This is a genomic window from Sphingobacterium psychroaquaticum (assembly GCF_004421025.1).
Classification (GTDB): Bacteria; Bacteroidota; Bacteroidia; order Sphingobacteriales; family Sphingobacteriaceae; genus Sphingobacterium; species Sphingobacterium psychroaquaticum.
On the sequence record NZ_CP038029.1, the window covers coordinates 980,414 to 1,211,099 of the forward strand.

General features: G+C 42.1%; 175 protein-coding genes, 4 tRNA genes and 3 rRNA genes (2 of these 182 cut by a window edge). 108 read left to right on the plus strand and 74 right to left on the minus strand.

What is annotated here, in order from left to right; all coding sequences use genetic code 11:
* From E2P86_RS04160 to E2P86_RS04220, 13 genes are all read left to right on the plus strand, one after another.
* Positions 1 to 1,056: the 3' portion of a RagB/SusD family nutrient uptake outer membrane protein gene (locus tag E2P86_RS04160; RefSeq protein WP_159451887.1), read on the plus strand. 357 nt of this gene lie to the left of the window's left edge; 1,056 of the gene's 1,413 nt are visible here — the last part of the coding sequence; its start codon lies off the left edge, out of view; its stop codon occupies positions 1,054 to 1,056.
* 12 nt (positions 1,057 to 1,068) lie between these two features.
* Positions 1,069 to 1,839 carry a DUF4843 domain-containing protein gene (locus E2P86_RS04165; RefSeq protein ID WP_085474510.1) on the plus strand — a complete coding sequence of 257 codons (771 nt, stop codon included), beginning with the start codon at positions 1,069 to 1,071 and terminating at the stop codon, positions 1,837 to 1,839.
* A gap of 21 nt (positions 1,840 to 1,860) precedes the next feature.
* Entirely contained in the window at positions 1,861 to 3,528 is a 1,668-nt protein-coding gene (locus tag E2P86_RS04170; RefSeq protein ID WP_134430986.1) for a PKD-like family lipoprotein, read from the plus strand.
* 13 nt (positions 3,529 to 3,541) lie between these two features.
* On the plus strand, positions 3,542 to 5,332 hold the full coding sequence (locus E2P86_RS04175; RefSeq protein WP_134430989.1) for an alpha/beta hydrolase family esterase: 1,791 nt from the start codon (positions 3,542 to 3,544) through the stop codon (positions 5,330 to 5,332).
* 37 nt (positions 5,333 to 5,369) lie between these two features.
* The gene (locus E2P86_RS04180) at positions 5,370 to 6,572 is read left to right on the plus strand and encodes a thioredoxin family protein (protein WP_085474507.1); all 1,203 of its coding nucleotides are present in this window, start codon (positions 5,370 to 5,372) and stop codon (positions 6,570 to 6,572) included.
* Position 6,573: 1 nt separating this feature from the next.
* Positions 6,574 to 7,725: a TlpA disulfide reductase family protein gene (locus tag E2P86_RS04185; RefSeq protein ID WP_166785140.1), complete on the plus strand. Its 1,152-nt coding sequence runs from the start codon at positions 6,574 to 6,576 to the stop codon at positions 7,723 to 7,725.
* Between the two features lie 245 nt (positions 7,726 to 7,970).
* Positions 7,971 to 8,531 (plus strand): RNA polymerase sigma factor, encoded by a 561-nt coding sequence (locus E2P86_RS04190; RefSeq protein WP_166785141.1) that lies wholly within the window; start codon positions 7,971 to 7,973, stop codon positions 8,529 to 8,531.
* 51 nt (positions 8,532 to 8,582) lie between these two features.
* Positions 8,583 to 9,578 (plus strand): FecR family protein, encoded by a 996-nt coding sequence (locus E2P86_RS04195; protein ID WP_134430998.1) that lies wholly within the window; start codon positions 8,583 to 8,585, stop codon positions 9,576 to 9,578.
* A 24-nt stretch (positions 9,579 to 9,602) separates the two neighbouring features.
* A complete protein-coding gene (locus E2P86_RS04200) occupies positions 9,603 to 12,872 on the plus strand; it encodes a SusC/RagA family TonB-linked outer membrane protein (protein ID WP_134431001.1) in 3,270 nt (1,089 codons plus the stop codon).
* Between the two features lie 10 nt (positions 12,873 to 12,882).
* On the plus strand, positions 12,883 to 14,325 hold the full coding sequence (locus E2P86_RS04205) for a RagB/SusD family nutrient uptake outer membrane protein (RefSeq protein WP_085474502.1): 1,443 nt from the start codon (positions 12,883 to 12,885) through the stop codon (positions 14,323 to 14,325).
* Positions 14,326 to 14,338: 13 nt separating this feature from the next.
* Positions 14,339 to 14,797, plus strand: a complete 459-nt coding sequence (locus tag E2P86_RS04210) for a hypothetical protein (RefSeq protein WP_134431004.1) — start codon at positions 14,339 to 14,341, stop codon at positions 14,795 to 14,797.
* Between the two features lie 3 nt (positions 14,798 to 14,800).
* Positions 14,801 to 17,620 (plus strand): M16 family metallopeptidase, encoded by a 2,820-nt coding sequence (locus E2P86_RS04215; RefSeq protein ID WP_134431007.1) that lies wholly within the window; start codon positions 14,801 to 14,803, stop codon positions 17,618 to 17,620.
* Positions 17,621 to 17,623: 3 nt separating this feature from the next.
* Positions 17,624 to 19,387 (plus strand): hypothetical protein, encoded by a 1,764-nt coding sequence (locus E2P86_RS04220; RefSeq protein WP_134431010.1) that lies wholly within the window; start codon positions 17,624 to 17,626, stop codon positions 19,385 to 19,387.
* 81 nt (positions 19,388 to 19,468) lie between these two features.
* Here E2P86_RS04220 and E2P86_RS04225 read toward each other — a convergent pair whose 3' ends face one another.
* Positions 19,469 to 20,947 (minus strand): calcineurin-like phosphoesterase C-terminal domain-containing protein, encoded by a 1,479-nt coding sequence (locus E2P86_RS04225; protein ID WP_134431013.1) that lies wholly within the window; start codon positions 20,945 to 20,947, stop codon positions 19,469 to 19,471.
* Between the two features lie 280 nt (positions 20,948 to 21,227).
* On the opposite strand from E2P86_RS04225, the gene E2P86_RS04230 reads away from it, so the two are divergent.
* The 7 genes from E2P86_RS04230 to E2P86_RS04260 all read left to right on the plus strand — a co-directional run bounded on the left by E2P86_RS04230 (position 21,228) and on the right by E2P86_RS04260 (position 28,608).
* Positions 21,228 to 22,556 (plus strand): gluconate:H+ symporter, encoded by a 1,329-nt coding sequence (locus E2P86_RS04230; RefSeq protein ID WP_134431016.1) that lies wholly within the window; start codon positions 21,228 to 21,230, stop codon positions 22,554 to 22,556.
* Positions 22,557 to 22,583: 27 nt separating this feature from the next.
* Complete coding sequence (locus E2P86_RS04235; RefSeq protein ID WP_085474496.1) at positions 22,584 to 23,057, plus strand: RidA family protein; 474 nt, start codon at positions 22,584 to 22,586, stop codon at positions 23,055 to 23,057.
* A gap of 3 nt (positions 23,058 to 23,060) precedes the next feature.
* Complete coding sequence (locus E2P86_RS04240) at positions 23,061 to 24,167, plus strand: D-TA family PLP-dependent enzyme (protein ID WP_134431019.1); 1,107 nt, start codon at positions 23,061 to 23,063, stop codon at positions 24,165 to 24,167.
* Between the two features lie 4 nt (positions 24,168 to 24,171).
* Positions 24,172 to 25,251, plus strand: a complete 1,080-nt coding sequence (locus tag E2P86_RS04245) for a dipeptidase (RefSeq protein WP_134431022.1) — start codon at positions 24,172 to 24,174, stop codon at positions 25,249 to 25,251.
* A gap of 52 nt (positions 25,252 to 25,303) precedes the next feature.
* Positions 25,304 to 25,819, plus strand: coding sequence for a GtrA family protein (locus tag E2P86_RS18365; RefSeq protein ID WP_085474493.1), 516 nt, complete (start codon positions 25,304 to 25,306; stop codon positions 25,817 to 25,819).
* Positions 25,820 to 25,946: 127 nt separating this feature from the next.
* Positions 25,947 to 28,232 (plus strand): heavy metal translocating P-type ATPase, encoded by a 2,286-nt coding sequence (locus E2P86_RS04255; RefSeq protein WP_134431025.1) that lies wholly within the window; start codon positions 25,947 to 25,949, stop codon positions 28,230 to 28,232.
* 154 nt (positions 28,233 to 28,386) lie between these two features.
* On the plus strand, positions 28,387 to 28,608 hold the full coding sequence (locus E2P86_RS04260) for a heavy-metal-associated domain-containing protein (RefSeq protein WP_134431028.1): 222 nt from the start codon (positions 28,387 to 28,389) through the stop codon (positions 28,606 to 28,608).
* Positions 28,609 to 28,766: 158 nt separating this feature from the next.
* On the opposite strand, the gene E2P86_RS04265 is transcribed toward E2P86_RS04260, so the two are convergent.
* Both E2P86_RS04265 and E2P86_RS04270 read right to left on the minus strand, forming a co-directional pair.
* Positions 28,767 to 29,243 (minus strand): hypothetical protein, encoded by a 477-nt coding sequence (locus E2P86_RS04265; protein ID WP_134431031.1) that lies wholly within the window; start codon positions 29,241 to 29,243, stop codon positions 28,767 to 28,769.
* A gap of 1,032 nt (positions 29,244 to 30,275) precedes the next feature.
* Positions 30,276 to 31,694: an arylsulfatase gene (locus E2P86_RS04270; protein WP_134431034.1), complete on the minus strand. Its 1,419-nt coding sequence runs from the start codon at positions 31,692 to 31,694 to the stop codon at positions 30,276 to 30,278.
* A 266-nt stretch (positions 31,695 to 31,960) separates the two neighbouring features.
* Between E2P86_RS04270 and E2P86_RS04275 the strand changes: the two genes are divergently transcribed.
* Both E2P86_RS04275 and dctA read left to right on the plus strand, forming a co-directional pair.
* A complete protein-coding gene (locus tag E2P86_RS04275) occupies positions 31,961 to 33,802 on the plus strand; it encodes a carbon starvation CstA family protein (RefSeq protein WP_206367990.1) in 1,842 nt (613 codons plus the stop codon).
* A gap of 34 nt (positions 33,803 to 33,836) precedes the next feature.
* Positions 33,837 to 35,087: a C4-dicarboxylate transporter DctA gene (gene dctA / locus E2P86_RS04280; RefSeq protein ID WP_085474488.1), complete on the plus strand. Its 1,251-nt coding sequence runs from the start codon at positions 33,837 to 33,839 to the stop codon at positions 35,085 to 35,087.
* A 45-nt stretch (positions 35,088 to 35,132) separates the two neighbouring features.
* Here the strand turns inward: dctA and E2P86_RS04285 are convergent, their stop codons facing one another.
* Entirely contained in the window at positions 35,133 to 35,720 is a 588-nt protein-coding gene (locus E2P86_RS04285) for an NUDIX domain-containing protein (RefSeq protein ID WP_240775572.1), read from the minus strand.
* 22 nt (positions 35,721 to 35,742) lie between these two features.
* Between E2P86_RS04285 and pyrE the strand changes: the two genes are divergently transcribed.
* The 4 genes from pyrE to trxB all read left to right on the plus strand — a co-directional run bounded on the left by pyrE (position 35,743) and on the right by trxB (position 38,975).
* Positions 35,743 to 36,387, plus strand: a complete 645-nt coding sequence (pyrE, locus tag E2P86_RS04290; RefSeq protein WP_085474486.1) for an orotate phosphoribosyltransferase — start codon at positions 35,743 to 35,745, stop codon at positions 36,385 to 36,387.
* 19 nt (positions 36,388 to 36,406) lie between these two features.
* A complete protein-coding gene (locus E2P86_RS04295; RefSeq protein ID WP_085474485.1) occupies positions 36,407 to 36,805 on the plus strand; it encodes an SRPBCC family protein in 399 nt (132 codons plus the stop codon).
* Positions 36,806 to 37,060: 255 nt separating this feature from the next.
* Positions 37,061 to 37,996: a 3'-5' exonuclease gene (locus tag E2P86_RS04300; RefSeq protein WP_085474473.1), complete on the plus strand. Its 936-nt coding sequence runs from the start codon at positions 37,061 to 37,063 to the stop codon at positions 37,994 to 37,996.
* Positions 37,997 to 38,012: 16 nt separating this feature from the next.
* On the plus strand, positions 38,013 to 38,975 hold the full coding sequence (gene trxB, locus E2P86_RS04305; RefSeq protein WP_134431040.1) for a thioredoxin-disulfide reductase: 963 nt from the start codon (positions 38,013 to 38,015) through the stop codon (positions 38,973 to 38,975).
* Between the two features lie 87 nt (positions 38,976 to 39,062).
* Here trxB and bioB read toward each other — a convergent pair whose 3' ends face one another.
* The 4 genes from bioB to E2P86_RS04325 all read right to left on the minus strand — a co-directional run bounded on the left by bioB (position 39,063) and on the right by E2P86_RS04325 (position 46,348).
* The gene (gene bioB / locus E2P86_RS04310; protein WP_134431043.1) at positions 39,063 to 40,037 is read right to left on the minus strand and encodes a biotin synthase BioB; all 975 of its coding nucleotides are present in this window, start codon (positions 40,035 to 40,037) and stop codon (positions 39,063 to 39,065) included.
* A gap of 368 nt (positions 40,038 to 40,405) precedes the next feature.
* Positions 40,406 to 41,362: a BT_3987 domain-containing protein gene (locus E2P86_RS04315; protein WP_166785142.1), complete on the minus strand. Its 957-nt coding sequence runs from the start codon at positions 41,360 to 41,362 to the stop codon at positions 40,406 to 40,408.
* Positions 41,363 to 41,364: 2 nt separating this feature from the next.
* Positions 41,365 to 43,206 (minus strand): RagB/SusD family nutrient uptake outer membrane protein, encoded by a 1,842-nt coding sequence (locus E2P86_RS04320; RefSeq protein ID WP_134431049.1) that lies wholly within the window; start codon positions 43,204 to 43,206, stop codon positions 41,365 to 41,367.
* A gap of 1 nt (position 43,207) precedes the next feature.
* A complete protein-coding gene (locus E2P86_RS04325) occupies positions 43,208 to 46,348 on the minus strand; it encodes a SusC/RagA family TonB-linked outer membrane protein (protein WP_166785143.1) in 3,141 nt (1,046 codons plus the stop codon).
* A 646-nt stretch (positions 46,349 to 46,994) separates the two neighbouring features.
* Here E2P86_RS04325 and E2P86_RS04330 point away from each other — a divergent pair.
* Genes E2P86_RS04330 through E2P86_RS04385 form a run of 12 tightly spaced genes read left to right on the plus strand, consistent with a single transcriptional unit; the run spans position 46,995 to position 67,039 of the window.
* Entirely contained in the window at positions 46,995 to 49,961 is a 2,967-nt protein-coding gene (locus tag E2P86_RS04330; RefSeq protein ID WP_134431054.1) for a SusC/RagA family TonB-linked outer membrane protein, read from the plus strand.
* Positions 49,962 to 49,979: 18 nt separating this feature from the next.
* Positions 49,980 to 51,497, plus strand: a complete 1,518-nt coding sequence (locus E2P86_RS04335) for a RagB/SusD family nutrient uptake outer membrane protein (protein ID WP_134431057.1) — start codon at positions 49,980 to 49,982, stop codon at positions 51,495 to 51,497.
* 18 nt (positions 51,498 to 51,515) lie between these two features.
* Positions 51,516 to 52,202, plus strand: a complete 687-nt coding sequence (locus E2P86_RS04340) for a fasciclin domain-containing protein (protein ID WP_134431060.1) — start codon at positions 51,516 to 51,518, stop codon at positions 52,200 to 52,202.
* A complete protein-coding gene (locus E2P86_RS04345; RefSeq protein WP_134431063.1) occupies positions 52,189 to 53,229 on the plus strand; it encodes a DUF5007 domain-containing protein in 1,041 nt (346 codons plus the stop codon). The genes E2P86_RS04340 and E2P86_RS04345 overlap by 14 nt, the downstream gene beginning before the upstream one ends.
* 20 nt (positions 53,230 to 53,249) lie before the next feature.
* The gene (locus E2P86_RS04350; RefSeq protein ID WP_134431066.1) at positions 53,250 to 56,405 is read left to right on the plus strand and encodes a SusC/RagA family TonB-linked outer membrane protein; all 3,156 of its coding nucleotides are present in this window, start codon (positions 53,250 to 53,252) and stop codon (positions 56,403 to 56,405) included.
* 11 nt (positions 56,406 to 56,416) lie between these two features.
* Positions 56,417 to 57,925 carry a RagB/SusD family nutrient uptake outer membrane protein gene (locus tag E2P86_RS04355; RefSeq protein ID WP_134431069.1) on the plus strand — a complete coding sequence of 503 codons (1,509 nt, stop codon included), beginning with the start codon at positions 56,417 to 56,419 and terminating at the stop codon, positions 57,923 to 57,925.
* Positions 57,926 to 57,940: 15 nt separating this feature from the next.
* Positions 57,941 to 58,675 carry a fasciclin domain-containing protein gene (locus E2P86_RS04360; protein ID WP_134431072.1) on the plus strand — a complete coding sequence of 245 codons (735 nt, stop codon included), beginning with the start codon at positions 57,941 to 57,943 and terminating at the stop codon, positions 58,673 to 58,675.
* 21 nt (positions 58,676 to 58,696) lie between these two features.
* On the plus strand, positions 58,697 to 60,316 hold the full coding sequence (locus E2P86_RS04365; protein WP_134431075.1) for a DUF5008 domain-containing protein: 1,620 nt from the start codon (positions 58,697 to 58,699) through the stop codon (positions 60,314 to 60,316).
* A gap of 9 nt (positions 60,317 to 60,325) precedes the next feature.
* Entirely contained in the window at positions 60,326 to 62,074 is a 1,749-nt protein-coding gene (locus E2P86_RS04370) for a LamG-like jellyroll fold domain-containing protein (protein ID WP_134431077.1), read from the plus strand.
* Positions 62,075 to 62,091: 17 nt separating this feature from the next.
* A complete protein-coding gene (locus E2P86_RS04375) occupies positions 62,092 to 64,110 on the plus strand; it encodes a M60 family metallopeptidase (protein ID WP_134431080.1) in 2,019 nt (672 codons plus the stop codon).
* 19 nt (positions 64,111 to 64,129) lie between these two features.
* On the plus strand, positions 64,130 to 65,881 hold the full coding sequence (locus E2P86_RS04380) for a LamG-like jellyroll fold domain-containing protein (RefSeq protein ID WP_134431083.1): 1,752 nt from the start codon (positions 64,130 to 64,132) through the stop codon (positions 65,879 to 65,881).
* A 12-nt stretch (positions 65,882 to 65,893) separates the two neighbouring features.
* Positions 65,894 to 67,039, plus strand: coding sequence for a discoidin domain-containing protein (locus E2P86_RS04385; protein WP_134431086.1), 1,146 nt, complete (start codon positions 65,894 to 65,896; stop codon positions 67,037 to 67,039).
* Positions 67,040 to 67,110: 71 nt separating this feature from the next.
* On the opposite strand, the gene E2P86_RS04390 is transcribed toward E2P86_RS04385, so the two are convergent.
* Positions 67,111 to 68,919: a M60 family metallopeptidase gene (locus E2P86_RS04390; protein ID WP_134431088.1), complete on the minus strand. Its 1,809-nt coding sequence runs from the start codon at positions 68,917 to 68,919 to the stop codon at positions 67,111 to 67,113.
* A gap of 197 nt (positions 68,920 to 69,116) precedes the next feature.
* Between E2P86_RS04390 and E2P86_RS04395 the strand changes: the two genes are divergently transcribed.
* From E2P86_RS04395 to E2P86_RS04410, 4 genes are all read left to right on the plus strand, one after another.
* Positions 69,117 to 71,333: a TlpA family protein disulfide reductase gene (locus E2P86_RS04395; RefSeq protein WP_134431090.1), complete on the plus strand. Its 2,217-nt coding sequence runs from the start codon at positions 69,117 to 69,119 to the stop codon at positions 71,331 to 71,333.
* Positions 71,334 to 71,410: 77 nt separating this feature from the next.
* Positions 71,411 to 71,917, plus strand: a complete 507-nt coding sequence (locus E2P86_RS04400; protein WP_085474468.1) for a GNAT family N-acetyltransferase — start codon at positions 71,411 to 71,413, stop codon at positions 71,915 to 71,917.
* A gap of 160 nt (positions 71,918 to 72,077) precedes the next feature.
* Complete coding sequence (locus tag E2P86_RS04405) at positions 72,078 to 74,741, plus strand: DUF5916 domain-containing protein (protein ID WP_134431093.1); 2,664 nt, start codon at positions 72,078 to 72,080, stop codon at positions 74,739 to 74,741.
* A 188-nt stretch (positions 74,742 to 74,929) separates the two neighbouring features.
* Complete coding sequence (locus E2P86_RS04410; protein WP_085474538.1) at positions 74,930 to 75,859, plus strand: class I SAM-dependent methyltransferase; 930 nt, start codon at positions 74,930 to 74,932, stop codon at positions 75,857 to 75,859.
* Positions 75,860 to 75,879: 20 nt separating this feature from the next.
* Here the strand turns inward: E2P86_RS04410 and E2P86_RS04415 are convergent, their stop codons facing one another.
* Positions 75,880 to 77,586 carry a 3-ketosteroid-delta-1-dehydrogenase gene (locus E2P86_RS04415; protein ID WP_134431096.1) on the minus strand — a complete coding sequence of 569 codons (1,707 nt, stop codon included), beginning with the start codon at positions 77,584 to 77,586 and terminating at the stop codon, positions 75,880 to 75,882.
* A 238-nt stretch (positions 77,587 to 77,824) separates the two neighbouring features.
* Here E2P86_RS04415 and E2P86_RS04420 point away from each other — a divergent pair, with 238 nt between their 5' ends.
* The 4 genes from E2P86_RS04420 to E2P86_RS04435 all read left to right on the plus strand — a co-directional run bounded on the left by E2P86_RS04420 (position 77,825) and on the right by E2P86_RS04435 (position 84,100).
* Positions 77,825 to 78,214, plus strand: a complete 390-nt coding sequence (locus E2P86_RS04420) for a hypothetical protein (protein ID WP_134431099.1) — start codon at positions 77,825 to 77,827, stop codon at positions 78,212 to 78,214.
* 173 nt (positions 78,215 to 78,387) lie between these two features.
* Entirely contained in the window at positions 78,388 to 79,479 is a 1,092-nt protein-coding gene (locus E2P86_RS04425; RefSeq protein ID WP_085474464.1) for an efflux RND transporter periplasmic adaptor subunit, read from the plus strand.
* 21 nt (positions 79,480 to 79,500) lie between these two features.
* Complete coding sequence (locus tag E2P86_RS04430; protein ID WP_134431102.1) at positions 79,501 to 82,668, plus strand: efflux RND transporter permease subunit; 3,168 nt, start codon at positions 79,501 to 79,503, stop codon at positions 82,666 to 82,668.
* The gene (locus E2P86_RS04435) at positions 82,661 to 84,100 is read left to right on the plus strand and encodes a TolC family protein (RefSeq protein WP_134431105.1); all 1,440 of its coding nucleotides are present in this window, start codon (positions 82,661 to 82,663) and stop codon (positions 84,098 to 84,100) included. The genes E2P86_RS04430 and E2P86_RS04435 overlap by 8 nt, the downstream gene beginning before the upstream one ends.
* 43 nt (positions 84,101 to 84,143) lie before the next feature.
* Here the strand turns inward: E2P86_RS04435 and E2P86_RS04440 are convergent, their stop codons facing one another.
* Positions 84,144 to 84,923 (minus strand): hypothetical protein, encoded by a 780-nt coding sequence (locus tag E2P86_RS04440; protein ID WP_134431108.1) that lies wholly within the window; start codon positions 84,921 to 84,923, stop codon positions 84,144 to 84,146.
* A gap of 258 nt (positions 84,924 to 85,181) precedes the next feature.
* Between E2P86_RS04440 and glmS the strand changes: the two genes are divergently transcribed.
* Both glmS and E2P86_RS04450 read left to right on the plus strand, forming a co-directional pair.
* Entirely contained in the window at positions 85,182 to 87,023 is a 1,842-nt protein-coding gene (gene glmS, locus E2P86_RS04445; protein WP_134431110.1) for a glutamine--fructose-6-phosphate transaminase (isomerizing), read from the plus strand.
* A gap of 5 nt (positions 87,024 to 87,028) precedes the next feature.
* Complete coding sequence (locus E2P86_RS04450) at positions 87,029 to 89,203, plus strand: DUF4954 family protein (RefSeq protein WP_134431113.1); 2,175 nt, start codon at positions 87,029 to 87,031, stop codon at positions 89,201 to 89,203.
* 8 nt (positions 89,204 to 89,211) lie between these two features.
* Here the strand turns inward: E2P86_RS04450 and E2P86_RS04455 are convergent, their stop codons facing one another.
* Positions 89,212 to 90,075 carry a DUF4886 domain-containing protein gene (locus tag E2P86_RS04455; protein WP_134431116.1) on the minus strand — a complete coding sequence of 288 codons (864 nt, stop codon included), beginning with the start codon at positions 90,073 to 90,075 and terminating at the stop codon, positions 89,212 to 89,214.
* Positions 90,076 to 90,201: 126 nt separating this feature from the next.
* On the opposite strand from E2P86_RS04455, the gene E2P86_RS04460 reads away from it, so the two are divergent.
* From E2P86_RS04460 to E2P86_RS04470, 3 genes are read left to right on the plus strand one after another with little or no spacing between them, the layout of a single operon-like run.
* Positions 90,202 to 90,858 (plus strand): protein-L-isoaspartate(D-aspartate) O-methyltransferase, encoded by a 657-nt coding sequence (locus E2P86_RS04460; RefSeq protein ID WP_085474457.1) that lies wholly within the window; start codon positions 90,202 to 90,204, stop codon positions 90,856 to 90,858.
* A 48-nt stretch (positions 90,859 to 90,906) separates the two neighbouring features.
* The gene (locus E2P86_RS04465; protein WP_134431119.1) at positions 90,907 to 92,721 is read left to right on the plus strand and encodes a MutS-related protein; all 1,815 of its coding nucleotides are present in this window, start codon (positions 90,907 to 90,909) and stop codon (positions 92,719 to 92,721) included.
* Positions 92,722 to 92,742: 21 nt separating this feature from the next.
* Positions 92,743 to 93,144, plus strand: coding sequence for an acyl-CoA thioesterase (locus E2P86_RS04470; protein WP_085474455.1), 402 nt, complete (start codon positions 92,743 to 92,745; stop codon positions 93,142 to 93,144).
* A 23-nt stretch (positions 93,145 to 93,167) separates the two neighbouring features.
* On the opposite strand, the gene E2P86_RS04475 is transcribed toward E2P86_RS04470, so the two are convergent.
* The 3 genes from E2P86_RS04475 to E2P86_RS04485 form a co-directional block, all read right to left on the minus strand.
* Complete coding sequence (locus E2P86_RS04475; RefSeq protein ID WP_085474454.1) at positions 93,168 to 93,542, minus strand: DUF779 domain-containing protein; 375 nt, start codon at positions 93,540 to 93,542, stop codon at positions 93,168 to 93,170.
* Positions 93,543 to 93,660: 118 nt separating this feature from the next.
* A complete protein-coding gene (adhP, locus tag E2P86_RS04480; protein WP_085474453.1) occupies positions 93,661 to 94,689 on the minus strand; it encodes an alcohol dehydrogenase AdhP in 1,029 nt (342 codons plus the stop codon).
* Between the two features lie 93 nt (positions 94,690 to 94,782).
* A complete protein-coding gene (locus E2P86_RS04485) occupies positions 94,783 to 96,285 on the minus strand; it encodes an aldehyde dehydrogenase family protein (protein WP_085474452.1) in 1,503 nt (500 codons plus the stop codon).
* A 150-nt stretch (positions 96,286 to 96,435) separates the two neighbouring features.
* Here E2P86_RS04485 and E2P86_RS04490 point away from each other — a divergent pair, with 150 nt between their 5' ends.
* A complete protein-coding gene (locus E2P86_RS04490) occupies positions 96,436 to 97,344 on the plus strand; it encodes an AraC family transcriptional regulator (protein WP_134431121.1) in 909 nt (302 codons plus the stop codon).
* Positions 97,345 to 97,349: 5 nt separating this feature from the next.
* On the opposite strand, the gene smpB is transcribed toward E2P86_RS04490, so the two are convergent.
* Entirely contained in the window at positions 97,350 to 97,805 is a 456-nt protein-coding gene (gene smpB / locus E2P86_RS04495; protein ID WP_085474450.1) for an SsrA-binding protein SmpB, read from the minus strand.
* Positions 97,806 to 98,161: 356 nt separating this feature from the next.
* Between smpB and spt the strand changes: the two genes are divergently transcribed.
* From spt to E2P86_RS04550, 11 genes are all read left to right on the plus strand, one after another.
* Positions 98,162 to 99,370, plus strand: a complete 1,209-nt coding sequence (spt, locus tag E2P86_RS04500) for a serine palmitoyltransferase (protein WP_085474449.1) — start codon at positions 98,162 to 98,164, stop codon at positions 99,368 to 99,370.
* A 4-nt stretch (positions 99,371 to 99,374) separates the two neighbouring features.
* Entirely contained in the window at positions 99,375 to 100,496 is a 1,122-nt protein-coding gene (locus tag E2P86_RS04505; RefSeq protein WP_085474448.1) for a GNAT family N-acetyltransferase, read from the plus strand.
* A complete protein-coding gene (locus tag E2P86_RS04510; protein WP_134431124.1) occupies positions 100,493 to 101,491 on the plus strand; it encodes an NAD-dependent epimerase/dehydratase family protein in 999 nt (332 codons plus the stop codon). The genes E2P86_RS04505 and E2P86_RS04510 overlap by 4 nt, the downstream gene beginning before the upstream one ends.
* An 11-nt stretch (positions 101,492 to 101,502) precedes the next feature.
* A complete protein-coding gene (locus tag E2P86_RS04515) occupies positions 101,503 to 102,189 on the plus strand; it encodes a CDP-alcohol phosphatidyltransferase family protein (RefSeq protein WP_085474537.1) in 687 nt (228 codons plus the stop codon).
* A 3-nt stretch (positions 102,190 to 102,192) separates the two neighbouring features.
* Complete coding sequence (locus E2P86_RS04520; protein ID WP_085474446.1) at positions 102,193 to 102,576, plus strand: GtrA family protein; 384 nt, start codon at positions 102,193 to 102,195, stop codon at positions 102,574 to 102,576.
* 1,784 nt (positions 102,577 to 104,360) lie between these two features.
* A 16S ribosomal RNA gene (locus tag E2P86_RS04525) occupies positions 104,361 to 105,890 on the plus strand.
* Between the two features lie 123 nt (positions 105,891 to 106,013).
* Positions 106,014 to 106,090, plus strand: a tRNA-Ile gene (locus tag E2P86_RS04530).
* Between the two features lie 6 nt (positions 106,091 to 106,096).
* Positions 106,097 to 106,170 (plus strand) — tRNA-Ala (locus E2P86_RS04535).
* Positions 106,171 to 106,363: 193 nt separating this feature from the next.
* Positions 106,364 to 109,248: ribosomal RNA gene (locus E2P86_RS04540) — 23S ribosomal RNA — on the plus strand.
* 100 nt (positions 109,249 to 109,348) lie between these two features.
* Positions 109,349 to 109,460: ribosomal RNA gene (gene rrf / locus E2P86_RS04545) — 5S ribosomal RNA — on the plus strand.
* The 16S, 23S and 5S rRNA genes sit together here with 2 tRNA genes alongside, the layout of an rRNA operon.
* Before the next feature lie 317 nt (positions 109,461 to 109,777).
* Positions 109,778 to 111,256 (plus strand): S10 family peptidase, encoded by a 1,479-nt coding sequence (locus E2P86_RS04550; protein ID WP_085473718.1) that lies wholly within the window; start codon positions 109,778 to 109,780, stop codon positions 111,254 to 111,256.
* A 52-nt stretch (positions 111,257 to 111,308) separates the two neighbouring features.
* Here E2P86_RS04550 and E2P86_RS04555 read toward each other — a convergent pair whose 3' ends face one another.
* Positions 111,309 to 113,174 (minus strand): CocE/NonD family hydrolase, encoded by a 1,866-nt coding sequence (locus E2P86_RS04555; RefSeq protein WP_134431127.1) that lies wholly within the window; start codon positions 113,172 to 113,174, stop codon positions 111,309 to 111,311.
* A gap of 195 nt (positions 113,175 to 113,369) precedes the next feature.
* Between E2P86_RS04555 and E2P86_RS04560 the strand changes: the two genes are divergently transcribed.
* The gene (locus tag E2P86_RS04560) at positions 113,370 to 113,870 is read left to right on the plus strand and encodes a DinB family protein (RefSeq protein WP_085473720.1); all 501 of its coding nucleotides are present in this window, start codon (positions 113,370 to 113,372) and stop codon (positions 113,868 to 113,870) included.
* 69 nt (positions 113,871 to 113,939) lie between these two features.
* Here the strand turns inward: E2P86_RS04560 and sucD are convergent, their stop codons facing one another.
* Positions 113,940 to 114,812, minus strand: coding sequence for a succinate--CoA ligase subunit alpha (sucD, locus tag E2P86_RS04565; protein ID WP_085473721.1), 873 nt, complete (start codon positions 114,810 to 114,812; stop codon positions 113,940 to 113,942).
* A 118-nt stretch (positions 114,813 to 114,930) separates the two neighbouring features.
* Positions 114,931 to 115,464 (minus strand): RNA methyltransferase, encoded by a 534-nt coding sequence (locus tag E2P86_RS04570; protein ID WP_085473722.1) that lies wholly within the window; start codon positions 115,462 to 115,464, stop codon positions 114,931 to 114,933.
* A 214-nt stretch (positions 115,465 to 115,678) separates the two neighbouring features.
* Here E2P86_RS04570 and rpsT point away from each other — a divergent pair, with 214 nt between their 5' ends.
* On the plus strand, positions 115,679 to 115,933 hold the full coding sequence (rpsT, locus tag E2P86_RS04575; protein WP_085473723.1) for a 30S ribosomal protein S20: 255 nt from the start codon (positions 115,679 to 115,681) through the stop codon (positions 115,931 to 115,933).
* Between the two features lie 53 nt (positions 115,934 to 115,986).
* Here rpsT and E2P86_RS04580 read toward each other — a convergent pair whose 3' ends face one another.
* Together E2P86_RS04580 and E2P86_RS04585 are read right to left on the minus strand one after the other, a co-directional pair.
* Positions 115,987 to 116,835, minus strand: coding sequence for a 3-keto-disaccharide hydrolase (locus E2P86_RS04580; protein ID WP_085473724.1), 849 nt, complete (start codon positions 116,833 to 116,835; stop codon positions 115,987 to 115,989).
* A 21-nt stretch (positions 116,836 to 116,856) separates the two neighbouring features.
* Positions 116,857 to 117,672: a helix-turn-helix transcriptional regulator gene (locus E2P86_RS04585; RefSeq protein ID WP_085473725.1), complete on the minus strand. Its 816-nt coding sequence runs from the start codon at positions 117,670 to 117,672 to the stop codon at positions 116,857 to 116,859.
* A gap of 332 nt (positions 117,673 to 118,004) precedes the next feature.
* Between E2P86_RS04585 and E2P86_RS04590 the strand changes: the two genes are divergently transcribed.
* The gene (locus tag E2P86_RS04590) at positions 118,005 to 119,495 is read left to right on the plus strand and encodes an acetyl-CoA hydrolase/transferase family protein (RefSeq protein WP_085473726.1); all 1,491 of its coding nucleotides are present in this window, start codon (positions 118,005 to 118,007) and stop codon (positions 119,493 to 119,495) included.
* A gap of 32 nt (positions 119,496 to 119,527) precedes the next feature.
* On the opposite strand, the gene gldG is transcribed toward E2P86_RS04590, so the two are convergent.
* The 7 genes from gldG to E2P86_RS04625 form a co-directional block, all read right to left on the minus strand.
* On the minus strand, positions 119,528 to 121,945 hold the full coding sequence (gene gldG, locus E2P86_RS04595) for a gliding motility-associated ABC transporter substrate-binding protein GldG (protein WP_134431129.1): 2,418 nt from the start codon (positions 121,943 to 121,945) through the stop codon (positions 119,528 to 119,530).
* A gap of 113 nt (positions 121,946 to 122,058) precedes the next feature.
* Complete coding sequence (locus E2P86_RS04600) at positions 122,059 to 122,637, minus strand: hypothetical protein (protein ID WP_085473937.1); 579 nt, start codon at positions 122,635 to 122,637, stop codon at positions 122,059 to 122,061.
* A gap of 56 nt (positions 122,638 to 122,693) precedes the next feature.
* Positions 122,694 to 123,401: an ABC transporter ATP-binding protein gene (locus tag E2P86_RS04605; protein ID WP_134431132.1), complete on the minus strand. Its 708-nt coding sequence runs from the start codon at positions 123,399 to 123,401 to the stop codon at positions 122,694 to 122,696.
* Between the two features lies 1 nt (position 123,402).
* Positions 123,403 to 124,266 carry a glycerophosphodiester phosphodiesterase family protein gene (locus E2P86_RS04610; RefSeq protein WP_200811816.1) on the minus strand — a complete coding sequence of 288 codons (864 nt, stop codon included), beginning with the start codon at positions 124,264 to 124,266 and terminating at the stop codon, positions 123,403 to 123,405.
* Between the two features lie 85 nt (positions 124,267 to 124,351).
* Positions 124,352 to 124,867 carry a shikimate kinase gene (locus E2P86_RS04615; RefSeq protein WP_085473730.1) on the minus strand — a complete coding sequence of 172 codons (516 nt, stop codon included), beginning with the start codon at positions 124,865 to 124,867 and terminating at the stop codon, positions 124,352 to 124,354.
* A complete protein-coding gene (locus E2P86_RS04620; protein WP_134431135.1) occupies positions 124,867 to 126,066 on the minus strand; it encodes a BT_3928 family protein in 1,200 nt (399 codons plus the stop codon). The genes E2P86_RS04615 and E2P86_RS04620 overlap by 1 nt, the downstream gene beginning before the upstream one ends.
* 11 nt (positions 126,067 to 126,077) lie before the next feature.
* Positions 126,078 to 126,617, minus strand: a complete 540-nt coding sequence (locus E2P86_RS04625; RefSeq protein WP_085473732.1) for a DUF1599 domain-containing protein — start codon at positions 126,615 to 126,617, stop codon at positions 126,078 to 126,080.
* Positions 126,618 to 127,020: 403 nt separating this feature from the next.
* On the opposite strand from E2P86_RS04625, the gene E2P86_RS04630 reads away from it, so the two are divergent.
* From E2P86_RS04630 to E2P86_RS04650, 5 genes are read left to right on the plus strand one after another with little or no spacing between them, the layout of a single operon-like run.
* Positions 127,021 to 127,818: a HipA family kinase gene (locus tag E2P86_RS04630; RefSeq protein ID WP_134431138.1), complete on the plus strand. Its 798-nt coding sequence runs from the start codon at positions 127,021 to 127,023 to the stop codon at positions 127,816 to 127,818.
* Entirely contained in the window at positions 127,796 to 128,179 is a 384-nt protein-coding gene (locus E2P86_RS04635) for a DUF3037 domain-containing protein (RefSeq protein WP_085473734.1), read from the plus strand. The genes E2P86_RS04630 and E2P86_RS04635 overlap by 23 nt, the downstream gene beginning before the upstream one ends.
* Before the next feature lie 19 nt (positions 128,180 to 128,198).
* Positions 128,199 to 129,008, plus strand: a complete 810-nt coding sequence (locus tag E2P86_RS04640) for a serine O-acetyltransferase (RefSeq protein ID WP_134431140.1) — start codon at positions 128,199 to 128,201, stop codon at positions 129,006 to 129,008.
* Complete coding sequence (gene cysM, locus E2P86_RS04645) at positions 129,008 to 129,880, plus strand: cysteine synthase CysM (protein ID WP_085473736.1); 873 nt, start codon at positions 129,008 to 129,010, stop codon at positions 129,878 to 129,880. Before E2P86_RS04640 ends, cysM begins: the two co-directional genes overlap by 1 nt.
* 44 nt (positions 129,881 to 129,924) lie before the next feature.
* Positions 129,925 to 130,842, plus strand: a complete 918-nt coding sequence (locus E2P86_RS04650) for a helix-turn-helix transcriptional regulator (RefSeq protein WP_206367991.1) — start codon at positions 129,925 to 129,927, stop codon at positions 130,840 to 130,842.
* Between the two features lie 173 nt (positions 130,843 to 131,015).
* Here E2P86_RS04650 and E2P86_RS04655 read toward each other — a convergent pair whose 3' ends face one another.
* Together E2P86_RS04655 and E2P86_RS04660 are read right to left on the minus strand one after the other, a co-directional pair.
* Positions 131,016 to 131,492, minus strand: coding sequence for a DinB family protein (locus E2P86_RS04655; protein WP_085473738.1), 477 nt, complete (start codon positions 131,490 to 131,492; stop codon positions 131,016 to 131,018).
* Between the two features lie 78 nt (positions 131,493 to 131,570).
* Positions 131,571 to 132,263, minus strand: coding sequence for a hypothetical protein (locus E2P86_RS04660; RefSeq protein WP_085473739.1), 693 nt, complete (start codon positions 132,261 to 132,263; stop codon positions 131,571 to 131,573).
* A 159-nt stretch (positions 132,264 to 132,422) separates the two neighbouring features.
* Between E2P86_RS04660 and E2P86_RS04665 the strand changes: the two genes are divergently transcribed.
* The gene (locus E2P86_RS04665; protein WP_134431146.1) at positions 132,423 to 133,910 is read left to right on the plus strand and encodes a DUF3943 domain-containing protein; all 1,488 of its coding nucleotides are present in this window, start codon (positions 132,423 to 132,425) and stop codon (positions 133,908 to 133,910) included.
* A 25-nt stretch (positions 133,911 to 133,935) separates the two neighbouring features.
* Here the strand turns inward: E2P86_RS04665 and E2P86_RS04670 are convergent, their stop codons facing one another.
* The 3 genes from E2P86_RS04670 to E2P86_RS04680 all read right to left on the minus strand — a co-directional run bounded on the left by E2P86_RS04670 (position 133,936) and on the right by E2P86_RS04680 (position 136,095).
* The gene (locus tag E2P86_RS04670) at positions 133,936 to 134,496 is read right to left on the minus strand and encodes a GNAT family N-acetyltransferase (RefSeq protein ID WP_134431149.1); all 561 of its coding nucleotides are present in this window, start codon (positions 134,494 to 134,496) and stop codon (positions 133,936 to 133,938) included.
* Positions 134,497 to 134,608: 112 nt separating this feature from the next.
* Positions 134,609 to 135,943, minus strand: coding sequence for a trigger factor (locus tag E2P86_RS04675; protein WP_085473741.1), 1,335 nt, complete (start codon positions 135,941 to 135,943; stop codon positions 134,609 to 134,611).
* 70 nt (positions 135,944 to 136,013) lie between these two features.
* Positions 136,014 to 136,095 (minus strand) — tRNA-Leu (locus E2P86_RS04680).
* 184 nt (positions 136,096 to 136,279) lie between these two features.
* Here E2P86_RS04680 and E2P86_RS04685 point away from each other — a divergent pair.
* The 9 genes from E2P86_RS04685 to E2P86_RS04725 all read left to right on the plus strand — a co-directional run bounded on the left by E2P86_RS04685 (position 136,280) and on the right by E2P86_RS04725 (position 149,348).
* A complete protein-coding gene (locus tag E2P86_RS04685) occupies positions 136,280 to 136,897 on the plus strand; it encodes a hypothetical protein (RefSeq protein ID WP_085473742.1) in 618 nt (205 codons plus the stop codon).
* Positions 136,898 to 136,906: 9 nt separating this feature from the next.
* Complete coding sequence (locus E2P86_RS04690) at positions 136,907 to 137,203, plus strand: winged helix-turn-helix domain-containing protein (protein WP_394346506.1); 297 nt, start codon at positions 136,907 to 136,909, stop codon at positions 137,201 to 137,203.
* 62 nt (positions 137,204 to 137,265) lie between these two features.
* Entirely contained in the window at positions 137,266 to 138,747 is a 1,482-nt protein-coding gene (gene creD, locus E2P86_RS04695; protein WP_134431155.1) for a cell envelope integrity protein CreD, read from the plus strand.
* Between the two features lie 153 nt (positions 138,748 to 138,900).
* Positions 138,901 to 140,997: a S9 family peptidase gene (locus tag E2P86_RS04700; protein WP_134431158.1), complete on the plus strand. Its 2,097-nt coding sequence runs from the start codon at positions 138,901 to 138,903 to the stop codon at positions 140,995 to 140,997.
* Between the two features lie 179 nt (positions 140,998 to 141,176).
* Positions 141,177 to 141,788 carry an RNA polymerase sigma factor gene (locus E2P86_RS04705; protein ID WP_085473746.1) on the plus strand — a complete coding sequence of 204 codons (612 nt, stop codon included), beginning with the start codon at positions 141,177 to 141,179 and terminating at the stop codon, positions 141,786 to 141,788.
* A gap of 97 nt (positions 141,789 to 141,885) precedes the next feature.
* Positions 141,886 to 143,094 carry a FecR family protein gene (locus tag E2P86_RS04710; protein ID WP_134431162.1) on the plus strand — a complete coding sequence of 403 codons (1,209 nt, stop codon included), beginning with the start codon at positions 141,886 to 141,888 and terminating at the stop codon, positions 143,092 to 143,094.
* A 20-nt stretch (positions 143,095 to 143,114) separates the two neighbouring features.
* Positions 143,115 to 146,744 (plus strand): SusC/RagA family TonB-linked outer membrane protein, encoded by a 3,630-nt coding sequence (locus E2P86_RS04715; RefSeq protein WP_134431165.1) that lies wholly within the window; start codon positions 143,115 to 143,117, stop codon positions 146,742 to 146,744.
* 10 nt (positions 146,745 to 146,754) lie between these two features.
* On the plus strand, positions 146,755 to 148,194 hold the full coding sequence (locus tag E2P86_RS04720; RefSeq protein ID WP_134431168.1) for a RagB/SusD family nutrient uptake outer membrane protein: 1,440 nt from the start codon (positions 146,755 to 146,757) through the stop codon (positions 148,192 to 148,194).
* Between the two features lie 32 nt (positions 148,195 to 148,226).
* On the plus strand, positions 148,227 to 149,348 hold the full coding sequence (locus tag E2P86_RS04725; protein WP_134431170.1) for a TlpA family protein disulfide reductase: 1,122 nt from the start codon (positions 148,227 to 148,229) through the stop codon (positions 149,346 to 149,348).
* A gap of 33 nt (positions 149,349 to 149,381) precedes the next feature.
* Here the strand turns inward: E2P86_RS04725 and pth are convergent, their stop codons facing one another.
* From pth to E2P86_RS04740, 3 genes are all read right to left on the minus strand, one after another.
* A complete protein-coding gene (gene pth / locus E2P86_RS04730) occupies positions 149,382 to 149,945 on the minus strand; it encodes an aminoacyl-tRNA hydrolase (RefSeq protein WP_085473751.1) in 564 nt (187 codons plus the stop codon).
* Between the two features lie 90 nt (positions 149,946 to 150,035).
* Positions 150,036 to 150,632 (minus strand): 50S ribosomal protein L25/general stress protein Ctc, encoded by a 597-nt coding sequence (locus tag E2P86_RS04735; RefSeq protein WP_085473752.1) that lies wholly within the window; start codon positions 150,630 to 150,632, stop codon positions 150,036 to 150,038.
* Between the two features lie 122 nt (positions 150,633 to 150,754).
* Positions 150,755 to 151,711: a ribose-phosphate pyrophosphokinase gene (locus E2P86_RS04740; protein ID WP_085473753.1), complete on the minus strand. Its 957-nt coding sequence runs from the start codon at positions 151,709 to 151,711 to the stop codon at positions 150,755 to 150,757.
* A 632-nt stretch (positions 151,712 to 152,343) separates the two neighbouring features.
* On the opposite strand from E2P86_RS04740, the gene E2P86_RS04755 reads away from it, so the two are divergent.
* The 3 genes from E2P86_RS04755 (at position 152,344) to E2P86_RS04765 (ending at position 156,993) form a co-directional block, all read left to right on the plus strand.
* The gene (locus tag E2P86_RS04755; RefSeq protein WP_085473754.1) at positions 152,344 to 155,373 is read left to right on the plus strand and encodes a DUF2723 domain-containing protein; all 3,030 of its coding nucleotides are present in this window, start codon (positions 152,344 to 152,346) and stop codon (positions 155,371 to 155,373) included.
* A 111-nt stretch (positions 155,374 to 155,484) separates the two neighbouring features.
* Positions 155,485 to 156,030, plus strand: a complete 546-nt coding sequence (gene pyrR, locus E2P86_RS04760; RefSeq protein ID WP_085473755.1) for a bifunctional pyr operon transcriptional regulator/uracil phosphoribosyltransferase PyrR — start codon at positions 155,485 to 155,487, stop codon at positions 156,028 to 156,030.
* Positions 156,031 to 156,054: 24 nt separating this feature from the next.
* Entirely contained in the window at positions 156,055 to 156,993 is a 939-nt protein-coding gene (locus tag E2P86_RS04765) for an aspartate carbamoyltransferase catalytic subunit (RefSeq protein ID WP_085473756.1), read from the plus strand.
* Positions 156,994 to 157,060: 67 nt separating this feature from the next.
* On the opposite strand, the gene E2P86_RS04770 is transcribed toward E2P86_RS04765, so the two are convergent.
* From E2P86_RS04770 to E2P86_RS04800, 8 genes are read right to left on the minus strand one after another with little or no spacing between them, the layout of a single operon-like run.
* Entirely contained in the window at positions 157,061 to 158,104 is a 1,044-nt protein-coding gene (locus tag E2P86_RS04770; RefSeq protein WP_134431173.1) for a CaiB/BaiF CoA transferase family protein, read from the minus strand.
* An 18-nt stretch (positions 158,105 to 158,122) separates the two neighbouring features.
* Positions 158,123 to 159,775 (minus strand): fatty acid--CoA ligase, encoded by a 1,653-nt coding sequence (locus tag E2P86_RS04775; RefSeq protein ID WP_134431176.1) that lies wholly within the window; start codon positions 159,773 to 159,775, stop codon positions 158,123 to 158,125.
* 12 nt (positions 159,776 to 159,787) lie between these two features.
* Positions 159,788 to 160,942, minus strand: coding sequence for an acyl-CoA dehydrogenase family protein (locus E2P86_RS04780; RefSeq protein WP_085473758.1), 1,155 nt, complete (start codon positions 160,940 to 160,942; stop codon positions 159,788 to 159,790).
* Positions 160,943 to 160,969: 27 nt separating this feature from the next.
* A complete protein-coding gene (locus E2P86_RS04785; RefSeq protein ID WP_166785144.1) occupies positions 160,970 to 163,120 on the minus strand; it encodes a 3-hydroxyacyl-CoA dehydrogenase NAD-binding domain-containing protein in 2,151 nt (716 codons plus the stop codon).
* An 11-nt stretch (positions 163,121 to 163,131) separates the two neighbouring features.
* Complete coding sequence (locus E2P86_RS04790) at positions 163,132 to 164,184, minus strand: acetyl-CoA C-acetyltransferase (RefSeq protein WP_317128140.1); 1,053 nt, start codon at positions 164,182 to 164,184, stop codon at positions 163,132 to 163,134.
* Between the two features lie 12 nt (positions 164,185 to 164,196).
* Complete coding sequence (locus E2P86_RS18425; protein WP_206367993.1) at positions 164,197 to 164,340, minus strand: hypothetical protein; 144 nt, start codon at positions 164,338 to 164,340, stop codon at positions 164,197 to 164,199.
* A gap of 26 nt (positions 164,341 to 164,366) precedes the next feature.
* The gene (locus tag E2P86_RS04795; RefSeq protein WP_085473760.1) at positions 164,367 to 165,935 is read right to left on the minus strand and encodes a class I adenylate-forming enzyme family protein; all 1,569 of its coding nucleotides are present in this window, start codon (positions 165,933 to 165,935) and stop codon (positions 164,367 to 164,369) included.
* Positions 165,936 to 165,956: 21 nt separating this feature from the next.
* Complete coding sequence (locus E2P86_RS04800) at positions 165,957 to 167,651, minus strand: acyl-CoA dehydrogenase family protein (RefSeq protein ID WP_134431181.1); 1,695 nt, start codon at positions 167,649 to 167,651, stop codon at positions 165,957 to 165,959.
* 301 nt (positions 167,652 to 167,952) lie between these two features.
* Here E2P86_RS04800 and E2P86_RS04805 point away from each other — a divergent pair, with 301 nt between their 5' ends.
* From E2P86_RS04805 to E2P86_RS04855, 11 genes are all read left to right on the plus strand, one after another.
* Positions 167,953 to 168,789 carry a helix-turn-helix domain-containing protein gene (locus tag E2P86_RS04805; RefSeq protein ID WP_134431184.1) on the plus strand — a complete coding sequence of 279 codons (837 nt, stop codon included), beginning with the start codon at positions 167,953 to 167,955 and terminating at the stop codon, positions 168,787 to 168,789.
* Positions 168,790 to 169,105: 316 nt separating this feature from the next.
* Positions 169,106 to 172,135: a tetratricopeptide repeat protein gene (locus E2P86_RS04810; protein WP_085473763.1), complete on the plus strand. Its 3,030-nt coding sequence runs from the start codon at positions 169,106 to 169,108 to the stop codon at positions 172,133 to 172,135.
* A 17-nt stretch (positions 172,136 to 172,152) separates the two neighbouring features.
* Positions 172,153 to 173,871 carry a TonB-dependent receptor gene (locus E2P86_RS04815; RefSeq protein WP_134431187.1) on the plus strand — a complete coding sequence of 573 codons (1,719 nt, stop codon included), beginning with the start codon at positions 172,153 to 172,155 and terminating at the stop codon, positions 173,869 to 173,871.
* A 97-nt stretch (positions 173,872 to 173,968) separates the two neighbouring features.
* A complete protein-coding gene (locus tag E2P86_RS04820) occupies positions 173,969 to 175,117 on the plus strand; it encodes a hypothetical protein (RefSeq protein ID WP_134431190.1) in 1,149 nt (382 codons plus the stop codon).
* A gap of 24 nt (positions 175,118 to 175,141) precedes the next feature.
* On the plus strand, positions 175,142 to 175,843 hold the full coding sequence (locus tag E2P86_RS04825; RefSeq protein ID WP_085473766.1) for a MotA/TolQ/ExbB proton channel family protein: 702 nt from the start codon (positions 175,142 to 175,144) through the stop codon (positions 175,841 to 175,843).
* Positions 175,844 to 175,867: 24 nt separating this feature from the next.
* A complete protein-coding gene (locus E2P86_RS04830; RefSeq protein ID WP_134431193.1) occupies positions 175,868 to 176,278 on the plus strand; it encodes an ExbD/TolR family protein in 411 nt (136 codons plus the stop codon).
* 75 nt (positions 176,279 to 176,353) lie between these two features.
* The gene (locus E2P86_RS04835) at positions 176,354 to 177,178 is read left to right on the plus strand and encodes an energy transducer TonB (protein ID WP_085473768.1); all 825 of its coding nucleotides are present in this window, start codon (positions 176,354 to 176,356) and stop codon (positions 177,176 to 177,178) included.
* Between the two features lie 10 nt (positions 177,179 to 177,188).
* Positions 177,189 to 178,493, plus strand: coding sequence for a bifunctional folylpolyglutamate synthase/dihydrofolate synthase (locus E2P86_RS04840; protein WP_134431196.1), 1,305 nt, complete (start codon positions 177,189 to 177,191; stop codon positions 178,491 to 178,493).
* Between the two features lie 76 nt (positions 178,494 to 178,569).
* A complete protein-coding gene (locus E2P86_RS04845; protein ID WP_085473770.1) occupies positions 178,570 to 179,418 on the plus strand; it encodes a bifunctional transcriptional activator/DNA repair enzyme AdaA in 849 nt (282 codons plus the stop codon).
* Positions 179,418 to 180,029, plus strand: a complete 612-nt coding sequence (locus E2P86_RS04850) for an alpha-ketoglutarate-dependent dioxygenase AlkB family protein (RefSeq protein ID WP_134431199.1) — start codon at positions 179,418 to 179,420, stop codon at positions 180,027 to 180,029. The genes E2P86_RS04845 and E2P86_RS04850 overlap by 1 nt, the downstream gene beginning before the upstream one ends.
* A gap of 120 nt (positions 180,030 to 180,149) precedes the next feature.
* Positions 180,150 to 180,893: an SDR family NAD(P)-dependent oxidoreductase gene (locus E2P86_RS04855; protein ID WP_085473772.1), complete on the plus strand. Its 744-nt coding sequence runs from the start codon at positions 180,150 to 180,152 to the stop codon at positions 180,891 to 180,893.
* A 262-nt stretch (positions 180,894 to 181,155) separates the two neighbouring features.
* Here E2P86_RS04855 and E2P86_RS04860 read toward each other — a convergent pair whose 3' ends face one another.
* A complete protein-coding gene (locus E2P86_RS04860; protein ID WP_085473773.1) occupies positions 181,156 to 182,238 on the minus strand; it encodes an AI-2E family transporter in 1,083 nt (360 codons plus the stop codon).
* Positions 182,239 to 182,351: 113 nt separating this feature from the next.
* On the opposite strand from E2P86_RS04860, the gene E2P86_RS04865 reads away from it, so the two are divergent.
* A complete protein-coding gene (locus E2P86_RS04865) occupies positions 182,352 to 183,353 on the plus strand; it encodes a 3-keto-disaccharide hydrolase (protein ID WP_085473774.1) in 1,002 nt (333 codons plus the stop codon).
* A gap of 55 nt (positions 183,354 to 183,408) precedes the next feature.
* On the opposite strand, the gene hutG is transcribed toward E2P86_RS04865, so the two are convergent.
* Genes hutG through hutH form a run of 4 tightly spaced genes read right to left on the minus strand, consistent with a single transcriptional unit; the run spans position 183,409 to position 189,216 of the window.
* Positions 183,409 to 184,389 (minus strand): formimidoylglutamase, encoded by a 981-nt coding sequence (gene hutG, locus E2P86_RS04870; RefSeq protein WP_134431202.1) that lies wholly within the window; start codon positions 184,387 to 184,389, stop codon positions 183,409 to 183,411.
* The gene (locus E2P86_RS04875) at positions 184,386 to 186,395 is read right to left on the minus strand and encodes a urocanate hydratase (RefSeq protein WP_134431205.1); all 2,010 of its coding nucleotides are present in this window, start codon (positions 186,393 to 186,395) and stop codon (positions 184,386 to 184,388) included. Before E2P86_RS04875 ends, hutG begins: the two co-directional genes overlap by 4 nt.
* A complete protein-coding gene (hutI, locus tag E2P86_RS04880; RefSeq protein ID WP_134431208.1) occupies positions 186,392 to 187,645 on the minus strand; it encodes an imidazolonepropionase in 1,254 nt (417 codons plus the stop codon). Before hutI ends, E2P86_RS04875 begins: the two co-directional genes overlap by 4 nt.
* A gap of 2 nt (positions 187,646 to 187,647) precedes the next feature.
* Complete coding sequence (gene hutH, locus E2P86_RS04885) at positions 187,648 to 189,216, minus strand: histidine ammonia-lyase (protein ID WP_134431211.1); 1,569 nt, start codon at positions 189,214 to 189,216, stop codon at positions 187,648 to 187,650.
* An 81-nt stretch (positions 189,217 to 189,297) separates the two neighbouring features.
* On the opposite strand from hutH, the gene E2P86_RS04890 reads away from it, so the two are divergent.
* The gene (locus tag E2P86_RS04890; protein WP_134431214.1) at positions 189,298 to 190,194 is read left to right on the plus strand and encodes a LysR family transcriptional regulator; all 897 of its coding nucleotides are present in this window, start codon (positions 189,298 to 189,300) and stop codon (positions 190,192 to 190,194) included.
* 3 nt (positions 190,195 to 190,197) lie between these two features.
* On the opposite strand, the gene E2P86_RS04895 is transcribed toward E2P86_RS04890, so the two are convergent.
* Positions 190,198 to 190,503, minus strand: a complete 306-nt coding sequence (locus E2P86_RS04895) for a Smr/MutS family protein (RefSeq protein ID WP_134431217.1) — start codon at positions 190,501 to 190,503, stop codon at positions 190,198 to 190,200.
* A gap of 47 nt (positions 190,504 to 190,550) precedes the next feature.
* Here E2P86_RS04895 and E2P86_RS04900 point away from each other — a divergent pair, with 47 nt between their 5' ends.
* The gene (locus tag E2P86_RS04900; protein WP_134431219.1) at positions 190,551 to 191,933 is read left to right on the plus strand and encodes a M20/M25/M40 family metallo-hydrolase; all 1,383 of its coding nucleotides are present in this window, start codon (positions 190,551 to 190,553) and stop codon (positions 191,931 to 191,933) included.
* Here E2P86_RS04900 and E2P86_RS04905 read toward each other — a convergent pair.
* The 10 genes from E2P86_RS04905 to E2P86_RS04950 all read right to left on the minus strand — a co-directional run bounded on the left by E2P86_RS04905 (position 191,925) and on the right by E2P86_RS04950 (position 199,395).
* The gene (locus E2P86_RS04905; RefSeq protein ID WP_234991263.1) at positions 191,925 to 192,422 is read right to left on the minus strand and encodes a group III truncated hemoglobin; all 498 of its coding nucleotides are present in this window, start codon (positions 192,420 to 192,422) and stop codon (positions 191,925 to 191,927) included. The two genes, E2P86_RS04900 and E2P86_RS04905, sit on opposite strands and share 9 nt — an antisense overlap.
* A gap of 376 nt (positions 192,423 to 192,798) precedes the next feature.
* Positions 192,799 to 193,263, minus strand: coding sequence for an OsmC family protein (locus E2P86_RS04910; RefSeq protein ID WP_085473782.1), 465 nt, complete (start codon positions 193,261 to 193,263; stop codon positions 192,799 to 192,801).
* 23 nt (positions 193,264 to 193,286) lie between these two features.
* Positions 193,287 to 194,756: a TlpA family protein disulfide reductase gene (locus E2P86_RS04915; RefSeq protein WP_085473783.1), complete on the minus strand. Its 1,470-nt coding sequence runs from the start codon at positions 194,754 to 194,756 to the stop codon at positions 193,287 to 193,289.
* 234 nt (positions 194,757 to 194,990) lie between these two features.
* Positions 194,991 to 195,896 carry a metallophosphoesterase gene (locus E2P86_RS04920; RefSeq protein ID WP_085473784.1) on the minus strand — a complete coding sequence of 302 codons (906 nt, stop codon included), beginning with the start codon at positions 195,894 to 195,896 and terminating at the stop codon, positions 194,991 to 194,993.
* Between the two features lie 216 nt (positions 195,897 to 196,112).
* On the minus strand, positions 196,113 to 196,730 hold the full coding sequence (locus tag E2P86_RS04925) for a DUF417 family protein (RefSeq protein ID WP_085473785.1): 618 nt from the start codon (positions 196,728 to 196,730) through the stop codon (positions 196,113 to 196,115).
* A 70-nt stretch (positions 196,731 to 196,800) separates the two neighbouring features.
* Complete coding sequence (locus E2P86_RS04930) at positions 196,801 to 197,631, minus strand: helix-turn-helix domain-containing protein (RefSeq protein ID WP_085473786.1); 831 nt, start codon at positions 197,629 to 197,631, stop codon at positions 196,801 to 196,803.
* 32 nt (positions 197,632 to 197,663) lie between these two features.
* The gene (locus tag E2P86_RS04935; protein ID WP_085473787.1) at positions 197,664 to 198,266 is read right to left on the minus strand and encodes a hypothetical protein; all 603 of its coding nucleotides are present in this window, start codon (positions 198,264 to 198,266) and stop codon (positions 197,664 to 197,666) included.
* Between the two features lies 1 nt (position 198,267).
* The gene (locus E2P86_RS04940; RefSeq protein WP_085473788.1) at positions 198,268 to 198,744 is read right to left on the minus strand and encodes an RNA polymerase sigma factor; all 477 of its coding nucleotides are present in this window, start codon (positions 198,742 to 198,744) and stop codon (positions 198,268 to 198,270) included.
* Positions 198,744 to 198,956 carry a hypothetical protein gene (locus E2P86_RS04945; RefSeq protein ID WP_085473789.1) on the minus strand — a complete coding sequence of 71 codons (213 nt, stop codon included), beginning with the start codon at positions 198,954 to 198,956 and terminating at the stop codon, positions 198,744 to 198,746. Before E2P86_RS04945 ends, E2P86_RS04940 begins: the two co-directional genes overlap by 1 nt.
* 365 nt (positions 198,957 to 199,321) lie before the next feature.
* Positions 199,322 to 199,395: transfer RNA gene (locus E2P86_RS04950), tRNA-Pro, on the minus strand.
* Between the two features lie 382 nt (positions 199,396 to 199,777).
* Here E2P86_RS04950 and E2P86_RS04955 point away from each other — a divergent pair.
* Positions 199,778 to 200,167, plus strand: coding sequence for a hypothetical protein (locus tag E2P86_RS04955; protein ID WP_085473790.1), 390 nt, complete (start codon positions 199,778 to 199,780; stop codon positions 200,165 to 200,167).
* Between the two features lie 127 nt (positions 200,168 to 200,294).
* On the opposite strand, the gene E2P86_RS04960 is transcribed toward E2P86_RS04955, so the two are convergent.
* The 6 genes from E2P86_RS04960 to E2P86_RS04985 all read right to left on the minus strand — a co-directional run bounded on the left by E2P86_RS04960 (position 200,295) and on the right by E2P86_RS04985 (position 209,086).
* Positions 200,295 to 201,020: a DUF4998 domain-containing protein gene (locus E2P86_RS04960; RefSeq protein ID WP_085473791.1), complete on the minus strand. Its 726-nt coding sequence runs from the start codon at positions 201,018 to 201,020 to the stop codon at positions 200,295 to 200,297.
* A gap of 6 nt (positions 201,021 to 201,026) precedes the next feature.
* Positions 201,027 to 202,334: a DUF5000 domain-containing lipoprotein gene (locus tag E2P86_RS04965; RefSeq protein ID WP_085473792.1), complete on the minus strand. Its 1,308-nt coding sequence runs from the start codon at positions 202,332 to 202,334 to the stop codon at positions 201,027 to 201,029.
* 26 nt (positions 202,335 to 202,360) lie between these two features.
* Positions 202,361 to 204,283 carry a RagB/SusD family nutrient uptake outer membrane protein gene (locus E2P86_RS04970; protein WP_085473941.1) on the minus strand — a complete coding sequence of 641 codons (1,923 nt, stop codon included), beginning with the start codon at positions 204,281 to 204,283 and terminating at the stop codon, positions 202,361 to 202,363.
* Between the two features lie 4 nt (positions 204,284 to 204,287).
* A complete protein-coding gene (locus tag E2P86_RS04975; protein ID WP_134431222.1) occupies positions 204,288 to 207,482 on the minus strand; it encodes a SusC/RagA family TonB-linked outer membrane protein in 3,195 nt (1,064 codons plus the stop codon).
* Positions 207,483 to 208,094: 612 nt separating this feature from the next.
* Positions 208,095 to 208,616, minus strand: a complete 522-nt coding sequence (locus E2P86_RS04980) for a HEAT repeat domain-containing protein (RefSeq protein WP_085473794.1) — start codon at positions 208,614 to 208,616, stop codon at positions 208,095 to 208,097.
* Between the two features lie 17 nt (positions 208,617 to 208,633).
* Positions 208,634 to 209,086, minus strand: a complete 453-nt coding sequence (locus tag E2P86_RS04985) for a hypothetical protein (protein WP_085473795.1) — start codon at positions 209,084 to 209,086, stop codon at positions 208,634 to 208,636.
* Between the two features lie 263 nt (positions 209,087 to 209,349).
* Here E2P86_RS04985 and E2P86_RS04990 point away from each other — a divergent pair, with 263 nt between their 5' ends.
* The 4 genes from E2P86_RS04990 (at position 209,350) to E2P86_RS05005 (ending at position 214,271) form a co-directional block, all read left to right on the plus strand.
* The gene (locus E2P86_RS04990; RefSeq protein ID WP_085473796.1) at positions 209,350 to 209,820 is read left to right on the plus strand and encodes an LIC11966 family surface protein; all 471 of its coding nucleotides are present in this window, start codon (positions 209,350 to 209,352) and stop codon (positions 209,818 to 209,820) included.
* A gap of 300 nt (positions 209,821 to 210,120) precedes the next feature.
* Positions 210,121 to 213,198, plus strand: a complete 3,078-nt coding sequence (locus E2P86_RS04995) for a beta-L-arabinofuranosidase domain-containing protein (protein WP_240775573.1) — start codon at positions 210,121 to 210,123, stop codon at positions 213,196 to 213,198.
* Between the two features lie 63 nt (positions 213,199 to 213,261).
* Entirely contained in the window at positions 213,262 to 213,807 is a 546-nt protein-coding gene (locus E2P86_RS05000) for a dihydrofolate reductase family protein (protein ID WP_085473797.1), read from the plus strand.
* A 101-nt stretch (positions 213,808 to 213,908) separates the two neighbouring features.
* Positions 213,909 to 214,271 carry a VOC family protein gene (locus E2P86_RS05005; protein ID WP_085473798.1) on the plus strand — a complete coding sequence of 121 codons (363 nt, stop codon included), beginning with the start codon at positions 213,909 to 213,911 and terminating at the stop codon, positions 214,269 to 214,271.
* A 22-nt stretch (positions 214,272 to 214,293) separates the two neighbouring features.
* On the opposite strand, the gene E2P86_RS05010 is transcribed toward E2P86_RS05005, so the two are convergent.
* From E2P86_RS05010 to E2P86_RS05030, 5 genes are all read right to left on the minus strand, one after another.
* Positions 214,294 to 214,758: a thermonuclease family protein gene (locus E2P86_RS05010; protein WP_134431228.1), complete on the minus strand. Its 465-nt coding sequence runs from the start codon at positions 214,756 to 214,758 to the stop codon at positions 214,294 to 214,296.
* Positions 214,759 to 214,765: 7 nt separating this feature from the next.
* Positions 214,766 to 214,966: a helix-turn-helix transcriptional regulator gene (locus tag E2P86_RS05015; RefSeq protein ID WP_085473800.1), complete on the minus strand. Its 201-nt coding sequence runs from the start codon at positions 214,964 to 214,966 to the stop codon at positions 214,766 to 214,768.
* On the minus strand, positions 214,956 to 215,390 hold the full coding sequence (locus tag E2P86_RS05020; RefSeq protein WP_085473801.1) for a hypothetical protein: 435 nt from the start codon (positions 215,388 to 215,390) through the stop codon (positions 214,956 to 214,958). Before E2P86_RS05020 ends, E2P86_RS05015 begins: the two co-directional genes overlap by 11 nt.
* A gap of 459 nt (positions 215,391 to 215,849) precedes the next feature.
* A complete protein-coding gene (locus tag E2P86_RS05025; RefSeq protein ID WP_085473943.1) occupies positions 215,850 to 217,631 on the minus strand; it encodes a hypothetical protein in 1,782 nt (593 codons plus the stop codon).
* A 204-nt stretch (positions 217,632 to 217,835) separates the two neighbouring features.
* The gene (locus tag E2P86_RS05030; protein WP_085473802.1) at positions 217,836 to 219,122 is read right to left on the minus strand and encodes a citrate synthase; all 1,287 of its coding nucleotides are present in this window, start codon (positions 219,120 to 219,122) and stop codon (positions 217,836 to 217,838) included.
* Positions 219,123 to 219,462: 340 nt separating this feature from the next.
* Between E2P86_RS05030 and E2P86_RS05035 the strand changes: the two genes are divergently transcribed.
* Both E2P86_RS05035 and E2P86_RS05040 read left to right on the plus strand, forming a co-directional pair.
* Positions 219,463 to 219,825 carry a BlaI/MecI/CopY family transcriptional regulator gene (locus E2P86_RS05035; RefSeq protein WP_085473944.1) on the plus strand — a complete coding sequence of 121 codons (363 nt, stop codon included), beginning with the start codon at positions 219,463 to 219,465 and terminating at the stop codon, positions 219,823 to 219,825.
* 5 nt (positions 219,826 to 219,830) lie between these two features.
* Positions 219,831 to 221,507 carry a M56 family metallopeptidase gene (locus E2P86_RS05040; protein ID WP_134431231.1) on the plus strand — a complete coding sequence of 559 codons (1,677 nt, stop codon included), beginning with the start codon at positions 219,831 to 219,833 and terminating at the stop codon, positions 221,505 to 221,507.
* A gap of 42 nt (positions 221,508 to 221,549) precedes the next feature.
* Here the strand turns inward: E2P86_RS05040 and E2P86_RS05045 are convergent, their stop codons facing one another.
* Both E2P86_RS05045 and E2P86_RS05050 read right to left on the minus strand, forming a co-directional pair.
* Positions 221,550 to 222,497: an MlaD family protein gene (locus E2P86_RS05045; RefSeq protein ID WP_085473804.1), complete on the minus strand. Its 948-nt coding sequence runs from the start codon at positions 222,495 to 222,497 to the stop codon at positions 221,550 to 221,552.
* Positions 222,498 to 222,561: 64 nt separating this feature from the next.
* Complete coding sequence (locus E2P86_RS05050; RefSeq protein ID WP_085473805.1) at positions 222,562 to 223,428, minus strand: N-acetylmuramoyl-L-alanine amidase family protein; 867 nt, start codon at positions 223,426 to 223,428, stop codon at positions 222,562 to 222,564.
* A 195-nt stretch (positions 223,429 to 223,623) separates the two neighbouring features.
* On the opposite strand from E2P86_RS05050, the gene E2P86_RS05055 reads away from it, so the two are divergent.
* From E2P86_RS05055 to E2P86_RS05065, 3 genes are all read left to right on the plus strand, one after another.
* Positions 223,624 to 226,245 carry a putative LPS assembly protein LptD gene (locus tag E2P86_RS05055; protein WP_240775574.1) on the plus strand — a complete coding sequence of 874 codons (2,622 nt, stop codon included), beginning with the start codon at positions 223,624 to 223,626 and terminating at the stop codon, positions 226,243 to 226,245.
* 14 nt (positions 226,246 to 226,259) lie between these two features.
* Positions 226,260 to 227,516 (plus strand): competence/damage-inducible protein A, encoded by a 1,257-nt coding sequence (locus tag E2P86_RS05060; protein WP_085473806.1) that lies wholly within the window; start codon positions 226,260 to 226,262, stop codon positions 227,514 to 227,516.
* Between the two features lie 104 nt (positions 227,517 to 227,620).
* Entirely contained in the window at positions 227,621 to 229,009 is a 1,389-nt protein-coding gene (locus E2P86_RS05065; protein WP_085473807.1) for a dihydrolipoamide acetyltransferase family protein, read from the plus strand.
* A gap of 436 nt (positions 229,010 to 229,445) precedes the next feature.
* Here the strand turns inward: E2P86_RS05065 and E2P86_RS05070 are convergent, their stop codons facing one another.
* A protein-coding gene (locus E2P86_RS05070) for an MATE family efflux transporter (protein WP_085473808.1) crosses the window boundary here: on the minus strand, positions 229,446 to 230,686 show its 3' portion. The gene runs 115 nt beyond the window's last position; the window shows 1,241 of its 1,356 coding nt (coding positions 116-1,356); its start codon lies off the right edge, out of view — the gene reads right to left on this strand; the stop codon is at positions 229,446 to 229,448.

Consider the following 230,686-nt stretch of genomic DNA (forward strand, 5'->3'; position numbering starts at 1 on the left):
GCCTGGGCGACCAAAGACACAAAAGTGTTGTCTCCCGATCTCAAAGATCAGGTGTTGGGTGAAGCTTATGCCATGCGTGGTTATCTACATTTAGATCTGATTCGTCTGTTTTGTCCTGATGTAAAGCGATTACCAAAAGCTACTGGTATTCCATACAATTTACATTTTGGCGTAGCCCTACCACCGATGTATACCGTTGAAGAGGCGGTCCAGCTGGTGGTGAACGATCTCAGAGATGCGGAGAAATTTTTAGCTAAAGACCCCATTACAACCGTTAAACCTTATTTAATGGCGAATAAAAATGAAGCCGATAAGTACGTTGCACGGTTGAACTACTATGGCGTTAAAGCTTTGTTGGCTCGCGTCAGCTTGATGCGTGGGGATAAAGTGAGCGCGGTGAAATATGCTACGGAAGTGGTGGAATCCGGTGCTTTTAAGTTGTTGGATTTTGCGAGTATAGATAAATCAGATAAGGAGGTGGACATGCTATTTTCTGATGAGCATATCTTTTCCCTTCGGAAAAAGCCCCTCTCCGACTACAGCATCAGTTTGCACTATCAGTTGGTCGATGAACGGGGAGGAACTACGCCAGCGAAACTTCCCTTTGCCAATTTATCGCAGATCTATGAAAACAACAACGACGACATCCGTTACATCAAATGGTTTTCGACAACGAATCGTTCTTTCGTGAAGTTTAATATAGATAACAAAGATAAGTTCTTCCCGAAGATGCCTATGATAAAACTGTCCGAGATGTATCTTATCCTGGCGGAATGTCACTTGGGAAGTGATGACCAAAAGGCATACCACTATATCAATACATTACGTGACCACCGCATCCGCAATAATTCACATTGGTCTTACCTGACAATGGACTACATTATGCAGGAAATGAGACGTGAGTTTGTGGGCGAAGGGCAATTGTGGTATGCTTACAAAAGGTTGAATCTAGGGATTCCAACCAGCAACGGAATTATAGGGACTGTTCCACCGAGTGAGCAAGTTTTTGTGTTCCCAATTCCATTGAAAGAAATGGAAACAGGTAATCGTAACTAAAAAAGAACAGAAATGAAACGTAGATATATATTAATCGTGCTATCTTTTTTTGTTGCATTGGTGTACTTCTCCTCTTGCGACCAATCGATAGACAATCTGTATACAGAAAAAGCACGAATCCAATTTAAATACTTCAAGGAAGATACAGGGAGTAACCGGGTGATTACACGGACGTATTTTGACCGGACCACTTTCTCTTTTGGGATGGCCGCCGATGCGGTGGTAAAAGATACGGCTCGCGTGGTGGTCGAGTATTTAGGGTCCGCTTCGGATAAAGATCGTACCTATACGGTACGTATCGGTGCCGATTCGACGACTGCCGTGGAGGGTGTACATTTTGAACCATTTTCTGCCACACAGACTTTCCGGGCGGGTAGGCATAAGGATACGCTTAAGATTGTGGTTTTACGCTCGAATCTAAGCACCAGCTTTACCAACCCTGAAAACCGCAGGATAGCGCTCGATATGGAGACCAGCTCGGATTTTAATCTGGGAATGAAAAACGGAACGAGAACATACCTATACATTAACAATTACTTATCTGAACCGGTCTGGTGGAAAGATCCGTTGCGCAGTAACCTGCGGTTTTACCACCCCAAAAAATGGAAGATCTTAATTTCTTTCAACCCTAAGTTTGCAGACCCACTCCGTTGCATTTTCGATTTTAACAATGAAGGACGTGCGTATTTTGACGGACTATCCAGGTACCTAAATGGCGTGCCTACTTTTGATGAGGAGACGGGAGGACGGATTTATATGGACCGAATTGAGGTTCAAAACTAATTATTAAAGCGTATACGTATTATGAAATTTTATAATAAAATCGCGCTAATCTTAGCCAGTATCGGGACCTTAAGCGGATGCTATAAAGACCTCGGAACAGGGCCTGAGGATTATCGTGAAATCAATGAATTAACCATTGAAGGTATCGATAGACAATATGCTGTCGATATGGACGACAGTTTAAAGATAACGCCTAAGTTGGTCGGTACTATGTATAGTGACACCACGAAGTTCAGCTATGCGTGGGATATCGCGAGTACCATTGTATCGACAAGTTTGAACCTGAAAATCAAGGTAGGTTTATTACCGGGGAATAAGATATCGCGTTTTGTCGTGCAAGATAAGGAGACCGGCGTTAAAAAGTATTTCCGCTTTGACCTGAACGTGTCTTCCTCGACGGCCGGTAATTTAATTATGGTGTTGAGTAAATCCCGTGGAAAAGCAGAGCTTTCTTACCTGCGGTTGGATAAACCGGCTAACTGGGCTGTCAACTACTACGAATCTCGTTTTGGGGCGCCACTGGGCGTGAACCCGCAACAACTCGATTTCCTGTTGGTGGAACCTACTTCTGATGCAGCGCTTGCCAGCAACGCTCCTTTTGCCAACCGGTTTGGTAGAGTCCTTGTTTTGGTCGATAATCAGGTCGCTTTGCTTGATAAAGGAAGCTTGGAGCCCAACGCGGTACCTTATCTGGATGGAGAAGCCTTTACGCGTAACGCCTCGTACCCGGCAGCGGATATTACCGGTTATAAACCGGAGTTTATGGCGCAAGCGGTATCCATGTGGCGGAACAATCCTTACGGTAGTAACTTCCACCAAACAATACAGTTCAATCTTATTTCGGGTGGAGCATTGTATCATGCTTCGTTGGCACCAGCTATTTGGACACCTACGTTTGTATACAACCGCAAGAGCGTGTATGGTGAGAACAATTATTTCTCCCCTTTCGGCTATTACGATATGATGACGCCAACACCCGACGGAACGCTCTTTCAGCATGGTTATAATTTAGGGAATTTTATGGTGTTCGACCGCACAGTGGGACGCTTTGCTTATTCATCCTCCGGAACCAGTTACAATATTCCTGTCACAGATGTAAAGGTGTTTCCGGGACACGAGCTGTATTACGGTTCGCATACCAGCCAGTCGGGATCATCTTTCGCGGTGCTGAAAGCGTCAACAAATGCGTTGCGGTTTTTGCTATTGGGTAAAAATGTTAATAAATACAGTCTGGTGGGTGAGGTTAGTGGAGGTGTGACCAATGGTCAAAGTAAGTTCTACACCATGAAAACCTCACCTTATGTGTTTTTCACTGCGGGGAACAAACTGTACAAGTACAATATCCTGGACGTGACATCCAACGTGGTGCCAAGCGAGGCACATGCCAGCCTTTTGCTTACTTCCTTGGGATATTCGGAAGATGCGGTTATCACGAGCATGACGGTATCTCGCTCGGAGAAGACATTGATCCTGGGCGTATCCCGCTACGGCAGTGATAAAGAGGGAAGCGGCGAAGAGAATAAAGGCGATATCTTACTGTTTAACTTAGATAAAACCAGTCTGAACTTGGTGTTAAAGAAGAAGTATGAAGGGGTCTCGGGGATTCCTGTAGATGTGAAAATCAAGTACCAAACACACTGGCGCGATGGCAAGTCGAACGGTGGCGTAACAGAATTGGATAATATTTAAAAAGATGAAGACCATGAAAATATATATTTCACTCTTACTACTATCCCTGTTAACTTTTACCGCCTGTGTCAAAGATGCAAGTGTATACATGGCGCAGGACAAAAAGCAGGTCGATATAGATAATTATAATACAGACGGTACGGGGCCAGGTGGAACAGAAGGAACATTGCTGCCGGGGATAAACTTGGTCACCTTAGATGTAGAGCACGAGGGCAAAGTTTCTAAGCGTAGGTTTAAGTATTTTATGCCTGTTTCTATCGATAAGAGCAAGCCGATTTCGTTGATTTTCGACTTTCACGGAAGCTATGGTCCCGGGGTAGATCCTATTGCAGGGGTATCCATGTCGCAACCTTTGTTGCAGCTCGCTATTAAGCAGAATTGTATTATTGCTATTCCCGCGGGGGAAGATACAGGAGCGGCTGTAAACTGGCAGAATTCGGAATATCATTTTCCGTTTGTCGATGCGATGATTGATTTCTTCAAAAAGCAAACGCCACTAATTGATGTAAATCGTATTTATACTTCCGGCCACTCCAGCGGTGCCATTTTCTCTTACGTATTGGCATTCTACCGTTCGGATGTTTTTGCCGCCGCCGTGCCTGTCTCTGGGCAGATGAAGCTTTCAGATAATGCCGTAATGCCTAATCGAGTTGTGCCTATTCGTGCCTTTAATGGTAAGAAAGACGATATCGTTATTGCTTCGGCCGTGGTTAGTAATATCAATGCTTGGGCGAATAAAGTAGCGGGTTATTTCCCGGCGGATGCGGTGGATAGTGATACGTTACAGATTGATAATTATAAACCCTATATGACGAAGAGATGGAGTGGAGGGAAGGCTGATATCGAGTTGTTTATGGTGGAAGATGAAGGGCATGGCGTGAGTTGGTACTATATTATGCCACTGATGTGGGAGTTTATGAATAGTCATCCTAAAAATGTGGGCTCTTCGGGGATCTATATTTCCTCCGAGCTCAAGCGGTTCGACGCAGTGGAGGGACAATCCTTTACTTCAGAGATTCGGTATGCAGCGGGAGCTACAGTGAGTGTTGTATCAGCACCGTCGGATTGGACGGTAACGTATGCAAATAATACCTTGAAAGTTAAGGCGCCAACGGATTTCTTTGCCGCGACGACGCTAAATAGAAAAGGGGAGATTAAATTACGTGTTAGTGGCAATGGCTCTACAGCGGAAATTTCACTGCCGTATTCGTTGGCAGCACCGAAAAGTTTTTACGAAGTCGGAGATTTGGTATATGACGCGCAGTATCAACCGACGGGCGTCGTGTTCTGGGTAAACCCATCCAATATTAAGGAAGCAAAGATTATCGCGTTGACACATGTAACGCGACCATTTGGTTCGGTAGGTGCTGCTTTCCTTACGCCAAGTTACACGGATGGGTATAACAATACGCTTGCCTTAATCGAGCGTAACAATACGCAGTCGGTGAAGCTAACCTCGGCTAAGAGTGCTTTTGTTTATGCGTACGAATACCTGACAACACCGGGAAATACATTAGGTTGGTATTTACCAGCAGTGGACGAGCTTAAGGCTTTAGATGCGAATCTGGCCGTTGTAAATAACGCGTTAAAGATCAATGGTACAGCCTTAGAGGTTACCTCTTCAACAGGTTCGTATTACCTGTCGTCTACCACGGTGCAAGGCGCCAAGGCGAAACAGTTTTACACCTTTGATTTTAATACCAGCGCTAGTTTACATGGCTATTATGCGGTGAATGCGAATGCGACCGACAATACCGCAGCAGCTATTGCAACGCGGCCGGTGAAGAAGGTGAGCAAAAAGTAGTACAAAATATTTAACACGTTTTTTAACGTAAAACAACATGAAGAAAATTATAATAACAATGTTTATGCTTGCAGGGATTGTGTCCCTGCGAGCACAAGCTCCTGCTCATATCTCTTTTCAAAAAATCAGTTTTGAGGAAGCTAAAAAGCAGGCTAAGGAAACGGGGAAACTTATCTTTTTGGATGGATACACCTCTTGGTGCGCTCCCTGTAAATGGATGGAAGGAAACGTGTTTAATCAAAAGGAAGTAGCCGATTTTTACAACACTAATTTTATCAATACGAAGTATGATTGTGAGGTCGGAGAAGGTATTGATTTGGCCAAAAAATATGGTATTCGCAGCTTTCCCACGTATTTGTTTTTAGATGCAGAAGGAACCTTAGTTTATCGTACGCAATCTCGGATGGAGGTACAGGCTTTTTTGAAGGAAGGTCAGCAAGCGACAAATAAGGAATTTCATATTCCTGTGTTGCAAGCACGTTTTGCTGCAGGAGAGCATGACCCCGCTTTTTTACTGCGTTATATTGCGGTGATGAATAGTGTGGATCCAAAGCAAGAGCAGGCGGCGCGTCAGGCATTAGATAAGTTGGCTGACGATAATTTCCTGAAAACGCCAACTGGATGGCAGGCGATAAAGCAACTGGGACAGAATGGAAATGATAAGTACGGCAAGTTCTTTTTGGCGAATAAGGCTTATTTTAAATCCACGGTGCCGCAAGATGAGTTCTTAGCGAAAGAGCAACATTTGTTGCGTTATGCGATGTACGGCTATATCCGGAACAAAGATGTCGCTGAGTTTGAAAAAGGTTTGGCGTATTTTGAAGGAAGTGATGATATAGACAACAAGGTGGATGGTGCTATGTATCGCGTGGAATGGGTATCAGAACATGGTACGGATAAGGAATTTGTGCAGCTGACCAATAAGCTACGCAAAGGGATTCTGAAAGATCAGGCGGAAAAGTTAAGCTTTATTGCGCGCCGAAACTCGGGTAAGTATGGAAAAGATAAAGAACCTTCTAAGGAGCTCTTGAATCAATGTTATGAACTCGCCAAACAGGCGGTGCAACTGGATGAAAACTCGTATTCCAACCAAGGCACATTTGCCGATGTCTGTATCTTACTCAAGAAAAAGAAAGAGGCCGTAAAAGCGGCACAGGCAGCGCGTGCATTAGCAGAAAATGAGACGTCCAAAATTATTAAACTAGCCGATGCATTACTCGAAAGGGCAAAGAATATTTAGTATGACCATCAAGCAAACTATAGTGCTTGCTCTAGCAAGCTTAACCTTCGGTGCGCTGCAGGCACAAGAAGAGCAACCGTTTCAGATTCAGGTTGTATCGCAAAAAGCAATTAATAAAGACGCAAAAGTGTTTGTTCGCTATTTCAAGGATAACCAGTTGGTGTTAGATTCGATCCTTTTAAAGGATAAGAAAGGTCTGTATAAGGGGACGGTCTCGGTACCAACGATGGTGAATCTATACTATTCTCCTGATGGGTATTCTTTCTTTAATCGGAATCGTGTTCGCCAATGGGACAAGGTGGATTTATATGTCGATAAAGGGGAAACAACCGTTAAGTTTACAGATCGTATGGCAGAAGCTTCTATAAAAGGGAGTGCCATGCAGGCGGCTTTTGCGCATTATGCGACTTTTATGAAGGCCTATGACCAGCCGTTGGATGCCTTGAATAAGCAGCGTTCGGCGTTGTATCAACAGAAAGAAGCCGGACAAGAGGAGTTAAAAGGGGTGATGCAGCAAATTCGCGCGTTGGAGGAAAAAAAGGACAAAGCGAAAGCGGAATATCTACACGCAAATCCGAAGTCCTATTTTAGTTTATTGGCCTTGAAAGACTTGGCGGGTTATAGTATCGATGTTGCACGTGTGGAGCCTCTTTTTGATGGGCTGGATCCTAGTTTAAAGTCGTTGAAAGAAGGTAAGGAGTTGGCCAAGGCATTGGATATTGCCAAGCGTTTGGCGATTGGTCAGGAAGCACCGGATTTTACGCAGCCGGATATCGATGGTAAGCCCGTCAAACTATCGGATTTCAGAGGGCAGTATGTGTTGTTGGATTTTTGGGCCTCTTGGTGCGGCCCGTGTCGCGCTGATAATCCTAATTTGGTTAAAGCTTATGATGCTTTTAAGGATAAGAAGTTTACGATATTGGGTTTGTCGTTGGATCGTCCCGGAAAGAAAGAAGACTGGCTTAAAGCGATTGAAAAGGATGGTTTGCCTTGGCACCATGTCAGCGATTTGACGGGTTGGAAAAATGAAGTGGCAGGGATCTATGGTATTCAGGCTATTCCACAGAATATCCTAATCGATCCGCAAGGGAAGATTGTCGCTAAAAACCTCCATGGTGATGCGTTGAGCAATTTACTTAAAAAGATATTATAGTTTATTTTCATTTGATGCATATAAAACTCCCCAAGCGAAATTGTTTGGGGAGTTTTTTTTGTGGATTGTTCTTACTGAAAAACTAAGTTTCCATAAAAAATTGAGAATGCAATTTGATTAGATTTTCTTGTTTATAGATTTTTTATTAAATATATCCTAAATAAATAAGTTAAATATTAAGAAAATGATAATATAATACCGTTCATATAAAAAACCAATATATTTGTGTTCGAGTCAGTTTTAAGGTGAATGAAAGACAGTTATATAATGAAAGAGAACTTTTAACCCATCTAAAAGTCCAAGATTATGCGTTCCAAAAAATTTACGATCGCTATTGGGAAAAGTTATTGGGTATAGCGTTACGCAAGTGTAATGATTTATCGATGGCGGAAGACTGTGTTCAAGATGTTTTTATGAGCCTGCTTCACCATAAAGACCCGACTAAGATTGAAAACCTTGAAGCTTATCTTGCTAAAGCGGTAAAATTCGCGATTATCCGAGCGATTTACAAGCATCAGCGTATCCAATATTTGGAGGAATACCCCGAGGGCAATTACTTTGATAAGTTATCCGTGGAGGATGCGCTGGAAGAGAAAATGTTACAAGAATATATTTTCGATCAGGTGGAGCAACTTCCGGACCGCTGCCGTCTCATTTTTAAATCCTCTCGTCAGGAACACCTTTCTAACGAAGAGATTGCCGAGAAGATGAATATTTCTAAGCGCACCGTTGAAAATCAGCTTTCGCTAGCCATGAAAACGCTGCGCAAGTATCTTTTTAGAACTATTTTATTTTTTTTCTCCTAGTCCCGTGCGTTAACGACGACTTGTTGTACTATATCTATATACAACCAGTACATGAAGTTAACCGAAAGAGTAATCAGAGCGATTAAGCGCGTCTTTGAGGGACAAGCACTCCCCGAAGACAAAAACACGATCGATCAATGGTATACGAACCTTGATTCCGACACGACAACTGTTGATGAAGATCGACAAAAGGTCAAACAACGTATTTTTGAAAAAGTGTATCAACCACAGGCGCAGCCACGGATATCTTATTTTAAGTATAGTGTGGCCGCAGCGATCCTGATCGTCAGCTTTGTTACGGGATACCTTTATTTACAAGAGAAGCCTGCAACAGATATTGTAACTGTTGCTCCGGAATGGACGGCAATCGATAAGGATATGCCGTTACATCAAGCTGTCAACCCTGCCGACGTTCAGATTGTGAATGCACAGATTAAATCGGTCAAAACCCCAAAAGCCAAGTTGTATCAGCTCGTACTCGAGGACGGTACGCAGGTATGGCTTAATGCCGGGTCGGTTTTGGAAAAGATAACCTTCGATGGAAAGCAACGTCATGTGCACTTAAATGGTGAAGCTTATTTTGAAGTTAGTAAAGATCCAAATCGACCTTTTGTGATTCATACCGCACAGCAAACGGTGACCGTTTTGGGAACTAAATTTAATCTTAAGTCTTATGCAAATCAAAAAGAAGTGTTGTCACTGGTAGAAGGAAGTGTCCGTATTACCGATAAACAACACCAAAGCATTGTGCTGACTCCCGGAGAAGCGGCTGAAGTAGAAAAAGGAAAACTGATTAAAAGCAATCTTCACGAAAATAACCTCCTGTGGAGAGAACAGATCTTTGCTTTTGAAAACGAAAGTCTTCCAGAAATCTTAGATAAAGTATCACGTTGGTACAATGTATCGGTAGCTCCGCTTCCTGCATCAACCCATCGTTATAGTGGTAAGATACATCCGAAGGCTATGCTCGATGAGGTGTTAAACATGCTGAGCCTCGTCTCCCAACAGAAGGTGGTCCTCGAAAACAATCAAATCCTAGTAAAGTAAAATACCGTTTATTAAATAAATATAATGAAGTCTAGAATCAACCGAACCGTTAAATTCGCTTCGCTTTTTCTATCGCTTGGTTGTTGGCAGCCCCTTACGGCGCATGCCAGCTATCAGCAGAAAATCGATGTCAAGGTACAGAACAAATCATTAAAAACGATTCTGAATCTATTGGAGCAGCAATCCAATTATTATTTCCTTTACGATAATGCGTTATTGGAGAAGAATCAAAATTTAGATCTTAACATCCAGAACCTATCGTTCAAAGATGCGCTCGATTTGCTTTCGGCAAAGATCAATGTGGATTATAAGATTGTCGATAAGACCGTTACGCTTTACCCGAAGAAAGTTAAGGCACAACAAGAAAAAATAATAACCGGATTGGTTAAATTGAGGGAAGCTAATAATGAAATCCCGGTGTCTACAAATGGCGTTACCATTACCGTGAAAGGTTCAAATAAAGGGACCACAACAGACTTTAGAGGGGAATTTTCTCTTTCGGTTCCTGTGCCAAGCACGTTGATTATTTCCTATATGGGATATGATAAACAGGAAGTGGCTATAGATAGTAAATCGGCGTATGTACAAGTAGAACTTCAGCAATCTGAGGGAGCGCTGAAGGAGGTTATAGTCACAGCCTACGGTAGCAAGGAGTCCCGTGAAAACCAAATCGGATCGGCTTATACTATTACAGCGAAGGATTTAGAAAAACGACCTGCCTTGCGCTTGGACGCTTTGTTGCAGGGTATTGTTCCGGGCGTACAGTTTAGTTCGCAAGATGAAACAAACTCATCGGCACGTCCACGTTTTAGTACTCGTATTCGAGGAGATGCCTCCTCTCCAGGAGGGACAATGTCTAACGAACCGCTATGGATCGTCGATGGTGTGCCCCTAAATACAGGAGGGACAACCAATATGATTGCTGGAGTAGAAACAAGTATTAGTCCGCTGACCTATTTCAACCCAGAAGATATCGAATCGATCACCGTTCTGAAAGATGCGAGTGCGGCGGCAATCTATGGGGCTAATGCGTCGAATGGCGTCGTGATCATCAAGACAAAAAAAGGACAAGGTGTACCGCGTGTTCGGTATGGCTTTCGGGCAACTACTGACCGTATTGCCAAACACAATGTGTTTAATGTCCTGACGACAGAACAGTATCGTGCTATGGTCGATGAAATGGGATTGACCTCTAAGATCGATGTGTACGAGAATGGATCCACCAATTGGTTGGATGCCTATTATGAAACCGGAAATACCATGCAACACAATTTATCGGCTTCTGGATCGAATGAGAATACCAATTATTATATTTCCGCTGGTATCTATGATCAAAAAATGACGACGGTCGCTAATGATATCAAGCGTTACACGTTGCGTTCTCAGATTAACACCGATATTGGTAAACGACTATCGCTGAATTTTGTATTTGGGGGGTCTTATAGTAAGAACGATATGTATCGTGTCGGAAACTCTTATTTTACCAATCTCCCTGTTATATCGCTGTATGATCGCACAGGTAATTATGCAATACGTGATTACAATGGTGTCCGGATTTCGAATTCTTTGGCGGAAACTATCCAAAACGAAAATCGCCAAAATACTTTTCAGTCCTTTGGACAAATGCAAGCGACATTCCGAATTATGGATGGTCTTGAGTTTTCTTCGCGGAATGGTATTGACTTCTCTTCGGTGGAGGAACTGCGCTATAACTCAAAATATAACCTGACAGGAGCGGCTTCTAATGGATACCTCTATAAAAATCAGGTGCAGATGCACAATTGGATAACGACCAATATGTTGAGTTACTCGAAAAACATTTACGATGGCAATCTTACGGCGATGGTCGGTATGGAGGCCAATAAAACAAATTCATCCTACGTGGGGGCCTCAGCCTATGGTTTTCCAAATGACTATGTGCGAGAGATCAGTATGAGTCCAGCCGATAATCGTAGAAGCTCGGGATCCCGAGGAAGTAATGCCGTACTTTCTTATCTCGGACGTTTGGGTTATCTATGGAAAGAAAAGTATAATGCTAGCTTTAGTCTTCGTCGCGATGGAAACTCCAATTTTGGTAAAGATGTAAAATGGAGTGCTTTTTACTCTGCCGGGGCCGCATGGACGGTGTCCAAAGAGGAATTTTGGCAATCTGAAGCGATTGACTTTTTGAAAATCAAAATGTCTTATGGTTCCACGGGAAATGGTCGCTTCAACAGCAACTATGCTAAAGGTATCTATAGCTTTAGCGAAACGGACAGCTACGGTGGAGTGATTGGAGCGACAATGTCGAGAGGTCGGAACGAAAAGATCAAGTGGGAGACGACATATAAATTCAATACAGGTATAGATTTTAGACTTTTCAACCGTATTGATGTTGGGTTAGAATACTATAACGATATTACCAAAGATTTGGTGAATAACACGCCGGTATCTTTAACATCAGGACAGCGCAATATCTACCAGAATGTTGGAAAGCTGCGAAATCGGGGGGTAGAGGCTATCATCAAATCGACGAATATCAACACCCGAGATTTTCAGTGGTCGACAAACTTCAACATCGCGATGAACCGAAATAAAGTACTGGAACTAAGAGAGGGCTTTGAACGTTCGTCGGAAACAACCATTATGAAGGAGGGATACGATAGTCGAGCGTTGTATTTGGTGCGTTGGGCTGGGGTGGATCCAAGCACGGGCATGCCGATGTGGTACGATATCAATGGCGATATCACAAGAGTGTTTAGTGCAGATAACCGTGTGATTATCGGAAGCCCCAACGCTGATTTCTTTGGTGGCTTTACCAATACGTTCTCCTATAAAAACTTTAATCTCTCCTTTTTGATGATCTACAGCAAAGGAGGGCAAGCTTTAAACCGTGTGCGCCTACAAACAGAGCACGATGGTCGTAATATCCTAAGTGATAATCCGTCAACTAATCTTTTGGACCACTGGCGCTATCCGGGAGACCTTTCCGTAAACCCGAAACTAACGACCGAGGCGAACAATTCAAACCGTATCTCGACACGCTATCTGCAAGACCAAACGAATATTCAGTTTAAGAATATCAGTTTGGAGTACAGTATTCCACAAGAAAACCTTAAAAAGTTTTTCTTAAAGGGGGCTTCTATCTATGCGCAAGCCGATAATATTGCGGTTTGGACACCATATCGCAATAAAAAAGAGCTTAATACAGGTCAGGGCAACTACCAAACGATACGGCTAAACAATTATGCGACAACAAACGCGGGGGTACCGAATCAGATTTCCTTTGCGGTAGGCGTAAATCTCACTTTTTAATTTAAATATAATGAAACGAATACTCTATATAATACTTGCTTGCTCCTTGCTGGTGGTGGGCTGCGGTAAATCGTTCCTGGAAATCGACCCTGTTGGGAGTTTAACGGGGGATAAGCTATTCAGCGATGTAGAAGGTTACCAGTCCAGCTTGGCCGGTGCATACAGCCTTTTCGCAAAATACCATTTGGGACAGTATGGCCTCTATGGTGAGATCCGAAGTGATAATATCTTAATCCGTGAAAATCTTGCGGCCTCCGTCCTCGAAGAGTATAACTATGCGAGTGCCGCAGAAAATGCATTGGGCATGGGAGCGGGTATATGGCGGTCCATTTTTGAAACGCTAAACAATGTAAATAATATCATTGAAGCGAAGGATCAACTTCTAAAGGATTTTCCGAACCAAAAAGACCTGATTAATGCCACCTATGGGCAAGCATTGGTTCTTCGTGCCATGTGTCATTTTGATTTAAGCAATGTCTTTAGTCAACATTATACCTATACAGCTGATGGTAGTCATTTAGGAACACCCATTCTACTGACAACGCCATATCCTGGTACCGCTGTGAAACGTGCAACTATAAAAGAAACGTATCAGCAGATTGTCGCAGACTTGACGGAGGCTGATAAGCTATTGGCTGGTACAAGCACTCGGAGCAAAATTTACGCCTCTAGTGAAGCGGCTAAAGCGTTGCTATCGCGGGTGTACCTATATATGGAAGATTGGCAAGGTGTCATCGATCAGGCAACCCCTTTGGTTACGAGTAACAAATATCCGTTGACCGCCGCGAAAGATTACCTGAATATGTTTATCGAGCCAGGGCAGCGCCTTTCTTTTAATACCATTCATCCTGAAGTGATTTGGCAGCTTAATCTCAGTACTAATTCTTCGAGTTTCTTAACCTTATTGTTTTCTGATAGAGCCAATTTTATGGCTTACCCTAATAAAGATTTTATGGCGCTGTTTGAATCTTCCGATTGGCGAGGAATACAGTTTCAATCCACCGAACAAGCCGGGGTTTACTATAACCTGAAGTATGCTTTACCACCGGGGAGCTTAGAAAATGAATGGCCGGTTAATTATAAAATGTTTCGTTCGGCCGAGCTTTATCTCAACTTAGCGGAGGCATATTTCCATAAGCAGCAGTATCAGGCAGCAGCGGAGCAGATTAAAATTGTTCGTGCGCGTGCTTATAATACCCCAGTGAAAGACATAGAAGTTGCCTTTACAGATCCGCAACAATTACTGGCACAAATTAAACTGGAACGCCGCAAAGAGTTGTGCTTTGAAAACCAACGTATCTATGATATTATGCGCTATAAGGAGAATTTAAATCGTACCGATTGTAACGCAGCAACCTGTCAGCTAAATTATCCGAACGACAAATTTGTTTTGCCTATTCCGCAGATGGAAACTGATCCAAATCCTGATATGCAACAAAATCCTGGCTACTAAAATGAAAATAAAAATGAAAGCACTTTATATATGCGCTATGTTGTTGGTCGGTCTGTTTTTAACAGGCTGCAACAAAGATGAAGCTGTACCATACGACAATCCCTTCTTTTATATTCACGAGAATAACAGTAGTGAAATACGTATTGCATCCAATCGCAATGAAACATTAAACTACCTGGTATACTTTAGTGGTAAACGACAATTCGACCCGATGACCTTAACGTATGAGGTAATTGTAGGCAATGGATTACAAGAAGGAAGAGATTTTGAAGTCGTTACCCCGGAATATAGTTTAACGTTTGCACCCGGCATTGTTGAGATGCCGATTAAGATCCGTTGGATACCGCATGCGATTGATCCCGAAAAAGATAATTCGGTGACGATCAAATTGAGTAGTAATAACAAAGGTTATATTCTAGGATTGCCGGGACCCAACAAAGTACAGGCATCCCTACGTTTTATAAAATTCTAATCTATGCGTTATACACGTACCGTCCTTTTACTGCTATTAGGCTTGTTTCAAAGCACTGTTCTTTTTGGGCAGCAGCTTAAACAAGATCCGAAACTGGTGAAAGGACGTTTAAAAAATGGGTTGACCTATTATATATACCCGAATGAGTCCGGGACAAAGCAAAGCGCTATCCAGCTTTTTGTGAAGGCAGGGTCCTTGCAAGAAGAAGAGTCGCAGCGGGGATTGGCTCACTTTGTGGAGCACATGGCATTCAATGGGAGTAAAAATTACCCTAAAAATGAGGTGATCACCTATTTAGAATCTTTGGGGGTGAAGTTCGGTGCTGACCTCAATGCCTATACCAGCTATGATCAAACCGTATATAAGATAGATGTCAATACGGAGCAACCCGAACAATTGCAGAAAGCGATTGATATTGTGGCAGACTGGGCCTTTGAGCTGAGCTTTGATAGTCTGGAGATCGAAAAAGAGCGTGGGGTGATTATTGAAGAATGGCGGACAAAGCAAGGCGCTGCGGCCCGGCTATCGGAACAATATTTACCGCTGGTCTTTTATAATTCTCGCTATGCACAGCGTCAGCCGATCGGAACAATGGAGGTGCTCCAAAACTTTGCACATCCTGTAATCAAACGTTTTTATCAAGATTGGTATCGACCTGACTTGTTGGCTATTGCTGTGGTATCTAATCAAGACGTTCGACAGGTTGAGAAATATATCAAGCAGCAGTTTGGACGTGCAAAACAACGAAAGAATGTACCGAATCGGGAGGTTTATACCTTGCCGGCGCACGTGGATACCCTATATAGCATTGCGACGGATAAAGAAGAAAATGATATTGACTTTGCTTACATTACAAAGACGCCTGCCCTCATGCGTATTAATCGCGAAGCAGCGCTGTATGAACAACTGCTGCAAAGTTTTGTGAATGGCCTGGCCAAGAAAAGATTTGAACGACTGCAACAGCAGAACAGTACATATCGATCTGGATCTATGACCAGTACAAACCTTATGCCTGAGATCGGTGTGTCCCTTGGCGGTGCTGCTTTATACGAAGATGCAATACATACCGGAATCCAGGAATACCTGTATGAACAAGCGCGTATCCGCCAACATGGGTTTACAGCGATAGAAATTGCGGATTACCGGCAGGAGTATGTGGCGCAATATCGACGAAATCAGCTCAACTCCAATGGCCCGGCTCCGATTACTGTGCTAAACGGTATGAAAGAAGATTTTTATGAAGGTAATATCTTAATGGACCGCAACCTACGCAGCGATATGTTGTATCGACTACAGCAGAATATTGATTCGGCGGCTGTCCGTAATCATATAGAGTCGCAGGCGGTGAAGGGCAATACGGTGGTGATGTTGACCGGTCCGGATCGTGTAAAGAATCTCCTGCCTACGGAAAAACAGCTCAGGACTTGGGCTGATAGTATAGCACGGTTGGATATTGCTCCATGGGTAGACGAGGTTAATGTGCCCGAACACTTGTTGTCTCATGTGCCTACAGCAGCGCACATTGTAGCGCAAAAATATATCCCGGAAATTGACGTGCACCAGTGGACACTTTCCAATCAAACGAATGTGTACCTCAAATCCAGTAACAATAGAAAAAACCATGTCCAGTTAACCGGGTTTAGGCGTGGTGGATTTAGTGTGCTTGATAGTGCCGATTACATCAATGCGTTATTCAGTAAAGATATTATTGCGGCGAGTGGAGCAGGTGACTTTTCACGACGTGCTTTATCCAAATATCTGGCAGGAAACAGTGCAACGGCTATGTTAGTTTGGTCTAAATATCGCGAGGGTGTAGCCGCTAATGCGAATACCAAGGATCTAAAGACCATGTTTGAGCTTTTGTATCTGAAATGGACACAACCACGTGTGGATCGTGACGTCTTTGCTATGCAAAAGAGAAAGGCACTTGCTAATCTGAAGAAACAAAATAACAGCACGAGTGGTGAATACAATAAGTGGATTGCTCAAAAGATTGCTGCCGATAGTGAGGAAGAAAGTTTTGATGAGAACCGCCTGATGCAGGAGCTGCAATACGATGACTTGCTGCCCGTGTTTAAGAAACGTTTTGCCTCCGCAGCTGGTTTCGATTTTGTCATCGTCGGAGATTTTCAGCCTGATAGTATTGCACCGTATGTCTTAAACTACTTGGGGGGACTCCCGGATCAGGCTCCATTGGCACAGGATATTGCTCCAAAAAAACTATCCGATGGTGAGAATGCATCGATACAGATGGTAGGAGGTGATACCGACAAAGCGATGGTAAATATTATTTTTCAGCAGACCAAAATGCAACAACAGTATCCCGCTATTCTCGTTTACGAGATGTTGCAGGAAGTACTTAAAGTTAAACTCCGTGAAAATCTGCGGGAGAAACATTCTGGTGTATATGGTGTCTCGGTGAATATTAGCTCGACAGCGATTCCCTCACCTTTGTTTCGTGCACGGATCAGCTTTACCTGTTCCCCACAGCGAAGTGATTTTCTCGTACAGCAGGTAGAGCAGGAAATTCAGCAGATCGCTAACCAGCCAAGTTATTTTAAAGCGGAGTTGGACAATATCAAAAAGCAACTTATACTGGCTTATGATAAACAGAAGGATAAAGAAACCTTTTGGAGCGCAGAACTTCGCAATCATCTTTATAACGGTTATGAAGATTGGTCTTACTTTACCCGTTACGCCGAAATGGTGGAAGGGATTCAGGAACAAGACATTAGTCAAGCCGTGAAACAGTTAATTTTAGAGGGCAAAACCGTTCGTGCGGTTCTTGTTCCTCATTCTATTCAAACAGAAGCAAAGAAATAAATTATGAAATTAAGGAACTATCTATTTCTCTTATCCGTACTTGCACTCAGTGTCCTGGGGTGTAAAAAGTATGAAATTGGCTATGATGGTGAGGTACGCTTTACCAGTTATAGTTTAGAGCCAACTGCGCATCCAGGGTTGGCCGCTCCCGTTCATGGAACGATTGATGGCAATACCGTCTACATACGTGTACCAAACTCGGTGAACATTAACCAAGCCAAACCGAGTTTCCAAAGCAGTAGTGAACAAGCGATTGTGTATCTCGATAATAAAGTACAGGAAAGCGGTGTTAGTGTGGTGAATATGAGCGATACGCTCAATTATCGAATCGCCAGCCCTAATGATATGGGCTTTGTACAGGTTATTGCATTACGCAATGCGGCCATTGTATCCTTCGGTTTTTATGCAGCAGACAATGAAAATGTTTTGTTCCGAGATTACGTTGCTAAATTTGATGGATTGCATATTACGGTGGATTTACCCATTGATGCCGATGTAACAAAACTGGTCGCACGATACAAAACGACAGAGAATGCTGTCGTCAAGGTGAATGGTACCGTACAGACGAGCCAGAAATCAGCAAACGATTTCAACCAAGAAGTGATTTATGAAGTAACAGATGCCGAAACAATTGCACCTGAAAAATTTGTAATCAAAATTGGGCGGTTAACGGCACCAGAATGGCTCGAAATGCCATTGGGCCCTGTAGGTGATTTTACGGTGGGTGAAGTTAGTATGGCGCTGAATCCGTTGACGAATCAACCTGCAATCCTTTTCACGCGGAGTGCCTCTGATGGCGATAAAACACGTAAAGCCGTAGCCGCACAATTTGATGGTGCAACATGGAAATTATTGGGCACACAAGATGGTATTTCGGCGGGACGTACCGATGCTCCTGGTATCGCTATCGACGATAATGGGATTATTTATGCTTCGTACAAGGATTATGAAACGCAAAATGATTCGGTACAGTATGCTTCGATCCAGAAATATGAAAATAATAGTTGGAAGTATCTGAATAAGCCACAAGGAACGGCCCATCGGGTGAATTATCTGCATATCGCAACCAATGCATCCAATATACCTGTTTTGGGGTATTCTGCTGCACGTGCAGAGGCTGGAGCTGCCAACCGTTCGACAGTATCTGCATTCTTTACAAACGGGGCCTGGTCAACGCGCATGATCGATGCCGCACCAGCAACGCTTTACACACGCGTACGTAAAGGAAGAGACAACAAGGTTTATTATGCCGTGATGGATGGTATCAGTACAACCCGTAGACCAACGATCTATCGTCTTAACGACAATAGTTTGATGTGGGAGCGTGTAGGAACGGCGATGATAACACCAAGTCCGACGGTATATGGCGCGAACCTGATGGATGTTGAGGCGTCCGAAGCAGGTGAGGTATACGTGGTATTCCAGTCACAGGCCAACGCAGATAAAAAATCTTATGTCATGAAATATGACGGTGCTACCTGGAGACAGATTGGTTCAGAAATTAGTCATAATGCGTCGGGTAATTCCACGCGTGATAATATCGCTTTGGCTATTCACCCGAACGGCATACTCTATTTTGCACATAGTGATGCGAATGGTATCAAGGTAATGACATTTGATCCCCTGACACAAAACTGGACCCCAGCGAAAACCATCAGTACCGTAAATGGTGATAAGCTCACACTGCGCATTGCAGATGATGGCATTCCATTCTTAGCGACAGTAGTTGATGGTAAAGTTAAGATATATCGTTACGATATTCCATAACAAAACAGTATGGTGAAAAAAAAGGAGGTGTACTAAAGTTTAGTACACCTCCTTTTTGTTTTATGCTATAGCCCTAAAGTTCTAAGGCATATGCATCATAAACTCCTGTTCCGCAGCAAAGCCAAAACGGTCTTTAGCATGAATTCGGATGCGACAAATTTTTGATTTGTATGCTGTCGGGGTTTCCATTTGCCAGATATGGCTAGACTCTTTAGTCCCTAGTGGATTTCTTGTATTTCCTGCTGTCGGATATACTTTTGATTGGTTTTTGTTCCGGGTGTCCCCAACTAAAGGATCTACGCGGCTTGTTTTCTGCATAGGCATCCATGCCGAGGAATCGATCTGTACTTGTACATCGGTATACTTGCTGCCACCAAAAACATTTAAAATTAAGTGGGTACTATCCATCATCAATCGCATTTGATGTTGTGCATCAAGACCAACCCCTTTAAATCGTATATGATAATCGTTTTTGTCGAAATCAATAGTGAAATAGCCTCTAGGTGTACCGCATTGCATTAAAGCATCGGGAACACCGTCGCGGTCTTTTTCGCCACGCCACCAGTTGCCGCAGGTTGCTCCAGCTCCCAGTTCGTGGATATGCTCGTTGTCAAAAAAGTAGCGGTTCACGTTATGTGTATGGCCGGTTAGGATCAATACCTTCTGATACCCCTCCAACAGGGCAAGGACTTCCTTTTGGTTGTGTGTAAATGCCATAGGGATATGTTGACTCAGAACGATCGTGGTATGCTTGGATACACGCTTGAGGTCTGCGGCTAAAAAGGTAAGTTGATCAGCAGTGACTCGGCCTTCGTAAGACCTATTGCCTGTCGCAAAGACATTGTTCAGGACAATAAAATGTACCCCTCCGTAGTTAAACGCGTAGGTGTCGGCACCCATGTTACGGGTGAAAACATCATTGAGGTGAGTGCTCTCGCTATTTCTGTCATGGTTACCTAGTACCGTCCAGTACCGAGCGTTTGTTTTATCCATTACTGCACGTACTGCAGGCATAAGCGGCATCTTGTCGTTGACCAAATCACCTAGTATCAAGTTGAATTGTAGATCTTCACGCTGCGTTAACTCTGTAAAGATGCTTTTAGAGGCGTAGGACAGCTCTTCTTCTGTATCAACCTGGACATCTCCGATGGCGCCAATTCGGAAGATGGAAGGCTGTACTTCCTTGATAAGCGGAATGTCCACTATAATTGTATCCGGGTTCATTTGAGCCGGGTCTATGTATCGAAATTTTGTGTTCTCGATTTTACTGCTGGAATGGCTCGATATATAACCGGTCGGGAGAATGGGGAATATGGTTTGTCCGGTATAGCTGTGTAGGGTAAATACACCCTTTTTGTTGGAGGTTACAATCGTGGTGCCGTTCGATACAGAAATATTTTTTAAGGTACGTTCTGATTTTTCGCGTATACCATTTTTGTTGGCATCTAAAAAAACGGTTCCCATGATAACGTGTTTCTTAACGGGGGATTCGGCTGGTGTTGCCGTAAGTCTTGTATGACCAAAAAAAGCCAGGAACAAGAGCGGTACTATTTTTTTCATTTGCAGAATAGGTGTAGGTAAAAGAACCCGAAACAATGAGTTTCGAATTCGGAACAAAGATACCTAAAGTATGCTTGTTTGTACGGAATAAAAAGTGAAAAAAGAGTGCGTCCGGTCTGTTTTTTTGGGGAGGGCCAGGTCAAGGAGAGAGGCCCTGACATATTTTGAATTTATTTTAATAATTATATTGTGTTCGCTTATATATTGCTATATTAGAGGAAGTAACCAGCGTTTTTCACGAGGAGAGTGCTGTATCGCTAAACCTATATTATAAACGTTGATGGTATTTATCATTGTACTCCTAAGCCTGTTGTTGCTCATTGTGAGCATCACCTATTTCAAGGTCAATGCCTTTCTTTCTTTTCTCATCGTGTCTATCCTTACAGCTGTTGCTTTGGGCATTCCATTGATAAAAATACCGGGTACCGTCGAGAAAGGAATTGCGGCCATTATGGGTGGGCTTACGCTTATTATTGTGCTGGGGGCAATGCTCGGTAAGATTATCGCGGAGAGCGGCGCTGCGGAAAATATTGCAACCGTAATGGTGCGGCTGTTCGGTGTCAAGCACCTCCAGTGGGGGATGGCTTTTACGGGATTTGTGGTGGGAATACCTTTGTTTTATGGCGTTGGTTTTGTACTCTTAGTTCCTTTGATTTTTTCGATTGTTTACAAGTATAAACTATCCGCGGTTTATATCGGTTTACCGATGCTGGCCGCGTTGTCTGTTACCCACGGTTTCATACCACCGCATCCTTCACCTGTTGCACTAGTGGTGCTCTTCGGTGCCGATATGGGGATGACATTAATTTACGGCCTTATCGTGGCTATTCCTGCGATAATTATTGGAGGGCCTATTTTTGGAAAAACGCTGGGTCGGATAAAAAACGGTGAATCGGAGGTGTTTCAACCACAGGAAAATAATGCACAATACGAGAGCTATAGTCGGCCGACTGCCTGGAATAGTTTTATTACCGCTTTATTACCTGTATTTTTATTGGTATTGCTGACGATACTTCCTTATCTTATTCCAACATCCAACGCATTCGCACACGAGCTTATTACTTTCTTTGGTTCACCCGCTATCGTGATGCTGATTGCCATTATCTATGCTACCTTTTCCTTAGGTATTTATCGCGGACGTTCCATGAAAAATATTATGGGAATCTATACAGAGGCCGTCAAAGATATTGCCATGATCTTGTTGATCATTGCCGGGTCGGGTGTCTTTAAGCAGGTAATGGAAGAGAGTGGGGTAAGCGTTTTACTGGCACAGAGCCTTCAGACTTTACCCATCCACCCGCTGATTTTAGCGTGGACTATTACAGCGATCATTCGAGGTTGTGTGGGGTCGGCAACAGTGGCCGCTCTGACCGCAGCGAGCGTGTTGCTGCCTTTAATGCAATCCTCGGGGGTAAACCCGAATTTAATGGTATTGGCAATTGGTGCGGGGAGCCTGATGTTTTCGCATGTTAACGATGCGGGTTTCTGGATGTTTAAAGAATATTTTGGCTTAACCGTGAAAGATACGCTGCGGTCATGGTCCGTGATGGAGGCACTTGTTTCTATTGTAGGTCTATTGGCGGTGCTGCTCTTGTCCTTTGTTGTGTAAATGAATTTAACTTAAAAAAATATAAAGATGATGTATAATGCAGACGAACAGTTTGAGAAATTGGGATTAACGTTACCGCCAGCTCCAGCTCCAAAAGGGGTGTACAAGCCTTATGTAATCGATGGGAAGTACTTGTACTTGTCGGGACATGGGCCTGTTCAAGATGATGCGACTTTAATTATTGGCCGAATTGGTGTGGATATGGATGCTGAGGCAGGCAAACTATCGGCTAGACAAGTGGGGTTGACCATGTTATCGACCATCCAAACCAACCTGGGTTCCTTGAATAAAATTAAACGCGTTATCAAAGTATTGGGCATGGTGAACTGTAGTCCTGATTTTGAACGGCATCCCTATATTATCAATGGCTGTAGTGAGCTTTTTGCAGCAGTGTGGGGAGAGGAAAATGGGATTGGTACACGCAGTGCTGTCGGATTTGGCTCTTTACCGGACAATATTCCAGTAGAAATAGAAGCACTATTTGAACTGCACGAGGGCTAGCGGATGACAGATTGGTATAAGGTAGCGGATGTGTCCCGCGTAGATTCTCCGGCTCTTTTGGTATATCCCGAACGTATGCGAGCGAACATCCGCTTGTTGAAGGAAATGGTATCGGGGAATACGGCTCGCCTTCGTCCGCATGTAAAGACCCATAAGATGCTGGAGGTATCACAGATGATGCTGGCAGAAGGTATTCAGCAATTTAAGTGTTCGACCATTGCCGAAGCGGAAATGCTTGCGTTAAGTGGTGCACCCGATGTGTTGATGGCCTATCAACCGGTTGGTCCTAAAGTAGCACGGTGGGTAGACTTAATAGCCGCGTATCCGGAGACTCATTTTTCATGCCTGGTGGATCATGAGGATGCGATTAAAGCATTGGGCGCAACGGCTCAAATAAAACATAAAAAATTGTCGGTCTACTTGGATCTTGATGTTGGGATGGGGCGTACAGGCGCACCGCTTAAGCGTGTTTTGAGCCTGTGGGAGGAGCTTCAGTTGCAGGACGACCTCAGGTTGGAAGGTTTACATGCGTATGATGGGCACATCCATGATGCGGATCCTGCTGTTCGTAAAATGGAATCAGATGCGAGCTATGCGATGCTGTTGGAAGCTTATAACCTTCTTCAGCCGGTATGTGAACATCCTTTAAAACTGGTAATTGGCGGATCTCCTTCCTTTACGAGTAATGCGCAACGAGACGATGTAATCTGTAGTCCGGGGACTTTTATTTTTTGGGACTGGGGGTATCGCCAACGCATTGCAGAACAGAAGTTTGATTATGCTGCAGTACTTTTAACACGGGTTATCTCGGTAATCGATGAAACGCATGTGTGTGTCGATCTAGGCTATAAAGCTGTGGCTTCGGATCCACCATTACCTCGGGTACTGATCTTGAATGCACCGGATGCAGTTCCTGCTTTTCAGAGTGAGGAACACCTGGTGCTCACGGTCAACGATAGTCAGGTATACCCGCTCGGCACGACATTGTATGCGGTACCTACACATATCTGCCCGACGGTTGCTCTTTATGATCGGGTACAGGTGATTGAGGATGAACAACAAGTAACGACCTGGCCGGTGATGGCTAGAAATAGAATGCTAAATTTTTAAGCGCATGAATGAACAACCTTTTTTGATAGATGGTCATCTTGATCTGAGTATGAATGCCATGGAATGGAATAGGGATTTACGGGTTTCTATTTCGGAGTTGAATGCGCGCGAAGAGGGGATGCGTGATAAGCCGGACCGTGGCCTTGCTACGGTGACCTTTGGGGAGCTACGACGTGGAAATATTGGTTTGGTGGTGGCGACGCAGATTGCCCGTTATGTAAAACCGGGAAGTACGCTCCCGGGTTGGCTTTCGCCAGAGCAGGCATGGGCGCAAACGCAAGGGCAGCTTGCTTGGTACCAGGCCATGGAGGCGGATGGCCAATTGCGGATGATTCGCAATCGGGTGGATTTGGATCAGCATGTGGCGCAGTGGACGGATGGTACTGATAATAGTGATAAACCAATTGGCTTTATCCTTAGCCTGGAAGGAGCCGATTCGATGGTGAATATCAGCTATGTCGAGAAAGCATATAACGATGGCCTTCGGGCAATTGGTCCGGCGCATTATGGTCCGGGGCGTTATGCCAATGGTACGGATGCGCGTGGCAAGTTGAACGCCGATGGCGTGGCGCTTTTGGCGGAGATGGATCGGCTTCAGATGATTCTTGATGCCACGCATTTGAATGATGATGCTTTTTGGGATGCCCTCGGCCGATACAAAGGTCCGGTGTGGGCGAGTCATAATAATTGTCGGACTTTTGTGGATCACAACCGTCAATTTAGTGATGACATGATCCGCGCATTGCTTGAACGGGATGCGGTGATCGGGGTGGCACTGGATGCCTGGATGATGGTGCCTAATTGGGTGCGTGGGACATCTACACCACTCGGTACGCAGTGTAATATGGAGATTATGGCAAATAATATTGATCATATATGCCAGCTTGCGGGTAATACCGCACACGTAGCTGTAGGAAGTGACCTGGATGGTGCTTTCGGTAGGGAGCAATGTCCGTATGATCTTGAAACTATCGCGGATATACAGAAGGTGTTTCCAATCCTACGATCGCGTGGCTATAGTGAGAACGATATTGCTCAAATTGCGCATGGTAACTGGTTACGATTTATGCGAAAGGCGTTGTAGGAGACAGAGGGCAATCTTTTAATAATATTTCTCTACTTTCGCATCTTTATCGATGTCGAAGAAAGGCGTTGTGAAATTAAGTCTAATAAAGTTTTTTGTGTTCAGTAAGTTCGTTCCTTTACCGGAAAAATTATATGTTATTCTACGAGACCAGCGATCCAAATATTTGTTTTGGGGTAGTTTCAATGTGCTGTTAAGTTGGGCGTTATATTTTGTTTCTTTTCATTTTATTACACAAAAACAAAATATCAATGTGCTTGGATTGGTGACCATCAGTCCACACATTTTTTCCTTACTATTTTCATTCGCCATTACGTTTTTTACTGGATTTTTTTTCAACTATTTCATGGTGTTCCATGCCAACGGAAACCATGACTTAGGTAAGCGATTATGGCGGTACTTTGTGTCGAACATGGGTTCGCTAGTGATGAATTATTTGTTGCTGAAGGTTTTGGTTGAGATTTTACATTTCTATCCTACTCCATCTCAAATTATTTGTACGGCAATAATAACTATATATAGTTTTTTGATGCAGAAGTATTTTACCTTTAGGCGATCTAATAGTTGAAAACCGATTTATTGGTTGTTTCAAATAGGATGGATCAGTAAATCTTATAAATCAATTCCATAATTACGTAACAACCAACCAAAATATTGTAGCCAATTTTGTATTGTTAATTTAAAACAATCGAAAAATGGCAACCCATAACAATAAAGAAATAGCTGACATCTCCTTGGAAGATGCAGCAAGTGAGCCTCGTAACTTCAACCATGACACAACGTCGGTCAAAAAGACATTTCCCGTACTAGGGATGACCTGTGCCTCTTGCGCAGGGAGTGCTGAAAGTATTGTCGCGCAAGCCCCTGGTGTTCTCCAGGCGGCAGTAAACTTTGCCACAGGAAATCTCACCGTAGAGTTTTCGCCTGCGGTGACAGACCCATATATTCTACAAAAAACAGTGCAATCTGTTGGTTTTGATCTCCTGATCGAAGAGGAAAGCACGCAACAAGAAACCCTCGAAGCCATTCATGAAAAGAAATATCAGGCGTTAAAAAGCAAGACTATCTGGGCGATTATACTATCCTTACCGGTGGTTATTATTGGGATGTTCTTTATGGATATGCCTTACGGAAATGAGATAATGTGGGCCTTCTCTACGCCGGTTGTGTTCTGGTTGGGCAAAGATTTTTTTATCAACGCCTGGAAGCAAGCTAAATTTCGATCCGCAAATATGGATACACTCGTTGCATTAAGTACTGGTATAGCTTATGTCTTCAGTGTGTTTAGCATGTTTTTTACTGATTTTTTGCGTCATCGTGGCTTAGATACCCATGTGTATTTTGAAGCTGCTGCAGTTATTATTGCATTTATCTTGCTGGGTAAATTATTGGAAGAAAAAGCGAAAGGCAATACCTCTACAGCTATAAAAAAGCTGATGGGGTTACAGCCAAAAACGGTTATCGTGGTTGGGTCGGATGGAGTGGAGCATGAAAAAGCGATCGAAGAAGTTAGCCCTGGGGATATCATCCTGGTGAAACCAGGGGAGAAAATTGCGGTCGACGGTATGGTCGTTTCGGGAACATCATATGTGGATGAGAGTATGCTAAGTGGTGAACCTGTGCCTGTACTAAAACAGGAAAACGAGAAAGTATTTGCGGGTACAATCAATCAAAAAGGAAGCTTCCAATTTAAGGCCATTAAGGTTGGGAAAGAAACGATGCTGGCACAGATTATTAAGATGGTTCAAGATGCACAAGGCAGTAAAGCACCGGTACAGAAATTGGTGGATAAGATTGCAGGTATTTTTGTTCCCGTGGTGATCGGTATTGCGATCATTACTTTTGCGTTGTGGGCTATTTTTGGTGGCAATAATGGCTTGGTGCAAGGATTGCTCGCAGCGGTGACAGTTTTGGTGATCGCTTGTCCTTGTGCGCTTGGCTTGGCAACTCCAACGGCTATTATGGTCGGTGTAGGGAAGGGGGCCGAACAGGGGATCTTGATTAAAGATGCTGAAAGTCTTGAATTAGCGAAGAAAGTCAATGTGGTTGTGTTGGATAAAACGGGAACAATTACCGAAGGAAGGCCACAAGTGTCGGATATGAAGTGGTTGAACGAGGATAATACGTCGGCTAGTATTTTGTTCAGCATGGAAAAACTTTCTGAACATCCCTTGGCGGAGGCCGTGGTCAAACATATGGATGGTGTGCCGACGACCACCTTGTCTATGTTTGATAGTATAACGGGTAAAGGGGCAAAGGCGGCTTATGACGGGACGACTTACTATGTCGGCAATAGGAAGCTTTTGCAGGAGAATAATATTACGATATCGGACGAATTAGAGCGCTTCGCGCAGGTGTGGGGCAGTCAGTCTAAAACAGTTATATGGTTCGCCAATCAGCAGCAAGCACTTTCGGTGATCGCTATTTCGGATAAGATCAAGGCTACTTCTGTTCAAGCAATCCAGGAAATGCAGGGCATGGGGATCGATCTTTATATGCTTACGGGAGATAATGAGTCGACCGCAAAGTCAATTGCACAGCAGACCGGTATCAAACACTATAAAGCGGAGGTATTGCCGCAACATAAGGCTGATTTTGTGAAGGAATTACAGCGACAAGGAAAAATAGTGGCGATGGTGGGTGATGGTATTAACGATAGTACGGCGCTGGCGACAGCTGATGTGAGTATTGCCATGGGGAGGGGCAGTGATATCGCAATGGATGTGGCTAAGATGACCATTATTTCATCAGACCTGACTAAAATACCACAAGCTATCCGGCTATCGAAACGTACGGTAGCGACTATTAAGCAAAATCTATTTTGGGCCTTTATCTATAACTTAATCGGTATTCCAGTGGCGGCCGGTGTGTTGTATCCGATCAGTGGTTTTCTTTTAAACCCAATGATTGCAGGAGCAGCAATGGCATTGAGTAGTGTGAGCGTGGTGAGTAATAGCCTGCGCTTAAAATGGAAAAAATAGGGTGTAAGAATCCGGTTTAAGATAAAGGTGTGCTGCGCAGGCCAAAAGGTTAAAAGCAGTAAATATTATAAATTAAACCATAAAAGTTGTAAAGAGCCGGACTGAAAATCAACGGATATTTGTAACATAAAATAAATAGTAAAAGGATAAAATCATGGAAAATAAAAAACTTCAGTTTAAAACAAACCTTAATTGTGGTGGGTGTGTGTCTAAGGTACAGGCAGACTTGGATAATATAGACGGAATTTGCGAATGGGATGTCGATACAGCCAATGCAGATAAAGTGTTGACGATTACAGCGACAGGACTTACGGAAGAGGCAGTAGTCGATATCATTACGAAAAAGGGGTTCAAAGCGGAACCGATTGCAGAATAGTTTAAGTCGCTTTTATTTGTCCTATCGGGGATTTTAGGTTGTCATATTCAAAATAAGGTTGTGGTCTTAGACTGCAACCTTTTTTACTGAAAAGCTGTGTGTAAAATCATTTTACGCTTTTATAGGTGCAACGATAAGGGGGATAGCGGTGATTTTTCCTATCGAATGAAAAAGTTTAGTGGGAGATTAAAATTAATGGATCCGGTAAAACCGTCTAGCTTTTTGAATCCACTCTTCTGATTGATATCAATGCCATAGCCAAGACCAATGTCCACGAAGGACAATAGACTGATGCCTACTTTTGGTGTTAGGGTGTAAGGTGTTGCTTCTGCTTTGATGAAAGGCCAAATTCCTCGGTTACTGAGGTAGTATGTAAATCCCAGCTCCGGAATGACGGTGGTACCGCTACCCATCCAGGTGAAGTTTGCACCAGCATCAATCTTCATATATTGACTCAGGTTGGGTGCAAATAAACCCCAGCCGGATATTTTAACAAAACTGCCACGTTGATATTGGTATCCGACCGAAGGTCCCCAGATCCAGGAGCTGCCGCTGGAAGCGGCTTCTACTTCTTCTTGGGCAAAACTGCTTACGACAAAAAATAACGAAAGGATGGAAATAAACAACTTTTTCATAACATGGGGTGTTAAGTTGTTCTAATTTACGGTTTTATTTCCGGAATATACAACGGTGGTTTTTGTTTAACGGTGAGATTGCCGCGTCTTTGCGCTCCTCGCAATGATGGAGAGGGGTAGTCGCCACGGACCTGACCTCTTAACTCCTTAATTCCCCTAAGACCAACTACGCACGACCATCTACCAACTATGAACTACCCACTATGAACCACTCACTACCTATATAGCTTCTAGCTTCCTTAATCACCCAAGGTCGCCTGAGGAATATTTGCAGCTTGTAGCAACTTGCTCCTGCATAGGCTACTCCTTGCAAATATTCCTAGCGACGAGTTTTGGTTACTTTTTCGGCAAAAAGTAACATGCCCGGCCGGCATAGAGGCCATAGCATAAAGTCATTGACTTAAGTCCATGAGGTACGTAGCCGTGCCGCGTCTGTAGATCTCTCCTGAGGTCGAGATGACGTAGTATGTTAATCGTTGCTTTGAGCTTATCCGCTTTTAGATACTTATCACCTACTACAAACTATCAGCTACTCACGACCAACTATGAACTACTAAAGATGCCCGGCCGGCATAGAGGCCATAGCATAAAGTCATTGACTTAAGTCCATAAGGTACGTAGCCGTGCCGTGTCTGTAGATCTCTCCTGAGGTCGAGATGACGTAGTATGTTAATCGTTGCTTTGAGCTTATCCGCTTTTAGATACTTATCACCCACTACAAACTATCAGCTACTCACGACCAACTATGAACTACTAAAGATGCCCGGCCGGCATAGAGGCCATAGCATAAAGTCATTGACTTAAGTCCATGAGGTACGTAGCCGTGCCGTGTCTGTAGATCTCTCCTGAGGTCGAGATGACGTAGTATGTTCATCGTAACGTTGAGCTTATCCGCTTTTAGATACTTGCACTCTCTACAAACTATCAGCTACAAACTACAAACTACTCGCTACCAACGACCAACTACTAAAGATGCCCGGCCGTCATAGAGACCAAAACATAAAATCATCGACTTCCCTCCTTAACTTCCCCTTACTTTTTTACAAAAGGAAAAATCGCATTCTCTGTATGCGCTTCATCGATCAAAGCCAATAATTGCTGCACGACTTTAGGATGTTGCGCCGCAAGATTCGTTGTTTCACGGGGATCCTTCTTAAGGTCAAAAAGCTCCATGTACGCCGACTCCGCAGATTTTGCTTTCTGTTTTATCAACTTCCAGTTTTTATACAAGACAGCTTGTCGCCCACCATCCTCATGAAATTCCCAATACAGATAATCATGCTTCTGCTGTTTGCCCTTTTGGACTAAAGTCGGCGCAAAAGAAATACCATCGCTATAAGTCGTCAGTTTAATCTGTGCAACATCCAGTAGGGTAGGCATAATGTCCCAAAAAGCAGCCACATGATTGCTGTTCTGATTCGGTTTAATTTGTTGTGGCCACGAAACAATAAAAGGCGTTCGAATTCCACCTTCATATAGATCACGCTTAAAGCCGCGCAGGCCGGCCGTGCTGTTGAAAAATGCAGGATCCGCCCCACCTTCACGGTGCGCACCGTTATCACTGGTGAACATAATAATGGTGTTATCCGCGATGCCCAAGGCTTCTACTTTCTTCAGGATCTCACCCACGTAGGCATCCATCCGGCTCACCATGGCGGCGTAGGTTGCGCGTGGTTTCTCCACAGAAGCATAGCCTGGGACGGTAGCTTTCGGTCCATAGTCATTGCCTTTATGCATCGTCTCAGGGAATGCATTCGCATACTTTTCGTAAAAAGCATCGACTGGAACCGCGAGTTCAGCGTGTGGCAAAACTGTTGGTACAAATAAGAAAAAAGGCTTGTCTCGATGCTGATCCATAAAATCTAAAGCTTTCTCTTGTATGCTTTCTGGTGCGTAGACTGCTTTTGTTGTGAGATCATTGCCCGGGAGGATCACCTTGGTGCTATTGTGCCACAGGTGTGTCGGGTAATAGCGGTGCGACTGTCGCTGGCAAATGTAGCCATAGAATTCGTCAAAACCTTTACGGGTGGGGTCGCCGGATGTACCGATCATGCCCAATCCCCATTTTCCAAAGGCGCCCGTCGCATAACCCGCCTGCTGGAGATACATCGCAAAGGTCGTCACCGAGTCCGCTAACGGTTCCTGTCCCTCCGGTTCAATTTCTTTATTGCCTCGAATGTGTGTATGTCCCGTATGTTGCCCCGTCATGAGCGAAGACCGAGAAGGCGCACAAACTGACGTGCCCGAATAAAAGTTCTCGAATCGAATCCCTTTTTTTGCAAGTGCATCAATATTAGGGGTTGCTATCTTGGTCTGACCATAGGCGCCTAGATCACCGATGCCCAGGTCATCAGCCATAATTAAAATAATGTTGGGGCGTTTGTTCTGTGCCGTCACAACAGTAATTAACGAACTAAAAATTAATAGTGTAAAAAAAGATTTTATAGACATAGTGATTGCATGTGGCTTGGTTGATAATCTTTGCTTAGAAATGGTGTCCGGTTCAGACGCAACTAAAGTATCAATAAAATATGATTTTATCTCCTGAAATTTGTATAATTAATACACAAAACCTAAGAATTATAAAATTTTTTTATAAAACAAATTCAATTATTAAAATTATTTATTAATATTGTTGCTGTTATAACCTAGATATGCTTTACCTATGATTTTCTGTGCGTAGTGTATGTCTAACCAGTTTAAATCAGTTTTTTTATATGGAATATTTGAACGGAATTAATGCATTAACCTTGGTGTTTGCAGCCTTGTTGATTTTCGCTATTTCTTATCGGATTTATGGTGTCTTTATGGCACATAAAGTGTTACGCTTAAATGCTGCCAATCAGACTCCGGCAGTTGAGTTTGCAGACGGACAAGATTATGTCTCGACCAATAAAGGAGTACTCTTTGGGCACCATTTTGCTGCGATAGCGGCGGCGGGACCTTTGGTTGGTCCTGTATTGGCTGCGCAATTCGGTTATTTGCCCGGCACGTTATGGATTCTTATTGGCTGCGTGCTAGCCGGTGGGGTGCATGATATGGTGGTGCTCTTTGCTTCGGTACGCCATAAAGGAGAAAGCCTGGCCAGTATCGCGCGCAAAGAAATTGGTCCAACAACAGGGGCTATTGCCGGAGTTGCGGTCTTGTTTATCTTGATATTGACTTTAGCCGGTTTATCGTTAGCCTGCATCAGTGCGATGCATGAAGCCTCTTGGTCTCTTTTTACGGTTATCATCACCATGCCGATTGCTATCATAATGGGCTTGATTATGCGCTATCGCCAAAACTCAGTAACATTCGCCAGTATTTTGGGCGGTGTGCTTTTGGTAGCCGGTATTATCGGTGGGCACAACCTGATGCAGTACGAGTATATCAACAATCTTTTTCACTGGGATGTGAAAACCATTTCGATCGCCATAGCAGTGTACGGTTTCTTTGCGTCGGTGCTGCCTATTTGGTTGCTGTTGGTTCCGCGGGATTATCTTTCGACCTATTTGAAGATAGGAACGATATTGATGTTGGCGGTGGGTATTGTATTTGTACATCCAACCTTGGAAATGCCGGCCTTGACGCCATTTATTCACGGTGGTGGTCCCATTATTGGCGGACCTGTATTACCCTTTATTTTTATTGTTATTGCATGTGGTGCTATTTCTGGTTTTCATGCCGTTATTGCAACCGGAACAACACCAAAAATGTTGGCCAATGAAAATGAGATTTTATTTGTCGGTTACGGCGCGATGTTGGTCGAAGGTTTTGTCGCATTAATGGCACTTATTGCAGCATGTACGTTGATGCCTGGAGATTACTTTGCTATTAATACACCCGCGGCAGCCTATGAGAGCTTTATTGCCGCAAATCCACATTTACATGCGGTAGACTTACAACACTTTATCGATCGGATTGGGGTGGATTTACACGGACGTACCGGTGGTGCGGTGTCGTTGGCCGTAGGTATGGCGCATATTTTCGATAAAATACCTTTTATGGATGATGTGATGGCATACTGGTATAATTTTGCCATTATGTTCGAAGCTGTATTTATCTTGACGGCTATTGATGCAGGTACACGTGTAGGGCGCTTTTTCTTACAGGAAATGGCAGGTACGGTTATTCCTGCTTTTCGGAATAAAAACTGGTTGCCAGGGGTTATTATAAGCAGTTTTCTATTTACTTTCTCGTGGGGCTATTTGGTTTATACCGGAAATGTAAGCAGTATTTGGCCGTTATTCGGTATTAGCAACCAGCTGCTGGCGGCCTGTGGACTGATTGTATGTACCACCATGTTGATTCGGATGAATCGTGGTAAGTATGCGCTGTGTGCGGCTATTCCAGGTGTTTTTATGGCTGTCATTACCTTTTGGGCAGGCTATATGCAGGTAATGGATGTTTATTTGCCGCAAGAACAATATTTGTTAGCATCGCTGGCCGTTTTAGCTATGCTCTTAATGTTAATCGTTTTCATCGGTGCATTTAAGCGCTGGTATGAACTCTTGAAGATGGATGCCGACCACCGCGATTATTACGGGGAATCGGTCAAAGAACTCGTGGAAAGATAAAAGCATAACCAATTTCAACTAACCTAAATTAAGAATGAATAAAATAGTTAAAAGCCTGTATTTTCAGGTTATAGTGGGGATCCTGCTGGGGATCCTCTGTGGGGTCTATTACCCGGAGTTTGCTGTTAAATTGAAGCCCTTGGGGGATGGTTTTATCAAGCTGATCAAGATGCTTATAGCACCTTTAATCTTCAGTTCTATTGTTATCGGTATTGCAGGCATGCAAGATGTGAAGAAGGTTGGGAAGATCGGTGCAACATCCATTATTTATTTTGAGATTATGACAACGGTAGCACTGATCCTAGGGTTGGTGTTTATTAATTGGATTCAACCCGGAACGGGGATGAATATTGATCCAAAGACGCTCGATGGATCGGCTGTGCAGCATTACATACAAGAGGCCGAACATACCAGTACGATTGATTTCATTTTAGGGATCATTCCAGAGAATGTAGTGGCGGCTGTTGCATCGGATAATTTATTGCAGGTATTGGTCTTTGCGGTCCTTTTTGGGATTGGAATGACGAAGATCGGTACACGGGCTTCTCAACCAGTGATTGATGTCTTACAAAGCTTTTTAAATGGCTTGTTTGCGGTTATCAAGATGATTATGTATTTGGCGCCATTGGGCGCAATGGGCGCCATGGGTTTTACGATTGGAAAATATGGGGTAGAGGCGCTTTCTTCGTTGGGGTTACTGATGTTGAGTTTCTATTTGACCTGTGTCGTGTTTATCCTTTTTGTCATCGGAGGGGTGTTGCATTTTTATGTAGGTATAAGTGTATTTAAGTTGCTACGGTATATTAAAGAGGAACTGTTAATTGTTTTGGGAACCTCTTCCTCGGAGTCTGCGCTGCCGGGGATTATGCAAAAATTAGAAGATGCAGGATGTGCTAAGCCTGTGGTGGGATTGGTGATTCCGACCGGTTATTCCTTTAACCTTGACGGTACATGTATCTATTTGACCATGGCCGCCGTTTTTATTTCGCAGGCACTGAATATGCATCTTTCTTTGGAACAGGAGATTTCATTGCTGCTGGTGTTATTGTTGACTTCCAAAGGAGCGGCCGGGGTAACGGGAAGTGGTTTTATTACATTGGCTGCAACGCTGCCTGTGGTAGGGCATGTGCCGGTAGAATCTGTGGCGTTGATTCTCGGTATAGACCGGTTTATGAGTGAGGCACGGGCCTTGACCAATATTATAGGCAATGCCGCGGCGACCTTGGTTGTTGCAAAATATGAGAATGCCTTGGATGTAGAATTACTCGAAGAGAAGATGGGATAAATGTGTAAAAGGACGGGGTTCCGTCCTTTTACACAACTTTGCTGCTTACTTGATTTTTTTTATAATTTCGGCAATCATCGGATAGGTGTTTTCCTTGACTAGGTTTAATTCGTCTTTACCGATCCAGCGTGCTTCTGTGATATCTTCCTCCAGCTGTGGTACAAGTTTGGGGACTTTATTAACGCCCATCTCGTACCAGTTGGTTTGTTTGAGCATAAACTTGCCACGCATAATATAGGTGTGGTATGTGGTTTCGATTTTGCGACCTAGGTAATTGACCGTGATCCCACATTCTTCTTCGACTTCTCGCACAGCTGCTTCTCGCATTTTTTCACTTTCTTCCACTTTTCCCTTTGGAAGGTCCCATTTACCAAGACGATGAATAAACAGATAATTCCCTTCACCATTTTTTACGAGGCCACCCGCGGCCTTAATAATATTAACTTTTTGGATAATGGTTTTAAATACACTTTCAATGTTTGTTGCGATATACAAATATGAAACCGCTGGCTGCCCTTTTGTACTGGCTAACTTGAAAAGTTTTTCAATATCAATATCTTGTAACCCAATTGTTTGCGGGTTTTGTATTTTACGTGGAATGAAATCAGCTAAAATAAGCTGAGATTCGTTCATATAAATTTTATAAATTTGCGCCATGAATAATTTAAATGAGGTTGAACAGAAAATTGCTGAATCCTTATTGCAAATTAAAGCAATAAAATTACAACCTAAAAACCCTTTTACTTGGGCTTCGGGTTGGAAGTCTCCGATTTACTGTGATAATCGTATTACTTTATCGCACCCAGCTATCCGTACGTATATCCGTCAGAAGCTGTCTCAGTTGATTCAAGAAGAATTTGGTTCGGTAGAAATGATTTCCGGGGTAGCTACAGCTGGCATTCCGCAAGGGGTGCTTGTTGCTCAAGATCTAGGCGTTCCTTTTACGTATGTTCGCAGCAGCGCTAAAGGACACGGACGTCAAAACCTGATTGAAGGGGAGATCGTAAGTGGCCAACGGGTGGTCGTGGTAGAAGACCTTGTCTCCACAGGAAAAAGTAGCTTACAGGCGGTTGATGCTTTGCGTGAGGCTGGATGTAATGTGGTAGGCTTAGTCTCGATCTTTACATACGGTTTTGATGAAGCGGTGAAGAATTTTGCTGACGCTAAATGTCCGTTCTTGAGTCTTTGTAATTACGATTCATTGATTAAAGTCGCTGTAGCTAATAGTTATATCTTGGAGTCTGAAGTTGATTTGTTAGAGCAATGGAGACGTGATCCAAGTAATTGGACAGGTGAATAATCTTCATTATCTTTGATATATGACAATCATCCAAAATAACACCGCTATCCATAAACCCATTGCTGCGGTTTATGCGTTCTTGTCTGACTTGAACAACCACGAACAGTTGATGCCTGATAACATTTATAATTGGACATCGACCGTTGATGAGGCTCGGTTTACCATTAAGAATATGGCGAAGCTGGCGCTAAAGATTAGTGATCGCGTGGAGAATAAGGAGATTGTATGTATCCCTTCCGAAGAAGCTCCTTTTGCGATTACACTACGTTGGAAGTTGGAGGAGCAAGGTGCCGAGGTTACGAATGCTACGTTTGTAATCGAAGCGGAATTGAATATGATGATGAAAATGATGGCTTCGGGACCGTTGCAGAAATTGGTCGACCATCAGGTAAATAGATTAAAAGAAATTTTGGGATAAGATATTCCTCAAGCATAAAAAAGGTCGCTAGTAATAGCGACCTTTTTTTGTTTAGATAGTAAGCCAACATCCATAGCTTGATGTAGGGGTAAGTGTAGATTCTTAGAATTTTTTTTTGAAACAGCCTTGAAAAATCGTCGAAACAATAAAGCTTGGGTTAAAAGATAGGAATAATGTCAATTCTTTCCGGTGGTATCAAGAACACGGAAAGAGTTTCGTATTTTTGTAACCTAAGTTTTTAAGTAAAAAATATAGATGGAATTACAACTTAAACGTCCTTTGGCTTTTTTCGATTTAGAGACCACGGGGGTAAATATTTCAGTAGATCGGATTGTTGAGATCGCGATCTTAAAAGTGTTGCCAAGTGGAGAGGAGCAGGTATTAACGATGCGTATCAATCCAGAAATGCCTATACCAGCAGAGTCTTCCATGTTCCACGGTATTTATGACGAAGATGTGAAAGATCTTCCTCCTTTTAAGGAGAAAGCGGCAGAGATTGCTGCTTTTATTGGAGATGCTGATTTAGCGGGATATAATTCCAATAAATTTGATATCCCGATGCTTATGGAAGAATTCATCCGCGCGCGCGTTGAGTTTTCTTTGACCGGTAGAGCTTTTGTAGATGTACAAAATATTTTCCATCAAATGGAACAGCGGACGCTAAAAGCGGCGTATCGATTCTATTGTAATGAGAACTTAGATAATGCGCATACGGCAGAAGCTGATGTTCGTGCGACATATGAAGTGTTGAAGGCACAGCTGACAAAATACGAAGGAGTGGCTTATGAAGACAAGCACGGAAATGTTACAACCCCAGTTGTAAATGATGTGGAAGCTTTGCATAAATTTACCAACTTAAGTAATCCGGTTGATTTTGCCGGCCGTCTAGTCTTTGATGCTGACGGTGATGCAACAATTAATTTTGGTAAACATAAAGGGAAGAAGGTTACCCATGTGTTTGAAGTGGAACCTAGCTATTACGCTTGGATGCAGAATGGAGACTTCCCATTGTATACGAAAAAAGTATTGGAGCAGTTGTGGAACGAACACCGTAGCCAGAAAAGGGATGCGCAACAGCAAGAGCGTGCGGCGGTGAACAAAGTAAAAGTACAACAAACGAAGGTAAGTGAACCGGCAAAGCCTATTACATCAGATATGCTAAAGAACTTACAGGGTAAATTTGGAAAATAACAATTATAAAAATAAAATGACTAATCAGGCAGAAATGGAGCACTTACAGTGCGTTATTATTGGTTCAGGACCGGCAGGATATACGGCTGCAATTTACGCAGCACGTGCAGATCTGAAACCGGTGGTATATACAGGGATTGTTCCCGGAGGTCAGTTGACACAAACCACAGAAGTAGATAATTTCCCTGGATATCCACAAGGTATTACAGGACCAATTATGATGGAAGACCTGAAAGCGCAAGCAGAGCGCTTTGGTACGGATGTTCGTTTTGGATATGCGACGAAAGTTGAGTTTTCAAAAGATGGCGGTACGCATAAAGTAGAGATTGATGGTACGAAATGGGTGAGTGCAGAAACGGTTATTATCGCAACTGGAGCAACTGCAAAATGGTTGGGTTTACCGTCTGAAGAGAAGTATAATGGTTTTGGTGTTTCGGCTTGTGCGGTATGTGATGGTTTCTTTTTCAAAGGACAAGATGTAGCGATCGTAGGGGCAGGTGATACCGCCGCAGAAGAAGCAACTTATTTAGCTAAATTGTGTAGAAAAGTTTACATGGTGGTACGTAAGGATGAATTTAAAGCATCTAAAGCGATGGTACACCGTGTTCAAAATACAGCGAACATTGAAGTACTTTTCAATACCGAGACCGAAGAGATCTTAGGTGGTGAACAAGGGGTGAATGCCGTACGCGTCGTGAATAACCAAACAAAGGAAACACGTGTATTGGATGTTGCAGGTTTCTTCGTTGCTATTGGACATAAGCCGAATACGGAGTTGTTCCAAGGCGTATTGGATATGGATGAAACAGGTTACTTGGTTACAAAATCTGACAGTACGGCTACGAATATTCCAGGTGTTTTTGCATGTGGTGACGTGCAAGATCATATCTATCGTCAGGCTATTACAGCTGCTGGAACGGGATGTATGGCTGCACTGGAGGCGGAACGCTACTTAGCAGCTAAAGAAAGTGGCGAATAAGTAAAACTTTGGGCTGGTTTTATCCAGCTATCTTGATACTGAAAGGGAGTTCCTGCGATTTGCAGGAACTCCTTTTTTGTTTTTTTGCTATCGCTTGGAACGCATCGGCTTTAGGCCTAAGTTGGTCAGCATTTGCTTATCCTCTGACACGCCTGGATTAGGCGTTACCAGTAATGTTTCCCGTTCACCCGTAAAAATAGAGTTTGCTCCAGCCATAAAGCACCACGCTTGTTCGGTCTCCGTCATCTCGATACGGCCAGCGCTTAGGCGGACCATAGAGGCGGGCATCGCAATCCGAGCTGTTGCCACCATGCGCACCATTTCCCATATATCTATTTTCGGATTATTCTCCAATGGCGTTCCTTTTACCCGCGCTAAAGCGTTGATAGGAACCGACTCCGGATGCGTTTCCATATTGGCCAACGTCAGCAACATAGACATCCGATCTTCAGCAGTTTCGCCCAAACCAATAATTCCGCCCGAACAAACGGTCATCCCGGCTTTTCGGACATGCTTTATCGTATCGAGTCGATGATCAAAAGAACGCGTAGATATGATCTCTTTGTAATATTCTTCGGACGTGTCGAGGTTATGATTATAGGCATGGACACCCGCTTCATGCAGGCGCTGTGCCTGTTGCTCGGTTAGCATACCCAGGGTACAACAAACCTCCATGCCGAGATTATTTACACCTTTTACCATATCGATAATACGATCAAAATCTCGGTTGTCCCGTACTTCCCGCCAGGCCGCAGCCATGCAGAATCGCGAAGAGCCTGCATCTTTTGCTTTTTGCGCATGTGCAATCACCGTGTCCGTTGGCAGGAGAGCCTGAACGCTGATATCGGTATGGTAGCGTGCCGCTTGCCCACAATACGAACAATCCTCCGGACAGCCGCCCGTCTTCACCGATAGTAAGGTCGATATCTGTATTTCATCGGCTTTGTGCCAAGTACGGTGTATAGTAGCCGCTTCATATATGAGATCCAATAACGGACGTTCGTAAATTGCTAATAGTTCGGGTTTTGTCCAGTCGTGACGCAATGTTCCTGTATTATTCATGTTCTTTGTTGTTTTTATAGAGGTATAATCCGAGGACGGTTTTCCCTTTCTGAAACTTTTGAAACGCCTTATTTTCTGAATAAGTCAATATGTCTCTACACCATTCCCTGCGTAGATGGTGATTGTGGAGGATAATAGTAAATATATCTTTCATTGAAATGCTTTTGACAAAAATATCAAGCATTCCGGTAGGGGGGATACTCCAGTTTTTATATACTGATTAGTCCGGTCTTGTCGATCCTTACTTCTTATGCAAGCAAGAAAGATGCAAATTTTAAATATTTCTCTTAAAGAAAGGTGCGGAGAAAGGAAATATGAAAACGTTGACTGCAAAAAGTGAGGAATCTTTGCAGTCAACGTTCATTTGTTTAATAGCCAAACACAGATATTTCAGCTAAATGTGTTGTTTGTGCCGTTGTGTGTCCCGATTTCATAACCAGCTTCACACCTTTTAGATACTGTGGTGTAATAGGGTAAAATTGAGGTCCTAATTCCGCGGCCTCAGTTACAAGATTTTCACCTATAAGCTTCCACGTCGTTCCATCTGTTGTTCCATAGAGATCAAAAATTTTAAACCAAGTGTTGTTGGCCGCTTGCCGCTTATGCAAAGAAATTTTTGTTGTATACAACTCTTTTGGAAAAACAATAGATGCTTCGTGTGGGTAGACAGCAGCTACAGCGCTATATTTAGAGTGCCAATACGTTGCCAGGTTATTATCTATTAATGCAGATGCCAATCCGGTGTTTTCTCCTGGGTGTTCGGATGATGCAGTCGCTACCCAACCAGTTTTAGGATGTTCTTTTTCGTTTACCGCTGCCACAAATTCTACGCGTGTTACACCATTAGCAAACTTGTATCCCGAATTGTTGCTAACTTTAAATACAATTAGATATTGTTTGTCAAGAGCAAAGGCATCTGAATTATATGTAAGAGTTGAATAGTTGGAATTAATCTTCCCTGAAGGAATCTTAATGCTGGGGTTATCCAACGAATAACTCCCTGCTGGAAATTTCAAGAAAGGGGCAAGTCCCGTCTGTTCTCTTACATTATTAATACTATCAAAGGCTGTTTGGTCCACTTCAATATTTATATCGATATCAGATGCTGGAACACCTAGTCCCCCATAGTTCACGGCAATTTGAGTTGTACGATTTCCATTATGAGGGAAAACAGTTAAGTTTTGACGACCATTAATTCCTTTTTGAAGCGTTAGTAGTGCATTCGTTTTGTCATCTGAGGATTTTTCGTAATCCTTTGGTTCTTTTTTACAGGAATAAGCTGAAAAGAGGAGAACCAATATAAGTAACTTTAATATATTTTTCATAATTAATATCCTGGTGCTTGAACAAGTTGTTTGTTTCGATCCATTTCCATTTGGTGCCATGGCAAGAAATAAAAACGATTATGCCATTCTCTTCTTATTACAGCATTTACGCGTGTATGAAATTGTGGACTATTAAGCGCTGTTCCTGCATTCATATCCATACCAGTATATGTTCCTCCTTGTTTGTAACCCGGTGTATTGACGAGTTTCCATCGACGAACATCGTAGTAGCGTTTGCCTTCATAACATAGTTCAATCCTTCTTTCTAAACGTATTTCGTGTCTGATTTGTTCCTGATTTAGGCCAGCTTCTAGGGCAGGAATACCACCTCTCACTCGTACAAGATTTATATACTTGAGTATATCTGGATTTCCAGGATTTGATTCGTTTAACGCTTCTGCATAATTTAGATATAGTTCTGATAGACGAATTAACATACCTGGACGTGCCGTGCTACTTGCAGGACTAATACTAAATGTTGGATGTAAGTTTTTCCGTGCGGTATAGCCTGTTTTTGGCCAATCTCGTGGAGCGCCATTTTTTCCTGAGTTACCCGTAGGGTAGAATTCTACTCGAGTCATACCTGCTTTGGGAGCGCCGGGTATAACGGACCCGTTAAAGGTTACATATGCATAAAATCTAGCTTCTCTGTTGGCATACATATTATTAGTTTGTGCTACATAATATGTATTGCCGCTCGTTGCGTATGTGGTTTCGCTGTACATAGAGCTCTGTGTGATATCTAAACCGTCTTTCATACGGAAATCGTCAACAAGTTCTTGAAATACAGCCATTCCATTATATGCTGTCCCGTTTACGGCACGCGGTGCGGAGTGAGACTCCCATTGATGTCTGTTTATAGATGGACGAATCCAAATTCCTTCTGTTCGCCAACCATCCCAGAAAACATTCCGTACAGATAAAAATGCAGCGGTAAATGGATCAGCATCATTTACTTTATATAATTTTTTTCCGTTACTTTCAGCAATGTCTATTGCCTCTTTTGCTTCTTTGGCGGCAACAACCCATTTGTTGGCATCGTAAGTTTGGTTGATCAGCTGTTTACCATCCAAGTTTCTAAAGGATGCCAATTCGGAATTTCCATTATATAGCGGACTAGCAGAAAATAGCGTAATTTCCGATTGTACAGCATCAACAATCATTTTATTGATTCGGCCAACCTCATTTTCAATAAGATTAGTCGATCCAGAAATATAATAATCATTAGGCAGGTCAGCTTTTGCTTCCTCCATCTGCGCCATTACGAATGTTACACATTCATCCCAAGAGCTACGTGGGATTTGGAGGTCCGTTGTAATCGTAGCGGACTCCAACGGCATAATAACAATAGGGCCATGAAGTTTCATCAATTGCCAATAATAAAATGCGCGTAAAAACTTTGCTTCTGCTTTATATTGTTTTATACGCTCAGCTCCTCCTTCTTGTAATAAAAGCTCGGTACTTCTGTCGACATTTTCTAAGAAAATGGCACATTGTCTGATCTTATTGTAAAAAGAAGTGTATTTGCTAGGAACATTATCTGGCGATACGGCCCCCGAGTTATAGTTGTTTAACCAAGCGTCAACCCAGTTCGAGGCATCAATTTCGTCCGTTATTGCAGAGAAGTAATGTGTATACGGTTGGTTCCATATATCAGGGATCTCAGAAAATAGACCTCCCCAATAATTCTCAGTTTGTGCTCGGTTTGAAAATATGGTTTCAATATTGAGTTGATTGTCTGGTTGTTCATTGAAGAAGTCGTCATTACAGCCAACACTGAAAAGTAACGAACTAGCTAGAGCTGCTCTCCAAGTATATCTTATAAATAAATTTTTATTTCTCATTTTAATTAAAGTTTAATCTTACACCAGCATTGAAAACTCTTGTATTGGGGTAAGTGACACCACGACCATCACCAATTTCTGGATCCCAGTGTTTCCATTTTGAAATAGTGAATAAGTTAAATCCATTGACAAAAAGTCTTAGTTTCTTTATTTTTAGTCGATTAAGTAAATCTTTGTCCGTAAAGTTGTAACCGATTTCGGCTTGTTTTAGGCGTAAGTAATCCGAACGCTTTATCCACCAGGTACTTGTCTGATAGTTTGTTGTAATAGTTTCTGAAGTTGACATACGTGGATAAAATGTTTCCTTATCTGGATTGTTTGGATCCCATCTGTCGACTGCTGTTTGATATAAGTTTCCATAGGTTGGCCCATTCTGGAATGGATTTACAGCAAAACCATTACTGTAGTTAAGATCCACCATACCAGCTCCTTGAAAGAATAAACTTAGATCAAAACCTTTATATCCTCCGCCTAACGTTAAACCATAGATGATTGCCGGAACATCCCCGTAGCCAATAGCTGTTTGGTCATTTGAGTTGATAACACCATCACCATTTAGATCTTTATAGCGAATATCACCAACCCTAACATCTCCTGCTTGTACGGCTGCGTTAGCAATTTCCTCATCTGTTTTAAACAAACCGGTTGCTATATACCCAAACCTTTGTGAAATACGGTGACCATCTCGGTCTAGATAAGCGTGGCGCCATGGTGGAAGATTGTCTTTTACGGCTTCATTTATGTTGTAGTTAAAAGTACCTCGAGCCATAATGAAGCTTTTTTCAAATTTCTTGTTATATTCCAAGGTCAAATCAATACCACGATTTTTTGTTTGCCCAATGTTTAAGAATGGGAGGTTCCCTGAGGTAAACCCTGAATTATATGGGAGTTGCAAGTCTCTCAGTAAGATGTCTTTACGATCTTCTTTAAAGAGCTCCGTAATTAATTGAAGTTCATTGTTTAAGAAGTTTAATTCGATACCTAGATTATGTCGATAAGAAGTCTCCCAGCTTACTGGCGAGCCAATCAAAGTCTCGTTATATCCCGTGAAGGTTCTTGTTGAACCAGGTGAGCCGAAAGTATATTCTCCAGATGTTCCGAATTGTGACAGGTATAAGAAACGAAAATTAGAATTTTGCAAACTTGCGTTTCCTGAGGTTCCGTAAGAATAGCGTAATTTAAAGTGATTAACTACTTCTTTTAACGGTTCGAAGAAACGCTCGTTCGAAACATTCCATCCTAAACCAACAGACGAAAACAGACCAAATCTATTGTTAGGGTCAAAGTTGTCCGAACCCGAATAGGAGAAGTTTGCTTCCATAAGGTAACGCTTATCATAAGCATATGTAGCTCGGCCTACCAAATTTCGTTGTCTGTATGGTATTACTTCTATATAGGTATCAGCATCTCTCCATCCATCCGAATAATCAGATTGATTAAATAGTAATAGCCCGCCAACTTCATGTTGACCAAACGTACGACCGTAATTCAACGAGGATTCTAGGTATAGTCTTCTTTTTGAAAATCTAGTGAAAAGAAAACTAAGACTTTCTGTTCCCTCCCTGGTCAAACGCGTAAGTAGATTTCCGTTAGCATCTCTGCCTTCCGCGAAATATCCCGGTAGAACACGCCCGCGATGAAGATTGTTTTCAAAGTTTACATCAAATGCGAACATTCCAGATAGACTTAGCCCTTGGGTCAGGAAATCTAACTGCTGGGTAACCTTCAGATTTGAACGTATAGCATTCTCATAGGTGTTCTGAATACCGGACTGCGTCATTGCTTGGTAGGGGTTTATAGTCGTACCAGCAAGATATGGCCACTGTCCATTTGAATAACGTACAGGAGTGATGTGTGGAGCAAATTGTGTTGCTAAAGAAAAGATCGCATTGTCACCCGCATTTGGTCTATTGTAGTTCATCAAGAAACCGTTGATTCCAAATGCTACTTTTGTTGTTTTTGTTAGGTTTATATTTAAGTTACTCGTGAAGTTAAAACGATCTCGTTTTAATTCGGAATTGTATGTGTCAATATCTTCCGTCTTAAATTGGCCTGTCTCCGAATAATATCCCAATGATAGATAATACTGTGCAATGTCTGCTCCTCCCGTAACATTTAGATTCGCTCTATTATTAGAACCGTAATCTTTAAATAAGACATCATACCAATTTACATTTGGATATAAATCAGGATCTTCCCCACTAATATGTTTCTGAATTGTCTCTTCTGAATAGAACGGTAATTTACCGCGCATGGTTTGACCTTCATTGTATAACCTCATAAAAGTAGGCGCATCTACAAATTTGGGAATGTAGGTAAATGCGGTCATACCTCTTTGTACTTCAGCTGAAATTTGTGGAATACCAGCCTTTCCCTTTCTAGTCGTTATGATAATTACACCATTTGCACCTCGTGTTCCATATACCGCAGTTGCCGTGGCGTCTTTCAACACGGTAAAGCTCTCTATATCTTCAGGGTCGATATTATTGATATCTCGGTCGGGTACACCATCGACAACAAGTAAGGGCGTTTGCGGTGATGAGGCAAAGGTACCTACCCCACGAACGAATAGATCTGCACCAGTCGATGTAGGGCCCCCACCTCTCTGCGTGGCTACAATCCCTGCTAGGCGACCAGCAATTGCTGTCGATAGATTGGCTACAGGAACTTTTAGTTCTTCACGCTTTATCGTAGCTTGTGCACCAACGGTACTTTCTTTCTTTTGTGTACCAAAGCCTACGACTACAACTTCCTCGATACCTGCTAAATCTTCTTCAAGGATAATAGTAATATCCTTTTCGCTATCAATTGGTTTTTCCTGTGTCGAGAAGCCAACCAAAGAAAACTGTAGAATTGCGCCTTTAGGAGCTTTTAGAACAAATCGTCCATTCGCATCCGTACTGGTGCCAAGTTTGGTATTGCCCTTAACCGAAATAGTTACCCCTTGTAAAGGCTCGTTATTGGATGAGGTCACTAAACCAGTAATTAGTTGGTCTTGTTGAAAAAGAGTGCTCTTGACACTTGATAGAGTCGTATTAGCGGCCGATACGTTATTGGGTTGTGTTAATAAAGTGCATCCGAGCACCATTACTAGACAACTACTTTTGTACAACTTTCGACATAATAATGACTCAATTTTCATTTCGAAATTGGGTCTAATCATTAGTTAATAATTTACTTAGTTAGTGGTTAAAATCAGTTTTCTTGTCCATCTAAAATAATACATTAGGACACAGGGACAAATCAAATGAGCAAAGCAATCGATTGTTTAAATAGCGCAATCGATTGTTTTTTTTACACCAAATTGGCTTTGTAACAAAATTGTAACAAATGTTGTAAATAAGAATTCTGTTTATTGCTTCTCTTTCGAAGTGGAGACGCTCCATCTCGGTTTTGGAAAGAAGAAATAGAGCGTCAAATATCATTGTATTTCTATGGAATGTTTAAGGCTATTTTACAAAAACTGATTTTAATTTTTAATTGATTTGCTTCTTCTTTTCGAATTTTATTAAAAAGGTAAAATTGTTTGTTTGTTCCTGAAATCAATCGTTTGTTTTGATAAAAACATATTTTTCTAAAAACACATAAACTACTGATTTACAGATTTTTAAAAATGATGTTACAACTTTTTCTACGGAAACGTTTGCGTAAAATTGCGCAAACGTTTTCGTTACACTTATAGTTTTTATTCGCTTTTCTTTTACTTAAAATTGAAGCAGTTTGAGTGCTCAACCAGCCTTCTACTAACCAGATAACTTTTACTAACCATAAAGTTTATTATTTATATTATGATAAGAAAACAGTACTCATTTATTTGTGCGTTCATTTTATGCTTTCTTAGTATCGATGCAACCGCTTTTGAGAGCTCGAAGTCTGTTGCGCTACTTATCCAGGTCGATACAACCGAGCAGGAACTATCCCCTGAGATTGCCGATAGTCTGATGAGAAGTATGAGCACGCTGGCGCAGCGCAAAGGCGTTGCTGACTCCGTGGACATCAAAGTGATGAACCTAAATCCCTTTATTAGTGGCGCCCAATATGTCAAGGGATATGTAAACAGCGTGTATGTACAGGAAAACTCAGGCGAACCGGGGAGCTTAAAAAATATGGTTTGGCGCGGACTTTCTAGTCCTTTGTTTTCCAATCGTGATTTAAATGGAGTACAACCAACCATTTTTGTCAACGGAATTCCGATGGGACAAGAAAATAACTTTGCTTTCAATGTGCAACGTTATAATTATCGTAAGATAGGTCCTGAAACAGATCTGTTTACAAAAATCGATTTGAATGCAGTAAAATCAATCGAGATTATTAAAGATCCGCTTCAATTAGCTGAACTAGGACCATTAGCCGCTAATGGAGCTATATGGATCGTAACCCATAGTGGTAAATCGGGACAGCGTGAATTGAGTGTTAACAGCTACTATGGCTTTAGTCAAAAACCATCTATTACACCGGTGAACGCAGAATATGAAAACATGTTTCGCCAACCTTTTTATGCTAAACATGGCGATTTAGAGGATCGTTTGAAATATCCGGGCTATCTCGCAGACTCCACGAACATCAATTATTATGGTCCCTCCAATTGGCAAGACCTGTATTACAAAAATAGTTCCCTGTATGCGCTAGACATGAGTCTTACAGGCGGTACAGAGCGTGCTAATTTTAGTTTTTTTGGAGGCCATAAACGAAATGGAGCTGTAGCGGATGATACAAATATTAAAACCTATCATGCGCTTTTTAGCGTAAATATGGCTCCGTTCGAATGGTTCACCGTATCTGCTTTTGTCGATGCTAATAAGTCGGAAAGAAAAAGAAACCGAAGCTTGCGAGATCAATTTGCCGAAACGGCTTACTTACCAGACCTTTCTACTCCTCTATCCCCAAATAGAGAAATATATGCCTATTACCTTGATGAATACGGTAAGTCTTTAAATAACAACACATTAAATAGCGTGTATGGATATTTGAATTTTAAATTTAGAATTCTAAAAAATCTATCCTATTCTTCGAAATTGTCTATTGATTATACCGAAGGTATCCGGGATATCTTCTGGCCGTCTACCTTGATGGAGGGAAGCAATTATGTGTCGAATTACTTTGGATACACACAACGCTTGATTTTTTCTAATAGCTTAAATTATCTCGTACCACTCAAGGAAAAGCAAAACCTGAATTTTTCACTTTCTAGTGAATATCTGATGGATCTTTATCGATTTAACTACGCCAAAGCTTATGATGGGCCAAATGATTTCGTGAAAATCAATGTGGTTAACGGTAAAACCGACGACGCTGATTATTTAGAGCCAAAAGGTGGTATTCATGTATATCGTTGGAACAATAAGGACCAATACCGGATGCAGTCTTTTTTTGGTACGGCAAAATATAGCTATGGACAAATTTTAGATGCGTCTTTGTTGCTTCGACTAGATGGGGCATCGACGATGCAGCCGGATAGCCGTTGGTTATTTACACCTGCTGCGAATATTAAATGGAATTTAAAAGAGCATTTGCTGAAAGATACAGAGATTTTGTCTGCCTTGAAAGTTGATTTAGGTGCAGCGCGCATTGCACGCCCTGTGTCTGGATCTCGCTATGCGACGGGTCCGCAGTATTCCTCTAATATGGGCTGGAGCACGGAGCCTGGCTTGGTTTCATTTAACGGTATTGCAGGCATCTCCAGACCATATAATACAGGTTGGATTGGATATGGTATCGATTGGCCCTACTCGGATCAGTTAAACTTATCGGTGGCTTCAGATTGGTTCGAAAACCGTCTTTCTGTCGGGGTTTCTATATACAATAAAGACGATAAAAATCAACTTACGCTTGTGCCTATTCCTAGCGAATATGGTTATGTGGGACAACATTTAAACGGTTTATCCGTTCGCAACCGCGGGGTTGAACTTTATGTTGGGGCACACGTGCTACCGAAAAAAAGTACTCTACAATGGCACACGTCTGTAAACCTTTCGGCAAATAAAAATACATTACGTGCTTTGCCTAATGGTCTAGATGAATTGATTGTTGGAGACCGTAAATTACAAGTAGGGAAGCCGGTTGATCAGTTTTGGCTGTATCAAAATGAAGGAATTTATAATAGCGAAGCTGAAATTCCGGTACAGAATGGACGTAAAATGGCGTTTGAAGGAATTTACCTAAATGTATCGGACCCGAAATGGAAAGATGTAAATGGTGATTTCAACATCGATAACAACGATAAGGTGATGACAGGACAGGCTTCACCAAAGATTTTTGGTGCATGGAATAATCAGATTAGTTATAAGAATTTTGACCTATCGTTTCAGTTGTATTTTGCCGCGGGTCATAAGCTTTTAAATAATAGAGCAGCATCACGCTACGATTTCATCAATAATGAAAGTAATAACAGTATTCAATCTGTACGTGAAATTTATCACTGGCAACAAGATCTAGATATCAGTAAATATCCCATCTATAATCCATGGAGTAGTGTTGTTCCTTATCGTGTCGAACAAGACTTGTTCCTAGAGAATGCTAGTTTCTTAAAGCTTCGTACGTTAACGCTAGGTTATGACTTAGCACGTATTGAAGGGGCTCAGAATACTTTTAGATCCTTACGTAGAGCATACATCTATTTGTCAGGTACGAATTTACATACCTGGACGAAGTTCTCTGGAGGAGATCCAGAGCTTGTAGAGTTCAATGGATACTATACAGGCTATGGACTTCCTTTAGCACCAACTTATACACTAGGCCTTAAACTTGATCTATAGATTTTTTAACTAACCAAGATGAAAAGATTAATACGTTATACATTGCTTTCTGTGATGGTAAGTACCGCGGTGGTATTTACCTCCTGTGAAAAGCAATTGGACCAAAAAGCTGCTGACGTTGCCTCGGAGCAGTTGCAGTGGCAAAGTATCTCGGATACTAAAGCCGGGTTGATGGGGATCTATGGACTGATGCGCGCGGCTTTATATGAAGAAAATGGACACTGGATTTATGGGGATTTACGTGCTGGTGATTTCCATTCGTATACGCGGGCTGATTTAGATGCTATTCATGAGCACGACCTAAAAGCTTCTTACCCCTTAATGAAAACATTGACGAACTGGCGCCGCTTTTATGCGGTAATCAATGCGGCGTCGCTCTTTATAGAACGTGCTCCTGAAGTTTTAGAAAAAGATAAACGGTATACAGAAATTAACTTGAAATGGGATGTTGCGCAAGCCCGGGCGATACGTGCCTTCATGTATTTTTATATGACTCGTATTTGGGGCGATCTACCGCTATTACGCAGCTCATTTGATAACGGTGAGTTTTTAGAAAGACCTAAAAACAGTGTCGCCACGATCTTAGACTATGCGGAGAGTGAGCTCCTAAAGGCCGCAGAGGACTTGCCGTATGTGTATAGTCTAGGAACACAAGAGTATTATAACGAAGGTTTTGGGGTGTGGTATGGTGCCTTATTTAATAAGATTACGGCCTATAGTCTGCTCTCGCATGTAGCTGTCTGGGGACAACGTTATATACAGGCTGATGCATACTCTAAGTTTGTGCTGGATAATTATGCACGGATCGGTGTTTCGTACTCTTCCATTGATGTCTTGACCGGATCAAACGGGATCTTTTCTCAACAATATGCTTACGGTCGGATTTTGGGAATCGTTGCTCCATTCTCCTTGAGTGAGGCAACCGTAACGGGGCATATTGAAGATCTAACGCTAGCAGAACCATTGGTGTACAAAAAACACCCCGCATTGTATGTGCCTAAGGACACAATTATTTCCCTGTTCCCAGAACCGAATGATACACGTTTTGGTATTGATACAATTTCTGGATTAACACGTACAAATTATTTTACCAATTATAGCGGGGAGGTGCCCATCTTCAGTAAGATTAAAGTGCTGCGCGACGGTGGAGTATCAAATCCTTCTTATGCTGTTTATGGGTCTACATTGCTTTTCACGCGGCTAGAGGAAATGACTTTATTACGTGCTGAAATTTTGGCGGTACTAAAGCAAGATGCGGAAGCTACACGTCTTTTGAATGTCGTGAAGACTGGACGTAAAATGAAAGGATATACGGACGCCTCCTCCGAGGACTTACTGACGGCCATCTTTCAAGAAAGAAGAAGAGAGCTGATGGGTGAAGGTTGGCGCTGGTATGACTTGGTGCGTTACAACCGACTGCGTGGAGCTGATCCTAAAATCAAAGAGATGATCGAGAAAGAAGGAATCTACTGGCCTATTGCGCAGGAGGTGTTGAACAACAATAAGAAATTGGAGCAAAACGCTTTTTGGAAATAACCATTTAGAAGCACAATTATGAAAAGAACAGCTTATTATATAACCACGTTAATCATGCTACTGGTAGCCTTCACGGCATGTACCAAAGGAGATAACTATTACTACGATTATCAAAACAAAACACAGACCTTCGACGGTACGATTTTACAATATATTGAATCGCAACCAACGGTCTTTGACTCCTTGGTTCTGGTGCTTGATCGCCTGCCGACATTACGTCAAACACTAGGGGATGAAAGTAAAAATTTAACCTTGTTTGCTGTCACCAACCGGAGCTTTGAGATTGCGATTAGCGCAATGAACAACGCGCGTGCACTATCGGGTAAAAGACCGATGTACTTGGAAGATCTTGATCAGGTAGAACTCGACTCAATAACTTCCCGATACATATTGCCGAAAGCCTATGATACAGAGTTTTTAGCTCCTTTCGATGAAGGGCAAACTGTTGAAAGCTTTGGGTTTGCATATAAAATGCATATGCTTTATACGGTAACAGACGCTTCGGGGCTAGTAAATGGTGGTCAGCAACAAATTGCATTTAGTGATGTCAACAACTCGATTTTTCAGCGTTATTGGAAAACAATTAATACCTCTGCCGTAAACTTGAAAACAAAAAATGGCGTGATCCATACGCTCAGTTCAGGACATGACTTTGGCTTTAACAAATTAACCAACAAATTCTCCCAAACAGATGAAGATCAATAAGCTTAAAAACAATAGACTATTCCTGGGGTATATCATTGCATTGATGATCGTAACAGGATGTAAAAAATATATCCCGGAAAATAGAGACTCCCTGGGAGACGAAGTAGATTACTCGGTCAAAGAGTTGACACCAACGCTTGGGAGAAAAACGATATACGAAAACGCAGCGTATGTGGGAACCAATACCTCGCAGCCGTTGAACTTTTCGTTGGTGAATGTGCGGACAACGAAAGGAGAACCGGCTACGGTATTGTTGGATAAGTTTCCCGTGAAAGTGTGGACCAAGGCTTACTTGGGAAATGAAAAGTCATTGGCAGAGATTGAGGCTAAACGGAAAATTGAATATCGTCCGATGTTGGAAATTGGCAAAAACTCGGGAAATCTGATGTTTTGGGATAGTGGGAATTCGAATATCGTAAATACCGTTCCTGATTCCGGTTATGTTTTCGATGTACAGGTAGAGAACTCAGGAGGACGCAAGTTTATCCGTAACTTGAAGTTGAAGCCTTACAAGGAGCGCCCTTATATGCCTTCAATTTACGACCCGGTGACAGGTGTGGCATTGAATTCATTTGTATTCCCTACACGTACCGTTAATCTTTATGGGGAGCGTGAATTGATTTATTCGTCTACGGTACCTGTGTATTTTCGAAAAGATATCGACAATAAAGAACCCGGTAGTTCTTTGACATTCAGTTTTATTGATTCGTTGAATAATCCCGTGGATCCCATGCTGTTTAACATGACCGATTGGGACAATTTAGTACATGGGTTCGATAGAAAGCTGGTAAACCATAAAATGGTCTATAAAGTAGCGTATCCAATGCCGTTGATTACGAAGCCAACACGCTATACTACGGATGATGGGAATCTAGCAGATGTTGCCTTCCGCTACCATAGGGTCGGTTTTGGAGGTTTCCGTCAGGAGTCAGAAATACGTTTGCAGTTCGCCATTTTTGAAGAGGGACACTGGGAAATCCAATTTAGATTTAGAGGAGAAACACCAAAGTTTGCGGACGAAAAATAAGACCAATTAAGAGAAAAATTATGAAAAAAATATATAGTATTTTACTGGTGCTATTCCTTCTCAGTATACAAGGGGTGTATGCTCAAGTTAGTATATCGGGGAAAGTGCAGGACAAAAACGGGCCTGTACAGGGAGCAACCGTTTTCTTGGCATCATCGGGACGCGCTTTAACTTCTACAGATGGGGATGGAACGTTTAAGGCTTCTGTGCCTGCGAAATCAGTTCTGATTTTCAAAGCTATGGGTTTCCAGGAACAACGCCTCACGATTCAGGAAGGACGTACCTCCTATACAGTTACCCTGACGACAGATGATCGTGTGATCGATGGTGCAGTGGTTGTCGGTTATCAAAAGCGTAAGGCTGAAACGTTGACAGGTTCGGCCGTGGTCATTAGCGGTAAGGAGATACAGGATATTCCGGCGGCAAGCTTTACGGATCTTTTACAGGGTAAAGTGGCGGGTTTAAATATCCAGTTGAACAACGGAACACCAGGGATGCGCGGTTCAATGGCTATCCGTGGAGTGTCTAACATCAATGTCCAAGGTTCTGGAAACGATGCGTTCCTGACGCCAACGTCACCTTTGTTTGTAATCGATGGGGTGCCTCTGGATGAAAATACAGGCTATGAATATGGTTTCCAATCAGCATCACCAGGCATCAGTCCGTTGTCCTTGATCCCGTCAGAAGATATTCAGGATATCGTGGTACTTAAAGATGCGCAAGCGACGGCTCTTTACGGTTCCAGAGGTGCGTATGGGGTTATTTTGGTAACCACAAAGCGTGGTAACTCCGTCGTGCCAATCGTACAATATACTTCTCAATTTTTTGTGAACACCGTGCCGCGCTTACGTGATGTGATCGGTGGAGCAGCAGAACGTCGCCTACGGGTATGGCAAATTATGCAGTACGACTCTACGTATGTTGCTGCGATGAAACGCGTAAATGACACACCATTTTTGGCGGATAGTTTAAATGCCTACTACAATAACTCTACGGATTGGCAAGGATGGTTTTACAGAAATACACTGAATCATTCGCAGAACGTTAACGTATCGGGTGGTAATCAAAAGTTCAACTATAAGCTAAATGGTGGTTTCTATCAAGAGAAAGGGATTATCCAGAATACAGGTTTTAATCGCTATACCTTACAGACGAATATGCAATATAGGCCAAGTCCGAAGTTTATGATGTCGGCTAACATCAATACCAGTTTGGGGAAAAATAGTGTGGGTAGTGGTAACGCCTTTTCACAATCGGGGGTAGGACAGGCTGCCAATACTTCATCGCTCATGCCTTCACCGTCTTTTTCATCCTCAAGTAATGCGGCCCTCGCTGCACTGACCATAGAGGATGACAACAAAACGGCCAATGTGGTCAATCAGGTAGAATTACAGTACCAGCCTATTGAAGGGATTACGGCGACCACAACGCTGCAATATAATTACAATTTTTCAACCAAGGATCGTTACTTGCCTGAAGCACTGAATGCCAACAGCTCGGAAGTGTATTCCTACAATGATCGTAGAACCAAGTTGTACAACCGGACCATGCTTTCTTTTACGAAGACATTTGCCGAGAAACACAATGTCTTGCTTTTTGGTTTCACGGAGGTGGAGTTTAACTCCTTCCGTGCGGATGCAATGCGGATGCGAGGAACACCGAGCGACCAAATAACAGTAGGCTTAGGGTACGATACCCGTAACTCACGAGGTGGTACGCTGAACAATATTTCGGAAGGTCGATTACTTAGTTATTCTGGGGCATTGAACTACAACTTTGACTCGCGTTATGTTGCTGAGTTTACGTATCGGATTGATGGTTCGTCGGCCACGGGAAATATTAACCCTTGGTCGCATAACCCTTCTTTGGGTCTCCGTTGGAACTTTAAAGAAGAATCTTTTATGCAAGATATTGATTGGTTATCCTATGGTTGGGTACGTGGAAGCTGGGGTAAGAACATCTCTCCTGGAGCAAGTGTGTATGATGTATATGGTCGCTATACCAGTGGTGGAACGTATAACAATAGACCTTCTACGGAGCTGGGTATGAAGACAGCTCCAAATATCGAATTGTTACCCACAAAAACTACCCAGTTAGGAGGGGCTTTGGAATTAGGGTTTTTCAACAGTCAGTTACAGCTTGTTTATGAAAATTACTATAAGCAAACAGATCAGCAGTTACGAACTAAAAAAATTGCCAATCACAATGCCTTTCAGGAGGTTATGACGAATGAAACGGCGATGGTGAACATGGGACATGAGTTTATGCTGACCTATCGCCCTAAATTCAGTACTAAAGATTGGGATTTCAGCATTAGTGCGAATGGTGCTATTAATAGAGATTACGTGACTTCTTTACCTGATGGGGTACGCCAGCTTACGGAAGTAGATCCGAACGTCACCAATTTAACGACCCTGTTTCGCCTGGGGCTAAATTCGCGTACAAATGTCTTGCTGCATTATAAAGGTGTATATAAATCGGATGAGGATGTCCCAGTAAACCCGCTGACGGGCTTACGCTACCGCTCTGGAAAAGCAACTAACGAGGAAGCTTTCTTCCGTGCAGGTGACCCGATATGGACGGATATCAATGGAGATTATATTTTGGATGAAAACGATTTTGTGTATGTAGGAAATTCATTGCCTTTATTTACGGGTGGTTTTAGTTCTTTCTTCCGCTATAAGGAGTGGGCAATAAACACGCAGTTTGTGTATAGCATAAAACGGGATATCCTGAACAATGCATTAGCCGATCGCTTCCGAAATTATTCTAACCCATCAAACCAAGGAGAGGATGAGAATCCAGGCGCATTGGTACCATTAGATCAATACGACGTGTGGCGGATGGTTGGTGATGATGCATATTTCCCAAATCCATTTGATTTTACGCGTAATAGTTTTTACAACCCATACCGTTACGATCAAACCTTGTTTATGGAGGATGGTTCCTACGTGAAGTTTCAGACGGCTACGCTGTCCTACAACTTTGATCGGGAGAAGTTTATCAGAAGGTTCGGTATTAGTTCCTTACGCCTCTTTTTTACCGCAAACAATATCATAACATTTTCGCGTTACTCCGGACCAGATCCTGAGCTCGTAACGAGTATGGGGCGTGATTCATCCAACGGTTATCCGAACAGAAGAAGTTATACATTGGGCTTAAATATTCAGTTTTAACACGAACAGTCATGAAGAGAAATTATATAAAAAAATCGATAGCATTTGGTTTGGTACTAGGAAGCCTGTTGGTAACCTCTTGTGGGAAGGACTTCTTGAACCTGAAACCTATTGAAGATTTATCCGGGAATAACTACTGGCAGCGTGAAGAAGATGTTATCCAGAATATGAACAGTATTTACAGCACCTTCCGTTCTGCGACGATGCAACAGATTTTCTTTCCGGCAACTGGAGACATGCGTTGTGCGCCGATAAATCGGACATCCGCAACTAGTGGAGCGGGGCGGAATTATATCACCTATGTGCAGATGAACAATCTGAATGCAGCTATAAATGGAGACTTTGCTTATTTCGGATTTACGCAGTTAACAAAATGGGATCGTTTCTTTAAGATGGTACAAGCGGCAAATATTCTAAGTTTTGAAGTGGAACGGATGACTAATCTTTCTGCACAAAAGAAAGCAGCATACATAGCGGAAGCCGTATTTATGCGCAATTTGGCTTATTTCTTTATGGTTCGACTTTATGGAGATGTGCCGTATTATACGGAAGCATATCATACAAGTCCTTTGCCGCGTACAAATATGGTGACCGTGTTGAAAAATTGTTTGGCGGACATGGAAGCACACTACAAAAATATACCATGGACCTATGATGACCCTTCGGTCGTTGCGGTGCGCGCGATGCGTGGATCGGCGATCACATTAATGATGCATATGCATATGTGGGTTGCGGGCTTTTCGGAGCAAGATAAAGAGGCTTCATACCTTAAAGTAGAAGCACTCGGTAAGGAAATTATGGAGGAGAATAATGGGGCATACGAACTCCTGCCACTGGAAAGAACTAAAGAAATTTTCAAAGGACGGACCAAAGAAGGCTTGTTTGAAATCGTACAAAACTTAAACTTTGGTGAAACATTCCACCTGTCGGCTCCATATTCCGATTATGTTCTGCGTTATCCAAACAAGGTTACAACGCGTTCATACCTATACTACGACACGAAGTTTATGGAAGAGCTCTATCCACGTGGCGGACAGGATAAGCGTCAAACAGTTTGGTTTGATGAGCATATTTACAAGACAGATGGTATGATGCAGATGCTCAAGTTTGTAAACGTATTTATGGAAGAGGGGGAAGACTTTAACCCAGATGACAACCAGATTGTTTTTCGTTATGTAGATCCGATTTTATTACGTGCCGAGGCCTTAGCTGAGTTGAATAGAGATGCTGAAGCAAGAGCCGTGGTTAACGTGGTTAGAACAAGAGCTGGAGCGACATTGGCCGTTGCTGAATCTGGCGACGAGCTACGTGATTTTATATGGTGGGAGCGTACCCGTGAATTAATGGGAGAAGGACATTTTTACTATGATCTGGTGCGGACACAAAAAGTAATCAATTCGGATTATACCAGTAAACCAATGAATGTTGTTGCCTTCAAAGCCGGTGGCTGGACATGGCCGATACATACGGATGCATTGAAGAACAATCCGTATATGACATTAAATAATTATTGGAACTAAACCTAGTTAAAGACGATGAAAAGGAATTTAAATTATATCGTGGTTTTTGTGTTTGCCTTCTTGTTGATGGCTTCCTGCAAGAATGATTACTATCAGGATGGCGGAATACATGAGGCCAAATACAATGGTACAATTATGCAGTTTGTAGACTCCAGAAAGGATCTGTTCGATACGCTGGCACAAGTTATTAGGCTAGCGGGATATGATCAGGTACTGAATAGTGAAGAGGTTACTTTCTTTGCGCCTCCCGATCCAACGATTGGCAAATCCATAAAATACTTGAATACATTTCTCTATGCACGTGGGGAAGATACTGTAAAGAACTTGAACCAGATTCGTCCGGAAGTATGGCGCTATTTTTTAGGAAAGTATACACTGAAGGGTAAATATGTATTAAAAGACTTTCCACAATTGGATACAGCCAATATGCAGGCGTTCCCTGGACAAGGATATGTGACTTACGATAAAGAACCGATGAATATCGGGGTGATTTATAATGATGTGAAAACAAAAAATTCAGAGGGTGTGGTGCAAGTTATCAAATATGCGGGCTACCGCCAGCTTCATATCAATGATTTTGGGGGATTTACGATCAGCGGTCTTACTGTAGGTCCTGTGGCGACCTCGGATATTCAACCAACTAATGGGGCGGTGCATGTATTGCAATTTAGCAAGCATAGTTTTGGGTTTGAATCGATGAATTTTGCAGATAAGGCCTATAACGCAGGAATAGGACCATTAAAGAACTAACTAAGAACTAAATAGTAAATTATGAAAAGATATTTGTTTGGAAGACTTGCGGGATTGCTCTTGATTCAGGCCGTATTACTCGGCATGGTATCATGCAAGGACGATCTTACAATCGGTGAGGATCCTTACGCGGGGGGGAAGGAGCCATTTGGTATTTCGTTCCTTAAAAATTATTCCGACCCAGAAATTGCGGAACCGGGGTCTATGGTTACCTTCTTTGTGAAAGGACTAAAAAAGCACGAGGGTAAATTTGAATTTCTGATCAATGATAGTCCCGTGGCTATCGAAAGTGTTAGCGATTCTACTATCACCATTAGAGTGCCTGAAAAGGTAAGCTCCGGATTTAGTATGATTCGCATGGATAATCAGTTTTTCAACGGACCTGCGGTTTACATTGAAGGAAATGTATCTGTTGATGATAACTATAACATTGTAAACGGTTTTAATTATAGTGTCCAAGATATCTTAGGGCACAATGGTGGTCATATCGTCGTAGGGGCGTTTACGAACTTTGAGAACGAAGCTAGTACAACAGTTTTCAGAAATGGGTTCCATTATGTGAACAGCTTAGGGAAATCAGATGCCGCTTTAAATTTTCAAAAGGGTACTATGGGTACGGTGTATTCCATTAACAAACAAGGAAGTAAGTATATAGCTAGCGGTTTGTTTTCGGAATTCAATAAGCGTAAACTAAATAATATTGTGCGTTTGAATAGCGATGGTAAACTCGATAGTATGGTAGTGGATGTCTTGAACCCAACTCCAGAAAGACCGTTGAATGGAAAGGATACAGTGACAGCTTTTAATGGTGGTACCTTTGGCGGTATAACAGGAGGGACGTTTAACATGGGGGATATTTTAAAGAGTTTCCCTGTAACGGATAATAAAGTAGTTGCAGTTGGCGCATTCTCGTACCATTATAAAGTAGATTATAGATACTCATCGCGTGAAAATCGTCGGACTATTATAACACCAGTTCGAAGTGTTCTTCGTTTTAAAGAAGATGGTTCGCTGGATTCGACTTATATGATAAATAATGTAGGCGTAAATGGAAATATTTTAGGTGCGGTGATGCAGGAAGATGAGAAGCTAATTATGGGAGGTACCTTTACTACATTTAATAACCTCCCGGCCAACCGTTTAGTACGGCTCAATTCGGATGGCAAGATTGATCCAACATTTGCTGTTGGAAGTGGGCCGAATGGTGATATTATTAGTATACAGTACAACCCGAATATTAAAAAAATGGTTGTTACCGGACGATTCACTTCGTTCAATGGCGTGCCGGCTCGCGGTGTTGTCGTTCTCGATAAAAATGGACAGGTGGATCCAACATTCACGATGAGAAATGCGGGAACTGGACTTATTACTTTTGCACATATACTGAACAACGGTAGAATTGTCTTATCAGGTGGAATTACAGAGTATGATGGCGTAAAGCGGTCTTCATTACTGATTCTTAACTCGAATGGTGAGGCGCTGCAAAAGTATAATAATATTGGTCTTTTTGCAGGTATGGTTAACTCCTTAGTGGAGACAACTTCGTCCTTGGGAAGGCCTGCTATTTTATTGGGCGGGGATATTTTTCGCGTAGAAAAGAAGCTTGTTCGGAATATTGTAAAATTGGAAATTAAAGAATAAACCTAGAGAATGATGATAGTTAATATACAAGCGATAATGAAGCCGTGGAAATCATTGAACAAGGTTCTTGTTTTTGGGCTCGCTGCGGTTTGTTTTTCTTCCTGTAACGAAGATTTTCCAAACCTACTGAAGGGATATCCTTCGGATATTGCAGCTGATGCTGGCAAGGCAAAAGTACTAATGATCGTGGTAGACGGCCTAAGGGGGCAGGCTATCCAAGATATAGAACCGGCAACCTTAAAACAATTGCACAGAAGGTCTATGTATACTTTCGGTGGTTTGGCGGATACCTCAAAAATAGCGATGACCAATGAAACAGGTTGGGCCAATTTATTGACAGGCGTGGAACCTGCTAAGCATGGGGTTAAGGCGAATGATTTAGGAACCGCCAATCTTGGAGCGTATCCAACGATATTTGGTCGATTGAAAACTCAAAATACCGGATTAAAATCTGTTGCATTTACATCGAATGCTGATCTGTCTACACACCTTACTAAGGATGCGGATAAAAAGCAATCTTTCGCGGGCGATGATAACGCGACCCTAAGTGGTGCCCTGGCAGAAATCCAAACCGGAGATATGGATTTAATGATGGTGCAGTTTGGAGATGTAGAAAAAGCGGGTAAAACGGCAACTTATGAGAGTGACGATCCCGTATATAGTGCAGCTGTTCGGGAAGCCGATGTGAAGATCGGCAAATTAGTGGATGCAGTAAAGAAGCGATCGACGTATGGACAGGAAAACTGGTTGGTCATCGTGACTTCCAATAAAGGAGGTAAGATTGAGTCTTCTGTAGTGGACAATACGGTATATGGTGATCACTCTAGGAACACCTATACCTTGTTTTACTCGCCTAAATTTGCGGAACGCATCATTGCAAGACCGAATTCACAGCAGATTCCTTTTATCGGTAATGCGGTACGATTTACCTATGGTAACCCACCCGTTAATGCCATATTGGATGATGCATCGAAGTTTAATTTTGGTACCGATAAAGATTTTACGATCAATCTTCTTTTGAAGTGTACCAATCCGGGAGGAGGATGGAATTATCCAATTTTCTTTGCCAAACGAGTCGCTGGTTTCTCTGGCAATGGTTGGAATTTCTTTGGAGAAAGTCAAAATGGCAATACCGTATGGGGTTTTAACTCAAGTATGGGAGGTCAGGTTTTTGGAAAGCCTATTAATGACGGGAATTGGCATATTATCACCATCGTCGTTAGTCGATCGGGAGCAACAGATGTTATTAAAGGCTTTACTGACGGAAAGTTTGATATGGAGGTAACTGCTGGTTCAGGGAATGCTGATAATGCAGCCCCTTTAGCTATCGGTAAATGGAACGGAAATGCAAACGAAAGTGCCGATTGGTCGATTGCAAATGTTCAGATTTATAATACGGCATTTACGAATCAGGAGGTCGCTGAACACGCGGGCATAACACATATTGATAATACGCATGCAAAGTATAACAACTTGATGGGGTACTGGCCAGGCTACACAGATGTGAACACGGGGATGTTGAAAGAAAAAACGGGGAGAGCTGGCGATATGCGTCTTACAGGACCGTATTCTTGGGTGAGTTTCTCTGATGTCGCGAGCTACCTTAAACCGCCTATTTCGTATGCTTTTTATCGCTCGGTACCAAACTCTATCGATGTCCCTTTTATCATCTACCAATGGATGGGCGTGATCACGCCGAAAGAATGGGCCCTTGATGGGAAAAGCTGGACACCGACCTTTATTGATATCCGTGATTAACTAAACATTTGAAAATTATGAAATCCAAATACTTAATTTATTGCTTAGCGCTGGCCGGATTGTCGACCGTATTTTCTTGTGGCAAGTATGGCTACGATTTTGAAGATGGCTATCAGCAAGGCGATTCCACAGCATCGCCCATCAATACCGATACTACGATGTTTCTGGCTGATAAGAGTTTGTACGCTAAAGCGCGTGTGTTTCCCGGGCTCGTAGGAGAGAATGTGAAGCGTATTAAAGATACGACCATCACCATGAACCTCAGTTATGAGTACGTGAGTGATTATGAACGTATGGTGCAAGATGTTCCACAGCCCATATTTAGTACAAGCTTGTACGCCCCGGCAGGAGAGTTGATCCGTATCGTGGTACCGCAAGGTGTAATCGGTTTAACGGCGCAGATTGGCGTGCATATGGATAACCTTACCGGAAAGATTCCATTGCGTCGAGATCCAATTATTTATAGTGTGAAGGAATTGTTTCCAGGTACCAACTATATTCGGAATCTTTATGGTGGTACGATCTGGATCAAGCCAAATATTTCACAAAACAATCCTGTCAGCTTGAAGATTGCAGGCGCAGTGCGGGCTTCGGACTTCATCCATAATGTGACCGATGTAGCCAAGTGGCGGGAAGATATCTTGAAAAATGAAGTGCCTTGGTTGGAGCTGCGTTCTAAACGCGTTGTATTCAGTGTGCCACGCAATGCAATAGCTGCCTTGATTCAGGAAGGTAAATTGATGGATATTAATACAGTGATGGAAGAATGGGATACTATTTACGAGAAGGATTATTATGCTTGGATGGGATTGACGACGAATGCATCCGAGCTTAAAAACAAATATCCTACTTTACCGGAGCGTGGTGTGTTGGATATACAATTGACTGGTGGGTATGGGCACTCTGGAAATCCGTGGGTAGCGACAAATGACAGAGGCTGGTTGAACGAATGGGTTGATATCAATACGATTCGGTCGGGACAGAACTGGGGAACCTACCATGAAATTGGACATAACTATCAACAAGTGGGAACATGGAGCTGGAACGGTCTTGGGGAAACCACAAACAACCTATTTGTATTTAAAGGCTTGCACAGAAATGGTATCCATAAGGTAGGAGCTGCGCATCCGGCTTTGCCTACGGCGTTTCCTAAAGCGTTAGCCTATGCAAAACAGAATATCTCTAAAAATCAGCAAGTCGATGGGGTTGCCAATGAGGATGATGCTCCTTTCTTTAAGCTCGTGCAGTTCCTGCAGTTGTTTAATAAAATGAAAGGTAAGAATGGAGAGCCGGGATGGGATTTTATGCCATTTTTGTACAATAAAGCACGTAACGTGGATTACAGCTTTAGCTTGGACGAGGCGAAACGGGACTTCTTTTATCGCACCCTGTGCGAGTATACAGGTAAAGACTATCAACGTTTCTGTAGTGCATGGGGGATTGTGATAAGCTCCTTTGCGCGTAAAGAGATGGCTGCAAAATACCCTTCGATGGATCGGATGATATGGGAGTATAACCCATTGACTGATACGGGCGGGGATGCTGTCTTGAGTCCTAAAGTAGATTACTTTAATACCGAATGGACGATCTTATCGAAAAGTACAGAGGAGCCGACTGGTGAGGGGGCTGCAAACGGACAGGCTATTCGTATTATCGATGGTAATACCAGTACATTCTGGCATAGTCAATGGTCTGCTGCTACAGCGGTTCTTCCGCACACCTTTACACTCGATATGAATGCTACACAGGTTGTAAAAGGGTTTTATATGGTGCCACGCACCAACAGTTCTGGTCAACGACCTAAGGATATTGAAATCCAAATCAGTACGGATAATGTAACATACCGGGTAATTAAACAAGAGGACCTCGCGCCTGGCTTCTCTTTCCAGATGGCAAATAATGCAGATAGAAAGGAGTTTAGATTGAAGAATCGTACGGATGTTCGGTTTATAAAAATATTCTTTAGAAACACGAACCATAGCGGATCAGCGCATCACGCGATGTCAGAGTTTGGAGCGTTTTATGATGTTGATTAAGTAAATATTGACAGTTGATATGAAAAATTTTAAATTAAATATACAAAGTATTTGCATGGCATTGGCAGTACTTGGTGCGGGATTTACTTCCTGCACCAAGTATCTAGACCCAGATCCTACGTATGAAGAATATGAATTGCCGGTAGATACCACGTTGGTGAGTAGAAAAGTGTTGTTGATATCTATAGATGGTTTAGTGGGCAATGAGCTGAAAAAAGACGTGCCAGCTAACATTAAAGGAATGCTCGATAATAGTAAGTATTCGTATGAATCTATTGCGGATGAAAATACATCGGATCCTGCCTCTTGGGCAACCTTGATGACAGGAGTGAGCCATAATAAGCATAACATCAGTTCGGAGTCGTATATCCCGGCACCTAATCCAAATAATCCCCATGAGAACGAGGCTTTTTATCCTTCCGTTTTTTATCGGATACTGGAACAGGCTCCGTCAAAAAATACAACGGCCATTACGCAAGATCAAGGTCTTGGAAATGTATTGTTGATGGATGCGGGAGAGAACATACTTACCAATACGGATGAACAGACACGTGATAAGGCCATAGAGGAGTTGAAGAAAAATAGTACCGATGTTTTGTTTTTGCAATTTACCTCAGCCTTGAAGGCAGGTAAAAACTCTTCCTTCTCTTTTGATAGTCCAGAGTATAAAGAGGCAGTTTCTAAGCTGGATGGCTTTATCGGAGAAATTAAAAAAGCAATGGAGGCACGTCCAAATTTCCGTAAGGAAGAATGGTTGTTTATCGTGACATCTAACCATGGGGGTATCGAAGATGGTTATGGTGGGTCGAGCTTTCAGGAGCGAAATACCTTTACACTGTATCACAACAAACTGTTTAAAGAGTTGGAGCTGCGGGCTGATATGTTTGTAGCGCCACGTTTCTATGGCTATGATTTGGATAATATCAATACGGACAAAGCAATGCGTGGCCGCAATACTACGGTAGCTCCCGAAGAAGTAAATTATAATGTGAATAGAACAGGAGAAATTACCGTAGAGGCAAAGATTAAAATAAATAAAAATGCGTCAGGTAATTATTCTTATAGTTGGCCTCCTTTTTTGAGTAAAGTAGCGGCACGTAGTGGAAGTACAACTGGATGGTCCCTTTTCCGATCCGGTAACAATGTAAACTTCTTCGTGGCCGATGGATCCGACAAGATTGAGATCACGGGAGGACCTGTCGGTGTGGACGAGGTATGGACGCATATCACAGGTACTTTTTCCAGGGTAGATGGTGTGCCAACAGGAAAATTCTATGTTAACGGTACCCTTGCATCCAGTGATAAAAAACCATTACTCAATGTCGGAAATATTGCTTCGACTAGTCCATTGACATTTGGATACCAACAAGAAGTATTCTCGACGGCTTATCTGGATTTCTATATGACGGATGTACATATTTGGAACGTAGCCTTAACAGATGCGGAGGTACTTGAAAATGCCAGACGTATTGGGGTACCGGCCGATCACCCTCGGATTAAGAATTTGGTGGGCTATTGGGCGCTTGACGATGGAGAGAATGTCTTTAAAAATAAGGTCGCTGGGATGCCAAACCTACCGGTGTGGGGGAAAGCTAGCTATAACGTGTTTGGTAATAACTTACCTTATGTTGATCCAGCCAAAGCTATCTTGATTAAAAGTCAGGATGTTATGCCTCAGGTATTATATTGGATGCATGTAAATGTTCGTGATAACTGGGGATTGGAAGGACAGAACTTCCTGAAGAATTATGAAATTGAATTTTTGAAGTAAAAGACTAAACCTATGAGATATTTCAAATATACTTTTGGCGTGGCCGCGATGTTGGCCGTGATGTTGGCCTGTGATAAAGATAAGCTTCTTCTTCCGACGCAAGTGGAAAATCCAGAAACAGAAGCACAAACAATTATTTCAGGTCCTTCAAACATGAAGCTATCGGGGACTTATGATCTGAAATTTCGGATTCAATGGTCGGGAGTTAGCGATCGGGTAGCAAAAGCTGTTGTGCGTTACGAAGAGGCTAGTGGTAAAAAAGAAATTGAAGTGACCGACTTTACGAAAGATTTAATAATCCAGGCGGATCAGCTTCGCGGCTACAGTTTCGATGTTCATTTTGTAGCAAAAGACGGTACATTGTCTAAAACGGTAAATCGCACTGCGCTGAATAAAACATATTTAGTCGATTACCTTCGAGATAATTTCGAGCTTTCGAAAGAGTTTAGCAAACTCCGCGTGATTTGGGCCAATGAATCCAGTACACCTGTTACGGCTGATGTGGCTTATACCACGCAAGGAAAGACTTACAACCTACAGGTCGAGAATTCGACGGCATTACAGGATACCTTGGAAACAATAGCCTTAACAGCTGGGAAGGTCGATTTTAACGTTCGATTTAAAGATGGTACAGGGCGAGAGAGTGTAGTAAACACTAGTTTTGTGATGGTGGATGAGAACTATGTGACGGCAGCGCAGAAATCCAAATGGATTGTTGCGGTGTCAAATCAGCACAGCGCTGATCTTGGAGCTAGTAAATTATTTGATGGAATAACCACGGGTGATAACCACTGGCATACAAACTGGTCTCCAGATCCGGCCAAGCCGGAGACAGTTTTCCCACATGAAGTGGAGATTACTTTAGAGGAATTAATCTCGATTCAAGGATTGACTTTGTATAATAGAACAGGCGGCTCGAATGATGGTGTGAAAACATTTGACGTTTATGTTAGAAGGAAGTTTGAAGACGAGTATGAGAAAGTAGCGAGCGATTTGGTACAAGAGATGGCTCGTGGCGGTAAAAAATCATTTGTCATACCGACAACGAAACCTATTCGGATGGTGAAGTTGGTATTTAAAGATGCATGGCCTAGATCTGGCGTTGCAGGACAATATGCGCACCTCGCTGAAATCGATCTGAGAGGAATGCTAGAATAAAAAGATTTATTTATCATTCTTACAAAAAGAGAAGGCTGGGATATCCCAGCCTTCTCTTTTTGAGAATAGGTCTAAATAACGTTGATTTTCTTACCATCCCAACCAATCGCTTGAACTGTTGTTGTGCCGGTAGGAATATGAACTATAGTCTTTGAAGCATCCGGTGAACCAGCACCCGTGAAAGCAACTTTGACCAATTTATTACCCGACCATGTTTCAAAGGCAACGGCATGCTGCCACTGGCTATTATCCACAATAATCTTTTCACCTTCTTTAATAAACCCTTTTCCAGTATCTCCTTTCAGCGGAAGTTTATTTTTGTAGATATCCGTTGAATTTGCGGTGATATAATGTAGAACGGGTGTCGAAGGTTTAGGAAACTTAGACGCATATTGTTTTATTTCATTGATATCAGCTTCCGTAATACGCATGCGACCTACTGTATAATCGTCGACAATGTAATCGATAGGAGCGAGAATGCCCGATTTCTCAAAAAAGTCAGTAAGATCCAAGCGTGCTGCGTCACATGCATTTTTTACAAAAGCTAACTGATAAAACTTGTCCCCCGCATCTCCGGCATCCTCTTGCTGAGCAGCCTTGTTAAAAATGTCGGCATAAAAATCCTTTTGTCCCCAGCTATTGCCGGCACCGGCAACCACAAAATACAACTGAAGCTGCCAAAGCGGAACAAGTTTGACAAAATGATCACCACCCCAGTCGCGTGGCCTCTCACGCTCCCAACGGTCTGGCCCCGCTTGTGTAAGCCAAGGCTGTTTATGTACAAAAGCAGATTCCATATAGGCTGTTATACGTCCTCCAACCTTTCGCTCATCGTAATCTTTTAAAACTTCACGTTCCAGTTTCGGTTCCGTTGTGTTATAAAGGTACTGTGTCCAAACGGAATAGATGTTATTCGTCACTTCAGTTGTGCCGACCCATTTCATATGCGGACGTACTTGGTTCACATGGCCAAATTCATGCGCTACGCCCCACGAGTTCTTGCGTAAGTTCGGTATGTTCGCTACACTTTGCATCGTATTGTCATGAAAGGCAGCACCTATATGATCGGCATGCATGAAGCCTTCCCAAATAACGCGTCCAAACATATGGTTCTTTGGTTCTTTCTTATACTTCACCAATCCCATAATCTCATGCTGAATCGTGATGAGTGAATCATACAACTGCATCAGTTCAACGCCATGCGACGGATTTTCTTTCTGCAGCGATTTTACGGAATATGCCAGGTGAACTTTTTTACCCACCAAATCAACCACCGGACCATAAGAACCTGCCAGCATGCGCACATAATCTGCGTTGTTGTTTTTAGCAAGATTAAAAACCCCGTTTACTTTTCCCGATAAAATATGCACCTCCACATCAGCTTGTTTCTTTCCGTCTGTAAAATACTGAATGTAGCTGTTCCCTTTATTTTTTACCTTAAAAGTATTGTATCCTGGTTTTAACGGATAACTTTCTTGTTTAAAATTTTTGTCATCCCAATTGACCACAATGAGTTTGATGTCGGGATTTGCTGTTTTTGATAACCATATGACCGCTTCGTCGTTCGCATCAAAGTAGATACCCGTCGGATTTTCATAGGCCGAATAAGAACTGGTCTTCATTTGTGAAGCCAATAGTTTTGGATTCGTGTAGCTGCTATAAGAACGTAGGCGTTGTTTTAGTGGGTAGGTGTGGTTGAAAAGATCCGTAGCCGCCTGTTGTATACTTGAAGAACTAATGGTGGAGATCTGTTGTAACGTTACATTTTTTTTGAGTTTGGTTAGGTTCTGGTTTTGGAATACGCTGAGATCTTGCGGTGATTGCCCAATGGCGTAATAATGGGCCGCTAAAAGCAACCCAAAAAGTAAGGTTTTCTTCATAATTTTTTTTGTGTAAAATAAGCATTGTTAAACGATGTTTTGTATCCGTTTTAAACGCAAACGATTGTGTAAATAGTTTATTACTAGTTTTTTAATTATTGATTGTTCATGTTGTTAAAAAGAGTGAAATAAATTCTTGTTGTGGAGAAATTTACACATCTTAGCTTATCATTTAACCAAGATGAACAACTAATTTAATGAGACAGATACTCACCCTTGTATTTATATTTGTGCACGTTTGTTTTGCACAAAAAGCAACGAAAGAAACCTTTATTGTCGCTATTGAAAGGAACAGTACGGGTGCTAAAGGAGTTCAGGAGACTTACTATATAGCCTTGCAAACTTTAGGTCAAGCAGCGAGGGGTGGCCAACAGATGACCTATACGATTGAGGACTTGGAGGTTCGTGATGCCGCGGATTCGATGTTAAAATTTTCCTATAGGGAGCAGGTGATGGAACCTGACTTTATGAACTCATCTCGTGCCGTCGAATACATGTGTATGCTTAACAAGCCCATACCTTTCCTTGTGCAGGATGGGATTCCTAAATTAGATTCTCTTCCAGTCCGTCAATATATAGAGAAACAGCTGGATCACTGGGTCATCGAATCAGAAGTAGGTACGCAACTTGTTGGGAGCATCTATTCAAGCCTCAAAGAGCTGATGCATCACCTTTATTTTTCCAATCTATCGAAAAAGTTTAAACCAAAATTTGTGGGAAAGACGGCTGTCGTCGATAATACGACGTATGCGATTTTGAAGAACGGAAAAGGAGAACGCCAGGTTTCCTTCACGAAAACGGATAGCACATCGACACAGCAAGCTGAAGTACGTTATGATCCCCGTAACGCGATGATTAAAAAGTTAGACAGCAAGATATCATTTTCTTTAAAGATTGATAACAGACAAATTAACGGAGAGACGAACTTACATGTTGAACAAACGGCCTATATACGGAAAGGAAATGTTAGAAGTGATTATTTAGATATGTTGATGCGGGGAAGCTATTGGAGCGATGCCCTGAAAGAGAAGGGAAAAACCGATAGCTTGAAAGTTGAAAAGTACATCGCCAGCTATGAGCCGAATTATAGTAATAATCGACTATATGCTGGGATGAAGTTAGGGAGTTTGCAAAAGGCAGACAGTTATAAACGCTATCGGGCAGAATTGAACCATATGCCCATTTCTTTATTAAGGGGAACATTTCACTTGAGCAATAAGCTTAATGATGAGGGTCTTTCTATGGAAGATTTGACTGATCTTATTCCTCTTTTACGTGAGGGAGATTTATATGATTTCCTACACAATACATTAGCACAACGTCTCCTCGATAAACAAAATAAACAAGCATTTGCTACCTTATTGCATATCAATGCTAATATGACGGCTAAGGAAAAATTAGAAACTGATCCATTGGTGTTTTGGGCGAAATCGCTAAGGGCACCGCAGATGGACAGTGTGCAGTATTGGCAAAAGATAATGCTCGGGTGGGATCAGGAAACATGGAATAAAAGTAATGCCGGACGCTATGCATTGTTGCTTCAGCAGATTTTGGTAAAGAAAAATCTAAACCATGATGCCGACTTGCAGATGATCATTGATAAGATTCAACTATTAGTTGAAGATCCTGAAAATAAAAGAAGGTTAACGCATAAGGGCTTATTGGCATATGCGTATTACCTCCAGTATGAAACAAAAGTAAAAACTAATGAAGAGCAATCTTTAGCTTCTTTGGAAAGGGCCGCCTTCTATTCGCCAAAAGGGGCGGCAGACAAAGCGCGCGAAAGTTTTTATGATCGTGTTTTTCTCCTGTCGAAGGAAAACTATACGAATGACTATATAGAAGAGCTCAGCAAAAGGGGGCAATCCGATGTGGCCCTTGAAAAACGTGTGCAGGAGTTTTTGTACAACCCTACTGATGGTTATGATGATCTGGCTACTTTCTACACCAACTTGAAGGGACGAGCGGCTTTTGTCACTTTCTTCAAGCAGGAAATTATCCCACAGCTCCCTAATGCACCAGATTTTGTTTTGTATGATTTGCAGCAAAATAAGGTGGCGCTTGAAAACCTAAAAGGAAAGTGGTCGTTGATAGATTTTTGGGGCACATGGTGTGGTCCCTGTGTGGCAGAGATGCCCAAAATAAATAAGTTTTATACAGATAATCAGGATAAATCGAACACTAATATTAATTTAATTACGATAGCTTGTTACGACACGGCGGACAAGGTTCGAACCTTTTTAACAAACAATAGTTATTCTATTCCGGTACTCCTGTCGGATGATAAAGTGCAACACGATTATAAGGTGCCAGGATATCCAGCAAAGTATATTATTACACCTGAAGGAAAGATGATTCCCGTACGTTTTGGTTTCGATTGGCAACCATTCCTCGCTAAATTGGCATCGCTTTAATGACGTAAATCATCGATGTTTGCGTAGAACAGCAAGTTTAGTTAAGTTTACTGCATATATACTAATGTTTTTAAGTGATGGACTATATATTCAGACAAGCAACCCTAGCCGATCATGCCGCAATTTGGGAAATTATATCGCAAGCTATCTTACGGCGTAAAGCGGATGGCAGTAAGCAATGGCAGGATGGGTATCCAAATCCTACGGTTATCCAAAGTGATATAACACGTGGAATTGGTTATGTCTTGGTTATTGGTGAAGAAATTGTGGGGTATACCGCAATTCTTATCAATGATGAACCTGCTTATGATGAACTCGAAGGGACCTGGCTAACTACAGGTGATTTTGTGGTGTTTCATCGGGTGGCGATTGCAGAGCAACAGCTGGGAAAAGGACTCGCAAAGCTCTTACTTCACCATATTGAAGAGTTCGCTTTACAACAAGGTATCTATAGTGTTAAAGCTGACACCAACTTTGATAATCCGGGTATGTTGAAAACATTCGAAAAACAAGGGTATGTTTATTGTGGTGAAGTAACTTTCCGGGGCGCCAAGCGGAAAGCATATGAGAAGGTCTTGCGATAAAGAGACTGTAGCTGTTCTTTTTCTGCCATTATTGTACGTGGTTATTCACACATTTTTGTTACTTAATGAAATATTTTGTGAAAGATGTAAAAGAAAATAAACTTTTTTCTCTATGTTTGGAATCGGACTAATAATCAACCGATTCTAAACTAAAATACGTATGAAGTACTACTATCTCCTTTTGCTCGGGCTCTTCGTTAGTAACTTATGTCGAGCGCAAGAGGAAAGAAAGGAAGTTGTATCGTTCGAGGATGCTTATAAACGAAATTATCCTATTACTAAGCTAGCTGGACAACGACCGCGGGTAGATGGAAGGCTTGATGACGATATCTGGCAGAATAAAGGTGTCTGGTCCGAGATTTTCTCTCAAGTCATACCGTTTGAACGAGCACATACGGATTCCTGGACAAGGGTCAAGATTTTTTATGATGACACCAACCTTTACGTAGGCGTATACTGTAAAGATAAACACCCAGAAACGATGAATGCTTTTATCGGGAATCGGGATGATAATAGTAATGGGGATTTAATCAGTATTGCCTTTGACACCTACCACGATTACCGGGTGGCGAGTGAGTTCAATATTAACCTTGGAGGAAATAAAACGGATCTGACGGTAACCGATAAACTATCGGTCAACTTGAGCTGGAATGCGGTATGGGAGGGACATACCCATATTAATATGCCGGACTCTAGTTGGACGGCAGAGCTTCGAATACCATTCAGTCAACTTCGTTATAACCAAAAAAATAGCGATGGTATTTGGGGATTGCATGTGCGACGGATCATTCGGCGAAATAATGAGGTACAGAACTGGAGCATGATCCCTATTAAAAATAATGGACATGTGTTTTCTTTTGGCGAGATGCATGGAATGAATGCTCTTCCAAAGCCGCGAGGAATAGAATTTTTGCCTTATACGATGGCCAAGTTCACCAAAGAGCCTAAAGTCGTTGGGAGCCCCTATCAAACGGGGAGTAAATGGGGGAAAAATGTAGGTTTGGATGCTAAGTTTGCCTTGAGCGATTTTACGCTTGATGTAACTATAAATCCAGATTACGGACAGGTGGAACTTGATCCTTCGGTGATGAATCTTACAGCCTATGAAGTTTACTATGATGAGAAGCGCCCTTTCTTTTTAGAAGGAAAACATATTCTTGAATTTGACAACAATGACGGGGGAATGATGTTCTATTCCCGACGTATTGGCGCTATGCCTTCCTATCAGCCACGTGGCATCGATAATAATACAAGCTTTGCCGCGACGCCAAAAAATATCCCAATCTTGGGCGCGATGAAGCTCACCGGAACAAATCGTAACGGGGTGACGGTAGGTTTTTTACAGAGTGTTACCGCACAGACTTCCTCGGCGGTAACCCGCGATGGTGTTGCGCATACGGAGGTAACGGAGCCTTTAACAAACTATACGGTGGCACGCGTACAGAAAAACTGGAACGGTAATACATTGGTCGGAGGAATGGTGACTGCTGTGAACAGGAAACTAAATGAAAACTACCTCAAGGATGCGCTTGTTGCCAACGCTTTTACGGGAGGCGTAGATTTTACGCAATATTTTGCTAAGCGCTTGTATTACATTGATGCAAAAGCAATGTTTAGTACGCTTCACGGTTCATCTCAAGCTATTCTAAATACAAAACTAAACGCTGCCCATTATTACCATCGTGCGTCGGGACTTCCTTATTTAGATCTTGAACCCGATGCACGGTCCTTACAAGGAACCAGTGGTTTTATTAAGGCTGGAAAGAAAGGTAATGCGCAGTGGAATTTTTCACAAACATTTAGTTGGGCTTCTCCCGGATTTGATCTCAATGATGTCGGCTTTATGAAGCAAGCGGACTATAAACTAAACGAGTCCGAAATTGCCTTTCGAAAGACGGATCCCTGGGGTCCATTCCGCTTCGCGGGGATTAATTTCACGCAAAAAAATGTATGGAATTATGGGGGAGATGCGATGAATAATGATGTTGCTATTCGTTGGCGAAGTTTAAGTATCAAACGACGCATTGAGATGGATATCAAAGAAACATTTAGTTGGAATACGGTGGATAGCCGCCGTTTACGTGGAGGGCCTGACATGCGATATAACTCCAATTTTGAGACGAATATTGCCTTGAGTACAGACCGTGCCAAGCGTATTATGTTTAAATTAGACTACAATGGACGCCATTATTTGGATGAAAAAACGGGATACAATGCAATCCACCCGAGTATGGTCTTTCGATTGGGGAATCATGTGCGGTTAGCGGGGCAGTTTAATTATGCGTGGAATACAGATAATATACAGTATGTAAGCACGGTTGTACCCATGGGCGGTCCGACGACAAATCCAACGGAATATATTTTAGGACGTATGGATCAGGAAACCTACGGTGTAACCCTCAATATGCAGGTTAACGTGACGCCGGATGTATCTATTCAATTTTATGGTTCACCCTTCACGTCGGTTGCTAAATATGATCAGTTTAAATTGGCCAGCGATACAAAGGCGCGTAGATATGGAGATCGCTTTATCGCGTTTGCAGAACCGGAGGTACAGTTGGAGGAAGGTTTTTATACCGTAGATCATGCGGGTAAAAGTTTGCGGTTTAAAGATCCTAATTTTAGTTTCAACGAGTTTCGTTCTAATTTGGTTGCGCGGTGGGAGTACTTGCCAGGATCAACGGTTTATTTGGTTTGGGAGCATAATCAGTCTTATCGCGATGCTATTTACCAACCAGGCTGGGGAAATAATCTTGACCGTTTGTTGGGATTCCCGGCGAGCAATACATTTATGATGAAATTGAATTATTGGTTCAATTTATAGAAAAATTAATTTCCTGTTAGGGGGAATTTATATATATTTGGAGCGAAAGAAGACTAAAAGCCTGGGATTCTTGGTAATATATTGTTAGTTGTTGTGTTTGCTACCTAACAAAAAAAGAAACCAATAAACATGAAAAGTATTCGTAAGCCAGCTCTGCTGGCTTACTCTCTTTAAAATCTATGTTAGATATGGATAAAAGAAAAGATGAACCTGGAAATTACAATGAGACTAGTTATGAAAAACATGCGAACTGGTATCATTCGTTATTTCCCGACGATGCACAGAAAATCGCAGCACTTGAAAATATTCGCGATTATAAAGGAACAATAAATCACTGGTTGCAAGAGGTTTTTTTTAGTGCTTTAAAACCATTTATAGCCAATAAAAAGGATCGTTGGCTTACGGTGGGTGATGCGTATGGACATGATGCTATGTACCTTTTAGAAAATGGTGTAGAACAAGTTCTTGCGAGTGACCTGAATGATAATTTTCTACAGTTTGCACAGCAATTGAAATTAGTGAATGAATTTGCGGCAGAGAACGCAGAGAATCTTTCGTTTGCAACAAATAGTATGGATTATATTCTGTGTAAAGAAAGTTATCATCACTTTCCTCGTCCTTACGCCGCGTTGTATGAGATGATTCGCGTCGCAAAAAAAGGCATTATTATTATAGAACCGCAAGATCCGATCAGTAAGATGCCGCTCTTGTTGTTTGCAAGTAATCTGTTGGAGAAGATAAACCAAAAGCTTATTGGCAAAATTTGGAAAAATCGATTCTCGTATGAACCGGTCGGTAACTTTGTTTATAAAGTATCTGAAAGAGAGTTTGAGAAGTTTGCAGCAGGCTTAAACTTACCACTGGTTGCAATTAAAATGTTAAATCCTAATTTCTGGTTTCCTGGAAGCAATAGGATGCTCGCACATAAGTCCGAAAAGGCTTTTAAAAAGATTCTTTTCAAGAAAAAATTACGAGACGTACTGAGTAAGTGGGGGATTGTACCGTGCCAGACCCTGAGCATTGTCGTGTTTAAAGAAATGCCTGATCAACAGATGAAAGAAAGACTCTCAGCGGCTGACTATAAACTGATAGAAATCCCCACAAACCCGTACTTATAAAAACATATTTTTCTCCGTTTTTATTGCGATGTTGCGGCATGCTTTGCTGCGACATAACCGAAGACAATACTTTGCGCAATTGTTCCGCCAGCGCCAGGATAGCTGCGTCCGAAAACATTTGCAGCGTTATTCCCAATAGCATAGAGACGTGAGATTGGTACGCCATCTTCACGCAAAACTTGTGCATATTCATTGGTCATCACGCCACCACAGGTGCCGAGATCGGAAAGTACCAATCGTAAGGCATATAGCTTGCCTGTTAAGGCACGGAGATTAGGGTTTGGGTGTACCGTAGGGTCACCATAGTAGTGGTCGTAGGCACTTTTACCCCGTTGGAAGTCTGGATCGGCACCGGCTTCTGCAAAGTCATTATAACGTGATATGGTTTCTGCTAGTCCCTCCGCAGGCACATTAATTGCATGTGCTAATTCAGTAACTGTTGTCGCTTGATGGACAATGCCAGCTTGATACCAGCTTTTTGGAAAAGGCATCCGTGGAAATATGGATCCTGCGATCAGGTAATTGTTTTTATAGAACTGATCAAAGATAAACCACATCGTCTGTATAGGCTTGCCACCAGCTTCTTGTTTACGAATAAACTGGCCAAAACTCATATAGTCTGTTGCTTCGTTAATAAATCGCTTTCCTTCTTCATTGATAATCAGACTGCCTGGGAGAGAACGCTCCGCGAGGAGGATCATCGGTTTTTCGCCTTTGGAAAGGGGGGCGACTGCAGGAAACCACCAGGCTTCTTCCATCAATCCTGTTTGTACGCCTAGCGGTTCTACAATATCGAGTGTGTCTCCCATATTTCCTGCAGCACCCATACTCAGGTCATCCACGATATAAGGTGATTGATATTTCTGTCTTTTGATTAGATTATGGTCAAAGCCACCTGCAGCGAGGACTACACCTTTACGTACTTGTATGGTAAATTGTTCACCGCGTTGCTCCACAACGGCCCCGATTACTTTGTTGCCATCTGTATTTAATCGAATCAAGCGGGTATCTGTCCAAACGGGAACCCCAGCGCGTAGAAGTCCGGCGAACATACCTGCTGCGATCGCTTGGCCGCCGGCAACGTATTTTCGCCCCAATAAAAGGCCACCCACCCCCTGTGCTAGTCTTTTGAGGATAAGGGGAAATGCTTTAAATGGACGACGTAACATCAGGTTCATCCATTTATAGTCCGCACCCGTGACGGGCATCGGAACAGGGGCTTCCATGGGACTACCCCGAAAGCGGTGACGTTCGGCACCTAGCTTGGAGATATCAAAAGGTTTACATTCGCAGCTTCGTCCCAAAAGATCGCCTCCTGGTTTTTCGGGATGGTAGTCGGCATAGCCTTTGGCCCAGAAAAAATGCATGGGTGTGGTACGCAACAGCATATCAACGGCGGCAGCTCCATTGGAGAGGAAGGCGTGACGTCGTACTGCTGAGCTGTTGTCGCCAACCAAGGCATCGAGATATTTCTTTGCTTTGTCTAGGTCGTCTGTGGAGCCGCTCTCCAGTAATGTACGATTGGCTGGAATCCAGAAGGCTCCCCCGGAGAGGGCTGTAGAACCGCCTACAAATTCTGTTTTTTCGATAACGAGACATTCCAATCCCTGTTCTTGGGCGGCTAGTGCTGCTGCCATACCGGTGCCAGATCCCATGATGAGAAGATCGATGGTGCAATCATTTGCTTTTGGACCTATAGGTGCCCTATTTAATGGTGTTTTGCTCATATTCTTTTATTGTTTATAAGGTGTCGTCCAGATAAAACGAGACATTTTAGACAGATTTGAGAAAAGGGGGTATCGTAATATAACCTTTTTTGTGCAATAAAACGAAGCGTTGTTTTTGTTTATATATTGATAATCAATGTTTAATGTTGTTTTTTTCTTGTCGTGACAAAAAAAATGACGATAAAATGTAGTAACTGCATTGCAGATTTAAAAACTGCTCGTACATTTGGCTTGTCAAATGAGAGTATTGGTAACATTGGTCCTATCGTTGTTTTTCCTTGTCGTAAAAGGGGAGCAAGTGCATCTTTTCAAGGTGCAGCATATAGGATTCTGTGACCATATTGTGGTGAACAAGATTCGACAAGAACAAATTCACGCACACAAGACCATGCACCTGAGTAAAGGGTTAACTCCGATGAGTAGAGAGAGTGACTCCCTGACCGAGCTTACAGAAGATCTCCAAGATCTACAGAATATGAGTTTGCGGGGCAAAGATTTACTATTGTTCAGTTATGTCTTTCTCCTCAGTTGGTTTCCCTTATCATTCAAGAATAAATTTCCCTTTAATTGGCAATGGCCTATAGTTGCCTCTTATAAGTATATTCTGCAACGGGTTCTTCGAATCTGAAAATAAAAAATATCTTCTCGTCAATGCACACTTGAAAGCATACGGATATGCCTGTTTTGTTTAGGTAAATCGTGGGTTTTATTCATTTCTGTTGCCTTGACGACGTCTTAAATTTGATCGATAGTCAACGATCATCCTTATCCTTATTTTTTATTTTTATTCCATTTTCAACAATGAAAAAAATTGGTATTGCGCTTGTAGCGAGTACGTGTTTGGTGGTAAGCCTATACAGTTGTACGCAATCAAAAGCAGAGAAAGAAGAAGAACACGTGGTTTACCCCACAACACACCCAGTACGGGTTGATACAACATTTAACAAAGAGTATGTGTCGCAAATCCGTTCGGTACGGAATATTGAAATCCGGGCCCTGGAAAAAGGGTTTTTAGAACAAATGTATGTAGATGAAGGACAGAATGTTCATGCCGGACAGTTGCTTTTTCGTATTATGCCAAAGCTCTATCAAGCGGAATATTTAAAAGCACAAGCCGAGGTGAAGGCCGGTGAAATTGAGGTTCAAAATGTTAAGATATTGGCTGAAAAACAGATTGTTTCTCCCAATGAATTGGCACTTGCCCAAGCGAAATTAGAAAAGGCGAAAGCGGAGGTAGCTCTTGCTAAATTCCATTTATCAGCAACAGAAATTAGAGCGCCTTTTGATGGAGTTATTGACCGTATCCCATTGAAATTGGGAAGTTTGGTCGATGAAGGAGAGCTCCTTACGAGCTTATCCGATAACAGCCAGATGTTTGCGTACTTTAATGTCTCTGAACCTGAGTACCTGGATTACCAAAACAATGCCACAGCCCAACAGAACAAAGATGTTAAGTTGCTACTCGCTAATAATCAACTGTTGAAATATCCGGGACGTGTCGAAACCGTAGAAGGAGAATTTAATAGTGAAACCGGCAATATTGCCTTCAGAGCCCGCTTCCCAAATCCTGATCGATTGCTTAAGAATGGGCAGACGGGTAAAATTCAAATGCGGGTACCACTGGAAAAGGCCTTGGTGATTCCGCAGAAAGCTACGTATGAAGTGCAGGATCAAAAATATGCTTTTGTCGTCGATGCACATGGGGTGGTGCATAGCAGGCTAATTGAAATTAGTCACATGCTGCCCGATGTATATGTGGTGTCGGCTGGACTTTCTGAAAATGATCAGGTTTTATTGGAAGGGCTACAGAAAGTAAAAGACGATGAGCATGTGCGTACCAAGCTGATGGATCCTAAGTTTATTCTAGGAAATCTCCGGTTAAAATCTGAATAGTCACTTAAATCAAGAATTGTTATGTTTTCTAGTTTTATAAGAAGGCCTGTACTATCTATTGTAGTATCCTTGATTATTGTGTTCTTAGGCGTGATTTCATTGGTTAAGCTGCCGATAACGCAGTTCCCGTCCATCTCACCACCTAAGGTCAATGTTAAAGCTGAGTATCCGGGGGCCAATGGAGAGTTAATGATTAAGGCGGTAATTATTCCTTTGGAGCGGGCCTTGAATGGAGTGCCAGGGATGAAATATATTACCTCGGATGCGGGAAATGATGGGGAAGCCACGATTCAGGTTATTTTTAACCTGGGCACGGATCCTAATTTGGCGGCCGTAAATGTGCAAAACAGGGTGTCGGCGGTCATCAATAAACTACCGCCATTGGTGGTTCGTGAAGGGGTGAAGATTACGCGTGAGGAATCGAATATGTTGATGTATATCAACCTCTTCAGTACGGATAAAAATACAGATCAGAAATTTCTGTTCAACTTTGCGGATATCAATATCCTTTCTGAACTGAAACGGGTCGATGGGGTGGGTGTTGCCGATATTCTGGGAAACCGGGAGTATGCCATGCGGATTTGGTTAAAACCAGATCGGATGATGGCCTATAAAATATCAGCCGAGGAGGTGATGAAGGCATTAGATGAGCAGAGCTTGGAAGCTTCGCCAGGAAAGGCTGGAGAGAGTTCGGGTAAGCGTTCGCAGTCTTTTGAGTATGTCTTGAAATACCCGGGACGGTATAATACCCAGGAACAGTATGAAAATATTATCCTTCGCTCAGATCAAAATGGAGAGATTCTTCGGCTAAAGGACGTGGCTAACATCGAATTTGGTAGCTCGCTGTACGATCTTTACTCCAATTTGGATGGTAAACCTTCTGCGGCGATTGTTGTCAAGCAATCATACGGAAGTAATGCAAGCGATGTAATCAAGAATATCAAGACCAAGATGGAGGAGCTGAAGACAGGAACATTTCCCAAAGGAATGGACTATGAAATCAGTTATGATGTGTCTAAGTTTTTGGATGCGTCCATGGAAAAGGTTGTCCACACCTTGGTCGAAGCCTTTGTTTTGGTTGGTATTGTGGTGTTCCTTTTCTTAGGAGACTGGCGATCCACGCTTATTCCTGCCATGGCTGTTCCAGTATCGCTGATTGGTACCTTTACTTTTATGCAGTTTTTTGGAATTACCCTGAATCTGATCTCGCTCTTTGCGCTGGTCATGGCTATTGGTGTCGTGGTGGATGACGCAATCGTCGTTATCGAAGCGGTCCATGCCAAGATGGAGACGAAGCATCTCTCGCCATTGGAAGCGACACAAGAGGCGATGCATGAAATAAGTGGGGCTATCATTGCGATTACGTTGGTCATGGCTGCGGTGTTTATCCCTGTTGCTTTTATGTCGGGACCGGTCGGGATTTTTTATCGACAGTTTTCCATCACGATGGCGACAGCCATTATTCTCTCTGGGGTGGTTGCTTTAACGCTTACTCCGGCACTCTGCGCGATGATCCTTAAAAATAATCACGGTAAGAAGCCTAAAGATACGTGGCTCCAGAAGGGATTGGATAAGTTTAATAATATGTTTACCAAGGGGGCGACTCGGTACGGTAACTTTTTGGTGCGTATCGTTAATCGTCGGATGCTGACGTTCCTGATGCTTGGCGCCTTTTGTGCTGGTGTTTTCTTTTTGAACAACAGTCTTCCAACTGGTTTTATTCCCAATGAAGACCAAGGCATGTTCTATGCGGTTATCCAGACACCGCCAGGATCTACGCTGGAGCGTACCAATCAGATTGCGGAGCGATTGCAGCAAATTGCTGAACATATTGAAGGGGTTAAATCTGTTTCTTCCTTAGCCGGTTACGAGGTACTTACCGAAGGTACCGGAGCGAATAGCGGTACCTGTTTGATTAACCTCAAAGGGTGGGATGAACGGAAGAACTCGGTTCAGGATGTGATTGAAGAGCTGGAAGAAAAATGTCAAGGTATCTCGGGTGCTACCATCGAATTTTTCCAACCTCCAGCAGTGCCGGGCTACGGTGCGGCAGGTGGTTTTGAGTTGCGTTTATTGGATAAAACCGGGACGGGGGATTTCAAAAAGATGGAAACGGTAAGCCACGACTTTGTGAAGGAGCTGAATAAGCGACCTGAATTGTCGTCTGTTTTTACGTTCTATAGCGCGAGTTTTCCGCAATATATGCTGCGTATTGACAACGATATCGCACAACAGAAAGGGGTGACCATAGAAAATGCGATGAACACATTATCCACCTTGGTTGGAAGTAATTATGAAACAAGCTTTATCAAGTTTGACCGCCCCTACAAAGTGATGGTGCAGGCATTGCCGGAATATAGGGCGCTGCCAGAAGATATTCTAAAGCTTTATGTGAAGAACGATAAAGATGAGATGGTGCCGTTTTCTGCTTTCATGAAAATGGAGAAAGTGTATGGATTATCGGAGATTACGCGACACAATATGTATAACTCATCCGAGATTAGTGGAGCGGCAGCGACAGGCTATAGTAGTGGTACAGCGATACAGACTATCGCGCAAGTGGCGAAAGAAAAACTGCCTCGCGGTTTTGGTATTGACTGGGCCGGAATTTCTAAGGATGAAGTCGGTCGCGGAAATGAAGCTTTATATATTTTCTTAATCTGTCTCGGCTTCGTATATCTTATCCTTTCAGCACAATATGAGAGTTTTGTACTGCCGCTGCCTGTGATCTTATCTCTACCAGCAGGTATCTTCGGTGCTTTTATGTTTTTGAAATTACTTGGGTTGGAGAATAACATTTATGCCCAGGTTGCCTTGATTATGCTTATTGGATTATTGGGTAAAAATGCTGTGCTGATCATTGAGTTTGCCGTGCAGAAACATCGAGAGGGGATGAGTGTTTGGGAGTCTGCGATCGAAGGAGCGACGATGCGGTTCCGTCCAATCTTAATGACGTCGTTTGCTTTTATTGCCGGGCTTATTCCATTGGTTATGGCGACTGGGCCGGGTGCTATTGGAAATAGAACCATCGGCACAGCTGCGGCAGGAGGAATGTTGATCGGTACCGTGTTCGGACTTATTATTGTTCCGGGGCTGTATTTTATATTTGGGACGATCGCAGGACGTAACAAATTGGTCAAAAAAGAAGAAGAAAATCCGTTAACTGAAGAAATTGAACATCATGTTTAAGCAAAATATAAGGATATATATCACGATGGTTATCGTGAGTTTCATCGTAGCGAGCTGTAAGGTGCCTGCGATAGTGGAACCGCCAGCAAAACAACAGGTGGTTCCGACGACTTTTGCGCAACAGCAGGATAGTACCAATAGTACGACCATTCCTTGGCGACAATTTTTTACGGACACGTATTTGCAAGCACTGATTGACACGGCTTTGCATAATAATCAGGAGCTCCTCATTACGCTTCAGGAAATAGAAATCGCTAAGAATGAGGTGCAAGTACGGGATGGAAAAATCAGACCTTCAGTTGGTGTAAAAGTAGGTGCCGATGTGGATAAGGTGGGGCGTTACACCAGCCAGGGGGCCGGGGATGCGGCGACAGAAATTGAAGAGGGACGTGAAATGCCAGATCCGTTACAGCATTATGGTGCTAAATTGTACGCAAATTGGGAAGTAGATATTTGGAAGAAATTGCATTATGCTAAAGCTGCTGCGGTGAGTAGATATCTTTCGACAGTCGAAGGTAAAAACTTTGTTTTATCAAATCTCATTGCCGAGGTCGCCAATTCCTACTACGAGTTATTGGCTCTTGATAACCAGTTGGAGGTTGTAAGGCAGTCTATTACGTTGCAGAAGAATGCGCTGGAGGTGGTTAAGATCCAGAAACAAGCGGCACGAGTAACGGAGTTAGCGGTGCAGAAGTTTAGCGCGGAGCTCCTCAAATCGCAAAGCTTGGAGTTTGTAATTAAACAACAAGTAAAGGATGCAGAAAATAAAATCAGTCTGTTGGTTGGTACTTATAAATCGGAAGTTCCACGCGAAAGATCGGCTTTTCTACAAATAGCACCGACGATCGTTCATGAAGGATTACCGGCGCAATTGTTGGCTAATAGACCTGATATTAAACAGGCTGAGTTGGAGTTACAGGCCGCGAAACTGGATGTGAAAGTGGCGAGGGCGGAGTTTTATCCTTCGCTTGACCTTTCAGCGGCTATCGGACTGGAGGCTTTTAAACCGACATATTTTGCCAAACTGCCGGAATCCCTGCTGCTCAATGTAGCTGGAGACTTGGCGGCACCGTTGATAAATAGAAAGGGATTGAAAGCGGAGTTCGCCAGTGCAAATGCGAGACAGCTCCAAGCTTTGTATAACTACGAGCGTGCCATATTACGTGCCTACCTGGAGGTTTCTGGAGACTTATCGAACGTCCGTAACTTGGAGAGTAACTTAGCACTGAAAAATGACCAAGTGGTTGCATTGACTAAGTCAATCGGTGTGGCCAATGATTTGTTTGCTTCGGCACGGGCTGATTATTTGGAGGTTTTAATGACCCAAAGAGATGTATTGGAAGCAAAAATGGAGTTGATTGAAACGAAGAAACAACAGCTCTTGAATGTGACTAATGTGTATCGTGACCTCGGTGGAGGCTGGCAACAATAATAAAAAAAGAAATCCTGAACCTATACGTTCAGGATTTCTTTTTTTACTTCGTAAACTTGGTGCTGCCTTTTGGCGCAAGCATGTAATCAAATGTGTAAAACATCTTTGGCGTTGTTTTGAACCAGAGGTTCGATGTTAGTGCATCTTTATATACACTGATGATTTTGATTTTTGCAAAATCACCATTTGGTAGTTTTACTACGATTGTGCGCGGTGCAACTTTCTTACCTTGTTTTGTGGTTGTTTCGGTCGTCAACGGGTAAACTACGTGCTTCTTTTGTTCGGAACCATCTCCTAGAACAGTTCCCTCAAAATCATATAAATACCAACCTGCTCCTTCTCCGAAAGCGCCTGCCGCGTCTGCTCCGTAAAGGTTTGACCCTGTTTTGAACTGATTGTCAGCTGGAATGTCGATGACATCGTCAAAGGTCTTTTCTATAATAAGAATACCACCTTGACCTTTTGCACCAGCGGCAATATTCGAACTGTTGGACCCATTATTTCCGCCTAAAAAGCTATTATACAAACCTCCAAATGAAACATCCCATCGCGCGGTTTTTATATCAGCAATCGGGTTTTCCTTTGCCGTCCGTAGACTATATAACAAGGTCGGCTTGGCGGCCGTTGGATTGCTGTCGTCCGATTCGGCAGCCAAATTATTTACGCGGGTTTGGGTATAGTATGGCACTGTAGCCACCACTTCCTCCTCTGGAATTTCGGTCGGTTTGTCGTCTTTACTGCACGAAACAAGTGTTAACAGTAGCATGCAGCTTAATCCAGTGACCTTTAATATGGAGGAAGGGTGTGACGTGTTGAAATTCATAGTGTATTTATTTATACCAATTCTAAATAATACAAATTAAGTGATTTTTGTTGAGTCGTGATGGATGCAAAGTGATATTTTTTCTATGCAAAGCGGTTTCCAACATCATTTATTTTGGAATCGGAGTGCTGGAGTATAGGCTAAAACCTTTTTTAAGCGCTTGGGCTTAAGATTTAGTTAAAAACTAATATCAATCGATTGCGTAGTTGGTTTTTTAGCTATCTTTGAGGCCTATTAACATCTCAAACTTAGATATATATGTGCGGAATCGTTGGCTACGTAGGTAGCAATCTAGCTTATCCCATTCTTATTGACGGATTAAAAAAACTGGAGTATCGTGGTTATGATAGTGCAGGTATAGCACTGCATACAGGTGATGGCCTTGCCATCTATAAAAAAGAAGGCAAGGTTGCCGCTTTAGAGAGTTTTGCAGAAGGGCAAAATTTATTATCAACAATCGGTATAGGACACACGCGATGGGCGACGCATGGTGAGCCTTCTGATCGAAATGCGCACCCGCATTATTCTAACTCGGGGAATATCGCAATGATCCATAATGGAATTATTGAAAATTACGCGCAGTTAAAGTCTGAGCTACAGCAGAAAGGTTACACTTTTAAAAGTGACACCGATTCGGAGGTACTCCTTAATTTTATTGAAGATATCAAGGTAAATAACGACTGTTCTTTAGAAGAAGCGGTTCGTATTGCATTAAAGAGAGTTGTGGGAGCGTATGTTATCCTGTTGTTGGATAAGGATTTGCCGGATACCATTATTGCAGCACGTAAGGGGAGTCCACTGGTAATCGGTATCGGTGAAAACGCACATTACCTGGGTTCGGATGCGTCTCCTATGTTAGCCTACACTAAAGAGGTGGTATACATTAACGATTATGAGTTGGCTATTGTAAAGGCCGATGAATTGATTTTAAAAAATATTGGTAATGAGCGGATCACGCCGTTTGTTCAGAAATTGGATTTAGAACTTGCTGCGATCGAAAAAAATGGATTTGATCACTTCATGTTAAAGGAAATTTTCGAACAGCCGCAAACTATTTTCGATTCCTTACGTGGGCGTCTCGATGGGGTGCAACAAACGATTACATTAAGTGGGGTCGATAAGATTGCGGATAAACTAATGGCCGCAAATCGAATTATAATTGTTGCCTGTGGTACGAGCTGGCACGCGGGTTTACTGACTGAATACGTTATTGAGGAGCTATGCCGTATAAATGTAGAGGTAGAATATGCTTCGGAGTTTCGGTACAGAAATCCCATTATTACGGATAAAGATGTGATCATTGCCATCTCGCAGAGTGGAGAAACTGCCGATACTTTGGTCGCAATTGAGACCGCAAAAAAACAAGGTGCTACCATCTTTGGGCTGGTAAATGTTGTGGGATCTTCTATTGCGCGCCTTTCCGATGCTGGTGCATATACACACGCGGGTCCAGAAATTGGTGTAGCCAGTACAAAAGCTTTTACGGCACAATTAGCTGTCCTTTATTTGATCGCATTGAAAGTCGCCAAGGTGAAAAATACGATTACGGACGACCTTTATAGCGTACTGGTAACCGATCTCGCTAAAGTGCCAGAACATGTACAACAAATATTGGAGACGCAGGACCAAAATATTCGAGAGATCGCAGCGAAATATACGGATGCACGCGATTTCTTGTACCTAGGTCGCGGCTACAATTTTCCGATCGCCTTGGAGGGCGCCTTGAAGCTAAAAGAGATTTCTTATATCCATGCAGAAGGATACCCGGCTGCAGAGATGAAACATGGACCTATTGCATTGGTCGATGAACATTTACCGGTCGTTTTTGTCGCAACAAAAGACAGTTACCATGAAAAAATTGTCAGTAATATTCAAGAAATAAAGGCCCGTAAAGGGAAAGTTGTAGCCGTCGTTTCCGAGGGAGACAACACCGTGACGAGTCTGACAGACGATGTGATGGTGGTGCCTTTGGTGCATGAGATTATTGCGCCTATTCTTTCGGTCGTACCGTTGCAGTTGTTGTCTTATTATATTGGTGTAAATAGAGGGTTGGATGTCGATAAGCCACGTAATCTGGCGAAATCTGTTACGGTAGAATAACGCCTATGTCACATGTAGTAAAGCAATCTTTAGCGCGTCTGGGGTATGACTTTGTGCCGGAACCTTATCTGGTCGAAGGGGATGAATATCATCATCGCAACCGGCAATTTAAAGCGGATAGATCCTATCGGCAACTCACCATAGAAGAGATTGAAACGCTGACGACAAATAATAATTATTCCAGCAATTGGGATCATATTTGGGTGACTGATAAATTTATTCCCCGACTGGTTCAAAACAATAAGTTTTACGGTTTTATCCGTATTGGTGATATGGAAGAGGTGTTTCTAGACTATAGAGAGCTCCGTTTGCCATGTGGGATTTATAATTCCACCTTCGTTAGCTGTGATATTGGACATACTGTTGCCATCAGCCATGTTCGTTTTATCTCTCATTTTATCGTGGGGAATGATGTGATCTTGGCGAATGTCAACGAGATGACTACGAGTAATAATGCGAAGTTTGGGAACGGTATTCTAAAGGTAGGGGATGTGGAAGAGCGACGCATACAGTTGGAGTTGTGTAATGAGAACGGAGGTCGCTCGGTTTTGCCGTTTGATGGCATGCAGGCTGGGGATGTATTTCTATGGTCTCGATACCGAGCAGACGACGAGCTGCAAACTCGTTTTCGAGAACTAACCGAGAATAAATATTCGATTGAACGGGGATTTTATAGTACAATTGGAGATCGCTGTGTGATCAAGAATACACAGACAATAAAGGATGTGAAAATTGGCACAGATGCCTATATAAAAGGTGTAAATAAGCTTAAAAATCTAACAATTAATTCCTCACAAGAGGCTTTTACGCAGATTGGTGAAGGCTGTGAACTCGTTAATGGCATTATTGGATATGGTTGCCGAATTTTCTATGGCGTGAAAGCGGTGCGTTTTGTGTTGTCCTCGTTCTCGCAGTTGAAATATGGTGCGCGACTTATCAACTCTTTCTTAGGCGATAACTCGACCATCTCTTGTTGTGAAGTATTGAACTCCTTGATTTTTCCTGCCCATGAACAGCACCATAACAACTCTTTTCTTTGTGCTGCATTGGTGAAGGGACAAAGTAATATGGCTGCCGGAGCGACCGTTGGATCCAATCACAACTCGCGTGCTGCCGATGGAGAGATTATAGCAGGACGTGGCTTCTGGCCAGGACTGTGCGTCAGTCTAAAACATAATTCACGTTTTGCATCATACAGCTTAATTGTTAAAGGAGACTTTCTTCACGAGTTAGATGTGAAGTTCCCCTTCTGTTTGATTAGCAATGAGGTCGATACGAATAGACTTGTGGTTCTTCCTGGCTACTGGTTTATGTACAATATGTATGCGTTAATGCGTAACACATCCAAGTTTATGGCGCGTGATAAACGTCGCTTTAAAAACCAACATATTGAGTATGACATCCTGGCGCCGGATACCATAAATGAAATGTTTGTCGCCTTATCGGAAATTGAAAAGGCGGTAGGGAAGACGATGGGCAAAGGTGCAGATATGACTTCGGAACAAACCTTCGGCAGGCAGCTCTTAACCAACGAACAGCCCTGGCCAAAGCAGGATGTTTTTTTGGAGAATGTGGAATATTCTAAGCGAAAAGTTGTTCTAGCAAAGCCGTATGAGGCATATAACCTATATAAACGCATGATTCGGTATTACGGGGCAATGCAGGTTTTTTCTTTTCTGGAACAACACGATTGGTCATCGTTTCAAGCGCAAGTAGCACACTTACCTCCGCGCTTTGAGGTGGAAAATATTGGGGGACAGCTTTTTCGGTTGGATCGTTTAGCACACCTCTTGGATGGGATTCGTACGGGTCGGTATAATAGTTGGGAGGAAGTTCATGCGTACTATCACCAATGTAGCGCAGACTATCCATTGGATAAATTTTTGCACGGTGTAGCCGCTCTGGTAGAAATTACAGATAGACCCATAGAAACATGGGACAAAAATTTTGTGTCTGCCTTATTAGAAGAAGCACGTGAAACCAAACGGTGGATATTCCATGAAATCGTAAATTCTAGGCATAAGGACTATGAAAATCCGTATAAACAAATGGTTTATGACTCCTATGAAGAAATGGAGGCGGTGATTGGAAAATTTGAAGACAATGATTTTATCAACAAGGAAACGATAGCCCTGGAGGCCTTTGAAGTTAGCCTTGATAATCTTATAGCAAAGCTTTAGGGGAACCCCTAAAGCTTTATTTTTGAAATCTTATATGGTTTCTTACAGGCTTTATGCGCTGCTTGTTTAGCGATTTTCGCTTGTAAGTCCGTTACTTTTTCGGGTTTGTAAGGGTTTTTACGAACATCTTCCTTAAAGAGTTTTTCATACCATGTGCAGGCTGCGGTAAAACGACCGTAATCGAGCTGTAAATGATAGCCATCTCGGGTATAGTTGTCGCCAATGCTGCTTGTCCGCGCATTTTGTACAGCGGTGCCTGCCGGGATGATGTAGGTAAAGTAACCTGTTTTCCAAACTTTTTTCGCGGCATCAACAATACCGTTAAACATCGTTAGTTGATTTTGGTTGTAATGCTTAAAGCCATCGTGTTTGGAATCTTGCTGATAAGCCCATGTTTGATGGTAAACGAATTGGGTTTGTGGCGATACGCGTTTACGAACATAGTCAACCAATTCAGGTAGGCTTTTACTAATAACATCATATTTTCCAGACATTGGACTTGCTTGCTGAAAGCTGATATAATCCCAATTTTCTTCAGCAAGAGCCGTAGCAATACTCACATCCTTGGTGACCGTCTTTTTACCATCTAAAGATATTTTGCGATAGTTGTAGGTAGATGCATCCTTATTGATGTTTTTGACATGCAGTTCTAGAGACGCTCCTGCGATATACAGGTTTCCAATGATCATTTTTTTGTTTGTTGCAGCAGCAAGTTCATGCAAATAATTTTCGATGCCGTCTTCTGAAAAGCTATTGCCGATCGCTAGTAGTTTTATAACATCGTCATCGTGGGGAGGGGTGTGGTTCTCCTGCGCAAAAATCAATTGCGAAAAGGCGAACATTCCGAGTAGGAAGGTAAATAATCTTTTCATGTTTTAAATAAGTGAATAGCTAGGTCACGAATATAGCCAAAGCCGAGAAGTTATAGAAGCTTGAATGTAAACATTTTGTATTTTGATGTCATAAATGTGCCTTAACAATGGTATTTTTGAGGAACAATGGCGTATAAATTTGTAGATAACTACCGAGAAAAAGGAGCAAGAAAACAGCTTGTCAAACATTTAGAAAAACGAGGAATTGAAGATAAGCGCGTGCTCCAAGCCATAGGTAAGGTGCCACGTCACTTCTTTTTTGACGAAACTTTTTGGAATCAGGCATATCGGGATATTGCTTTCCCTATAGGAGACGGACAAACGATCTCTCAGCCGTATACCGTTGCATACCAATCCGAATTATTGCATGTTAAAAAAGGGGATAAAGTATTGGAAATAGGTACGGGGTCGGGATATCAAACCTGTGTTTTGATGGAGCTTGGTGCAGAGGTTTTTACGATTGAACGCCAGGAGGCACTATACCAACGAACCATCCAAGTACTTCCGTATATGGGATATAAACCGCATTTCTTTTTGGGAGATGGCTCCAAAGGTATTGCTCAACATGCGCCTTACGACAAAATTATTGTGACGGCTGGTGCACCTTTTGTGCCAGAAATTATGCTCAAGCAGTTGCGCCTGGGGGGCTTGCTTGTGATACCGGTAGGGGATGAGAAATCACAAAAGATGGTCACGATCCTTCGGGTGGGCGAAAACGATTTTGAACGTATCGAATTGGACACCTTTAGATTTGTACCTCTTGTAGGTGATCAAGCCTGGTAAATACCGCTCGTATTTTGCGTTTAAGACAAATTTATCTAAGTTTAACGCATGATTTACGAAACCTATAAAAAGCATATTGAGGAGGCAACTGTTACGATACAACAGCTGGATCGCGCTATTAATAAAAATAGCCTAGCTCGACTGTTCGTTATTCTCGTGGGCGGCGGATTGCTGTTCTATAGTTTTCAAACAACGAGTATTCTACTCGTCTGTGGTTTAACGCTTTTGATTGTTTTGGTGTTTGCTTTTTTAATAAAGCGACAAAGTCGATTGGAGAAGGAACGGGACAATCAACAAGCCTTCTTACGTGTGAATGTCAATGAGATGGAGCTGCGTGATCATCGCAAAACGATGTACGATGAGGGGGGAGATTTTGAAAATGGTAAACACCCCTATAGTTCTGATCTCGATATTTTTGGTTCTTTTTCACTTTTTACGTTACTGAATCGATGTGCGACCAAGCTGGGTGTAGCACGGTTGAGTAATTGGCTTGCACAGGCGGGAACAAAGAAGGAAATTTTGGAGCGACAGGAGGCTAGTTCGGAACTGGCGGAAGATATTACGTGGAGCCAAAATTTTCAGTCTAAACTATTGTTTAATCTCTCGCAACGCATCGAAGTAAAATCATTTCTTTCGCGCTACTTTAAGGATTCTTCGCTCTCTTTTGGAAATAAGTTCATGCACGTTTATGTTCTTGTTGCGCCTTTTGTGTTATTAATCGGGATACTGTTTTCTGTTTTTGTTTCTCCGATATGGCCCTATATAGGTGGACTGGCGCTGATACATCTTTTTTGGACGCTGGGAATGGCCGGTAAAGTGAGCTTGTTTTCGAGTAAGATTGATAAGGTGGGACAGATGTTAGGCGCTTACGCAGAAGGAATAGAGATGGTGGAAGACCGTAAATTTTTAGCACAGAGAAATATTGAACTTCAACAAATATTGATGCTTGATAATCAAAAGCTGTCTGTTGCATTTCGGGAATTATCGTCGCTAATTAATAACCTAGATGCACGAAATAACATGTTGGTCGGGGCTCTCCTTAATATGTTTATGCTTTGGGACTTTAAATATGTTTTAAAGATCGTACGATGGAAATCGCAATACGAGGAACGTATTTTGGTTGCTTTTGATGTTGTTGCGGAGTTCGAGGCCCTCAATGCATTGGCGGTATTAAAGCGGAATAACCCAACTTGGGTCGTCCCTACAGTGTTAGATGATCCTCTCTCCGATAAAATCCACACGAAGCAGATAAATCATCCGCTCATTGCTGCGGGGCATGCTGTGGCAAACGATTATACGAATGAAGGACATCGCATTGCGTTGATTACGGGATCTAATATGGCCGGAAAGAGTACTTTTTTGCGGACTATTGGTATCAATGCGGTATTAGCATACACGGGAGCCGTTGTTTGTGCGGCTGAATTTAGCTTGCCGATTTATAACCTCATTAGTTACATGCGTATCAAAGATTCGCTGAATGAAAGTACCTCGACCTTTAAAGCAGAGTTGGATCGAATGAAGTTTATCCTGGAAACTGTGGCGGAACACAAAGATAGTTTCTTCTTAATTGATGAAATGTTGAGAGGGACTAATTCGGTGGATAAATATTTGGGTTCCAGAGCTATTATAAAAAATCTTATCGCAGAAGATGGAAAGGGGATGGTGGCAACACATGACCTTCAATTATCCACTTTGGCAGAAGAATATCCAACGGCTGTGCAGAATTTTCATTTTGATATTCAAGTGGTGGATGGAGAAATGTTATTTGACTATAAGCTGAAAGATGGAAAATGTACCGTATTCAATGCATCCATCCTTTTAAAAGGAATTGGCGTCGATGTTGAAAAGGCGGAAAATTCGTAACTTTGCCAAAAATATTCAAAAATGACAATTGAGGAGCGAATAAATACGTCTGAAACACGTGTTTTTACTACAGTATTTCCATTTCTTACCAATCATCACGATACGCTTTTTGGTGGTAAAGCGATGGCTATTATGGATGAGGTATCTTTTATGGCTGCCACGCGTTTTTGCCGCAAGCGATTGGTGACCGTGTCGAGTGATAAGATCAATTTTGAAAAAGCGATTCCTTCGGGAAGTATTATTGAGGCTGTAGCGCGTGTGGAGAGTGTGGGGCGCACCAGCTTAAAGGTAAAGGTAGAAATCTATCTGGAAAAAATGTATGAGGATGGACGTGAGTTGGCTATTCAAGGGATGTTTACCTTTGTAGCCCTTGACGAAAATAAAACACCTATCCCTGTATTAAGCGATCTGGATGTTGCTTAATAAACGAAGATGAGAAGAATTGGCTAAGCGTTGCGCTGTACCGGAGCAAGATCAGCCAATTCTTCTTCTGTAAACATGCGGTAGTGTACCTTGAAGGTCTTACCGAGCGGTGTTTCTAAGGAGAAGCCTCCCGGCCCAAAGCCGTCCAGAACATCGAGCGTAAAATGTGCATGTTGCCAATACTCGAACAAGTCGCGATCTACCCAAAATTCAAAACCTTCGGCTAAGCCTATACAGGCATCGTTCATCCGAGGGAAAAATGTGCCCTTTTCAAAACATTGCGGTTGCGTTCCTTCGCAACAGCCACCGGCTTGGTAAAACATAAGGTCGCCATGTTTTGTTACCAATTCTTGGATAAGTGCTTTTGCTTTATCCGTTACTGCAAGTCGTTCAGTCATTTTTTTCCTTTCCTTACTCTGTGAAAGAACCGTTTCACCCCGGCCTTACAGGGGAGCCATCGCGGCGGCTATGGGCGTGGGATGAAACCGTATTCTTTTTTTACTTAGTACGTGTTTGTTAGGCCATATCTAAAACCATACGCCCTTCAATTTGTCCTTTCTTCATGCGGTCTAGAACCTCATTGATGTCGCCTAGTTTGGCTGAAGTAACATTTGCTTTTACTTTACCTTCATTGGCAAAGGCTATGGCCTCTTGTAGATCTTTTCGTGTTCCCACAATCGAACCGCGAACCGTAATGCGTTTTAATACAGTTTCGAAAATCGGTAAATCAAAGCTGCCCGGAGGAAGTCCATTTAGGGCTATAGTTCCCTTGCGACGAAGAACGTCAATACCTTGTTTGAATGCGATAGGCGAGACGGCAGTAATAAGGGCACCATGCATTCCGCCAACTTCTTTCTGTAAGAACTGTCCGGGGTCTACATTACGGGCATTTACGGTTAAATCTGCTCCTAAGCGTTTCGCCAATTCAAGCTTGTCGTCCGCTATATCGATCGCTGCGACATGCATACCCATGGCTTTGGCATATTGAACGGCAACATGACCTAAGCCACCGATCCCGGAAATTGCAACCCATTCACCAGGTTTGGTTTCGGTTTCCTTCAATCCTTTGTATACTGTGACACCTGCACAGAGGATCGGGGCCATCTCTAAAAAGTTTACATTACTCGGTAAGTGTCCTACATAACGGGCATCAGCCAAAACGTATTCGGCAAAACCACCGTCTACACTGTAACCACCGTTTTGTTGACTTTCACACAGTGTTTCCCAGCCGGTAATACAATGCTCACAGCCGCCACAGGCGCTGTATAACCAAGGTACGCCAACGGCATCGCCTTCTTTGACATTGGTTACGCCTTCGCCAACAGCTGCGACATATCCTACAGCTTCGTGTCCCGGTATCAACGGCATTTTTGGTTTAACGGGCCAGTCGCCGTCGATCGCATGTAGATCGGTATGACAGACCCCGCTGGCAATTACTTTTACAAGAATCTGATTTCTTCCAGGTCGTTTTACCTCGACCTCTTCAATGTTTAGCGGTTGTCCGAAATGACGAACAACGGCAGCTTGCATGGTTTTAGGAATCATAATGATGTTTTACATGATTAAAGGTAGGAATGAACCACTGCGGCCTTCCTCGTAATACGATCAACGGGCAGTGGTTCATTGCTTTAAATGGAATTAAAAGAATCCGAGTTTTTGTTTGCTATATGATACGAGCATGTTTTTTGTCTGACGGTAATGATCCAACATCATTTTGTGATTCTCTCGCCCTATTCCAGATTGTTTGTAACCACCAAATGGAGCGCCTGCAGGGTAAGAGTGGTACTGGTTCACCCACACACGTCCGGCTTGTATGGCGCGCGGAATCTGATACAGTTGATGTGCATCGCGGGTCCATACACCGGCTCCTAATCCATACATCGTATCATTGGCAATCGCGATGGCTTCCGCCTCATCTTTGAAAGTGGTCACCGCTAAGACAGGACCAAAAATCTCCTCTTGGAAAATACGCATTTTGTTTGTGCCCTTAAATAAGGTTGGCTTAATGTAGTAGCCTGCTTCAAGACCGTCACCCAATACGTTTTCATCACCTCCTGTTAATACCTCAGCGCCTTCTTCTTTTCCTAATTTAATATAAGACATGATCTTGTCTTTCTGGATTTTCGATGCCTGTGCCCCCATCATGGTTGTTGGATCTAATGGGTCACCTACTTTTATTTTGTTGACACGGTCTATGACTTTAGCAATAAATCGATCATATATATCTTCCTGAATCAGTAGGCGAGAGGGACAAGTACAGATCTCACCTTGATTCAATGCAAAGAGAACAGCTCCTTCGATGGCTTTATCCAGAAAGTCATCATCATGATCCATCACCGAACTAAAGAAAAGATTGGGTGATTTACCACCTAGTTCTAAGGTTACAGGTATGATGTTCTCTGTTGCATATTGCATAACCATACGTCCTGTTGCAGTTGATCCCGTAAAGGCGGCTTTGGAAACTTTAGGGTTGGTTACCAACGTGCGGCCCAGTTCGGAGCCAAAGCCATTCACAACGTTGATCACCCCCGCAGGGATCAGGTCGCCAATCAGTTCCATAAGGACGAGGATAGAAGTAGGCGTGCTCTCTGCAGGCTTCAGTACCACACAGTTTCCTGCAGCCAGCGCTGGAGCAAGCTTCCAAACGGCCATGAGAATAGGGAAATTCCATGGAATAATTTGTGCGATAACACCGATTGGTTCGTGTACAATAATGGATACGGTATCCTTGTCTAGTTCGTTGATGGATCCCTCTTCCGCGCGGATAACACTCGCAAAATAACGAAAGTGATCAATAGCTAACGGAATGTCTGCGTTTAAAGTCTCTCGCACAGCCTTTCCATTGTCAATCGTTTCAACAGCGGCGATATATTCTAAGTTTTCTTCGATCCGATCCGCAATGCGGTTTAACATGATACTCCGTTCGGTGGGTGAAGTTTTACTGAAACTTTCAAAAGCTTTGCTGGCGGTGTCTACGGCAAGCTCGATATCTTCTTTGGTGGAGTGTGCGGCTTGTGTGAACACTTTGCCATCAACAGGGGATATATTGTCGAAATATTTACCATGGATAGGAGCGACAAATTTGCCGCCAATGTAATTGTCATAACGTTCTTTGAACGTTGGTTTTTTAATCGTACTCATGATCACTTAATTTTAAACGGGTTTATAACTAAAACAAAGCTAGGTGGCTAGTTGTTTTTTCTGTAGCATTTTTGTGCCAATGGATAGCATTATTTTGCTACCTTTAGGTAAATCGTTAATCAATATACTCGTATTAGTACAGGAGGGACCATGTCACAGAACCATTTACTGCAGCAGCTGCCGTTATCCACAAAAGGGGAACTGGATCGACTCGTTGAAAATAAACGTGCATTTACGCTACGGAATTTTGAATTGAATATTTTTGAAACGTACGAAGCAAGTGAGCAGATACCACTACAATTTAATGATTTGGTGATTATAAATATGCTCAAGGGAAAGAAAGTGATGCATCTGCAGGATAAGGTTTCTTTTGATTACCATCCCGGTGAGACCTTGTTGCTACCCGAGTATACACCAATGCGTATTGATTTTCCAGAGGCGCAACTGGCTGCCCCGACACAGTGTACGGCGATTTCAATCGGCGCAGATAAGATCGGGGAAGTGGTACAATATTTAAATGAATTTTATCCAAAGAAGAGTGAACGTTCGGCGTGGTCGTTTCAATTGGACAAGTTTCACTTTAGTAATAACGATGAGTTGGTACGACTGACCAATCGATTATTTCAGGTTAGTTTAAGTACGGATATCCATAAAGAGGCTTTGGCGGATTTAGTGTTAAAGGAACTTATGATCCGTATTATGCAGACGCAGGGGTTACTGGTACTCGATACGGATACGAAAAATAACAGTACACCTTTTACATACCTGAAAAGCTATATACGTCAAAATATCGGAGAAAAAATATCGCTGGATACCTTGGCCGCGGAAGCGGGGATGAGTAAAAGTGCGTTGTCCAGGGCGTTTAAGACCGAATTAGGGGTTAGCCCGGTCGAGTATGTTATTCGGGAACGGATTGCTTACGCGAAACAGGTTCTACAGCAATCGAAAAGTGTAAAAATAGCCTGCTTTTCGGCAGGCTTTTCAGATATCAATTATTTTGTTCGTTTATTTAAACAACGAGAGGGAATTACACCTGGACGGTACATAATGATGTTCTAAGTGGTTTATCGCTTCATAGCACGATCCAATTCACGTTTGCTTTCTCGTTCCTTAATGGTGTCGCGTTTATCGAAATCTTTTTTACCTTGGGCGAGCGCTATCTCTACTTTAGCAAAGCCTCTCTCATTAATAAAAATACGTAAAGGCACGATCGTAAAACCTTTCTCTTCGCCTTTATCTTTCAATTTTTTTAACTCTTTCTTCGTAAGTAATAATTTACGGTCTCGTTTTGCTTCGTGGTTATAAAATGAGCCAAAGGAATATTCTGCGATATGCATATTCCGGAGATATAGACCATCTTCAAAAAAAGCACAGAAGCTGTCGTTAATGTTCGCTTTACCTTCCCGAATAGATTTTATTTCCGTACCTAACAAGCTGATTCCCGCGACATAACGGTCTAAGAGATGATACTCAAAAGAAGCGCTTTTATTTTTTATATTTACGTTTGCTGCAATTGCCATTTTTAATTGTTGAACCACAAAAATAACTATTTTGTGATTTTATAGAACTTTTAATCATAAACTATTGCGAATATCTTAACAATAATTTAATTTTATGATATTTATATGTATTATAAATGATGTTAAATCAAGCGAAGTTTCGTATGTTTGCAGCGGTTTTTTTTGAGCTGTAATGTATACAATGTTGGTTTTTAACAAGTTGTTCGTTGGTTTTTAATTAATAAACGACTTTTAAAAGGTAAAATTGTATTTTTTTATTTATTATTCTACTTTTGACGATTATTACTTGAGAGTCAAAAAGTAAATAGCTCAATTTTTATAGTAATTTTATCACATAAAATAGAAATACCTACGGCATGAGTAAGGGAAAGTTAAGTGAAAGAACTTCTAAGTTCCTGCAGAGTGAACTAGAACCAATCAAGGCTAATGGTCTATATGCATATTTTAGACCGATCCAATCGAAACAAGATACGGAAGTAATAATCGATGGGAAGCGTGTGTTGATGTTCGGGTCGAACTCTTATCTGGGTTTAACAACCGATGTTAGGATCATAGAAGCTGCTCAGGATGCGTTGGCTAAATATGGTACAGGTTGTGCTGGTTCTCGTTTTTTAAATGGAACCCTTGATATCCACGTGGAACTGGAAGAGAAGTTGGCGGATTATGTAGGTAAAGAGGCCGCTATACTTTTTAGTACAGGCTTCCAGTCTAATTTAGGCCCCTTATCTTGTCTTACAGGACGTAATGATTATATCCTTCTAGATGAGCGTAACCACGCTTCAATTATTGATGGTAGTAGATTGTCTTTCTCGAAAGTAATCAAATATGCCCACAATGATATGGAAGATTTGCGTGCTAAAATTGCACGTTTGCCTGAAGAAAGCTTAAAGCTTATTGCTACGGATGGTATCTTTAGTATGGAAGGGGATATCGTTAATCTACCTGATATGGTAAAAATTGCTAATGAGTACGATGCGGCTATTTTATGTGATGATGCACACTCTTTAGGGGTAATCGGAGATAAAGGAGCAGGTACGGCAAGCCACTTTGGATTAACAGAAGATGTTGACCTTATTATGGGGACTTTTAGTAAATCTTTGGCTTCATTAGGCGGGTTTGTTGCGGCAGATGCGCAAACAATCGAATACCTAAAACACCGTGCTCGCTCATTGATGTTCAGTGCCAGTATGACACCTGCTTCTGTTGCTTCAACGTTGAAAGCGTTGGAAATTATCCAAACAGAACCTGAACACATTGAAAAATTGTGGGCGAATACGAACTATGCAAAGAAACTGTTGCTTGAAAATGGCTTTGACCTAGGTGAAACAGAAAGTCCTATTCTTCCGATTTTTGTTCGTAATAACGATAAAACGTATTATGTGACGAAAATGCTCCAAGATAATGGCGTTTTCGTAAACCCTGTCGTTGCACCTGCTGTTCCTGCTGAGGAATCGTTGATTCGTTTCTCACTGATGGCAACGCATACATTTGATCAGATTGATGAAGCAATTGATAAAATGGCGAAGGTGTTCAAGACAGTAGAGGTTGAATCATTCATGAATTAATACAATGATTGAGATTGTTCCTGTCGAGAATAAAAAGCAACTTGCAACATTTATAGATCTTCCGCATACATTCTATGCGAAAGATCCAAATTATGTCCCTGAATTATTCTTAGGACAGCAGGATTTGCTTTCTCCAAAGAAGCATCCGTTCTATCAGCATTCCTCGGCGCAGCCTTTTTTGGCGTATAAAGATGGTGAAGTTGTGGGGCGTATTCTTGCCATATGGAACAATAATCATAATGATTTTAATAAGGTTCAAGAAGGCCAATTCGGCTTTTTTGAATCTATAAATAATCAAGAAGTTGCGGATGCTTTATTGCAGACTGCGACAGCGTGGGTGAAGGAAAAAGGAGGAACGAAAATCGTTGGACCAATTAACCTAACCACCAATGATGTGTGTGGATTGTTGATTGACGGTTTTGATAAGCCACCTATGGCGATGATGCCATACAATCCGCCTTACTATTCCGCGTTAATCAATGGCGCTAACTTCACGACAAAAACGGACCTTAGAGCTTATTGGGTTGCCACTAATACAGCAAGTCAACGCTCCGTTTTGTTACTTGAAAAGCTGGAAGCACGCTTGAAGAGGTCTGGAATTGTGCTCCGTGAAATTAATTTGAAAGACTTTGCCAATGAAGCAAAGAAAATCAAGGAAGTATATAACAAAGCATGGGATGAAAACCTTGGCTTTGTGCCGATGACTGACGCTGAATTTGACTTTACGGCAAAGGAGCTAAAGATGATCGTTAACCCTAAATTTTGTATTGTAGCGGAAAAGGACAATCAAATTGTGGGTTTTGCGCTCGGTATCCCTAATATTAATGAGGTTTTGATCAATGTCAAACGCGGACGCTTATTGCCATTCGGTATCTTTAAGCTACTCTTCGGATTGAAAAAAATTAAATCCCTTCGTGTATTGATGCTTGGGGTTTTAGATGATTACCGTAAACTCGGCATTGAGGCTTGTCTCTACGGCCGAATAATAAAAAATGCAACCCCAGAAGGTATAATTGGTGCGGAGTGTTCTTGGATGCTTGATAACAATTATATGATGAATCATGCGATAGAGCAGATAAACGGAGAACTATACAAACGTTATCGTCTCTTCGAAAAAGCGATATGAGCAAAAAAATATTAATTACTGGTGCCAGTGGTTTTGTCGGTTTTCATTTGATCGAAAAGGCGCATGAGGCTGGCTTCGAGGTACACGCTGCGGTGCGCAAGTCCAGTAATATTAAAGATATTGAACCTTACGTTCGTAAGTTCGTTTACCCCGATTTTAATTGTGTTGATAATCTCGTGCAGCTTTTGGAAGAAGAGCGGTATGATTATATTATCCATGCAGCAGCGATGACCAAAGCAAAATCCGAAGCAGAGATGTTCAACGTGAATGTTAGCTATACGGAGCATTTGCTAAAGGCGGCTTTTGATAAGGCAACGGTACCGCCAAAACAATTTGTCTTTGTAAGTAGTTTGGCTGCTGTCGGCCCAGTGAAATACGAGGATTCGGATATTACTGAAAACACCCCATATAACCCCGTTACGGTATACGGCAGAAGTAAGAAGGCGGCTGAAGGTATGATCCACGAGAAATTTCTTCATAAGCCTATTACTATTATTCGCCCAACAGCAGTCTATGGTCCACGTGAAAAAGATATATTTATTCTTTTTGAGACGATGAACAAAGGTTTGGATGCGTATATTGGCAAGAATCCACAAAAGCTATCTTTTGTATATGTGCTCGATTTAGTTGATGTTTTACTTCGAGCTTGCGAAAATAACAGTACGGAAGTTTCAACGTTTAACATTACAGATGGCAATGCGTATTCCCGTTACGCTATGGCAGATATTTTTTCCGAAACTCTAGGCAAGAAGCTGTGGCGTGTACACCTTTCGTATCCACTTGTGGAGAAGATTGCGATGCTTTCGGCGTGGTTTTATAAAAACTCTAAGAAGACTCCTGTGTTATACCCTGAAAGATTAAATGAATTGACGGCCCAGAATTGGGCATGCGATATTCAACTAGCCAAGGATATATTAGGGTTTATGCCAAAGTATGACCTCAAAACAGGTTTAAAGGCAAGTCTGCTGTGGTACAAAAAAAATAATTGGTTTTAATAGAAGAGAAGATGAGTCAAGAGATAAATAAGAAACTTTTCCAAGATAGGAAGCGTACAAACATTTTAAGTAATCCAGAGCAAAAATTTATATCCTATTTGGTACCACGTATTCCTTCTTCTATTACATCCGATGGCCTAACAGCAATTGGTTTCTTAGGGGCTGTCATCGTTTTAGGAAGTTTTCTGTTGGCAGAATATGTGGCTTTACCGTGGTTGCTTTTGGGTATTTTTGGTTTTTTTGTGCAGTGGTTTGGAGATTCCCTGGATGGCCGTATCGCGTTTTACAGAAATAAGTCTCGTAAATGGTATGGTTTTGCCCTCGATATCGTTATGGATTGGATTAGTACCATTCTGATTGGTTTAGGCTATGTTTTCTATGCGCCCGATGATTTTAAATATTCAGGTTTTTTCCTGGTTGCCATGTACGGGTGGGCTATGATCATCTCACAACTGCGATACAAGATTACAGATAAGTATACCATTGATGCCGGGCTACTCGGACCAACCGAAGTACGTGTGGTGATATGTGCTGTTCTTTTAGCAGAAGTTCTTTTTAAAGGTAGTATCAATTACCTTGTTATGGGTATATGTATTGCGTTGTTCTTTATCAATCTAAGCGATACAAAGAAGTTGTTGGTGTTGGGTGATGAACGTGATGCGGCGGAGAAGAAAGCAAAAGCGGAGGAGGCTGAATAGATTATGAGTGCCAAATTCCGTGAATTCCTACGAGCACAGTTGTCTGCTTTTCTAGGCGGATTATGCGATTTTGGTATATACACCTTATGTTATAAGGTGTTTTTGTTTTCTCCGGTTTTATCAAATGTAATCAGTGGTTCGCTTGGAGCCGTGGTGAATTTCACGATAAATCGATATTGGTCCTTTAATAACACGACAACACCTGTCGGAAGTCAGTTATGGAAGTTTGTCATTGTTGTTGTCGGTAGCATTACGCTCAAATCATCCGGTATATATGTATTTCATGACCTGCTGGGTTTACACCCATTGCTGTCAAAAGCTATCGTCGAAATTCTCGTTTCGCTAGGATTTAACTTCACACTTCAAAAGTATTGGGTATTTAAGTAGGGGGTGGATTGTAGTTGGTAGTAGATAGGGATTAGTTTGTGGTTGGTAATTTATAGAGGATAGATTGTAGTTGGTGGTTTATAGTTGATAGGGATTAATTTGTGATTGGTAGGGGGTAGATTATAGTCGGTGTTCGTCATCCCGACGCTAGGAGGGATCCACGGACTATATCGATAAGAATGATTTGTATCTATTAATCATACATAAAGACTAGACTTGTTGCTAATAATATTACCAATTCGCTGGCGCGAGCTTTTAGCTCGTGTCCAAATGAAAAGGCCGAGCTAAAAGTGCCTGCGGGAGGCAGGCTCGAACTAGCGAGGTGTGTCATTGCCATGAGGCAGTCTGCGATAAGCAGGTTTGTAACGCGCACATAACAAGTGGTCGTCATCCCGACGCTAGGAGGGATCTAAGTACTATATCAATAAGAACGATGTAGATCTATTAATCATACCTAAAGACTAGACTTGCTACGAATAAGATTGCCAATTTGCTGGCGCGAGCTTTTAGCTCGTGTCCAAATGAAAAGGCCGAGCTAAAAGTGCCTGCGGGAGGCAGGCTCGAACTAGCGAGGTGTGTCATTGCCATGAGGCAGTCTGCGATAAGCAGGTTTGTAACGCGCACATAACAAGTGGTCGTCATCCCGACGCTAGGAGGGATCTAAGTACTATATCAATAAGAACGATGTAGATCTATTAATCATACCTAAAGACTAGACTTGCTACGAATAAGATTGCCAATTTGCTGGCGCGAGCTTTTAGCTCGTGTCCCAATCAAAAGGCCGAGCTACAAGCGCCTGCGGTAGGCAGGCTCGAACGAGCGAGCTGTGTCATAGACATGAGGCAGTCTGCTATAGACAGGTTTTAACGCGCGCATAACAAGTGGTCGTCATCCCGACGCTAGGAGGGATCCACGGACTATATCAATAAGAACGATCTAGATCTATTAATCACACATAAAGACTAGGCTTGTTACGAATAAGATTGCTACACCTTCGTAATGATGTGGTAAAACTGATCGCCACTGCGCGGAGGCACTGCGCGGCAACCCTTATTATGATCCTTTTAATGTTTCTGCAGCCTTTTGTCCTTATTCTTTTCTGAATTCTCTCTTCCTTTAAAACTATTATCCATGAACGTCCCCTTATATTCCCATGCCCCTTTCTACAATCATAAACTACGATCTACAAGCCATACTCTACGAACTACTTTCTACCAACTACGATCTACCAACTACAAAAATATCCACCACGTTTACAGCGCGTTATGCTGTATCCCAAAAAAAGACCCAACAAAGTCTTGGAGGGAATAGGTAAAGTTTTCTACCTTTGCACCACTCCGCAAGGGAGGAACGATTGAAATGAAGGTCAAAAACGAGGTTGCTGAGCACATAGAGCGAGGTTTTACCTTATTTTTGGAATGCGGGAAGGTCAAAATAAAAATCATTTTTATTTTGGTAATCCAAAAAGCTTTTCTACCTTTGCAGTCCCAACCGATAGGAAGGGTATCCCAACCGAAACTTACCGACTCCGGTAAGCCGAAAACAAGGAACACAAACAAGATAGGTCAAGCCTGAAAAGGCAAGATATAGAAGCCAAAGCGCGACGCGGCGGCGAGAGCAGTTCTTTAAGAAAATGATATCATGTAGCGTAACGAGTAGTTGAATTTTTGTTCAGCGAAAGTTAACAAAAAACAAAATCAACCTTAGTCAATTCGGATTAGATATTAATACAAGACAATTCTAATTATTTTGATAAATAGTTAGGTGTCGAACAATTCATTTTTACAATGGAGAGTTTGATCCTGGCTCAGGATGAACGCTAGCGGCAGGCCTAATACATGCAAGTCGAACGGGATCCAGGGTGAAGCTTGCTTCATTCTGGTGAGAGTGGCGCACGGGTGCGTAACGCGTGAGCAACCTACCCATATCAGGGGGATAGCCCGGCGAAAGTCGGATTAACACCGCATAACAATGTTTGATCGCATGGTCGGACATTTAAATATTTATAGGATATGGATGGGCTCGCGTGACATTAGCTAGTTGGTAAGGTAACGGCTTACCAAGGCGACGATGTCTAGGGGCTCTGAGAGGAGAATCCCCCACACTGGTACTGAGACACGGACCAGACTCCTACGGGAGGCAGCAGTAAGGAATATTGGTCAATGGAGGGAACTCTGAACCAGCCATGCCGCGTGCAGGATGACTGCCCTATGGGTTGTAAACTGCTTTTGTCGAGGAATAAACCTACTTACGTGTAAGTAGCTGAATGTACTCGAAGAATAAGGATCGGCTAACTCCGTGCCAGCAGCCGCGGTAATACGGAGGATCCGAGCGTTATCCGGATTTATTGGGTTTAAAGGGTGCGTAGGCGGCCCATTAAGTCAGGAGTGAAAGACGGCAGCTCAACTGTCGCAGTGCTCTTGATACTGATGGGCTTGAATGTCGCTGAAGATGGCGGAATGAGACAAGTAGCGGTGAAATGCATAGATATGTCTCAGAACTCCGATTGCGAAGGCAGCTATCTAAACGATAATTGACGCTGATGCACGAAAGCGTGGGGATCAAACAGGATTAGATACCCTGGTAGTCCACGCCCTAAACGATGATAACTCGATGTTTGCGATATACAGTAAGCGTCCCAGCGAAAGCGTTAAGTTATCCACCTGGGGAGTACGCCCGCAAGGGTGAAACTCAAAGGAATTGACGGGGGCCCGCACAAGCGGAGGAGCATGTGGTTTAATTCGATGATACGCGAGGAACCTTACCCGGGCTTGAAAGTTAGTGACGGATGCAGAGACGCATCCTTCCTTCGGGACACGAAACTAGGTGCTGCATGGCTGTCGTCAGCTCGTGCCGTGAGGTGTTGGGTTAAGTCCCGCAACGAGCGCAACCCCTATGTTTAGTTGCCAGCATGTAATGGTGGGGACTCTAAACAGACTGCCTGCGCAAGCAGTGAGGAAGGCGGGGACGACGTCAAGTCATCATGGCCCTTACGTCCGGGGCTACACACGTGCTACAATGGATGGTACAGCGGGCAGCTACACAGCAATGTGATGCTAATCTCTAAAAGCCATTCACAGTTCGGATCGGGGTCTGCAACTCGACCCCGTGAAGTTGGATTCGCTAGTAATCGCGTATCAGCAATGACGCGGTGAATACGTTCCCGGGCCTTGTACACACCGCCCGTCAAGCCATGAAAGTTGGGGGTGCCTAAAGCATGTAACCGCAAGGAGCGTGTTAGGGCAAAACCGATAATTGGGGCTAAGTCGTAACAAGGTAGCCGTACCGGAAGGTGCGGCTGGAATACCTCCTTTCTAGAGTATCCGGAATGATGCTCGTTACGCCACACATGATTCATAGGAAAGAAACACATTAAGAAGAAAGTGCCCATCCCTAAGGGGTTTCGGTCACCGAGAGAAAGATGAGAAGTAATAGCTAGTCCCGTAGCTCAGTTGGTTAGAGCACTACACTGATAATGTAGGGGTCAGCAGTTCAAATCTGCTCGGGACTACCATCACACGGGGAATTAGCTCAGCTGGCTAGAGCACCTGCCTTGCACGCAGGGGGTCAACGGTTCGAATCCGTTATTCTCCACTATCTTTGGACGCTGTTTGTACATATATAGTATATAGGTACAGATGGACTGTTCGAAAAGAAAAGTTCTTTGACATATTGGAAGAAAGAAGACACAAGAGAAAACAACAGTAGTGTCCGTTATTAACTAATCGTAGAGGTTAGCTAGGGCGGCACGAAAAGCAACTCATGCTTAGCAAAAGGAGCATGGGTGAAGAAAGTAAATAAGGGCACACGGGGGATGCCTAGGCTCTCAGAGGCGATGAAGGACGTGATAAGCTGCGATAAGCTTCGGGGATTGGCAAATGCGATTTGATCCGAAGATTTCCGAATGGGGCAACCTAACATACTGAAGGTATGTTGTATAATACGCGAACGCGCCGAACTGAAACATCTAAGTAAGCGTAGGAGAAGAAAATAATAATGATTTCCCAAGTAGTGGCGAGCGAACGGGAAAGAGCCCAAACCGGTATTGTTACGGCAATACCGGGGTTGTAGGACCACGATATTGTATTGTCGCTATGAACTGGAAGCAGGTGGGAAACTGCGCGATATGGGTGACAGCCCCGTACAGGTAAAGAATGACAGCATAGTGGTATCCTGAGTACCGCGGGACCGGAGAAATCCTGTGGGAATCCACCAGCACCATCTGGTAAGGCTAAATACTCCTGAGAGACCGATAGTGAACCAGTACCGTGAGGGAAAGGTGAAAAGAACCTCGAACAGAGGAGTGAAAAGAACCTGAAACCGTGTGCTTACAAGCGGTCGGAGCTGGCAGGTCCAGTGACGGCGTGCCTTTTGCATAATGAGCCTACGAGTTACTCTTTACTGGCAAGGTTAAGTGGTTCAGCCACGCAGCCGAAGCGAAAGCGAGTCTGAATAGGGCGCATAGTCAGTAGAGGTAGACGCGAAACCTTGTGATCTACCCTTGGGCAGGTTGAAGTTGCAGTAACATGTAATGGAGGACCGAACCGATAAACGTTGAAAAGTTTCCGGATGACCTGAGGGTAGGGGTGAAAGGCCAATCAAACTGGGAAATAGCTCGTACTCCCCGAAATGTTTTTAGGAACAGCGTGGATATAAAGTCTAGCAGAGGTAGAGCTACCGATTGGGTGCGGGGGAGTCAAATCCTACCAAATCCAGACGAACTCCGAATGCTGTTAGATATGATCTGCAGTGAGGCTTTGGGTGCTAAGGTCCAAGGCCGAGAGGGAAAGAACCCAGACCATCAGCTAAGGTCCCCAAATGTAGTCTAAGTTGAACTAACGAGGTCCGGTTGCCCAGACAGCTAGGATGTTGGCTTGGAAGCAGCCATTCATTTAAAGAGTGCGTAACAGCTCACTAGTCGAGCGGCCGGGCGTGGATAATAAACGGGCATCAAGATTACTACCGAAGCTATGGATTTGTAACATTGGTTACATCTGGTAGGGGAGCATTCTATGGTGGGTGAAGCAGCATGGTAATGTGCTGTGGACAGCATAGAAAAGCAAATGTAGGCATAAGTAACGATAAGGCGGGTGAGAAACCCGCCCACCGAAAGACTAAGGTTTCCTGATCAACGCTAATCGGATCAGGGTTAGTCGGGGCCTAAGGCGCATCCGAAAGGAGGTAGCCGATGGACAACTGGTTAATATTCCAGTACTTTTTATAACTGCGATGTGGTGACGGAGTAGTGACACTGCCGCGAACTGACGGAATAGTTCGTTGAAAGGCGTAGGTATAGGGACGGTAGGCAAATCCGCCGACCCTGCTGAAACCCAATAGTACAGCAAAGCTTCGGTGGCGCTGATAGAGCAGGTAAACAGACTTCCAAGAAAACCCGCTAAGCTTCAGGTTATAAAAACCCGTACCGTAAACCGACACAGGTAGTCGAGGAGAGAATCCTAAGGTGCTCGAGTGAATCATGGCTAAGGAACTCGGCAAAATGGCCCTGTAACTTCGGGAGAAGGGGCGCTTCCTCTAGAGATAGAGAAGCCGCAGTGAAAAGGCCCAGGCGACTGTTTAGCAAAAACATATGGCTTTGCGAAATCGAAAGATGAAGTATAAGGCCTGACACCTGCCCGGTGCTGGAAGGTTAAGAGGGGATGTCATCGCAAGAGAAGCATTGAATCGAAGCCCCAGTAAACGGCGGCCGTAACTATAACGGTCCTAAGGTAGCGAAATTCCTTGTCGGGTAAGTTCCGACCTGCACGAATGGTGTAACGATCTGGGCGCTGTCTCAGCCATGAGCTCGGTGAAATTGTGGTATCGGTGAAGACGCCGGTTACCCGCAACGGGACGGAAAGACCCCATGCACCTTCACTATAGCTTAACATTGGAATTGGGTACAGGATGTGTAGGATAGGCGGGAGATGTTGAAGCGGCTTCGCTAGGAGTCGTGGAATCAACCTTGAAATACCGCCCTTTCTGTATTCGGTTTCTAACTCGATCTTATCGAGGACATTGTTTGGTGGGTAGTTTGACTGGGGTGGTCGCCTCCAAAAAGGTAACGGAGGCTTTCAAAGGTAAGCTCAGTACGCTTGGTAACCGTACGTGGAGTGCAATGGCATAAGCTTGCTTGACTGTGAGACCAACAAGTCGACCAGGGTCGAAAGACGGACATAGTGATCCGGTGGTTCTGTATGGAAGGGCCATCGCTCAAAGGATAAAAGGTACGCTGGGGATAACAGGCTGATCTCCCCCAAGAGCTCATATCGACGGGGAGGTTTGGCACCTCGATGTCGGCTCGTCACATCCTGGGGCTGGAGAAGGTCCCAAGGGTTGGGCTGTTCGCCCATTAAAGTGGCACGCGAGCTGGGTTCAGAACGTCGCGAGACAGTTCGGTCCCTATCTGTTGTGGGCGTTGGAAGTTTGAGTGGATCTGACCTTAGTACGAGAGGACCGGGTTGGACAGACCGCTGGTGAACCTGTTATGCCGCCAGGTGTACGGCAGGGTAGCTACGTCTGGAATAGATAAGCGCTGAAAGCATCTAAGTGCGAAACTAGCCACGAGATGAGACTTCCTTATAGGGTCGTTGGAGATGACAACGTTGATAGGCTATAGGTGTAAAGGTTGAGAGACCAAAGCCGAGTAGTACTAATAGCCCGAAGCTTTCTACAGCGATAGAAACACTGTTGTTTTCTTACTTGTTTCCCTTCTTTCTTCCTGATATGTTATTTGGTTGTTTGTTTAAATTTTATAGCAAGCACATAAAGATATTCAGGTGCCTATATCGGCGGTGTCTACCTCTTCCCATTCCGAACAGAGAAGTCAAGCCCGCCAGAGCCGATGGTATTGCCGTAACAGGTGGGAGAGTAGGTCGGCGCCTAATTTTATACGAAAGCCCCTTCAGGAAACTGGAGGGGCTTTTTTGCTTGCTAGTGGGTAGATCGTAGATTGTAGAAAGTAGTTTGTGGAAGGTAGTTTGTAGGCTTTAGTTTGTGGAAGGTAGTTTGTAGTTTATAGTGAATCGTCTGTAAACAACCAACCATAAACTACGATCTAAGCGCCAACACCTACCAACTATCTCCAACTATAATCTAAAAACTATCAACAACGAACTACACTATCGTAATATTCTTGTGAAAAGTTGTTCGCTTAGATTAAAAGTCTTTTCTTGTACTTGTTTTCTAACTAAGCGTAAAGATTATGAAATTCCGTTTTTTATTTATGTTTTTGGTATTGTCGGGCTATGGTACCGTGTCTATGGCACAACGTGTTCCAGAGGCTGATAGTGCCGTAACCACCAAACATCAGGTTAGTAGTGGGGGACAACGTTTTGCTTACACAGCAAAGACGGGTACACAGCCGGTATGGGATGACAAAGGAAAGGTATTGGCCGCGGTAAATTATACCTACTATACACGTGATGATGTGCGTGATTTGGGGAAGCGACCCTTGGTTATATCGTTTAATGGTGGACCTGGATCCGCTTCGGTATGGATGCAGTTGGCCTATACAGGCCCTCGTTTATTAAATATTGATGATGAGGGATATCCTGTACAACCTTACGGTTTCAAAGAAAATCCTTACACGATATTAGATGTTGCAGATATTATATATGTAAATCCTGTGAACACTGGCTATTCCCGGATTTTGGATGACAAGGCCGATCGTACGCTCTTTTTTGGTACCAACGCTGATATCCGCTATCTTGCGGAGTGGCTAAATACTTTTGTAACGCGGCACAATCGTTGGACATCTCCAAAGTATCTTATTGGAGAAAGCTATGGTACGACACGGGTTTCCGGCTTAGCTTTAGAGCTTCAAAATGCACAATGGATGTATCTGAACGGTGTTATCCTTGTTTCGCCTACCGACCTCGGCATTAAGCGAGAGGGAGCCATCGAAAAAGCACTGCGGTTACCTTACTTTACCGCGGCAGCTTGGTATCATCAGCAACTTAGTCCACAATTACAAGGCAGAGATCTCGAGGATTTATTAACGGAAGTGGAAGCATTTACCCTAGATAAGGTACTCCCCGCCATTGCTAGAGGGTATAGTATTAATCCGGGAGAGAAAGCTGCAATTATTGAAAAAATGTCTGCTTACACTTCTTTATCAACCACAGTTATTGCGCAACATAACTTGGATATATCTACCTCTTTCTTTTGGAAAGAATTGATGCGTAGTGAAGGTTTCACCGTGGGTAGGTTAGATTCGCGATATCTGGGTTTAGACCTCAAAGATGGTGGAGAGCGCCCCGACTACAATGCGGAGCTTACGTCATGGTTACATTCCTTTACGCCCGCTATTAACTATTATATGATGAATGAACTGGGGTATAAGACCGACGTGAAATATAATATGTTTGGTTCGGTTCATCCATGGGATCGTAGTAACGACAATACCGGAGCTAGTTTACGACAAGCGATGGCCGCAAATCCTTACTTGCATGTGATGGTGCAAGCAGGCTATTATGATGGAGCAACAGATTATTTTAATGCGAAATATAATATGTGGCAAATGGATCCTTCGGGTAAGCTTGCCAATCGCATGTCATTTAAAGGCTATAGAAGTGGGCATATGATGTACCTTCGAAAGGATGATTTAATGCAAGCAACAAAAGATATACGTGACTTTATTCGGGCGTCCACGCCGAAAGAAGGACAACCTGCTAAATATTAAGTAAAAAGCTCCTAGCATATTCAGATGCTAGGAGCTTTTGTTTGTATTGGTTTTATTTTAAAACCTTAACTTTTATACTACTGGACTTATCGCCATCAACATATAAGGTATGCGTGTTAGGTATAAAATCTTCTGCTTTTGCTTCATAAATATTCATGAACTTGTTCGGGTTTCTATCCACCAACGGAAACCAGGTATGTTGAACTTGAATCATAATACGATGACCTTTTTTGAAGGTATGAGCTATATCAGGAAGATTCACATTAACCGTCGTCTTTGCGTTCGGTGTAAGGGGGATAGGTTTGGCAAAATCGGATCTAAATTTACCTCGTAAAACTTCCCCACGAACCAGCATTTGGTAGCCTTGCATTACGGTCTTATCGTTACGAGGTGAAACAGCCGTTGTTGTGTCTGGATATACATCAATCAGTTTTACAATGAAATCAGCATCCGTCCCCGTCATAGCCACTTGAAGATCCGCCAGTACTGGCCCAGTTAGTGTCATATCTTCCTCAAGTGGAGCGGTTTGAAAGACAAGGACATCAGGTCTATTTGTTACAAAACGTTGATCTGCCAGCATATATTCACGTGTTCGTTCCGTAATTATACCTTCTTGAAAGGGTACGGGTTTTGCAGGGTCACTCATATATTGAATTGCCTTTTCTGCTGCATTTGCTTTATGCATACTTATTTCACCATTAGCACGGAGGTACAGGGTGAGATCCATTGTTTCTCTAGGTGGCCATTGTGTGAATTTCTTCCATGTATTACTTCCTGTTACAAAGATTGTCGCCTCGGCGGGGTTAAATGTACCTTTTCCTTTCAGGTAAAAGTCAAAAAATGGGAGTTCGATCTCTTCTTGATAGTACGTACTGGTAGGCTGGTCAAATTTGATATCTCCTAATGATTCACCTGTTGCGCGTGACCAACCACCATGATACCATGGTCCCATCACCAGTGTATTGTTACTTTTTGGATTGCGCTGTTCTATTTGACGGTAGGTTTCGAATGCACCATAGGTGTCTTCGGCATCAAATAAACCTCCCACGACCATAACAGCTGGCTTTACGCCCGTAAGATGTTCGGTTATCGTACGACTAACCCAAAATGTGTCCCGTGTGTCATGTTTAGCTAAATCATCCCAGAATTTAACGGTATGACTTAGGTATTTTGATTTTAATTCACGTAGGGTGGGGTGTGCCATAAAGAATTTCGTATAATCCTTGCCCGGTAGTTGAAATCCCTTTGGCCCGTGAAGATTCGTAATAGGCTGAGGACGTGGAGCATCAAAAGTATACATAAAGCGAAAGGCATCCATAAGAAATAAGGCACCACCGTGGTGAAAATCATCTCCAATAAACCAATCTGTAACGGGCGCCTGTGGTGATACGGCTTTTAAGGCTGGGTGACTCTTCACCAATCCAACGGTGGCGTAAAAGCCAGGGTAGGAGATGCCGTACATACCTACTTTTTTATTGTTATTTGGGATGTTTTTTACTAACCAGTCAATCGTGTCATAGGTATCGGTACTCTCGTCGATCTTATATCCATTCTGTGGTGTCGCGGTGGGTCTGATATCTTCAAAAACGCCTTCGCTCATCCATTTGCCGCGTACATCTTGGTAAACAAAAATGTATCCCTTTTTTGACATTTCTGGAAAATTTCCCAAATAAGCTTTGTATTTGTCTATACCATATGGAGCAACTGTGTAAGGGGTCCGGTTTAGTAAAATAGGATATGACTCACTCTTGTCCTTAGGGGTGTAAATGGCGGTGAATAAGCGTTTGCCATCACGCATCGTAATGTATTCCTCACGCTTGTCATAGTGGTCTCGAATATACTGTTCATTAACCTCTTGCCCCGTACAGTAGAAAATTAAAACGCAGCAAGCAACTGTTAGTATGTATTTAAACATCATGATAAATTTGGATCTTTCTAATTGGCATTGAAATTAATAAAAAATGCTTACATATACAGGTTGTCCTTTCTGTCATTACGACTGTACAATGCGACTATTATGTAAACATTAGATAATGGATAAAATAATTCGCATATGTTTTAAGGATTTTTTGTTTCCCCTTTTTTGATTAATTTAACAGTAAAATTAAATCTTATGGGACTAAAGAGGAGTTTATTAATAGAGTTAGAGCGCGAGACGCAAAGCACGAGACGTATTTTAGAGCGGCTTACAGATGAACATTTGGATTGGAGACCGCATGAGAAATCCATGTCTGTTAAAGATTTGGCTTACCATATTGTTGGGCTGCACAATTGGGTAGCTACTGTTATTCCGATGACTGTGTTCGACTTCAAGACAGATTTTAATCCAAAGCCGGTATCTTCTATCGCGGAGTTACGTCAGATGTTGGATGAAGGGTATGCGTTGAACAAGGCGGCAATAGAAAATGCAACGGACGAAAGCTGGGGGGAAGATTGGACAATGCAGGCCGGACCGGAGTATGTGATTGCAAAGATGCCGAGAGCCGGTGCTATGCGCTATGTGGTAAACAACCATTTGATCCATCACCGTGGCCAGTTAACGGTTTATTTACGAATGCTGGACATTCCTGTACCGGGTTTATATGGACCATCAGCCGATGAAAATCAAGGCTAATGTTATATAACATAAAAAAAGGTTAGCAATTCAAATTGCTAACCTTTTTTATCTATAGATGTCGTACAACTATTTTGCTAATTCTTCTGCAATTGCTGCACCGATTTCTGCAGGTGATTCTACCACACGGATACCACACTCGCGCATAATTTTCATTTTAGCAGCAGCTGTATCGTCAGCACCACCTACAATCGCACCAGCGTGACCCATACGGCGTCCTGGAGGCGCTGTTTGTCCAGCGATAAAGCCAACAACAGGTTTAGTACCATGTTCTTTAATCCAGTTTGCAGCTTCAGCTTCCATACCACCACCGATCTCACCGATCATGATGATACCTTCTGTTTCTGGGTCATTCATTAATAACTCAACAGCTTCTTTTGTTGTTGTACCGATAATTGGGTCACCACCAATACCGATTGCTGTTGTGATACCTAAACCAGCTTTTACTGTTTGGTCAACTGCTTCGTATGTTAACGTACCTGATTTAGAAACGATACCTACTTTACCTTTTTTGAAGATAAAACCAGGCATAATACCAATTTTAGCTTCTTCAGCTGTGATGATACCTGGACAGTTAGGACCGATCAAGCGTGAGTTTTTGTCACTCAAGTAAGATTTTACTTGAATCATATCTTTCGTAGGGATACCCTCTGTAATACAAACGATAACTTCAATCCCAGCAGCAGCAGCTTCCATGATAGCATCTGCAGCAAATGCAGGGGGAACGAAAATAATAGAAACGTTAGCACCAGCTTTATCTACTGCATCTTGTACAGTGTTGAATACTGGACGATCTAAGTGGGTTTGTCCACCTTTTCCTGGTGTTACACCACCTACTACATTCGTTCCATATTCAATCATTTGGGAAGCGTGGTACGTGCCTTCGTTCCCAGTAAAGCCTTGTACGATTACTTTTGAATCTTTATTTACTAGTACACTCATTTTTTCTGTTTTTTTGCAAAGCAAATCTACTATTTTGCAACGACTTCTAAAAATTAAGCTTACGCAATTCAGCCATTTTTTTGAAAGAGTAGATATTCGCAGGTTAAAGTTAATCTTTTTATACGAGTTTCATCTTACCGACTAGGTCCCACAACACTATACCTATGGTAACTGATACATTTAAGGAATGCTTTGTGCCAAACTGTGGTATCTCAATACAAGCGTCTGCCTGTTCCATGACTTCCTCGGAAACGCCATGAACTTCATTGCCAAAAAAAAGTGCGTATTTTTCACCTTCCGAGATGGTAAACTCTTGGAGAGGGATACTTCCTTCGGCCTGTTCGATGGCTACTATTTTGGCCCCTTCGGCTTGCGCCTGTTGGATGGCTTCGGCCACATCTTTATGGTAACTCCATGTGATAGACTGGGTGGCGCCAAGCGCTGTCTTTTCAATCTCACGGTGTGGCGGAGTGCCGGTAATTCCGCACAGCATTATCTTTTCAATGGCAAAGCCGTCGCCAGTACGGAATGCAGATCCAACATTGTGTAGACTGCGGACATTGTCAAGTACAACAATAATAGGGGTTTTCTGTAGGTTCTTGAAGGCGTCCACATCAGGACGGTTCAACTGATCCATAGATAATTTTTGCATGTACAAAAATAAGAAGTTATTTGTGAATACAAGCCATGAATGCTGGATACCTAGTAACTGTTTTCGACCAATTTAGCTCGTCCATTTACAGTAGGGGAGCCGTTTGTATAATATTATGCACAAAACTGAAAATAGATTTTGAATATTGGTTTAATCTGATTATTTTTGCATTCCGAAATTAGTATAAGTAAGAAAATAAAATTAGCTAAGAGAAATGGCAAATCATAAATCAGCGATTAAAAGAATTAGAGCGAACGCAGCGAAACGCTTAAGAAACCGTTACCAAGCAAAAACTACACGTAACGCAATTAAAAAACTTCGTAATACTACTGATGCTACTGAAGCAAAAGTATTGTTGCCTAGAGTTGTTTCTATGCTTGATCGTTTGGCTAAGAAAAATGTTATCCACAAGAAAAAAGCATCTAACAATAAATCTAAATTAACGAAATTCGTTAATAAGTTAGCATAATTTATTGTTTGAAAAAAAATATGGGGATGTATATTTTACATCCCCTTTTCTTGTTATTTCGTTAGCAACTCAACCACTTGGTCTAGTTTAGCCTTGTTGTTTTTATAGGGGCTAAGGTCATATAGCTCAACCTTCCTAAAATCGATGGGGTGACTTTCGCTTTGTAGGTAAATAAAACCTTTATCCAATAATTTACCATCTTGTTTTTGAGCGGGATCATACTTATCCACATTACCGCCTCCGATTTGTGGTTTTTGATATTCCAAAACAACTTGTTTATCTAAGATATGCTTGATAACGGAATCACCCAGAACGAGAAACTCGGCGGTTACCCATTGGTCACCGTGATATGTGTTTGAAGTAGAGCTGATGCAATGTGGTGTGAAAAGTTTCTCTTTCATAACAACATTAGTCCCCGGTGTACATAAGTTTGACGTGGTACGGGCATCCTTACCATTCCCCCCTAAAAATTGACCTTCGATAGAAATCGGGAAATCTTGGTCTTTAAGCATTGTCTTAGGATCTTGACCATGTAACATCGCTCCGCTATTACGCCAAGCCCAGCCTTCTCCACCTTTTACCTGCTCGTTTACGAAACGATACTCTACCTTGAGTAGGTAATAGCCAAATGCTTTATTGTAGGCTAAATGGCCATATTGTTGTTTGAAATCATCATAGCCATCGTATCTTACCTTTAATAAACCATCTTCAACACGAAAGGTATTGGCATAGTTTTCACCGACCTCGTGTAATCTAATCTTTGGCGTCCAATCTTTAATATCTTTTCCGTTGAATAGCTGGATCGGTTTAGGCAGCTTGTTGTTTGTTACAGAGTTTGAGCTCGTGGCACAACCCAGTAAGAGTGCACTTGCCGCAAGTGCACTAAATAAATTGAGTTTCATATAAGTTGGTTTAAGTTATATTTAAAGTAGTAGATTTTTATTCTTTACGTACTCGCTAGGTCGAACTCCGATAATTTTATTGAAGGTGTTACTGAAAGTAGGTAAACTACTGTATCCAACACGCATTGCAACTTCATTGACACTCATTTTTTCATCCAAAAGGAGCTTCAATGCTGTTAACATGCGTAAGATTGTATAATACTGTATGAAAGACATGTTCAGTTCTTTTTGAAAAAGACGTGCCAAAGTCCGTTCACTAACATCAAACTCTTTAGCAATCGTTTTGAAACCAACATTCTCATCAATCTTTTCCTCCAGGTATTTAACGATATCCTTTAGTTTGTCATGCTTTGGATAAGGCAATGCTAAGGGGAGTTCTGTTCTTGATATTTCTGGTAAAATAAGTTTAAAAGCTTTTGCAATGGAGTATTTTGGCTCTTCCACGGGGAATATGTTTCCTGTCCATCTGTTTGTAAACATAATAAACTCAATCAAGAGGTCATTCACTGGATAGATGTTTACTTTCTTGTAAAAAGCCGTATCGGTATCGAAGCGTGGAAAATATAAATTACGCATCACAACCTCTGGACTGCTCGGGTGTATACTATGCTTAGTGCCTGCCGGAATCCATATATAGTGACGCGCTGGAAGAAAGTATGATTTCTCTTCGGTCTTCAGAAATACGATACCACCCTCTGTGTATAAGAATTGATCTTTATTATGTTTGTGTTCTGCAATGAAATTTTCACCCATCATTGCGTGATGGCAATAGATACTGTCTTCAAAGGAATCAACCTCCGTCATGTAGTATTTATCAACATATTGCTTATTGTCCATATTATTTATTTCTCACCGCTGTAAATTTCCTGTTTTTTAATGAGATAACCAAAAAGGTGAGTATTCGCTTACCTCATGTTTATCGCTTTATAATAGGGCGAGTCAGCGCTTACTTAGTAAATTATTTATTTAAACAACTGTTATACAGATGTTTGCTGTTTTGTGTTCTTTGTGTCTTAAAGATGTAATCTATTGAACTATAATATTTTGTAAATTTATGCGAGGCAGCGATAATTAACTGGCTATAAATAATAAAATGTGCAATCAAAATATGCTTATAATTGTCGTCTCTATACGACTTTTATATAGATAGATGTTTTTAAATTTTCAATATGTCCTACGATAGAATTAAGTTAGAAAGACTGAAAGACAAAGTTATGTCTGCCGAAGATGCTGTCAAATTCTTCGAAAACGATATGGTGGTTGGTTCTAGTGGTTTCACGAAAGCTGGAGATAGTAAGGTTGTTCTTGCGGCACTTGCTGAACGCGCTAAGCATGAGGAATTAAAGATTACCCTGATGACAGGAGCCTCACTGGGGCATGATACCGACGGAAAGCTTGCTGAGGCAGGGGCACTAAAAAAAAGAATGCCCTTTCAGGTAGACCGTGTTCTGCGAAATAAGATCAATGCTGGAGAAGTTCTTTTTATAGATCAACACTTGAGTGAGAGCGCGGAGTTGCTACATAATAAAAATCTGCCACCAGTGGATATTGCTGTTATCGAAGTTGCGTACATAGATCGTGATGGTAGCTTAGTGCCTACAACCTCTGTTGGTAATTCCGCTACTTTCGCGGAGCTTGCAGATAAAGTGATTATTGAAATTAATACCGCAATTCCAACGGATGTGTATGGAATTCATGATATTTATCAAGCAGAAGATTATCCACACCGTAACGTTATTCCTATCGTTGCGCCATGGAATAAAATAGGTCGACGCTCTATCCCCATCAATCCTGATAAAATCGTAGGGATTGTCTTTACAGATTTAAAAGATAGTCCTGCTGATATTGCTGAGCCAGATGATAAAACAACGGCTATTGCAGATCATATTCTCAAATTTTTCGAAAATGAGGTTCAGTTGGGTCATCTAACAGACCGGTTGTTACCCTTGCAAGCTGGTATCGGGAAAGTAGCAAATGCGGTATTGACAGGCTTCAAAGAGAGTAATTTTTATGATTTAACGATGTTCTCTGAGGTATTACAGGACAGTACTTTTGATTTGATTGATTCCGGTAAATTATCCTTTGCATCAGCTTCCTCTATTACGGTATCTGCTGCATGCTACGAACGAGTTTTTGGAAACCTACAGAAGTATCGCGATAAGATCGTTTTACGTCCGCAGAATATATCAAATACGCCAGGTTTAATTCGGCGATTAGGAATTATTGCAATCAATACGGCAATTGAGTTTGATATATATGGTAATGTAAACTCTACGCATATTACAGGAACGAAGATCATGAATGGAATTGGTGGTTCTGGAGATTTTGCCCGAAACGCATACCTTAGTATCTTCGTTACGCAGGCCGCTTCCAAAAATGATACGATCTCGCATGTCTTGCCGATGGTATCGCACGTGGACCATACCGAGCATGATGTAGATATTCTGGTAACCGATATTGGTTTGGCTGATTTACGTGGTTTAGCTCCGCGTGAGCGAGCGCAAAAAATAATCGATAACTGTGTGCACCCAGATTTTAAAGAAGAGCTACAGTCGTATTTTGATCGTGCTTGCGCGCGTGGCGGACATACCCCACATTTGTTAGAAGAGGCTTTTAGCTGGCATATACGCCTGACAGAAACAGGCTCAATGAAAAAATAGGTTTCGACCTGTCCAAATAAAAAGGGTGCAATTTACTGTTGCACCCTTTTTATTTGACCATATTTCTTGCGTCGCCATAACTGTTGACATAGTGCAATGATTGATAGAAGGAGCACCGGAGCTACGACATTGATAACTTGCCAGGTTGTTTTCTCTGCTTTTACCTTCGCTTGGTCTAGTAACTGTAGCTTGACTTCTCTGTTTCTTAAATTAATAAAGCGTTCATCGTTTAATAGATAGTCTACCATATTTAACATAAACGATTTGTTCGCGAATTGTTGTTCCGTGTAGCGATCCCAACCAAGCGGATAAGGAGATTGATCTTTATTGTTTGTCTGATTGATAAGCCAATCACCATCGGCGATAACGACCATCTTCGTATCCTTGGTTTCCAAGGGAGGTGCTGTTTCTGTAATACCTGCAGGTGTGGGTCTGTTTTCAAACAGATGCGGAAATTTACCGGTCAATAGAACAGCTACCGGCATCGGTTTAGTTCTAAATTTCACGGGATCCGGTGCTTCTTCCACCATCTGGAGCGAGATAGGAGCCGGGGTTGTGATGGTTCGTGCGAAAGGAGAGCTGCTGAGCAAAATCTCTTTCTTTATTCCATTTGTTTCCAACGTATCCACCGTTCCAATAAACTCTGTACGTATCCCATCGAGATTCCTGAGAATAGGATTCGTTGAGGTCGGCATTAAGATCGGATAAAAATACCACGGAGCGAGCTGGATCTGTGATTGTCCTGCCACGCTTCCCATGGACAGCGGAATTTGGCTACAGTTTAGATCTGCCAACAGATTGTAATTTAGGCGAGCTCCATATAAGAAAAGTTGATCATCCAAGTTTAATGTGCGTCCGATTACAGGTTGGCTTCCCGTCTTTCGTAGGTAATCTAAGCTGGCATCGATCTGATCTATTGCCCAGATGACACGTCCACCTTGACGGATAAAATAATCGAGTTTATATTTATCGGCTTCGGAGAAAGGAGTGGTGGGTTTAACAATAAAGATTACTTTCAGCTGCTGAAGGGAAGCATAGGTGACCTCATTGAGGTGTACACGACCGACCTGGTTAGCCGGCATTAAACTTTGCATCGCATCTTGCAATTCCAGGTCCGAAGGTTCCCCGTGTCCTTCCGTAAAACCAATGAAGTTGGGCGTTGATTGTGTCGCATTATGAATGGCAGACAGAAAAGCATACTCCAGGTTTTCTATTGAGTTGTTTAAGGCTTCTTCTGGTTTTGCAGCATTCTTCTGTTGCAATAAATTGACCGTAATTTCTTGTTCGGCTGTAGCAACAACGGCACTAGGGAACACCAGTTGTTGACTAAATCCGGCATCAGTTTTTACACTAATATTGGTCGGCGTGATACCACGTTCCTGCAATGCTTGGATAAAGGCTTGTTGTTCTTGTTGATTTCCACTCAATGGGTCTATGACATTGAAATGTAGACGTCCCTTAGCATATGATTTAAGGTCTGTCAAGAGATCTGTTGTCGCGGTCTGTAACCGTTCAAAACCACTCGGCATTTTGCCGGTTAAGAAAACCGTAATGCTTACATCTTCTTGAAGGTTCGCTAATATATCTTTACTTGTTTCAGTTAGTGTAAAACGTTTATCAGTGGTGAAGTCTATACGCCATGCTGCAGGAAGCAGTGCGGTGCTGTTTAGTGTAAAAAAAACAACAATAGCAATTGTATATGCAGTCAATGTACGTTTACGTGGTGTGAACGACCTCCCTAAATGCCCACGGGTAAAGAGAATAAACAGCGCACTTAGCGACAGAAAATATACAAAATCAGACAGTGTTAAAACACCTCGGCTAATGTTGTCGTAATGCTCTTGGATACCTAAGTTTCGAATAAAACTCGTGGTGTTAGCTAAGCTAGGAAGATCACTGATTGCTGTGAAACCGTAAAACGCGATAAAGCACGCAAAGACGGCAAGTAAGAAGGCCACGATCGGATTATTGCTGATACTGGAGCAGAAGATACTAATCGCACCGTAGCTACTCATAAGAAAGAATAGTCCCAAATAAGAGGCGATAATACTTCCGATATCAATATTTCCTGAAGGAAAGGCAAGGAGGTATACCGATGCTGCATAAAGGAGTGTTGGTAGTATAGCGAGTAGACCTATGGTGATAATACCGAGGTATTTGCCCAAAACAATGTCGAAAAAAGTATGCGGCCTGCTCCGCAAGAGATCAAAGGTTCCATCCACTTTTTCCCCCGCAATGGAGCGCATGCTGATCGCCGGTATAAGAAACATAAATAAATACGGGGCGATCGTGAAAAACCCTGATAGGGAGGCATATCCTGAGGAGAGGATCGAAGTATCTGGAAAGACCCAAACAACAAGACCCGTTATCAGAAGGAAAAAAGCAATGGCTAAGTAGCCAATCAAGGAATTGAAGTAAGAAGCAACTTCTTTTATGTATATACTGCGCAATTGTAGTCTGATTTGTTGCTTCGAATTTAGGAAAATGATTGCTCTAAAACAAGAAAGCACCGTCCCTCGCGGATAGTGCTTTCTAGATTAAAAAGTTGTAAATAATGCGACATTTATTTTTTACCCGGTAAATAGATCTGGAAACCTAATCCCACACCTAGCCCCGAGGCCTTATCGCCTAAATTGACATTGGATTTTGTGTAATTGTAACCGGCTGTTACCTCTAATGCAACAGTTTGTGTAATGAAGTGTGCATAACCAAGATTTGCACCTAATGCTAGAGACACATCTTTACCGACTGAACTTCCGGCAATACCAATATCTCCTTGGGCAAAGAATCGACCTGTAGAGGAAGCGCCTTGTGGTAAGTAATAACGTAGGAATGGAGCGATACCATAGTTCCATTCGTTATCGGTCCCCTTTACCGCAGTAAAGCCTAAGTTCGCTTGTGCACCAATTGCAATACCGTTGGACACAAAATATCCTGCTCTAGGCTGTAGATTGATATTAAAAGCTTTGCCTTCAAAGCTATATCCAATATTTGCTAGTGAACCTCCAACCATCCAGTTGCCCTGTTTTATCGGTGTTAAGCCCACGTTGGCACTATGTTGAGGACGTGTCTCAATCTTTTGAGCATGAACGCCCAAAGCAAAAATGCTTAAAAAAGCCGCTGATAATAAAGATTTTCTCATAAACATTCTGTGTGTTAAGTTTAGATAATAACACATATCGCGCTAAAATGTTTAGATTATTTCGTTAATTGTACAAAAATTTCCTCTATAGATTGGTTCGGATACTTTGTTTTTAAGTCTGTAATGGACGCGTGCTCCCGAAGAATGCCTTTATGAATTACGATTACTTCATCGCAGATAGCTTCCACTTCCTGCATCAGGTGCGTGGATATCAACACTGTTTTTTCACGCCCCAGTTCCTTGATCAAACTACGGATTTCCAATATTTGATTGGGGTCCAACCCCGACGTCGGTTCATCTAAGATCAGAACGGGAGGATTGTGGATGATACAAAGCGCTAGGCCTACGCGTTGCTTATACCCTTTGGATAATTGCTGGATTTTTTTGTGTTGCTCCTCTTGTAAACCTGTAAGGTGTATTACCTCGTCTATCCGTTGTTGTTTATTTTTTATCTGATGTGTTTCAGCTTCGTAGTTCAATATTTCTCGAACGTACATATCCAAATAGAGTGGGTTGTTTTCCGGAAGGTACCCCAGTTTTTTTTTCGCGGCGAAAGAATGTTGTCCTATCTGGATCCCTTGAACTTCACCGTTTCCACTGGTAGGAGCGAGTACACCAGCAAGGATTTTCATGGTTGTTGATTTTCCAGCCCCATTGGGTCCTAAGAATCCTACAATTCGGTTTGTGCCAATCGTGAAGCTTAGATCATTGAGTGCTGTTTGTGTCCCGTATATTTTGGTGAGACGTTCAACTTTTACAGACATATTAATTGATATAGGGAGAGGATAATCCTCTTTTTCGAATGTAGTAATCTAGTGATTTTGCTGCTTCCAGCGGTCTATCTGTGCTCAAGATGTCAGCGCCATTTTCTATAAATTCTGCGTACACCTGTTCCCCGCGTTGCATGGCTTGACGGTCTAAGTTACCAATGGTACCAAGAATGCACAAAATGCCATGTTGATGAAGCAAGTCCGTAACCTTCTTATCAATAGGAGATGTGCCAACAAAAGCAACGATACGGGTGTCTGGCACATCGCGATCATTTAATCGGATAAGATCTTCGGCACTACGTATTGATGCTGAAATCATAAGTTCCGGTGCCAAGTTATGCACGACAGCCGCTTGATCTGCACTGTAGGTAATAACCACAACGTAGGCTTCTGCCTTCGCTTTACGAATGGCATCGATCACAAGTCGGTAAGGGACGTTACGTTTAACATCTAGCGTGAAAATGACCTTTCCTACACCCCAAAGCAGGGTTTCCTCTAGCGTTGGTATTTTGTATTTCGTTACCTTTCCATCCACATCCTTTAGATTTAGCTCTTGTAGTTCTTCTAAAGTATGTCGACCTACGCGCCCTTTTCCTGTTGTCGTGCGTTGTAATGTTTCATCGTGCATAAGCACTAAGGCAGAATCTTTGGTTAAGGCGATATCACACTCTATAATGGCCGGTGTTTTATAGGCTATACGTTGGAATGTTTCTATTGCATTCTCCGGATAGTCAGCCGCAGGTCCTCCGCGGTGTGCACTAATCAGAGGTACTCTCTTTTCAGAATAGGTCAGGAAACGGTATAAGTCATCTACGGTTTCGAAATTAAACACCTGATTATGATTGCTAACATGCACCATATCCGAAGCGTTATTATTTCGAAAACAACTTGCAAACAGTAAAACTGTTGTTAGAAGTAGGATTGTGGATAATATAGGTTTCTTCCTATTTAACATAGTTTTCTATTTGCTGGCAAATGGTGTCCAATGAAGCATTGATTTGATCAATTTGGATATGAGCTTGCGTATAAAAAGGAGCCCTTTCCGTTAATTTTTCGTCAATGAAAGCAAGCAGATCCTCACCTTGTAACCCTTTTAAGGCCGGTCGACTTTCGATGTTGGATTGAGATAATCGACCATGCAACGCTTTTGGGCTTAGATAAAGATAAAGTGAAAGCCCATTCTCATTGATCCAAGCCATATTATCATAATAACAAGGGCTACCGCCACCGGTAGAAATAACGGTATCTGGTGCAATCTGTTCTTTTAGTGTCTGACTTTCCAGTTCCCTAAATTTCTGCTCCCCGTATATTTGAAAGTAAGTCGGTATTGACATACCTACTTTTTCAACCAGTACATGATCCAGGTCTACAAATTTTTTGTTTAAACGGTTTGCCAATTTCTTGCCCCAGGTGGTTTTTCCACTCCCCATAAAACCAATTAAAAAAATAGGTTTATCCATTATTTTTGTAGGTATGTTTTTTCCAACTCTTCCTTCGAAGGGAAGTTTAGCTTAGACCATTTCTTTAACACTACGCCATTCTGCATTAAGAGTACGCCAGGGTTAGAGCGTACCATGCTTTTAAGAGGAACAGCATCAGCATAGAAAGTTTCAAGTACTAGATCCATATCTGTGTTTAGTTTAGAAGCCACATCGGAGGAGCTTGCTGTAAGCAATACAGCGCGTAGATTTTCTTGCGTCGACAGATCACGGATTATGGTGTTAATCCGATCCAACGCAATAACATCTGCCGTAGATAACTTATCGATATACGTGCTCACAACAATGAAATTATAAAATGGCGATGTAATAATTTCTTGTGTTACTTCATTACCTTCGGCATCCGAAATGAGAAGGTCAGGAATGGGAATTTGGTATCCTTTCTTAATCAGTCGAGAGGTAGGTTCGCCAATCACTTCCCAATTATCATCCTCCCAGATTCCATCCATGTATTCTTTGTCAGTCACCTTTTTCGTTTCACCTGTAGCCTTATTTTTTATTTCATAGATGTACTCAAAAACATCTCCTTCTTTTCCTTCCGGTAGAACCATTAGGTCCGGAATCTTATTCCCTACTTTGTATGGCAAGAAGTCGATGAATGGTAAAAATAAAGCGGTGTAAATGCCTATTCCGAAAGAAATCAATACGGTTGCTGTCGCTGCGAAGCTGCGCTTGCCGCTCGAGCTGATTACTGGTTTTATGCGTTCGTGGTATTTGAAAATAACGAGGATAAAGACCAGTAAAACCAAATCTTTGATGAACGACTGCCAAGGAGTTAGTGGAATGGCATCGCCAAAGCAACCACAAGAGGTAACGACTTCAAAGAAAGCAGAATAGAACGTTAGAAAAGTGAAGAAAATAATGAGTAGCAAAAGTCCCCATGCAACAGTTTTACGATACAGACCAAGCAGAAGAAAAACACCCATAATAATTTCAAATCCACAAATGACTACGGCAATCCAAGTGCTATAATCGTTGAGAAAATCCATGTGAAAGACATGGAAATACTCTTGTAGTTTATAACCAAACCCGGTAGGGTCATTCGCTTTAATAAAGCCGGAAAAGATGAATAAAAGACCGACAAAAAATCGACTAAATCCGAGTAGAATATCAATAAAATTAATCTTTTTGTTCTGTGTAGGGGTAAAGTTCGTTTCCATGTGTCTGTTTATTATTGTGCGAGTCCCAGTTTGATCAGTGCAAATACGGCGTAGTTCAGCATATCCTGATAATTGGCTTTCAAGCCTTCGGATACTAAGGTTGCTCCATTATTATCTTCAATTTGTTTGACCCGATGTAATTTCATCAGGATAAGATCCGTCAAAGAAGATATACGCATGTCCCTCCATGCTTCCCCATAATCATGATTCTTGGCTAGCATAAGATCGCGTGTTTCATCCACTTTTTCCGAATATTGTTTGCTTACAGTTTCGTAAGCCAAGTTTTCACCTTCCTCTTCCGGAATCTCCAGCTGCATCATCGCAATGACGCAATAGTTAACAATACCGATATACTCTTCTGTAATTCCCTCGCCGACTTTTGATACTTTTTTGACTTCCAATGTACGGATACGTTGTGCCTTAATATAAATTTGGTCGGTGATTGATGCCGGACGCATTATTCGCCATGCGGTGCCGTAGTCTTTTGTCTTTTTTAAGAATAAATCTTTGCAATGCGAGATAACGCTATTGTATTCTGCCGTTGTATCCATGTATGTTGTTGGTCTCTGAAATCAAGAAGATATACAAATCTAGATAAATTCGCCTGCATAAGCAATATGCAAGACCTGCTGAAACATCAAAAAACAGTGAACCAGAAGCAGTCGTGTCGGACAGTTGTATTTCCTTCCTGTGAACACCGTTTTGGGCGCGTCAGATTAATGTCTTATTGTATTATAAAAATATATAAGTTTGATTGTAGAGAATAGAACTATGATTAGATTTGGAAATGGCGCTTCAAAAGGTATGCCGGAGGTAAGAAGATACCGGGTGGCAGCACTTCCACAAGCTATGATAAAGTTAAAACACAACATGCCTTTGGGAAGTTGTTAGGTATAGCGGGGCTGTGCGCTTTAAATGGAGATCGATTTATTGGTTGTTTAAAATAGATAAAAAATGAAGGTATTTAAGCCGGAAATACGCAGCGTTAATATTACGCGCTATGTACAACCATTCCGGGAGGGAGGATCACTCCCGGGTTTGGTGGATGCTGATGATGGGTTCAGTTATGTCATAAAATTTCGTGGCGCAGGACAAGGGAAAAAGGCGCTGGTTGCGGAGTTGATCGGTGGTGAGTTGGCTCGGTTTATGGGACTGCGGATGCCGGAGATGGTTTTTGCAGACTTGGACGAGTCGTTTGCACGTATGGAACCTGATGAAGAGATACAGGATTTATTACGTTTTTCAGTAGGTCAGAATTTAGGGGTTCACTTTTTAAGTGGCGCATTGACTTTTGATGCTAATGTGGATGCCGTGACGGAGCTTGAAGCCTCAAAAATTGTATGGCTTGATGCGCTGTTGATGAATGTGGACCGGACGGTACGCAATACTAATATGTTGGTTTGGAACAGAGACCTTTGGCTTATCGATCACGGTGCAGCATTGTATTTTCATCATAGCTGGGACAATTGGGAAGAGCAGGCCGTAAAGCCATTTATTCAGATTAAAGATCATGTATTATTAAAATATGCAAGTGAAGTCGAACAAGTGCACGCCACGTACAGCCCTTTATTTACAGCGGAAAACCTGCGCAATGTATTAGCCATAATACCGGATGAATGGCTTCAGGAAGAGGGACGTGATCTAACGGCAGATGAGGTACGGGAAGTGTATGTATCTTTTTTAGTGAAGCGACTGGCCCATGCAACTATTTTTTTAAACCAGATTGAACATGAGCGAAAGAACCGTATATGAGTATGCCGTGGTGCGGGTGGTGCCACGTGTGGAGCGCGATGAGTTCGTGAATGTAGGGGTCGCATTATATTGTCGAAAGCAAAAATTCGCACAGGTGAAAATTTATGTAGACGAAGCAAAATGCAAAGCGTTGGATCCTACTGTGGATTTGGAGATCATCAAAAAGCACTTAGATTCTTTTCAACGGATATGTGTGGGAGACAAGTCTGGTGGACGACTTGCTGAGCTGGAGCAACCGGAAAGGTTCCGTTGGCTGACGGCCAAAAGGAGCACGATGGTTCAATGTTCGGTAACCCATCCGGGGACTTGTGTGTCTGCGGCAGAAACATTAGATGAACTTTTTAAAAAATTAGTTCTATAGAAATAGTAGATTTGTGTTTATGGAAGATTTTTACAACCATATTTACCAAAAGCAACGCGAAGTACAAGACATGCCTAGCAATAAACGAATTGCGGCATGGGCAACGAGTTTGCTGCATCTTTTGTTCCCTGACCGTAGTTCGGCAAGCTTGAAAGATGTGGATGCGGTGCGGGCGGCTTTTGCCGCTTCCGAGAAAGTATTATTGGAACTGCTCGTGAAAACGAAGGCTTGTTCCGATTGTGATAATACACGTATTTCACATCTATTCTATCAAGATCTACCAGGCGTATACCACGTGATGTTGACCGATGCACAAGCGATTATGGAAGGGGATCCTGCAGCGCAGAGTCTGCGGGAAGTGATTCGTACGTATCCGGGGTTTACAGCAATCTGTATTTATCGTATAGCCAATCAGTTATGGCGTTCTGGCATTCCTTTGATACCACGTATTTTAACGGAGTATGCACATTCCAAAACTGGGATTGATATCCATCCCGGTGCGTCCATCGGTGACCATTTACATATTGATCATGGAACGGGACTGGTTATTGGCGAGACCTGTATTATTGGTAACCACGTGAAACTGTATCAGGGGGTGACCTTGGGGGCTTTAAGTGTCGCCAAGAATATGGCCAATACACAGCGTCATCCTATCATTGAAGATCATGTTATCATCTATGCGGGCGCCACTATATTAGGGGGAGAAACGATCATTGGCCATCATTCCGTAATCGGTGGTAACGTTTGGTTGACGGCTAGTATTGAGCCGTATACAACGGTGTATCATCAGCCTAATTCAAAATTTATTGACTCTAAACCTGTTGTCTAATGGGAAATATAATACAAACTATCGGTAATACACCACTGGTGGAAATTCGTTCCTTTCATACCAATCCGAAAGTGAAGATTTATGCGAAGATGGAAGGAAATAATCCGGCTGGATCTGTGAAAGATAGAGCCGCATTGAACATGATTCGTTCTGCGATGGAACGCGGAGAAATCGATAAAGACACAAAGCTTATTGAGGCGACTTCGGGTAATACAGGGATTGCTTTAGCGATGATTGCGTGTATGTATGGACTTTCGTTAGAGCTTGTTATGCCCATTACCTCCACACGGGAGCGAACACTTACCATGGAAGCGTATGGTGCAAAGGTGACTCTTTTGGAAACCATGGAGATCTGTCGTGATTATGCGGAGGAAAAGGGAGCAAGTGGGGATTATTTTATTCTAAATCAATTTGCTAACCCAGATAACTATAAAGCGCATATCAAAAGTACAGGGCCGGAAATCTGGCGTGATACAGAAGGCCAGATAACGCACTTTGTGAGCGCTATGGGAACAACAGGTACCATTATGGGATGTTCTATGTATTTGAAAGAACAGAATCCAAATATACAAATTGTGGGATGCCAGCCGACGGAGGAGGCCTCGATTCCAGGAATTCGTCGATGGCCACAAGAATATCTGCCGAAAATATTTAATCCTACGCATGTAGATCGTGTTATCGATATCTCTCAGCAAGATGCGACAGCGAAGGCTCGGGCTTTGGTGCGTCAGGAAGGTGTGTTTGCAGGAATGAGTACAGGAGGCGCATTTCATGCAGCCTTGCAAGTCGCGAATGAAATAGAAGAAGGGGTAATTGTCTTTATAGCCTGCGATCGTGGAGATCGTTATTTGAGCTCCGATCTTTTTGGGTAAAAATGGATATTCAAAAGCGGTTCGACCGAATTTTAAATATATACATGCTGTTACAGGCAAAGCCCTTGGTTCGGGCGCAAGACCTGGCGGTTCGGTTTGAGGTAAGTTTACGGACGATCTACCGAGATATCCAAGCGCTTCAAGGTGCTGGTGTTCCCATTTATGGAGAAACCGGCATTGGCTATGCGTTGGTGCAAGGCTATAAAATTCCGCCCACGAGTTTTACGCGAGAAGAGGCATTGAGTTTTGCAGCAGCAGAAAAACTGATTGCCAATTACTTTGACAAAGATTTGTATCTGCACTTCTCGACCGCGATGAATAAGATGAAATCTATCTTACGCACAGCGGATAAGGAAGATATAGCAACCGTTGAAGAAAAGGTTTTTTTAAAACCGAAAGAACATGTCTTCAATCAAAAGGTACCAGCTGCGCTTTCCATTTTACTAAAAAGTATTGCACAAAAGGTACAAGTTGTCGTAGATTACCAGAAATCAGGATCTGCTACCGTGGATGAACGTAACCTTGAGCCTATTGGCTTGTTTCATGAGCATGGCTTTTGGTATCTTATGGCCTATTGTTTATTGCGAAATGACTATCGCCAGTTTAGGTTAGATCGCATTCAAGAGATTAAGCTGATCGCCAACCAACGCTTTACAAAACAGCATGAAGAGCTGGCTTATTATTTGAAGAAAGATAACGATCCAGAGGCTACTGTTAGAGTCGTAATTCAGGTATCGAAGAAATTTGCTGCCTATATGCAGTGGGACAGAAACTACTATGGTTTTGTAGGGGAACGGGAGATGGAGGATTATATAGAGATGACGTTTCAATGCCGCGAGGTATTACATGGTTTCGCGCGTTGGGTACTGATGTTTGGCGATCAGACGACGATTGTAGAGCCGGAGTTTTTGCGGGATCGGGTGCGGGAGCTGTTGCAAGCGCAGTTGGCGCGGGTGCAGTAGCGGGGGCAAGAAAAGGCGCGAGCTAAAAGCCTGCCTACCGCAGGCAGGCTTTTAGCTCGCGCCCTCGAAGAGATGTGACTGCGGTCCCTCAGAAAGCCGCTTTCGGAAGGCTAAACCGCAGAAAAATATCAAGGTGAAACAGAGGCCGGCTCGTGCCAGCGACAATCTTTTTACTATAGCGTTCTTTCCCAGAAGAAAGGCGGTTCAATAGCTAGAGCACGCAGGTACGTGTACCCTTGCGCACGGTGATGAACTTCGTTATCAACGAAATACAACAAGTTTTGATAGATTGGGAAATTATACTCCCCAAAAAGATTGTGGTCTTCATGGAAGCGTTCCACGGGAATCTGATTGTATAACGCAGTGATTTTTGGAGTTGATTCATCCCAAGCGTTGAGTAATGCTTCTTTCGTATCTAACTTTAGGTCGTGATTATATGCATCCGTTTTTCCATTTACAATGCCATCCAAACCAGGGACCGCAATAGATAATAATTCTTTAACCATATCGGCAAAAGAGCGCATATTGCCGATCGCAAATGTAAACAACTCCTTCTCCGGGAATTTTTCGATAACGCGACGAGTAAGGGCGCGGTGTCCTTGCCAATGTATTAATAACTCTTCCTTACTGATGATTGTGCTGTTGTTCATGATTTATTTTTTTTAAATGTCTTTTTCTTTGTTAAATCAAAGGTAAGACGTGGTAATGACAGCAGTATGTCAGTAGTGTTATTGATTATCGCGACTCCAGATTTCAAAGATGGGATCTCCTTTGGAACTAAGTCCACTATGATGCCATTGGTTTGCTTCGATTTTGCCCTCGAATGAAAGGTCAGCTCCAACACGAGAATTGTCTCGTGAGAAATATAGAATATGTTCCGTGTATTTTCCATCCGTAAAAACATAGGTACCTCCACCGGTGCCGTAGAAACCTTTTACTGCGGGGTTGATGGCAATCCATTGAAAATATCCATCCACTAAAAGCTTTATTGTTTTACGATCTCCGCGTGTTATGGTCGATAATTCGTTGCCCTGTTTACGCCCGGTAATACGCCATAAGCCATCTAAATCCTGTGCTTTTGCTGGCTGTCGGTTATATTGCATATTGTTGCTCCGTAGGTGCTGATTCTGTACCTGTACTGGCATATCTATCGTAGAGCCTATCTGCTCGGGGTTGGCGTCATTGTATTCCACAGAAACGTGTATGGTCTTCCCATCGTATGTGAAAGGTCCGCCTGTGGTGCTGATGTACCGGTTGTTCTCAAAATTAATAGCAGAAAAATAATCATCAACAAACAACCAGAGTACATTCTTGTTATCTATAGTATGAAGAAATGCACCGCGTAAAGTCGATTTATTTTGTGCTACCAATGTATGTACTCCGATAGTACAGATAATCAAAATAAGAAGTGTTTTTTTCATAATATTTATATTAGCATTCGTTATTAACTGATTTGAAAATCAAATAAATATACATAAAATGTATGCTTGTTAGGAACTTTTGGATAGAAACCAGCCAATTTGTAGACCGTACAAGTATCTTTGTTCAGTAAGAAGGCTTTAACAGGTTATAGTTTTTATATGCACATTGTACGACTCCTTATTTATTCTTTATTTCTATTGACCGGACTTTTGTTGTGTTCTGATTTAAAAGCGCAAAGTGTTTATTTTGCCTCTTCCTTAGACACTAACTTTTTACCCCTCGATACCCTTTCGTATCGAAAATTAAACCAGTACAAACCGAAAGAAATTGCGTTAGAGGAATTTCAAGATCCGGAGGATGTAAAGCGGGAAAAAAAGTTTTGGCGTGCAGGAACAGAGTGGTTTCTGGCACAGGCCTTTCCGGCACTGTTCAATCGATTTATCACCAAAGATCCATACTCCTATATTACCTTCAAGAACTTTATTGATCATCAACGTTTTTCGGCTTGGGATTGGGATGATAACCAATTTACAACCAATCACTTGGATCACCCCTACCACGGACAATTATATTTTAATGCTTTTAGAAGTAATGGCTATAATTTTTACCAGTCCAGCATCGCAACATTTGCGGGAAGTTACATTTGGGAAACTGCAGGGGAGACGCAAGCACCATCCATTAACGATTTAGTTAATACCACCTATGGCGGTATTTTGTTAGGTGAAATTACCCATCGTATTTCGCGTAACATTCTAGGACGTGGGCATCGGAACCCCGGTTCTCGTGTCTCGAATGAGATTGGTGCTTTTTTTATCAACCCAGTGAATGGCTTAAACCGTTTGTTGGATGGGAAGTGGGGAAAGGCAGATCCGTATAATGCAATCGATTCCTCTTCCATATGGACCGAAGTGAATATTGGGGTGCGTCGTTTTGATGCGCGTGAAGGAGATATCATACACCGTGGAAAGAATGGATCATACGCACGCTTACAGCTCTGGTACAGCAATGGCCCACAAGATATCAAACGTCCTTTTGATCAATTTTATGTGAATTTGGAGTTTGGAAAAGGAGATAGTACATTTATTAACGCGGTGAATGTACACGCACTTCTTTATGGGAATGAATTCTTTAGTACCAAAAAAGGACGGCACTACGGTATATTGAGTGCAAGTTATGATTTCTATAATAACGATGCCTTTTTCTATGGCGCACAAAGTTTAAGTTACAGCTGGAATTCGACCTTTAGTTATAAAAAGGAGAATAAGTTGAATATGAGTCTCGCAGTAGGAGCGTTACTGCTTGCAGCCGTTCCGGATCCTTATTTGTTGTATGGTGCCAGTCGAAATTATAATTATGGATCAGGCGCCAGCTACCGTTACCGTGCGGAGTTAAGTGTGCTGCGTAGGCTTCGACTCATGGGGGATTATAATGGTTCAATTTTTTACACCATCAGTGGAAATGATTCCTATTACATTTTGCATGCTGGTAGTTTTGAAGCAAACTTACGGGTGTATAAAGACTTCTCTATAAAACTGAGCTCAGGTTATTTTGCCCTCGAAGGACATTTCAAAGATGATAAGTACCCCGATTTTAATCGTAAATTTCCATCGGGGCATATATCAATAGGCTATAACGCTAGATTCTAAAAAGTAAATCTCTTTTTCCCAACCACTAAGGAAGGTATTGGAGATGATCCATTTCCTTACCAAAAATATCCACTTGTTTGATAACAGCAAAGCCCATATTCAGGTATAGTTTTTTTGCCGATGGATTTTCTTTATCCACCAATAAGCCTAGCGTTTCGCCTTGTTGTTCGACGAAGGTTTCGATAGCATATTGAAGTAATTTCTTGCCAATGCCTTTCCCTTGTGCTTCTGGCAAAACAGCAATGGTGTCGATGTATATCTCACCTTCTTGCGTTTCATTCTCTAAAGGAAGGACACGATTATATTTCTCTTTGATATAGTCAAATATTGGTTTGCGAAGTGCCTCTAGTTGGCCCCCCGGATACAAACACAGCTGACCCAAAATCTGTCCTTCTTCCTCGGCGACGATAATATGTTGGTAACTATACTGATTGTTGGGGAGGGAAACAAAATGTGTCAGGAGGGAATTAGCCTCCTCTTTATCGAAATTATCGATAAAATAATATATTATATCTTCCATGGCCAGCAGCATAATGGGCGCTATGGCTTTTGCATCAGATGCTTTCGCAGGTCTACATGTTATCATGGGCCAAAGTTAAGCAATAAAAAAATCATCGCATAAATAGAAAGTAGTCTTTCCATCTGTGCGATGATTTAATATGTTAGGGTATTCAAACCTCCACAAAGGAGGAAGAAAACTATTTATCTAATTTTTCGAATTCTACGAAGTCGATATCTTTGCTTTCCAATTTGATGTTCTCTTTCAAGAAATCAAATACTTTAAGCGCTTTAGCCTCTTCAAACAAACGGTTTGCTTGTTCTCTATCTTGAAGCAATTGCATAGCAAATTGATTTAATTGCTCGTCTGTAGGCTCATCATTGATGTTGTACATCTTGATTTGTGCATAGATACGTTCTTTTGCTAAATTAACAACCTCATCGTATTTCACTTCTAAGCTGTTCGCTGTAACGATACGGTTTTCAATGATCGTCCATTTCAAGTTGCTTAAGAAATCTGCAAATCCTTCTTCCAATTCTTCGTCTGTGATGTTCGGGTTAGTTGCTTTTAACCATCTTTTCAAGAACTCTTCTGGGAATTTAACATCAACTTTCTCCATACCGAAAGTATAAAGATCATTGCGTAACTTTTGATCTGCATTTTGTTTGAACAAGCTTTCTACTTCTTCTTTTACTTTTGCAGTAAACTCTTCCTCAGTCGTAACTTCACCAGCAGGGAATAATTTATCAAAAAATTCTTGATCTAAATCAGACTCTTCCAAACGGTTGATGTTTTTTACCGTAAGTTCGAATTTAGTGACATCTAAAGCTTCTGCTTCATCTTCTGTAATACCAAGAATGCGCGCTAAGTCAGCAACTTTGAATGCTTTTTTAACATCGATCTTCGCTACATCATCTTTCTTTAATCCTGCTAGAGATTTTTTGATTTTTGCATCTTCGATAATATCTGTACGTACAGATGTTGTCTTTTCGATACCTTCTTCTTTTTCTTGTTTCAATGTCGCGTATAATACATCTCCCTCAGCAGAAACTTCAGGATTTGTCATTTTACCGTAGCTACGACGTAAGTTCTTGATACGTTCAGCTAAAGTAGCGTCATCCGCTTTGATTTCGTATGCGGTGAACGAAGTCTCTTTAGAGAAAGGAATTTCAAACGCAGGAGCGATACCAATTTCGTAATTGAAAGAGAATGTATCGTTGAAATCCCATTTATATTTTTCGTCTGTATCACTGTCCAATGGAAGTGGCTGACCTAATACTTCTAGTTTGTTTTCACCAATATATTCAGAGATCTTATCGTTAACGACTCTATTGATTTCATCAAACAAGATAGCTTTACCGTATGTGCGTCTGATGTGACCTACAGGTACCATTCCTGGGCGGAATCCTGGTAATTTTGCTTTTTTAGCTTGGTCTTTAATCGCTTTATCTACCGAAGGGTTGTAGTCTTCTGGTGTTAGTTCAACTGTGATGTTCGCATTGACATCGTCAAGTTTTTGGTGTGAAATATTCATACTCTCTTATAGCTTTTACGCATTACAAAAAAAATCCTCCCGAGTTTCTTAAGTTCGGGAGGACATCAAGTGCGGAAGAAGGGACTCGAACCCCCACGCCTTGCGGCGCCAGATCCTAAGTCTGGTGCGGCTACCAATTACGCCACTTCCGCAGTTATTAGGACTTTTATTGTGGCACAAAGATAGGAACGGAATCCATATCCTGCAAGTCTTTTTTGCTTTTTTTTTGATAAAAATACCACATCTACACCTAAAGTGTTTAAAATCAAATAATTTATTTTTTTTTATTGTTTTTATGTTTTCTGTTTTGTTACTTTGAATTTCAAAGTGCTTTGTATGGATCAACAAGATTTAATAAAGGAAATAGGCCATATTCGCTCCATGATGGAGAAATCATCGAAATTTATTTCGATCTCGGGCCTTTCTGGCGTATTGATAGGTATGTATGCTTTAATAGGTGCCTTTCTGGCTTATATTAAAGTATTCGGCTTTCGCAGTACCTTCGATTACAGAGATCACTATGTGACTGACGATGGTGTGGTGGGCTACTTGGTGGTGGTGGCGGTGGCGGTATTGCTTGCCTCTTTGATTACGGGGGTAGTCATGGCGAAGCGCAAAGCCAGTAAAATAAAACAGTCGGTATGGAATGTAACCAGCAGAGCCATGCTCAAGGCTGTTTCGGTCCCTCTCATGGCTGGTGGTCTTTTTGCTCTTTTATTGATTTGGAAAGGCTATTACGAATTAATCGCTTCCACGTTGTTGATTTTTTACGGGCTAGCATTATCAGCGGGGAGTGTATTCACCTTTAAGGAAGTACGCTGGTTAGGTGTTTTGGAAGTTTGTTTAGGCCTTGCCGCTTTACTTTTTCCAGGTTATGGTTTATGGTTTTGGGTGTGTGGGTTCGGCCTGCTACACATTATCTATGGATTTATTGTTTACAAAAAATACGAATAAGCAGTGGGGTTGGATCTGAAGTTATATAATAAGGTTTTTGAAAATCGCATTCGTCTTCAGGTGATGAGTGTGCTGTTAGCCAATGATGCGTATGACTTTAGTTCGCTAAAAGACCTTCTGGAGCTGACCGATGGTAACCTTGCTTCAAATCTTAAAACACTCGAAAAAGAAGGGTACATTACCGTCGAAAAAAGCTTTGTCGATAGGAAACCTAATACCCGTTATAAGAAAACAGATAAAGGACAAAAAGCTTTTGAAGAGCATCTGCAAGCACTGGAAAATTTAATAAAACAACAGTACAAATAATTTTTTTACCCCATAACTTTGAAATCCAAAGTACTTTTAAAAATAATATAAATGTTTTAGTCATGGAAAATTCAAATCAAAAACAACCTGAGGTTTACGACAGTCCGGCGCCATCTTTCTTTGAGCGTCTCTTTAACTCCATTCTTTTTAAGTTTGGCGTCATGCTCATTTTAGTCTTATTTCTGCTTATCCCTATGGAGTGGATTAACGACCTTATTCGCGAACGAAGAGATCGGGAGCGTAGTGTAAGTAATGAAATCGCGAGCAAATGGGGAGGTCCGCAAGTTATTTCTGGACCGATCATAGGTATTCCCTATACCTACCAATATTCGGTCAAAGTGACGGATGATAAAGGGAAACCAAAAATGGAGACCTATAAAGAGAAGAATTATATCTTCCTTGCAGCAAAAAAAATGAAAGTATCCTCTGATGTGGAACCTGAATATTTGAAACGGGGGATTTACCAAAGTGTGGTCTATAAGGCTGCCATAACAGTGGACGGTGAATTTGATGAAATCGATTTGTCTAAAGTTGCGGTTGATCCGGCAAGTTTGCATTGGGATGAAGCCAAGCTATTTTTTGGACTCAGCGATTTGAAGGGGATGACAGCAGTTCCGAAATTAGATTGGAAAGGTACAACGCGTGACTTACAGATGCATACGGAGCCGATTTCTTTGTTTGAACGCACGATGTCAGCAGATATCGGTCTATCCGAAAAATCTACAAAAGGTACATTTAGAATGAAACTTGATTTACGAGGTTCACGTACTTTAACAGTTTTTCCTACGGCGGACGAAACCATGGTGACGGTGGGCGGCGCATGGAACGATCCTAGTTTCAATGGTGGTTTTTTGCCTGCTACACGAGAAATATCGCAGGGTAAGTTCCGTGCAGCGTGGCAGGTGCCCAGCTTTAGCCGTAAGTTTCCGAAGCAGTGGGTCGGTTTATCAAAGGAGCTGTATATGTTGACAGATTATGACGGTGAAAACATAGGGTATGACCAAACAATGCCAGCTGTGACTGCGGCTCCCGAGAACGGATCTTCGGCACAGGTCTCTACAGAACAAGATATGGTTCAAGTGAATTTTTTAGAAGCAGTGAATAACTATCAGAAGACAACTCGGGTAGCAAAATATGGAGCATTGGTTATTTTGTTGACCTTTACCGCTTTGTTCTTTACCGAGATCTTAAAAAAGAAAAAGATCCACTTTATTCAGTACGTACTTATTGGTTGTGCAATGGTTCTCTTTTATTCGCTCTTGTTGGCTATTGGAGAGCATCTTGGTTTTGATTGGAGTTATCTGTTATCTGCTGTGGCGACAATCGGGCTTATTACTTCGTTTATCTTTGGCATCACCAAAGATCGTAAGATATGCATGGCTTTTAGTGGCGTGCTGGCCTTGTTCTATGCTTTTGTGTATTTCTTGATGCAACTGCAGGACTACGCCCTTATTGTCGGCTCTATTGGCGTATTTGTTATACTGGCGGTGTTGATGCGCGTTTCTACCCGGATCAATTGGTATCAGTTTGATCGCAAAAGCTAAATTTGAGATGTGTTTATAAGAACAACCGTTTATGTACATCCTGATTTTTTATTTGAAAGCATATTGGACTGTCTGGAAGATCGTATGGACTCGTCGATTTCGCTAAAGAGATAAGATTTATTAACTTGCACGGTGAAAAAAAGCGTATAATATATGAATAAGGTTTCTGTTCTGGCAGTTGCTATTTTGTTGGCGTCGACCACATTTGCACAACGAGCTCCTGAGAAAAAAATTGATAAATCATTGATAACAGATAAAATGCAGCATCTAGGCAAAGATTTGATGACACCAGAAAAGTTGTGGGAAATAGGTCGTGTCTCCGCGGAAGGGTTATCGGCTGATGGTAAGTATGTTGTATATGGTGTTTCGCAATATAGCTTTGGTGAAAACAAATCCGAAAAGAACCTCTTTGTAGCTCCGGTAGCGGGGGGCGCTGCGGTGCAGTTTACGGAAGGTCAAGGGGGAGAGTCGGTTGTAGAAATAACCGCCGATGGACAAGTTATCTACTTGTATAAAGGGCAGCTTTGGCAAAAACCTTTACAGGGAGGAACGGCTAGACAGCTTACCAATATGGAGGGAGGATTAGAAAATGTGAAGTTATCGCCAGATAAAAAACACATCTTATTCAGTCGAAGTGTACTGATTCAAAAGAATCATAGTGTTGATAAGTATAGCGATTTAACGAAGTCCAATATTTATATATATGATGATCTGGACTATCGCCATTGGGATTCTTTTAATGATGGACGGTTTAGCCATCCTTTTGTCGCAAGTTATGAAAATGGTACAATTGGTGAACCGCTCGATATATTGAAAGATAAGCCGTTCTATAGTCCACAAGCGCCGTTTGGCGGAGCGGATGACTTTGCATGGTCTCCTGACAGTAAGGCGGTACTGTATGTTTGTAAGAAGAAAGTGGGAAAAGAGTATGCGCAAAGTACCAATACGGATATCTATCGCTATGACCTGGCCAATGGTACCACCACCAACTTGACGGAGGGTATGAACGGGTATGATACAGCGCCGACATACAGCCCCGATGGGCAACGACTTTCCTGGTTGAGTATGAAGACGGATGGATATGAAGCGGATAAAGTAGATATCGTTGTCTTTGATAAAGTTAGCTCACAACGCTTAAATCTTACAGGACATTGGGATGGAACTGTAAATAGTTTTATTTGGAGCAAGGATAATAGAAGATTATACTTCACGGCACCTGTAAAAGGTACGGTTCAGCTTTTCGAGGTGGAGGTACCGGTGAACTTTAAGAACAGGGCCTTGCCGAAATTAAGACAAATTAGTGAGGGACAATTTGATATTAGTGGTATTGTAGGCGAGACGAATGGTGGACTTGTGGTGACCTCAACAACCATGACGCGAGCTACGGAGTTGTATTTGTATGACTTGAAAAAGAATACCCGTACCGCTATTACAACGGTAAACGATAAGATATACAACAGCCTGGCAGAGACAAAGGTAGAAGGTCGCTACACGAAAGCATCCGATGGTCAAGATTTATTTTCATGGGTTATTTACCCACCGGACTTTGATCCGACGAAGAAGTATCCAACGCTTTTGTTTTGTCAAGGTGGACCTCAATCTGCGACAACGCTAGGTTATTCGTTTCGTTGGAATTTCCAATTGATGGCTTCACAGGGCTATATTGTAATTTTGCCGAACAGAAGAGGTATGCCGGGGTGGGGAACAAAATGGAATGAAGATATCTCGAAAGATTGGGGAGGGCAGGCGATTCGCGATTACTTGTCTGCTATTGATGACTTTTCGAAGGAGTCTTACGTTGATAAATCGCGTGTAGGCGCTATTGGTGCTAGTTATGGTGGTTATTCCGTGTTTATGCTGGCGGGTGTGCATGAAAACCGCTTTAAGACTTTCATCTCTCACTGTGGTTTGTTCGATATGACTTCGTGGTACGGAACGACGGAGGAATTGTTTTTTGCGAATCATGATCTTGGTGGACCATATTGGGATAAAGCAAATGCGAAGACATACAACGAATTTAATCCGATCAAGCATGTTGATAAATGGAATACACCAATTATGATTATGCAAGGTGGAAAAGATTATCGGGTGCCTATCGGACAGGGCTTGGAAGCTTTTCAGGCGGCACAGCTCAAAAATATTAAAAGTCGGTTGGTGTATATGCCAGATGAGAACCACTGGGTTTTGTCGGGACACAACGCGCAGGTGTGGCAACGTGAATTCTTTGGCTGGTTAAAAGAAACGTTATAGTTTAGCCATGGATGCTTAGAAAAGGCCCGTCATTTATTTAATGGTGGGCCTTTTTGTTTGATTAATGTGACGTTGTAACGCGTTGATTTTTAAAAGCTTTTTTGTATATTGTGGAAAGGCGGACTCTGAAAGAGTTGTGGATAAAGCTTTATTAACTAGATGTAAGCTTGTAGAGATACGTGGAAAAAACCATTCATTTAACCATACATCGTGATCGTGAATTACTGCAGCGTTTAAAAAACGGAGATTCGGACGCATTTCGGGTGCTCTACGATCTCCATAAAGAAAAATTAACAGCTAATGTCCTGCGGTTAGTGAAGTCTGAAGATCTGGCACAGGATATTTTGCAGGAGTTATTTACTAAAATGTGGACAGAGCGCCATCGGATTGATATAGATAAACCGCTGCAAAATTATCTTTTTCGGATTTCTAAAAACTTAATTATCGATACATTCCGAAGATCTTCGCGGGATAAAACTCTTTTTTCGGCACTGACGTCTTTTGCGACGGAAAACTACGTACATGTTGAGGAGGATTTATTTCGCAAGGAGGAACAAGAGCTGCTTCAAGGGTTGATTGCGCAGCTGCCACCCAAGCGGAGAGAGATCTTTGTGGCTGCAAAGTTGGAAGGTAAAAGTTATCAGGAGATTGCAACCGAACGTAATATCTCTATCGATACCGTGAATGACCATATCAAGAAAGCGTATGCTTTCTTTCGCAAGCTGTCGAACAAGCGAACATTTTTACTGCTTGTGTTGTATATGCAGTACCGCGTTTTTGGTGGATTTTAACACCGTTTCTTCCTTATAAGTTAAAAGCATAAACTTTTTTCATTTCTGAACCACTGGATTTTTTTTTCACGACGTATTTAGTATTAAATGGTACGCCGTGAAAGATGTGAATAAGTTTGATCGTGTATTGAAACGATATCTCGCCAACCAATACAATACTGAGGATGTTCTTTTTTTACAACAGTATTTTTTGGAGGGTGATGCTTCTATTGTAGCGGATAGAGTCAGTAAGATTCTTGATCAGGAATGTGTGGGGCTACAAGAGGCCGATAACATGATTGCCGCAGAGCGTGTTGTTCGGAAGTTGGATCAGTATATCGCAGGTTTTACCTATGTGCCTGAAAACAAGTTTCATCTTCGACCCTGGTTAAAAGTAGCTACCATAGCACTTGTTAGTTTTGCCTTAGGGCTCACGGCGTATCTTTTTTTGTTTAGACCTATCGGTGGTGGTGACTTCCTTGCTCTTGAAGAGAAGGCAGATATCTTATCGATCGATGAAGCTATTGATGTTGTGGCGCCGGAGACGCATGCTTATATGCGTATTGTTGGAGGCGAAGTGCTTCACACATTTGGTCAAGGGGAGGAAGTGTTTTTCGACGCTAATGGGAATCTGTTGGCCAATAAACAAAACAGTCTACCGATAAAACAAGGGGTTGAAGTGGAATTTGTCGCGCCGCGAGGGGCTCTCTTGAAAATGAAATTGCCAGACGGTTCTGCGGTCACTCTCAATGCGGAGTCCCGGTTGGTTTATAATACCAACTTTTCTGCTGGTAACAGGAGCGTCTTGCTCGAAGGAGAAGCGTTCTTTGAGGTGTCAAAACGACGTCGTGCCGGGGCAGGTGAATTGGAAAAGTTTACCGTTGTAACCGATAAACAGCTTGTTGAAGTGCATGGTACACGATTTAATGTCAAGGCTTATCGTGGTGAAAAAAACACTAAAACGGCGTTGCTGGAGGGACTGGTGGACGTGGTAACTCCAACAGGACGCTATCCTTTACAACCTGGAAAGCAAAGCGCTAATAATGGTAGACGGATCTCCGTCGCCTCATTTGATGATGGCGATGTATTAGGCTGGACAAATAATGATTTTGTATTTAGTAACCATTCATTGGAAGAAGTAATGCAACAGATACAGCGTTGGTATAATATCGAATACTCCTTTAGTAATGATGAATGTAAAACAATAAAAATTGGTGGTAGTGTAAGCCGCAATCAAGACTTGTACACTGTTTTGAAGGCACTAGCCGCAACGGGGGCGGTACAGCTTAGCTATAAAGATAGATTTGTTAAAATCTACGCCAAGTAACTTTTAAAACCATATAAATTATGAAGTATTTTCAAGCGTGTAAACGGCGACTCACCAGTCGTTTGTTGTTGTGTCGTTTCTTTATTAGATATACCTGTGTACTGGTGTTTTTCTTTCTCGGTACCGGCCTCATGTATAGTACGGTGCATGGACAAAATGTTAATATCAAACTAACCAATGTTCCCTTAGGCGAGTTTTTGAATCAGCTAAAGAAGCAAACAGGTTATGATTTTATTTATGAGCAACAGCTTGTTGCTCGAGCTGGCACCGTAAGCGTCGCGTTGAATGGAGCAACATTTGACCAGGCCATGTCCTCGGTGCTGGGAACAAAAAATCTGAAATACGAACTGCATGGACAGATTGCAACTATTAAAGACGGACGCCCTCCTGTTACGGCGACACGCACTTCAGCCATGCAGGAGCTTGTACATGGAGTCGTGTTAGATACGCACGGTCATGCACTGGCTGGTGCAAGTGTATTCAATGAAAAGTCAGGCCGAGCGGTATTGGCCGATGCAGCAGGTAAATTTACGTTGGCCGCTGAGCAAGGGGATGCATTGGTCTTTACTTATATCGGACATCGCGCGCAGCGCGTGATTGTGGAGGAAAATAAAATGATTCGCGTTGCACTCGAAGCGTTGGTAGAACAGATTGAGGAAGTGGTATTGGTGAATACAGGATATCAAACTATTAGTAAGGAGCGTAGCGCTGGATCTTTTGCCAAGCCTGCCGATGAGGTATTTGCCGATCGTACAGGAACATTAAATATCTTACAACGATTGGATGGTTTGATTCCCGGACTAACGATTAATAATGCGCCAGGGTCGGGACAAACCTTCTCTATCCGTGGATTATCTACCTTAGGTATAGATGGAGCAGGAACGAGCCGAGATCCATTGTATGTGGTGGATGGTATCCCCATCGATGACATCGCTTCCATCAACCCTAATGATGTGGCCGATATTTCGGTGTTGAAAGATGCGACAGCATCTTCTATTTGGGGAGCACGAGCCGCAAATGGTGTCATCGTGATCAGTACCAAGCGCGGTAAAAGAGACGAGAAAATAAAACTCAACTATAGTAGTTTCATGAATGTTTTTGGAAAACCCGATTTGAAATATATTCCAACGATGAACAGTCGGCAGTTTATACAAACCGCACGTGAGATTTTTGATCCCTTAGGGTTTCCGTATGAAGCAGAGTCTGCTTATACAAATTTAGCCGGACAAGGCATACCATTGCATCAACAAATCCTATATGATATGGACCGGGGAGTGATGTCAGAAACGTTTGGGAATCACTTGCTGGATAGCTTGGGCGGTATGAATAATCGAAATCAAATTCGTGATTTATTTTATCGTAACGCTTATTTAATGAACCACACACTTTCTTTATCTGGAGGTGGTTCTAAATACGCATTTTATAGTTCGATGTCCTACAACGATAATAAGACGCCATTGCCTGGTGAAAAGGATCAAGGATTTAAGATAAATATCCGGCAAGATATGAATTTCAATAACTGGTTGTCAGCCTATTTGATAACTGATGTTACCCGACATGATCGTGCCGTAAAGCGAAGTCAGATTGTAGATAATAGATTTTACCCGTATCAAATGTTTCAGGACGAACAAAGAAATCCGCTTTCTGTTCCCTATGTCGGTTATTTAAGTGAAGAGGTACGACGGGAGATGGAAGATCTCTCCCAGATAAATTTAGATTTCGTCCCCTTACTCGAACGTGATTATGGATATACTAAAAGCAATGGGATGTCAAATCGGTTTACCGGTGGCTTGAGCGTTCGGATCCTTGAGGGGCTACGCGCCGAAGGTACATACGGTTATATCCGTAGCAACAATAAACTAGAGAGCTTTGACGAGGAGAATAGTTATTTAGTGCGCAGTGAGATTGTGCAGTTCACGACGCTGGATGCCAATGGGCAGCCGGTCTACCATCTTCCTACGCAAGGAGGTCGCTATCGTACAGGAAATACGATGCAAGAAAATTGGACGGTTCGTCATCACCTAAGTTACGATAAAGGATGGGATGAGGGAAGGCATTTATTGACGGCGCTATTCGGGCATGAAGCGCAACGTCAGTTTGGAACGAATACACAAACCTTAGTCCGGGGATATAATGAAAATTTACAGACCTATCAACCTATTGATGAGTACGGTTTACGCGTTAATGGACTTCCGGGGGTTATTATGCCAAACAGTTTATGGCAAAGTTATTTACTGACACAGCCTTTTCAAAAGAGGGAAACTGAAGTACGATTTCAGTCATACTTTGCGAATATAGGCTATTCCTTTTTACAACGATACGATCTGAATGCTAGTTGGCGTATTGATAAGAGTAATCTCTTTGGTATGGATAAATCGTCACAGAATAAACCGACTTGGAGTGTTGGTGTAAAATGGGATGCTTCGAGTGAGGCGTTTCTACAGCCTGTAAGTTGGGTGAACGACCTTGCTTTGCGGGTCACTTACGGTATTACCGGAAACGCACCAACACCAGGAACCGCCTCTTCCTATGATGTCCTTTCAGCAGACCGGAGTCCGTTTATACCAGATGGTAGAGGGCTACAGATCGCGACAGCTGCTAATCCAAAACTTGTCTGGGAACGTACGGAGAATATTAATGTGGGGATTGATTTTGGTATTCTTGACCGTCGATTAACGGGTGCACTTGATTATTATAAAAGAAATACAGACGATTTGTTGGGACAATATACGGTGAATGGTTTTACCGGTTACAATACTATTGTTGGAAATTTCGGGAGCATGACAAACCAAGGTATAGAGCTGAGTTTGATGAGTCGAAATATTCGGAAGACCGACTTTAGATGGAATACAAACTTTGTATTCGCTTACAACAAAAATAAAATCACGCAGTTAAACAATCCGACTCAAATGACAACGGCTGCGCAGAAGGTTGGATCCCGTTATTTTACAGGATATTCAGCGTTCTCCGTATTTGCGTATGAGTTCGCTGGGTTGGATAATCTAGGCGATCCACAAGTACGCTTGCAGGATGGAACGGTAACAAAAAATAGAAATGTTGCCGAGATGGGGGATATACGCTATGCTGGAACATATCAGCCTATATGGAGTGGAGGTCTGACAAACTCTTTTTACTATAAGGATTTTGGTTTGTCCGCTAATATCGTTTACAATCTAGGGCATGTGATGCGACGCGATGTGGATTATAGTTACTATTATATGGGCGGATCTCAATTTACATCGGGGAACTTTAATCCTCGGTTTTTAAATCGCTGGAGAACGGCCGGTGATGAGCTTCATACGAATATCCCAGGATACGTAGTTGGTGGGATGCAGGCCATAGAACAGCGAGAGATGGACTATTATGATCGAGGTGATATCAATGTATTGAAGGCTTCATTTATTAAATTTCGAGATATTACGTTAACCTATAATTTGCCACAGGTAATCAGAGAAAGGCTTCGCGTGGAAGCTGCGTCTTTTAAATTGCAAGTATCTAATATCATGTTGTGGCGTGCCAATTCTGACGGTATTGACCCTGAATTTCATGATGCATTTACAGGTATGCGCGTGCCGTCAAGTCTATTCACCTCTAGTAATTATTTTTTTAGACCCGGCAACATCAGCTTGGGCTTAAATGTCAGTTTTTAAATAAAGAACCATGTTTAAACTAAATATAAAGCATACTATTATCCTCTTGATCTTCGCTGTATGGGGATGTAAAGAAGATTTCTTAGAAGTTACTCCAAAGGGTAGATTGATTGCTACAACCGTAGAAGACTATAGCCGTTTACTCACCAATAGAAAACTTATTGTAATAAACACAGATGCCCAGATTCCAATGGGGGATGAACTGACGGCTATAGAGACCTATTTTCGGAATGCAGCGCTTCGTACCCAACGTTTGTTTAGATGGGATCCTGTGATTTATGATCAGGATATTGATGCGGTCGAGATGAATGAACCCATGGCTAATATTTACCTCTATAATAAAGTTATTAATGAGGTGATGGAGGCAACTGGAGGGTCTGATAGCGAGAAGAGGTGGATTATGGCACAGGCTAAAGCTGGACGCGCCTGGACGTATTTTCTCATGATCAATTATTACGGGCTCCCTTATGCGGAAGCGACGGCTGCAAACAATCCCGGTTTTCCTATTGTACGGGTGGCCAATGTGATGGAAGATACGTTTGAACGAAATAGTGTGAAGGAGGTATATGAGTTTATCGTACAAGATCTCCTCGAGGCTATTCCAGATCTTATGCCAGAAATTAATGATCGGGTCCGACCGTCTAGATCTTTTGCGGAGGGACTGCTGGGTAAAGTCTACATGTATATGGGATGTTATCAAGATGCACTACCCTTGCTACAGTCGGCTATCCATGGACTATCGCAGACAACAATTCCTGCCGCGCTCTATGATTACAATGAGACGTTTGCGCCAGGCGGGTCAATGGATGGTGGAGGAATGTTTGGTCCGCCGTATCCAACGACGATCAATTTACATGAAAATATATTTTCTAAGCAAGCAGCCAATGATTGGACGTTTGGGCGGTATGAGTTGGTGATCTCCGAAGCTACAGTAGCCTTGTATGATTCGGTAGACTTTCGTTTAAATTTTTATGACAAGGGGCCGCTGTGGTCTCCGGATGAATATCCTAATGGAATGCTGCGAAGAGTTGGGCCGGGAGTGGCACAAATGGGAATGATGGTTTCTGACCTGTATTTACTACAAGCCGAAACAAAAGCAAGGTTAAACGATCTGCTGGGGGCGACGGAAGATTTGGTCCATTTCCGGAAACATCGCCTACCACCGGGGCATGAAGCGATTGCCCCTGTTATAACAAATAATCGCATAGCCTTGATAACCTATATACTGGAAGAAAGGATACGAGAGTTTGCTTTGCAAGGAGATCGTTGGTTTGACATGCGTCGATTATCGGTGGATGAAGAGTTTAAACACACGGTTGGATATACGCATAATGTCGTAAATGATGATGGGGAGGTGATGCAAACGTATGAATTAAAACCTGAACGGTTGGTGTTGCGGTTTACGGAAAAATTGATGCGTCAGAATCCGGGGATGGTGAATAATCCATAAGAATTTAAAAAATGAAATAAAAAGAGGAAATCATGAATGTACAGAAAAAGATTATGCTGCTCCTTATGGCAGTAGTTATGTGCTGCTCTACGGTGGTCGCACAAAAGGCCTTTCTGATGGAGGGGACAGTTCCGATCAGTATCCGTCAAGTGCTCATTGGGTACGATGGGTTGCAACGACAGGTTTATGATACGGTAGCGACCGTAGGTGGTAAGATTTACTACCAAGGGGCGGCCGAATTACCTGTTAAAGTGATGGTGTTGGATATCAGTGATCCTAATAATGATTTTCCGGACGTAATCAGTACGTTTTATGTAGATCAAGAGAAAGTTATGGTATCGCCGAAGAGCGATGGTGTGGGGATTTATGTGTATGCGGGAGCAACACAAGCAGAGTTTGAAACGCTACAGGAAAAAATTGACAGCATAAAGCATATATGGCAGACCACAATCATGCCTAAATATGATTTAGAAGATCGAGCGCAGGTAAACGTGGCTTTGGATGAGTTTGCGCCGCACCGAGAGCAGATTCCGGGTTTAGAAAATGCTTTTATTGCGGCGCACCCGCGCTCGTATGCTTCGTTGGACATATTGAGCCGACAAAGTCATCTGTCTGATGATGCGCAAAGCCTTCTACGGGTATGGGAAGGGTTGGATGACCGATTAAAGCATTCGAAAGAAGGGGAAGAGGTATATCGCCGATTGCTGGCGCGTCGCAAGTTAGACCGCGGTGTCAAGATGGATAGTGTCGCCTTAAAAAGTGTATCAGATAAGGAAATCGACCTGAAAACCCTGCGAGGTAAATATGTGTTGGTGGATTTCTGGGCTTCCTGGTGCGGCCCTTGTCGCGGGGAGAACCCTAATCTAATAGCCGCTTATGAGGAATTGCCACGCGATAAGTTTGAAATCTATGCTATCTCCTTAGATACCAATAAGGAAGAGTGGAAAAATGCTATAAAAGAGGATGGTCTACCTTGGATTCATGTCAGTGATTTGGTCGGTATGAAAAAAGGGGGAATAGCTTTCCGTTACGGCATAAATGCGATTCCGCAGAATGTGCTGCTGGATCCCAATGGTATTATTGTCGGTAAAGATCTGCGGGGTGAGCGCATTGCTGAAACAATACGCGAAATTATGGCTAAAGTCGAAAAATAAAGTACAAGTGAAACAATAGTAGGGGAGACCCTACTATTTTGTATTCAAGTTGGTCATCGTAAGTTCAATGCCGATATTGATGAAACTTTGAATCATCTTTACGGCATGGTCTACGAGTGCTGGTAACTCTTTCTGTTCATCTTTATCGAAAGGTCCCAATACGTAGTCTACCTGTCTGCCTTTGGGATAATTATCGCCAATGCCAAAACGAAGACGTGGATAGTTCTGTCCTCCACATGTTGCCTCAATCGACCGAAGTCCGTTATGGCCAGCGGCAGAGCCTTTAGGCTTAATGCGTAAGGAACCAAACGGGATTGCCAGGTCGTCAACGACAACGAGTACATTTTCGATAGGAACTTTTAATTGCTGCATCCAGTAGTTTACAGCCTTCCCACTTAAGTTCATAAACGTGGTAGGCTTTATCATGTAAACATTCCTTCCGCGTTGTTTAAACTCGCTATAATAGGCTAGTTTTAGAAGAGACCATGAGCTTCCTACTTGGTTTGCGACTTCATCGACCACCATAAAGCCAATATTATGGCGTGTGTCTTCGTATTCTTTCCCGATGTTCCCTAGTCCAACAATTAAATAATTCATGGCGCAAAAATAAGAAGTAAAATGTAATTATAAAAAACGAAAAAAGGCACCGATATATCGGTGCCTTTAAAGATACTGTGGGGTATCAAATTATTTTTTACCACCTTTAGCTGCTTTCGCTGCTTCTTGCTCTGCTTGACGTAAAGCACGAGACATGATTACAGATACGATTGTATCGTCCGAGTTGTTAAGAACTGCGGCATTCTCTAAAGCTACTTGTGCTACGCGGAAAGATTTACCAACTTCTAAAGACTCCATAGGAACAGCAATCTCTTGAGGAAGGTTGTTTGGAAGAGCTTTAACACGAAGTTTACGTAATTTCTGAACTAGTTTACCCCCCATTTTAACACCTGGAGAAGTACCTGTCAATTTAACAGGGATGTTTACAGAAACTTCCTTGTCATCAAATAACTCTAAAAAGTCAACGTGAGTAACTACGTCTGTCAATGGGTGGAATTGTGCTTCTTGAACGATAGCTCTTGTTTTTTTACCATCGATGTCTAATTCTACGAATATAACATCAGCCGTATAAAGAACTGGTTTCAAATCAGCTGCGGATACAGAAAAGTGGGTTTGCTCTTTACCACCATAAAGAACTGCAGGAATGTTTCCTTCGTAACGCAATTCTTTTGCATCTCTTTTCCCTACGCTCTGTCTAACAGAACCGCTAATAGCAATTGATTTCATCTTTAATTAATTAAAATTTTGAGGTGCAAAGATAATGTTAAGTTTTTGATATTGGAAATTTTAACATAAAAAAAGAGCCTTAATTAAGGCTCTTTTTTGTGTTTTATGTTTTGATAGCTTTTTTATTTGATATCGAATAAGTCCGAGATCGAGCTATGCTCATTGATGTTTTTAATTGCGCTAGCAAATAATTCCGCTGTTGACAATACTTTGATTTTTGTTGAAGCAGCGGCTTTTTCTGGATCCAACTGAATCGTATCCGTTACAATCATCTCCGTTAGTACCGAGTTTTCGATTGTCTCGTATGCTTTACCTGATAGTACAGCATGTGTACATACGGCACGTACCGAGTTAGCGCCATTTTCCATGATTAATGCTGCAGCTTTGGATAACGTTCCTGCTGTATCACAGATATCATCGATTAACACGATATCTTGACCTTTCACATCACCAATGATAGACATCGACTCAATTTCGTTTGCGCGTTTACGGCGTTTATCACAAATAATAACCTCTGCGTTGAAGAACTTCGCGAAAGTACGAGCACGGTATGAACCACCCATATCTGGAGAAGCGATCGTCAAGTTCGGTAGGTTTAATGACTTGATGTAAGGGACGAAGATGATGGAACCATCAAGGTGATCTACAGGAATGTCAAAAAATCCTTGAATTTGTGCGGCATGTAAATCCATTGTCATGATACGGTGCGCACCGGCAGCCATAATCAAGTTCGCGATCAGTTTAGCACCGATAGCCACACGCGGTTTATCTTTTCTATCTTGGCGAGCGTAGCCAAAATAAGGAACAACTACGGTAATGTAATGCGCAGAAGCACGCTTCGCAGCATCAATCATCAATAGTAATTCGAGAAGATTGTCGGATGGTTGGTTGGTGGATTGGATTAAGAAAACGTCGCTCCCGCGTACTGATTCGTTGTAGAACGGCTGGATTTCTCCATCACTAAACTTGGATAAAGTTTTGTCGCCAAGAGGTTTGCCATAGGACTTAGCTATTTTTCCTGCTAACTCTTCTGTTCCAGAACCGGCGAACAGCTTTACCGTGTTAAATTGCAAAGGCATTGTGCGTAATTTTTATGTTGGATTAACTGAATACTTTCACGTTATTATCACCTCAAACTTCGGAGAAAGTTGTCCCACCTGGATTCGAACCAAGACTAAATGAACCAAAATCACTTGTACTACCCTTATACTATGGGACAAAACTTCACTAAAGCGCGCGTCTTTAATTATTAGGGGCAAAGTTAGCCAAATGTTTGTGAAAACAAAATAGTTTTTTCGTGTGTAAGTTTATAATAACGAGGGATTTAAAAACGAAAAAAGAGAGTAGTTTTGCTACTCTCTTTTTGTTGTCCCACCTGGATTCGAACCAAGACTAAATGAACCAAAATCACTTGTACTACCCTTATACTATGGGACAATCGTTGTCAGAAGAAACATTGTTTGTTTGTTTTGACGATGCAAATATACGGCTGTTTTTATTAGTTCCAAAACTTTTTTCACTTTGCAGTCTATCTGAGCTGATTTTCAAGCGGATATTTTTTGTTAGGACTGTTCCGACACTTCCTGTGAACGTCCTAAACGCCCAACCTTCGGTCGGTTCTTTCGTTAAAATGTGCAAATAAAGTTTCATTGTCGCTTAGTATTCCTTATTTTCGAGCCATAATATATAGGATAACCTTATCAAAACACGAATGAATTACAATAAGATTAACAATCTACTGGGGTGGATTTGTGCGGCGATTGCGACTATTGTTTATGTTGCGACCGTTGAGCGTACGGCTAGCTGGTGGGACTGTGGTGAATTTATTGCTTCTGCGTTTAAGATGCAGATCGTTCACCAACCAGGCGCACCACTATTTTTAATGGTAGAAAATGTGTTCTCTAACTTTGCAATGGGAGATGGTACTCGTATTGCGTTTTGGATGAATATCGGTTCGGCCGTATCAAGTGGTCTAACCATCTTGTTTCTCTTTTGGACGATTACTGCTTTAGCTCGTAAGGCTTTTGTCGGAATTTCCAGAGAAGCGCAGCTCAGCGCTCCGCAACTGTTTTTAACTATGTCTGCAGGGGCAGTAGGTGCCTTAGCGTATGCTTTTACAGACACTTTTTGGTTCTCCGCTGTTGAGGCCGAAGTGTACGCGATGTCTTCGCTGTGTACAGCAGTCGTGTTTTGGGCTATTCTGAAATGGGAAGTTCGAGCAGATGAAAAAGGAGCAGACCGATGGTTGATATTGATTGCCTATGTAATGGGTCTATCCATTGGGGTTCACTTATTGAATTTATTGGTGATCCCAGCGATTGCGTTAGTGATTTATTTTCGTAAAACAAAAGAAAGTACAACAAGTGGTATTCTGAAAGCTCTAGGATTAGGGGTTGTCGTGTTGGCCTTTATTCTATGGGGAGTTATCCAGTATTCGATTAAAATTGCAGCTTATTTCGATTTGTTCTTTGTTAACTCTTTAGGGATGGGATTCGGAATCGGTGTTGCCGTTTTTGCGTTGTTACTCGTTGGAGGTTTGGTTTACGGTATTATTTATTCCATCAAAAGATCTAAACCGCTCCTTAATATCGCACTAATCAGTACCTGTTTCATCTTGTTGGGATACAGTTCTTTCGCTATGATTATGATTCGTGCGAAAGCGAACCCAACCTTGAATAACAGTGATCCAGATAACGTATTTAGTTTTTTGAGTTACCTCAATAGAGAGCAGTATGGAGACGAGCCTTTGTTCAAGGGTAAGTTTTTTGACGCCCGTCCGACGGATGTAAAAGACGGGAAAAAGATCTATAGAAAGGATGGAGATAAATATGTGGTGGCAAAACGTAATCCTGTTTATTCCTATGACAGAGAGACTTTATTCCCACGTATCTACAGTGAAAAAGGGGGGCATCCTGAATATTACCGTGATTACTTAGGCTTAGGCCCAGAGGAAGCGCCTACTTTTGCGGATAACTTGAAATTCTTCTTCGGATACCAAATAGGTCATATGTATGGTCGTTATTTCTTGTGGAATTTTGTGGGAAGACAAAACGATCAGCAAGGGCATGGTTCTTTTACTGAAGGAAACTGGATCAGTGGTATCACACCAATAGATAACGCTATGTTGGGGGGGCAAAATGCATTGCCAACATCTGCTAAAACGGATCCTTCTCGTAATACATACTATTTCTTGCCGTTGATTATCGGCCTGTTAGGCGCATTCTGGCACTTTGGTCGTAAGCAACGCGATGCGGGTGTCGTTGGTTTATTGTTTTTCTTTACAGGTTTAGCCATTGTACTTTACTTGAATCAAACGCCAATGCAGCCTCGTGAACGGGATTATGCCTATGCAGGTTCATTTTATGCCTTTAGTATATGGATTGGATTGGGTGTATTGGCAATTGCTGATTTCCTGACCAAGAAAGTGAATGCTAAAGTCGCTGGATACACCGCAGCAGTGGTAGGTATGTTGGGCGGTCCAGTGATCTTGATTGCTAACAATTACGATGACCACAATCGTTCGGAAAAAACGTTAGCTCGTGATATGGCGCGTAACTACTTGGAATCGTGTGCACCAAATGCGATTTTGTTCAGTTACGGAGATAATGATACCTATCCGTTATGGTATGTGCAAGAAGTTGAAGGGTTCCGTACGGATGTACGTGTAGTGAACTTGAGTTTACTTAGTGCAGATTGGTATATGAAGCAGATGATGGAAAAGGTGAACGATGCGGACGCGCTTCCTATTAATATCAATCCCGAATTGATTAAGGATGGAGTACGTGACGTTATCTATTACCAGGATTACAATATTCCGAATTATGTACAGGTTAAAGACTTGTTGAATGTCATGCTTTCGGATAATCCGCAAAATAAAGCGCAGCTACAGAGTGGTGAATTTGTAAACCTATTGCCAACGAAGAAAATGGAATTGGCGGTGGATAAACAAGCTGTAATCGCGAATAAAGTTGTACCTAAGGAGTGGGAAGATGCTATTGTAGACACGATGCGTTGGACCTATAGCCAGAACTATGTAAGCCGTGCGGAGTTGTCTATGTTAGCGATTATAGCACATAATAACTGGAAGCGTCCGATATACTTTACAGTGACTACGCCAGAAGAAAACTACATGGGCTTAGATCGTTTCTTAGTGAGCGAAGGTTTTGCATCTCGCTTGATGCCTGTTGATTTTGGTTTAAAAGAAGGGGATCCTTCTGCTATTATCAATGTGGATCAAACGTATGATAACATCATGAACAAGTTTACGTGGGGTAACATCGGTAAAGCATCTTATATCGATCCGGATTCATATCGTTACATCAGCATGTATGTGGGTACGATTTACGGACAAACGGCAGGACAGCTAATCTCGGCAGATGAAAAAGATAAAGCGAAGAAATTAGTGATCAACGCCTATGAGAATATGCCAAAACGCGCTTACTTGATGTCCGAAGTGATGAGTTATGTACCGTTGGTAGATGCTATGTATAAAGTGGGAGAGACTGCTAAAGCAAATGAAATTGTGGGACGGAATTTGCAGTTTATCCGGGAGAACATGGCTTACTATGAAGCAATATCTAAGACCAAGTCTAACTTAGAGTTCCGAAATATGCGATTTGGGTTAGCGTCGATTCAACGCTACAAGCAATTGCTCGATGGGGTGAACCAACCAGCTTTGAAGAAAGAGGCTGATGCACTGTTCAATACCTATAGACATTATTTTGAACAACCTGAACAATAACATAAAAAAAGGCAACTCTCGGGTTGCCTTTTTTTATGTTATTGTTTATTTCATCAGAAGAGTCATTGAAAATGATAAAAAATAACGTATTTTTGCCAAAATAACCCCATAATGAAACAATCGATTTTATTAGAAGGAGCCAAGTTTCAGATCACGATCAAGCGTCTTTGTCAGCAATTGATCGAGAACCATGGCGATTTTTCCAATGCCGTATTAATCGGAATTCAACCCAGAGGTACTTACTTAGCACAACGTATTCAAAAGGAAATCCAAGAGATGACCGGGCATACGGTACAACTTGGAATCATGGATATTACGTTCTATCGGGACGATTTCCGGATGAAGGGAACTTCCCCGTTAGCTGCGAATAGTACCGAGATTGACTTTCTTGTCGACGATAAGGAAGTTATTTTGGTGGATGATGTATTGTGGACAGGGCGCACGATTCGTTCAGCAATGGATGCAATACAAGCTTTCGGTCGTCCCGGGAAAATGGAACTTATGGTATTGGTAGATCGTCGCTTTTCACGTCATCTGCCTATAGAGCCTGATTATATCGGGATACAAGTCGACTCCATTGACTCACAACGTGTGATTGTCAGTTGGGAAGAGGTGGATCAAGTGGACAGTATTGTATTGGTCACAGAAACTAAATAATAGCGCTAGAAATATAAAAATAACATGTCAACAACTACCGAGCAGTTAAGCACGAGACATCTTTTAGGAATTAAGGACTTAAATGAGCACGATATCCAACTTATCTTAGATACGGCAGCAAATTTTAAGGAGGTTCTTAACAGACCTATTAAGAAGGTTCCCTCTTTACGGGATATCACGATAGCCAATGTTTTTTTTGAAAATTCAACCCGCACGCGCTTATCTTTTGAGCTGGCTGAAAAGAGGCTTTCTGCGGATATCGTAAATTTTGCAGCATCTTCTTCTTCTGTTAGCAAAGGAGAGACGCTGATTGATACGGTGAATAATATTTTGGCGATGAAGGTAGATATGATCGTGATGCGTCACCCTTATGCAGGGGCAGGCGTGTTTTTAAGTCGTCATATCGATGCTCAGATCGTTAATGCCGGTGATGGTGCACATGAGCACCCGACGCAAGCTTTATTAGATTCGTTCTCGATTCGGGAGCGATACGGTGACGTAGCGGGTCGTAAAGTAGCGATTATTGGTGATATCTTGCATTCACGCGTAGCGCTATCCAATATACTTTGTTTACAGAAACAAGGCGCTGAGGTTATGGTATGCGGGCCGACGACGCTTATTCCAAAATATATAACCTCGTTGGGGGTAAAGGTGGAGCATGATCTCATGAAAGCTTTAAATTGGTGTGATGTAGCGAATATGTTGCGTATTCAATTGGAACGCCAAGATATTGCGTACTTCCCATCCTTACGGGAGTATTCTATGCTGTATGGTTTAAACAAAGAGATTCTGGATTCCTTGGATAAGGAAATTACCATAATGCACCCGGGACCGATCAATCGTGGTGTGGAGATTACATCGGATGTGGCGGATAGTAAGCACTCGATTATATTGAACCAGGTCGAGAATGGTGTGGCGGTACGTATGGCCGTACTTTATCTCTTAGCGGGACAGCGCGGATAATCGATAACAAGTCCATGCGAAAAACGTCATTGCAATATCTTCGTATAGTGCAATGACGTTTTTTTTGTTACTTGATTTTACGAACCCCGAGGTGCCAGCCTTCGGGAATTTTTGCGTCTTTGTCATACTGAAAAATACCACGTGCTTTAAAATGTGGATCTTCTAATGTTTCCTGTACCGTTAGAACCGGACTAATACAAATATCATAGTCTTCAAAAAAAGACAACCATTCGGCTCTAGTTTTCGTCTTAAAAAATTCCGTTAGTTCATTTTTGATATCCGGTCGATTAGCAAGCTCCGTAATCGCAATGGCAGCCCAGCCTGGTTTATCAATGAGTTCACAGAAGATACGCCAAAACTTAGCTTCCAGTCCTGCGAAGACCAAGTGCCTATTGTCTCTGCATTTGTAAACGGTATAGTTCGGCAGGTTTCCGGACAACATATCCGTCGCTATCTCCGTCTTATGCCAAGCCGCGGAAGCAGCTAAAGCCGCCATAGGCAACGTAGCTTCTGTAATGGAGATATCGTACCAAGCACCAGTCTGCGTCTTCTGGCGTTCGAGTATGCCCGCCAAAACAGCCTGTACAATCTGATCCGTTCCACCATAGATGTCTGCTAATTGGAAAGTGGGTATAGTAATCTCATGCTGCATTTTATTTAATAGCAATAAGCCACTTAAAGCCATGAAATTTAAGTCATGCCCTGCCTGGTGTGCATAAGGGCCAGACTGTCCATAACCCGTTGCCGAAATATAGATAAGCTGCGGGTTTAGTTCCCTTAAGGTTTCATAGCTAAAGCCAAGGTCAGCCATAACACCCGGACGGAAGGACTCCACCAGTACATCGGCAGCAGCAGCCAATTCATAGACCATATCTTTTCCAATTGCCGTGTCATACGCAATTTGGCGGATATCCTTTCCGTCGTTCATCATGCGATAGGCTGCCGAGACACCGTTTTCGAAAGGAGGAATCATGCGTATGATTTCCGGTTTCTGTGGATGTTCTACCTTGGTAACCTCGGCTCCCATTTGCATCAATTGCCTCGTTGCGAATGGGCCTGGGACCAGACGCGATAAATCAAGGATTTTTATTCCTTCAAGTGCTTTTTTCATATTTTTTCGTTCCTTTTATCACCGTGTGTATGTTTGTCGAATTTGTTTTTTATCTATCTTCCCAACACTAGTTTTTGGAATTTCGGCTACGATATGTATTTGTTCTGGAATGGCCCATTTGTTTATCCGCTCCTCATCAACATATTGATGCAAGTGCTTTGTAACCTCTTCTTTAGTGAGATCTTGCCCATCATATGTTACGATAAGCGCTAAAGGGCGTTCACCCCATTGTGTGTCTGGGATACCGATAACAGCAACTTCGGTCACGAGTGGATGTTCCAGAATTAATGATTCTAAATCGATGGAAGAAATCCATTCTCCTCCGGTTTTGATCACATCCTTTAGACGATCAACAATCTTGATATCTTCATTTTCATCCCATGTAGCCAAGTCTCCTGTGTGTAAGTAACCTCCAACCCAGAGCTCCTCACTCGCGGTTTTATCCTTGAAGTATCCATAGGTCAAGGCAGGCGTTCGCGCAACCACTTCGCCCACGGTTTCCCCATCCTTGGGTATGGTGTTGCCCGCTTCATCCACCAGTTTAATATCCGTTAAGAAAACGGGACGCCCCGTCAATGTACTCATCGTGACTTTAGTTTCCTGATCAAGCGTTATGTCTGTATTGTTGAACTTGGAGACAGTCAACAAAGGGCCTGTTTCCGATAAGCCATATCCAGTAACGATTTTAATTCCCCGATCCATGGCCATACGTGCCAATGGTACAGGCAAAGCCGATCCACCGATTAATATTTTCCAAGCTGAAAAATCAACTGCCGTTGTTGCTGGATGTGATAAAATCATGTTTAGAATTGTAGGTACTGAATGAGAAATCGTAGGCCGTTCGGTTAAGAACAGTTGTATAAACATTGCCGGATCGAATTTGCCAACATATACTTGTTTCAGGCCTAATGCTGTCGCTATGTACGGAATACCCCAAGCGTGTACATGGAACATCGGTGTCAAAGGCATATAGACATCTTCCGCATTTAGACGGAACATCGCATTTGATGTGCCGAGGTAAGATAATTCCATTAAACCATGTAATACAAGTTGGCGATGTGAAAAGTAAGCCCCTTTAGGGTTGCCAGTAGTTCCGGAAGTATAAAAAATGGTGGCAATGGTATCTTCTGAAAAATCAGGGTATACAAATGAATCCGACTGGTCCTTGATGAGGTTTTCATATTCCCCTACAAGCTCCAACATGGTATGCGGCATTTTATCACCTTCTTTAATTAAGATTATTATTTCGACGGTTGGTAGTTGGTCGATCGCCTTTTCTATAATGGGTAGAAAATCTTCGTGTACAATCAATACCTTATCTTCAGCATGATTTATGGTATAAATCATCTGTTCAGGCGACAGTCTCCAGTTTACGGTATGCAACACATTTCCTGTACAAGGAATGGCAAAATAACATTCAAGAAAGCGGTGGCTGTCATAATCCAATACACCGATGGTGGCACTGCCTTTATAGTCTAATGTATAAAGGAGATTCGCTAGTTGGTTTACCCGCTTATTGAATGCATAATAGTTATACCTAAATTTATCTTTATATACAATTTCATTTTCAGGTGATATGCGTAAGGAGTTTTCTAAAAATTGTTTGATTAATAACTGATGTTTATAGGCATTGTCAGCGACTATAAAACCAGCTTCATTGAGTTTTTTCATAGTTCTTGTTCTTTAATATACTTTTTTGAAATGAACAGCATCAACTGTCATTTTAGCGATGATATCCCGCATAATTTCGGAGGTTCCCCCATAGATGGTTCCGACTTTAACATCGCGGAATAGCCGAGCAATTAGATAATCTTCCATATATCCTGCACCACCATGTAATTGTAGGCAATCCGCAATGATGGAATTCGCTAACTCTGTTGCTTTAAGTTTAGCCATGGAAGCTTCTTTCACGGCAAACACGCCATTTTCAAACAACCAGGCTGTATGGTATGCCAACTGTTTGGTTGCTTCGAGTTCTGTGTAATGATTGGCGATGCGATGGCGTAAAGCTTGAAATTCAGTGAGCCCTTTTCCAAAGGCTACTCGTTCATGCATGAAGTCTAGTGTTATCTGCAACGCAAACTCTATTGTAGCACAGGTGGAGATTGCTGCCGTTAGCCGCTCTAGTTGAAAGCTTTCCATAACATAGTAAAAACCTTTACCCGCTTCGCCGATCAGGTTTGTTGCTGGTACACGGACATCTTGAAAAAATATTTCTGCCGTGTCCGAGGAGTATTGACCTAACTTATGGAGTTTGTTGCGCGTGAGACCATCCTTGTCGTCTCCTTCGATTACAATAAGGTCAAATTTTCCCTCTTCGTTTTTACATAAGGTGACAAAATAATCTGCCATACAGCCGTTTGTGATGTATGTTTTTGAACCATTGATAACATAATCATCTCCATCGCGTACCGCATAGGTCTTAATGCCTTTTAAATCTGAACCTGCATTGGGCTCTGTGAAGGCGATGGCTCCGAGGAGGTCTCCTTTAATGGAGGGGACTAAGTATTTTTGTTTTAAATCCTCCGATCCGATATGATTGATGTGGTTGGTCGCCATATAAGCATGGACGCCCAATGCGGTACCAAAACCTGTGTTTCCACCCTTAGCAATCTCCTCAATGAGTACCACAGAAGTAAAGAAATCTGCGGCCATCCCGCCGTATTGTTCCGGATAAATCAAACCGAGATAACCCATTTCGCCCATTTCGCCCCAGATCGTTTTAGGAATAAGATGATTCTCCTCCCATGTTTCAAATTGGGGTTTTATTTTTTTTACAAATTGTTGTACCGATGCTCTGAACATCTCATGATCTTCATTAAAATAAGGTGATTTCATATTGTGCTTTTTTCCTACCTGTTATTATTACTCTGTTTTATTATTATCTCTGTCATTCTCTCGTAGACCTGTGTAAAAGGTAAAGCCTCTTTGTGCAAGCTTTAGAAGACTTTTAGGGACTTCCCATTGTTCTCCATACTGGCGAAAGCGTCTACAATCCGCAATGAAAGCTGGAAGACCAATCTGGTCAATGTAACTGAATACGCCTCCGGTCTGGGGCGCAAAACCTAAACCCAGAACGGAACCAATATCGCCGTCCATGGTGCTTTCGAGAACTCCTTCCTCGAGGCAGCGATAGCTGTCCAAAGCCTGGATATGCATAAGGCGCTTCTGGATGTCCGCTGTAGATATTTCCATTGATATCTCCGAACTATAGGGATGTTGCCAAATTGTTTTACGTTGACCTTCGGGATAGTCGTAAAAACCTTTGCCTGCTTTTTTACCTTTTCGTCCTGCTCGAACCATCCATTCTATGAGTTCCAACATTTGCTCTTCTACGGGCGTTCTTTGTTCATTTTGTTGGAGCACATCCGCCATCAGATCAAGGGATATTTCATCCATTACCGCTAACGGACCAACGGCTAACCCTGCTCTTTTTGCCACATTTTCGAGAACGATCGGAGATACCCCCTCTAGTAACATGTTCACGGCCTCTAGATTATATTTCCCAAAGATGCGAGAGGTGAAAAAGCCTGGACTATCGTTTACCACAATGGGAACTTTCCCAAGCTGATTAGCAAAATCTACAGCGCGTGCAAGTGTTTCCTGATTTGTTTTTTCACCTTTTATGATTTCAATCAAAGGCATTCTATCTACCGGAGAGAAGAAGTGGATGCCGATAAATCGTTCTGGGTGGATGGAGGCCTTCGCTAGTTTTGTTATCGGCAGCGAAGATGTATTTGATGCAAAAAATCCTTTTTCATGAAGAAAAACTTCGGCTTCATGGGTTACCAGCTTTTTGAGCTTAGGGTCTTCAAAAACAGCCTCAATAATCAAGTCGCAATCCGCCAAATAGGCGTAGGAGTCTGTCGGTTTTATATGATCTAATAATTGATCCGCTTTATCGCGTGTGGTTCTTCCTAGTGTCAATGCCCGGTGTGTTGTTTGTTCTGCGTAAACTTTTCCTGTTTCCGCTTGCTTTATGGAGATGTCCTTTAATATCACATCGATGCCTGCTTTGGCTGCGACGTAGGCGATTCCGGCTCCCATCATACCGGCCCCAAGGATACCGAGTTTCTGAATTGGAGTTGTGAGCGTTCCATTGGTTCTATTTTTTCCCTTCTTTGCTTGATTGATTCCAAAAAAATTAGTCCGGATCATACTTTTGGCCTCTTTGGAGAGTAAGGTTTTTATAAAGTAACGTGCTTCAATATCCAATGCGCGTTCGATCGGCAGATCCACCCCATCGTGAATGGCAGCTAGGCAATAGTTTAATCCGGGGTAGTTTCCATGTGTAGCTTTTCGCAGGTTGCCTATGCTTGCGGTCATCGTCATATGCTCTGCTGGGGACCGAAGTCCCTTGTTTTCGGAGGACATATTCCAAGGTTGTATAACATTTGGATGTGTTAAAATCCACGCTACAGCATCTTCGAACGCTATTTCTGGATATTCAACTAAATCATGTATCAAGCCGGCTGTTAGTGCATCTTTAGGACTAAAAGTTGTACCCTTGAGTAGTATGGAGGCGGCTTTTTCTATGCCTAGCATTTTAGATAGTTTGATGGTTCCCCCTGCACCTGGAAATAATCCAAGTGAGGCTTCAGGAAGCCCAATCTTATAACGTCCGGCGGTGGCAATGCGGTGATGCGTGGTGAGAGCAAGCTCAAATCCACCACCTAGCGCATGCCCACTGATAATAGAAACCATGGGTTTTTGAATCGCTTCATTGGCAAGTATGCCGCGGTGCAGTGTTTGTAAATGTTCTAGGATGAGGTTCGGTGTGTTTTGGATACGCAGAAGCTCCCCAACATCAGCTCCAGCCATAAAATCTTTGCGAGCTGATGTTAAGATCAACCCTTTGATATCTGCGCGGCTAAGGAGTGCATTTACCGTCTGTAGGTATGTTTTTTGAAATTCGAAAGTGAATAGATTAGTTGGGTAACCCGCCATATCTACTTTTATCCAAGCGATACCTTGTGGTAGAATCTCGGTTTTAAAAAAAATATTTTCTGTAGTCATGTTGTTCTTTGTTAGGGTTCGCATCTTTCGATTATCGTTGTAATTCCCATTCCACCGCCAATGCAAAGAGATACTAAACCGGTCTGTAGTTGTCGACGTTCTAATTCGTCAAGCAGTATACCGAGAAGCATAGCGCCCGTGGCACCTAACGGGTGACCCAAAGCAATAGCTCCACCGTTTACATTGAGTCTCTCGTGTGGTACGCCAAGTTGGTCCATGAAATAAAGGGGGACCACAGCAAAAGCTTCATTTACTTCATAGAGGTCGATGTCACTGGCTTGCATGCCGGCGGCTTGGAGTGCTTTTTGACTCGCTGGAACAGGGCCAGTAAGCATGACAGTAGGATCGGTACCAAAGACCGCCATACTTTTTATTCGTGCGCGAGGTTTTATCCCCAAGCTTTCGCCGGCCTTTTTGCTTCCTATCACAGCGATAGCGGCACCGTCCACGATGGCGGAGGAATTGCCTGCATGATGTACATGATTGATGGCCTCGATTTCAGGATATCGATCGATGGCGACGGCGTCAAAACCTCCCCATTGTCCCATGCTTTCAAAAGAAGGATTCAATGCCTTTAATGAATCCATTGAGGTGGTGCGGATATTTTCATCATGTTCCAGTAAGGGTAAGCCATTTATATCCGTGACGGGAATCCTTGAATTTGTGAAGTAGCCGTTCTTTTCTGCATGGAGCGCTCGCTCTTGGGAGGCAACTGCAAATAAATCGAGATCTCCTCGCGTGTAACCAAACTTGGTCGCGATAAGATCGGCTGATATTCCTTGTGGGACGAAATAAGCCGGAAGTGCCACGCGTGGGTCAGCGGACATGGCGCCTCCGTCGCTTCCGATAGGAACGCGTGACATACTTTCCACACCACCAGCAAATACCAGCTCCTTAAACCCCGCCTTAACGTAGGCCGCAGCTTGGTTGATGGCCTCCAATCCGGATCCACAAAATCTATTTACTGTATAGGCGCTTAAGTGGTCGCCATATGTAGAAACCTGCGCTATGCTTTTGGCGATATTTGCGCCCTGATCAGCCACCTGAGTGACGCAACCCATAATAAGTTCTTCGACCTACTCCGTGTCGAGTTGATGTTTATCTCTTAGGTGCTTCATGAGCTGTGCCCCCAATTGTACGGGAGGTACGCTTATCAATGCACCTTTGCGATTTCCTTTTCCGCGTACCGTGCGTACTGCGTCGAATATATATGCTTCCATTATTGTTTGCATTAATGATTGAAAAATTAGCGTGTACCGACATCTGTTTTTGGCATGCTTCCATTGGTAAACATCTTTGCGATGAACTGCTCTTTAATTACGAATTTTTGAACCTTCCCCGAAGGTGTACGTGGGAGGGCATCGGTAAAGTGGTAGATCTTCGGTATCCGATAAGTAGGAAGATGTTTCCCTAAAAACGTTGCTATTTTGTCCGGGGATATCGGGTCTATTTTATTGGTTACCAGTATTGCAGTTACCGTTTCACCCCATTCGTGATGGGGTGTGCCAATGACGGCAGCATCGACGATATCGGGATGAAGCAATAACGCATCTTCGACTTGTTTGGAATAGACATTTTCACCACCGGTATTGATAATATCTTTTTTTCGATCCACTATATAGAGGTAGCCGTCTTTGTCTTTGCGGGCGATATCACCTGTAATATACCAACCATCGTCGGTGAAAGCATCTTGAGAAGCTTGTGGATTCTTATAATAACCAGCCATGCAACTGAAGGCTTTGATCCATATTTCACCGATACTTCCGTTAGGAACTTCATTTCCTTGTTCGTCGACCACTTTTATACTTACAGATGGAAGTGCATATTTACCAATGGAACCGGCTTTGTGAAGCTGCTCTTCCGGGTAAAGGACAATTCCCGTGGGGCCGGTTTCCGTCATTCCAAATACTTGATAAAAATTATTGCTGCGGTAGGCTAAGCTTATTTTTCGACTTATATCCTCACTGATTGGGCCACCACCGTAAGCCCAGCGTCGTACACTGCTCAAATCGTAGTTCCCGAAATTGGGTACCGTCCGTAAGGGAAGGATATATGAAATAGGAGCTCCAAAATAAAGTGTTATTTTTTCTCGTTCAATGGTTTCTAACATCTGTAATGGACTGTATTCCCGCAGCAAAACAACCGTTCCTCCTAGGTATAAGGTCGCGCCAAACCAATTGTTTAGTGGGGAAGAATGCCAGATAGGCATCGCTAGTAAGAGGCGTTCATCCCGAGACAATCCCAGTGTTGTGGCGGCAACCTGAGCAGCCATATATACACTGAAATGCGGCATGACGCAACCTTTGGGCGCTCCTGTCGTTCCTGACGTATAGAGTATCTGTGCCGGGGAGTCGTGCGTCAGTGGAAAACTGTCGGAGAGGGGTAGGGGCATATAATCCTTTAGCGTGGTGTCGATTTCAAAGAAGTCGCTCACTTTTCCTTGGGTGGATACCATGGGAATAGAAAAGGTCACTTCTTGAACGATATCGACTAAAGCTGCATCAAAGAGTAGGAGCTTGGTGTCTGAATCACGAAGAATATAATCTAGTTCTGCAGATTTTAACTTGTGGTTTATAGGAACAACGGTGGCCCCCAAACGCCAGGCACCAAATAAAAACCAGATGAAAGACGGGGTGTTATAACAGAATAAGGCGACTTTATCATCGGGTTTAATTCCATTTTTGTGCAAAAAGGAGGCTACTTGGAGTGATTTTTCATACACTTCAGTATACGACTCACTTTGGTTGTTGTAACGGAGGAAGTCTTTGTTTCCATATTTGCGGACGTTGGAATCAAAAATGTCAAGTAAGTTCATTATTGTCGGTTTTTAAAAGGGTTATTTATTGATTATTTTTCCGTCAAGATGAACAGCCTCCGACGTGAAGGTACGTTCCAATATCTTGTGGTGGTCCAGTGCAGTTGTGGTAAAAGCACCATAGTTGACGGCCGGTGCTTGTTCAATACGGAGTGTGATAAAAGCATGGCTCATATAGTCGGGAGCCACATCCTTCATTATGCTCGCTTGGATAACCAACATCAGCTTTTCGGTAAGTAAGCGGGCATGGGCCTCTATGTTTTCTTTGTCGTTCATAATGCCAATCACTTCCAGCAAAAGCTGTTGGATTGCGGCATTTCCGGCAGCCATTTTTTGCAGCTCTGTCAATAATGTTTGCACGAGTGCGGGCTCCCGATCCATGGCACGTAATACGTCTAAGCACATGACGTTACCTGAACCTTCCCAGATGGAGTTGACCGGAGCTTCCCGGAAGAGTCGCGCCATAATGCCATCTTCGACATAGCCATTTCCACCGAAGACTTCCATCGCTTCAGCCGATAGGCTTTCCGATCGTTTGCAACACCAATATTTAGCGGCAGGCGTAACGATTCTTTTCCACGCTCTAGCGGATTCATCCGTTTCAGCGGCTTCATAGGCCTCCGCTAGCTTTAAGGCTAGATGCTGTGCGGCCTCTGTCTCGAGAGCAAAGTCCACCAGGACATTACGCATAAGCGGTTGTTCATATAGTTTTTTACCAAAGGCGCGTCGTTTTCGGGTATATGCAATAGCTTGGACAGTTGCTTGTCGCATAAGTCCGGCTGCGCCGATAACACAGGCTAATCGTGTATAATTTGCCATTTCAATAATGGTGCGGATTCCCCGTCCTTCCTCACCAATAAGGATGCCCCATGCGTCTAGAAACTCTACTTCGCTACTGGAGTTACTGCGATTACCCACTTTATCCTTAAGGCGCTGGATGTGCGTAGCATTTTTAGTTCCGTCGAACTTCCAACGTGGAACAAAGAAGCAAGCTAGATCATCTGAGTCCCTTATTTTGGCTACGACAAGGTGTGCATCGCACATTGGGGCAGAAAAGAACCATTTATGACCACGTAAGAGGTAGGCCTGACCACGTCCGTGTTGGTCAATGGGTGTTGCAATCGTACTATTGCTTCGAACATCTGACCCACCTTGTTTTTCGGTCATACCCATGCCGATCCAGATGGATCGTTTTTCGGTAAGTGGGAGATCTCGTTCATCGTAGTCATGACTCAAGAGTTTATCCTTAAGCATGTCCCATAAGATAGGCTCGCGTTGGATTAAAGGGATAGCTCCTTGTGTCATTGTTGTGGGGCACATAGAGCCAGCTTCAATTTGTCCCATCATCATAAAACTGGCAGCGAAGTAAGCCCAGCGGTGTGGTTGTTCATACTCATATGGGATTGAGATCATGCCATTGCCCTTGGCATAACGCATAAACCAGTGCCACGACGGATGGAATGCGACATAATCCTTTCTGTTTCCCAGACGGTCAAAAGCTTCTAGTGTAGGAAGGTGCTGATTGGCCAATTGTGCTTGACTATAGGCATATTCAGCGCCAATATCTGCACCTGTTTGCGTTAATTTATCGATGGCCCATTGTGCCCGTCGATCGCCAAAGTATTCGGATAAAACAGCGTCTGTGGTAAATAAGTTATAGTTGTGAAGCTCCGAAAATTGGTTCGTCACTTCGTGTGTTGTCCATTCGTTTATCATGATGGTTGGTGTTTGTTTACTGAAACCATGTGAAGCTACTTGCTGTGAAGCTTGTGGCTCTATTATTTTAGGCGGATAGATCGCTTCTTTTTGTCGTTGTGTTGGGTGTCGCTTGATGGCGTTACTGATGTTTTTTTTGCGACGTTATATCCTTCTTTTATTCTGATATATGCCTGTTATGAAAGATATTTATAAGGTGTTATACAAAGTTAACTTCTTGATATGGTATATTTTTGACTGAATTGTTCTATTTTTTGACTATTTTGTAAGATGTGTGGTGTTTATTACTAAAGAATACAGGATGACAGCTTTTAAGAACAATGACTATTCCATCACGATGGTTCATGCAATGAATATTTTACGCGCACCTTTGCGACTTAGCGGGTACCAGATGGCCTTATGTATTTCGGGCAGTGTGGAGATGACCGTTTCAGGGGAGAGGGTGCGGTATAAGGCAGGGGATTTTGCGACATTTAGTCCGTTTAATACCCTGGAAGTATTGGAGGTATCTTCTGATTATCGGTGTATCCTGCTGATGTTCCAGAAGAATTTCCTAACCGAGACGCTGAATAATATTTATTTTTTGGAACGTTTTCAATTGCTTCGTAATACTGGTATTATATTAATGGAGCTTTCAGAAGCAGAGCTGCTACTTTTTACGGCACGGCTACATCGGCTGGAGGGTGCTATGCGAGATACAACGCACTTGTTTGCACGGGATATTGTTCGAAGTAAGATTATTGTGCTTTTGTATCGATTGGAAGAGTTGCTACTGCATCGTGTTAATGAAGTTAATAATGATTTAAACCCGGTCGGGAAAGAAAAGAAACTCGCCGATTTCCAGGACCTCTTGACGCGTTATTATTACAGTGAGCGAAAGGTTTCTTTCTATGCGGGTTTGTTGAATACGACATCGGCGCAACTGAGTAAAATGTTGTATGAGGCGACTGGACGAAAAGCAAAAGAACACATCGATGATATTCGCCTTTTGGAGGCAATGCATTTGTTAAAAGCGGGGCGATATAATGTGTCTGAAGTAAGTAGTCTTCTTTACTATAAAAATGTAGAAGAATTTAGTCGTTTTTTTAAAAAGAAAACAGGAATTAGTCCGCTTCGCTATGCCCGGGATCAGCTGTAGTTTAGTTGATAGTAGAGCGTAGATGGTCGTTAGTAGAGCCATAAGCCCCGAAGGGCTTAGCCTAGCTAAATCTTGCGTCTAAACTTAAGTGAGATAACGTCTATTTCTTCTCTGGGAAAGTTGGTGTAAGACGGGTTGTTAAAAAGTGTAAAATAAAGCATGAAATATAGGGGGCTGTATGTTTTTTTTGTAAAAAAGCCGTTATACATGTGTTTATTAACAGATGTTAAGAACTTTTGAGGAAAACTTGAAACAATAGTTTTAATTTAGTACGTTGAAGGTATATTGAATTTTCACTTTTTACTTAACATATAGCATGTATAAAAAAGTTTATGGTGTAGGTGTTGCGTTGAGCTTGATGGGATCTGCGTCTTTTGCGCAGCAAACCGCGTGGCAACAGGTAAACAATGCCTACAAGTCAGGAATGGAGTTGTTTGAGCGTGGCAAATATAGTTCGGCGGCGAAGCAGTTCGATCGGGTAGAAGAGATCCGTACGAAGTCCAGCTTACAGTTGGATGAGACGGAGGAACTCACCCTGATTAAGGAAAATGTGCGTTATTATCAAGCTATCTGTGCGCTGGAGTTGGGGGATTCTAATGCGGAATCCCGGTTTTTAAAATACATTAAAGATTATCCGGCAAGTGCCAATTCAAAAGCGGCTTACTTCCAAATTGGAAAGTCTTATTACGCGAAGAAAGATTACGGGAAAGCGATCGAATGGTTCCAAAAAATTGACAGTAAAAATTTAGCAGGAGCGGAGAATACAGAGTATCGTTTTAAGTTGGCTTATGCACAGTTTATGACGAATGATTATAAGGCTGCAAAACCACTGTTCGAACGATTAAAAGATGATCGTGGGCAATATCAGGAAGCTTCCATTTATTACTACGCTTACCTTTGTTACCTGGATGCCGAATATAAGACGGCTCTCAACGAGTTTGAACGCCTGAATGGTTCCAAAGTTTACGAAAATAGTTATCCCTATTATATTACGGCACTTTATTTCCTGGATAAACGCTATGATGATGTATTGAGCTATGCGTTGCCGGTATTGAGCCGTACGAAGCAAGAGCATGAAACTGAAATATTCCGTATTGTAGGGGCGACCTATTTTATCAAGGGTGATCTACAGAAGTCGAAAGAATACTACGATAAATTCCAGGCGCAAGATCAAGGTAAAACACAAAACAATCAAGATAGCTACCAGATCGGTTACATTGCCTATAAGTTAGGAGACTACGAAAAAGCAATTAAAGAGCTTGAAAAATTGTCTGAACCGGATGCTTACTTCCAAAGTGCGATGATCACCTTAGGCGATTCATTTTTGAAAACAGGAAATAAACAAAGTGCGCGTAATGCCTTTTTCAGAGCTTCAAAATTGGATTTTGATGCAGATCTGAAAGAAGAAGGTTTGTTCAATTATGCGAAGTTATCGTATGAACTCGAGTTTCACCAGGTAGCTTTGGAAGCCACGCAAGAATATTTAGATACGTACCCACGTTCTAAGAAGCAAGAAGAGGCGAAGACATTGTTGGCGGAGGTATTGTTGAGTACGAAGAATTACCGCGCAGCCGTTGATATTTTAGAGAGCATTGGTACCCGTGGTAAAGCAGCGAATACCGCGTATCAAAAGGTAACCTATTACCGTGGCTTAGAGTTTTATAATGAGCGTGCTTTTGAGAATGCTATCTCTATGTTTATGCGTTCCGAAGCGAACCGTAATGATGAAGAGATTTACGCATTATCTACATACTGGAAAGCAGAAGCGATGTATGAAGTACGTAAGTATGGGGAGGCCGTAACAAACTTTAACCGTTTCTTGCAGTTGCCAGCAGCACGTAACACGGATGTTTATAGCTATGCGAACTATGCCTTAGCCTATGCTGCCTTCCGAAATGATCGTTATAATACAGCGGCAAACTATTTCGAACGTTTCTTAGCCACTGGTGGCAAAGACGGTATTGAGATCAACACCCGTAATGATGCTGTGGCACGTTTGGCTGACTCTTATTTCGGGATGAAGAATTATGGTAAAGCTTTGGAGCAATATAACCGTTTGATTAATGCGAAAGCGCCAAGTCAGGATTATGCGTTGTTCCAACGAGGTATAATACAAGGGCTACAGGGCGATAATACCGGTAAAATAGCGACCTTACAGTCTGTTATTCGGGCGTTTCCGAAGTCAAATTATGCCGATGATGTTGCTTTTGAAATTCCATATACCTATTTCTTGATGGGTAACCATGATGGTGCTATCTCCGGTTTACAGAAAATGGTAGAGCAGTATCCACGCAGTAGCTACGTGCCCCGCGCATTGGTGACAATTGGATTGGTGCAATACAACAAAGATGATAACGATGCTGCATTGAAAACTTTTCAGCGTGTTGTTGATCAGTATGCAACCACCGATGAGGCGAAGCAGGCGATGCGCTCAATCGAGAATATTTACTTGGACAAAGGTGATGCTACGGGGTACATCCGTTATGCTACCGGAACAAATATTGGCGATTTGAGTACAGCACAGCAAGACGGACACACGTTTAGTATTGCTAAGACTTTATTTGACCGTGGTAGTTACCAAGGTGCTGTAGAAGCCGTAAATGCATATTTTGATAAATTCCCTAAACCGATTAATGAGAAACATGCTCGTTTTATCCGGGGCGAGAGTTATGCGAAACTAGGACGTGATACGGAGGCTTTGCATGATTTCAATATCATTATGAACGACTGGACAAGTGCCTATACAGAGCAGACATTGCTTAGTGTTGCCAAGTTGCACTTAAATAAGAAAGCCTACAATGAGGCTGTTCAGGTGTTGAAGAAATTAGAATTAACATCGGAGTATAAATCCAATTATGGTTTTGCGATCAATAATTTATTGATGAGCTACTTTAATATTGGCGATTTTGTAGAAACACAGAACTATGCTAAACTGGTTCGTGAGTACGAAAAATCGTCGGAGGAAGATATTGCGTTAGCGCATTTGTATTCCGGTAAAGCTTATGCCGCAACCAATAAAGCGGCAGATGCGTTGAAAGAATTTAACCTTGCTGCGCTGAAGAGTAAGACGATTATCGGTGCCGAGGCACGTTATCGCGTAGGTGAGCAGCAGCTTAAAGCAAAGCAATATGATAAAGCGATTGAGTCGGCTTTTGATATTTCCAATACGTTCTCTTCATACGATTATTGGGTAGCGAAAGGCTTTATCTTAATGGCGGATGCCTATGCAGCTAAAGGAGATAAGTTCCAGGCAAAATCAACACTGGAAAGTGTGATCGAGAATTATGACAATAAGACGGACGACGTATTGAAGGAAGCGAAGTCACGATTAGAGAAACTTAAGTAACAAGAATAGGAAGAAAGATGAAATTGCATAAAACAGTATTTAAGAATTACGGCACGGTGGCTTTGTTACTTGGTTTAGGCTACAGTGCGAGTGCGCAGGTAACGCCGGAGAGACCGGTCACTATTGATTCTTTTGATGTCGTTCGTGATTACAAGCCTATTCTTGCTGATGCGGTAAAAATTCGCCGTAGTCCCGATATGACGAATAAACGCAGTTACATGCCAAAGCTAAGTTATGGTAATGTGCCTGATAAAAAATTAGATATTAACACCGGATTAAAGGAGCTTGATGTGCAAGAGACGCCATTTTCGGCGCTTCGTGACCAAACGAGTAACTATGTGAAGTTCGGCATGGGGAATCTAAGTACAATTTTAGGTGAAGGATACTTCTCGTATGATGCGTATGAAGATATGCGTGTTGGTGGTTTTGTAAAGCACTTAAGCCAAAAAGGAAGTCTGGAAGATCAGAAATTTTCAAGACAAGAGGTTGGCGTATTCGGTCGTCGCATATTACCTCAATTTACCATTGATGGGGTGATTGGATATAACCGCTATGCAACGAACTTTTATGGTATTCCGTTAGCGACTGATAAAGTAACATCCTTAAACCCTTCGCGTGAGAAGCAGACTTTTAATGATATTTATTTTACGGGTGAATTAACCAGTAACTACGACGCTAATAATGATGAGGCATTAAGTTACTCCGCAAAAGTGGATGCATATACATTCTCCGATAAATACAAGGCAAAGGAAACATCGTTTGCCCTTTCGGGATACTTGAATAAGCAAATGCGTGCATTTAATGTGGGGGCGAACTTAAGTGTTGATGTGAATTCTGTTGATGGAACAAACAAAGGGACAACGAAAAACTCCCTAGCTATAATCAATCCGTATATCCGTTTTAAAGGAGATAACTATGCGATTACATTAGGCGCTAATTTGATTCCTGAATTTGGCGATAGTAGCAGTTTTAATATTTTCCCAGCAGCCGAAATTGATTTTGCTCTGGCACCGGAATATTTCCATATTTTCGGGGGAGTGAATGGTTCCGTGAAGAAAGCATCTTACAGAGAGTTTGCGCGTCAGAACCCTTTCTTAGGACCTGATCTTGGTATTCAGAATATGGTGGAACGTTTGAACTTCTTCGGTGGTATCAAGGGAAATGCAGGCGCTACTTTTGGATATAAAGTAAAAGCAATTTACCGTAAACTGGAAGGTATGCCGTTGTTTGTCAACAGTATGAATAACCCATATCAGTTTGATCTTGTATACGATGGTAATGGTGATAAAGAAACTAAACATATTGGATTAGAAGGAGAAATCAATATCCGTTTATCGGAATTGGTGAATCTTGGTGGTCGTTTGAATATCGATAATTACACCACTGCACAGGAGGAAGAAGCTTGGCATACGCCGAAAATGAGATTGGCGGCGAATGCACGTTTCAACATTTCGGAGAAATTGTATATCGATGCGGAAGCACTGTTCCACGGTATTTCTAAAGCAAAGGTGTATGATTACGACGTCAGTACAACGCCTATTACGGTGGTGACGCCATATTATACGCGCGACGTACCATCATTTTTTGACCTAAGTGCGGGCGCGGAATACAAAGCAACAAAACAATTGGGATTGTTTGTGAAAGCTAATAATATCTTCAATAAAGAGTACCAGACCTATATGTATTATCCAAAATTAGGATTTAATCTTTTAGGTGGTTTAAACTTCTCGTTCTAAGGAGAACGAGAAGTCGATAGCATTGCTTTAACATGCGACACGATAATAATTGCAGACAAGAGCAATTTTATCTAAGTTTGCACATTAAGACGATTGAATGAACTTAGGAAAGAATGTTTATAATCTATTAAAGAGACAGGCAGCAGTCTATGTAGATGGCTTGGGCACGTTTAAGCGTAACCGTACGGCAGCCGTATACGATGAGCAGCGCCATGTCTATTTACCACCCATTAGCTACATTGACTTTGATCGAGGGGCTACGGATGGTTATGATTTTATACAGTATATCCAACAGCTTTCAGAACTGGATAGATCGGCTGCTGAATACCTAGTTTCCCAGGCGGTTACGCAGATTCAGCGTCATATTAATGAAGAAGGGCAAGTGAAACTGGATGATCTCGGATACCTTGTTAGTTATGGCGATGGTTATGTGTTTAAGCCGCTCGACCTGTCGGGCTTCCATTTAGAAGCAGTATCGGCGTTGCCTCAACAAGGAAACATAGAGAAAATTCGTGAAAACACGGAAGTTCCTCCTGCGGAGGATAATCCAGCTGTCGCAGAAGAGCCGGCGGAAGTAGAATCGCACGCGGGTACAGAGCTGGAGGTAACGGCAACGGAAACTACTATTGCGCCTGAAGGGCAGAATGAGAGCCCTGAAATAGAAACAAGAGAGGGAGTGGAAGAGCAGATTGCAGAGGAAGAAATTAAACCTCTGGAAGAAATAGTAGAAGAAGAGCCAAGAAAATCAAACAATAGCATTTGGTACATTGTTTTGGTGGTGGTAGCTTTAGGTATTATGGCAGCATTATACCTAGCGAATAAAAATACATTTGCGCCAAAGGAACTGGACGTTGTTGATACGATTCCGGTTATAAAGGATACCGTAGATTCGGCGGCTTTGCACCTTGTACCTGACTCGTTGTCGGCGATACAGGCCGATAGTACGGTAACAGATACGGTTGTTGTAGCGCCTGAAAAGGAAGTTGTACAAGAGAACCGGAAAGCAAACCACGAATGGCAGATCGTCATCGGTACACACCGTACATTAGCACAAGCTTACGAACAGGCTGAGTCCTACAATAAAGCCGGATATCCAAAAGTACATGTGGTGCCAAGCAACTTGGCCAAAAATAAAAAGAAGGTCATTTGGGATAGCTATGAAACTAAAGCACAAGCAGATTCTGCCTTGGTGTATGTTCAAAAACATATCATTAAAGACGCTTGGCCAGATAAAATAGGAAAATAACAACATTAAATACGAATAACGACTATGTCATTGATGCAAGACAACCTAACGGTAGATTCTTTAAACTCCGTTCAACAGCAAGCTGTACAATTAGCAACAACGGAAGAAAATTTGAACTTGATTCAATTGTTGATGAAAGGTGGATGGATTATGATCCCCATTATTTTCCTTTTATTTTTAGGACTAGTTATTTTCTTTGAGCGGTATATTACCATTCGAAAAGCTTCACGTTCGGATTCCGGATTGATGTCACAGATTAAAAGCAATGTAATGTCCGGTCGTTTAGATGCGGCGATTGCCGTTTGTCGCTCTAGTAATTCAGCGTTATCGCGTATGCTTCAAAAAGGTCTTTCTCGTGTTGGTCGTCCGATCAAAGATATTGAGGGAGCTATTGAGAACGTCGGTAAATTAGAGGTTTCTAAACTGGAGAAGAACATCAATATCCTAGGTATTATTGCGGGGATCGCTCCGATGCTTGGTTTCGTGGGAACGATTTTTGGGGTAATCCAGATCTTCCGCGATGTAGAGGTCGCTGGTGGTATCGATATTGGTTCAGTTTCTGGTGGTTTGTATGTGAAGATGATTGCTTCGGCAAGTGGACTGACGGTAGGTATCTTGGCCTATGTTGGATATCATATCTTAAACATGATGGTAGAGCGCCTTATCTTACGTATGGAAACAGACGCGGTGGAGTTTATCGATCTATTAGACGAGCCTGGCGCATAGTTTGGATTTTTGATTTAGCGGATAATGAATTTAAGAAATAGAAGAAATAAACCGACGGCCGAGGTACATACCGCGGCGTTGAATGATATCATGTTTTTCTTGATGTTGTTCTTCCTGTTGGCCTCTGCAGTTTCCAACCCGCAAGTGGTGAAGCTCTTATTGCCGAAGTCTAGTGCAGGTGAACAGTCGGTTGCAAAAAAAACAATGACGGTATCTATATCTGCAGATCTAGCCTATCATGTGGATAAACAAACGGTGCCATTGGAGCAGTTGGAACCTCTTATCCAAGCGCAGGCTGGCGGAGGAGAGGATTTGACCATCATGCTATACGCAGATAGTTCGGTGCCTATTCAAAATGTGATTGCTGTAATGGATGTCGCAAATAGAAATAAGGTGAAGTTAGTATTGGCGACAGAACCGAAAAAAGATAAGTAAGAAGGACACGTCGGATTAAACGATTAATCAGATGCGATGTCAAAATAGAAAGCATTTTAGTATAGAATAAAGAATATGTATTACCAATCCCGAGAAGAGAACAATTTACCTAAAGCATTAGGGCTTTCTGCCTTGGTGATGGGCGTATTGGTTCTGATTGGTTTTTTTGTTGTATTTGGTGGTCAAGAAATCCCTCGCTATGGGATGGGGGGTATTATTGTAAATTACGGTACTGCTGATGAGGGTATGGGCGATGATTATATGAGTGTGGATGAGCCTTCGATGGATGAGAATGCCAATAATGTAAAACCGGATAAAATAGACCCAGAGACAACACCTGTGCCGACGCCGTCGAAGCAAGTAGCCGATAAAGTGGTTGCGACACAAGATATGGATGATGCGCCAGCGGTTCCAAAGAATGAAAAACCGGTGAAAGCAAATGCGGATGTATCTACCGTAGAGAAGAAAAATGCAACGCCAGCAGTGAACCCAAACGCCTTATATAAAGGGAAAAAGAATAATGCTGTCGGGACTGGAGATGGTACGGGCACAACACCCGGAAATCAGGGCAGTAAGTTGGGCGATCCTTTAGCCAGTAATTATGGCGAAGGTGGGTCTGGTGATGGTAATATGATGTTGACTATTGCGAACAGACGTTTTGAAGTACGTCCTAATATCCAAGATGATGGACAACAGGCAGGCCGCGTAGCGGTTGAGTTTAGCGTAAATCGTAGTGGGGTAGTAACCCGTGCTCGCGCCGGGGTAAAAGGAACCACGATTTCGAGTCGTGCGTTACTTGAAAAATGCGAGCGTGCCGTTATGGGAGCGCGGTTAAATCAGCTTCCAAATGCACCGGATTCTCAAACTGGTGTGATCGTTTTTAATTTCAAGCTAAGATAATTCTTACAACATGAAGACATATGCAGCGGTAATCGAGTACTTATTTGCTCGATTACCAATGTTTACCCGCGATGGCGCTTCCGCTATTAAAAAAGATGTGGGTAATACGTTAGCGTTTTGCGAAGTATTAGGAAATCCACAAAATCAGTTCAAAACCATTCATATCGCCGGTACCAACGGCAAAGGATCCTCCTCACATATGTTGGCTTCGATTTTGGCTAGTGCGGGCTATAAAACGGGTTTGTATACTTCGCCGCATCTCTTAGATTTCCGGGAGCGCATCCGTATTAATGGCACCATGATCAGTGAGGCTTCGGTCATTGATTTCGTGCTTACGCACAAGGACTTTATCGAGGAGCTGCAACCTTCATTTTTTGAGGTTACAGTGGCGATGGCTTTCGATCATTTTGCCAAAGAAGAGGTTGATATCGCTATTATCGAAGTCGGGCTGGGAGGACGCCTAGATAGCACCAATATTATTACGCCTGAAGTATGTTTAATTACCAATATCGGGATGGATCACATGAACTTGTTGGGTGATACCTTGGTTGAGATTGCAGGCGAAAAAGCAGGGATTATAAAGCCCCAGGTTCCAGTTGTCGTATCGGAAAAGGATCCAGCTATAGCCGACGTTTTTATTACTAAAGCGCAAGCAATGGAAGCTCCTTTATGCTTTGCGACAGATAGGCGGCAGGTGCTATCAACGAAACTTGTAGAGGCAGGGATGAAGGTTAACGTTCTACGTCTGGAGGACAGCCAACAACAGGACTGGTTGTTGGATCTATCGGGGAGTTATCAACAGAAAAATATTTTAGGCGTATTATCGGTTGTCGACGTGCTGCGGGAACAGGGATGGAAAATTAATGACACACAAATAGCGACAGGCTTGTCTCAGGTTAAAACATCTACGGGGCTCCAAGGACGGTGGCAGATCTTATCGAAGGACCCCTTGGTTATCTGCGATACAGGACACAATGAAGACGGGATCAAGGAAGTTGTCCGAAATATTGAAGCGACACCACATCAGCGTTTACATATTGTTATTGGAGCGATGCGAGATAAGGATCTGAGTCATATGCTACCCCAGCTGCCACAGGATGCGTTGTATTATTTTTGCAGCCCTGATATGCCACGGGCGATGCCTGCAAATGAGTTGGCAGAAAAGGCTGCAGGATATGGTTTAAAAGGTCTGGCGTATGCGGAAGTTCCCCAAGCGTTGGCTGCTGCGAAGGAGCAATATGAACCTCAAGACCTTGTTTTTGTTGGAGGAAGCAATTTCGTTGTGGCCGAAATATTAGCGTTGTATCGGCCTTAGCTCGGATTTTAACATCGCTCTCTGAAGTTCGCAAGAAACAGATTTTTTAAGTCCGAAGATTGCGTGATATTTGTATATGGAAAAATCGCAAGAGGTTATTAATTATACACGGATAGCTGCGGCCATTGATTTTGTACAGACGCACTATCAGGAGCAGCCATCTCTGGCAGATATTGCAGCACATGTACATGTTAGTCCAGACCATTTCCAGCGGATATTTCAAGAATGGGCAGGCACTAGCCCTAAAAAATTTTTACAGTATACCGGGTTGCAGTATGCCAAGCGTATGTTGGCGGAGCAGCAGCTCAGCCTGTTTAACACATCCTTAGCGTTAGGCCTATCGAGTACGAGCCGTTTACATGATCTCTTTATACAGATTGAGGGAATGACACCTGCTGAGTATAAAAATGGCGGGAAGAACCTGACAATCTATTATGCGACATATAGTAGCCTTTTTGGGGAAGTGCTTATTGCATCTACAGATAAAGGAATTTGTTATGTCGCATTTGATACCGAAGGTGATGGAGGGGTACATGATTTATTTGAGGCTTATCCACAAGCTAATCTGATTGCGGAACAACGCGACATGCATCAAGATGTGCTGACTTTTTTTAGGCGCGATTGGAATGACTTACCCACAGTTCGGTTGCACCTTCGGGGAACCGACTTCCAATTAAAGGTATGGGAAGCTTTGCTCAAGATTCCAGCAGGTAAGCTAACTACCTATAAAGAGATAGCATCTGAAATCGGACGAGAAAAGTCCTCTAGAGCCGTTGGGAATGCCATAGGAAGCAATCCGGTAGCCTTTTTAATACCTTGTCACCGCGTTATTCAAACCTCTGGATTATTAGGCGGGTATCGCTGGGGAATTACGCGCAAGACGGCACTTATAGGTTGGGAGGGAAGTACATTAAGCGATGAGTAATGAAATTATTTGAAGATCTTCCTGACTTGACAAAGAATTATCTACCATACGATGGTACCGTAAATTATTACGGTCCTGTTTTTAGACAAGAGATCTCCGATCTGTATTTTAAAACTTTGTTGGAAAACCTTGCCTGGAAGAATGATGAAGCAGTCATCTTCGGGAAGCATTTGTATACAAAACGTAAGGTTGCCTGGTATGGCGATGTTCCTTTTGAATATAGTTACTCCGGTATTTTGAAACGAGCTTTGTTGTGGGATAAGACACTCTTGGAAATTAAAGCGGTGGTGGAAAGGGAAACCGGAGAGCGTTACAATTCTTGTCTTTGTAATTTATATCATGATGGTTCCGAGGGCATGGCCTGGCATAGTGATGCCGAAAAAGATTTGAAGAAGCATGGCGCTATTGCTTCACTTACGCTTGGTGCAGAACGAAAATTCGGCTTTAAGCATAAACAGTCTAAGGAGACGGTTTATTTTAACTTAGCCCATGGTTCCTTACTCGTGATGAAGGATCAAACGCAAGATTACTGGTTGCATCGCCTTCCTCCAACGACAAAGCCGCACGGACCTCGCATTAATTTGACGTTTCGTCAGATTGAAAATTATTAGTTTAGTGCCATTTTGCTCCTCATTTGTCAGTCTATCATCATCTTCAATCTAATCCCTTTCCATTGAATTTTGTTGTTGCTCTTTTATTGGTAAATTGTTGAAAACCAAACAAAGAATAGTATGAAACAATTGGAAAACAAAGTAGCCATAGTGACCGGAGGAGTTTCCGGTATTGGTCGCGCCATTGTTGAACTTTTCGTTCAAGAAGGAGCTAAGGTGGTTGTCGCTGATTTAAATGATACGTTGGGGCGCGAGTTGATGAATAATTTCGGTGAAGGCAATGTCGTATTTGTGAAAGCGGATGCATCTTCTGCAGAAGATAATAAAAAAATAGTTGAAGCCGCGATCGAGAATTTTGGCGCTTTACATATCGCTGTTAATAATGCCGGTATTGGCGGAGCTTCCGCTACGGTAGGGGATTATCCAATCGAGTCCTGGAACAAAGTGATCGATATTAATTTGAATGGTGTCTTTTACGGGATGCACTACCAGATTCCAGAGATTGAAAAGGTTGGTGGTTCCATTGTTAATATGGCGTCCATCTTGGGGGCTGTTGGCTTTGCAAATTCGTCTGCCTATGTTGCAGCAAAGCATGGTGTCGTTGGACTTACTAAGAGTGCGGCTTGGGAATATGGTACCCGTGGTGTGCGTATCAATGCAATAGGTCCCGGATTTATTGCCACGCCACTTATCGATGGCGCACTAGATGAAAGTACACAGCAGTATTTAGCCTCTCAACATGCCATGCAGCGTTTAGGTCAACCGCATGAAGTAGCGGAACTGGCCTTATGGCTCGCATCGGATAAATCGAGTTTCTCGACAGGAGCTTATTACCCGGTAGATGGTGGGTATTTAGCGAAGTAACTAAATTTCTGAGGAAGTGTATTAGAATCGGTCGCTGGCGCGAGCTTGTAGCTCGTGTCGCATATTGTAAAAGCACGAATTGAAAACCTGCCTACCGCAGGCAGACTCGCGCTAGCGAAGAATGCTTTTTAACAAGCAGCCCTTCGACAGGCTGAAGGTGACAGCAATCATGTCACCCTGAGTCTGTCGAAGGGCTATTTTATTTTACACCTTCGATAACCCGCTCTAAGCTGGTCATACCTCTTTGCTTCTAAGACAGTCCCTATTCCTCCGGGTCATTTTCACCTGGAATATCCTTCGGATTTTCCAAAGCATTTCGCACGATCCCCTTTCCATATTCATTGCTGTAGACCTTAATTAATACCCCAATAGAAGAGAGGATCAGTGGACCGAAAATCAAGCCCAACATACCAAACATATTCAGCCCTAATAATACCCCAAAAACAGTGATCATTGGTGGTACGTTCCCTATTGTTTTTAAGATGGTAAAGCGAAGTACGTTATCTACACCACCGACTAAGAAAAAGCAGTATAGTGTCAGTCCTATTGCATTATAGGTATTCCCTGTTGCCAATGTCATGATACAAACAGGAATGTAAATCGTCATCGTGCCCAGGATAGGAACAATCGAGGAAATACCTGTTAATAAACCGAGGAGCACATAATTATCGATACCGAATATCCAGTAGCCAACCATCGCCACAACACCTTGTATAAAGCCAAGGATCGGAATACCGATGGCATTAGAACGAACCATTAGGTTTACCTCATCCCATATTTCGCGTTTACTTGTACGGCTGAAAGGAATAGCGCGATACAGTGTAGCCTCCATTCTTCGGGAATGAACTTGCATAAAGAACAACACAAAAAAAGTAACGATAATATTAACAACCACCTCCATGACGGAATTCAGAATATTAGGGACGTACTTCGTGAGGTTCTGCAGGAAGGAAAACAAAGCAGCATCTGACATATCGATATCCTTTAAAAATGGTTTGTCGGACATGTAGACCTTTAGGGTGTTAAACTTATCCATGATCTCATCTCTGTTTCCTAAAAATTCATTAATCTGCGGAACCATGTAATCGATCAGTGCCCATAACGGTAACACAATAAAGATAATGGACAAAAGAATAAAGAGTAAACTGGTCAAAGTTTTCCTCCAGCCTTTCTTTACCGTTAATGTATAGTACGATTTTCGAAATAGAATATATAAAGTTACCGCACCTAAAAAGCCTGGTAGATAATAAAATAGATTTTTAAAAACCAAAAAACAAATCAAGATAATGATGACAATCAACATGACCTGATTAATGGAGTTATTGTTTATTTGACGGTATTTCATAGCGATGTATTCTCTCGCAACAAAATAAAGAAAGATTGTGGATTCTCCATGGAATTGAATTAAAAATTATATTTTGTAGTTTAGTACTTTGTAAACCCTAACCGTATAGAAAAATGTTTAAAAAAATTGTAGGTTACAGCACCTTGATGTGCTTACTGGCAACAAGTGTAGTGTCATGTAACAATACACAAACGGACAAAAAAGAAAAAGAAGAGATTCATAATGCAGCGACACAAACTATTCCAGAAGAGTCGAAAGATCTTATTGGTCGTTGGGACTTGACCGTAAGTAAAGAAGGAAAAGAAGTACCCTCTTGGCTAGAAGTGAAACTGTCTGGTTTCAATACCTTAGTGGGGGCGTTTGTAGCTGATGCAGGAAGTAGCCGCCCGGTTTCACATATTAAGCTGAATGCGGGTAAGTTTTCTTTTGAAATTCCACCACAGTGGGAAGGGGGAGATGGCGTTTTTACGATTGAAGGTGAACTGGTAGGGGGTGAATTGAAAGGAACGATTACGAGTAATAAAGGTAATAAATTTACTTTTACAGGTGTTAAAGCACCTTACTTAACACGTACGGGTGAAGCCCAGTGGGGTGAACCGATTGAGTTGTTTAATGGTAAAGATTTAACCGGATGGAAACCATCTTCGGAAGATAATAAGTGGAGTGTAAAGGATGGTATCCTAACGAATGAGAAAGCGGGAGCAAACTTGATCAGTGATCAGAAATTCGAAGATTTCAAACTGATTGCAGAGTTCCGTTATGGTACGGAAGGTAACTCGGGGATCTACTTAAGAGGGCGTTACGAAGTGCAAATTGAAGATTCACCAAAAGATAGACATCCGGGAGCTTTGTATTTCGGTGGTGTTTATGGATTCTTAGCACCTAATGAAATGGTTGCACTAGGACCAAATACATGGAATAAATACGAGATTACCCTTCGTGGTCGTTTGGTAACCATTGTCGCAAATGGTAAAACGATTATCAGTAACCAAGAGATTCCTGGTATTACAGGTGGTGCACTGGATAGCAAAGAAGGCGAACCAGGGCCAATCTACTTACAGGGAGACCATACAGGCATCGAGTTTAGGAAGATTACGATTATCCCAGCGAAGTAATTTGTGCTGGTAGAAAAAAAGGGTCGGTTTACCTAGGCAAACCGACCCTTTTTATTTACGCTCTATGCTGGTGCAATAATTCAAAGATTAAATTAGCTCCTAATTTAGCCGTACGCATATCGATATCGAGATGCGGATTCAGCTCGGCAATATCGATGCTGATGAGTTTTGGCGATTGCAAAATCCTGCGTAACACCAACCAGAAAAAATGGTCCGGCACAATGCCACAAAAGGCAACGGCGCTAACCCCTGGCGCGTAAGGTGCCGCAAAAACATCGAGATCAATGGTGAGATAAAGCTGATCCACCTGCGCCAGAAACGCATCTATTGATTCCAGTATACGGTCCTTATTTCCCAAATGAAAGTCTTCCGCTTCAATCCACGTGATACCTTGTTTGTGCATCTCATCGAATAAGGCTTTCGTATTACTGATTTTTTGAATCCCTATCGGTAAATAATGAAGCTTATTTCCGCGCTTTTTCTCGTCTTCCGCAATCTGATAAAATCCAGTTCCCGAGGTTGCGGCGGGTTTCGGCTGGCGACAATCGAAGTGTGCATCCAAATTGATGATTCCCAATTGCTTGTCGACTGCAGATCGGAGGCCTAGATAATGACCATAGGTAATCTCATGGCCACCGCCTAGAAGAATCGGAAAGCCACCGTGATGACATATTTGCTGTACAGCATCGCCTAAGGCCTCCTGTCCGGCCTCTAAGTTTTGATCGGTACATATAATATTTCCCGCATCGTATAGATGGGTATGTTTCGCATCGAAGATCGGTAGGTTTAACAAAGCTTTCCGCAGTGCCGCTGGACCTTGTGCAGCACCTACACGACCCGAATTCCGCGCAACGCCTTCTTCACAGGCAAAGCCCAAGACGACAAAAGCACCGTCAAACCTTGTCGTCTGCTTTAGATCGACAAGCTGTATCTGCTGATGCCAACGTCGATGCTGCGCTTCCGAACCATCGTTTCTTCCGCCCCATTCCCGGGGCGTCGGTGCTTGATAATATAGGGTGGTTGCTTGCTTAATCATAACTTTTCAGAAATAGCTTGTAGTACCACTGGATCTACTTCTTCCGCTAAAGTGACCTGTAGATTGCCACTACGTTTTAGTTCTACTTCGATCGCTTGACGGGCTTCCTTATTTCTTGCCCAAGCACGGCGTGCAATACCATTATTGACATCATAAAACAGCATGTTTTCCAATTTGCGGTCTACTGCTTCGCTACCGTCAAGGACCAATCCAAATCCACCGTTAATGACTTCGCCCCATCCAACACCGCCACCATTATGTATCGAAACCCACGTCGCACCACGGAAGCTATCGCCAATCACATTGTGGATGGCCATATCTGCGGTAAACTTACTTCCGTCATAGATATTGCTGGTCTCACGGTACGGTGAATCTGTGCCGCTCACATCGTGGTGATCCCGCCCCAGCACAATGGGTGCTGTAATTTCTCCCGATCGAATGGCGGCATTAAATGCTTTGGCAATCTGTATCCTTCCGATTGCATCGGCATAGAGAATACGTGCTTGCGAGCCAACGACTAATCTATTTGCTTCCGCTTGACGGATCCACTGGATATTATCCTGAAGTTGTTGTTTGATCTCCGGATAAGCAGTTTCCTGTAATTGTTCCAAAATGGTTTGCGCAATACGGTCTGACTTCTGGAGGTCAGTTGCATCGGCCGATGTACATACCCATCGGAATGGACCAAAACCGTAGTCAAAGCACATAGGGCCTAAGATATCTTGTACATACGAGGGATAGCGGAAATTTATGCCATCGGCAGCCATAACATCTGCTCCAGCCCGGCTGCTTTCCAATAAGAAGGCATTGCCATAGTCAAAGAAGTACGTTCCACGGGACACGTGCTTATTGATCGCTTCGACATGACGGATCAACGATTGCTGTACCGCTTCTTTAAATTGTTCAGGCTGCGCAGCCATCATCTCATTGGCGGCATTAAATGTTATCCCTGCCGGATAGTATCCACCCGCCCACGGGTTATGTAATGAGGTTTGATCGGAACCAACCGTAACGTGTATGCCGGCAGCATAGAGGCCTTCCCAGAGATCTACTATATTTCCAATATAAGCGATGGAAACCACTTCGTTTCGTGCCATAGCCTCCTTTAACCGGATGGTCAGTGCATCAAGATCCTCAAATAGTTCGTCTACCCAACCTTGGCTATGACGTTTATGTGCCGCATCGGGATTTACTTCCGCACAGACGGTGATACATCCGGCGATATTCCCCGCCTTAGGCTGCGCGCCGCTCATGCCACCCAGGCCTGATGTGACAAACACTTTTCCTTCGATGCTTTCGGTTGCCGATAATTGTTTACGGAAAGCATTCATCACGGTAATGGTTGTTCCATGAACGATACCTTGCGGGCCAATATACATATAAGACCCCGCTGTCATCTGACCGTACTGGGTTACACCTAATGCATTAAAACGCTCCCAATCGTCAGGTTTCGAGTAGTTGGGAATCATCATGCCGTTTGTCACGACGACACGAGGTGCATCCTTGGAGGATGGGAATAAGCCCATCGGATGCCCACTATATACGTGTAGTGTTTGTTCATCCGTCATCGTGGACAAATAACGCATGGTCAAAAGATATTGTGCCCAGTTTTGAAATACGGCACCATTGCCGCCGTACGTAATCAGCTCATGTGGATGCTGCGCAACAGCAGGATCTAGATTATTTTGAATCATCAACATGATGGCTGCCGCCTGTTGGCTTTTGGCCGGATAGGCTGTTATCGGACGAGCGTGCATGGTATATGCCGGTCGGAAACGATACATATAGATGCGTCCATACCGCTGTAACTCTTCGAGAAATTCAGTCGCAAGCTCCTGGTGCCATGCTGCAGGAAAATAGCGTAATGCGTTTTGTATCGCCAGCTTTTTCTCTGTAGGTGTTAATATATCTTTTCGCTTTGGAGCGTGGCTTATCGTATTGTCGTATGTCGCTTTAGGTGGCAATACGGTGGGAATACCTTGTGAAATTAATTCTTGGAATGTCATGCTCGTTCTCCTTTTGTAAAGATGTTCGTTCCATTTTTCCATACCTGTTCGGGTTGCAAGCTCCCCTGTAGGTAGGTAATGTTCTGATAATTATCTGTTTTGTATGTGATAAAGTCGGCTTGTTCACCTACCGCTAACCGACCGCTATCCCTGAGGTTCAGGGCTTGCGCTGCGCGAAAGGTGATCGCGGCAAACAATTCGGCATTGCTTAATTTTTGAGCGGTCGCTAAAATCGATGCCTGTGCCATCAATTGTCCCATCGGTGCTGACCCGGGGTTCCAGTCTGTCGCAATAGCAAGTGAAGCACCTTGATCCAGCAACTGTCGCGCAGGGGTGAACGCACAACCGAGACCAACGGACGCGCCCGGAAGCGCAACGGCAATGGTATCGGATTGTGCCAACAGTGCCACTTCCTGCTCCGTTGAAGCTTCTAAGTGATCGGCACTCCGTGCGCCAAAAGCAACAGCTACGGCACTTCCGGATGTGGTAAACTGATCGGCATGAACGGTGATATCAAATCCATACGCACGGGCTTTTTCAAAATATGGCGTAATTTCCTCGGCTGAGAAAGCACTTTGTTCAATAAAGGCATCGATACGTGTGGTTAATCCTTCTTCTTTTAATAGCGGGAAGAGATTATCTGCAACCATACTAAGGTATGCGCTATTATCACCCTCAAAATCACGAGGCTTCATATGGGCTGCAAGGCAGGTTGGTATAAGCGTTACAGAAAGTTCTTTCTGCGCTTCTTTAATAGCACGAAGCATCTTTAGTTCTTCTAGAATCGATAGGCCATAACCACTTTTTACTTCAATTGTGGTGACCCCTTGCGCCATCAAGAAATTGGCACGTTCAATAATTCCTTTTACCAATTCTGCTTCGCTGGCCTCACGAGTATGCTGTACCGTACTCCAAATACCGCCACCAGCTTGTGCAATTTCGAGATAAGTTGCTCCTGCGTTACGTAAAGCAAAATCATTTGCTCTATTTCCAGCGAAAGCGATATGTGTATGGCAATCGATATAAGAAGGAACAGCCACCTGATCCCCATCTGGTACGATGAGTACGGTATCTGCTGTTGCCGCTGCTTTAAGGTCTGAATAGGTTCCTATTTCAACAATCTTTCCATCTTCGATTCGAATACCCGATTCAGGAATAACATGGAGCTGCTGATCAGATATAGCCCCTTTCAGCGGAATATCCGCTAGAGAAAGTACTTGTTTGAAAGGGCCGATTAGTTTTTTCTGCATACCTAAAAAGCATTAAAATGTTCAACATGTGTGCCATAAAAAGCGATTTTTTCTTGCTCGGCAACGGTGTTAGCTGTTTCGATTAGTTTTCCGGAACGGATAAGCTCCTGTGCCGCCAATAGAATATCTTCCATCGGTTGGTCGGCATGGATATGCGGAATATTCTTTCTTATTTCGGTATGAATAGCTTCCAGAATCGGAGTGGAGCGTAACGGTTTATGGAAGTCAAAAGCCTGTGCAGCACAAATCAATTCAATGCTTAAAATATTATTTACGTTATTTAGCACTTGCAGCAGTTTACGTCCACCAATTGATCCCATACTTACGTGATCCTCCTGTCCCAGAGAAGTAGGAATACTGTCTGCACTCGCCGGGAAGCACAATCCTTTATTTTCACTGGCAAGCGCTGCGGTAGTATACTGAAGGATCATAAAACCAGAGTTAAGGCCCGTTTCTGCTAATAAGAGTTTGGGTACATTTGGGGTGTCGCCTTCCAACGATAAGTAGACCCTTCTGTCAGACACATTCCCAACTTCGGATACCGCTAATGTTGCGTAATCAATCGGGAGAGCAATCGGCTGTCCGTGGAAACTTCCGCCACTAATGGTCAATTCTTCATTGATGATAATCGGGTTGTCCGTTACCGCATTAATTTCAATTTCAATCGTCTCCCTCAGGTGCAGCCAAGCATTGCGCGAGGCACCATGAATTTGAGGGATACACCGTAATGAATACGGATCTTGAACACGCGAACAATTTTTGTGCGATAGCAGAATTTCCGAGCCTTCCAGTAAATTATATATCGTGCTTGCAACAAACTGGTTTCCTTTGTATGGACGTAGGTTATGCAGTTCCGCAAAGAAAGGTTTGATCGACGCATTTAATCCTTCAAGCATCAGTGCCGCTACAAGATCTGCATTGCTCAATAGCTTTTGCATCTCTACGACAGCAGTTACGGCATGTGCTGCCATAAACTGTGTTCCATTGATTAAGGCAAGACCTTCTTTTGCACCCAATGCCACAGGTTGCATGTCAAGTTGCTCAAAAAGTACTTTTGTATGGACAATCTCCCCTTTATACCATACCTTTCCTAAACCAATTAATGGAAGAAAAAGGTGAGATAGGGGAGCCAAATCGCCGGAAGCACCAACGGAACCTTGTTTCGGTACTACGGGGATAATATCTTGTTCGATATGCCATAAAAGGCGTTCCACGGTGGTCAATTGTACACCTGAAAAGCCTTTAGCCAAAGCATGAACCTTTAACACTAACATTAGTTTTGAAAGGGACTGATCAATGGGTTCACCCACGCCAACCGCATGACTCATTAATATATTTTCTTGGAGCTTACGCGTATCTTCGGCACTGATCAACGACGTACATAAAGGACCGAAGCCCGTGTTTATACCGTAAACGATTTTTCCTGATGCTACAATCTGTTGTACATAGGATGCGCTTTTATTAATCGCTGCTTTTGTAGCGTCCGATAATTCAGCATCGCGCTGGCCTTGTACTATTTGGAAAGCGGTCGAACACGTAAGATGGTCGACACCGTATTGAAATGGGTTCATATATTGTTTGATTCTTGTAATTCAAATTTAACACCTATATTTAATAATTATAAATATCATTTTTATCAACTATTGATGCCTATGAGTTATCAATTAGAGTTAAGACACTTTAGCTATTTTCAAGTGTTAGCCGAGGAGTTGCACTTTCGAAGGGCTGCCGAACGGCTGTTTATTTCACAGCCAGGATTAACACGTCAGATTAAACAAATGGAAGAGATCTACGGAGTTTCTCTATTTGAAAGAGGTACACGTTTTGTTCGGTTGACAGCGGCAGGCGTTTATCTTAAAAAAGAGGTAGACACGCTTTTCCATAATTTGGAGCGTGTAGAGCAAGAATTAAAAGCTATAGCAGATCACGATGCTTTATCGTTACGGTTGGGCTTTATCGGTTCTGCAGTACAGTCTATTTTGGCGCAGTTGCTGATTACTTTAAAACACGAACACCCGCGGGTGGAAGTTGATTTGCAGGAGCTGTCCAATGAAGCGCAGGTTACCAAACTATTAAAAGAAGAATTGGATTTTGGTTTTGTTCGAATAGATGCGATTCCAAAAGGATTAACGGGAATCCCGGTTTTAACGGAACATTTTTCGCTGGTCGTTCCTTATGCTTACCCCACACAGCAGGATAATTTTACGACACTTCTAGCGCTTCAAGAAGAGCCTTTTATTCTATTTTCTAAAGATTATAGTCACTCTTACTTTGATCTGGTGATGAGTATTTTTAAAGATGCCGGTTTCCAACCACATGTAGCATTACGTACCGTAAATGCGCTGACTATCTTTAATATGGTGGAACAGGGGCTTGGGGTGGCTATTGTGCCGGCTTCGCTCAAAAAAGGATATACTACACAGGTGAAATTTATAGATTTAGATCAGATTCCGCAACGTACGACATTGTCCTTGCTCTGGAATCCAAAAGTAAAACAACGGGGTATCAATGTATTTTTGGATATTGTACAAAAAGAAATCCATGCATAAGGTCTACAGACCGATATGTACGACCACAATATCCTCATTGTGGTAGGAAGGGTGGTAGCTTGCAATAGCGCCACTCTGTTTGTAATAGGCCAACTCTTCGTAAACTGCTTTTTTTAAGATGCCTTTTCCTTTACCATGAATGAAACGTATCTCTGTGTAATCCCAATAGATCGCTGCATCAAGCGATGCCCGGAGTAGGTCTATGGATTCCGAAAGTAATTCGCGTGCTTCATACACATCCATATCATGGATAAAGTCTTCTGCATGTAAGTCAACCTCTTTCGCCGGTCGGGGTAGTTCTCTTGCCATTTTTCAAAAATAATACTTATGTTTAGCATTGTAAACATATCATCTAAATGAAAACCATTCTTTCCTCCTTCGTTTTCACGGCGCTTATTGGATCAGCAGCTGTCGCTCAGCAAGATACCAGTATGTTAGACCGTATCTATAAAACGTCGTTTTATGACGGACAGGCCTATGACAACTTACGTTATTTAACAAAAGAAATAGGGCATCGGATCGCTGGATCTAAAAGAGCGGAGGAAGCGGTGCTTTGGTCGAAAAAGTTGATGGAGGAAATGGCCTTTAATACGGTATATCTACAAGACGTACAGGTACCATATTGGGATCGCGGGATGAAGGAGGAAGCGTATGTATTACCGCGTAGGGAACCGTTACAAGTTTTGGCACTTGGTGGATCGGTAGGCACGGGTAATTCGGGTCTCTCCGCTGAGGTGTTGGAGGTCGAGCTGTTGAGCGATTTGAAGAAGCATGGTGATGCGGTTCGGGGTAAGATTGTATTTGTAAACAAGCCTTGGGATGAGTCTATCGTAGAAACTGGAGCGGCCTATGGCTTAAATAGTTCACAGCGCAGCCGAGGGCCGGCGGAAGTAGCTAAATTAGGTGGAGTTGCATACCTGTTTCGTTCGTTATCCTCTTCTCGAATCGATGATTATCCGCATACCGGTGGAACGCGTTATGTAGAAGGAATTGATAGTATACCTGCACTAGCGATATCGGCTGTAGGTGCTATACGTTTATCAGAAATTTTAAAAGAGAATCCTAAGTCGAAGGTTTTTATACGCAATACCTCACAATGGAACGGGGTGGCAAATAGCCATAATGTAATTGCTGAATGGCGTGGTACAGAGAAGCCCGACGAGATTATCACGATCGGTGGGCATATCGACTCATGGGATGTCGGTGAGGGAGCACATGATAATGGAACGGGGACGATGGGTACATTGGACGCCATTCGCACGTTGATGAAACTAGGTTATAAACCGAAGCACACCATCCGTCTTGTTTTTTACATGAATGAGGAAAACGGGGTTAATGGTTCGATGAAATACGGAGAGATGGCGAAGGCGAAAAATGAACGTATTGTTGCAGCGATAGAAAGCGATGCGGGTGGTTTTGCACCACGTGGTTTTGATATTAAGGCGTCTGCCGAGCAAGTGCAATGGATTCAGAAAGAATGGAAGCCGTTATTTGAGGAAAAGTTTTGGGTATCGCGCTTTCTGCAGGGAAGTCCGGGTGTTGATTCAGGCGTGTGGGGCCGTCATTTTCCGAATACGATTATGTTTAATTTTAGACCAGATCCACATCGCTACTTTGATTTACACCATACAGCAAAAGATGTTTTTGAGGCGGTGGACAAACGTGAGCTTCAATCCGGTGTCGCAGCTATTGCTTCACTGCTTTATTTGGTTGACCAGCAACTAGATCTATTACAATAGCGGACGGAACGGGGATTGTCGGATATTATCCAGCTTTACCATAAATAGGGTGGCCATCTTACGTCCTCTTGATTTTGCTTCTTCAGCGATAGGGCCAGCAAACAGATTGTCTACGGTGGCATAGAATAGTTCCAACCAGTGATCAAAATGTTCTTGTTGAATGGGGAGCTGTGCATGAGGCGGAAAAGGACGGCCTTGATAGGTGTATTCATCCAGTAGAATCGTCTGCCAAAAGGTATACATTTTGGCGAGATGTTCCGACCATCGATCTTGAATGACGCCATTGAATATAGGCCCCAATAGTTCGTCTTTCTGTATTGTATCGTAAAATGTATCTACCAGAAGTTTAATATCGTCTAATTGTTGAATATCTTTTTTCATGCTATTCGTCCCAAATGTACTTACATTATTTTTGCCTACTTTGGTAAAGTTAAGGATAGTACTGCTGATTTTTGACATATCGAGGTAATAATGGCTGACATGTATCATGTGGTACCTTTTATGAGGTAGTTGAGTTAGCAAAAAGAGATTCTGAAGAGGGCTTTAATAATTGCCGCAGGGCGAACCCTGCGACAACGTATTGAGAAGAGATAATATTTTTATTTAGATTGATTAAAAATAATATTCAAATATAGGATGTTTGTAGGGTTTGTCAATATCAAAATTGGAAAAAGGGTATTCAAAATCGGAAATTTGTGTATTGTGTCAAGCCAACGCCTTGCATTGTCTTCTGTTCGTCTTCGCTGATATAAGCAAATACTTTAGATTGCCCTGCCTTTTTTTCTGCAGCGCTAGGCAGAGGCTCTTTTAGAAAAAACTTTAGTTATTATTCCCAAGCAATTGGTGAAGCTCCTTACCTGGTCTTCTAGGGTATTTTTGCCGTAGGGTGATGGCGCACGGGGAAATTGACCGAGTTGGCGATGAAGCATAGTTCATTCGCTTTTTTATGTAGCTCGTTTGCCTTATCGATCATGTTAGTCTCTTTAACCGTTACAATAGGATTTAAGGTTACTTCTGTGAACTGTCCACCTCCGTTTGCTGTTTCTGCCATTATTCCTGTTGCATTGTCCATATAATCGACGACAATGATACCCGCTTCGGCACAAAGGTGTAGATACCATAGCATATGGCAGGATGATAAGGAGGCAACTAAAAGGTCTTCAGGATTGTACTTGCTTTTGTCCCCTCGAAAAGCAGGGTCGGATGAACCTGAAATAGTAGGCTTGCCATCGACTCGTACTTCGTAGCTTCTTTCGTATTTTCGATAGTCGTCTGTTCCTGTGCCTTTGTTACCCGTCCACTGGATTGTCGCTATATAATTATGTTGCATTTTTGTCTTGTTGATAATCAATATTAAGGATGTAAGGCCTCATTAATCCACTTGCTGAGTGTTTCATTTCCCATGTAAGCTCCCAAGGATTGCTGGGCTAGTTCGCCTTTTTTGTTGAAGATTAAGTAACTAGGAAGGAACTCAATGGCGAATCGTTTATTGATGATTTTACTTTGATTATAATACAAATAATAATGTTCTCCACCTAGGTAATTTATTTGTTTATTCCAGGAACCTTTATCAGAGCTTTCGTTTGTTAAATAGACAAAAACTACATCTTCATTTTCAAATTTTTCTTTTATTTTTTTTATTTCAGAAAATGCGGCTAAACAGGGACCACACCAAGTAGCCCAAAAATCCATTACAATAACCTTTCCTTTGTATTGGTTGATAATGTTATCGAAAACAATATCTTGTTCCTTTTTAAAAGGTAAATAATACTTCGCCGATTTACTTTTATTAGTTGAAATAAGTTCGTTGTAATACAAAATGTAGTTAGAAATATTAGAATTGCTAAAAAAACTAAGAATATCCAATTTTTGCTGTTCAGATAGTGGTACTTCAATATTTATATTATCCATGTAAGCACCTGCTATCATGATTTCATAAAACATGTTCTTTTTGCCCTTCATCTCGAGACCAAATATTTTTTCTAACTGAGCTTTGTATTCTACTGGGGTACTGTTTAAAATATTGGGTAACCTTAATAAGGAATCTTGACGTACGGCTTTTAAGAGGTTAGATTGCGGTGCGATATATTTATCTAAATCTCCATAATTTGTTATATTAATATTCTCGTAAAAAGAAAGGTCTCTTTGAAGAGGGGTTTTAATAGTTAAAGAGTCTTTTTTCTGTTCCTTATAAGCCCTACTATTGTAATCATTGTACAGAAAAAACAATTTACTTACCCCTTCCATCTCATATCTAAAATAATTCTGCATAAACTCAGAATGATTTTTATTGGAGACATTTGATAACATTCGCTCATTTTCTTTCAAAATTGAATCTCTATAATCATTTGCGCTGAGGTAGGTAACTGGTTTTTTCCTGGAAAAATAGTTTCCTGAAAACAACGCCTCTCGAATCATTTCTCCATTTTCTATTGAATGATTAAAGAGGTCTTTAAATGATCCTGTATAGTGCGTGGAATATTCTGACGAATCCACGTAATTAATATTTAATACGTCTAGTTTGTCCGGCAGTAACAAGCCTTTACAATATTGTCTATTATAGAAGAAATAATATAGGGTAGGTCCGTAAGTGTAAAATGATACGAAGAGCGTGGAATCATTGAGGTGATGGAAATCAATTGGTTTTTCTGATACGAAAAAATTTGACAGGTTGATTTGCGTAATGGGCTTCTCTTTTGGGTAGTCTCCTGAGAACTTTATAATCAAGGATGCGTAACCACTTTTATCATAACTGGCTTCTTGCGAATAAGAAGCATTTGATATGAAAGAGATACAAAAGAATGAAACTATTATTCTCCACATATAATATTAGGTTAATTTAGTAGCGTCTGAGGATTTTTTAGTATTTTCTAATGATAACTCAGTTAAGATATTAAATTATATTCACTAAAAGAGTAGTTTAACGTGATAATATGAGTTTTTTCAATTTATCAGTCGGAATTTATGCAAAGATAATAGCGGGTACCATGTGGCAATCAAAATTAATCCATCCATTATTTTGCTGTATCATAACCTCGGAATATACGAAGTGAGTTATCAGAATTTTAGCTCTCTATTCTTCAGACGACCGTATCCTTTAATTTCAATATAATCTTCATAGATATCCATAACACCGAAAGCATTTTCTTTTGTTTCGACCATTCCTTCTAGTGTAATCAGGGGAACACCTTCAAAGACTGCGAAGTTACCTTCATGGTGATGACCCGAAATCACGGCTTTCACATTTGGGTATTGTTGTATGATACTTAGGATTTCTCTGTTGTTTAGTGTCTCCAATCCGTTTTCTGGCAATAGGGGATGGTGTGTAAATATTATTACCTTCTGTCCTGTCTGCTGGGCTTCGTTTAGTTGGTTTTTTAACCATTGTATTTGTACTGCACCAATACCGCCATTCCAAGGCGCTGCATTTTTTCTACCGGCTGATTTAAGACTATCACGTAGGTTTTCCCAAGCTGTAAATTCTGAAGAGCCTTCCTCCGCGGCATAGTTTGACAGCTCATTCGTGTTTAGTAAAATGAATTTCCAATTATTTTTATCCACGGTATAGTAGGGGGCGGGCATATTAAATGCCTGGTATAAATTTCTTTTGTCGGTCACCTCTACAAAGTCGTGATTACCTAATAGGTTATAAGAAGCTGAATCTAGTTTTGCTAAGTTCGTAAGTATAGGCTTGAGGTCTTTTGTTCCTTGGTCAACAAGGTCGCCTACCACCATGGTTAAATTAACATTTTGTTTATTCAGGGTTGCTACTGCTTCATTCGCTTTTTCTAGCGAGTTTCGATACAAACGAAGACCATGATCATCTTTGTTCGCATACTGCGGATCGGCAATCAATCCAACACGCAAGCATAATTTACTGTTTGGTTGCGCTGATGCGGTTATACAACCCAGCGTCAGTAAGAGTCCACAGATAACTTGCTTGATACGATTGTTGTTTATCATCCTTGATTTAGGGTTAAATGGTTTGAAATTGTCACAATGAATAAAAATACATAATTGACTGGAAATTATCGATTTGTTTAACGCTAGTCTTTTACCTATTTTGCATTAGGGCGGTTTATTTTCCTTAGGCATAGTAAGGTATTACTTGTTTAACGAGTTATTTATTACTGATTTCAGACCGATTTCATAGGTGTTGTGTATTCCTATGCCCTAATTCTAAAATAGATTTCGCTTATCTTGCACCATCCTCTTCGCCGCTTCGGAGGCAATGATGAGCCCTCCGGCCAACATAATAATATCTTTCAGCACTAATCTTCCCGCTCCCGACAAATAAGGGAAACCATAGGTTGGTGTTGGGAAATCTCCACCTAAATTAGGGACATAAACTTCGGGAGTTGTGAGTAGAAAGGAGAGTGTAATCAAGGACATTCCTGTCGTTAAAAGACCGCCCCAGAAACCGATTTTTGGAAACCAAATGCCTAAGAGAACGAGGATTCCAATCGTTATGATAACGAGGCCTAAGGCGTAGGAGAAAACATATGTATTGTTTTGTGTGTGCCACTCTATATTTTTTTGAACGGTCTTCCCCTCTGGATTTTTGTAGAGGGTGTATTCCGCGACTTCCTTTCCTTGTTCATTTATCACCGTGTTCCCCGTATTCTGATAGAAGAAACTCATAAATGGACTATTAATAACAAAGGGAACAATTCCGTCTGCTTCGTAGGTGAAAGCCTTTAATCCGCCGATCCATGCCATAACTACGAATATAGCAATGCGCATGATGTTGATGTAGCTATTCTGAAATGTAATGAACAATGTAAGAAATTTTTCCATTTTTAACGTCCTTTTAAGTTATTCAAAAGTACGATCATAGCACTACTGTAAACATGGATAAATGTGGATATTACATAGACTTATTAGCGACGATGGATATACCGACTTTGTCACGAAATGTTTTAGGAGAAACGCCAACTTCTTTTTTAAAGAAACGACTGAAATAGAACTCATCCTCAAAACCAAGTGTGACGGAAACCTCTTTTACGCTTTTATACGTTAAATGTAGCAGCTTTTTTGCCTCAAGTATTAACCGCTCCTGAATAAGTTTGGAAGGTGTTTTTCCGTATTGTTTTTTTACCTTTTTACTAAAGGCATTTACGGATAAACCATATTGATCAGCGTAATGGGATACGGATTTTGACGCGGAGTAATCCGTGTCTAACAGAGTTTTGAAATTTAAGCCATTGGACTTGGGACCAGGTGTTTCAAGGTGTTTGTTTTCAATCTGTTTTTCTTTGCTACACAAGGCTAGTATGAGCTGAAGGTATGACCGTAGGATAGACTGGTCATAGTTGGTCACTGTGTTTTCTATCTCTCTTATCTTATTGAAAAGTGTGGAAATCTCCGTATGAAAAATAGCATCTATAGTGATGTATGGTTTTTCGTATATATTGTTAAATAATATACCGTTGCAGGCGACTTCGGCTTTATGATACTCAATGCAATAAAAATCTCCATGGAATTGCAGAAAGTTCATTTTTTTTATGTTGGTAGATTCCCAGTTTAAGAGCTGGTAAGGGGAAAGGAAGAGTATGTTTTTTCCTTGAATTGTATAGGTGTTGAAGTCTAATGAGAAAGTAGCGTTTCCATCGATAAGGACAATAAAATAATAGGGCTCATGGAGTCTTGGAAGAATCGCTGTGTTCTTGAAATCTGATATTTTGATGATCGTGTCCAAAGGATTTTTTGGCTTATTTTATAGTACCAAATTTAGTGATTAGATAGTTCTTTGATTTTTTCATTCAAATTTGCTATCTGCTCTTTAAAAAGACTTCTGTTCATTATGTTCCCCAAAACAATTATGAAAATACCTAATGGAATTAAAAGTGCCAGATGTAAATAGATATTCGGAAGTGCAAACACCGTTTCAAAACTTTTATGTACATATAGTTTGTAGCACAGAAAACCAATTGGTCCTGCTAAAGGAGCAATTAAATAGCCCCATATCTTCTCTAAATAAAGGATTTTAGAAATTGCACACAAGTTATTTTCTAATACGTTTTTTGTATCGGAAGTGTAATCAACGGTAGTTTTTATTTTATTAAATTCTTTTTTGCCCATCCAATAGGATAATTCATAGAGTACAAACACCGCAAGAAGTAGTATTTTCAAATCTGTTTCAGAAAATAAGGCAACAGCGAGAAGAGGAAGATCAATAATCCTTATCCATCTTAATTTCCATTTCAATTTGTAGAGTAAATCTTGTAAAATATCTTTCGAACGGACATCAAGCGTAAATACTGATACTTCTTCGCTTTGTTTTGTCGTCTGCATTTCTGCAGACAAATTTTGCCATTCTTTTAGTATGTCCATTTTATTTTTGATTTAGAATAGTTGCTAATTGTTGCTTAATACGATGCAGTTTTACATTGGTATTTCCTTTAGAAATACCAATTATCTCACTAATCTCTGTGTTGTTAAAACCGTCGAGATGAAGCATGATTATACTCCGATCAATTTCTGCTAGCTGCTTAATCGCCCGATACAGGAAATCAGCTCTTTCTGATAATTCATGAGGTTCAACAAAAATGTCCGTAGTAGAGCCTTCTTTTATTTTTTCAACTTTCTTCCGTTTGTTCAAGAAAGTAAGAGCGACATTTAAACTTATCCTGTATAGCCAGGTAGAAAATTTGGAACTTCCTTCAAATCGCGGATAGGCATGCCAGCTTTGCAGGATAATTTCTTGATATAAATCTTTTCTGTCTTCCAAATCATCAGCATAAAGGTTTACCACTTTTAGGATAATACCTTTATGCTCTTCAATTTTTTGGAGATAAGATTTTTCTGTCATTACTTAGTTGATATTTTTCCTTTAACTGCCGTAATCTGATCTTTTGCATCTTTAATAAAACAAAAAATTAAGTAAAGAAATGATGTCAGTGATAAAACTAATGCCGAATACTTAAGAAGATTAGGTACGTTATTTAGACCAATTAATAGACAAAGCATTCCTACGACCATCAAGATACTGCTTTTGATTTGTTTTTTTTCTGTCTTGCTCATGTTGAATATGTTAATTTATACAGTTAGTAAGCAAAGAGTGCAGAAAATTACAGCAGTAGAAAAAAAAGTTGTTAAGATCTAAGGTTTTTATGAGTGAGTGAAAAATTTCCCTGAGAGAGAACATGATAAGAATAGTTATAAACCTGTTTAATGGTTGTGGTGATATTCTCCATGTTTAGGTATGATGTTTTAAGGATGATTGTTTGGAGCAGACATTCTCTCGGGTAAACATCCTATGGCAGGATTGGCTCAGCCGCCCATGCCCCGCGCTAGGACCTGAGCCTCCTTTGGATCGAACCTCGGTTCTCATCGACTGCCAAACCCCGTAAACGAAAAAAGCCCTAACTTTCGTTAGAGCTTTTTTGTCGGGGTGGCAGGATTCGAACCTACGACCTCCACATCCCAAATGTGGCGCGATACCGGGCTACGCTACACCCCGAAAAGGTATCACCTTTGTTTTTGTGTGGTGCAAATATAAGTGCATTAATTCGACTTTGCAAGAGTAGTAAATAAATAAAATAGTAAATCCCTGATAATGTTGTTGATATTTTATTTATTTAGATTCTTTAGACCTTCGAAAGGAGCAATTTTACAAAATAATTCCCGTTTAGGTTTCAGTTGTCGGAGAGCTCCGGTTAGGAATGATACGTTATAGTCTTCTGTCAGAATGAAAAGGTTAAACCCAACCATTTGCATATAAAGTCAAAGAACTACACGAGAATAATTCCCTTTTTACTACCAAAACCACATCGTAAAACACAAAAGTGACTTTGAAATATGCATCGTAATTCCTTTATTTGTGCGCTATAAAAATACCTGAAATGAAATTTAAATCCCTGTCGGAAACGAAGTACACCTGGATGATGATGATTATACTTTCCATCATTGCGATACTATTTAAATCCTTTTACAGAACGTATATCTATGCAAACCACATCAATGATTTTGGTATAGCAGATTCTTCTCCGAACTTCTTTGCAGGACTCATTATCGTATTCTTCTACTTTACGCAATATCAAAATATGTCGCTCAGGAAGTATGCGATCTATTCTGCAATTGGTCTTGTCGGCTACGAACTTATTCAAGGTACCGTCTTTAAGCACAACTACTTTGATTATAAAGATATTATTGCGTCGATTTTAGGAACCTATGTGGGGTATCTGATCGGGGCAAAATTGAAAAGAGAACCGATCCTGGATGGTCAAAAGTAAATTTTGCGATCGGGCTTCAATCAGAAGCGTTTTAAACGCTATTTTGATACAGAATTTTATTATTGCTTATTAAAAGAAAAGAGGCGTTCCATATTGGAACGCCTCTTTTAATGATGATAGCACTACACTATTTGGTATATGCCTGTTGGGAATATGGTGTGTAGAAGAAGTCAATTGACGTAGGGATCGGTTTATAGACCGTACGATATTTTACGGTACTAGGCGACTTAATGTTTGTCAATTGTGCAAAATCTTGATAAGGAGTAATACGTACGGTAGCGGAATCGCCTGTGTTTCTCAAGTAGGTTACTTCTGTCATTTGCATCGGGAAAAAATTGCCTTCTCGCGGGAGGTTATTCTCGCGCACAAATACCAAAAATGGATTTGTAGGGTTAGACTTATCAAACCGCGTAAAGGATCTGTTTACGAGTGTCCGAATGTAGCTCTGGCCATAAACAAATTGACTTGCTGTAACCAGTCTAGAGCTGTCACCAGCAGCCGTAAAAGAGAATACATTTGCTGTATATGTCGCTTCGGACAAGTTATCTAAGTTTACAATTTTTATGTTGCCATGCTCTCCACTTTCAATAGGGGCAGAGATAATTTCTGCTTTCGGCGAAAGACTACTTCTCAAATAAATTTTAACAGTATTGACTTTCGGGTCGGTTGTTGCTCGGAACCGAAGTAACGCACGCTGATTCCCAGGGATTATCGACAAAGAGTCGATACGTCCTGGGTAATAAATTTCGCCATTGCTTAGGTATTCGCCGTAATAGTGATCCGCTGGTTTACAGCTGTATCCTAACAAGATAATTCCTAGCGCTATAAAAATATGATTCTTTAGTTTTTTCATGATATACTAGTCTATATATTTACCAAAAAGCTTTAATTCTGAAAACGCCACGGTTAATGCATTACCTAAAGGTTGTTCTCGAACACCGTTCCACGTGCAATTGATACGTATTCTAAAATATTTGAAGGCTTCTGGAGATTGCCAATCTACTTCAAAGTCTTCGCCTTTCCGTGCATAATCTTGATCTTCAGCATTTGCATTTGTACCAAAAGCTAAGCCCGAGGGGCGAACCCCCTCAAAGGTGCCCAAGTGCGTCCAAGAATCCCATGAACCGTCGGCTGCGGGTGAATTACTACCATATAACTCGAATTCTTTAGGGTGGGTTGCCTGAAATAGCAAACCAAAGTTGTCATTTCGACCCCATAGCTTAACGCGGCTTATTTGTGCTTTTTTACGGGCATCCAACGTAAATTGAAATGGAACTGGGGCACCGCGGCCAAACCATTGGCGGGCTGTTGCATAATAAGGGCTCGCTTCGGCACCGTCGAAAAGCGATACTTGCATCTCGGCTGTATTACTTTGCGGGTTGTAGTTGGTGATGTAATCTCCATTTCTATTCATATCGGTATAGGCTGTAATGCCGCCATATATCAATAGATTCTTGATTTCATACTCCTCCTGTGGCGTTAGTGTTCGCTGTACGGTGTCGGAAATATTCCCCCATTGGTCACGAATGACAATACCGTATTTAGTGGGAACTGGCATTTCTCCACGAACCCGAATGGTACCTTGTTTAGATTTGGTATAGGTTTCGTTTAAGGTTGTCCAGCTGTATGTATTCGTTTTAGGGTCCAAAACATATTTAAAGACGCGGAGAATAATGTTTGCCGCATTTTCATTGTTATACTGGATGTTTACACCGCCAAATGTGCTGTAAAAGAAATCATCGGACAGGAAAGATTCCGCCAGCTTTAGGTAGCTAGGCTGGCCTGTTTTTATCTTGATCATCACGGGGTCAGATTCCACATCACCCACCGCTACCGCGACGAGCTTAATATTATGTTCTCCAATATTTGCGTAGCCCTGAATTACGACACGATTATCGTATATACTGGCTTTGCTGATCATCTCCTTCCCATTCTCTAAGGTGTACATCGCTTTGACATACCGTAGATCCGGAGAGGTTGGTAAGCTATAGGAGATCACAGCGCCCCCGGGAGCCTCTTCGTATTTTAATTCTTTTAACTGATCTGGTTTTTCACCTACTCGACCTGCTGTAATACCGGTATCTTCTGTACAAGCTGATGTATATAGGAGTGCGATAGCGATATTCCATAATGTCGCTTTCTTTAAAATCGTTTTTATCTTTTTCATGTTACGTTTTCTTATTGGTTTATCATCTACCAGCCAGCTGCCTGGACTAGGTTTGGATTTCTTCTTCTCTCATTTAGGCTTAATGGCCAAAAGTAATCCCGCTCCATAAATGAACGCGTGTAAAGAAGTTTCGTGCGATAATAGGAGCCTGCGGCAGATTGATTAATATCCCATCCCAAAATTGGACTGTTATATTCTTTCACGGCGTCTCTCCATCTTCTTAAGTCCCAAAAACGTATTCCTTCGAGTGCAAATTCGGACGTGCGTTCACTTTTAATGATCTGACGTAGTCCCTCTTTGGTACTAGGTTTGGTCGGATTAGAAGAATATTTTTGCCAAGCTTCGACAACACCAGGCAAACCACTACGCTTTCTAACCACATCAATATAGGCGTAGGCTTCGGCAGATGGACCGTTAAGTTCGTTTAGTGCTTCAGCATAATATAAATACAAGTTAGCAAGTCGCATTACGGGATGCCCAAACACGCGGGCGGTATATGCGTTACTGGCGCCTACTGTCCCGCGGTAGTTGTAATGTTTCTTTGAAGCATATCCTGTCCAGTTGTATTGGTTCGGATCTACTTTTCCCGATGTCCCGGAGTATTTTAGATCAATATTGTAAGCGTTTGCGTCTGATGTCGCCTGCAACATAAATACACGGCCGGCATCAAACATCAGCGTGCCATAGAATCTGTTTTCACGGTCCAAATTCATACGTGCAGTTTCCTTACCTGCAACGAGATCGTATTTGTATCCATCGGTTGATGGGACTGTAATTAAATCGAATCGGCTGGTGTAAGGGTAGGTGATATCTTCCTCAATAGGAACGCCATTTTTAGAATAAAACTTCTCTACAATGTTCAGCGTAGCCGACATAAAACCAAGTAGCGTACCTGTGGTAGCATTAGGGGTATAACGCGGCAGCATAAAGTAACCTTGAATGGTTCCGGATGCAGTTGACTTCGTGTCTAACCAAAGTATCTCTGCATTTCCTGTGTTTTCATTGTATGCCTCACGGATGTTCATTTGATATTGTGTACTCGCTTGCGGGATAAAACCGCCGGTAGGTGTCCATGTATGCAGTGCCTTTCCATTTTGGTGTGCAAAATCAATCGCAACCTTACAGGCTTCAGCAGCTTTTTGCCATTTATCCGAAAGGTAGGTTTGGTTAAATAGTTTCGTACCATCTACATTCGTGATGCTAGCCTCGACACCGGTATTACCATTGTATAATGGACTTGCAGCATGTATCAGGATTTCTGCTTTCATGGCTTTGGCGACAATTTTGGTTATCCTACCTGTCTCGCTGTTTACTGCCGTTACATCATCCATTAGGTTTTCCATCGCATCATCGATTTGCCCAACAATATAATTAAAGCATTCTTCCACTGTATTTCGAGCTAATTGCGATGAACCTGGCGCATCGTAGATTGGGATGTTATTATCCCGGATTGGAATAGGGCCGTACTGACGCAAAAGTAAGAAGTGGTAGTAAGCTTTTAAAAACTTGACTTCAGAGGTCCACATTAGTTTTTCATCCTCGGTCATATCGGGTACGCGCATAATATTCTCCAAAAAGATATTACAGTTCGTAATACCAATCCAATAACCTTTAGCGCCATTGTTCCCATCCCACGCGTTTAGAAGTGGATTATCTCCGTTTTGGCTCCCTAACGCAATGCGCCAGCTGTGGTAGCCTGAATAGGTAGCTTCCGAACTTAACCAGAATTCATCGCCCGAGAGTAGTCCGGCGTTCCCCTGCACCGAAAAACTTTCCGGCAAAGAGCTATAACAGGTAACTAAATATCGTTCAGCCATCGTTCGCATCGAGAAGGCTTGATCGAGGACGGGGGCGTTATCGGGAACTACATCTAAAAATTTATTGCAAGAAGTTGACAACCCAAAGATCAACCCTAGTCCTATTATACATGTCTTAAATTTCGTTTTCATAATTTTATAGGTTTGCATTTATACCGATATTAAATACGCGCTGAAGAGGGTAATTGAGGGCATTACCTCCCATTTCAGGATCCCAAAGCTTAAATGAACTGAAGCGTAATAAGTTGTTCGCGCTGGCATAGACCCGCAAATTCTTGATTTTATAACGCTGCGAAAATTGTTTATTAATGGTATAACCAAGTTCTACTTGTTTTAGTCTGATGAGGCTTCCGTTTCGCATCCAATATGTACTTTGCACGGTATTGTTTGCTTGCGGAGAGACACTCAAGCGCGGCCAAATAGCATAAATATTCTTGTTTTCTTCTGACCAATAGTCGTCTGCCCATCCCTGAAAAACGGCGTTTGGCGCTGTCTCACTTCCAAATGGGGCGATCCCTTTACTTGTTGGGGTATTTGCCGTCGTTGGATTGATGAACAATGATGTACGACCTACTCCACTGAAGAAGAATGAAAAATCTAAACCTTTGTAACCAGTACTTAAACCGAAACCATAGTTTACTTCAGGCGTCGTTGGGTGACCAATTGGCATACGGTCATCATCATTGATTAAACCATCGCGATTCACATCTAGATATTTGATATCACCGCCCATAACCGTGGATCCAAATTCTTGAGCAGGGCTGTTATAAACTTCATTATCATCGATGAAAAGTCGTTCTGCAATATAGCCGAATTGGTGATTTACCGATGTTCCTTTGCGACGTCTGTATTCATTCTTGTAAAAAGGCTCCTCATAAAATTCATATTCGCCGGAAGCTAAGGTGAAAGTTCCTCGTCCTTGGAACCACAAGTTGCTATTTACGGTTTTGTTGTAAACAAGCTCTCCATCAAATCCCCGACTTTTGTATTTTCCAACGTTTGCATAAACGGAAGCAGTCAGGCCATTAATTGACGAAAGGGATCGTGTCTGCACAATGTTATCTCTAGATTGTTGGTAAAAGTCACCGGTGAAATTTATGGTTCCATCTAGTAAACTTAAGTCAATACCTAGGTTTGTCTGTTTAGAGATTTCCCAGCGAATGTCAGGATTCGCATATCTGTTAACGACAACACCATTTATGGATCTTCTTCCGGCTTCTGCAGGAAGACCAAAAGGATAACCATAGGTGGGGCTATTTAAATTAACATCAGACAGGTAAAAGAAGCGTGTATCTAAAATTTGATCGTTACCAAGGGTGCCTCGTGTGAACCTGATCTTAAAGTTGTTTATTGTGCTTTTTAGAGGTTCAAAAAAGGCCTCATTTGAAACATTCCAGGCTGCACCAAACGATGGGAAGAAACCCCAACGGAATTTTTCAGAGAATTTTTCCGAACCATTGTAACCAAATGCAAATTGTAGGTGGTAACGATTGTCATAACCATAGGTGAAACTTCCGGAAAATGAAACATTTCGGTTTGGTAGTGTATTGATTAGTGAAATATTGTTATCCACAGGAGTACTCACATTATCTCGTATCGTGTTAATAAGCATCCCAAAAACATTATGCTTTTCATTAAAGGTTCGCTGGTATGACAATTGATTTTCCATGTAAAAGATGGCGGCTTGCGATCTTTCCCCCGGAACAAAATCAAGGTATTCAGTACCAGAGTCTGGGTTTATCTGTTTGAATAATAAGGAGTTGTTTATTGGGTCTGTTCCAATAGGTTGATAGTAAAAAGGATTGTATTGTCTGGACTGTGCGAAATAGGAGTTCCGACTCAGGTTAAATAAACCGCGGTAGTTTAAGCCTTGTAGTAGTATCTCCGAAAAGTCTTGCTTTAGTTCCAGTTGTACCTGCATGTTGCTTCTTCTTCTTTCAGAATATCCGCGCATTATTTGGGCGTAAGGGTTTACATATTGCCCTTGGTCGGAATTTCCGAAAAGTGGGTGCTGAATATAAGATTGGCTAGGTCCTGCCTGATAAACCGGAAGAAAGAGTACAGGGTTGGCACGTAATGCCAAGTTATAAGCTTCATTGCCGCTCGTTGGTGGGCCTGTGTAGTTTTGGATGTTTGCAACAGTTCGAACCATTGCAAATGTAGATTTCGTTATATTAACACCAATATTGCTTCGCAGGTTCATGACCTTGAAATTCACATTGTTGTTGAAATTGTTTAACGCGTCCATTTTTAATAGACCGTTATCATTGGTAAAATTACCACTTACATTGTACGTTGCTACTTGTCCACCGCCGGCAACACTTAAATTGTAATTTTGGGTCGTGGTGGTGGTTTTAGTAAGCGCGCCTAACCAATCTACGCTAGGATAGGCTATCGGATCGTCACCGGCAGCTGTTCTTTCTATTTTTAACTGACTGTAAGGTTCTGAACCCAGTGGGTTTCTGGTGAGAACGGCTTCATTGTACATTTTCATCCAAGTTACGGGGTCAGCAAACTTTAGGCTCTGTGTCGGCGTGGATACGCGATGTTCAGTTCTAAAGCTTATGCTAGCAGGTCCCTCACGACCGATTTTTGTCGTCACGAGGACGACCCCGTTTGCACCACGGGAACCATACACTGCTGATGCGGTTGCATCACGAAGAATGGAGAAGTTTTCGATATCATCCACCGGAATACGAGCTAGATCGTCCGCCGTTACTTCCATATTGTCTACAAGAATCAATGGTTTGTTATTGGTTCCAAATGTTCCGACACCACGAATAAAAAAATCAGCATTATCACCACCAGGCTCACCACTTCGTTGAAATGAGACCACACCCGCGACTTTACCCTGCAGTGCAGTTGTAAGATTACTGACCGGTGCTCTCAGATCTTTAGGGCTTAAGGATGCGACAGAACCAATCAAGTCGCTTTTCTTTGCACGCTGACCAAATGCTGTAACGACAACTTCATCTATTCCTTGAGAATCTTCGCGTAAAATGACATCTATGGTTTTTAGCCCTTCAAGCGATATTTCTTGCTGTAAGTACCCGGTCATACGAACGATGATCGCATTAGATCCTGATGGGATGTTGAGCGCAAAGAGCCCATTGAGGTCTGTTGTGGTTCCTACATTCGGTCGACCTTTGATGAATACTGAAACCCCTGGTAAAACATTTCCAAGCGTGTCTTTTACAGATCCCGATATTTGTGTTTGGGGAATATTTTTTTCTGTATTTCTCGATTTGTTTGGATGTTCATTTGCTTGACTATTTCCGTAAAAGGTAAGCACAAACAGACACGTAACGAGATATTGTATTGCATTTGGCATGCGACTCCAGCATAAGCAAATGTCATTTTTTCTCTGTGCTTTTGGGAGAGAGTTTCTCCACTTCGAAAAGCTTGTTAAATAAAAAATAAGTAATGTCATGAAGGTTAATTTTAGTTAGTTAAGTAATGATAATTATAGGCCCCATTAACTTTAGGAATGGTCAATTTTAAGGATTAAAAGCTGGTATATGAGCAGTAGAGGCTAAAGCAAACGATTGTGTAGTTTACTTAAACGTTTTCGTGTATTAAGTACAATATGGGATGCTTTTTTTGTGAATTGTAAAACTCTTTCTATCAGTGTGATAGGTTGTTTTTATTTTCTCGAAAACCTTTTCGTGAGTTACGCAAACGATTGTGTTTCGAGGTATATTTTGTTTTGATTGTTGTTAGCCTTATACTTGGATTTTTTTTGTAAAAAGGACGTTGCGCAAGTAAATACAAAGATAATATGAGTGCGCAATAAGCGTAGTTGAATGGGTGGGAAAGGAGCGAGATACTTACTAGGACACGAAAGCGACTTGTTGGCCCGTTTAGGTTTTTTTAAGACTACTTTAAAAGGCAGGAAAATAGCCCGTAGCTTGAATTGGGTGGCGGTAGAGAAACATGATTTATTTTAAGTCAACTTGACTTTTTTTAGCGCATCGGTATACTTTTTTTTGACTCCATTGTCGACTTCCTGTGCAGCGAGTTTCTCCATTGTTGCACGTAATGAATTGTTGTGCTCTGTTTTTAATTTGAAGATTTCGGCCAAAGCATAAGCCGATGCCCAGCGTACAACCGTGCCTGTATGCATCGCATTTATTAACAGTTGCGGTATGACATCAACAATCTTGCTCGGAAAGAGTTTGACAATATTTCCAATTACTCTTGCACTTTCCCACTTCACGCGGGGTTCATCCATCGTCAGTGATTTAGCCACATAATTAAAGAGACGTTCATTGGCAACCAGAGGACTCTTCTTTGTCGCGTATTCCAACGCTTCTATACAAGTGGCCATCTCCACTGGTTTTTGCTGGTTGGCAAAAATGATCAGCTCCTCCGTCGTTAGTTCCTTTTGTATAAGGCTTTCTCCAATAAGAGCGACTTTAGCCTTTGTCTTGATACTTTTGTCCTGAAATAAGACTTCTAAATTCACGCTCTATTTTTTACTTGTTACTTGTGCAAAGCAAATTGCTCGTCGAAATGCAAACTATCGATATTGCTGAAGACAAGTTTGCCATCTAACTCTTCCATGTTACCGTAGCCCGGTAGTGCTGCTCCATTTTGGAATTTAAATGCTACTTGTCGTTCAGATATAACTCCTTCTGAAGAAAAAGAATACTCCGCAAGGAGAAGACTATCTTTAATTATTCCTTTTAAACTTCCATCGGTTCTATCCTTTTCGTACAGCGCAAATAAAAGTTGACCATGCACCTCGTTATTATCCGATACTTGGAGATTCAAACGTATCGTATCGCCATTGTTAGCATAATGGTACATACCCGTAAGATTCGAAGTGGTTTCGTCTGTCTTTTCTTTGGCATCTTTAGCGGGGCCTTGACTGCAAGAAATAAAACTTATGGCACCAATAATGACTAGTATGCTATGGGTGAGCTGTTTTTTCATACGTATGACTTTATGAAACAAATTTAATGAATTTTCAGCTGTATAGCAATGCTACTATCAGAGGTATCGCGTTGACCTTCAATAATGTCATGCATTAGCTTTTGCTTAAATTATTTGTCTTTTAGTATTCACATAAACAAACGGGAGCGTCTAAAGTTTATTGCTTTTCATTATTTAATACAAAACCCCTGTTTTCGGGGATGTTTACCAATGCATACTTCAATTACCTTTGTCTTAAGGTTAAATCAATAAAAACAATAGAAATGAAAAAATTATTAATTAAAGGGATTACTCTTATGGTTTTACTTACTGTTATGAGTTGTGGTGCATCAAAAGATCCTGTTGAATACAATAATGCTGTTATTACTGTCATCAATGGATCTGGGGCATATATTGGTAAAATGAATGCAGCAATGGAGAGTAAAAACTATGACGAGGCGGAGAAAGTAAGAGTGGATTGGGCAAAAGCTGTTGATGCTGATATTAAAAAAATGGAAGAGATCGGAGATTTTAATGGCGATGCGGGTCTCCAAAATGCCGTGTTAAAAGGACTAAAAGGATACAAGAAAATTGTAGATCAAGATTACCCGAAATTAATCGATATCCGAAAAAACAATAAAGAAGATGTAAGAGTAGAACAGACTGCATTGGAGAATATCAATAAAGCGTTTGAGAATATGGCCAATGGGGTAAACGAAGCCTCTAACAATTTTGAAAAAACGTACAAAAAGTAAAAACGTACAAAAAGTAAAATAACGTTTAAGGTTGCAGGCTCCCGGTAGATTTGTTTCTATCGGGAGCTTTTTTGTGGCACTTACTCTGAGATGTTTTGTTTGTTCCTTTTTTAATTCGCATACTTCTCATTTTGAGGCTTAAATGAAGGTTGTTAATATCAGGTTACTGTTCGTTAAAATCTATGTAGAGATAAGTCCGGATTCTTCTTAGTTTTAAAAATATTATCAAGCAATCGTTTGTTTAGTGAAAACTATAGCTTATTGTGGCTGCTTGAACCTACATGAACCTTTAATTTACGCATGAAAAAAATAAAGATGAGAAGCATGAAACTATTCTGTCCGATACTATTGTTTTTAGTGAGTATAGGACTATTTACGCAAAAAGTTAACGCGCAAGGCGATCAGATATTGGATGGTATAGGGGAGACAGGGATGGTGGCTCGGTATGTATTTGATGGTGATACGAAAGATTGGTCTCGAAATAATTTACATGGAAAGTTCCATGGCGGTGTGGCTAAATATGTGAAGGACGAACGATTTGGTCAGGTTTTGTCTTTGTCTGGTGGAGCGAACGACTATATTTCCATTCCTGGGACGGCTTTTACGGATCTTGAATCTATAAGTATCTCGGGGTGGGTCTATCTCCAATCGAATAAGACGAATCAGTATTTTTTTGATTTTGGGCAGGATGCTAACCGACGTTTCTTTTCGGCTCCAGAAGGCGTTAAAGGAAAAACAGGGTATTATACGCTGGTATCAACAAAGAGTGGGACGGCACTAGAGTTGACCGCGCCAGCTATTGAAACAAATAAGTGGGTGCATTTGGTGGTGGTTATTGATATTCCATCGAAATCTGTATTTACGTATGTGGATAGCAAACTTGTTGGAGAGAAGACGGGTGTTTCTCTGGAATTGGCGGACATATTTGGACAACAAACGAATGGAAAAGGGCACTTCCTAATCGGTAAATCTTTCTTACCGGGTACGCCTTCTTTGCAGGCTCTGCTTCGTGATTTTCGTATTTATCGTGTGCCATTGACAAGACGACAGGTGGGAGGAATTTATTACAATGCTTTAAAAGGCGTACGTGAGGATGCTGCAAATATGGGTAAGGTAGAAGATGATCTTCCGACTTTTCCGTTAACAAAGGCACAGCTTTACAATGCATATTTGTTGAACGTGTCTGATGTGAAAGTAGAAACAGAGGTTGGTGAATTACCTCGTTTACCAAGCTATGTTGAGGGGACATATCGTGATGCGGTCGTCGGGCCTAAAGTTCGCGTGTTGTGGCCTTCTCCGATTGATAATAGCGCTGCGCTTGAGGCTGGAGAATATACGATTGTTGGTCGAGTACCTGGAACTGATTTACAGCCCAAGGCTGTCATTAAGGTCAAAGGTGGAGATAAATCTAGTACACCGAATTCGAAGTTGGAGCCTTTTCATCTAGACCAGGTATTGTTGGTGACAGATGCGAAGCAACAGGAGACAAAATTCATTGAAAATAGAGATAAGTTCATCCATACCTTAGCGACAACAGACCCGAACTCTTTTCTATATATGTTCCGTCACGCTTTTGGTCAAAAGCAACCCGAAGGCGCAAAACCTTTGGGGGTATGGGATAGCCAAGATACAAAGTTGCGGGGACATGCCACTGGACATTATCTGACAGCTATTGCACAGGCGTATGCCGGAACGGGCTATGATAAAGCCCTCCAGGATAACTTTGCTCAAAAGATGGATTATATGATTAACGTGCTGTATGAGTTGTCTCATTTGTCTGGAAAACCAAAAGATGCTGGCGGAGTATCTGTTTCAGATCCAACGTTGGTACCCAAAGGGCCGGGCAAATCTGATTATGACTCCGATCTTAGTGAAGCAGGTATTCGGACCGATTATTGGAATTGGGGGGCTGGTTTTATCAGTGCCTATCCGCCGGATCAGTTTATTATGCTTGAACAAGGAGCAACCTATGGTGGACAAAAGAATCAAGTATGGGCGCCTTATTATACCTTGCATAAAATCTTAGCCGGCTTATTGGATATTTATGAAGTAAGCGGTAATAAAAAAGCGCTGGATGTAGCTGTTGGAATGAGTGACTGGGTGTATGTACGTTTAAATCAGTTGCCGAAAGAGACGCTTATCAAAATGTGGAACACGTATATCGCAGGCGAATTTGGCGGTATGAATGAAACCATGGCACACTTGTATCGTATTACGAACGATGATAACTATTTGAAAACCGCACAGCTTTTTGATAATATAAAAATGTTCTTTGGAGATCCCGATCATTCCCACGGGCTGGCTAAAAATGTGGATACATTTCGAGGGCTGCATGCCAACCAACATATACCACAGGTGGTGGGGAGTATAGAGATGTACCGCGTGTCTAACTTGCCCGAATATTATAAAGTAGCGGATAACTTCTGGTATAAAGCGGTGAATGATTATATGTACAGTATTGGAGGCGTTGCGGGGGCACGTAATCCTGCGAATGCGGAATGCTTTATCAGTCAGCCTGCTACATTGTACGAAAATGGTCTATCAGCAGGCGGGCAGAATGAGACCTGTGCAACGTATAATATGTTGAAATTAACCAGTAATCTTTTTCTTTTTGACCAACGAACGGAACTGATGGATTATTACGAACGGGGTTTATACAATCATATTCTAGCGTCCGTAGCGAAGGATAGTCCTGCCAATACATACCATGTCCCATTACGACCTGGATCGATGAAGCAATTTGGTAATCCCGATATGACTGGATTTACCTGTTGTAATGGTACAGCAATTGAAAGCAGTACGAAACTCCAGAATTCCATTTATTTTAAAAGTAAAGACAATAATGCGCTATACGTAAATCTCTACATTCCGTCGACTCTAAATTGGACGGAACGTGGTGTAACGATTGAACAGGAAACAAGTTTTCCGAAGGAAGACCATACACGGTTACGCATTAAAGGAAATGGAAAATTTGACGTGCATGTACGCGTTCCAGGATGGGCGACCAAAGGTTTTTATGTAACGATCAATGGTGAACAGCAAAATGTAAATGCGACACCAGGCAGTTATTTTAATATCAGTCGTACATGGAAAAGTGGCGATGTTATTGAGTTGCGCATGCCGTTCCAATTTCATTTGGATCCACTCATGGATCAGCCGAATATCGCCAGTTTGTTTTATGGACCCATACTCTTAGCAGCACAAGAGCCAGAAGCTCGAAAAGAATGGCGTAAAGTAACGTTAGATGCAAAAGATATCAGTAAAACCATTAAAGGAGATGCAAGTCAATTGGAGTTTCAAATTGAGGATGTGGTTTTTAAACCATTCTACGATACCTATGGGCGCCATTCGGTATATTTAGATGTAACACTAAAGTAAATCACCTTACTAGTTTTGATCTTTTATGTTGTATTTTCGAAGTTCGATCATACAACATAAAAGATGAGAAAGATAATTTTAGACTTAGCCATCACCTTAGATGGGTTTATTGAAGGGCCAAATGGTGAAATCGATTGGTGCATCATGGATGAGGATATGGATTTTACTGGTTTTTTGAAGGGGATTGATACCATCTTTTACGGACGTGTAAGTTATGACGCCTGGGGGAATTTTATACCCGAAGGAGAGGTGAGTGTTCCGGAAAGAGAGTTATGGGAAACTGTACACTCGAAAAGGAAAATTGTCTTTAGTCGCCAGGAAAAAAATGATAGTCGTGCTACCTTTATTCGTGAAGGAATAGAGGATCGTGTAAAAATGATGAGAGCGGAAGATGGTAAGGATATTTGGCTTTATGGGGGTGCCAGCCTGATTAGCACTTTTGTTAAACTAGATCTTATAGATGTGTATCGCCTTTCCGTACATCCTGTAGCTTTGGGGCAAGGTAAACCGTTGTTTGAGGATCTTAGCAAGCGTCTTCAATTAAAGCTTAAAGAGAGTCATGCTTTTAAATCAGGCGTGGTACAGATGGTTTACGAAACAAAACGCTAGTGTGCCTATGCTTTTTTACTAAGAAATTTATTTTTTATTCTGACGATTGTGTAAATTGGTATTCAAAATAAGCACAAGGTAATAGATCTAAATACGTTAGTATGGAAAATGTAACATCACAAACAAAACTTAAGCACGAACAAATTCAATACATCGAGTTTCTTTCTCCTGATTTGGAACGTATTAAGGAATTCTATACAGCGAGTTTCGGTTGGATGTTTACTGACTATGGCCCAGGGTATACGGCATTTGAAGGCACGCATGTCGATGGTGGTTTTGCGCAAGGTACAGCTGTTCGAGGAAGTATATTGATCGTACTGTACTCCGACGATATCTTGTCTACTAAGGAGCGAGTGCTTCAAGCAGGTGGCGTCCTAACACAGGATATTTTTAGTTTCCCGGGCGGACGCCGTTTTCAGTTTACAGATCCAGATGGAAATGAGCTCGCTGTTTGGTCCGTTTAGGCCACAGCGAATGTGTATTCGCTTATCTTCTTTTTCTAAAGAGCCACGGCGCTACCGCATTTTTTTGTTTCCAAAGTCCTACCTTTTCCATTCGGGCGGTCTGTTCAGCTTCCGCAAAAATGGTAGACTTATCAAAAAGTTTGTAGTGCCATGCTAGTCCGGCACGGAGCAATTCGAGGTTGACATTTAGTGTATCCTGAACCCATACGATGCCTACCGTTCGCCCGTATTGGTCTTTACTTTTTACATCGATTTTGACCTTTTTTCCGAAACACAGATCCGAGGTAAACCGTCGCGCCACCTGACCAAAATCCTGACCATTTTCGGGACAATCGATCCCGTGAAAACGAATTCTTATCTGGGTATTGTTGGAATCTAAAATGGTAATAGTATCTCCATCGGCAACACGGACCACTTTCCCTCTTACAGTTTGTGCATGGCTAATCAGGGAAGCAAATAAATAAATGAAAACAAATGTAATCTTCATAGAAATTTTAATCATTCTCTTCTAATTCAAATAATTCTTCAATAGACTTTTCTAATACATGGGAAATCTTGAGTGATAAAACGGTCGAAGGAACATATTTTTCTGCTTCAAGTGCGTTGATCGTTTGACGACTCACACCGACCAAATTGGCCAGCTGCTCCTGTGAATAACCTTTTATTAAACGGTTAATCCTGATATTATTCTTCATGCCCGACTCTCCTTCCTATTTTGAATAGTTGAATGTTAAACAAGATAAGAAATAGACCCAATATCAAGTGCGGAAAGTACATGACAATTAAGTAATCGCTGTCATATACAAAAACGGTGATTAATAAGAAAGAGATGAAGCTGATAATAATGGACCAGGACCAAGAAAATAGTCGAAGACTATTTATCATTTCATCCTCTTGTTTTCTTTTCGTGAATGAAATAAATAGAAGACCAAGGATAGAGGTTGTTAGGAAAATTGTTAAGCCTGCATCTGTGTTGATAAATCTAAAATTCCCCTGATTCGAAAGGACGGCAAATAGAGAGAAATTTAAGTTAGCAATTTGTTTACTCAAGAGGGATGTCAAAACGAGCAAAAGTCCGATCCATTGAAAACAACGAGGGAGTAATGGTATACTTTTCATAATGGTACATAGTTTTAAATTGTTAATGCGTCAAATGTAAAATATATTTTACATTATGACAAGTTTATTTTACAAAATGTAATGTTTGTTTTCCTTTTGCTTCGAGGACATATAAATCCGGTTTTATACGAAATTTATCGCGTAACGGTTAGGAGTAGGTGAAGGTTTGGTAGGGCGGTAAAGTCAGAGATTACGTGTTGGTGGAATAAATGGGGATTATTAGTAATACTAAGGACGATACTTTCGAAAAATCATGAGGTACTTCGATTAGATTTGCTAGACGCGTCAGCGTAGAAAGCGGTTGCGACAAGCAAATTCGGCGACATAAAAATCCCATCATTCCTCCGTGTTTAGATGAGTAGGAGTATGATGAGAAAAGTAATCGCATCAATAGGAAATTGTAATCAATAAGGATATGAGGCTGTTTTTTTTGACTATATCATTAAGATGTGTAAACAACTAGGGTGTTTTTATTGTTTGTAAATTGTTTTTCGCCACTGTAAGCTCCTTTTTAAACGACTCAATTTTAGAAGATACATTTTCCATAACTTGATTTGAAATGGATTCGTAATATTCGATTCCAGTCAATAACTGCGCTTTAAATCGTTCAACGAATTTTATTGATTTTGCATCTTGAACGGTCTCTTCTACATAATTTTTTAGATACGTTATGTAGAGCTCTAACTCGTTTATAAAAAAATGATTGCGTTCATTTTTTAGCGGTATTTCTTTACGGCCATAAATATGGTCAACCATCTCCTTAAGGCTATACGTGTTGTCAAAATATACGGTGTTTGGTCCGGGACAGATGGAAACGGAAAGGTCCTCTCGTGGCTTTTCAATACCATAATTTATGTAAGCAGAAGTCGCTAATCCGTCACAAAGACATACTTTTTCGGTAATCTTGTTATATGCTTTTTGATATTCATTTTCTGGTAATGATTGCTGCGACAACTCGTTGATCTTGGCATGCTGATAGACGCGCGATGCCGTACAGATAGGCGTAGGGCCAAATTCGGTATTTGTAATCAGATATTTCTTCTTACAAGGACTACCTGGGCGACCTTTAGCAATACGATCCAGTCTTTTTTTCTCCGAGGTGCTGTGTCTAAAGTTATTAAATGGAACGCCTAAGGGCGAGGCTCCGCTTAAATAGAAATCTTCCTTTTCTGCTTGCGTCAATGCGGTTAAGGTCGCTTGATCTACGGTTGTTGCTTCGGGCACTAAAAGAAAGGGAGAGCCCCAACCAGTTCCGTCAAAACCATAATGAGTAAGTAAAAAATTCTGCTCCTCTGGGGTCCCGATTCCTCCCTGCGCCGTAAAGCGGATAGGGTAAGGAGTTTCGGGAGCAGTAATCCCTTTATTTGATAAAGATTCTTGATATAAACTGTGTAGCTCAGCGATGAGGGTTTCTTTTTTCAATCTAAACTCTTCCAAAATTGGACCTAATAGAAAACCTTCTGTTGCAAAAGCATGGCCGCCACAGTTTAAGCCAGATTCCACCCGGAATTCGGAAATCCATATTCCTTTTTTAGCGAGATATTTAGCTTGAATATTTGCGGAGCGAAAGTCAGACACTTTCAGAATTATTCTTTTCTGGAGTTTTCCCGCACTATTTGGGAAGAAACAATCTAATGTTGCTAAGTAATTGTACAAACGAGGATTCATGCCAGCGGATAAGACCACAGATGAGGAGAGGTTTGAATTGGCAAACCCACGTATCGCCGAGAGTGCATCCGAAAATCGTTCATTCAATACATCACCATGTTGGCTATGGTTTAGCTTGTCTACCTTAGCCATGATGTTCACATCAATGTCACCAGCGGAAACGGCATTGCGCAGTTCCTGTTGCATAGCTTCCTTTTGATGGCTGTTGACAGTGCTTAACATTTGATTATAAAGTTCCTTTATTGGGGTCTTTTCGGCCAACATTTCGAAGTATTTGCTTAAATCGCTACCTATGGAAAAGGTTTCTGTCTTTATTTTTTGAATTTGCCCTTCCACGAGCTCTTGTACCAAGTTTAGGTAAGCGGTTATACGCTTAGCACGGCCGTCAATTTCATGTTTGTTAATGGGGGTGAATGATAATCCATTCAAGTTGGCATAATAGTGCCGGATACGCTCGATCAGCTCATCGTCAACAATGGATAGAACCGAAGAAATACCGTATTTGGCAACCTTGATAGGGGAGTCTATAGAAAAGGCCAAACCCAAGACGGGGATGTGGAAGCTGTGTTTCATAATGTTGTTCATGCATTACGAAATACGTGATATTTAGGCGCCTAGAAAGTAACGGCATCGTGAAAAAATAATGATTAATATCACACAAAAAAAACGTGTCCGATTTCTCAGACACGTTTTACTATTCTTGAATAGTCTTTTATAAGGAGTTTTGGTAAAACCTAATTTTTAACAATTAGTCTTTTACTGTCCAACCCCTAGCAACTATCTTTTGTTAATATCAATGTATTCACGGTTTACTTCTCCGATATAAACCTGGCGCGGACGGCCGATAGGCTCTTTGTTGTCACGCATTTCTTTCCATTGCGCGATCCATCCTGGAAGACGTCCTAGCGCAAAAAGAACGGTGAACATGTCCGATTCAAATCCTAATGCACGGTAAATAATACCAGAATAGAAATCTACGTTCGGGTAAAGCTTACGTTCTACAAAGTAAGGGTCGCTCAGTGCAGCTGCTTCTAGTTTTTTCGCGATCTCCAACACTGGATCATTAATACCTAATTTTTCCAAGATATCATCACATGCTTTTTTGATGATTTTAGCACGCGGATCGAAGTTTTTGTATACACGGTGTCCAAAACCCATCAAACGGAAAGGATCGTTTTTGTCTTTCGCTTTCGCTAAGTATTTTTCAGCATCACCACCATCGTTTTTGATTGCTTCCAACATTTCGATTACCGCTTGGTTAGCGCCCCCATGTAGCGGTCCCCAAAGTGCATTGATGCCCGCTGAAAGGGAAGCATATAAGTTTGCATTCGATGAACCAACCATACGTACCGTTGATGTGGAACAGTTTTGCTCGTGGTCAGCATGAAGAATCAATAGTTTGTGCATAGCACTTACCACTACAGGGTCAAAAATTGTTTCGCCTGTAACCTCACCAAAAATCATTGTTAAGAAGTTTTCGATGTAACCTAAATTGTTTTTAGGGTATACGATCGGGTGACCTAATGATTTTTTCTGTATCCAAGAAACAATCGTAGGCATTTTACCTAGGATGTTAATTATTGTTTTGTTTTCTTCTTCTTGTGACACATTTGGGTTAAGCGATTCAGGGTAGAAAGCAGATAATGCTCCTACTAAACAAGAAAGCTGACCCATAGGGTGGGATTTTGATGGGAAGCCAGCGAAGAAATTTTTCATATCCTCGTGGATCATCATTTGTTTTCTGATATCTGCGCGGAATTTCTCCAATACCTCTTTCGAAGGAAGATCTCCGTAAATCAATAAATAGGCAACTTCTAGGAAGGTTGATTTCTCAGCAAGCTCTTCAATCGAATAACCTCTGTAACGAAGAACGCCTTGCTCACCGTCTAAGAAAGTGATTGCGCTTTTCGTTGCTCCTGTATTTTTGAACCCAGGGTCTAATGTGATGTATCCTGATTGATCCCTAAGTTTCGAGATGTCAACGGCTTTTTCGCTTTCCGTCCCTACGATCACAGGTAGCTCGTAAGACGTACCATCTAAATTTATTGTTGCTTTATCTGACATGCTTATATTTTGACTTATTTGTACAAATGTATAAAAAACCCGATTAAAAAATAATTGTTCAACGTATTAAATAAACATGAAATCGTCATTTTGATGCTGAAAAATAACGACATCATTGCCGAAATGGCAATAATAGGCATTAATTGGGAGAAAAGCTTGATAGTGTAACCACTACACGAAAAAAAGATTTTTTAGATGTTATTATTCAAAAAAGACAGCCTTTTTTTAGGGATAGTTTTTTGTGTGGACTGGGGGAGCTGGTTGTGGTTTATTTTTTTCTTTTCTTTTATTACGATTTTTTCGTAATATTGTATAACGTTAATAATGAAACATGTTACCTATGGAAAAGCTTACGATACAAGAAGAAGAAGCCATGTTGTCTATATGGCAGTTACAAGGTGGTTTTGTAAAAGAAATTCTAGATAATTTAAAAGGAGAGAAGCCTCCTTATACCACCTTAGCTTCGACGATTAAGAATTTGGAGCGCAAAGGATATGTAGAACCGAGGCGTTACGCAAATGCGAATCGTTACGAACCTGTTGTTACAGAAGAGCAGTATAAAGCGAAGTTTATGAACGGTTTTGTGGGGGACTACTTTCGTAACTCTTATAAAGAGATGGTTTCTTTTTTCGTGAAAGAGGAGAAGTTATCTGAAAAGGAGCTGACAGAAATTATGGATATGATTAAAAACAATAAATCTTAAGATTTATGGAGGCAATTCTAACCTATATCATACAGGTTAATATCCTGTTGGTGTTTATATACCTCGGTTACTTTTTGTTGCTTAAAGGACTGACCTTTCATCCATTGAACCGGGTGTATTTTATTTTGGGAGGTATCTTTGCTTTGCTCTACCCCTTTATGAATATACCGGCCCTTTTCAAAACACACATGGAACCTATCGGTGAGGTTGTTGCATACATTCCAGGTATGTTGCAAACCGAAAAAACGATAGAAAAGGGGATGGATATCCAACAAGTTACTTTGGCGTTGTTTGCCTTGGGGGCCATGGTATTGTTCCTAAAATTAGCCGTGCAACTTTTTAGCCTTATGCGAATACATCGTCACTCTATCGAGGCTTCATGGCGTACATATGTATATCGTAATGTGTTATTTCCTATTGCCCCGTTTTCGTTCTTTAATCGCATTTATGTGAATGCGAAACAACATGAGGAAAGCGAGTTGTATGATATTTTTGAACATGAACAGATTCATGTGAAAGGGTTACATACGCTGGATATTATTCTTTTTGAAGCCATTTTGATTCTCTGTTGGTACAATCCGGTCGTATGGCTTTTACGAAAGGCGGTAAGGCAAAATCTTGAATTCTTAACCGACCAGTATGTGTTGAATCAAGGAGTTGATAGGCAGACATATCAATATTCACTACTTCATGTATCAAAGCAAGGAGCGACCGTAGGGGTGGGCAATCAGTTTAATTTTAAACTACTTAAAAAAAGGATTACCATGATGAATAAGAAAAGATCTTCTGCGCTGGAATTAAGTAAATATGCATTCCTTTTGCCTGTTTTGATTTTTGTTGCCGCGGCCTTCACCGTAACGAAAGCGGATGAAAAAATTTCGGAGGTGGTGCTATTGGCCAAACAGACGGAGGTTAAAGATTTGCAACGTGTCCTGCAGCAAAAGGATACTGTAAAAATTATTGCAGTAACCGAAAAGGATACGGTTAAAGGTAAATTTATAGGTCTCGCTGTACAAGACGAAGGAACGGTTGTTAAAAAAGCTACAGAGGCCGGTGTTACGGACACTACGGCCAAGAAAACGCAAAATGTTTTTATTTTTCGTACCAATGGTAATGTCCTAGAAAAAGGAAAGCCTTTAGCCGTAGTAGATGGCAAATTGATGGATCCGATGTTCGAAATTAATGAGATCGATGCGAATACAATTAAGGAGATAAGTATAATTAAAGGGGAAGCGAGCACCAATATTTATGGTCCTGAAGCAAAGAATGGAGTAATCTATATCACCACGAAAGGTGAGGGAAAGAATAACGAGGTTGCACCGACTCAAAGCTATCGCTTCACGAAGGAAGGAGATACGAAATCTGGAACCGCGACCATTCTAGGGACAAGCATGCAAAAACATACGAATGATTCTATCAATAAAAGGAATGCTTCCGACCCGAAAATGAGTATTAGAATTGGGCCGGGAGGAAACGGGCCAAAACCACTCATGGTCATTGATGGAGTAGTGCAGGAAGATTTTGATGCTGCTGCAAAAACGTTAATACCAGAAAATATTGCTTCTGTTACGGTGCTAAAAGATAAGCAGTCAACGATGACTTATGGTGCAAAAGGTGAGAATGGAATTCTTATTGTGACGACCAAAGAAGGGGAAAGAGTTAAAGCTGCCAAGGCGGATTAAAAAAAAAAGAAGGGCTTATCAAATTGATAAGCCCTTCTTTTTTTACTTTGTATCTTTCTTTCCGAAGATACTTAGACGCAGATATTTTCCAGGTCTCTCTTTTAAGTCTTTAATCAGACCATCCAATTCAGAACTTGCGCTGTTCAAATTGTTGTATAGGTTCTCGTCGTGCAATAATAAACCAATAGATCCTTCACCCTTATTAATTTTCGCTGTAATAGCCTGTACATCCTTCATCGCCTGGTTAGCGTTATCTATCGTCGCTTTAATCTCTGTTTTTGAAAGATCGCTTGATAAATGATCCAGGTTCGCCAAAATGCTGTTGATCTTATCGTTGTTGTTTTTAAAGTTGTTGGTAATCGATTCTAAGTTCTGCATAATTTTAGCCAAACGTACCTTTTCACTGCCCATCAAACCTTCCACATCATTGGTTATTTTTTCCATATTGTTTAACGATACAGAAATACTTCGTAAACTACTCTTGAAGTCACGTTGGAATTCTGCGTCCAAAGCAGAGTTTACCGCCGATAAAACAGAGTCTAGTTTGACGACCAGATTTTCTACCTTTTTTTGCAAAGGTTCTACTTTCTCTAAAAGGTTGGCTTGTACATCAGATAGTAAAGGGTCGCCGTCATTAGCGAGTGTTTTACTATTTCCTAATTCAAATACAATAGCTTTGCTTCCTAATAAATCTGCACTAACAATTCGCGCAACAGTATTGGAAGGGATATCGTAATCATTTTTGATTTTGAAGTGGGTGCGGATCTTGCCATTGTTCAACAGTGCTAATTTAGAAACACGGCCAATTTGGTATCCATTTACAACAACAGGTTTGGAAACCGTAAGTCCATCAACATTGTCGTAATCCGTATAATATTCATTCTCGCTGCTGAATACATCATTGCCCTTCAAAAAATTGTAGCCTATAAATAATAATGCTAGGGCCACAATAGTGATTATGCCTACTTTCGTTTCGTTCGATATCTTCAAAATACTTTTTCTATATGTTCTGATTATTTGTTTACTATCTCCAACAAACTAATCTACTAAAAGTTTATCGTTCTGCAGCAGTTTTATATGTTTTTACGGCATTGAGTAGCCCAGTAACAATCTCTTCTTGACCTGCAGATGACATCATGTATTCTTCTTCGTCGGGACTACTGATGAAACCAATCTCGGTTAATACGGCTGGCATACCTGCTGTTTTAAGTACTGCTAAAGAGAGTTCTTGCACACCACGGTTTACACGAGATACACGTACATATTCATCCTGCATATAAGACGCCAAACGGATGCTCTCTCGGCGGAATTGACTCTTTAGCAATTGAAAAACAATCATCGAAGAAGGGTCGCGGGGGTCAAATCCACCATAATTCTCTTTGTAGTTTTCTTCCATAAGGATGGATGCGTTTTCTCGAATCGCAACATCCTGATTCCCCAGCCTATTAAAACCAAGTACGAATGTTTCCGTTCCACGAACGGATGGTTTTCTTACCGTAGTGGTTGTATAACGTCCGTTACGACCTTTGACGCGCTGGTCTGAATCGGCCGAGTTGGCGTGGATTGAAATAAACAAATCCGCGTTGTGTTTGTTGGCTATGGCAGGGCGTTCAAATAGTGGGATAAAAACATCGGTACTGCGTGTGAAAATAACTTTGACATCAGGGAGTTCTTTTTCAATGCGTTTACCTAGTTTCAGAGCAACCTCCAAAACAAGTTCTTTTTCCTTACTCTGACGTCCTACAGCACCGTCATCGCGACCACCGTGGCCAGGGTCTATTACAATGGTACGTACCTTTGAAAGTCCTTTTTGCGGAGCTTGTGGCGGGTCTTGTGGTACAACAGAAGATGTTGAAATCGTAAGGATAAAGATTGATATGAAAAGAGAGCTTGCGCGGTAGATGTAATTTTTTTTAGTCATTTGTATTAAAACCTTATTGTGGCCGTTTAAAATTATAGCAAAAATAGCGATGCAAAAATTATTATTACTTCGAGCTTATCTAATAACTCTTTGTATCTGTTTTTTGACTATTTTTGCCGATAGAAGTTTAAATTCACACAAAAATAACATTCGTAATTCACTTTGAAGGCTTTAACTTGTTTTTTCTGTAGTTTTTTGTTCGTTTTTATTAGCTTAACAGCTTCTTATGGACAAGTTGTAGCCCCAGCTAAACAAGCTGTAAGTACCATTGGTAAGGATACGACCAAGGTTACGACCGATACCTCGAAGAATCATTTGCGCGATACTCAAGGGAGAGATACTGTTATTATGAAAGATCAAGACGGTCTGGAAACGGTGGTTACCATTGTGGCGAATGACTCCTCTTGGAATCAAGTGAGTAAGAATATTCTTCACCTCTATAAAGGTGCAAAAGTGAAATATCAAGATTTTGAGCTCTCTGCAGACTATATTCGCTTGGATCGGAATACCAACGAATTGTTTGCTAGCGGTGTTTTGGATCATAATGGTAAATATATAGGAAGACCGGTTGTTCTGTTTCCGAACGATACACCCAAATCTGTCGACTCTTTACTGTATGACTATAAGAAGAAGGAGGGAAATACCTATGGTATCATGACGGAAGTCGACGGTGGATTTATCCAGGCAAAGATCCTTCGAAAAAACCTGTACGACGAGATGTCGCTCTACCACGGGATGTACAGTACCTGTAATTTGCCATTCCCACATACGCACTTTGGATTACAGATTTCCAAAGGGGTGGTAACCAAAAATCAAATTATTGCCGGACCATCGTACTTAGTGGTTGAAAATATACCGTTAAAATTTATTGCTATTCCTTTCGGATTTTTCCCGAAAACCAATAAGCGATCATCTGGTTTTCTGTTCCCTTCTTTTGGGGAGGATGCCTCGCGTGGTTTTGCACTCCGGGATATCGGGTGGTATTTAGCATTTAACGATTATTGGGATAGCGAATTGCGGGGAAGTTTCTACTCCAAGGGATCTTGGGAAACTAACATCCGAACGAATTATCTTGTGAACTATAAGTATAGTGGTGGTTTCAATATCCGTTATGCGTCGACGAAAGTGGGGATTGAAGGTACACCAAATTATGGGGCTAATAAAGATTTTAATGTTACCTGGAACCATACGCAACGTCAGGAAGCAAATCCGGGGACCTCGTTTTCTGCCTCGGTGAATTTTGGTACAGGATCATACTTTCAAAATACAGGGTTTAACCAGACTAATAGTATCCAAGATGTCGTACGTAACAATATGTCATCGTCCATTGCTTATGGTCGGGTGTTTGCCGATGGGAAGGTCAATTTTACGTCGAGTTTAAGTCACCGTCAGGATATCAGTACCGGACAGGTTGATCTTGAGCTACCATCCTTTAGTTTAAACGTTTCTACCTTTAACCCATTCGATTCAAAGAATCGTGTCGGCGAGCAGAAATGGTATCAGCGTATCACTGTTGGATATAGCTTACAGGGAAGAAACTCGATTTCGGCAGGCGACTCTGTGCTTTTTACCAAAGAAGCATTATCGAAATTTACCAATGGTTTTCAACATAATATTCCCATCAGTTTAAACCTGAATGCTTTTAAGTATTTCCAGTTTAATACATCGGTAAACTATACGGAGCGTTGGTACCTGCAGTCTATTCGTAAAGGATTGACCAACGAGGTTGGTGGTTTTGTGGAGGTGAAAGATACGGTACAGGGGTTCCGTCGTGCTTACGACTATTCTTTATCGACAGGTCTTTCGACCAAGATTTATGGCTCGTACCCGAAGATGGGAAAAATCGAAGCCATTCGCCACATTGTTACGCCTTCTATCAACTTGAACTATCGTCCGGATTTCTCGGATCCACGTTATGGTTTTTATAAGGATTACATCAATAAAGATGGTATATCGCAAAAATACTCTGTCTTTGAAGGGGGAATATATGGCGGACCGTCAGCAGGTAAATCCATGGGGATAGGATTCTCCGTTGATAATAATATTGAAGCGAAAGTCCGAACGAAAAATGATACGACAGGAAAAGGATTTAAAAAGATACCATTAATCCAGGGCTTGACCTTTAGTGGTAACTATAACTTTATGGCAGACTCCCTTAAACTTTCTACCATTAGTTTCTCGGGACGAACGTCGCTCTTCAACCAAAAGATCAATTTGAATTTCAATGGTACGTTTGATCCATATGTCGTGAATAGCGAAGGGGTGCGTATCGATAAATTTGCGATCAAAGAAGGTAGCTTGGCACGATTGACCAACTTTGGACTTTCATTTGACTACAGTTTAAATCCGAATGCCAATAAGAGCCGAAATAATAATATTGATTCTTTGCGCAACCAAATGCCAAATATGACGCAAGAGCAAGCACAGGCTTTAGCGCGTATCAGTACCGATCCGAATGCGTTTGTGGATTTTAATATTCCGTGGAATTTGAATGGTTCCTTTAGTATGAACTATAGCAAACGTTGGGATAGTAATGTAAAGCAGATGAAGAATGATATCACAGCCACGGTGAATATCAACGGAGATGTTAACCTTACACCGAAATGGAAGGTGCAATTTAATTCGGGATACGATTTAAAACAACAAGCTTTATCGCTGACGCGTTTCAGTATTTATAGGGATCTACACTGCTGGGATATGTCGGTTGGATGGGTGCCTTTTGGACAATATAAAAGTTATAATATTACGATTCGAGCCAAGTCATCAATCCTGCAGGATTTGAAACTTACTAAGCGCGAGAGTCATTATGTATACTAATCATTTTCAGCTTTATGAAAGCAGAAATTATAACCATTGGCGACGAGCTCTTAAATGGTCAAGTCGTAGATACAAATTCAGCCTGGATGGCACAGCATCTTGCTCCGCTGAATATTCGTGTTGTACAAATAACTTCTATTTCGGATAAGAAAGAGGCGATTGAGGAGGCTTTGGAGGCAGCTAGTCAACGGGCGCAGATTGTTTTGGTAACAGGCGGATTGGGACCTACGAATGATGATGTGACCAAAGAAACAATCGCTACTTATTTTGATTCACCCATCATTCGGGATGAAGAGGTATTACGTCATGTGGAGCGACTTTTTGCAAAGTTTGGCTTTGCAGATATGCCACCCATTAATCAAAAACAAGCGGATGTCTTGGCCGATGCAGATGTTCTTTTTAATGATGTGGGGACTGCACCGGGGATGTGGATTGAGCGGGATGGCTGTGTTTTCGTTTTTATGCCTGGCGTTCCCTTCGAAATGAAATATCTGATGCGAGAGCGGGTCCTTCCACGATTCGCGGCTTTTTCGGCACGTGAGATAACCCATAACGCTTATATTTTAACCGTTGGGATTGGTGAATCTCACTTAGCACGACAGATTGCAGATATTGAAGATAACCTTCCTGATTATATCCGATTGGCCTATTTACCTAAAATTGGCCTGGTGCGCTTGCGGCTGACCGCTAGTGGGACGGATGGTGCACTGTTGGAAAGAGAAACGGCGACCTTCGTAGATCAGATCACCGCACGTTTGGAAGGCCATATCGTAGGCCATGATGCACGCGACTTTGAGGAAATAATCGTAGAAAAGTTTACCGAAGCAGGGGTTACCTTAGCGACAGCCGAGAGTTGTACGGGGGGGGCTGTTTCTGCTTCCATTACGGCCATTCCAGGTGCAAGCCAAATGTTCAATGGGGCTGCAGTGACGTATGCAAATAGCGCTAAGCGAAATGTATTAGCGGTAGCTGAAGAAACGTTGATGCAGTTTGGTGCGGTGAGTGAACAAACAGTAATGGAGATGGCGCAAGGTGCAAAACGAGTTTTTCAGACTGATTATGCAATTGCTACGAGTGGCGTTGCAGGTCCAAGCGGAGGAACGGCAGAAAAACCAGTTGGTATGGTATGTGTCGCTGTTATAGGTCGTTATGGTCGGGAAGTCACAACTTTTCAATTTACCAACGATAGAAAGATTAATATTGAGCGAACAGTTGCGATGTCCTTAAATATGCTATGGAACCTCTTTAGCAAAGAGGTAAAAATGACCTAGAATAATATTTTGATTTATCTTTTTATTTAAATATTATATTCTGTTTATGGGTATTGGTCGGATTAATTTTTAACTTAGTAATTCATTCAACGAACTTAAGAAATATGGGTATATACAAACTGCTACTTCCGAAGATGGGAGAGAGTGTTTCTGAAGCAACGATCACACGCTGGTTGAAAGAGGTGGGAGATGTGATTGAAGAGGATGAGTCTGTCATTGAAGTAGCGACAGATAAGGTGGATTCTGATGTGCCGTCGCCTGTAGGTGGAAGGCTTGTCAAGAAAATTTTTGCAGAAAATGAAGTCGCTCAGGTTGGCGATATTATTGCACACATCGAAGTAGACGGGATGGACTCTTCTGAGGAAACCGCTGCGAACGTACCTGCTGTTGCAAAAGAAGAAGTTCCTGTGGCGCAGTCTACATTTGTCGAAGAGGGGGCTGATGAAACTGTAACGGAAGAGTTGGTTATTCCTGGCACGGAGTTGCTTAAGGAAGATGTTTCGACACCGACAACCATACATTCTACAAATCGTTTCTATTCACCTTTGGTGAAAAATATTGCGCAAGAGGAGGGATTGAGTCAAGCGGAACTAGACGGTGTATCGGGCACTGGTGCTGACGGACGTGTAACGAAGCAGGATATTCTAAACTATATTCAGCAACGCGCTCAAAGTCAAGGGATAGTGAAAGCGGATAAGCCTGTAGTACAGTCTCCTGTTGACAACAGTGTAGCGCAAAGAATAGCACAGCCCGCAGCGGAAACGGTGAAACCTGTAGTGAGCGGTGGTGATGAGATTATAGAGATGGATCGCATGCGTCGCCTGATTGCTGACCATATGGTGCAAAGTGTGAAGACTTCACCCCATGTCGCATCATTTGTAGAGGCCGATGTAACGAATATTGTGAATTGGCGTAATAAAGTAAAGGATAGTTACAAGAAGCGAGAAGGCGAGAATATTACTTTTACACCGATTTTTATTGAGGCAGTTAGTAAAGCATTGAAAGACTTCCCTATGGTCAATGTTTCGGTGGATGGTCATCATATCATTAAACGGAAGAATATCAATATTGGTATGGCAGCAGCTTTGCCGACGGGTAACCTTATCGTTCCCGTAATTAAAAATGCGGATCAACTGAGCCTGGTCGGACTTAGTAAGTCTGTTAATGACTTAGCAACGCGTGCACGTGCGAATCAATTAAAGCCGGATGATATCCAGGGAGCTACGTTTACGTTTACCAATATCGGTGCTTTTGGTAATATTATGGGGGTACCGATTATTAACCAGCCGCAGGCGGCAATCATAGCCGTGGGAACCATTAAGAAACGTCCTGCTGTACTTGAAACGGAGCATGGTGATGTGATTGCAATTCGCCACATGATGTATATTTCCATGTCGTATGACCACCGTGTTATCGATGGCGCACTCGGAGGAACGTTTTTAAAACGGGTTGCCGATTACCTGGAAGACTGGGATATAAATCGAGATATATAAAAAACAAACAGGGCATTTTCTAGAAAATGCCCTGTTTGTTTTTCAATGCTATTGTGAGCCTATCTGCGGTTGTCTCAGGTTCGCAACAAAAAAATATTCTTCAAACTACTTTCCAACTAATATCCTACAAACTTACGATGACGATAAGGTGGGAATTGCGCAATTAGGAAGAGGTCGGTAACTACTATTCAGCTTCTAGCTTCCCTTAAGCTACAAAAGTCGCCTGATGAATTATTGCGACCTGTAGAGACTTGCCTTTGCACAGGCCTGCCCTGCAAAAATTCCTAGCGACAAGATTTTGATTACTTTTGTCTTCAAAAGTAAGATGCCCGGCCGGCATAGAGGCCATATGAAAAACACTATTGGCTTTATGCTAGCGCGAGCATATCTACGGCAGGCAAGCTTTTAGCTCATGTCCTCCCACTTCACACTTAACCTACTTAGTCAACCTGCCAATCATTGTTTTATAACGGAAGAATAATAAAATGGATGAGGTCAACAAACCCAGTGTTAGGCCATACCATACTCCCTGAACCCCCATATTCCATGTGATTCCCATCACATAGGCGGTCGGTATACCAATAACCCAGTAAGCAACGAATGTGATTAGTGTGGGTACATTTACATCGCCCATACCTCGCAATACACCTAATCCAACCACCTGTGTTCCATCAAATAATTGGAATAACCCCGCGATTAATAAAAGTTGAGCCGATATCGCAATAACCGCCTTGTCATCACTGATAAGCATCGGTAGGTACTGATTGAATACGGCAAAAATCAAAGCACAAAAGATCATGAAAATAAGAACGAGATGATACGATACTGTTGCAAACTTCTGTACACGTAACATATTTTCTCGACCATAGCTGTGTCCAGTTTTAATCGTTGCTGCCGAGGCAATTCCACTAGCCATCATATAGGTCATCGCTGCTAAAGTGATGGCAACTTGGTGACTCGCTTGCTCGACGGCCCCAATTTTTCCAGCAATCAACGATGCTGCAGCAAATGCTCCAACCTCAAAAACATACTGCATGGCTACTGGAGCACCGATTTTAAAGATACCTTTCACCGTTTCCCACTCTATATGGAATATTTTGAAGTATGCTGTATAGCCTTTAAAACGATGCGACTTTAAGACATAGGCTGACATAGCAATCATCATTAACACGCGATCTATTAATGTTGCATATCCAACACCAACGATCCCCATTGGCTCTATCCCAAAGAAACCCTTCACAAAAATAATAGCAAGGATAATATTCAAGACATTTCCCCAGATTGTGATGTTCATCGCTTGTTTGGTGAATCCTAACCCCTCGGCAAATTGCTTGAAAGTATTAAAAACCATTAAAGGAACGATCGACAACATGAGGATGAAGAGATACGGCTTGGCTGTCTCTACGACCCGAGGGTCTTGGTCTAGATGGTCTACGGCATACATAGAACCGAAATCAACGACAAAAAATAAAACAATAGCCGTGATAATATTTAACCACAAACTATTGGAAAGTAAACGCCCGCACTTCTCTTTATCTCCTTTACCATTCGCCCGTGCAATCAACGGGGTAAGACCATAGGCAACTCCAATACCGATGACCATCACCACAATAAAAACCGAGTGTACTAGAGAAACTGCTGCCAATGGGATGGTTCCTGCAAATTTCCCGACAATGA

Excerpts from the sequence above, each read along its gene's own strand:
- E2P86_RS04165 (WP_085474510.1), top strand. The coding sequence starts at position 1,069 with ATGAAACGTAGATATATATTAATCGTGCTATCTTTTTTTGTTGCATTG.
- E2P86_RS04170 (WP_134430986.1), top strand. The coding sequence starts at position 1,861 with ATGAAATTTTATAATAAAATCGCGCTAATCTTAGCCAGTATCGGGACC.
- E2P86_RS04175 (WP_134430989.1), top strand. The coding sequence starts at position 3,542 with ATGAAAATATATATTTCACTCTTACTACTATCCCTGTTAACTTTTACC.
- E2P86_RS04180 (WP_085474507.1), top strand. The coding sequence starts at position 5,370 with ATGAAGAAAATTATAATAACAATGTTTATGCTTGCAGGGATTGTGTCC.
- E2P86_RS04185 (WP_166785140.1), top strand. The coding sequence starts at position 6,574 with ATGACCATCAAGCAAACTATAGTGCTTGCTCTAGCAAGCTTAACCTTC.
- E2P86_RS04195 (WP_134430998.1), top strand. The coding sequence starts at position 8,583 with ATGAAGTTAACCGAAAGAGTAATCAGAGCGATTAAGCGCGTCTTTGAG.
- E2P86_RS04200 (WP_134431001.1), top strand. The coding sequence starts at position 9,603 with ATGAAGTCTAGAATCAACCGAACCGTTAAATTCGCTTCGCTTTTTCTA.
- E2P86_RS04205 (WP_085474502.1), top strand. The coding sequence starts at position 12,883 with ATGAAACGAATACTCTATATAATACTTGCTTGCTCCTTGCTGGTGGTG.
- E2P86_RS04210 (WP_134431004.1), top strand. The coding sequence starts at position 14,339 with ATGAAAGCACTTTATATATGCGCTATGTTGTTGGTCGGTCTGTTTTTA.
- E2P86_RS04215 (WP_134431007.1), top strand. The coding sequence starts at position 14,801 with ATGCGTTATACACGTACCGTCCTTTTACTGCTATTAGGCTTGTTTCAA.
- E2P86_RS04220 (WP_134431010.1), top strand. The coding sequence starts at position 17,624 with ATGAAATTAAGGAACTATCTATTTCTCTTATCCGTACTTGCACTCAGT.
- E2P86_RS04225 (WP_134431013.1), bottom strand. The coding sequence starts at position 20,947 with ATGAAAAAAATAGTACCGCTCTTGTTCCTGGCTTTTTTTGGTCATACA.
- E2P86_RS04230 (WP_134431016.1), top strand. The coding sequence starts at position 21,228 with ATGGTATTTATCATTGTACTCCTAAGCCTGTTGTTGCTCATTGTGAGC.
- E2P86_RS04235 (WP_085474496.1), top strand. The coding sequence starts at position 22,584 with ATGATGTATAATGCAGACGAACAGTTTGAGAAATTGGGATTAACGTTA.
- E2P86_RS04240 (WP_134431019.1), top strand. The coding sequence starts at position 23,061 with ATGACAGATTGGTATAAGGTAGCGGATGTGTCCCGCGTAGATTCTCCG.
- E2P86_RS04245 (WP_134431022.1), top strand. The coding sequence starts at position 24,172 with ATGAATGAACAACCTTTTTTGATAGATGGTCATCTTGATCTGAGTATG.
- E2P86_RS18365 (WP_085474493.1), top strand. The coding sequence starts at position 25,304 with ATGTCGAAGAAAGGCGTTGTGAAATTAAGTCTAATAAAGTTTTTTGTG.
- E2P86_RS04255 (WP_134431025.1), top strand. The coding sequence starts at position 25,947 with ATGGCAACCCATAACAATAAAGAAATAGCTGACATCTCCTTGGAAGAT.
- E2P86_RS04260 (WP_134431028.1), top strand. The coding sequence starts at position 28,387 with ATGGAAAATAAAAAACTTCAGTTTAAAACAAACCTTAATTGTGGTGGG.
- E2P86_RS04265 (WP_134431031.1), bottom strand. The coding sequence starts at position 29,243 with ATGAAAAAGTTGTTTATTTCCATCCTTTCGTTATTTTTTGTCGTAAGC.
- E2P86_RS04270 (WP_134431034.1), bottom strand. The coding sequence starts at position 31,694 with ATGTCTATAAAATCTTTTTTTACACTATTAATTTTTAGTTCGTTAATT.
- E2P86_RS04275 (WP_206367990.1), top strand. The coding sequence starts at position 31,961 with ATGGAATATTTGAACGGAATTAATGCATTAACCTTGGTGTTTGCAGCC.
- dctA (WP_085474488.1), top strand. The coding sequence starts at position 33,837 with ATGAATAAAATAGTTAAAAGCCTGTATTTTCAGGTTATAGTGGGGATC.
- E2P86_RS04285 (WP_240775572.1), bottom strand. The coding sequence starts at position 35,720 with ATGAACGAATCTCAGCTTATTTTAGCTGATTTCATTCCACGTAAAATA.
- pyrE (WP_085474486.1), top strand. The coding sequence starts at position 35,743 with ATGAATAATTTAAATGAGGTTGAACAGAAAATTGCTGAATCCTTATTG.
- E2P86_RS04295 (WP_085474485.1), top strand. The coding sequence starts at position 36,407 with ATGACAATCATCCAAAATAACACCGCTATCCATAAACCCATTGCTGCG.
- E2P86_RS04300 (WP_085474473.1), top strand. The coding sequence starts at position 37,061 with ATGGAATTACAACTTAAACGTCCTTTGGCTTTTTTCGATTTAGAGACC.
- trxB (WP_134431040.1), top strand. The coding sequence starts at position 38,013 with ATGACTAATCAGGCAGAAATGGAGCACTTACAGTGCGTTATTATTGGT.
- bioB (WP_134431043.1), bottom strand. The coding sequence starts at position 40,037 with ATGAATAATACAGGAACATTGCGTCACGACTGGACAAAACCCGAACTA.
- E2P86_RS04315 (WP_166785142.1), bottom strand. The coding sequence starts at position 41,362 with ATGAAAAATATATTAAAGTTACTTATATTGGTTCTCCTCTTTTCAGCT.
- E2P86_RS04320 (WP_134431049.1), bottom strand. The coding sequence starts at position 43,206 with ATGAGAAATAAAAATTTATTTATAAGATATACTTGGAGAGCAGCTCTA.
- E2P86_RS04325 (WP_166785143.1), bottom strand. The coding sequence starts at position 46,348 with ATGAAAATTGAGTCATTATTATGTCGAAAGTTGTACAAAAGTAGTTGT.
- E2P86_RS04330 (WP_134431054.1), top strand. The coding sequence starts at position 46,995 with ATGATAAGAAAACAGTACTCATTTATTTGTGCGTTCATTTTATGCTTT.
- E2P86_RS04335 (WP_134431057.1), top strand. The coding sequence starts at position 49,980 with ATGAAAAGATTAATACGTTATACATTGCTTTCTGTGATGGTAAGTACC.
- E2P86_RS04340 (WP_134431060.1), top strand. The coding sequence starts at position 51,516 with ATGAAAAGAACAGCTTATTATATAACCACGTTAATCATGCTACTGGTA.
- E2P86_RS04345 (WP_134431063.1), top strand. The coding sequence starts at position 52,189 with ATGAAGATCAATAAGCTTAAAAACAATAGACTATTCCTGGGGTATATC.
- E2P86_RS04350 (WP_134431066.1), top strand. The coding sequence starts at position 53,250 with ATGAAAAAAATATATAGTATTTTACTGGTGCTATTCCTTCTCAGTATA.
- E2P86_RS04355 (WP_134431069.1), top strand. The coding sequence starts at position 56,417 with ATGAAGAGAAATTATATAAAAAAATCGATAGCATTTGGTTTGGTACTA.
- E2P86_RS04360 (WP_134431072.1), top strand. The coding sequence starts at position 57,941 with ATGAAAAGGAATTTAAATTATATCGTGGTTTTTGTGTTTGCCTTCTTG.
- E2P86_RS04365 (WP_134431075.1), top strand. The coding sequence starts at position 58,697 with ATGAAAAGATATTTGTTTGGAAGACTTGCGGGATTGCTCTTGATTCAG.
- E2P86_RS04370 (WP_134431077.1), top strand. The coding sequence starts at position 60,326 with ATGATGATAGTTAATATACAAGCGATAATGAAGCCGTGGAAATCATTG.
- E2P86_RS04375 (WP_134431080.1), top strand. The coding sequence starts at position 62,092 with ATGAAATCCAAATACTTAATTTATTGCTTAGCGCTGGCCGGATTGTCG.
- E2P86_RS04380 (WP_134431083.1), top strand. The coding sequence starts at position 64,130 with ATGAAAAATTTTAAATTAAATATACAAAGTATTTGCATGGCATTGGCA.
- E2P86_RS04385 (WP_134431086.1), top strand. The coding sequence starts at position 65,894 with ATGAGATATTTCAAATATACTTTTGGCGTGGCCGCGATGTTGGCCGTG.
- E2P86_RS04390 (WP_134431088.1), bottom strand. The coding sequence starts at position 68,919 with ATGAAGAAAACCTTACTTTTTGGGTTGCTTTTAGCGGCCCATTATTAC.
- E2P86_RS04395 (WP_134431090.1), top strand. The coding sequence starts at position 69,117 with ATGAGACAGATACTCACCCTTGTATTTATATTTGTGCACGTTTGTTTT.
- E2P86_RS04400 (WP_085474468.1), top strand. The coding sequence starts at position 71,411 with ATGGACTATATATTCAGACAAGCAACCCTAGCCGATCATGCCGCAATT.
- E2P86_RS04405 (WP_134431093.1), top strand. The coding sequence starts at position 72,078 with ATGAAGTACTACTATCTCCTTTTGCTCGGGCTCTTCGTTAGTAACTTA.
- E2P86_RS04410 (WP_085474538.1), top strand. The coding sequence starts at position 74,930 with ATGGATAAAAGAAAAGATGAACCTGGAAATTACAATGAGACTAGTTAT.
- E2P86_RS04415 (WP_134431096.1), bottom strand. The coding sequence starts at position 77,586 with ATGAGCAAAACACCATTAAATAGGGCACCTATAGGTCCAAAAGCAAAT.
- E2P86_RS04420 (WP_134431099.1), top strand. The coding sequence starts at position 77,825 with ATGAGAGTATTGGTAACATTGGTCCTATCGTTGTTTTTCCTTGTCGTA.
- E2P86_RS04425 (WP_085474464.1), top strand. The coding sequence starts at position 78,388 with ATGAAAAAAATTGGTATTGCGCTTGTAGCGAGTACGTGTTTGGTGGTA.
- E2P86_RS04430 (WP_134431102.1), top strand. The coding sequence starts at position 79,501 with ATGTTTTCTAGTTTTATAAGAAGGCCTGTACTATCTATTGTAGTATCC.
- E2P86_RS04435 (WP_134431105.1), top strand. The coding sequence starts at position 82,661 with ATGTTTAAGCAAAATATAAGGATATATATCACGATGGTTATCGTGAGT.
- E2P86_RS04440 (WP_134431108.1), bottom strand. The coding sequence starts at position 84,923 with ATGAATTTCAACACGTCACACCCTTCCTCCATATTAAAGGTCACTGGA.
- glmS (WP_134431110.1), top strand. The coding sequence starts at position 85,182 with ATGTGCGGAATCGTTGGCTACGTAGGTAGCAATCTAGCTTATCCCATT.
- E2P86_RS04450 (WP_134431113.1), top strand. The coding sequence starts at position 87,029 with ATGTCACATGTAGTAAAGCAATCTTTAGCGCGTCTGGGGTATGACTTT.
- E2P86_RS04455 (WP_134431116.1), bottom strand. The coding sequence starts at position 90,075 with ATGAAAAGATTATTTACCTTCCTACTCGGAATGTTCGCCTTTTCGCAA.
- E2P86_RS04460 (WP_085474457.1), top strand. The coding sequence starts at position 90,202 with ATGGCGTATAAATTTGTAGATAACTACCGAGAAAAAGGAGCAAGAAAA.
- E2P86_RS04465 (WP_134431119.1), top strand. The coding sequence starts at position 90,907 with ATGATTTACGAAACCTATAAAAAGCATATTGAGGAGGCAACTGTTACG.
- E2P86_RS04470 (WP_085474455.1), top strand. The coding sequence starts at position 92,743 with ATGACAATTGAGGAGCGAATAAATACGTCTGAAACACGTGTTTTTACT.
- E2P86_RS04475 (WP_085474454.1), bottom strand. The coding sequence starts at position 93,542 with ATGACTGAACGACTTGCAGTAACGGATAAAGCAAAAGCACTTATCCAA.
- adhP (WP_085474453.1), bottom strand. The coding sequence starts at position 94,689 with ATGATTCCTAAAACCATGCAAGCTGCCGTTGTTCGTCATTTCGGACAA.
- E2P86_RS04485 (WP_085474452.1), bottom strand. The coding sequence starts at position 96,285 with ATGAGTACGATTAAAAAACCAACGTTCAAAGAACGTTATGACAATTAC.
- E2P86_RS04490 (WP_134431121.1), top strand. The coding sequence starts at position 96,436 with ATGTCACAGAACCATTTACTGCAGCAGCTGCCGTTATCCACAAAAGGG.
- smpB (WP_085474450.1), bottom strand. The coding sequence starts at position 97,805 with ATGGCAATTGCAGCAAACGTAAATATAAAAAATAAAAGCGCTTCTTTT.
- spt (WP_085474449.1), top strand. The coding sequence starts at position 98,162 with ATGAGTAAGGGAAAGTTAAGTGAAAGAACTTCTAAGTTCCTGCAGAGT.
- E2P86_RS04505 (WP_085474448.1), top strand. The coding sequence starts at position 99,375 with ATGATTGAGATTGTTCCTGTCGAGAATAAAAAGCAACTTGCAACATTT.
- E2P86_RS04510 (WP_134431124.1), top strand. The coding sequence starts at position 100,493 with ATGAGCAAAAAAATATTAATTACTGGTGCCAGTGGTTTTGTCGGTTTT.
- E2P86_RS04515 (WP_085474537.1), top strand. The coding sequence starts at position 101,503 with ATGAGTCAAGAGATAAATAAGAAACTTTTCCAAGATAGGAAGCGTACA.
- E2P86_RS04520 (WP_085474446.1), top strand. The coding sequence starts at position 102,193 with ATGAGTGCCAAATTCCGTGAATTCCTACGAGCACAGTTGTCTGCTTTT.
- E2P86_RS04550 (WP_085473718.1), top strand. The coding sequence starts at position 109,778 with ATGAAATTCCGTTTTTTATTTATGTTTTTGGTATTGTCGGGCTATGGT.
- E2P86_RS04555 (WP_134431127.1), bottom strand. The coding sequence starts at position 113,174 with ATGATGTTTAAATACATACTAACAGTTGCTTGCTGCGTTTTAATTTTC.
- E2P86_RS04560 (WP_085473720.1), top strand. The coding sequence starts at position 113,370 with ATGGGACTAAAGAGGAGTTTATTAATAGAGTTAGAGCGCGAGACGCAA.
- sucD (WP_085473721.1), bottom strand. The coding sequence starts at position 114,812 with ATGAGTGTACTAGTAAATAAAGATTCAAAAGTAATCGTACAAGGCTTT.
- E2P86_RS04570 (WP_085473722.1), bottom strand. The coding sequence starts at position 115,464 with ATGCAAAAATTATCTATGGATCAGTTGAACCGTCCTGATGTGGACGCC.
- rpsT (WP_085473723.1), top strand. The coding sequence starts at position 115,679 with ATGGCAAATCATAAATCAGCGATTAAAAGAATTAGAGCGAACGCAGCG.
- E2P86_RS04580 (WP_085473724.1), bottom strand. The coding sequence starts at position 116,835 with ATGAAACTCAATTTATTTAGTGCACTTGCGGCAAGTGCACTCTTACTG.
- E2P86_RS04585 (WP_085473725.1), bottom strand. The coding sequence starts at position 117,672 with ATGGACAATAAGCAATATGTTGATAAATACTACATGACGGAGGTTGAT.
- E2P86_RS04590 (WP_085473726.1), top strand. The coding sequence starts at position 118,005 with ATGTCCTACGATAGAATTAAGTTAGAAAGACTGAAAGACAAAGTTATG.
- E2P86_RS04600 (WP_085473937.1), bottom strand. The coding sequence starts at position 122,637 with ATGAGAAAATCTTTATTATCAGCGGCTTTTTTAAGCATTTTTGCTTTG.
- E2P86_RS04605 (WP_134431132.1), bottom strand. The coding sequence starts at position 123,401 with ATGTCTGTAAAAGTTGAACGTCTCACCAAAATATACGGGACACAAACA.
- E2P86_RS04610 (WP_200811816.1), bottom strand. The coding sequence starts at position 124,266 with ATGGTGCATGTTAGCAATCATAATCAGGTGTTTAATTTCGAAACCGTA.
- E2P86_RS04615 (WP_085473730.1), bottom strand. The coding sequence starts at position 124,867 with ATGGATAAACCTATTTTTTTAATTGGTTTTATGGGGAGTGGAAAAACC.
- E2P86_RS04620 (WP_134431135.1), bottom strand. The coding sequence starts at position 126,066 with ATGGAAACGAACTTTACCCCTACACAGAACAAAAAGATTAATTTTATT.
- E2P86_RS04625 (WP_085473732.1), bottom strand. The coding sequence starts at position 126,617 with ATGGATACAACGGCAGAATACAATAGCGTTATCTCGCATTGCAAAGAT.
- E2P86_RS04630 (WP_134431138.1), top strand. The coding sequence starts at position 127,021 with ATGAAGGTATTTAAGCCGGAAATACGCAGCGTTAATATTACGCGCTAT.
- E2P86_RS04635 (WP_085473734.1), top strand. The coding sequence starts at position 127,796 with ATGAGCGAAAGAACCGTATATGAGTATGCCGTGGTGCGGGTGGTGCCA.
- E2P86_RS04640 (WP_134431140.1), top strand. The coding sequence starts at position 128,199 with ATGGAAGATTTTTACAACCATATTTACCAAAAGCAACGCGAAGTACAA.
- cysM (WP_085473736.1), top strand. The coding sequence starts at position 129,008 with ATGGGAAATATAATACAAACTATCGGTAATACACCACTGGTGGAAATT.
- E2P86_RS04650 (WP_206367991.1), top strand. The coding sequence starts at position 129,925 with ATGCTGTTACAGGCAAAGCCCTTGGTTCGGGCGCAAGACCTGGCGGTT.
- E2P86_RS04655 (WP_085473738.1), bottom strand. The coding sequence starts at position 131,492 with ATGAACAACAGCACAATCATCAGTAAGGAAGAGTTATTAATACATTGG.
- E2P86_RS04660 (WP_085473739.1), bottom strand. The coding sequence starts at position 132,263 with ATGAAAAAAACACTTCTTATTTTGATTATCTGTACTATCGGAGTACAT.
- E2P86_RS04665 (WP_134431146.1), top strand. The coding sequence starts at position 132,423 with ATGCACATTGTACGACTCCTTATTTATTCTTTATTTCTATTGACCGGA.
- E2P86_RS04670 (WP_134431149.1), bottom strand. The coding sequence starts at position 134,496 with ATGATAACATGTAGACCTGCGAAAGCATCTGATGCAAAAGCCATAGCG.
- E2P86_RS04675 (WP_085473741.1), bottom strand. The coding sequence starts at position 135,943 with ATGAATATTTCACACCAAAAACTTGACGATGTCAATGCGAACATCACA.
- E2P86_RS04685 (WP_085473742.1), top strand. The coding sequence starts at position 136,280 with ATGGATCAACAAGATTTAATAAAGGAAATAGGCCATATTCGCTCCATG.
- creD (WP_134431155.1), top strand. The coding sequence starts at position 137,266 with ATGGAAAATTCAAATCAAAAACAACCTGAGGTTTACGACAGTCCGGCG.
- E2P86_RS04700 (WP_134431158.1), top strand. The coding sequence starts at position 138,901 with ATGAATAAGGTTTCTGTTCTGGCAGTTGCTATTTTGTTGGCGTCGACC.
- E2P86_RS04715 (WP_134431165.1), top strand. The coding sequence starts at position 143,115 with ATGAAGTATTTTCAAGCGTGTAAACGGCGACTCACCAGTCGTTTGTTG.
- E2P86_RS04720 (WP_134431168.1), top strand. The coding sequence starts at position 146,755 with ATGTTTAAACTAAATATAAAGCATACTATTATCCTCTTGATCTTCGCT.
- E2P86_RS04725 (WP_134431170.1), top strand. The coding sequence starts at position 148,227 with ATGAATGTACAGAAAAAGATTATGCTGCTCCTTATGGCAGTAGTTATG.
- pth (WP_085473751.1), bottom strand. The coding sequence starts at position 149,945 with ATGAATTATTTAATTGTTGGACTAGGGAACATCGGGAAAGAATACGAA.
- E2P86_RS04735 (WP_085473752.1), bottom strand. The coding sequence starts at position 150,632 with ATGAAATCAATTGCTATTAGCGGTTCTGTTAGACAGAGCGTAGGGAAA.
- E2P86_RS04740 (WP_085473753.1), bottom strand. The coding sequence starts at position 151,711 with ATGCCTTTGCAATTTAACACGGTAAAGCTGTTCGCCGGTTCTGGAACA.
- E2P86_RS04755 (WP_085473754.1), top strand. The coding sequence starts at position 152,344 with ATGAATTACAATAAGATTAACAATCTACTGGGGTGGATTTGTGCGGCG.
- pyrR (WP_085473755.1), top strand. The coding sequence starts at position 155,485 with ATGAAACAATCGATTTTATTAGAAGGAGCCAAGTTTCAGATCACGATC.
- E2P86_RS04765 (WP_085473756.1), top strand. The coding sequence starts at position 156,055 with ATGTCAACAACTACCGAGCAGTTAAGCACGAGACATCTTTTAGGAATT.
- E2P86_RS04770 (WP_134431173.1), bottom strand. The coding sequence starts at position 158,104 with ATGAAAAAAGCACTTGAAGGAATAAAAATCCTTGATTTATCGCGTCTG.
- E2P86_RS04775 (WP_134431176.1), bottom strand. The coding sequence starts at position 159,775 with ATGAAAAAACTCAATGAAGCTGGTTTTATAGTCGCTGACAATGCCTAT.
- E2P86_RS04780 (WP_085473758.1), bottom strand. The coding sequence starts at position 160,942 with ATGAAATCACCTTATTTTAATGAAGATCATGAGATGTTCAGAGCATCG.
- E2P86_RS04785 (WP_166785144.1), bottom strand. The coding sequence starts at position 163,120 with ATGACTACAGAAAATATTTTTTTTAAAACCGAGATTCTACCACAAGGT.
- E2P86_RS18425 (WP_206367993.1), bottom strand. The coding sequence starts at position 164,340 with ATGGAAGCATATATATTCGACGCAGTACGCACGGTACGCGGAAAAGGA.
- E2P86_RS04795 (WP_085473760.1), bottom strand. The coding sequence starts at position 165,935 with ATGAACTTACTTGACATTTTTGATTCCAACGTCCGCAAATATGGAAAC.
- E2P86_RS04800 (WP_134431181.1), bottom strand. The coding sequence starts at position 167,651 with ATGATAAACGAATGGACAACACACGAAGTGACGAACCAATTTTCGGAG.
- E2P86_RS04805 (WP_134431184.1), top strand. The coding sequence starts at position 167,953 with ATGACAGCTTTTAAGAACAATGACTATTCCATCACGATGGTTCATGCA.
- E2P86_RS04810 (WP_085473763.1), top strand. The coding sequence starts at position 169,106 with ATGTATAAAAAAGTTTATGGTGTAGGTGTTGCGTTGAGCTTGATGGGA.
- E2P86_RS04815 (WP_134431187.1), top strand. The coding sequence starts at position 172,153 with ATGAAATTGCATAAAACAGTATTTAAGAATTACGGCACGGTGGCTTTG.
- E2P86_RS04820 (WP_134431190.1), top strand. The coding sequence starts at position 173,969 with ATGAACTTAGGAAAGAATGTTTATAATCTATTAAAGAGACAGGCAGCA.
- E2P86_RS04825 (WP_085473766.1), top strand. The coding sequence starts at position 175,142 with ATGTCATTGATGCAAGACAACCTAACGGTAGATTCTTTAAACTCCGTT.
- E2P86_RS04830 (WP_134431193.1), top strand. The coding sequence starts at position 175,868 with ATGAATTTAAGAAATAGAAGAAATAAACCGACGGCCGAGGTACATACC.
- E2P86_RS04835 (WP_085473768.1), top strand. The coding sequence starts at position 176,354 with ATGTATTACCAATCCCGAGAAGAGAACAATTTACCTAAAGCATTAGGG.
- E2P86_RS04840 (WP_134431196.1), top strand. The coding sequence starts at position 177,189 with ATGAAGACATATGCAGCGGTAATCGAGTACTTATTTGCTCGATTACCA.
- E2P86_RS04845 (WP_085473770.1), top strand. The coding sequence starts at position 178,570 with ATGGAAAAATCGCAAGAGGTTATTAATTATACACGGATAGCTGCGGCC.
- E2P86_RS04850 (WP_134431199.1), top strand. The coding sequence starts at position 179,418 with ATGAAATTATTTGAAGATCTTCCTGACTTGACAAAGAATTATCTACCA.
- E2P86_RS04855 (WP_085473772.1), top strand. The coding sequence starts at position 180,150 with ATGAAACAATTGGAAAACAAAGTAGCCATAGTGACCGGAGGAGTTTCC.
- E2P86_RS04860 (WP_085473773.1), bottom strand. The coding sequence starts at position 182,238 with ATGAAATACCGTCAAATAAACAATAACTCCATTAATCAGGTCATGTTG.
- E2P86_RS04865 (WP_085473774.1), top strand. The coding sequence starts at position 182,352 with ATGTTTAAAAAAATTGTAGGTTACAGCACCTTGATGTGCTTACTGGCA.
- hutG (WP_134431202.1), bottom strand. The coding sequence starts at position 184,389 with ATGATTAAGCAAGCAACCACCCTATATTATCAAGCACCGACGCCCCGG.
- E2P86_RS04875 (WP_134431205.1), bottom strand. The coding sequence starts at position 186,395 with ATGACATTCCAAGAATTAATTTCACAAGGTATTCCCACCGTATTGCCA.
- hutI (WP_134431208.1), bottom strand. The coding sequence starts at position 187,645 with ATGCAGAAAAAACTAATCGGCCCTTTCAAACAAGTACTTTCTCTAGCG.
- hutH (WP_134431211.1), bottom strand. The coding sequence starts at position 189,216 with ATGAACCCATTTCAATACGGTGTCGACCATCTTACGTGTTCGACCGCT.
- E2P86_RS04890 (WP_134431214.1), top strand. The coding sequence starts at position 189,298 with ATGAGTTATCAATTAGAGTTAAGACACTTTAGCTATTTTCAAGTGTTA.
- E2P86_RS04895 (WP_134431217.1), bottom strand. The coding sequence starts at position 190,503 with ATGGCAAGAGAACTACCCCGACCGGCGAAAGAGGTTGACTTACATGCA.
- E2P86_RS04900 (WP_134431219.1), top strand. The coding sequence starts at position 190,551 with ATGAAAACCATTCTTTCCTCCTTCGTTTTCACGGCGCTTATTGGATCA.
- E2P86_RS04905 (WP_234991263.1), bottom strand. The coding sequence starts at position 192,422 with ATGATACATGTCAGCCATTATTACCTCGATATGTCAAAAATCAGCAGT.
- E2P86_RS04910 (WP_085473782.1), bottom strand. The coding sequence starts at position 193,263 with ATGCAACATAATTATATAGCGACAATCCAGTGGACGGGTAACAAAGGC.
- E2P86_RS04915 (WP_085473783.1), bottom strand. The coding sequence starts at position 194,756 with ATGTGGAGAATAATAGTTTCATTCTTTTGTATCTCTTTCATATCAAAT.
- E2P86_RS04920 (WP_085473784.1), bottom strand. The coding sequence starts at position 195,896 with ATGATAAACAACAATCGTATCAAGCAAGTTATCTGTGGACTCTTACTG.
- E2P86_RS04925 (WP_085473785.1), bottom strand. The coding sequence starts at position 196,730 with ATGGAAAAATTTCTTACATTGTTCATTACATTTCAGAATAGCTACATC.
- E2P86_RS04935 (WP_085473787.1), bottom strand. The coding sequence starts at position 198,266 with ATGGACATACTAAAAGAATGGCAAAATTTGTCTGCAGAAATGCAGACG.
- E2P86_RS04940 (WP_085473788.1), bottom strand. The coding sequence starts at position 198,744 with ATGACAGAAAAATCTTATCTCCAAAAAATTGAAGAGCATAAAGGTATT.
- E2P86_RS04945 (WP_085473789.1), bottom strand. The coding sequence starts at position 198,956 with ATGAGCAAGACAGAAAAAAAACAAATCAAAAGCAGTATCTTGATGGTC.
- E2P86_RS04955 (WP_085473790.1), top strand. The coding sequence starts at position 199,778 with ATGAAATTTAAATCCCTGTCGGAAACGAAGTACACCTGGATGATGATG.
- E2P86_RS04960 (WP_085473791.1), bottom strand. The coding sequence starts at position 201,020 with ATGAAAAAACTAAAGAATCATATTTTTATAGCGCTAGGAATTATCTTG.
- E2P86_RS04965 (WP_085473792.1), bottom strand. The coding sequence starts at position 202,334 with ATGAAAAAGATAAAAACGATTTTAAAGAAAGCGACATTATGGAATATC.
- E2P86_RS04970 (WP_085473941.1), bottom strand. The coding sequence starts at position 204,283 with ATGAAAACGAAATTTAAGACATGTATAATAGGACTAGGGTTGATCTTT.
- E2P86_RS04975 (WP_134431222.1), bottom strand. The coding sequence starts at position 207,482 with ATGCCAAATGCAATACAATATCTCGTTACGTGTCTGTTTGTGCTTACC.
- E2P86_RS04985 (WP_085473795.1), bottom strand. The coding sequence starts at position 209,086 with ATGAAAAAACAGCTCACCCATAGCATACTAGTCATTATTGGTGCCATA.
- E2P86_RS04990 (WP_085473796.1), top strand. The coding sequence starts at position 209,350 with ATGAAAAAATTATTAATTAAAGGGATTACTCTTATGGTTTTACTTACT.
- E2P86_RS04995 (WP_240775573.1), top strand. The coding sequence starts at position 210,121 with ATGAAAAAAATAAAGATGAGAAGCATGAAACTATTCTGTCCGATACTA.
- E2P86_RS05000 (WP_085473797.1), top strand. The coding sequence starts at position 213,262 with ATGAGAAAGATAATTTTAGACTTAGCCATCACCTTAGATGGGTTTATT.
- E2P86_RS05005 (WP_085473798.1), top strand. The coding sequence starts at position 213,909 with ATGGAAAATGTAACATCACAAACAAAACTTAAGCACGAACAAATTCAA.
- E2P86_RS05010 (WP_134431228.1), bottom strand. The coding sequence starts at position 214,758 with ATGAAGATTACATTTGTTTTCATTTATTTATTTGCTTCCCTGATTAGC.
- E2P86_RS05015 (WP_085473800.1), bottom strand. The coding sequence starts at position 214,966 with ATGAAGAATAATATCAGGATTAACCGTTTAATAAAAGGTTATTCACAG.
- E2P86_RS05020 (WP_085473801.1), bottom strand. The coding sequence starts at position 215,390 with ATGAAAAGTATACCATTACTCCCTCGTTGTTTTCAATGGATCGGACTT.
- E2P86_RS05025 (WP_085473943.1), bottom strand. The coding sequence starts at position 217,631 with ATGAAACACAGCTTCCACATCCCCGTCTTGGGTTTGGCCTTTTCTATA.
- E2P86_RS05030 (WP_085473802.1), bottom strand. The coding sequence starts at position 219,122 with ATGTCAGATAAAGCAACAATAAATTTAGATGGTACGTCTTACGAGCTA.
- E2P86_RS05035 (WP_085473944.1), top strand. The coding sequence starts at position 219,463 with ATGGAAAAGCTTACGATACAAGAAGAAGAAGCCATGTTGTCTATATGG.
- E2P86_RS05040 (WP_134431231.1), top strand. The coding sequence starts at position 219,831 with ATGGAGGCAATTCTAACCTATATCATACAGGTTAATATCCTGTTGGTG.
- E2P86_RS05050 (WP_085473805.1), bottom strand. The coding sequence starts at position 223,428 with ATGACTAAAAAAAATTACATCTACCGCGCAAGCTCTCTTTTCATATCA.
- E2P86_RS05060 (WP_085473806.1), top strand. The coding sequence starts at position 226,260 with ATGAAAGCAGAAATTATAACCATTGGCGACGAGCTCTTAAATGGTCAA.
- E2P86_RS05065 (WP_085473807.1), top strand. The coding sequence starts at position 227,621 with ATGGGTATATACAAACTGCTACTTCCGAAGATGGGAGAGAGTGTTTCT.